The following is a 207865-nucleotide window of genomic DNA, read 5'->3' on the forward strand; positions in this document are numbered from 1 at the left end:
TGCATGCGTGATTGCATTCTGTTCATGCACAGGAAAGGGAGAAAGCAGGTTTTTTGTGGCTTTGGGGTAGGAAAAAACTGGGCTCTGGATGAAGACGCCGAGGGCAGTCTTCAACCTGGGGGGATCGCCCCAAAAATCACTCCAATCTCATCAGCCCATATGCAATAAATCCCCAAACAGCAATGCCAGCCAGCATCACTGCTTCGATCTTCAAAAGACGCTTTAGATAAGGCGGAAAGTTTTTAATATCCTCGGGGTGCAGTTCACCAATGCGGATTGAAGCCCTCGGCATCGTCACCATCCCGGCGATTTTTGCGATCAGCAGGAGCCCCCCAAACCCATGCTTACCCAAAGCAGGCCCCCATAAGTGGACATAACGACTGTGCTTCAAGGCCTCCAGCATAGCGTCAAGGTGGCGGTGTCTGAGGTACAGACTGAATGCAATACTCGCAATTGCCAGCAAAACCGGACCCGCCAGGAGCAAGAAAGCTAGCCAGGACATCCAAAAATCCTCTCCCATCATGGCCGGGTTTTCTCGTATAAAATTTCACCCATTAACTCAACCCCATCACCCATATAAGTCGTACCCACCCATGATCCAACACCTATCAAGGTCGCGGCGCAGACGACTCCCCCAACGCCTGTAGAGACGCCTAGCGCCAGACAGACAGGAGCACTGACATATTTACCAATCTGTGCACCCGCAACGCCACCCAAAGTGGCCCCCACAAACTTCCCGCCTTCGGTAAACCTGACCTTCTTACAGGCGTCTACCGAGTCAGCGTTACAAACCTGCTGAACAGCCAGCAACGACGAAACCCCACCAACCCCAATCCCGATATACCCTCCCGCCTGCATGTATCTGGCAGCCCGACTGATCGCATTCACATGCGTGGCATACCCCGGTATCTGCCCCGGCGCACCGGCCTTGCCCCAGTGGAGCACCAGACTGCGGCTGGAAATGCCAAGGGCCGACTTCAGCTTGGGGTGATCACCCAAAGTGGTCTGGCCACGCAACCGAGTGGAGTTCAGCAGGTGGGCATCCAGTTGGGCGAGCAAGTGCTGGCGATGGGCGAAGAACTGCGGCGTTCTGAGGTGGCCGTGCTGGCGATAGGTTTCCTGGTGCAGGCGTTCCATGGCCTGCAGGATGTCACGAAGTTGGGTCAGGTGCTTCTCCATCACCACGGCGCTGACGCCGAGCCAGGTCGAGGACTGGCCGGTAAAACTGGCGATTTCAGCGGCGTGGCGGTACATGAACTCGGCTTCGTCCGGCGTCAGGGGATCAAGAGCTGACTTAACCTGTTGAGCGGCCTGCATCATCTGCGCTTCCTGGTAGGTGCAGGAAGTATTGTTCGGATCGCTCAGTACGAACATCGAGCCCGCTTTAACGTCTCCTCGATCAGGGTTAAGCGCCTGAAACTTGCTCATCACGCCCGGGTCGCGGGTGGCGAAAAGTGTGGCCTCCAGAGCTTCGCGGGTCATGCTTTTGGGCACCACATAGAAGCCTGGCTCTTGCGCTGGCACGCTGTTGAACGGCGCTGGATGGTTCGAAGGGGAGAAACCGGATTGATGCGGTGCTGCAGAGCGGGTTACCGCAGGCGACGCCGATTGTGTGGATCGCCTTCCCGCTTGCACAGCACCGTCGTTCCCATAGATAGCCGTGACGACCGACGGAATCAGTTGAGCGTTACAGGGACAACCACTGTGGCTATCCAGCGTCCCGGCCACGTGCCGGCCATTGCTGAAAATGTGCGAAACGCCACCGACGATCTGATAGATCTTGCCGTCCTTGCCACAAGAAACCCGATCACCTTCGCGAGCATGGGCGATACCAAACATCATGACACTGGTATCACCCTCCAGGATCTTGCCGCCACAGCTGGTTTTGTCATCCCGGCCAATGAAATACCCCTTACTCATGGGTTTTCCCTCCCTCGATAGAGGGAAGTAGACGTCCATTCATTTCCTGATCCTTATCGTCGTCAATTCTGAGTTGCCTTCCCCTTTCGCCCTGGCTTGGAGCACTGAGCCGGGGGAACATCGGGGCGACGACGAAATGAGACGGCGGGACGGTTGGACCCCGCAATCCCGATGGCGGGGCCATCAGGAGTGATCAGGAAATTTCTGCGAAAACGACGAGCCAATTCCTACACAAGAATCTGGTGAAACGGCAAAAACCATCAAAAACCTGTAGACCTCTGTGAAGCTTGATGGTCCAGCCAGCCCACCTTTTTTCACCACAAATCCCGAACTTACTTGCGCGGCTTGATCCGCGCCGTGGCTTCGGCCACCAACGGATCGTCCGGCCAGTAATGTTTCGGATAACGGCCCTTCAAATCCTTCTTCACCTCGGCATAAGTACTGCGCCAGAAGTTCGCCAGATCCTGGGTCACTTGCACCGGACGCCGTGCCGGGGACAACAGGTGCAGCTTGACCACTTGCCGGCCACCGGCGATGCGCGGGGTTTCCGCCAGGCCGAACAACTCCTGCAAGCGCACCGCCAGAATCGGCGGCTGCTCGCTGTAATCCAGGCGGATCGATGAGCCTGAGGGCACGCTCAAGTGATGGGGCGCCAGTTCGTCGAGCCGTTGCGGCAGCGGCCATGGCAGCAGGTTGTGGACGATGCTCGACAGGTCGAGGTTGGCGAAGTGACTGAGCCGCGAGACTTTGCCCAGGTACGGCATCAGCCAGTGTTCGAGGTTTTTGAGCAGCGCGGTATCACTGACATCCGGCCATTCGCTGGCGCCCTTGCCGGCCAGATCCAACTGGCGCAGCAATGCCACCCGTGCCTGCCACTGGCGCAGCTCCGGGGTCCACGGCAACAGCTCCAGGCCTTTGCGCCGCACCAGATTGACCAGCGCCTGACTGCGCGCCGTTTCGTCGAGTCCGGTCAGCGGTTCGCGACTGAGGATCAGCTCACCGACCTTGCGTTGACGTTCGGCGCGCAACACGCCTTCGCGCTCGTCCCAATCCAGCTGGTCGACATTGCGTACCTGTTCGGCGAGCACCGAGTCGAACAGCGTCGGATCGAAATCCGCCGCCAGGTAAATCCGTTCTTCACGCTGGCCCTGACGACTGCCGAGATCAGCGATCACCAGCCACGGTTGTTTCATCAGGCTGTCGGCCTCGGCGAACAGCGCGGCACGGCCGTTGGCCAGGCGATACTCGGCACCACCCGCGCGCCGCTGCTGGGCGACACGATCCGGATAGGCCAGCGCCAGCAGCGCGCCGAGCCAGCGCGGATGGTCGGGGTCGCTGACTGGCTCAGTTGCCTTGCCGCGCAGATAACCACGGTACTGCCGCGCCAGTTGTCGGGCACGTTGCACGCCGCCCTGGGCACCGCGAGCGGCGCGTTCTTCGCCGGACAACAGCACCAATCGACTGTGAAGATCCGCCCCGGCACCGCGCAGGATATCGCGCTCACCGAGCAGCGCCGCCACATCACAGGCCATGTCTGCCAGCCCCAGCGCCTGCCCGCGCAACAGCAAGTGGGCGATGCGTGGGTGGGCCGGCAATTCGGCCATGGCCTGACCGTGGCGCGTCAGCGCCTCACCTTCCAGCGCGCCCAGGCGCTCGAGCAGATCCTGCGCCTGGGAGTACGCCGCAGCCGGCGGCACATCCAACCAGACCAATTGCGCCGGTGTCACGCCCCAACGGCCCAGTTGCAAGGCCAGCCCGGCGAGGTCGGCAGAAAGAATTTCCGCACTGCCGTAGGCCGCCAATTGCTCGTGTTGATCCTGCGACCACAAGCGATAACAGACGCCAGGCTCCAGACGCCCTGCCCGGCCGGCGCGCTGGGTGGCGCTGGCCTTGGAAATGCGCTGCGTGTCGAGCCGGGTCATGCCGCTGCCGGGATCGAAACGCGGCACCCGCGCCAGCCCGGCATCGATCACCACCCGCACGCCGTTGATGGTCAGGCTGGTCTCGGCGATGTTGGTCGCCAGCACCACTTTGCGCTTGCCCTCTGGCGCCGGGTCTATCGCTGCACGTTGTGCGGCCAGGTCCAGTTCACCGTGCAACGGGCAGAGCAAAATCTGCGTGTTGTCGCTCAAGGCATCGGCCAACTGTTGATGGGCACGACGGATTTCCGCCTGCCCCGGCAGGAACACCAGCACGCTGCCGGTTTCATCGTTCAAGGCTTCGAGAATGGTCTGCACCAGTCGCGGCTCGATGAACTCACCGGCCTGAAACGGCCGGCCCCAACGCATCGTCACCGGGTACATGCGGCCTTCGCTGCGCAGGATCGGCGCATCGTCGAGCAACCCGGCCAGGCGCTCGCCTTCCAGCGTGGCCGACATCAACAGGATTTTCAGCGGCTGATCGTCACGGAACAGCTCCCGGCCATTGAGGCTCAGGGCCAAGGCGAGGTCGGCGTCGAGGCTGCGTTCCGGACTTTTGCCACTTGCAAAAACATGTCATTAGGCTAGCTATATATAGTTATCAGACGCTTATGAGTAGAGAACTCATGGATAAAGAGCTGACAATCATCAAAAATCTCCAGTCGCTAAACAATTACGCATTTGTGGCTATTCCGACTGATGTTCTGGATCTAATGCAACGGTGCTACCTGCCGAGCGTTGGTGAAAAAACCACCTATCTGCTAAAAGTATTTGATGCCTACTGTCATATAACAGGCACTTCTATTACCTACCTGTCCCTTTCCTCCCCTTCCTTCCTCGATACCGTGAAAGGTTTCCTGGGCGCCTTGGCTAGCGAGACATACCTTGCTTTGCTGTCTCCAGGCAGGCAGCGCTACGCCAAAGCTTTCATGAATATGCTGGATGAAATGAGGAGAGATATCCCTCTTTTACCAAAGCTCACCAAGGAGGAGCGGGTACCTCAAAATCACATAGCCGCATGGAAAAAGATAATTCTTAGCGTAAATCAGAACGCCGTGCGTTATTGGAATGGTTGGGCAGTCAACGGTCGAAGGAAGGGTAACTTTAGCTATATTCCAATAAACCTGATTTGGAATTCACACGGAGAGGAATTTGCCGAGAATATTTACAAAGCTTACCGTCAACATGATGCAAAATTCCTTGTTCGCAGCCACTCTACTTTCAATCTTTTTTTAGTGTACCTCTCCCAAAACTCTGAACGCTGGCCTGCACTTAGTTTCCAGCATCCAATCGAAATAAAAACATTTTTTTGTGACTTCATGCTTTTTTATTTCCAAGATGCATTGGCGAACGGCACAGACCTCAGGCATAAAGCAAAACTCTACAACTCGTTCATCCACAACATTGAAGAAATTTTTATTCAGCCAAGCATTTGGACGAAGCCATTCACTGGCAGTCTCCCCCGCCCAATAGCAAAAGCAGTTCCCGGCCACCAAACCAACCTCAAAAAAATGGCTGATGGCACAATAATAAAAGACAAGCTTATCACCGCCATACCTTTACACCTGACAGATTCAGAAGCGATTGAAATAATATTCAAGAAAATATCAAACGATAACAAACTTGTCTTAAGATGGGCAAAAAGAAGACTACTACAATCTCGCAAAGCCCAACTCCGCAGAGACAACCTAGCTCTAACAGGCACCCTAATCAATGAAAAAGAACGTCTCTCTAGCATGGACGAAATTGGTGAAAACAATTTTTGCGCAACCTTTAAATCTCGGGGATTAGCTTATATCAGAAAAAATGCAAAAACCATCTTTAGCAAACTCAGCTCCCACACACTAGCAAATCCCTTAGCCCTCCCAAAAAAGGAAGACAGCTTTGCCCTTCAACTTCTCTTAACCTATTACCACCCCTGCCTAACTGAAAGTTTCTTTTCCGACCTTGAGCTATACGACAAAAGAGGAACACTATCTGGTTTCATGAAGACCGACAACGGATATCAATTAATTGGGTACAAAGACCGAAAAGGAAATAAATTAAGTGAGCAAAAGATAGACTTGACTACTCGCACAACTGCTTGGATCTCACAGTACATACATCTAACCAAACCTCTTCGTGACGAACTACGCATTGCTGGCGATGATTCATGGAGATACTTGTTCCTACACTGCCCTCGATGCATCGACTATCCCACACGACCACGACCCTTTCGACTAAACCCAAGTATTATTGATTGGTACAAAACTATCATAGAAGACTTTTCTAAAATTTGCGACCTAGGCAGAAATGATATTCAGAAGTTCCTTATGAGAGTTTCGGTTACCGCGATGCGGGCATCCAGTGGAGTGGAGATTTATATAAGAACCCACAGCGTGAAGGATATGGCCACAGCACTGGGGCATACTAACTATAACGCTTCATTGCTAGCCAGTTACCTGCCAGAACCAATTCTTTCGTTTTTCCAATCCAGGTGGATTAGAATCTTTCAACGAGGCATCATCTGTGAGGCCATGAAAAACAGCCCTCGTCTCCTGGAAGCAACAAAATTTGAAACCATGTCAGAACTTCACGAGTTTCTCAAGAATCATGCCTTGCGTGACATTCCAGAATATTTAAAAAATCCAGAAATTCTTGAGCATTCGAGATCAGACAAGGCTTCCACAAAAAACAATCAGCGCATTTTAATCTCTATTGACGCCGGTGTTCTTACTGCACTCATCTCTTTAAATGAGGCTGTAAAAAATGCAAAACACCAATCCAAAATCTGTTCAACGGCAATTTACTGGTCAAGATTTACAAATTTAGTCGTTAGAGAAATTGAAGAAGGCTACAACAGCGACCTCCAAGCGTACCTGAGTATCGCACAGCATCACGCGAATCCGAAAAACATGGAGAGTCTAATCAATGAAACTTCCTCCTGAACTCGACTTCCTATCCTCTATTTTCGTCGACCCCAAGGATTTCTATAGAAAGGCCTCATGGTTACTCAGTGAGTTTAGCGCTGCGGACTGGGAATACACGTTTAATTATGACGAACCTAGATCAATAAATTGGAAAGTACTCCTTGACGATGGAAGCCTTCTCACCGAAGACAAAAACAAATTACTCTTAGAAGGATTTAAATACTACCTAACTAGTTGTGCTGAAAACGTTTCTAGCGGCTTCAACCGCAACAATGAGATCAGAGGACAATGGCGATGCTTCCAAAGATCATGTCACATCATCGATTTCCTGCTAATACGAAGCAAACGTTATCAACTGGCCTCTTATGGTTTAGCAGGACTCACTACTGGAAACTTAATCGAGATTCTACAAGCTATTGCTTCCTCGACCTCAGCTGCCGAGTCAGTTTATAACTGGAGTCATCGACTCAGCCTATTCTGTCTAAATTTGCTCGAGCGCACTGACAAACATCTGATATTCAAAACCCTGAAAGAACACCCACATATCTCTCTAATAACCAGCGATCAATTGGATGACGACACGCTAGGACTCCCACAAGAATTAATCCCGAAAATAAGAGCCGCACTTTTCCTCAATAAGTTCTACTACAACAAGCTAAAAGATGGCCGTTTCCAACCAAATACCATATTGCTTTCCCAAGAGATCTACCCCGAAACCATATATGGCAAAAGCCAGCCCAAGCCAGCAAAAAGCATTCTTTTCTTCAGCAACGACTTTGACCGCTTCACAAAAGAGTTCCGGAGCGTATCGTTAACTACCGGCTCACATGAGAAAATTCGTGACGCTACATTTGCAACGTACCGCAGCTCACTTTATAGACTAGGAGTGCTGCATGAACTCTCTCTGCCCGCCCCTTGTGTAGAAGCCCTGATCGAATCAAAAAATTTTCTGCCTGACCTATCTGTTACAGGTCGATTCCGTTCTTTGCCGTCGGAGATGGTCTTCATGGCTATCCGCCAAGCAATTGAGTTCCACCTCGACTATGGAGAACTATTAATCAAGGCATTCTGTCGAGTTGCACTCGAATGCCGAAAACGGAAAACCCCTCCGCAATCCCTGACAAACGATGAAGTACAGACTATGGTCGGGACAAAATTAAGAAACTTTGGCGTTAGATTGCTTTCTCTATCAATCCACGCTAAAAATGAAGGCACGCTATTTAGCACTTTTAAAGGGGAAAGAACAGATTACTTCCAGCAACTCAGAAGCAACTATGGACTTTATGAACTAATAGCGATCTACATAGGCGGTGTGCAGCTAACGACAGGGGTACTCATGGCGAGGCGAGTCAGTGAGTTGTGCCACCTCCACACCGCTAATTGCCTTGACGTCACCGAGCAGTGGCTCTTGTTCCGTAACGCAAAAAGTACACGTCATCTATTTGGATTTCGCCGTGAGGAAGCCCGCCCCATTGAGCCTATCGTTGCAGATATGGTCAAAACACTAATACGAATGCAAAAAATACTTTGTCGTATTGGCTATATCGACAAGCTTCAAACTTTATTCTCCGTACCCGACTTCAGAGGCGGCCCAGCATTAAAGGAATGCACCGCTTATGTCTATAATCGTAACCTCGACATATTTTGCGATTATTTCGAAACCCCCCGCAATTCCGCCGGCGAGAGATATTACTTTCGACAACATCAAATTCGACGTTTCTTCGCGATGCTATTTTTCTATTGCGGAAGCTTCTCCAAGCTAGAGACATTGCAATGGATGCTAGGGCATACCGATCCGATACACGTGTATCGGTACATTACCGAGTCTACTGACGGTGCTGTTTTAGCCAGCGCTAAAGCACACTATGTTGCCGAACAGTTACATTACGGCGATGTCGAAAACTATCAGGCACTCGCCGACCTGCTTAAACAGCGTCACGGGAGCGATGACTTCAGCCTAATAGACACTGACGACCTGGAAGACCATATTCAAGATTTAGTTTCTGAGGGCTGGATCGAAATTGAGCCTGAGTTTTTTACCGACCATCAAAAAATAAAATTTAAAGTTGTTGCACGATTGATTAATACAAAGGTGACAGCATGAATAATTCCCCCCCACGAAGGACCCAAGGCATTAACAGTGTTAAAGCACTTCATTCTTTGCTGGTTAAAATCATCCAGCATCCTCAACAATTTATCGCGGAGATTGAATTACGGGAAGCCCTTAAGAGCCAAGGTAAATTCGCAGGGCTTCGGCATACTTTCTCACTCGACCACGGTGAACTTACTCAGACATCTCCAATGAGTTTAAACAGCCTCAAAGCCCACGCTGACAATACTATAGCTGGTGGTTTTAAGGCTCTCAACGACCTTCGCCTAAAAACTCTTGAGGCGCTGGAATTTGCCCAAAAACGACAGGAAAGAGCAAATAAAAGAACCAGGTCCGGGTTGAGCCTGATGGTCGAACAGCTAGAACAAGAGCTAGTAATGCAGCGACAGACAAATGTGATATTACTTCGAGCAATGTCCGAAGCCATGACTCAATTCAAAAGTATTAGAGACGCATCAGATGACAACTTGAGGGCGAAACGCACCCAGGATGCTCTTAGTACTCTGCGAGCTATCGTGAGCATGAACACTCCGCCATTCAACCTCATCCCGGTTTACTCAGATGTACCGTTGTCCGTCGAGGTCGCCAACCTATCCGATTTTCGGACGAGGTGAAACATGAAAACAACCTCTCCTCGTAAACTTCATTCTCTATTAAGTCAATTCAAAACATTCAGCCATTTCTCCGTGGACAGGCTTAATACCAATAACACCGAAAACATGTCTTTTTTAATATGGCCAAACGGATCACCCTGCTTAATCGGTAATCTATGGATTTTGTCTTTGTTAAGCTCCAAATGGCGAGCACAGCAAGGGCTCTCGCGCAGAGGAAAAAAAGGAGGATCAATGGGAGATTATGCCGCAAAAGTTAGTCAGCTTCTTAGAAGATGCTATAGAGACGGTCTGGACCCTATCGAACTGAGTGATGCGAAATTTACTGATTACATTGATGAAATCAGGCAAGAAATATCAGATTTCAATCCATCTCAGCGCAAAAAATCGGCCGCCACTGTCAATGCCGTTGGCAAAGTCTGGCTAGACTTTCTAAGCTTCGTTGGACAATTTTATGGAAACCCTACTTTTGTTTCTCTTGACGGAACCATACGCGCGAGGACAGAGCATTACTTCACAGCGAACCGAAACAACAAAAAAATCGGAAGAACTTACATCACCCATCATTCTTTTGGCGAACCGCAAAGAGAACATCGCAGAAACCCTATCACCACAGATCAGGTCGCACTTCTGAAAGCAGCTATTCGGAAAGACCATGCGCCAACCTTCGTCAAGGTAAGACGAGGGTGTTTGATTGAATTACTGTGTGATACAGGAGCAAGGCGCTCTGAGATAGCTAATCTCAAAGTGGATGACGTACTAAGGGCACTTGAGATGGAACATCCTGTTTTGCGCTTAGATACCTTAAAGCAACGCGAGGGCGCAGAACGCTTTGTTCCGATGTTCTCACCAGCATTGAAAAAGCTAAAACAATACATTGACGTAGAGCGCCGTAAAGTTATGAGGAAAATTTACAAGGGAGGTAAAGACCATGGCTTTTTTTTCGTCTCAGCTACAACTGGCCAGCCTCTCACAAGCCCTGTTATATCTAACGAAATTCGTTATTTGGGAAAACTTGCGGGAATTAGATCTCAAGTTTGCCCCCATATGTTTCGCCATGCGTTTATCACTAATCTTTTTATACGATTGATTATGCGTCACGAATTGTCCAACGAGGACGACTTCCGTCGGGCTTTGCTAGATACCAAGACGTTCACTGCTGAAGTCATTAGTTGGACTGGCCATCTCGAACCACTGTCGGTCGAGTATTACATCAACCTCGCCTTCCGTGACCTGTCCAGCTACACACAAACAGTAAAATCTGTACACCTAGTTATGGCCATGGATAAATATTTTTCGGAAGAAAATGAACTGCTCGTCATGCTTGAGGAAGGATTGTCCGTCGTTGAATATCGGCAGCAACTCACTAATTTACAGCAAATGGCGCTTAAGGACTTTGAGATTGCCCGTCAACGAGAATCTCTACTCGATAGAAAAGAGCCTCATGCGAATAGGCGCAAATAGCAATGTTCTAAGGAAAGCCGCGCTGTATGTCTCATTAATTTCCTTAAGGAGGACCTAAATGCTCTAAAGCGGAGAAGATCGTGGTCCTACGTTTCAAAAAATTTTGATCAGACGCGTGGGTTGTGTAGCTTTGGCCATCACCAACTCGAAAAACATGACCTAACTCACCGCCTCGAACGTCTTCAGCCAAATACAATTCCAATAATCGCCCAAGCATCCACTCCCCTTTGCCATTCATATAGCCCGGTGTAACCAGTTGGACCTGCTCCAACCAAAGTCGAGCCGAGCGTTGTTGTAGGAGCTGCTCGAAATGGGGCACGGTTGCAATCATCAGCATAGTGCACGCGACGTCTGAACCATCGTCCCGCGCAACCTGGACGTAAAACCAGGGCCAGATCGCTTCTTGCTCGACAAAGCTCCAACTCCTCGTTAATTGGTTCCCAAGCGGTGTGCTTGGCCAGAGCTCTGCATGGCTATAGGTCGTGAACATATCGCACCCCAAAAAAAATGAACCCTATAGATTGTAGCTCTATAGTGCGCACAAAGGCCTCATCGTTCCTTTTGCAGATACCAAAATGGAACTCAACGAAGCTTTTGCGCGGTCCCTCCGACACATTCGTAAAAAAAGGGGTCTCACCCAAGAGGATTTTTCCACTCTCAGCAGTCGCACCTATCTCAGCTCGCTGGAGCGCGGACTGAAGAGTCCAACCATAGAAAAAATTGAGGAGCTTGCGAGCGTGATGCGTGTTCACCCGTTAACGCTTTTGACCGCCGCGTATCTGACGAAGGAAGGCATAACCGAGTACCCACTGCTTAGTGAACGGATTGAGAAAGAGCTAAAGCACCTCGACGTAGTGACATCCTAGTGTTCAGTCTGCCGCCGAGGTACTGCCGATGCTGCTCAAAAAAATAGGGGCGGATACTTGTCCGGTGCAGCACTAGATGAAGTCCAACTTACCAAATCGGCATTCGGCTTTGCTGCCTGCTGTCAGGGGGGCACGAGAGCAGTGATGTGGGCATTCTCGCAAGCAAGCAATCAACGATTTCCAGACTTTTGTAATAACCTCGGTCTGCCACCAACCTTAGCGATTCAGCCTCGTTTTCTTCACGCGCCTGGCACGCCATATTGCTCAGTTACCGTAATGTGTGCCTACCAGTCTTCAGTTGAAGAGCTAAAGACGGGACCGTATGTACCTATCCCCATTTTTTTAGCTTGCTCTTCAATTCGGCCAGCTTGTAGAACATCGTGCTTAGTGGGAAAGTGCCGCAAGAGGAAATGAGCGTTTTGTCTAATGCGCTCGGGCACTTCTGTGTCACGAGCAAGCTCCGTCAAGAAAGCGTGAGTCTGTGCGACAGACCTGGTTCGTTCAAATGGCATCGTCATTTAAGCCTCCACACGTTGAGATCGTCAGTCCAATTCACGGCGATCGGGATCGGTCCTATATTTTATAGGTCTAATCCAGCTGCGGAAGTTTCTACAGTCCGCCGTTTTCCCAGGATGGGGAGAAGCAAGAAACAATGTGGTCGTAGATAAAAAACTCGTAAACACCTGCACCTAGCCAAAGCACACCCTGGCATCCTGTCACTCTATAATCGCTCTATAATCGCTCTATAATTCCCTATAAACCCGTTTTCGTAAGCGTCCGCCAATACACCTCTGACACCCGTTGCGGCCTATTGGGCAGATCAGAAATGCGTGCTCAACACGTAGCTTCAAAGCTCAAGTCCTCAGGACTTCCCCACCGCTATCCTCTCGAGCAGCATCGGCAGTACTTCGGCGGCAGCCCCGATCAGCATGAACTCCTTCTGCTCACCCATTGCGACGTCAGCCTTATTCACATGAATTACTGAAGCACCAGATGCCAACGCAAGGTCGGGAAGACCCGCCGCAGGCATGACGATCCCAGAGGTGCCGACGGAGATCAGCAGATCACAATCCTTCACAAGGTGGACTGCGGCCTTCCAAGCCTGGGGCGGCAAATCCTCTCCGTACCAGACCACCGCAGGGCGCATTTTGCCGTTACAACGCTGACATCGAGGAGGCTCGAACAGAGCACCTTCGTCTGGTATTGCTGAATAATCTGGTGGCAAAACTGCGAGCCGATGGCAGGCGTAGCATTTGGGCATTTCCAAACTGCCATGCAAATGCACCACATTTAACGAGCCTGCTCGCTCATGGAGGTCATCAATATTCTGGGTGATAACAGAAACCTGGCGCAGTGAGTTAGCAATGCGAGGTATCACAAGATGTGCGGCATTTGGCTCTGCTTGAGCGACTCGGAGCCGCCGCCACAGATACCATCCCCATACCAATGCAGGGTTCTTTCGAAAGGCTTTGGCCGTCTCTAAATCCCTCGGATCGTAACCTGTCCAGATTCCAGAAAGCTTTTCGCGATACGTGGGGATACCACTATCGGCGGAGATACCCGCCCCAGTGAAAAAGACCACCTTTTTAGCGTTCTGCAGTACGTCTACCGCTTGCTCTATGTCAGTCATAGTACGAATCTTCTCCTACCTTACCGCTTTGCGTTTCAGGAAGATGTCGTGGAGCATTATTAAACTTATGGCACGGTTCCTAAGCTTTTTGTAGATACCCTAACTAATATGCTTTGGGCATATTTTGCTCCCGCGAAAACACTGGAGAAGGCAACGTGAGCGGAGAACACGCTCTGGCCAATCGCCCCCAAGTTGTTTGGTGAGGGCCATACACAGAAGAAAACGCAGTGCAGAAGAATACGCATACCCTTTTCCTTGATTTTGACGGCGTTCTACACCCTGACGCCGTCTACTTGTCTCGCCAAGGGCCGACACTGCAGGCTGAAGGTGCGCTTTTCATTTGGGCGCCGATTCTTGCCAATATTCTCGACGATTTTCCGATGATCTCGTTAGTCTTGAGCACCAGTTGGGTTCGCCATCTTGGCTATAAGCGAGTGCTTGGCTACCTACCTCTCGAGCTGCGAGAGCGAGTTATCGGTGCCACGTGGCACAGTTCAATGGCCAAAGGATGGCTGGATGAAAACCAATGGGACGGAAAGACAAGATACGACCAGATCTGCCGCTACGCTGCCCGCTCACAGCTTACGCACTGGATCGCCCTTGATGACGACGTACAAGGATGGGCAGAGAGCTCAGCGCAACATCTAATCGCATGCGCCCCCGACCTCGGACTCAGTTCCGTCCAGACCCAAAAAGAACTTCAAAGACGCCTTGGGGATATTTGCGCACTACAAGGGTAACCAGCAGGCCGGGCGAATTGAGTGTTAAATCTTACGCGGTTTTACACGTGCTGTTGCTTCAGCTACCAATGGGTCATCTGGCCAGTAATGCTTGGGGTAACGCCCCTTCAGATCTTTCTTCACTTCTGCATAGGTATTGCGCCAGAAGTTAGCCAAATCCTGTGTGACCTGAACTGGTCTGCGAGCAGGAGATAACAAGTGCAGCTTTAGTGTCTGACGGCCGCCTGCAATGCACGGAGTGTCAGCCAAACCAAATAGCTCCTGTAACCGCACAGCCAAAACCGGTGGCGTCTCACTATAGTCCAGCTTCACAGACGAGCCCGAAGGCACCGTGATGTGGGTGGGTGCCATTTCTTGAAGTAGCTTTTGTAAAGCCCAGGGAAGAATGTTGGTCAAAATGGAGGACAAATCAAGCTGTCCAAAATGGCTCAAACGGCTCACATTACTCAAATAAGGTTGTAACCATTCCTCCAAATTTTCGAGCAAAGCAACGTCATTCAGATCTGGCCACACACTTTGTTTCCCATCTTTCAGATCAAGCTCACGAAGCAATGCTACACGCGATTGCCACTGACGCACCTCTGGTGCCCAAGGCAGGAGCTCCAGCCCTTTACGGCGAACTAAGTCAACCAGGGCTTGTGTTCGTGCGCCCTCATTGAGTCCAGTTAACGGCTCAGCGGCAAGAACTAATTCACCAACTTTTCGCTGACGCTCTGCACGTAACACGCCTTCGCGCTCATCCCAATCCAGCTGATCGACCACTCGCACCTGATCGGCCAGCACTGATTCGAACAACCCCGGATCTAAATCCGTCGCCAGGTAAATTCGCTCTTCACGCTGCCCCTGACGGCTGCCAAGATCGGCGATCACCAGCCATGGCTGTTTCATCAGACTGTCGGCTTCGGCGAACAGCGCGGCACGCCCGTTGGCCAAGCGATATTCCGCGCCACCGGTTCGCCGCTGCTGGGCGACACGGTCGGGATAGGCCAGCGCCAGCAAAGCACCGAGCCAACGCGGATGATCCGGATCGCTGACAGGCTCCGACGATTTGCCACGCAGATATGCCCGGTACTGCCGCGCAATTTGACGTACTCGTTGCACACCTCCCTGAACACCGCGCTGAGACTTATCTTCCCCTGATACCATCATTAGGCGAGTGTGAAGGTCTGTGCCTGAACCGCGCAAAATATCGCGCTCCCCAAGCAAGCCTGCAACATCACAGGCCATGGCCCCCAACCCTAACGTATGTCCACGAAGTAACAGGTGAGCAATTCGCGGATGTGCTGGCACTTCAGCCATAGCTTGACCATGCGCGTTAAGACGCCCATCAGCATGCAACGCGCCCAGGCTTTGCAATAAATCACGCGCTTGAGAAAACGCCGCCGAAGGTGGTTGATCAAGCCACTTAAGCTGGCTGGGTGCCACACCCCAGCGAGCTAACTGCAATGCCAACCCGGCTAGGTCAGCTTGGATGATCTCCGCACTGCTATAGGCAGCGAGTTGCTCATGTTGAGCCTCTGACCACAATCGATAACATACCCCTGGCTCCAATCGCCCTGCGCGCCCTGCGCGCTGCGTGGCGCTCGCTCGGGAAATACGCTGAGTGTCGAGACGTGTCATTCCACTCCGCGGATCGAAACGGGGTACGCGCTCAAGACCAGCGTCAACTACTACTCTTACACCTTCGATGGTCAGACTGGTTTCGGCGATGTTGGTGGCCAGCACGACCTTACGCGTACCGCGAGGAGCGGGATCAATCGCAGCACGCTGAGCACTTAGGTCGAGTTCACCATGTAACGGGCAGAGGAGTATGTCGGTTCGCTCGCCGAGCATCTGCGCTAGCTGCTGATGGACCCTTCGAATTTCCGCTTGCCCTGGCAAGAATACGAGGATGCTGCCGTGTTGCTCTTCAATTGCATCCAGACACGCCTGAACTACTCGTGGCTCGATAAACTCACCGGCCTGAAATGGGCGCCCCCAGAGGTTGGATACGGGGTACATCCGGCCTTCACTAGTGATTACCGGTGCGTCTTCGAGCAATCGCGAAAGACGCTCACCTTCCAGTGTTGCTGACATCACGAGAATCTTCAGCGGCTGCTCATCACGCAGTAATTCACGACCATTGAGAGTGAGTGCCAAAGCAAGATCTGCATCAAGATTTCGCGAGTGGAACTCATCAAAAATAACCAGCCCAACTCCTTCAAGAGCCGGGTCATCCTGAAGGCGACGCGCCAAAATCCCTTCAGTGACTACTTCAATCCGAGTTTTTGGACCAATGCGGCTTTCTAGGCGAATACGATACCCAACGGTCTCACCTACCTTCTCCCCCAGCTCACTGGCCAGTCTTTCTGCGGCGGCACGGGCAGCTAATCGGCGAGGCTCAAGCATCAGGATGGACTGCTCACCAAGCCACTCTTCACCGAGGACGGCCAATGGCACGCGAGTAGTCTTACCGGCACCAGGGGGGGCTTGCAGTACAACCTCGTTACGGGCATTCAACGCTTGGAGAAGTGCCGGCATAACGGCGTCGATTGGCAAAGAATTCATGGTGACTCCCAGGCAGACTGAGCAGTATAACGGGTGAAGGAGTTCGACCGATTTAGAAAGTACGAACCGCCAAACCAACACTGACGTTCAACTGGCAAGAAGGAACTGCAATGCCATCCATCAAGAAATTGATCCTGCAGAATTTTAAAAAATTCGATGCATTGACTCTCGATTTTGATTCCGGCACCAATGTGTTGATTGGGGATAACGAAACCGGAAAGAGCAGTGTGCTGCTGGCACTTGATCTGAGTCTCACCGCGAGTCGCAGCCGGGTGGAAGCTATCGGATACGAAGCTTTGATCACCCAATCAGCCGTTCATGACTTTTTGAAAGGCTCTAAGCGAATCGATCTACTACCTAAACTGATCGTGGATGTCTTCCTCGAAGAGGGCAAAGAGGAAGGTCTATATGGCACTCAGAATCTCATCGGTACGATGACTGATGGCCTGCGCATGAAGATCGCCCCGGTAGATGAATACCACCCTGCAATTGTACAGGTGCTAAAGGAGGATCCTCAGAACTTCCCCTTCGAGTACTACACCGTTACCTTTTCGACATTTTCGGGAGGACCGCACACCAGCTTCAAGCGGCCCGTCAAACACCTGCTGCTTGATAGTTCTCGGATAGACAGTGAATACGCATCCCGTGAATACACACGCACGGTGTTCAGCTTCAACGCGGCGGTGGCAGAGCGTTATCAATTAGAGAATCTTTATCGTCGCGGCAAGGAGGGCTTTCGCGACGATAAACTGTCGGGCCTGAACGCGAAGCTCACTCCATACCAGTTCGGCCTGAGAACCAGCATACGCTCGAACCTAGAGACAGATCTGATCATTACGAAGGATGGAATACCCATCGAGCATCGGGGCAAGGGTGAACAGTGTTTCATCAAAACTCAATTCGCCCTCCGCAAACACGAAGCTCAAGGCGGGCTGAACGCGCTTCTTCTCGAAGAACCAGAGAATCATCTGAGTCATACCAATATGAAAAAATTGGTCGAGCAGCTTTCGAACACCAAAGAGACACAACTGTTCATCGCTACTCATAGCAGTCACATCTGCTCTCGGCTTGATCTTCGCCATGCGTTGCTACTGGGAACCGATCAGAAATCAGGGCGACTGAAAGCTCTATCCGACGGCACCTCCAACTTCTTCATGAAGGCCCCCGACAACAACGTCTTGGAGTTCGCTCTTTCGAAGAAAGTCATGCTGGTCGAGGGCGATGCGGAGTTCATTCTCATTGAGGAACTCTACAAAAAATACGCTGATGGTAAGTCACCTCAGGCAGACGAGGTGCATATCATTTCGATCGGAGGGACAAGCTTCAAGCGTTATCTTGAGCTGGCCAAGCTTCTCGGCATCAAGGTAGCAGCAATCCGCGATAACGATAAAAACTACAAGCAAAACTGTGTCGAAAATTACAAAGATTGCCTCTACGAAAACTCGAAAATTTTCGCAGACGCCGAGAATGCTCGATCGACATTCGAAATCAGCTTCTATGAAGACAACCAGGCAGCATGTGATGACCTTTTTGAAGCAGGTCGCAAAACACTAACCGTCCAGGAGTACATGCTGAAAAACAAGGCTGATGCTGCCTTCGAACTGCTCATGAAAAAAGCCTCTGATCTAGTCGCCCCAAAATATATTCAGGAGGCTATCGCATGGATAAGAGAGTGATCTTCGCGGTAGCAGGTTCAGGCAAAACGTCGCTGATCATCGAAAAACTTAACCTGGATCAACGTGCTCTGATCATTACGTATACCGACAACAACCACCATCACCTGCGCAACAAGATCATCCAAAAATTCGGCGTCATTCCCAAAAACATCTCGTTGATGACTTACTTTTCTTTTCTTCACGGTTTTTGTTTTCGACCATTGATGCAGTCCCAGCTAAACACCAAAGGACTGAATTTCAGGCTGCCCCCCAACGTGCAACTGCCACTCTCCGAGATCAAACGTTTCCGAGACGCAAGTGGCAGGCTGTACCACAATCGGCTCGCAAAGTTGTTGGAGGTAAAGGGATGCGTGCCCGCTGTATTGGCCCGGCTCGAGCGCTTCTACGATTGCGTGTATGTCGATGAAGTGCAGGACTTTGCTGGCCATGACTTCAACCTACTGCTCGCCATGTCTAAAGCGAAGGCTGACATGATGTTCGTCGGTGACTTTTACCAGCACACCTTTGACACGAGTCGTGATGGGGCAGTCAACAGCAGCCTTCATGACGATATGGTTCGTTACGAGAAGCGATTTCGAGATAACGGCATTACCGTAGACAAAGAAACCTTAAACCGGAGCTGGCGGTGCGGGACGACGGTCTGCGACTTCATTAGCACTCATCTGCGTATCGATATAGCTGCTCACAATGAACGTGAAAGCGAACTGACTATGGTCACCACTCAGGCTCAGGCGGACGAGCTGCATGCCAATCCGGACATTGTGAAGCTGTTCTATCAAGAGCATCACAAGTACGGTTGTTTTTCGCAAAACTGGGGAGCGAGCAAAGGCCTAGATCACTTCAATGACATCTGCGTAGTCATGGGGCCAAAGATATGGACTCAGTATCTCGGCGGTAGGCTGCATGAGTCAGTGCCGAAAACCAGGAACAAACTCTACGTTGCTTGTTCACGAGCCAAAGGGGGAATATTTTTTGCGCCAGAAAAGCTTTTCAAAATCCATAAGCGTTGAGCTTTCTACGACCTCCTAAACAATCGAGAGGGAACCAGATGCAGCTTTGGCAAACTCCCGGCTGTCGTTAACCACGCCCGACTTTTCCAACAGAATCGGTCGATTGCGCTACGCGACAGGCGGCAATCGGCCAAAAGCGACATGAAGCGCAGATTCAAGGATGCTGAGCTCCCATTTCTCGCTCGGATCGACCGATCCGCCGGACGGTCTGTTAGTCGTTACGCGTCTGTTCAAGACGCTTATCAAGCTCGCTTGGCGGCAAGTTCGGCGTCGAGTGAAGCGTCAGCCAGACGGCCCGCAGAATGTTGATCGCGGCCATGTTCAGGTGTTGTTCGGCGGCGTGCAGGGCCAGTTCGGCTGCCAGGCGCTTGTCGGCAGCACTGAGGTGCGCCGTTTTGTGGGTCATGTCCGCATCGAGGTTGGCCAACAGCCCCTGGAGTTCCTGCACCGCCTGATCCGATGCCTGACGCATGTCCGCCAGCAGGCGCCTAGCTTCGGCAGGCGTCATGGTCAAGGCGCGGACGCTGCGAAAAGTCAGGCGGGCAGGCAAGGTGGCCAAACTGAAACCCGTCGAAATGAACTTGCCAATCATGCGAACAACTCCTGTGAACGAGTGTTTGAGCAGCGTATCAGAGTAAATCGCAAGAAAATGTCTGCTCGTCATTTGCCAGAATCAACTCTCCGCCTCTTTTGGGCATCAAGCGTCTGATCGTCGTCAGAACCCTCGAACGATGCGCCCATAGTGACGGGCAGTTATCGGCCAAAAGCAGCCGATCGAACCTGGGTAAGAAACTGATGGGTGGTCAGTCCATGCAATTACGCAGTGGGCTGATTGCAGCCTCTCACGAAGGGCAGCAATCGGCTGTGGATTCAACCGGTCAGTCGTGACAGACACAAACTCGCCAGCGGGCCTTGCTGCGACTCCAGATTTTTTGCCGGAGTGGGGGTGCCCGAGCATATCGGATTACCATCCCACCTTCTCAATGTCACATCTATCGCATTTCATATCGCAGATAATTGAGAACCTGCGACAGACTCACACGACATCACAAGGCCTTTACCGTCAAGCCCGAGTGAGTCGTCGCATAACTTAGAAGTTATGCGACAGTTTTTTTCAAAGCCGCTACACCAGTATCCAAGCGCAAGGTCAATCGTAAAAAGTGAACTCACTCATCTTGAACGCTGCGCCCACGCCCCCTCTAAACTCATAGTTTCGTTAGTCATCATCAGCCATATGACCATGCGAGGGGTGTATTGCCGCTTACCTCACGCCCCCCCCGAGATGGCTCCCCCATTAATATGTATGGTTTGAGTGAGGCAGTAGCCACGATTTCTGACTGTGCGAAAGAGATGACTTCCTCCAGCGTTTTTCTTGAATTTTATTTGCAGTCTACTCAAACTCATCTGCAGGCCGCGATAGAGATCAGGATCTCTCCCAATACTACTAATTAGCTCTGCTTTACTGATTACGCGATCCTCCTTGAGGAGCATGCTTTTTACAATTACGCTCTCAATACTTGTTAAGTGTATTTGATTGACACCATCGAATAGGATTCGATTACTTATATCGAGCCTCCAGCATTGAGGGTATTGAAGTGGTATCTCTGCAAAATTTGTCATGTTTTTTTGATTGTAAAATTCAAGAATGCAACAAAAAAACAAATCGCAAAAAATATTACATATTTTTGTCTTCCGCAATGTAGTTCCAGGAGCGTATTTTTTAAATGCTAGTTTTATTAGAGCAACTGCACAGTAGGCTAGTGCCATCTGCTCGCGCTGCCCCCCAAGACTGCCGCAGCATGCGAAGCGGAGCCCCTAGGGCGGAAAAGAACTGCGCTATCGACCGCTGAACGATTTAGCCAATCTGTTGCATCGACCGGTTGAATCCACAGCCAAAAGCAGTCACTCCCCATTGACCAAACCTACAACTCCCAGGCACCAATCTAGTCACTAAGTTCGATCACGATTCTTTTACGGCGCTTCTCATCCCCCTTGTTAAGAGAGGGTGTTAGTCGACAAAGTGTGGGCAGCATTCAGGCTGGGTGTGCACACAATTGCACGCATTAGTGACATCCCCATGTCGCACAGCTCAAGCCGAATACAACGTATGAAACTGATCGAGGTGGTGTCATGAGAAATGACAAGAATCGCGTTGCGGTGATCACCGGCGCGGTCTCCTCCGTCTATTGCGTGACCACCAGAAAAAAATCGCCGAAGAACTGCGACCGCTTTTGGCACAGATTGCGTTAAACGCCCCCTCACCCTATCGCACTAGTTGGCGTGCATTCTTAGTCCCTCGGTAGTCTGCTTCGACAGCATACCTACGCCGAACGGGACCGAGTCGAAAAGATCACGGAAGGTCTCAACATCGATTCTATTACCTGAAATAAAGTAATAGCGGTTTTATAATGATTAAGTTGGTACAACTTTGGTCATATACTTTGCTCGTTTTGATAAGTAAAAAAACAGCTGTGGGGTGAAGTACCCCAGCTTTCTTCGGTCTAGACCTGCTCCAAGAGCGGAGCAGGTGTATCCAAGATTTTTTCTAGCGATGCGGTGCCCCTAAGATTGGGATTAGGAAGTTATAGTTTAGCAGGCTAGAAAATGCTGACTGGATAGTCAAGGTAAAGGCGAATCTCATTGCCGTCTTCATTATAGCTACGTACATCGTTGGAAACACGGAGCCACGAGCCACGCAGCTTCGCTTTAAAGTCTTTCATTGGACCGTTCTGAACGACGTACTGGAGCTGTGTAAAAATCTCTCGTTCTTTACCGACATTATCCTCAGCATGAATATCGGTTCCCCGAACATAAGCCACTCGATAGGAAAGACCAGGAACTCCATACTCCTTCATGTCAAGCGTGTAAGCAGCCTGCCAGGAGCGCTCATCTTCCGCATTGAAATCTGACCAATAGGAGTTTGATAGAAATATGCTCCCCCCTCCATCACCAACGTATCCAGTGCTTTGGTAGCCCCCGTAGATATAGCCAGCATCGCCGCTGCTGCGCTGGTGAGCCAGCATGAACTGATGTGCACCTATCGAGTAAGTAAGCGCAGCACTCCAGATTTTGTTATCGGTTCCAGTACCCAGCGAGTCCGAAAAATCTTTATCAATATCTGATTGATATCCGTTAAAATCCAGTGACACCGACTGCTGACTGGATAGAAGAAACGTTTTGCTTGCCCCTACATAGTAGCGCTTCAGCCGATCCTCTACATTTGACGCATATAGAGAGAAGGTGGCTGTCGGGGAAAGATCATACTGTCCCCCAATCACATCAATTTGTTTCAAGCGCCCACTGTCACGGCTTGTCGCACTTTTGCGGACTTCACCAGAAAAATGACCTGTCGTTAGGGTCATCGAAGGCACGGCTTTTGAAGTCAGCATCCAACCCGTGTAGCTTTCCGGTAATAGGCGAGAATCATCATGGTTCAGTACGGGAAGCGTCGGCCTCAACTCTCCATACTGAAGTAAAGTTTCTCCATATCGCAGCTTGATTGACGTGCCGACTCTGCTCAGTGTGTCGGCGGGATGTCCTGAGGAGTCCTGCTTGAAGAAATCGATGCCATTGGCGCCCGATTTGCCACCTCCACCATCGAGTCTGATCGCGCTGGCAGCAAAGCCATCAATTCCAAAGCCCACTGTCCCTTCTGAAAAGCCTGACTGGAAATTTGCAATTGTGCCTAGTCCCCATTCAGCCTTATCTTGCCTCCCATTACGATAGTCGCGACTAATGTAGGCATTTCGTACCAGAGCATTGAGATGACTATCTTCCAGAAAGCCCTTATCTGAGACAAACTCATCTGAATGGGCTTCCAAAGAAAAAACGCCTGCACACACGACCGCTAGTGATATTGCTTTATTCATAGCAAACCTTTGGTGTATTTATAATTATTGAGGTGCACGTACAACATCTGAGATAGTGTGAATCACAGCCGTGCCATATCCATGCACGACTGTGACCTCTCTATCGATTACTTTTTAACCCTTGAGTTGACTACCTGCCAGTGTCGACTGTGTCGGATGGTTCATCTTGCGATAGGTGATATATAGAGCCAGCAGCCAGAACGGCGCGATTATCACAGAAACTTGGACACCTGGAATAAACGCCATTACCACGAAAATCGCCAGCACAGATACAATACAAAAATAATTGCTTAGCGGTGCAAGCGGAGCGGGGAAAAGTGTCTTTTCTGTACGGGCCTTGAACTTTCTGTAGCGAAGGTGAGTTACGCTGGTGAGTACCCAGTTTATGATCGTGATGGATACGGCGAGTGCAATCAACAACTCCAACGTTCCGTTAGGATATAAGAAATTCAAACCTACCGACACCGCAGTGATAATAGCTGTTGCGATTTGTGCATTTATCGGAATGCCATGCCTATTCAGCTTCAGTAGTTTTGCAGGAGCAGACCCCTGCTGCGCCAGGCTGTGCAATTGTCGAGTACTGCAGTAAACGACCCCGTTGTACACGGACAGCGCCGCAGTAAGCACTACAAAATTCAGGATGTCAGCCGCATGAGTACTACCAATCAAGTTAAGAATCTTCACGAACGGGCTGGCACTATAGGCGTCTCCTGCAGTATTAAGCGATTCAACCAATACATCCCATGGTATAAGTGACAACAAAACTACTAAAACACCTATATAGAAAATCCCAATTCGGAAAAGTACTTGATTGACAGCGCTGGGGATGGTTGTTTTGGGATTCTCTGCCTCACCTGCAGCGAACCCAACCATCTCCAACCCGCCAAATGCAAACATTATGAACGGCAGCGCAAGAATGACCCCTGAAAGTCCATTTGGCATGAATCCGCCGTGAGTCCAAAGGTTGCTGACCGTCGCACCGGGGACTGAACTGGTTGACAGCAGGTACACTCCAAACCCGATCATCATAAGGATCGCAATGACCTTGACCAGTGAGAAAGCGAACTCAACCTCACCGAAAACCCTGACATTCAAGGTATTCAATAGGTTAATAAATACAAAGAAACCAGCCGCTGACATCCACAAAGGGATGTCGGGGAACCAGTAGTGAATATATTTACCGAGGGCGGTTAGTTCTGCCATCCCGACCAGAAGATACATTGCGGCATAGTTCCAACCAGCAAGAAAACCAAAAAATCTACCACAATATTTATCCGAGAAGTGCCCAAGAGAGCCGGATACAGGCTCATCAACCAGCATTTCACCTAGCTGGCGCATCATCAGGAACGCTATAAGCCCGGCAAATGCGTATCCCAAAATCGCCGCTGGTCCTGCGGACTTGATGACCCCTGCACTACCAAGAAAGAGACCAGTGCCAATCGCACCTCCGAGACCAATCATTTGAATATGCCGCCGTGAAAGCCGGCGCTGAAGTTGTTGACCCTGCTGTTCTGATCCGCTCATGTTTCCTCACTGTACTTATTATTTCGCGAGCAATGCGCACGCAAGCTTCACGATGGTTGAGGGCAGACTTAAATTCGCGCTAGAACACTAGCGCGTTATTGGATTTATGTTTCAAGGCCGCGCAGCATGCACAGTTGCAGCCGAGCAATTGCGCGGGAGTTTTTTCAATAAGCGCCTGAGAGCAATTCGCCGAATCCATCAACTCGTGTGGGTAAGCCAAGTTTTCGAAGCATCATGTACGTCGTAGCCACTGAGGAGGACAGCACCGGGATCCCCTCCCTGTCCTCGATTAGTTGGATCGATTGCAATGACGGCATCTGAACACAAGCCGAAGCAACTATGGCGTCGACGCCTGTTGTTTTCAGCTTCTTGGTAATCTCTACGGGTGCGAGAGGGGAACGATTGGCGACCTCCAGATTGTCAGGAATCTCCAAAGAGATACTGTCGACAACCTCTATACCTTCGTTCTCGATGTAATCGATCACCAACTGAGTCAAAGGCTTCATATAGGGTGTCAAAATCGAGACTTTCTTGGCACCAAGGGCTTTGATTCCTTCTACCAGCGCACCCGCACTTGTAACCACCGGTGCTGCGCCACCATTTTCGACTGTTCGATGGTGGAGGCGTTGTTCAGAGGTACGGTGATAGCCCAAACCCATACTCATGATCGCTACAAGACAGGCATACCCCAAGACATCAACACGTGCGTCCGAGAGTTCTAGAGCACAGCGGTCGCTGTCAGCATCCATGAGTCTAAGCTCTTCAGCCGTAACATGTTTCATGCGCATCCGGCTGGAGTGGAAGGTGAAGCGTTCAGGGTAAACGAGCTCCCGCGACCGCAGCATCTGAGGAATCTCGGTTTCCATCGTCGTATTAGAACTCGGCACGATTTGGCCGATGCGGATGATCTTACTGACGTCCACGGTCATCACTCCTCGTTGATCACAGTTGCTGTGGCGCTTTCCAGCGGAGGTTCGGGGGCCCGATCAGTGAACTGCACAGGCGTCAGCGCTTTGCGATTCACCTTGAGTTCAAAAATATCGAAACGGTTGTAGTGCCCAGTGATGTCATGCATCTGGCGAGGCTGAATGCACCGATTCAGATCAATATCTGCATAGGTGATACCGTCTCGATCAATGAGCGGTTCGCCAAGAACACGACCATCCGGGCCCAAAAAACCGGTGAAGGCGCTGTTTGATCGGGTCAGCAACTGACGGGCTTCCGGGTTAAGTGTTTCCATCTGCTCAATGATTTCTTCCGATACTGTCGAACACGACACCACCGTGAAAACCTTGCCCTCAAAGGAGTGAGCCGCAGCCCTTACCTTTATTGCCTCGGCCATGTCATAGTCCGGCGGAGCCACCGGGAGGGAGATGTAACTCGCAACATGGATCATCTCGCCTTGGGCAAGCAGCGCGAAGCGCGCAAGCGTATTCGTGTTCTCTCCACATGCCAAAGCGCCCAACGGTCCAACACTGGTTTGATGCACCTTCAGTCCGGAGGCATCTCCCGGCGCCCACGTCATCTTCTCCGCCCATGTGGGAACCAATTTTCTGTGAACGCCAAGAATAGTGCCCTCATCAGAAATTGTTACCAGCGTGTTGTAGAGCGTGCCGACGCTGTGAGCAGCGCGTTCATTTACACCGATTACGACATTGATCTTGAACCGCGCCGCAGCGTTGGCTAGTTTGGTGATCTCTGGCCCAGGAATCTGAATCGAGGCCTTGACCAGTTTCTCAAACCAGTGACTACCCTGGATGGGGTTGGAAATCCAACTCCAATAGGGATAACCGGCAACAAATACCTCTGGGAAAGCAATCAACTTCGCGCCTTTATCCGACGCCTGTTTCATTAGGTCGATCGCTTTGTCGACGGTCGCCTCCGCGTTCAGAAAAATTGGCGACGCCTGGACAGCTGCCGCTCGGAACTTGTGAAGATCAAACATAGTGCACCTCCGATCTAGGATTAGCGGCCCTATTGGAATGAAGCATCAATGGTCGCGACCAGCTAAAGGGTCGTTGCCTACGGCTACGACTGGGTTCCGGAGATAGCCAATCCTTTCGATTTCCGCTTCGATAATGTCTCCAGGCCACACCCACTCTTGAGGGACTCGACCTGCCCCTACACCCTCCGGCGTTCCGGTTGCAATGATGTCACCCGGTTCGAGCGTGATGCCTTTGGATATGTCGGCGATAAGCGTTGCGACATCGAACAGCATGTGCTTGGTGTTGGAGCTTTGCTTGGTGACGCCGTTTACCTTGAGGCTCAGATTGAGCGACTGCGGATTGTCGATCTCATCCGCCGTCACGATCACAGGGCCAAAAGGTGCGTAGGTATCTTGCCCCTTCGAGTAGATCCACTGTCCTGCGCGACGACAGTCGCGGGCGCTCATGTCAATCATCAGGCTGTAGCCGAATACGTACTGAAGTGCATCTTTTGAATGAATTCGCTTTGCTGCTGTGCCGATTACCACAGCCAGCTCAACCTCCCAGTCCAACTGCCGCGTGATCGCAGCATCGTGTTCAATCGCATCACCAGGGCCGATCACCGTAGTAGGCGGCTTTGAAAAAATCACTGGCTCCTTGGGCAACTCCTTCGACGTGTCGAGGGATTTACTGGACTCAGCCACGTGCTCGATATAGTTCAAGCCAATACCGAAAATGTTCTTTCGCGGCCGGGGAATAGGCGCAAGGATCTTCACGTTGGATACCGGATAGCTCACGCCAACCGGCAGGTTGTTCTGGTATTGGCTGAGCAGATTGCTCGCTGCCTGCACTGCGGGCCGACCCAGATCAATAAACTCCAGCATCGAAGAAGGAAGCTCCAACCCTTCGTGTTTCGCCAAGGCTTGAAGATCAATAACCCGACTTTCAATCAGTGCACCCAGTTTCGCGGATGCGCTAACGTCAGTTCTAAATGTAACCAATCGCATATGTCACCTCTTAAAGACTAATCGGGTATCACAACAGGGGTTGATGGCCATCGTTTTCAAGAAGTCCTTCTTCTCGGTAAAGGCCTAGACTTGTGATGACGGGAAGGTCGCTGAAGCAAAACAGGCAGGCGTCATCGTTCTGGCTCAAGTTGACGTGCTCGTGCCAGGCCCAGGAGGGGACACAAAAGATGTCCCGTTCTTGCCAGTCAAAACGTTGTCCATTGATGATCGAGTAGCCATTACCCTTGGCTACTTGATAGAGGAAGCTGCCGGTATGACGATGCGCTTTTCCTATGAAGCCGGCTCTGAGAAGCTGCATACTTGCGCCAATGGTGGGCATAACATGGCCACCAGTGACTGGATTGGTGTAGTGCATCAATGAGTCATCGTAAACACTACCCGGGCCCGTTTGCGAGAACCGCTTTAGCGCAGCATACGTCGGCTCCCACTCGTACTTGAAAAGCGGAGAGTACGGCTTTGTCCAACCGATATTATCGGGTCTCAGGCTGGCTGCGCCCCAGATGGAAGACGAGTCATTGACCGCGAAACCCACCGCTTGTGCCAAATCGGGATGCACTTCGTAAAAGCCGGCTTCGAGTGCGTTCACCAAAGGGATGTCAAGCCCGTCTTGCCAGATACAGACTTTTCCGTCCGATTCCACGCCGTGTTCATGCCAAGTGCCATTTGGGGTGAGGACGAAGTCATTCGCACCCAAGGTCATCTTATGGCCATCGACGATTGTGTAAGCACCGCTGCCTTCCATGATAAAACGCAGCGCCGATGCGGAGTGCCTGTGGGCGGATGCTGCCTCACCAGGATGCATGACCTGAAGGCCTGCATAGAGCCAACCTACGGCAGCAGAGACATGCTGCCTGCCTGGATTATTGAGATAGATGACCCGGCGTCCAGCCTTTTCCGGAGTAACGAGGTCCACTGATCGCAATACATGCGGGCGCAGATCCCGGTACTTCCAAAGGACCGGAACTGACTCCGACCGCGGCTGCCACGGCTCGATCTTGTTGGCGACGGTCCAAAGTGCTCCTGCCTTTAAAGTTTCTAACTCTTGATAATAAGCAACTAGCTCTGGAGTTACATCGACGTCCGCGCGACCGGCTGTGCTTTCACGATACTGTCCGTAATCAATTTTTTCCATTGTTTCCTCCGTTTGCCTACTGTTGTAAGTTGATAGGAATCGGCCCAGTCAACAAAATATTGGCGGCAGAAAGCCAGAGCCCCATAATCAGAGCTACGCAGCTAGAAGTTAAAACAATAAATTATTACGTGAAGTCGCGGCGCTGCTTATGTTCGGGCTTATCCCACGCGCGGGTCTCCATAATCAACTTTATCTCTGAAATGAGATCAAGCACATCAACTTCATTATTGTAAAGAGGGGCAAAACCAAAGCGCATGTAGTCGGGCATTCGGAAATCCCCGACATAACCACGCAAGGCTAGCTCTTGCATTACGCCATAACCCTGTGCGTGTCGCAGCGATACATGACTGCCGCGCTTGGACGGGTCTCGTGGAGAGGCGACATGAAAACCAAACTCAGCGAGCTGGCTATCAACGCTTTCAATGAAGAGGTCCGTCAAATCCAAGCTGCGTGCTCGGAGCTCCTGAATATCAACTCCGTCGAACTCATCGAGCGCGGTCGACAACGCCGAGAGGCCGATCACTGGATTAGTGCCGCAAAGGAAGCGTGCTACACCTTCGGCTGGCTTATAGTCCGTGCTAAAGTCAAATGGTCGTGCATGACCAAACCAACCGGCCAACGGCTGCTCACAATCGTTCAGATGCCGAGCTGCAGCATAGACATAGGCTGGTGCGCCGGGACCTCCATTTAGATATTTGTAACCACAACCTACAGCAAAATCGACATTGTCCCCTTCCAGATCACATGGGACCCCGCCTGCGGTGTGCGACAGATCCCACACGATCAGAGCGCCTACGTCATGCGCTTTAAGGGTGTATTCCGCCATGTCGTAGATCTCAGCGCTGCGGTAATCGACATGCGTCAATACCACTGTCGAAACTTCTGGAGTCAACCGTGCAAGGATCTCAGCCGCAGGCACCGCAACTACCACCAGATCGAACAACTTGGCAACCTGATAGACAATGTAAAGATCTGTCGGGAAAGCGTCCGAGTCCGTGACGATGATCTTGCGATCAGGACGAAGCCGAACAGCACTGACTAGAACTTTGAACAGATTCACCGAGGTCGAGTCGCAAGCAACGACCTGAGCAGGATTCGCCCCGATAAGACGGGCTATTTTCCGTCCTGCAGTCTGTGGTAATAGGCGCCAGTCCGCTTCGTGCCAGGAGCGGATAAGACCTTCAGCCCATTGGCTGCCAACCACTTGATTTACACATGGGGAAACCGCCTTGGGCATCAAACCCAGCGAGTTGCCATCAAAATATCGAACGCCTTCCGGAATATGAAAGCGCTCGCGTGTGGTTTCAAACTTATTCATACCTGCTCCGCTCTGAAATGACGCACTCATGCGCCCAACACCGTTCGAATCGACCACAGCTCCGGGAAGAATCGATGTTCAACGACGTGTTTCAACCAACCCACACCGGCGGAACCACCAGTGCCCGGTTTGAAACCAAGGATGCGCTCCACGGAGGTGAAATGCCTCCAGCGGTATTGCGAGAACAGATCAGCAAACTCAATTAGACTCTCGCCTAGAGCGTAAAGTTTGTTCTCGGGATAGGGTTCTCCGTAGACCTGCAGCCAGGCCTTCTCAACCCCTTCACTAAGTGTGTAAGTCTCACTCCAATTCCGAGCCAGCGCGCTATCCGGGACATCGATACCTTGCCGCTTCATGAGCGCCAAAACGTCGTCGTACAAGCTCGGCTCGTTCAATGCCTTGAACAACTGTGGGTAGACGTCAGGATTATTCTCATGTGCTTTGGCCAGCGTGACTGACTTATTACCAAGAATAAATTCGACATGTCGATACATGTAAGACTGTTGCCCTGACGAAACCCCCAAACAGTCACGAAAGTCATTAAAGCCTTCGGTTGTGATGGTTGAGAGGACGTCCCATGACTTGATCAAGTACTCAAATAGCTTTTTGATTCGAGGAGCCAGCTCCAAAGCACCTTCAATATCGTCTTGCTTGATCCGCTGTTGCATATTGTAGGTTTCATAGTGAATCGCCTTGAAAATCAGTTCTTTGGTTTGAGTCATAATGATGAAAACCATCTCATCATGACCCTCGCTACGCATGTTTTGCAGACTCAATAGGAGATCGTTACGGTGGTAGTCAATGTAGGGATTGCTTTTCCCACCGAATGCGATCAATGGCTGACCATCAGTGGATTTGACGGTTTCGTTGCGCGAGTCGTTTGTCGAGATGCTTACATCACGAACCAGATTGAGCTCCAGTTCCGGATTACGAATCTCGGGTATTATACGTTTCCGTTTTATATTCATTTCAATTACACCTAATCAATGTGTCTTTATGTAGCTTGCTTTCTGGCTTGTTAAACTCGAACAAAATATCGAAGTGATCCACACCCACTACTTCATAACAGTCCGCCGGTATCTCGTGCTGTCGAAGAAACTCGGCGTAACGAACACTTTGATCTTTGAAGGCTTGGGTTTCATACTCGCCATAACACACTGTCACAGGGAACGGTGTAACGGCTTCATTCAACAACGGGCTGATGGCCGAGGCCGACGATTCATTCAGAAATAGCGGCGCATTGATGTACGTATCTACCAGTGGACGCAGATCATACACACCGGATACAAGTATGCCGGAGGTGACGGGACATGTAGCTGCACCTACCGAGCACCAGTCGAAACTCATCATCATCGCGCACAGGTGTGCACCAGCAGAGCTTCCGGCAATAACCAGAGTTCGTTCTGGTTGCAAAAGATGAAGTTGGTAAATGGCGGCTGCGCATTGCTTTACCATATGCGCCACCGACGCGTGGGGAGCTAGGGTGTAATTCACCGCAGCGTATGACCACCCGTTTTGCATGAAAGCACCGGCCATGAAGCATGACTCGAATGCGGATAGCTCCTGCCAGTAGCCTCCATGGATGAAGACCAGCAGCGCATTCGCTTTATCCTGTACAGGTTCGAACAGCAACGCGTACTCTTCTGGATCAGTACCGTACGCCACCTGCCGGCTGGGATAATCCCGCAGAGCTTGCGCACTTTCAGAGGCATACCTCTTAATGGTCTGCTCGTAGCCCCTGGCTGCAGTGCTTGGGGAATAAGCCTGCTCGAGGTCGCTTAATTTCTTGTTCATGTCGCCTCCCTTGTTTAAGTTCAGTCTATGTCCGTTACATAGAACTTTTATTCCTATTTCTGCCAACATCCAACCATCCAGTGAAATGGTTTTGCGCCAGATGAGGTCATTGTGTAAATTCGTTTCTAAAGCAGCCTTGCGCCGCACATGAACAAGGAATACGCCCATGACAGAGACATTATCTTCGCTGGACCTCAACATTCTGGACTGCCTGCAGGAGGATCCCAGGATGTCGATGACAACGCTCGCTGAGCGTATGAACAGCTCGGTGTCACCGTGTTGGCGTCGGGTTAAAAGAATGGAGGAGCTTGGCGTGATTCGCGGCTACAGCCTGCAACTCGATCGCAAAGCGCTTGGCCTAGGCATCGAGGCGTATGTATTTGTGAATATCACCTCGCACCTTGAAAAGGATGCGGCTGAGTTTGAACGCTCGATTCAGGATATCGACGAGATTTTGGAGTGCTACATCCTTTCAGGAAAGGAAGACTATCTGCTCAAAATTGTCGCCACCGATCTGGATGGATTTGCAACGTTCAGCCGGAAGGTATTGGCTGGGTTGCCTCACGTGGAAGAGGTAAGAAGTGGGTTTGTCATGCACAAGATAAAGCAGAGCAATAAGCTGCCGTTGCCCCGCAATCCGTAACGGTCAAGCTGAGGAAGGAGCGTCCCAGTGATTCCTCCCTTGGCAGCACCGGGGCATCTTCAGTACGAGCGGCAACTCATTAAAAAATTTGTCGGGGCATACCCACTTGGTCTCGGCCTCGCCGCTGCGCTCGGTGGGCGACTTGAGCGCCGGCAGTTTGCGCCAATCCTGTTGCTTCATCTTCCCGTCGAATTCAGCGAGCAGATAAACATCGATGCCAGCGATGACTGACTGAATCTTTTCCGATCTTCGGGGGGGTTATCCATGAACATCCGAGGGACCACAAAGGCCGTGTTGGTCCTGGCGACAAAGACTATATTCATGCCCTTACCCCTATTCCACTGAGCAATCATGGCCGTCCAGACGGTCACCCAGCCGGGACAAATGGGGCACTTGGCAGGTGACGTGCCGGCGCTCTTCATCTTGACGGTTGCCTTGGCCATCTTGACGCCCCGCTCGCAATTGGGCGCTCGGCCCCGGACACACAATGGGGCCTAAGAGCAGGTTTGACTGTCAGGATCGGGCCAAAATCGCGTTTCTACGCAATTATTTGGTCTGTTGATCAACCAAGCGCCGACAGATTTCACGTAGCAACGCAGTCTTCAAGACGGTGCCCGGTTTTTTTTCACAGCCTAAGGCGTTTTCTGGCTGCCACGACTGACCGGTTTGGAAACAGCCCTTCGCGACAGGCAAAAAACGGCCGATTCTGTTGAAAAAGTCGGTCTGCCCAAACTGCCTGATCATTGACTGGTGAAAACGCCTTTTTTGCACGCTGCTACGTGAAATCCGAGTCCGGAAGCCTCTGCCAACAGTAAAGATTTCAATCTCGGACGCGTACTTTTCTGATGCGCAAACTATGGCCGACTTTTTCAACAGAATCGGCCAAAAGCGGTCAATCGAAGACCTACGAAAGTGGGACGATTCAAGAAGCGTCAGCTATACATCTAGGTTCCGTAGCTGCAGGTGAATCCACTTTTGATTGCACTGGAAGGACGGATATGGAAGGTAGAAGATAGAAGATAGAAGATCGAGGACGCACAGGGATGGACAAAATGGAGCCAATGTTTACGCAATCGCAATTGGAGGCCATCGCAGCGGCGCTTGGCCATACCGAAGAGGGTTTGACAGGTCCCGAGATCGGTATGCTTCTCCCCTTGGCTAGAATGGTCGACCCGGGTGCTATCACTAAACGTACCCGTATCTACAATGCATTTGTTGAGAGCCAGAATTCGCGGCGCGATCGGCGTGCGGTTTTAAAATTCATCCGGGTCGCCATGAAGCCTGAGCGGTATCTTAGGCATTCCGAACGTTTCGAGCCCCTTCGGACCAACCTGAACCGTGCGTTACTGTTTTCTGGGCTATTCGTTGCAGCCTCTGGAGAAATTGAAACTATTAAGGCTGCTGAAACTTTAGGTGACGCTTTTCGGCGGGCTAATGAACTACGTGAAGATATGCTCAGCCGTGAAGTACATGAAGATATCCTTAAGTTTTGCCGCGCAGAGCTTCTTGCAGATGACTATTTTCACGTTGTTCTCGAAGCGATGAAAAGCATAGCTTCGAAGCTACAGGCTCGCACTGGACTAATAGACGACGGAGCTGTTCTGGTTGATCGTGCATTGGGTGGAACTCCTCCTATGCTCGCCATCAATGCGCTTTCGACGGAGAGTGAAAAGGGTGAGCAAAGGGGGTTTGCCAATTTGGTGAAAGGGACGTTTGGTATGTTCCGTAACCCCACCGCTCATGCTGCAAGAATTCATTGGCCGATCGGGAAGAAAGATGCAGAAGACTTGCTGACACTCGCGTCGATGATTCATCGAAAAATTGATGCCTCAACGATGCCGTCCAGGCTTAATGCAGACCAGCCATAGCGGTTTCAATGTAAACTTATGCACTTAAGTACAAAAAAGGCTTGTAAATAAGCGTTGCCGGGCTAGCCCTACTCACGTTCTGTTATTGGCAGGCCCGAATCAGTCGCACCAGGTTCGAATCAACCGAAATCCGAACGAGACTATATTACTCCGCTCTTATCCAGATACCTTTTTAATTCTGAAACTCTAATAAACGAGTTCTTACCTGCAGGATTACCAGCAGCACCTTGAGCTGCAATCCCAACAACGTGATAGCTTGTATTTATAACAGGTCCACCACTATTGCCAGAATACAAAGTCTTATCAACCTCACTATGCATCACACCACTTAATGGATACTTGTTAGTAAGCCTACACTTCAAAACTCCGACATCGTTACTGCCTTCCTTGAAATTCGGGAAGCCTAGAACCGCTACACGATCACCTATATTTGGCTCTTTGATATCCTCCAGCGAGAACGCTTCTAGACCAGCGGGAGGGTCTACGATTTTCAGCACCGCAATATCAAGGTCTTTATTACGAATGATGACCTTTGCCTCGTAAATGTTTTCGTCTCCTATCCTTCTGATCAAGCACTCATTAACTTCAATCCTTTCGCCATCATTAAAATTCTCAGCAAGCACGTGTTCGCAAGTTACCAGCAAACGACCACCGATCATGAACGCGCTGCCTTGGCTATTGACAAGCTTGCCGTTTATCTCCTCATTAATTTCAATAACCCAACATTTATCCTTTATGAATTTTCCGATTTTAAAATTATCGGAGTCTTCCGGGGTAGCTATCGGGGTATTAGGAACCTTGGAGTTGATCGGTAGCATGTTGTATCTTTGAGCAAGCCTTCTGTAGACCTCCGACTCCTCACCAACTACTTGTTTTATGTAAAGTAATCGCCCTTGTAGGTGCGTCTCAATATTTGCAGCCGAGTTGGGGTTTTTTTCTTTAAAAATCAAGGTAGAAACGTCTAAGCCAAACTTTTCTACTGAGTGTACCAAGGCTGCAGTTTTTCTAATGTATGGTCGCGGCACATTCGGTTTTTGATTGGTCACGAGCCCAGTTACGAGTTGCCGCTCACGCCCCCCTTGCAACCTGACCTTGTCTTCGTTGATTTTAAATCCATGGGTTGCGATTACAGCGGCGAGTTCATGCCCAACCTTACTGCTGTAATGGTTTGGTTTGCCGTCAAACTCACACCACTCCACCAGCTGCCTAGGTACATACTGTATTGGGGTATAGAATGAAAATGTCATATCATCAGCATAGCGTGTATAAACTGCGCGATGACGCTTCGCCAACGAGTAAAGCTCTCTATCTAAACTTGCACATATCATGTTAGATATAACTGGAGAGCTTGGTGCGCCCTGTGGCAACAGACCGTCTACAGTCGTTAAATGGGCAATTACTGATGCGGTCTCTGGGGACAGCGAATAGGGCTTCGCCATTAACATACCCCGAACTCGCCTAAAAGTGATCGTTCCGAAAAAATTTTCTAAATCGATATTGAAGACGAATTTTTTTCTACAATGAGGCCGGGCGTTAGCAACAATAGACTGTCCAACTAGAAATGCTTTTACTGGAGCCCTTGGCTTATAGAGTTTAGAAAGCAAGGCGGCTATCCGCCCTTGGATAGTTTTAAGCTTGTCGGTCGGTGCCAATATTCTGCGTTTTCCGCCACTTTTCTTCGAGATTTCAAAGGCAAGATAATGCCGCTTCATTTCTCCCCGGTAGTAAAGATGCTTGATTTTTCCGTAGTCCGTCCCAAGAAGTGTTGCCAGATCTTCAGGTGCGGTGTACGGATTGAGGGTCGTGAAGTTTAGGAAAAAACCTCCATTCATATTTCACCCTATTCCTTTAAAGATAATTCCCCAGAGTCGCAAAGGGATGTTGCTTGTAGCATTTTTGAGCCGGGTCGCATTTGAACAACCCTATTTAATACCCGAATGGAGGCCGAATGAGCCTACTTCACCTTCCCCGGGATCGCAAGAGCAATTAGCCAGCATACCGAACCCCCCCGACTTCGCAGTCAATTTCAGTGAATCGATCGTGTAACGTAGGCAGCGTTGCCAGCAGCTAATGGAGGGCCGCTGCCGGTCACGAAAGGCAGCTATTGGCCGATTTCTGCCTGTCGCGACCGGTTGAGTCCACAACCCAAAGCAGACATTTCAGCTTCTTGATCAGCAGGCAGTCTCCCATCAATCCTAAAATCGAGACGGCGGTTCATTTCCAGCTTTGATTTGTGAAAAGACATGGTCTGGATCTGCCTGGCACCAATATCTGAACAGAAGGCGAGGTTCGGAATCCCCAAAATACTGACTCAGGATGATCTCGGCGGGGATTACCAACTTAGGTTCTGCCCATTGCTGCGCTAAAACACCTATCTGTTTGCCAGACGAACAAATAATCCACGTCGCCTTACCGCCACTGATGCCAGGCAGGTAGCCCATGCCTTGTATCGCTTCGAACGAAGTGCGCAGTGTCCCAGCTGGATCAAGCCTGATCGATGTCCTATGACTTTCTAGATCATCCCCTGCATGCACGCTGTCTCGGTCGATTCCAATGACCAATATGAATGCTCCTTGTTAGCGTTGTACGGTTACTAGATTGACCAGCGTAGGGATTGCAGCGACGTTCTGTCTACAGTCCGTTTCTGGGCGGTCATGTTGAGCGTAGGGTTAGGCATCGCCTTTCTCCGAGGAGAACTTTTCGTTCAATTCAGTCAAGCAGTTGACCAAATCACCATGAAGATGGTCTGCCGACACTTGCAGGGACTCTTTCCTAAAATCTCCGGCGTCGCCATAGCGCAGCATGTGGCGCTTGTAATAAGAATTGAGTGACTTCAGTTCCTTTGATGATTGACTCGACAAGAATGGCCTACCAGCGTTTCGATCAATCTCAGCAACAAGAACTTCCAGATCATGACCGAAATGCGTTCTTAGGATTGGCTCGTACTCCTCATAGTCATGGGCTAACAGCAACGCTTTCCCAATGCACTCAAGTCCTTGGCACAACAAATGTAGATAGACGAACCTGTGTCCTTCGTATGCTTTGACCAAGCCGCCTGCCATGACAAAACTGCGGCCTTTTTCGTACATGGGAACGGTGATACGCACGCGAGCCTCCTTTGCGATGCCTAACGCCTACAACACCGGAAAAACGGAGCGTAGCGTAGTTTTTTCGAGTGCTTGTAATTGTTAGGTTGTCGATGCTTTGAGTTTAATCTTCAATCCTGCCCGTGTAATATATTTTTCTCGATAGATTTCGCAATCTCAGCATCGAACTCTTCCTTGCTCATGTTATAAACACCTATACTTTCTGGGGCATACCTTTCGGGCCATACAAACGCGCCATTTTCATCAAGATGAGTTGCTGAATTAATTATCTCGTAATCTATTAGGCCAAATTCACGCTTGGCATTAATTCTTGCAATGACACAGCTTACATTATGAAAGCATTTATCCGATGGCTCAGATTTAATTCCAAGATTAAAGCCGCCACGATCCTTTACGCTCGGAAATGCTATTCCGTGCGCATGATTTTTGGAAAGTATGGCTTGAGATAGCGCTCGACTGTATCGATAGTTGTTGGAGCAAGCATTTTCATCTCTCAAAACATGAGCAAAAAATCTATCTATGTAAATTTTTTTAATTGCGTCCTTTCGAGGTAATCCATTTAACATTTTTAATATGGTTCTGTCCGGATCTTTTCCAACGAAATGCATGTATCCGTTCTTTTGCACATTTGAATACTCACCAATAACTGCAATTATCAGGGGGGATTCATTCTTTACTTTAAAGCCTGCCAATTGAACAAGCTGACCGTCATCCGGATCGACTTCAGCCAAAGCCGTTTCTATATCCGCAGATATGTAAAAGAATGGAGTTCCCTTATCATTAAGCCTGCCAACATTCACAATTTCAGCAGGTGGATAATCAAGGTCATCCACATTGGGGTAAATGCCATCGTTGATTTTTCTCGCCCGCCAGAAAGTGCTGCCTCGCCCAAGCTCTATTGATAAAATTTCGTATTCGTTAAATAGAGGTTCAATTGAGTAGTAGAACTCTGCTTCAGAATCGCTTTTCATCGCATTAGAGAACAGTTTTTCGCATTCTTCTATATTCATAGCTATCTATGAGCCTAACAGTGATTAGACCGAATTCGGCGATAACGAAATAGTAGAGAATTCTAGATAACTCCACGCTACCAATTTCGACTTTTTTTCAAAAGTCCATATAAATCATAGACCTACATTTTGCGCCAATCCCCTCAGCTGTAATCGCGCGACTTCTGCTTTTTGTCGCCAATACCACTAGCCGAAGATAGACCACGATCATTAGGTGGTCGAGGAAACTGAGTGTAACCCTTGGCTTTGGGAGGCCGCTTTGGCCGATTACTGTCGGTCGCCCATGCACCGGCGTAGGATATGGGCTCAGTTCATCGGCCGAAAGTGGAGTGAGTACCAATGAGTGATTCTGTGCAGACGACTGTGAAATGTCAGGACCCAGGCGATGGCAGCGGGGATGTGATTATTGATCTCCCCTCGGACGTCCTTGCCGCAATGAATATCGGTCTCGGTGATTTATTGACCATCGAGCTGGTTGATGGATCGATATTGCTAAAGCCAATCCGCGACGCTGACACAAAATCCTAAGGCTAGAGTCGACCCATTGCAGCCGGTCAGCAGCGGCAGAGTTCACCAAAAGCAGTCATTCCGATGCGTCTACGAAATTAGTGGCGATTCAGTTCAAGCCTTCTCTATGGCGGAAGGTCTCCGATACAAAGTCGATGAAGGCAACCGCGGAAGCTACAGCAAGCCGAGCATGCCGCGGCTGAAGTCCGCGATGTTGACCGTCTCTCCCATGTCCTGTGCCGTATAGTCCACGCAACTGAGCAAGGTTGTTCGTGAGTTGGGTAAGATTCCGAAGAATCAAACGAATGTTATCCGCCCCCTTCGTAGCATCCGTAATGCCCTCTGGGACGAGCTGCAGCTCCTTCGCGACTTTCTTTGTGAGATCGCCGAGATCCTCGGATTTGGTAAATGGAATAGCCCGCTTTGTCAGAATGGATTTGCAGCATGTTTCAATGAGCTCTTTTGCTGTACCAATCGCTAAGGCAGGGTCTCGATCAATAGAATGTTCCAGGCGCTCGATTTCCTTCGCCATCCAGCCTGCGTCGAGGGCCTCTGCGACGGTCTTAGCTCTTAGAACGGCTCGGGACGAGCTGCTGCGCTGCCGGAAGGAAAAGCGTGGTCGACCGGCAATGCGCTCCTCTTCATAGATCTCCCAACCAGCAGATCGAAGCTGATCGTTGAAATGGAGCACTAATTTAAGTGCCTCATCGCGATCGGGACGGACAATTGGATGCACGACCTCACAGAGAAAACGTAGGAACTGTTCCACCGGGCCGTCAATCAGCTGAAAGCGAGAATCTGTGTAGACCCAGTCATTTTCCCAATCATCATTGTTATAACGATGCTGCCAGATATCACCTGCTGCATCCTTGAACCTACTGTCTGTGGACGGAAGTTGCTGAAGGTCGAACAGACGACTCAAGAACTCGACGTCGTCGAGCTGACCATACCAAGCCACATCTTCCAAACGTAGGCCATCCAAGATGTTAACGCGGACTTGCCGGGGGAGATCTGATGAGTCAGATCGCCAGTCAGTACGCTGTTCTCTTGCCGGCACGATTTTGGCTGAGTACCAATCCTGTGTTTCAGGCTCAATAGCAGTCCTCAGTCGAGCTGTAATTTGCTCTTCTAATTGGCTGCGTTTCGCTCCTAGCCGGGCGTAATCCTGAGCGGGCAGCTTGAACTGCACATCACAGATGTTTGTACCACCATTCCAATTGTCGTAACCCGTCTGCTCAATATGCGCCGGATACTCGCGTACGATGGCAGCCGCTTCGCTCATGCCCTCTGCACGTAGGAGCGCGTGGACCGTTGCAAGTATCTGTTCTGTCTGTTCCATCGTACCTGCTCCTATCCTTGCTGGTGATTGCGAATCTATGTACCCAAGCATAGCGATGTCCGCGCTAGGCCAAAAGCAGACGTATTTGCGCTAGGCACTGCAGCCCGATATGAGGTTCAGAGGTGCCCGCGCAACTAGGCGCGATTCTGGATCAGCACGGATGAAAAACAGTAAACCCTGCTTGATCGAGTCAGGTCTAGGCACCTTTGGGTAATACTCTCCGATCCGATGCCATGTCCTCGTTGAAGCCATCTGGCACAGGCTTGAAACCTGAGGCTGGCGAGCGGTGGCTGGACTGGAACTGGCGGAGGCTCAGTACGTCGATTTCTCCTGTAATGCAGTAGTCGTGGTTACCTCCCTTGACTCGTAATATGTCGCGCTTCCAGCGCTCCTTGTAAGGTGCGCGGATACGGCTATCACCGAAGCGGCGGTTGTTGCATTGGATGATGTAAGCATGAATATCCAGGGCGGCAGACTCCACCAGTGCGTTGAATGTGTCGGTGTCGCTGTTCCACTCTGGAACAAACAGTGCGTCGACCTGACCGCGTAGAGCCGCACGATAACGAATATTGGTCAGCTCGCTGCAGATCATGATGGCAAAGCGGAAATCACCATGCTGGATTACCGGAGGCTTTTGCCACTGTTGCTCTTGAGTCGGCTGCATCTGCAGGCTTGCTAGGCGAAAGAGTTCTTGCTCCTCATGGAATGCTGGACGCTGTTTATCCTGGCGATAGAGCATCAGCGAAGGGAACCCAAGACCGTCGTGCGTTAGCGAAGCCCAAACCTGGTGGCGCACATACTTTCTCGGCGCGTGGAGGTACTCCACCCCGGTGATCAAAGATATGCCACGGCCCTTTAGCTTGTCGGCGATACGCATAAACCATTGGGGTGGTAGAGACACTTCCGGGAGGATCAAGTAACCAGCGCCGTCAGGCCGAGAGATAAGTTCGTTGATCAGGCGATTGATGCGTTGGTAACGGTGCAGGCCGTCCGGATCGGGCAACCCCATGATGGCGGCGGTAAAGCTTTCATCTTTGGTTTCCAAACTGGCCACAGCGATGGTCTGTTTGGCATTGGGTTTTCCGTCCGGGATATGCAAAACCTGCTTTTTGTCGAGGTGCGGCATCTTGTGCGCGGTCAGCTCAAAACCTCGCAGTGCTTGCACCACCAACCCCAGTGTTTGGCGGCTGGAGGCGGCAAAAGGAGTGGGAGCGATGAGGTAGAGCTCATTGAGGCTGAATGGGCGAGTGGCGAAGGTTAGTCCAGTTGGGGTGCCGCGTTTAAGCCTGAGCCAGTTCGCCAGTGTGGCTATGCCGTCGGTCATCTCGTCAGGCAATAGCTCTTCTGCGTCAAAAGTTGCGAGGTTTTTACGGAGTGGAATACCGCGCTGGCTGACCATTTCCTGAGGCAGGCCTGTAAAGCGCAAGGGGATATGGGCGAGATCGAAGCTGAACAGCCGAGCTTGAATCTTCTGTATGTGCTGGCTGGTGATGTTCGTTGGCCTGTCCAGGAAGTTATTCCAGATGACGAAGGCAAGGCTCTCCATATGGCCGGTCATTTGGTTCTTCCAGGCGGTAGTCCCCGATTTGCTTAGGCGGGGCGGAAACGCAGAGACGATGCTCTGCGCTGTCACTTCCCAGATGGATCGCTTCCATAAATGTCGGGCTTCGGCTGGCACGTTGGCAGCAGCCAGGCTTTTGATCGCCAGAGTGCAGTCGCTCTCTACTTTATTGATCAGGCCACCCAGTGCATTGATGATTTTGTCTAGGTATTCAAAATCTTCACAGGCGGTTGCCATGCGGATGATGCGTGGGAGGTATTGAGCCAGTTCGAAAAACTTAACTGGGGTGAGCAAATGCTCGATGACTGCGGCGAAAAAGGCATGGCGGTGTGCTTGCCAATCCTTTGGGGGGATATCGCGTTCGAAGGCTTCGTAGTTGCGAAGGCTAAGGGCAAAACCGGCGCGGTGCAGCGTCAGTGCATCAGTCTTTCGCAGATTGTCTGCTTGCTCTCCAGCAAGGTTGGTAGCTTTGAGCAAATCCGTAGCCACGGTGTTGGGCGAATTCGGCAGGTCGGGTAACGCGCGCCATTCGCTTGCACGTTGGTTGATCTGTTCGGAAATGGCGTTGACCAGAGCAGTACCTGCAGACCCTGCAAGGATGAACAGCTTGTTTTTGCTATTTTCAAAAGCGATGCGGTCTTCTTCGAGGTATCCAGGTTTGAACAGGATGCTGCCGTTATCTTTTTTGAGCAGGTCCTTGCCGCCGTCACGACTGAAGATCCACTCCCAAAACTGCTCAGTGGTTTTGATATCGCTGGCGTTTTCCATAACCAGCAGAATGTCGTCCACATAACGACCGTAATACAGTGGCACTACTTGTTGCTCGATGAACTGGTCGAGCCTGATTAGCGCCGCGTTTGCGACCACAGCAGACGCAGGCAAACCTACAGGTAAACCTTTTCGTAGTGGCGTTTCTTGTGCCCAGGCCAACAAGGCGGAAATGAACAGGCGGTTCAGTTTGGACTGCGATTCGCTCAGTTCAATTTTGGCTAATTTGAGGAAGCTATCGTCGACCATAAAGCCGGGGCTTAGCTCGTGATAGAAACTGCTTACATCGGCTGTGAGTGCCAATACTTTTTTCTTCTCGCTCAGGGCTGTGCGCATCGCCTTGATGCCACCGTCGCGCCATTCACGGAAGGGTCTGAGATAGGGCTTGAATGATCCAAGGGCCCACGTGTTGATCTCATCGTGCCGGTTGCGGCGTAGGCGGCTGCCAAAGACGTTGCTGCTGAGCTGCTTGTCGAAGAGATCGCCGACTTCCATCATCCATAGTGATGACAGCACGTGAAAGTCGATGCTGCAGCGGGCCATGAGGCGGAATACGGCAGTGGGATGGTTACCGACCTCAGTCGCGCTTAGCCACTCGGCTTCCGGTGAGGCAAAGATCAGACTTTGATCCTGCTTTCCTTTCACAATCTGGATTTCTTTTGGTGCCAGCGTCCAAGTGCCGAGAAATGCAGGGTCTTTCACCCAATCCTCGTTCATCGCTTCGATCTGATCTTTCAGGCGAGTGAGGTTTTTGCTCAGGTCGTCTTCATAGTTGGCAATGTCGAACAGCGACGGGTTGGTTGAGTAGTAGAGGTCAACCTTGGCCTTGCGATAGGCGAGGCCAAGGTCGTGCAGCGATAACGACATCTGGATGACGTCCATTTCTTAACCTTCGGCAATCCTGAGATATCCCGGATATTACCGAAAGCAAGCATGAGTGGGCTAAAGCATTGCAAGGCGCTCTATCTCTACTCACAGATTGTCATGACTGGACTGAGCCGCCCCTAGTTTAGTAGGCGCTTTAACGGGCCGCTTTTGGCCGATTTTTGCCTATCGCCACCGAGCGCTATGGGTCGTTCCCTGCCGGTCGTAGTTACGAAGCGTGCTGGCAAAATCCGAGGCGATCCGTGTTCAGATCGAATGCAAAAGGGTGGTCAGATCCGTGCAATTACCCACTATGGACATCACACTCACGGAAAGGGTGATTTGCGTAGCGTTCCTGTGCCAGCGAAAGCCAGTGCGGCCTGCTCATTAAATTTATCTAAATTACTGTCCAAGAGGTCATCAAGATTTAGCACTCGATGGTGTGCGATCCCTAATCGGGCCCGCGCCTTCTGCACCTCGGAGAAGTAGAAACATGTGGATTTGATGGCGATAGCCATTGCAGGGCGAATGGAGATCTTTTGGACTTCCAGATGCGCAACATCCTTGTCTCGATATTTCCTCATCTGCCCCCAGTAATGCGTCCATTCTTCTTCTGATACACCTAAAGTCTCCAGCAGCCGCTGCTTGAAGGTGGAATCTTCACTACAGACGTTCGTCCAGTGCAGCTCGTCGCGCTTGTTTCCGAATAGATGGCACCAATCGAGAACTGCTAAGTCCATAGCGTTCTGGCTAACCTCACGCCAAAATTTGTTCATGACACCACGCGACTCCTCTTGGGTTGTGAAGGTCATTGCAATCTTTGAGGCGAAACTTGTGCATGTCCTTTCAGCTGCTGCGAATAGGCTCCACTTATCCATGCTTTTTCCTTTACTGATCGATCAAACCTGACAGGGGCAGGCGATTCATTGTCGCAATGGTATCTGTACTGTGAGCAAGCTCCCACCAGGTAAACGCACGTTCTGTTCGCACTTACTCGTCACTCTGGCGTCAGTCCGTGATGTCTACGCATTATCCAGCGGTCGCGGACAAAATATTCGAGAATACAGCTCTATTGCTGTGGCAGCTTGTCGGTGCATGACGGCTGAAAAAAGGCTCCCGAAATTGCGCCTTAAGCCATCCTGTAAATGCCTTTGTGACATTATTTTGCTGAGTCGCTTTTTGCCACCTCTCCAAGCCGCACCGAATGGGGCCTTCCTCAGGAACCTTGTTTTTATCCCAACGACGCCTGTAAAACAGGGTTATAAATAGCGCAGTGTGACATTTGACTGAGGAGGCACTGTGAAGTCAGACAGAGTACAAGCAGTAATGGAACACTGGGGACCCTGTTTGAGCAACATCTTGGCGGAGGAATTGGTTAGACGATATGGCGTGAGTCCTACCAATGCCAGGCAGTTGATCAAGCGGTCTTCAGCTAAGCGCCTGAAAGGAATCAGCTTCCCGCATCGTTCTTCTTTCGTGTATCTGATCGGCCAATATGGTTCGCAGATTTTCTTCGACAGACTCGTCGAGGCACTAAAGAGCACTAACCACGCTTGCGGATTTGGCTTGGCGGCTCTCAGGGATCGTGGCGGCGTGCTGCCCATTGATCATTTCAAAATTGCCTGCGGTGCACCCAAGCTTCAATCCAAGCAGTTGAATGCTGACAGGGTCCTGGAGCAATTGCTCGCCTCGAACCTGATCAAGCGCGTTGATTTGGTAGGTATCGGGGAATGTATCGCCCTTGCCAGCTTCACAGATGAAGACGAGCAACTCGCGATCCTGGATCTCAATGCCCGAATGAAGGTTGAAGCAATGGCGTTGAATGCCGTTCGGGACTGGGCTCGGCGTCTCGGTATTGGAAGCTGGAACCAGATACGAGTCCGTGGAGAGGGAAGTATCCCATCCGCCGGACCAAATTACTGGGATCTATCGGCCCCCTCTTACCTCCATCCTTTGCTCGGATCGACCGGTAGTGGCACGGACACGAAGCCAAAGCCTGGCTCTTTCGTGTGTGATATCTATTTAGGCGAAATGTTGACTACAGATGCCGCCAAGGCCTTCATCAAGAAATGCCTGAACGTCCGGGTATTCAGCAAGGTGGCCCCCGTCCTCCAGATGTTCCTGGCAGAGTCATATGACAAAGACGCAGTGCGCGCTATACGGGCCAATGGAGCAATCGCGGCAACTCTTGACTCCTTGCTGGGGACTGATGTCGCTCAGGCCCTTCACGAACTGGCCTCGGTTCTGAAAGCCACCGCCCTCAACATGGGAAGCCCCGAGAAAATCGATTTGCTGTTCAACGCTTTGGGCAGAATTGAAGGTGCAGAAGGGACCCTTCGTGGATGCCTTTTCGAATATCTCTGCGCGCAGTTGGCCGATGAGTGCTATCGCAAGCCTTACATCAGCATCAACAAGCTGGTACGCGCTTCAGATGGTGCACGGGCGGAGATCGACGTGCTTGTCGAGGTGGGTAACACCGAGGTGGTATTCATCGAGTGTAAGGGACATCTACCCACTGGACAGGTAGATGATGCGGAGGTCGAGAAATGGCTGAAAAAACGCCTGCCTGTGCTGCGCGACTTCGCCAAGCATGAAGAGGGTTTTAGCAAGGTCAAACAGACCTTCGAGCTGTGGACAAACGCGGCCCTCAGCCCCGCTTCGAAAGCACTCATCGAACAAGAAAACGAGAAAACTACTCGATATTCGATTGCCTGCCGAGAAGGCACTGAGCTTCTCGACATGATCAAGGAGTCAGGAAACAAATCGCTACTCAAAACCTACAAGCAACATTTCTCGAATCACCCCATGGCAGTAATCGCCAGACAGAAGACCAACCGCAAGAAAAGTAGCGAACCGGCTCACGAGTTTGATTAGGTTAATCGGGGGCCTGCCTGGACGTGGGGTGTACGTGAGGCAGGCAAGCCAGGCAGCACCAAGTACGAGTACTGCCGGATGCATTGACTCAATGTTTCATGTTTATGGCTCACTTGCCTTTGCGAGGGAAGTGCGAAAATACCTGCGCCATCTGAGTCAAGGATTCAACAAGCGTTTCCAACATCTGACGGCCCTGCATCACTGGGTCGTCTTGCCGATTGATTCCGGCCAGCGTGAAGGCCGCCGCGAACTCTGAGGATGGCAAATGAGCGTCCGCCTGCCTCAGCTCGTTGATACCCACCAATACCTTCGTCAAAGCTCTGGCTTCATCCAGACTCACGCTGTTCTGCAACGCAGCCTCCAGGTGCTTGACCGAGCCCGGTTTCATTTTGCCTGGCGGAGAAGTGAGCACCAACAAAGCGTCTCCGTCCAGCGATTCAACGGACACCCTAGCCAAATCCTTGGCGAGTTCGAGCACGCCCGTTGGTTCTAACGCCCGGAACCGATGAATTCTGCGGAAGATGTCATCAATCGCGTGGTGTGCCCGGAACAACCGTCGTCCCGCCAGCCTCTCAAACTCTGCATTGAGTGCATCGTAAGCAGGACGCAGCTCCGTTTCAGGAGCTTTAGTGTCTGCAGGCATCGCCTTGGCCTGGGACGCCAGCAACTCCGCTGAGACACCGCCATCTGGTGCGACATTTGCTCCTGCCCATACCCGCTGCTGCCACAGAGGAAGCTGGCCAATGTCCTTGGCAAACACGTTGAGCAAGCCGAGGTCATTCAGCCCGAAATGAACGCTATACCCACGCGAGATGCCGATGACGCCGGTATCTCTAGTAAACCATCGCAGCGATGAACCTCGATAACTGCCAAGAAGCGCGGTGACGTTGGGACGGAACCATAACCAGCGGCTGCCGTTTCCAAGTTCATCACCACTTAAACGCTCACCGGAGCCATCAACCGCAAAATCCACACGCGTGAGCGGTGCCTCGCCTAGCACACGTTCGCTGACCCGCCCAGGTTCGACGACCTCGGTTTTCCACAGCTCGCCGCTTAAGCGATGCAGCTTCTTTCCTTGATGCTTAACCGTCCATGATTTAGAAACGACGGAGTCATCGTTCGGAAATCCTGCGATCGGCACCTCATCATCACTATCGATATCGGTCCGAGAGGCATGGAAAAAACCGGTGGAAGAGCCAAACGGCATTCCACCTTCGTGTATTGGCAGGTTGATACCCTCCCACCGGCTCTCACCCTCCCCATCCTCCATATGTTCTGAAGCCCAGTCGATGTGGGCGATATCTGCCACCACCTGACTGCGGCTCCGATAGCTCGATACCAACAGGTACATGCCCCTCGCTTTCAGATAATCCCGAAGGTGCTCAGTACGCACCTCCAACATCACGGGGCGATCGTCTTTGTTGCGCTTGAGCCTCGCCACCTCGTAGAAGCCCTCCACTGGCCGCACCCAACTGTCACCCTGTCGCTGCAACCCCAAAGAGATCACAAAGTCCTGGTGCAGGTGCCATTCGTTGGTAGCCTCTCCATCGAAACTCTGTTCTATCACCAGCCCGGTGCCGACCGCATTGGAGCGATGGCTTCCCCAATCACCTGCCCAGTAGTAAGTGGTGATTCGCTTTGGCTCTGTTTGTTTAACGGGTTCTGCGGAGTTAGCTGGATTTGCTTGTTCGGTTTCTTTCGCTTGTACGTTTAAAGCGAGATGTAGACGAGTGAAAGGCAGGCGGATCGAAGCAAGCGTGTTGGCCTGCACGGTCTGAGCAGAATGTACCCTCTGCCCTTCAAGTCGCTCAGCATCCGTCAACGCGATTGAACCGGGGCTATCCTCGGGCCAGACGTATTTCGTCTCATGACCACCTCCGTACGAGTTTCCGCAACCTATATCGTCCCAACCCAGCGTTTTTGATTCCTCACGATGCTCAAGCTCGAACATGACCGAGCCAACCCCGAAATATTCTTCGAGATAACCCTCGTAGCCTGACTGCCCCTCCCTGTGAAGAATGGAGTCAGCGCGAAGTGAAATCCAAGCGTTCTGAGCCATGGGGGATTTACGGTGCTTGGCCATTTCAAACCAAGCCTGCGATCTCCGCTCCGCAGTTTTAGGTATCACTGCCACAACTGCTCTTGCCCCTGAATGCTCTTTCAGTACCAACACCACGACCATTTCGCGCGAGTGGTCGATGGTATCCAATCGTTTACGCACCGCCTCCCGTGTTACTTCAGGCGGGATCAATTGATCTATCGTCTCGGCAGGAAAAAACGCCCCAGGATTCGCGGAGCCGTTCGTGTCTGAATGCCATAGGAAGTAACCAGGGCCTTCAGCGGTCACCTGCTCCATGCGGCTGATATCGCTCCATGCACTGCGCCAATTCTCCAGGATCGCCACGACTTTATCTTCCATGTCCTGGCTCGTGTTTTGGCGCTTGGTCTGACTCTTGTCCTCGGAGGCGCCCGTGTCCATGGTCGCTACCCCGTTATCCTGATCCTTGTTCATTAGCCCCTCGCCCTTGTCCGCTGTCTGTGGTGCCTATGGCCTTTGAGAAGCTTTATACACGGCACAAGCTGGGCAATGTATCGAAGTTACGAGGAGCGGGCCCTAGCCATGAGAGAGGACGTTGAGTGATTGAAGACAGAGGCACGGGGAGAAGGGGAGCAGGAACAGATATGCGAAAGGGTGGTGACTTAGGAGCGATTAATACAGAGGAAGCTCGGGCCTAAATTGACAAAATTTCATGTTTTTTTGGTGCAAATGGCAAAACGTGGAATTCGTCAAAAATCAGCAGCCCCACGCCTTCCAGCGCCGGATCATCCTGCAAGCGCCGGGTGAGGATGCCTTCGGTGACGACTTCGATACGGGTGTTAGGGCCGACCTTGCTGTCCAGCCGGATGCGATAACCCACGGTTTCGCCGACCTTCTCGCCCAGCTCACTGGCCAGCCGCTCCGCCGCCGCCCGCGCCGCCAACCGGCGCGGTTCGAGCATCAGGATGGTCTGCCCGGCCAGCCACGGCTCATCGAGCAAGGCCAGAGGCACGCGGGTGGTTTTACCGGCACCGGGCGGCGCTTCGAGCACGGCTTCGTGGCGTGTCGCGAGGGCTTCACGCAGGGCGGGTAAAACTTCATCGATCGGCAAAGAAATCATGCTGGCTCCAAAACAGAGGGCCGAGTATAACGGCGAACTGCCGGGCGTTCGTCAGGGTCTTAATTCATAACGACGACGTTTCGTTTTGAAGTTACTTAGGAGATTTCATATGCGTGTTCCCTTTCGCCTGATTGGCGGTGTATTGATCGCGAGCCTGCTGACCCAGATCACCGCATGCGGTTCGATTTTCTACCCGGATCGCCGGGGCCAGATCGACGGCAAGATCGACCCGGCCATCGCCGTGCTCGATGCCGTGGGCCTGCTGTTCTACATCATCCCCGGCCTGATCGCGTTTGCCGTGGACTTCGCCACCGGCGCGATTTACTACGCACCGGGCGAAACCGCACAAGTGGCGCCGGAAAAACTCAAGGAAGCCATCGGTGCCGACGGCAAGGTCGATAACCTCAAGTTGCAGACTATTCTGGAGCGTGAAACGGGCCGCCGCTTCCCGCTGGACGATCCACGTCTGATCCAGCACAAGGGCAGCACCCAGCAACTGGCCCTGTTGGGCCTGCAACCGGCCGCGTAATCGCATAAGGAAAAAGCCGCACTCATGATTTCCAGCTCCGAACACGCCCGCTTGCTGCGGCTGGCGACCCGTGCCTCGGTGGCGGTCGCCTGTACGCTGATCATCGCCAAAGCCATCGCGTGGTGGTTGAGCGGTTCGGTGAGCATGCTCGCCGGACTCACCGACTCGGCCCTCGACGGCGTGACATCCCTGCTTAACCTGCTGGCCGTGCACTATGCCTTGCGCCCCGCCGATGACGATCATCGCTACGGCCATGGCAAGGCAGAATCACTGGCTGGCATGGCCCAGGCGCTGTTCATTGGCGGCAGTGCGGTGCTGATTGCGTTGCAGGCATTCGAACGGCTCAAGCACCCGGAACCGGTGGGCGCACCGCTGATCGGCATCGCGGTGATTGTGTTCTCGCTGGGCCTGACCCTGGTGCTACTGGCGGTGCAGCATCGGGTGGTCAAGGCCACCGGCTCCAACGCGGTGCGCGCCGACTCCCTGCATTACCGTTCGGACCTGCTGCTCAACGGCAGCATTCTGGTGGCGCTGGTGCTGGCCGGGATTGGCTGGCATCAGGTCGATGCCTGGTTCGGCCTGGGCATCGCCGCGTACATCCTCTGGAGCGCAGTGCAAATCGCCCGGGAAAGTTTTGCGGTGCTGATGGATGAAGAACTGCCGCCCGATGTCAGCCAGCACATGCTCGAACTGGCGTGCAGCGTGCCGGGCGTTTTAGGCGCCCATGACCTGCGCACGCGGATTTCCGGCAACCAGTGGTTCGTGCAGCTGCATCTGGAGTTGCCCGGGGAACTGACCTTGTCAGTGGCCCACGGCATCAGCGACCAGGCCGCCGATGCGATCCACGCCGCCTACCCGCGAGCCGAAGTGCTGGTGCACGCCGACCCGCAGGAAGTGGTGAAAGCCGCCAGGGCTCAGAAACTCACTTGATAGCCGCGACTGCTCAGGCAATTGCCCTGCGCCTGGCGGTAGGTTTGCACCACTGACGGGTCAGGTTGATAGGTCGCGGTTCGCGGATCGAAGCCACTCTGCTGCACCGCGTACTGATAGCACTCGTAACCATCCTGATTGACCCGCTCCTGCGACTGCCCGTTGGCCGGATACGCAACGACGTCATAACCATTGCTGGCCGGTTGCGGCTGCTGTTGTGGCTGCACGGTGCCGAGTGGCGGCTCGACCACTTCGTAATCCTGAGTGCTCTCCTGCCAGGCGTAATACGAACCCGCCGCGAGGAACAGCACCGACCCACCGATCAAGACCTGCTCGGCGTAGTCCGGCAAATAGCGGACCCGAATCCCGCGCGGAGGCTCGACCACCACATAGCGTGGGCCCAACGGGCGATACCAATAGCCGCCGGAATAGTAGTAATCCATGCCCCGGTATGGGACGCGATAGTCGCGATCCGGGAAGCGGTCGATCACATGCCCTGGCCGATACTGCGGTCCTGGGCCCCAACCGTTGCCACGCCCTGGCCCGCGATAGTCATTGGATGGCGCGCCTATGTAGCCGTTCCAGTGCTGGTTGGGATCGTTGCGCCGCGGCTGGTCCTGATAGTAACCACGACGTGGCTGTTGAGTCTGTTGCACGGCATCGGGACGTGGCTGGATCGGCAGGTCATTGGCCGGCAGCTGCGGAGGTGGCGGTGGCGATCGAACCGGATTGTTGAAGTCGGGCTGCGGACGGTTCTGCCATTGGCCGTTGTTCTGGTTCTGGCCATTGTTTTGATGGCCGTCGCGCTCGAACTGCCGGCTGTTGTCCCCGCGAATGATGTCGTTGTTCTGCTGGCGCGGCTGATTGTTGCCGCCACGGCCCTGATTGTTGCCCTGATGACCACCGTCGCCGTGCTGCCCGCCATCGGGACCACGGTTCTGCGGCTCATCGGCGAGCGATTGCGCAGTGACACTGACACACAGCAAACCAACACCGGCCAAACGCCAGATGCGCGATCTCATGCTTTTCCTCACTGCGGCTGATGGATTCTGTAGGAGCGCGCTTGCTCGCGATGGACGCGCGTTTATTCAGAAAGCACGCGTCATCGTTAACGCCCATCGCGAGCAGGGCTCGCGCCTACAATTAAGCGAACGGCGTTTGTCATAAGACTGGGAAAGCACAGGCCGGTTCTGCAACAGGTTATCAGTCGCGAAACTTATTTATTGAGGGCAGGCGCCGAATTCCAGGCAAGAAAAAGGGAGACCCGTCGGCCTCCCTTTGAGAACTTCGTCCGTGCTCGACGCTTTTGACGTCGGCTCACCTCACGCCGTCTTCTGGACAGTGTGTAGCTCGGGGGCCGGCTCATCCCCTGTGGGAGTGGCGACCGCAGCTGGCCTGTTTGGGCGAGCCGCACTGGACTGTTTGTCCGAGCAGTGATTCTGGTGATAAGAATAGGCTTGGAGCCCCGGCAGAGGATTGCGAAGATTGCTCAAATAAACATTACTTGCGCAATTTTTAACCCTGGATAGATAATCTGTCGCAATAGTTACAACAAGGAGCCGTTTGATGAGCAAACTCGACCGATACGACCTGAGCATTTTGGCTGAATTGCAGCGCGACGCGCGCATCTCCAATCAGGAGCTGGCCGAACGCATCGGCCTGTCGCCTTCACCCTGCTCACGTCGGGTCAAGCAGCTGGAAGACGACGGCTACATTTCCCGCCAGGTCGCACTGCTCGACCGCAAGATGCTGGGGCTGAGCCTGACGGCCTATGTGCTGATCGGCATGGACCGGCATACCCCAGAACGTTTCGAGAACTTCGAAGCCGCCATTCGGACCTTGCCACAGGTGCTCGAATGCAGCCTGGTGACCGGGATGGACGCCGACTATCAGCTCAAGGTCGTGGTGCCGGACATGGACCACTATCAGAAACTGCTGCTGGGGCACCTGACGCGGATTGAAGGGGTGACCAGTGTGCGCTCGAGCTTTGTGTTGAACCAGGTGTTGAACAGCACCGAACTGCCTTTGACTCATCTGCGTAGCTGATGGCGCCTTCGCGAGCAGGCTCGCTCCCACAGGGATCTCACATGTACTGAAGATCCATTGTGGGAGCGAGCCTGCTCGCGAAGGGACCCACACAGGCGACGAATAGCTGCGACACACCGCCGCAGGCCCGCACTGCACGCACCCTCCATGCCTTATACTCCAGCGCCTTTTAGCCCCGCCCGCGCTGGAGATGTCCAATGGATCCTGCAGTATTCGAAGAGTGGATGATGACCGGACTGGTCAGCATCCTGATCATTTTCATGGGTTTCATCGTCTGGGATCTGGCGAAGAAGTCCAAGGCCGGCCGCTTTGGATCCTTCATCCTGTTCTTCGTGCTCGGGCTGGGAGTCGCTGCATTCGTGATCAAAAGCGTGGTGATCGGTCTGATCGAAACCGGCACGTTATAAACGCGCCGGCACTTCCTTCCACTGGCCCTGATCGAGCCCTTCGAGGGTCCAGTCGCCGATCCTGACCCGTACCAGCCGTAATGTCGGCAGCCCGACCGCCGCCGTCATGCGCCGCACCTGCCGATTGCGGCCTTCGCGAATCACCAGCTCCAGCCAGCTCGTCGGCACGCTTTTGCGGAAGCGGACCGGCGGATTGCGTGGCCACAGTTCAGGCTCATCCAGCTGCCGCGCCTCGGCGGGCAGGGTCATGCCGTCATTCAACTCCACGCCATCACGCAAGCGCTGCAACTGCTCGGCGCTCGGTTCGCCTTCGACCTGCACCCAATACGTCTTGGCCAGTTTGTGCTTCGGGTCTGCAATCCGTGCCTGAAGCTGGCCGTCGTTGGTCAGCAGCAGCAACCCTTCGCTGTCACGGTCCAGGCGCCCTGCCGGGTAGATTCCGGGAATCTCGATATAGTCCTTGAGCGTCGCCCGCCCTTCGCCGTCGCTGAATTGCGTCAGTACATCGAAGGGTTTATTGAACAGGATCAGCTTCGGCTCGGTCGGTGGCGCCTTGGCGACACGGCGTGGGGCTGAGGAAGGTGATGAAGGCTTCGCGCCAGGACGGCGGGAAACGGGACGCTGGGGACGGGACATGGGAAAAGGAACATCTAACGGTCAGGGCTGCTAATGCTAGTAGCCCGACCGTTAAATGACCATCGGCAAATCAGCGGAACGGCGGTTCGTCGAAGCTGCGCAGTTTGCGCGAGTGCAGCGAATTGAGTTCGGTACGCAGCAGATCCACCGCTTCGAGACCGATCTTCAAGTGCTGGCTGACCGCGCGTTCATAGAAGGCGTTGGCCGAACCCGGCAGCTTGATTTCGCTGTGCAACGGCTTGTCGGAAACACAGAGCAACGTGCCGTACGGCACCCGCAAACGATAACCCTGGGCAGCGATGGTGCCGCTTTCCATGTCCACCGCCACGGCGCGGGACAGGTTGATCAATGGACGCTCCTGGGCCCAGCGCAGCTCCCAGTTGCGGTCGTCGTAAGTCAGTACGGTGCCGGTGCGCAGGCGTTTCTTCAGTTCGTCGCCTTTTTCGCCGGTGATGTTCGCCGCCGCTTGCTGCAACGCCATCTGCACTTCGGCCAGGGCCGGGATCGGAATGTTTGGTGGAACAACGCGGTCGAGAATCCCGTCGCGACGCATGTAAGCGTGCGCCAGTACGTAGTCCCCGATGGTCTGCGACTGACGCAAGCCGCCGCAGTGACCGATCATCAACCAGCAATGCGGTCGCAGCACGGCCAGGTGGTCGGTGATGTTCTTGGCGTTGGACGGACCGACGCCGATGTTCACCAGCGTCACGCCGTGGCCATCGCTGGCGATCAGGTGATAGGCCGGCATCTGGTAACGGTGCCAGACCACACCGGCGGCAATCGCCGAGGCTTCGCCGTGGTCCATGCTCTTTTCAATGATCACGTTGCCCGGCAATACCATGCGCACGAAACGCGGATCGCTGCGCAACTGCTCCAGGCCATGGACGATGAATTGGTCGACGTAGCGGTGATAGTTGGTCAGCAGGATCCATGGCTGCACATGGCGCCAGTCGCTGCCGGTGTAATGCACCAGACGACGCAGGGAGAAATCCACCCGTGCGGCGTCGAACAACGCCAACGGCAGCGGATCGGTGTTTTCCCAATCGTACAGGCCATCGGCAATGCCATCGGACGCCGCCGACAAGTCGGTACTCGGGAAGACCCGGGCCAGCACGGCAGCCGTGACGCCGGAGCCGGCCAGTTCATCGCCCTGCTCGACCACGTACGGATAAGGAATGTTCTGTTCACTGACACCGACTTCCACGGTTACGGTGAAGTCGTGCATCAACGGCACCAGCTGTTCCAGCAGGTACTTACGGAAAGCGGTGGGATGAGTGACGGTGACCCTGTAGGTGCCTGGCAGCTGGACCTTGGCATACGCGCGGGTGGTCTGCGGGACTTCGCCCTGGCAGTGGTAGGTCAGACGCAATTCGGGATAACGAAACATCGCCCGCTGCTCGGCGTCCGGCTCGACGCGATCCTTGAGATAGCGCTTGAGCGCCTGACTCAGCGCGGTGGTTGCACGATTGTGCAAGAGCGCAAGCCGATCCACGGCTTGCTCGGCGGTTTGAACGACAATAAAAGCTTCGGTCACGATCAGCATCCTGTGTTCTGACTTGCAGAGCTTCATCTTGCCTGCATCGTCGCTTCACGGGAACAGTGGTGACACAAATGCCGGACTCACCGCCGTACCAATGTGGGAGCGGGCTTGCTCGCGAAGGCGATGGCACATCCAACATCGATGTGGCTGACAGACCGCTTTCGCGAGCAGGCTCGTTCCCACAGGGGACGGTGTTGTTCAGAAACCCTGTGGGGTTGAACGAGCAACAATCGCTTCCACATCCAGCCCACGCGGCAACGCGCCATAGACCCGCCCACCGCCATTCAGACGACTGGCAATAAACCCATCACTCACCGCCGCATTCCCCGCCTCCAGCAACAGCTTCGCCTGAAGACCCAACGCAATGTCCTCGGTCAGTTGCCGGGCGCGGTACTGAATGTCGCTGGTGTCCATGAACGCCGCCTGCAACTGGCTGATGTGCGCCGCCAGACGCTTGTCGCCATGGCCATCGCCCAACTCGCTGAACAGCGCATCCAGTACGCCCGGCTCTTTCGACAGGGCTCGCAGCACATCGAGGCATTGCACGTTGCCGGAGCCTTCCCATGTCGAATTGACCGGAGCCTCTCGGTACAGCCTTGGCAGGATGCTGTCTTCGACATAGCCCGCACCGCCCATGCATTCGGCGGCTTCGTTGATCATCGCTGGCGCCCGTTTGCAGATCCAGTACTTGCCCACGGCCGTCACGAGTCGGGCGAATTTCGCTTCCTGCGTATCATCCAGATGATCCAGCGCCCGGCCCATGCGCAGGCTCAGGGCCAGGGCCGCCTCGCTTTCCAGCGCCAGGTCGGCCAGCACGTTTTGCATCAAGGGTTGTTCACTGAGCAACTTGCCGCCGACCCTGCGGTGGGCACAGTGATGGCTGGCCTGGGTCAGTGCCTGACGCATCAAGGCGCTGGAACCGACCATGCAATCGAAACGGGTCATGGCGACCATTTCAATGATGGTTGGCACACCGCGCCCTTCTTCGCCGACCATCCATGCCAGGGCCCCACGGAACTCCACTTCGCTGGAAGCGTTGGAGCAGTTGCCGAGCTTGTTCTTCAGGCGCTGGATGTAAAACTGATTGCGCGTGTCATCCGGGCGATGACGGGGCAGCAGAAAGCAGGTCAAACCTTTATCCGTCTGCGCCAGCGTCAGGAAGGCGTCGCACATCGGCGCGGAACAGAACCACTTGTGCCCCACCAGTTCATACGCCTGGCCAGGACCGCTGGCGCCCACCGGATAGGCCTTGGTCGTGTTGGCGCGCACATCGGTGCCGCCCTGTTTTTCGGTCATGGCCATGCCGATGGTGACACCGGCCTTATGGGCCATACCGACATTGCGTGGGTCGTATTCAGTGGCGAGAATTTTCGGCAGCCATTGGTCCGCCAGGTCCGGTTGCAGGCGTAGTGCCGGGACACTGGCGAAGGTCATGGTCAGCGGGCAGCCGCTGCCGGCCTCCGCCTGACTGTGCAAATACGTCATGGATGCCCGGGCGACGTGTGCACCGTCCTGCGGATGCGCCCAGGGCAGCGAGGTCAAGCCATGCTCGATCGCCGTGCGCATCAGTTGATGATAGGCCGGGTGAAATTCCACCAGGTCGATGCGATGGCCGTAGCGGTCGTGACTGTTGAACACCGGTTTGTTCTGGTTGGCCAGAAAGCCCGCCTCCATCAGCGGCCCACCGGCCAGTGCGCCGTAGGCTTCGATCCGCGAATCGGCCCAACCGGCCCCGAAGCGCCGCGACCATTCCTGCAAAGGCAGGTCGATGCGATACAGGTTGGCGCCGTCCAATGATGGCGGCTGGTTGGTGACTTCATGGGTTTCGGCGAACTGATGCAGGTTCATGACGGGGCTCCTTTGGTCAGCCAAGGGATTTCAGTTAAGCACCGCCCCCCGGCCGAACAAAGTGTCATATCTGCCTAACTGCCGGCGCTTTCGCCCTGTTGCGGACAGAGCACCCGGCGATAGAGTGCGGCCTGCAAGTCTTCGAATTTTACCGGTTTTTTCAAGTGATCGATCAGCGCGCCGGTCGGGCAACGCTCCCGATCCGTGCCCAGGGCGATCATTAAGACCGGCAACTCGGCGCAGCCTGGCAGTGCACGGATCTGGCAACAGACAGACACGCCATCCATCGCTGGCAACTGACAATCGAGCAGCACGGCATCAAAGGTTTCACGCCGCAGGAAATCGAGCGCGGCGGTGCCGCTGTCAGCGGTACGCACCCGGAACCCGAGTTTGAGCAACATGCCGCGCATCACCAACTGATTGATGCCGTTGTCATCCACCAGCAGCACAGTGCAGTCCTGCGGCAATCGCAAGCGCGGAAAGTCACGGGTCATCAAGGGCGCTGACGGCGGCTCGATCGCTGGAACTTCAAACTCAACGTCGAGCTGGAAGCGACTGCCACGTCCAGGTTCGGAGCGGTGCGTCAGGCGGCCGCCGAGCAATTCGACCAATTGCCGGCAGATGGCCAGGCCGACACCCAGACCGCCGTACTCGCGGGTCATCGAACCGTCGAGCTGGAAAAAACGCTGATACATCGTCGCCTCGCCCAGATCGGTGAAGCCGATGCCGGTGTCGATCACCGCGAAGGACAACGCCAGTCGCTCCGGGTTGACCGTTTTTCCAGTGACCCGCAGCGCCAAACCACCGACTCGGGTGAATTTGATGGCGTTGTCCAGCAGGCACTCCAGGCATTGCGCCAGCTTGGCACTGTCGCCATGCAAGCGATCCGGCACACCGGGTGCGACGTCGACCTTGAAGTCCAGCGACTTGCTCGACGCATTGCCTTCGAATTGCACACGCAATGCGTCGACCACGCCGCGCAAACTGAACGTCGACGGGGAAGCCTTGAGCTTGCCGGCCTGCAATTCGGTCAGGGTGAGGATGCCGTTGACCATGCGCATCATGTCCCGCGCCGATCCGGCGGCCGTTTGCTGGTACTGCTCCAGCTCCGGGTCCATGTCAACGGTTTGCATCAGTTCCAGCGAACCGATCACGCCGTTCATGGGCGTGCGCAATTCGTGGGTCAGGGTCGCGAGGAATTCGTCCTTGAGCTGGTTACTGCGCGCCAGTTGCTGGTTGAGGACTTCCAGCTTTTGCCCGGCGTCGAGCAGGGTTTGCGCCTGCTGCTCACGCATGGCATTGATGCGGTCGGCCAGGGCCAGGGAAAGCAGCGCCACTTCAATGGCCGAGCCGATCTGGCTGGAGTACATGGTCAGGAACACGTTTGGCAGGTAACCCAGCACCATCAGGGTATTGATGATCCCGCCGAGCAAAAACGCCGACCAGGCAATGATGAAATAACGCGCGACCCGCAGCCCGCGCAGCCAGGCGAAAAGCCCCGCCGCAAAAATCACCACGGTGAAGATGAGCGCCAGGGCTGTCGCCAGGCGCAAGGCCAGGGCATAACTGGTCATCAGCGACAGCCCGACCACCAGGGCACTAAACACCACGAGGACCAGCAACAAACGGTCAAGCCAGCGACTGTGAGTGGCCGTCTGCAGGAAGCTGCGGGCGAACTGACTGCCGAACAGCCCGGCACAGCCAATGAAAAACGGCGTCGCGGCATTGGCCCACCAGGGGTTGTCCGGCCAGAAGTACTGCACGGCCGCACCGTTCACCGAGAGCTGATACAAGCCGAACGAGGCGATGTAGAAGATGTAATAGAGATAACTGGTGTCTCGCACACTCAGGTAAATGAACAGGTTGTAAACCAGCATTCCCAGCAATACGCCGTAGATCAGCCCCAGCACGTAAAGCCTGACCGGCTGCGCTTCGAGGTACGCGGTGCTTGACCACAAAGTGACCGGCGCCTGGATCGAGCCCTGGCTTTGCAGGCGCAGATAGAGGGTTTGCGATTGGTCAGGGGTGAAGTCCAGATTGAACAGGTAGTTGTTCTGGCGGATCTCGCGACTGGCGAATGGCAAGGCATCGCCGGTCTGGCGAACCAATTGATAGTTTCCGCTCGCATCGGGGGAGTACAGGTCAAGGTGATCGAGGGGCGGATAGGCCAGTTCCAACAGCCAGGTACGCTGCGCGGCCGGGTTGGTGGGGCGGTAGTGCAGATCGATTTTCAGCCAGAACACCGAGCGCGAATACCCGGCGTTGAGGGTGGCTCTGTCATGTGGCTTGAAGTTGCCGGACGCGGCTTGCGCGCGCACATCCGCGATCGTCGCCTGACCCGCGGCGTCTTCGAACACTTGCAGGGTCCGGCCCAGGGGCAGGCTTTGAGTGAACTCATCGAACTCGACGGCGTTCGCCAAGAGGGGCAAACACAACAGCAACATCAGCAAATAGCGCATTTATGCCCCAGCGTGGCCTGTCCGGTCCTGTCAGGAAGCCCCCCATTCCTTTTGAGTAGACGTAAAACCGGTGTTACCTGTTATTAGTTTGGATCCACTCTAGCATAGCCGTTGATGGCCATTGAGCACTACAGAAATTTTTCCTACAAAGGCTCTAGAACGGGCGTTCCAGCGAAGATTATTGAGCTAGAGCTGTTTGATGGGTCAGATTGCGAAAATGCCATAGATGTATCGGCCGGGCGGGATGACGCCCCACCCGAAAAAAGATGTTTGGTGGTAAGCTCGCGCACCATGAATATCTACAGCTCTCGCCCCGTTGTCCTCTGTCTCTCCGGCCACGACCCAAGTGGTGGCGCCGGCTTGCAGGCAGATATCGAAGCCCTGCTCGCTCAGGGTTGCCATGCGGCTCCGGCCGTCACCGCCCTGACCGTGCAAGACACCGTCAATGTCACTGACTTCCGCGTCCTGGACCGTGAGTGGGTGTTGGCCCAGGCCAATGCCGTGCTCAACGACTCCGAAGTCGCAGCCGTCAAACTGGGCATGCTCGGTTCCCTGGAAATGGTCGACACCGTTGTCGAACTGCTTTCGGCGCACCCGCATCTGCCAGTGGTCTGCGACCCGGTGCTGCGCGCCGGCGGCGGTGGACGACTGGGCAAGGATGAAGTCGGCTACGCCATGCGCGAACGCCTGCTGCCCCTGTCGATCATCGCCACCCCCAACCTCCCTGAAGCCCGAATCCTCGCCGAACTGCCAGAAGGCACCGCGGACGAGTGCGCTGAAAAACTCCTGCCGTTCGTCAAACACCTGCTGATCACCGGCGGTCATGGCGATGAAACCGAAATCCACAATCGCCTCTACAGCCGCGATGGCTTGCGCGAAACCTACACCTGCCAGCGTTTGCCCGGCAGTTACCACGGTTCCGGTTGCACCCTCGCCAGCGCCCTCGCCGGCCGTCTGGCCCAAGGGGAAAACCTCACCAGTGCCGTACAGACTGCACTTAACTACACATGGCGCACCCTGCGTGATGCCGAGCAGTTGGGCAAAGGCCAATTCGTGCCACGCCGCCTGCCACTGGACTTCTGTTCGTAACGCGATGAGGGCTGTCCGATGAAATTACGTGGCCTGTACGCCATTACCGACAGCCATCTACTGGACGGTAAATTGCTTCAGTACGTGGAGGCGGCGCTGGAAGGTGGCGTCACCCTGCTGCAGTACCGCGACAAGAGCAGCGATGAGGCTCGCCGTTTGCGTGAAGCCGAGGCCCTGCGCGACTTGTGCGAACGCTACAAGACCCCGTTGATCATCAATGACGATGCGGAACTGGCCGCGCGCCTGAATGTCGGCGTGCACCTGGGGCAGACCGACGGGCCGCTCACTCCGGCCCGCGCTTTGCTCGGCTCCAAGGCCATCATCGGTTCGACTTGCCACGCGCAACTCGAACTCGCCGAGCAGGCCGCCAGGGAAGGCGCCAGTTATGTCGCCTTCGGCCGCTTCTTCAACTCCAACACCAAACCCGGCGCCCCGACCTGCAGCCTCGAACTGCTGGACCAGGCCCGCCGGCAGTTGCACTTGCCGATCTGCGCCATTGGCGGCATCACCCTGGATAACGCCGCCCCGCTGGTGGCACACGGGGTCCATCTGCTCGCTGTGGTGCATGGCCTGTTTGGCGCCGAGAGCACGGCTGAAGTGACCCGCCGCGCCCGCGCATTCAACGAATTACTGAAAATCTGATTTGAGAGCCCGATCATGTCTCGTTCCGAAACCCTGTTTGCCAATGCACAGAAACACATTCCCGGCGGCGTGAATTCGCCGGTTCGCGCGTTCAAAAGCGTGGGTGGCACGCCGTTGTTCTTCAAGCACGCCGAAGGCGCCTACGTCACCGACGAAGACAACAAGCGTTATGTGGATTACGTCGGCTCCTGGGGCCCGATGATTCTCGGTCACAGTCATCCGGACGTGCTGGACGCCGTGCGCAAGCAACTGGAACACGGCTTGTCCTACGGCGCGCCAACCGAGATGGAAACCCAGATGGCGGATCTGGTCTGCTCGCTGGTGCCGTCGATGGAAATGGTGCGCATGGTCAGCTCCGGCACCGAAGCGACCATGAGCGCGATCCGTCTGGCCCGTGGTTTCACCGGTCGCGACAGCATCATCAAGTTTGAGGGCTGCTACCACGGTCATTCCGACAGCCTGTTGGTCAAGGCCGGCTCCGGCGCATTGACCCAGGGCGTGCCAAGCTCGGCCGGCGTACCGGCAGCCTTCGCCAAACACACCCTGACCTTGCCGTTCAACGACATCGACGCGGTTGAAAGCATGCTCGCCGAAGTCGGCCAGGACGTGGCGTGCATCATCGTCGAGCCTGTGGCCGGCAACATGAACTGCGTACCGCCGGCCCCTGGCTTCCTCGAAGGCCTGCGTACCCTGTGCGACAAGCATGGCGTGGTGCTGATCTTCGACGAAGTGATGACCGGTTTCCGTGTCGCCCTCGGCGGTGCCCAGGCTCACTACGGCGTAACGCCCGACCTGACCACTTTCGGCAAGATCATCGGCGGCGGCATGCCGGTGGGTTGCTTTGGCGGCAAACGCGAAATCATGTCGCGCATTGCCCCACTGGGCCCGGTTTACCAGGCGGGCACCCTGTCGGGTAACCCGCTGGCCATGGCGGCCGGCCTGACCACCCTGCGCCTGATCAGCCGCCCGGGCTTCCACGCCGAGCTGACCGACTACACCACTCGCCTGCTCGACGGCCTGCAAGTGCGTGCCGATGCCGCCGGCATTCCGTTCGTGACCACTCAAGCCGGTGGCATGTTCGGTCTGTACTTCAGCGGTGCCGACGACATCGTGACCTTCGATGACGTCATGGCCAGCGATGCCGCCCTGTTCGGCCGCTTCTTCCACCTGATGCTCGAAGGCGGTGTGTACCTGGCACCGAGCGCCTTCGAAGCCGGCTTCACCTCGATCGCCCACGGCGAAGCCGAGTTGAAACTGACGCTGGATGCCGCCGAGCGCGCCTTCGCTGCATTGAAATAAACGCCGGATCGCTGACGTTGGCCATCGCCAACGTCAGCCTTGGCCTACATTCCCACGCTTTTTCCTACTCATCTGCCAATAATCCCCTGCAAAGTGGGCGATATAGTTCCCGCGCAGCAGAAAAACGAGTAAAGACTTTGTAAGGTTGGCCCTGCTTATTTCATAATGCGCGCTTATTGGATCCCCTCGATGGGTCCGCGCGCCCTTCAGAGGTAAGTCGATTCCCATGAACCGCACCGGCCGCGCCCTTTCACTGGGCTGCCTGTTGCTCCTTCAGCCCCTGCTCGCGCTCGCACAAGCAGGCGGTAACTCGTTGTTAATCCCAGCGATGGGTCGCTGCACCCTCAATACTCAGCCGCAAGACCTGGCACAGGCACTCGCCGCCTGCCAGAAAGCGTCGGATGAAGGGGATGCACAAGCGCAATACGAGTTGGGTGAGTTCTACTACGAAGGCAAAAATGCGCCGCGCGACCTCAATCAAGCCCTGAGCTACTTCGAAAAGGCCTCGCTGCAAGGTCACGCCCAGGCACAATTCAAGCTCGGCACCATGTTCTTCCACGGCGAAGGCGTCCCGGCCAATAACGTTCAGGCGTACATCCTGCTGAAAATGGCGGCGGTCAATGGGGCGGAAGAGGCGCTGGATACGGCCGACGAAGTCACCGAGAAAATGCCCCGCCAAGAGCTGGAAGTGGCCACCCAGGTGCTTGGGCAGATTTTCCGCAAATACCTGATGGAACTGCAGAGCGCCGATGGGCGTACGCCTTTCTCGCCCCTTCCCTGATTTTCATATCGCTCTGGCTGGCCCCTTCGCGAGCAGGCTCGCTCCCACAATAGATCATCTGTGGGTGCACATTAATGTGTGCACGCGATCAACTGTGGGAGCGAGCCTGCTCGCGAAGGGAGCGACTCGGTCTAAAGGCTTACTTCTCAGGCATCGGCATCGGAAACGGCATCACATTGCCGACCGTACCGCGGGCTTCGCTGATTTTCGGTGTACCCAGACGCTCGACTTCATCGATGCGCACGATCGAGTGCATGGGCACGAAACTGCGCACGACACCTTCGAATTGCGCCTTGAGTTTCTCTTCGCTCGGATCGACGACCACTTGCGTGCGCTCGCCAAAGACGAACTCTTCCACTTCCAGGAAGCCCCACAGATCGCTCTGATAGATCTGTTTGGCGTACATTTCGAACACCTGGCCCTGGTTGAGGAAAATCACCTTGTAGATTGGAGCTTCACGTTTGGTCATGGTGGGCGAGCAACACATCGGGGAATAAAAAAGAGGGCGCGAACTATAGCATAGCCACCGGACGCGCAACGGTAGGAACCTGGGAACATGTTCCCTATAATGCGCGGTTCTTCGAATCACGTGATGACCCTTTTCCATGGCCAAGAAGCTTTACATCGAAACCCACGGTTGCCAGATGAACGAGTACGACAGCTCGCGCATGGTCGATCTGCTGGGCGAACACCAGGCCCTGGAAGTCACGGCTCGCGCTGAAGACGCCGACGTGATCCTGCTCAACACCTGCTCGATCCGTGAACGCGCCCAGGATCGCGTCTATTCGCAACTCGGCCGCTGGCGCGAATTGAAACTGGCCAACCCGGACATGGTGATTGCCGTCGGCGGTTGCGTGGCCAGCCAGGAAGGCGCCGCCATTCGCGATCGCGCGCCCTATGTCGACGTGGTGTTCGGCCCGCAGACCTTGCACCGCCTGCCGGAAATGATCGACGCTGCGCGCATCAGCAAGTTGCCGCAAGTGGACGTTTCGTTCCCGGAAATCGAAAAATTCGACCATTTGCCCGAGCCGCGCATCGATGGCCCGAGCGCTTACGTGTCGGTGATGGAAGGCTGCAGCAAGTACTGCACCTTCTGCGTGGTGCCCTACACCCGGGGCGAAGAGGTCAGCCGCCCGTTCGACGACGTGATTGCCGAGATCATTCACCTGGCCGAAAACGGTGTGCGTGAAGTGACGCTGCTGGGGCAGAACGTCAACGGCTATCGCGGTGCAACCCATGACGGACGCCTGGCCGATCTGGCCGAACTGATCCGGGTCGTTGCCGCCGTCGATGGCATTGACCGCATCCGTTACACCACCTCGCACCCGCTGGAATTCTCCGACAGCCTGATCCAGGCCCATGCCGAAGTACCTGAACTGGTGAAACACCTGCACTTGCCGGTGCAATCGGGCTCGGACCGGATCCTGGCCGCGATGAAGCGCAACCACACCGCGCTGGAATACAAATCCAAACTGCGCAAGCTGCGCGCCGCCGTGCCGGGCATTTGCATCAGCTCGGACTTTATCGTCGGTTTCCCGGGCGAGACCGAAAAAGACTTCGAACAGACCATGAAGCTGATTCAGGACGTTGGTTTCGACTTTTCCTACTCGTTCGTCTACAGCCAGCGCCCCGGCACCCCGGCCGCCGACCTGGCCGATGACACACCGGAAGAGCTGAAAAAAGAACGCCTGAATGCCCTGCAACATCGCTTGAACCAGCAAGGTTTCGAAATCAGCCGACAAATGGTCGGCTCGATCCAGCGCATCCTGGTCACCGATTATTCGAAAAAAGACCCCGGCGAGCTGCAAGGCCGCACCGAAAATAACCGTATCGTCAACTTCCGCTGTGACAATCCAACCCTGATCGGCCAGTTTGCGGATGTGCACATCGACGCGGCCCAGCCGCATTCGCTGCGGGGCTCACTGATCCAGTAACACAGCATCCCCCTGTGGGAGCGTGCCTGTTCGCGAATGCGGTTTGACATTCAACCCATGAGTCGACTGTCAGGCCGCTTTCGCGAGCAGGCTCGCTCCCACAGGGACGGTGTTTGGCGCTGGATTATTTAAGGCCTTTCGCACCCACGCCACTGGCGTTATCCTAGATTTCATCACTATTGCCCCAGGGCGGCTAAATACGACCTTGAACGCACCCATAGAACCACATCGTTTTATCCTCGAGCCTTTTGAGGCTCGCCGTTTCGCCAATCTGTGCGGGCAATTCGACGAGCATCTGCGCTTGATCGAACAGCGCCTGACCATCGAGATCCGCAACCGCGGAAACCAGTTCGAACTGATCGGCGAGCGTAAACACACCACCTCCGCGGAAAACCTCCTGCGCCGCTTGTACCGGGAAACCAAGGGTACCGAGCTGTCGCCGGACATGGTTCACCTGTTCCTGCAGGAATCCGCCGTCGAAGAGCTGGACAACCATTCCCCCGCCGACGCCGCCGTCGCCCTGCGCACCAAAAAAGGCATGATTCGCCCACGCGGCTTGAATCAGCAGCGCTACGTGAAGGAAATCCTCGGCAACGACATCAACTTCGGCATTGGCCCGGCCGGTACCGGCAAGACCTACCTGGCCGTTGCCTGCGCGGTGGATGCCCTGGAACGCGAGCAGATCCGTCGCATCCTGCTGGTACGTCCAGCGGTTGAAGCCGGGGAAAAACTTGGCTTCCTGCCAGGGGACCTCAGCCAGAAGATCGACCCGTACCTGCGCCCGCTCTACGACGCGCTCTACGAAATGCTCGGTTTCGAACACGTCGCCAAGCTGATCGAGCGCCAGGTCATTGAAGTCGCGCCGCTGGCCTACATGCGCGGCCGGACGCTGAACAACAGCTTCATCATCCTCGACGAAAGCCAGAACACCACCGTCGAGCAAATGAAGATGTTCCTGACCCGGATCGGCTTCGGCTCCACGGCCGTCATCACCGGCGATATCACTCAAGTCGACCTGCCGCGCGGCACCAAGTCCGGGCTGCACCACGTCATCGAAGTGTTGAAAGACGTGCCGGGCATCAGCTTCACGCATTTCCAGCCCAAGGACGTCGTGCGCCATCCGCTGGTGCAGCGCATCGTCGAAGCCTACGAGCGTTTCGAGACCCGTGCAGCCGGTGATGCAGCCGCCAAGGAAAGTCGCCGCGATGCTTGAGCTTGACCTGCAAATCGCAACCGAAGCCGCCGCCCCCAGCGAAGCCGAATTCCGCCAATGGTGCGAACTGGCCCTGCGCCAGCGCACCGCCGACTCCGAGATGACCATTCGCCTGGTCGACGAAGCCGAAGGCCGCGATCTGAACCACACCTGGCGGCAAAAGGATTACGCAACTAACGTCTTGTCATTCCCGGCCGATGTGCCGGACGAATTTCTCGACATTCCGTTGCTGGGCGATCTGGTGATCTGCGTCGCCGTGGTCGAGCGTGAAGCCGCCGAACAGGGCAAGGAGCTCAAGGCCCATTGGGCGCACCTGGTGATTCACGGCTGCTTGCATCTACTCGGTTACGACCATATAGAGGACGAGGAAGCCGAAGAAATGGAAGCTCTGGAACGAGAGTTGCTTGCAGAGCTGGGCTATCGCGACCCGTACGCGGACGACGAAACCGAAACATCCCCAATCATTACAACAAAGGATTCAGAGTAATCGCTATGAGCGAAGATCGATCGAGCAACGGGCAAAAGTCCTGGCTGGGTAAGCTCACCCAGGCTTTTGCCCACGAGCCGAAGAACCGCCAGGAGCTGCTGGAGCTGCTGCGCGATGCACACCAGAACAAACTGTTGGACAGCGAAGCGCTGGCCATCGTCGAAGGCGCCATCCAGGTGGCTGACCTGCAGGTCCGGGACATCATGGTCCCGCGCTCGCAGATGATCAGCATCAAGGCGACCCAGACCCCCCGCGAATTCCTGCCGGCCGTGCTCGACTCGGCCCACTCCCGCTATCCGGTGATCGGCGAAAGCCACGACGATGTGATGGGTGTCCTGCTGGCCAAGGATTTGCTGCCGCTGATCCTCAAGGAGAACGGCGACAGCTTCAACATCAAGGACCTGCTGCGTCCGGCCACGTTCGTGCCCGAATCCAAGCGCCTGAACGTGTTGCTGCGCGAGTTCCGCGCCAACCACAACCACATGGCCATCGTCATCGACGAATACGGCGGCGTGGCGGGTCTGGTGACGATTGAAGACGTGCTGGAGCAGATCGTCGGCGACATCGAAGACGAGCACGACGTCGAAGAAGACAGCTACATCAAGCCACTGCCCAGCGGTGATTTCCTGATCAAGGCCCTGACGCCGATCGAGAATTTCAACGAATTCTTCGACAGCGAATTCTCCGACGACGAGTTCGACACTGTGGGCGGCCTGGTCATGAGCGCATTCGGGCACTTGCCAAAACGCAACGAAATCACTGAAATCGGCACCTATCGTTTCCGCATTCTCAATGCCGATAGCCGTCGGATTCATCTGCTGCGACTGACCCCTATCGCCCGGTAATCATTTAAGGATAGAAATGCGCTGGACAACCCGCCCCGGCTGGCCCGGTAACCTGCTGGCCGTGGCGGCCGGTGCAATCACTACCCTGGCCCTGGCGCCATTCGATATCTGGCCGCTGGCACTGCTGGCGGTCGGGTTGTTCTATGCCGGCTTGCGTGAACTGAGCCCCCGCCAGGCCCTGGGCCGTGGCTGGTGCTTCGGCTTCGGCCTGTTCGGCGCCGGTACCAGCTGGATCTACTACAGCATTCACCACTTCGGCGGCGCCTCGGTACTGTTGGCCGGGTTCCTGATGCTGATCTTCACCGCGGCGATTGCCTGGTTCTTCGCCCTGCCCGCCTGGATTTGGGCGCGCTGGTTGCGACGCAACGAAGCACCGCTTGCCGATGCGCTGGCCTTTGCTGCGTTGTGGGTCGGCCAGGAAGCGTTCCGTGGCTGGTTCCTCACCGGTTTCCCGTGGCTTTATTCCGGTTACAGTCAACTCGACGGCCCACTGACCGGACTCGCCCCCGTGGGCGGCATGTGGCTGATTTCCTTTACCCTGGCCTTGACCGCAGCCTTGATCTACAACGGTTTGCGCCTGCTTCGAGGCGGCCGCAAAGGCTTCATCGCGTTGGGTTCCCTGCTGCTGATCGGGCCATGGGGGGCCGGCGTCGCCCTCAAGCACCATGCCTGGACCAGCCCGGCAGGCGCGCCGCTGAGCGTCGCCGCCATTCAGGGCAACGTCGAACAGAACATGAAGTGGGACCCGGCGCAGCTCAATGCACAGTTGGCGCTGTACCGCGACATGAGCTTCAGCTCCAAACGCGTCGACCTGCTGATCTGGCCCGAAACGGCGATCCCGGTACTCAAGGAGTCCGCAGAAGGTTACCTGGACATGATGGGTAAATTCGCTGCGGAACGGGACTCGGCGATGATTACCGGCGTTCCGATCCGTGAAGTCGTCCACCAGGTTAAACGCTATTACAACGGCATCACCGTGGTGGGCGAAGGCGATGGCACTTACCTCAAGCAGAAGCTGGTGCCTTTCGGCGAATACGTGCCACTACAGGATGTGCTGCGCGGATTGATCGCGTTTTTCGACTTGCCGATGTCAGACTTCGCCCGTGGCCCGGCCGATCAGCCCATGCTGCAAGCCAAGGGTTACCAGATCGCGCCGTATATCTGTTACGAAGTGGTGTATCCGGAATTCGCCGCAGGCCTTGCCGCCCAAAGCGATCTGTTGCTGACCATCAGTAACGACACGTGGTTCGGCACCTCCATTGGTCCGCTGCAACACCTGCAAATGGCGCAGATGCGCGCACTGGAAGCCGGCCGCTGGATGATCCGCGCCACCAACAACGGCGTGACCGGCCTGATCAACCCGTTCGGCCAGATCACCGCGCAGATTCCGCAATTCGAGCGCGGCATCCTGTACGGCGACGTGGTACCGATGCACAACCTGACGCCTTATCTGCAATGGCGCTCATGGCCGCTGATCATTGTATGCGTGTTGTTGTTTGGCTGGGCGCTGGTGGCCAACCGGATGGCCAAGACCGTTTAATCGCGCCTGCAAAAGATCGCAGCCTCGTTTCGAGTGAAACGAGGCTGCGATCTTTTGATTTTCAGCGGTAGAAAAGCGAATAGCCGACCTGCCCGACCGCCTCGTTCATCAATTGCCCGCTCTGCCAGATCGACTTGAACTCCGGCAACCAGCCACCCAGGGGCCGAGCGTTATCCGTACCTAAAAAGCCCATTGGCGCCGGCACGACCTCAAACCCGGCCTGCTGGAAGCTCCAGACCGCTCGCGGCATGTGCCACGCATGGGTCACGAGGACCACGCGCTTGATACCTTCGGGCAACAGCACTTCGGCGCTGAATTTTGCGTTCTCCCAGGTCGTACGGCTGCGCCCTTCCTGCCAGCGCACCGTCACGCCGAAGTCATCGTGCAGTGAATCCGCCATCAATTTGGCTTCGGTCGGCGGCGTGCCGTAATGCAGGCCGCCACTGGTCAGAATCGGTAGACCCGATGCCTTGGCCAGGCGCGCCGCATAACGTTGGCGTTCCAGGCCTACACCGGTAGGCTGATCGGCACCCCATGCCGAATCACCCCGCTCGCGCCCCGACCCCAGCACCACGATCGCATCCGCATGCTGTCCCAGCGTCGCCCACTCGTCGAACGCCAGCGGTGGTTCTCGTTCCAGCAATGCGGCGCTCCATTGCACCACGACCGGCAGGCTCATCAGCCAGAACCCGCCCGCCCCCAAGGCAAAACACAAGCCGGCGAGCCGCGGTCTTGAGCGGCGCAACCACCAGGCGAGCACCAGCAGCAGCAACAGAAGGCCTGGCGGCAGAAAGATTTGTTTTACGAAATAACGAAAAGGCATCGAGCATCTCCATGAAGATGCCCGAAGCCTAGGTGGGTTGACGCGATGAGACAATCAATACGGAAGGACTATGCTTCAAAAAGTCATGGAGCATGGCTCTATGCCCTTATTTGAACTGCAGGGACCGGACCTTTACCGCGTCTCTACCGGGGACTTTGTCCTTGAGCCAGATAATCTTGGCAGAACGTGGTGCGTCGAGTTGCTTCACTGCTTCGGACAAGCATCCATGTGTCTCACGTTCACTGCGATCCAGGTACGCCTTGACCAGAGCAAACTCTGCGGGGCTCAACCCGCGCAATTCCAGCTCCAGCGGACGTTCATCACGTAGCCGGCCAGCGGTTTTCGCTGCTTCCAGCGCCATGCCCAGACGATCGATCAGTCTTTCGTACAGCTCCGGTTTTGTAGCTTTTTGCTGTGAATCAACCATCCCTCACCTCATTGGAAGATAAGACCTACTCCCCAATTAGAGCTTAGCCTCCATGAACAAACCGGCTGAACGCCGCGACCAACGGCCCTCGCGGCGGTTTTGGCAAGACGCGCGGCAGCAATCAGGGTTTCCCTCGGTAGAGTGCGGTCATGTATGCTACGGCGCTTCCTGTAACTCCACTTCCAGCTCGACTGGGCACCGAAACGCCGAATTGGCGCCTTCATCGTCCAGCGTTGCATTGAAGAGGATTAGGCCACCCCTATTCAGTTCAAAAGTAGCCATGCACGAACAATATCAGCCCCGTGAAATCGAAGCCGCCGCCCAGTCGTTCTGGGACGAGCAAAAGTCCTTTGAAGTCAGTGAACAGCCAGGCAAGGAGACCTACTACTGCCTGTCGATGTTCCCTTACCCCAGCGGCAAGCTACACATGGGGCACGTGCGCAACTACACCATCGGCGACGTGATCTCCCGCTACCAGCGCATGCAAGGCAAGAACGTCCTGCAACCCATGGGTTGGGACGCCTTCGGCATGCCGGCGGAAAACGCCGCGATGAAGAACAACGTAGCGCCGGCCAAGTGGACCTACGAAAACATCGCCTACATGAAATCCCAGCTGCGCAGCCTGGGCCTGGCGGTGGACTGGTCGCGCGAAGTGACCACCTGCAAGCCGGACTACTACCGCTGGGAACAGTGGCTGTTCACCCGCCTGTTCGAAAAAGGTGTGATCTACCGTAAAAACGGCACCGTGAACTGGGACCCGATCGACCAGACCGTTCTGGCCAACGAACAGGTGATCGACGGTCGCGGCTGGCGTTCCGGCGCGCTGATCGAGAAGCGCGAAATCCCGATGTACTACTTCAAGATCACCGCCTACGCGGATGAACTGCTGGAGAGCCTCGACGAGCTGACTGGCTGGCCTGAACAGGTCAAGACCATGCAGCGCAACTGGATTGGCAAATCCCGCGGCATGGAAGTGCAGTTCCCGTACAACGTCGACTCCATCGGCGAAAGCGGCACCCTGAAAGTCTTCACCACCCGTCCGGACACTTTAATGGGAGCGACTTACGTCGCCGTGGCTGCCGAGCACCACCTGGCCACCCTGGCTGCCCAGAACAATCCTGAGCTGCAAGCGTTCATCGCCGAATGCAAGAGCGGCAGCGTCGCCGAAGCCGACGTCGCCACCCAGGAGAAGAAAGGCCTGCCGACCGGCCTGTTCGTCGAGCACCCGCTGACCGGCGAAAAACTGCCGGTATGGGTCGCCAACTACGTGCTGATGCACTACGGCGATGGCGCGGTCATGGCGGTTCCGGCTCACGACGAGCGTGATTTCGAGTTTGCCCACAAGTACAACCTGCCGGTCAAATCCGTGGTGCGCACCAGCTCCGGTGACACCAACCCGGAACCTTGGCAGGACGCCTACGGCGAGTACGGCACGCTGATCAACTCAGGCGAATTCGACGGCCTGGACTTCGCCGGTGCCTTCGATGCCATCGAAGTGGCACTGATCAAGAAAAGCCTTGGCGCTTCGCGCACCCAATTCCGCCTGCGCGACTGGGGCATCAGCCGTCAGCGCTACTGGGGCTGTCCGATCCCGATCATCCATTGCGACAGCTGTGGTGACGTACCGGTGCCGGAAGACCAGTTGCCTGTCGTGCTGCCGGAAGACGTCGTACCCGACGGCGCCGGTTCGCCGCTGGCGCGCATGCCCGAGTTCTACGAATGCAGCTGCCCGAAATGCGGCCAGCCTGCCAAGCGTGAAACCGACACCATGGACACCTTCGTCGAGTCGTCGTGGTACTACGCCCGCTACGCCTCTCCGCACTTCGAAGGCGGCCTGGTGGAAAAATCCGCGGCTGACCACTGGTTGCCGGTGGATCAGTACATCGGCGGTATCGAACACGCCATTCTCCACCTGCTCTATGCGCGCTTCTTCCACAAGCTGATGCGTGACGAAGGCCTGGTGAGCTCCAACGAGCCGTTCAAGAACCTGCTGACCCAGGGCATGGTGGTCGCCGAGACTTACTATCGTCGCGAAGCTAACGGTGCCTACACCTGGTTCAACCCGGCGGACGTGGAGCTGGAGCGTGACAGCAAGGCCAAGGTGATCAGTGCCAAGCTGATCGCAGACGGTCTGCCGGTGGAAATCGGCGGCACCGAAAAGATGGCCAAGTCAAAGAACAACGGCGTCGACCCACAGTCGATGATTGACCAGTTCGGCGCAGACACCTGCCGCCTGTTCATGATGTTCGCCTCGCCACCCGACATGAGCGCCGAATGGTCCGATTCCGGCGTGGAAGGTTCGCATCGCTTCCTCAAGCGCGTCTGGCGCCTGGCTCAAGCGCACGTCACCCAGGGCCTGCCGGGCAAACTGGACGTCGCCAACCTGAACGACGAGCAGAAAGCCGTTCGCCGCTCGATCCACCAGGCGATCAAGCAGGCCAGCCACGACGTCGGCCAGAACCACAAATTCAACACCGCCATCGCCCAGGTGATGACGCTGATGAACGTGCTGGAAAAAGCGCCGCAGGGCACCGAGCAGGATCGCGCACTGGTCCAGGAAGGCCTGGAAACCGTGACGCTGCTGCTGGCCCCGATCACCCCGCACATCAGCCACGAGCTGTGGCATCGCCTGGGTCACGCCGACCCGGTGATCGACGCCAGCTGGCCGGTGCTGGACGAAAACGCGCTAGTACAGGACAGCCTGCAGCTGGTGATTCAGGTCAATGGCAAGCTGCGTGGGCACATTGAAATGCCGGCCAGCGCCAGCCGCGAAGAAGTCGAAGCCGCCGCACGCGCCAACGAAAACGTGCTGCGTTTTGTCGACGGCCTGACTATTCGTAAAGTGATCGTGGTGCCCGGGAAACTGGTCAACATCGTCGCCAGCTAATTGGATCAGGCGCCAGGCCAAGCCTGGCGCCGAGTAAAACCTTTCGGGCCGCTTGATCGGCCCACATGGTTTCAAGGGGAGCAACACAATGATCAAACGCAATTTGCTGGTGATGGGCCTGGCGGTCCTGTTGAGCGCCTGCGGTTTCCAGCTGCGCGGCACCGGCACCACCGAACTGGCGATCAAGGAACTGGACGTCAGCGCCCGCAATGCCTATGGCGAAACCGTGACGCAACTGCGTCAGGTGCTTATTAGCAGCGGCGTCAAGGTCTACACCGGCGCACCTTTCAAGCTTGTGTTAACGGATGAACAGGAAACCCAGCGCATCCTCAGTTACGCAGGTGCCGGTCGCACTGGCGAATACCAACTGAACACCGTACTCAGCTACAACATCCTCAGCCAGGGTAACCTGTCGCTGATGGCTGACAAGCTTGAAGTCGGGAAGGTCTACATTCACGACGGTAACAACCTGGTAGGTTCCGACCAGGAAGCTGCCGATGCCCGCAAGGAAATGCGCCGCGAACTGGTACAACGCATGATTCTGCGCCTGCAGCAAATCACGCCGACCCAGCTGGAGCAATTGCAGCAGACCGCCGAAGCCAAAGCCAAGGCCGAAGCCGCGGCAATGGAGGCAGCCCAGAAGGCTGAAGCGGAAACGCCGCGTCAGTCGCCTATCGAACTGCCTCAGCAGTAAGACTTACGGGGCGCCCAGGCGCCCCGTTTGCCCTCCCTTATGAAACTCGCCCCCGCCCAACTCGCAAAACACCTGCAAGGTGCCCTCGCGCCGGTCTACGTCATCAGCGGCGATGATCCCTTGTTGTGTCAGGAAGCCGCCGACGCCATCCGTGCTGCCGCCCGCCTGCAGGGCTTCGACGAACGCCAGGTCTTTGCTGCCGACGCCAGTTTCGATTGGGGCACGTTGCTCCAGGCCGGGGCCAGCATGTCGTTGTTCGCTGAAAAACGCCTGCTGGAACTGCGCCTGCCCTCCGGCAAACCCGGAGATAAAGGTGCCGCCGCGCTCATTGAATACTGCGCCCGACCGGCCGAAGACACGGTGTTGCTGATCAGCCTGCCGAAACTCGATGGCAGCGCGCAGAAAACCAAGTGGGGCAAGGCACTGGTCGAAGGCCCCCAGACTCAGTTCGTGCAGATCTGGCCGGTGGACGTCAGTCAGTTGCCGAGCTGGATCCGTCAGCGCTTGTCCCAGGCCGGGCTCTCGGCCACCGAGGATGCCGTCGAGCTGATCGCCGCACGGGTCGAAGGCAACCTGCTGGCCGCCGCCCAGGAAATCGAAAAGCTCAAGCTGATGGCCGAAGAGGGTCAGATCACCGTCGAGACCGTGCAGGCTGCGGTGGCCGACAGTGCGCGCTTCGATGTCTTCGGGCTCACCGATGCGATTCTCAACGGCGAAGCCGCCCACGCCCTGCGCATGCTTGAAGGGCTTCGCGGCGAAGGCGTCGAACCCCCGGTGATTCTCTGGGCCCTGGCCCGGGAACTGCGTCTGCTGGCCAACATTTCCCTGCAATACAGCCAGGGCACACCGCTGGACAAAGCCTTCAGCCAGGCCAAACCGCCCGTCTGGGACAAGCGCAAACCGCTGATGAGCAAAGCCCTGCAACGCTATTCAGCGCAACGCTGGGCACAGTTGCTGCTCGAAGCACAGCGCATTGATGCGCAGATCAAGGGCCAGGCTGCTGGCTCGCCGTGGATGAGTTTGAGTCGCTTGACGCTACTGATGGCCGGCCAGCGATTGTCATTACCCGCCGAGTAAGACTTTCGATCGCATAACGGCCATTCGCGGGCAAGCCCGCTCCCACAGGAATCGAGTCGCCCACAGATGTTGTGTACGCCCAGGATCAAATGTGGGAGGGCTTGCCCGCGATGGCGCCCGAAAGGTCCTACGCAATGTAGGGACTAGACAGAACCTTCACTTGAGCCGATGATTTGCCCCGCAAAACCCACCCACTCGTGAGAGACCAGCATGAGCAAAAAGCCATCCAAGCATGGCCCCAACAAGGCCAAATCCATCATCGCCCAGCCACTGTTCCGCAGCCGTCAGGAACGAGCCGGCAAGGGCAAAGGCAGCTACCGCCGCGAAGCCTTCCAGTCTAATAGCTGGGAGGCTTCTTACTTTCTGGCGGCCTGAAAGGCAAGCAACCGCTCAACATGTTAAGGTCTGCAACTGATCCTATTTTCTGGACCCGTGCATGCCCTTTTGTCTTTCCCGTCGTTGGCATCTGCGCCAATTGATTGCTGCCTCCAGCCTCGTTTTACTAGTCGCCTGCGCGGAGAAACCCACCGCCGCCGACGCACAGCCGCTTCAAAGCCTTCCCGTCGCCACTGCTCCGGCGATCGTCGCCCCTGTGGTGCCAAGCGGCGAAAACCTCGACATCCAGCCGACCCAGACCTTCGCCGAATGGCAGGCGGGTTTCCGTAAGGATGCCTTGGCCGCTGGCATCCGTGCCGACCTGTTCGACCGGGCTTTCGCCAATGTGAGCTTCGATCCCAGCGTGATTCGTGCCGACCGCAGCCAGCCGGAGTTCACTCGACCTGTATGGGAATACCTGGACGGCGCCCTGTCCCCCCTTCGGGTACACAAAGGCCAGGCGCTGGTCAGCCAGTATGCCGGCATCCTGCAAAGCATCGAACAGCGCTACGGTGTCGACCGTGAGGCCCTGGTCGCGGTATGGGGCATGGAGAGTAACTTCGGCCAGTTCCAGGGCAGCAAGTCGGTCATCAACTCCCTGGCGACCCTGGCCTACGAAGGCCGGCGCCCCGGGTTCGCCCACGCACAGCTGATCGCCGCCCTGCAGATACTGCAGCAGGGCGATATTACGCCCGAGAAAATGCTGGGTTCCTGGGCTGGCGCCATGGGTCAGACCCAATTCATCCCGACCACCTACAACACCCACGCCGTGGACTTCGATGGCGATGGCCGTCGCGACATCTGGGGCAGCTCCACCGATGCCCTGGCCTCGACCGCACACTACCTGCAAAGCTCCGGCTGGCAAAAAGGTCAACCGTGGGGCTTTGAAGTGCAACTGCCGGGCGGCTTCAACTACGTACTGGCCGACGGCACGATTCGCAAGAGCGTCGCAGAATGGCGGCAATTGGGTGTGACCTTGCCCAATGGCAGCCAGGTCCCGCCAGGTTCCGAGCAGCTGTCGGCAGCGTTGCTGCTACCGGCCGGTTATCGTGGCCCGGCGTTCCTGGTGCTCGATAACTTCCGCGCGATCCTCAAGTACAACAACTCGTCATCCTACGCGCTGGCGGTGGGCCTGTTGTCGCAGCGCTTCAATGGCGCGGGCCTGATCAGCGGCACGTGGCCCAAGGATGATTTGCCGCTGAGTCGCACCGAGCGGATCGAGCTGCAAAACCTGTTGAGTGCCCAGAACTATGACGCGGGCGCTGCGGACGGGATTATCGGTGCCAACACGCGCAAGGCGATTCGCAGCGCGCAGCAGTCATTTGGCTGGCCAGCGGATGGTTATCCAACGCACAAGTTGCTCGAAGGCCTGCGCAACCGATAATCAGATGCATGGCTGATGCCGCTTTCGCGAGCAGGCTCGCTCCCACCCTCTGTAGGAGCGGGCCTGCTCGCGAAGACTGACGATCAGGTGCCAACGATCTACGGTTTGATCACCACATCCTGCTCCAGCACCAACGTCTTGTTCCCCGCATCCAGCCTGACCAGCGCGCCCATGGGCAATGTCAGGTTCGGATCGCAATGGCCGCTGCGCCACCCGGACAACACCGGAATCCGCAACGGTTCAAATGTCTGCTTGAGCAACCGTTCCAGCGCAGGTACCTCGACCCCCGCCACATCGCCCACCAGCACCCCACGCAGCTTGCCCAAGGTTCCCGCCAGCCGCAGATGGGTCAGCAATCGGTCAACGCGATACAACGGCTCGTTGATGTCCTCGATGAACAGGATGACACCCTCGGCATCGATCTCGTAAGGCGTGCCCATGGTCGCGGCGATCATCGACAGATTGCCCCCCAGCAAACGCCCGTGGGCAATGCCTGGCTCGATCGTCGTCAACGGATAGGCCACAGGATGCGTCAACTCGCTGCCCGCCCTCACCTGCCCGCGCAGCATGCTAAAGAACGAAGGCTCAGTGGGCTTTCGCTTGTCACCTAGCAGATCAGCATTGAGCAGCGGGCCATGGAAGGTTACGAAGCCGGCGTAACGGCTGATCGCCAGATGCAGCGCGGTGATGTCGCTGTAACCGATAAAGGGCTTGGCGTTGTTGCGCAACCGTTCGAAATCGATCCGATCGAGCAACCTTGGCGTACCGTAACCACCGCGCAGGCAAATGATGGCATCGACCTCGGTATCGGTGAACGCCGCGTGCAGGTCATTGAGTCGCACCTCGTCACTGCCGGCCAGGTAGCCATCCTTCTCGTAGACACCGGGAAAAATTTTCAGCGAGTAACCGCGGGCGCGCATCCATTGCACGGCCTTGTCGGTGTCCAGCGGGGCGGGACCGGCCGGCGCAATGACGCCGATCAGCCCTTCCGACGGCAACGCCGGAACCGGGGTGTGAGGACAAAGGGTGTGGGTCGGTCGAACGGTCATCCATGAATCTCCCTGGGTGAAAACTTCAACACACAGTAGTCAGGAACGGGCACAAACAGAAGAGGATTCGTCACGGTGCAGGTCACAGAAAATGTCTGTCATTACGGTAGTCGAGGTAAAAAAACGCCCGCAAGACTGAACGCCTTGCGGGCTTTTTTATTGCTGTATGCCGATCAGGACGACATCAGCTCGGCCTTCACCAGCTTCGCCTGTTCGTCGGCATGGTACGAAGAACGCACCAGCGGACCCGAAGCGACGTTCTTGAAGCCCATCTTGTAACCTTCTTCGGCGAACCAGGCGAAGGTATCCGGGTGAACGAAGCGCTGCACCGGCAAGTGGCTGCGGGACGGTTGCAGATACTGGCCCAGGGTCAGCATGTCGATGTCGTGCTCGCGCATGCGCTTCATGACTTCGATGACCTCTTCATCCGTCTCACCCAGACCCAGCATCAGGCCGGACTTGGTCGGAATGTGCGGCATCATCTGCTTGAAGCGTTGCAGCAGGGTCAGCGACCACTGGTAGTCCGAACCTGGACGCGCAGCCTTGTACAGGCGTGGCACGGTTTCCAGGTTGTGGTTGAACACATCCGGCGGCTCGGCGGCGGTGATTTCCAGTGCGATGTCCATGCGGCCACGGTAGTCAGGCACCAGGGTTTCGAGCTGCACGTTCGGCGACAGCTTGCGGATTTCACGGATGCAGTCGGCAAAGTGCTGGGCACCGCCGTCACGCAGGTCGTCGCGGTCTACCGAGGTGATCACCACGTACTTCAGGCGCAGGTCGGCAATGGCGATGGCCAGGCTTTCCGGCTCGTTGACGTCCAGTGGTTTCGGACGGCCGTGGCCAACGTCGCAGAACGGGCAGCGACGGGTGCAGATGTCGCCCATGATCATGAAGGTCGCGGTGCCGCCGGAGAAACACTCGCCCAGGTTAGGGCAGGATGCCTCTTCGCACACGCTGTGCAGCTTGTGTTTGCGCAACAGGGCCTTGATGCGGTCGACCTCCGGAGACACCGGAATGCGTACCCGAATCCAGTCAGGCTTCTTCGGCAGCTCAGTGGTCGGAATGATCTTTACCGGGATGCGTGCAACCTTTTCGGCGCCGCGCAGCTTGACGCCGGCTTCAACCTTGGGACGCGGGGCCGGGCGCTCGGAGACATCGAGCGTCGGGATTACGGTTTGCACTGCATCAGTAGTCATATCAGTCGATTCCGCCCGTGAGGGTCGTCTGCTCAGCATAGTCGAGGTGTTTGACGAGCTGCGCGCGCAGCCGGGCACTTACCTCGGCAAATTCAATCGATCCTGCGTGATCGCTGAGCTGGGTCATCGCCAGCCCGGCATAGCCGCAGGGATTAATCCGTCGAAACGGTTCCAGGTTCATGTCCACGTTCAGGGCCAGGCCATGAAAGGAACAACCGTGGCGGATCCGCAGACCCAGGGACGCGATTTTCGCGCCATTGACGTAAACACCCGGCGCATCCGGCTTGGCCGCCGCCGTCACGCCGTAGCTGGCGAGCAGCTCGATCAGGCACAACTCCATGCGGGTCACCAGGTCACGCACGCCAAAACCCAGCTTGCGTACGTCCAGCAGCAGGTAAGCCACCAGTTGCCCCGGGCCGTGATACGTCACCTGGCCACCGCGATCGACCTGCACCACCGGGATATCTCCCGGCAGCAACAGATGCTCGGCCTTGCCGGCCTGCCCCTGGGTGAAGACCGGCGGGTGCTCGACCAGCCAGATCTCGTCGGCGGCATCGCTGCCGCGTTCGTTGGTGAAGCGCTGCATGGCATGCCAGACCGGCTCGTAAGCCATCTGGCCGAGCTCGCGAAAGCCCAGCGTGCCGGACATCACAACACCATGTGCACGAAGCCGGTAGCCCGCAGTTCGCTGTTGATGTTGTACAGCTGGTCCTGGTCGGTAGCGACGATGTGCAACTGAATCGTGGTGTATTTGCCGTTGGTGCTCTGGCGTTCATCCACACGGTCATGGTTGATCGTCGCGTGTTTCTTGACGATCTCGATGATCTTGTCTTTGTTGCCCACACCGGTATCGCTGATCACCTTAACCGGGTAATCAACGTTGGGGAATTCGATCTTAGGCGCCTTTACTTCGGTATCGGTCATGGCGTAACGGCCTCGTAAGCGTAAGCCGTGGCGACGGCATGGCCCCGCACCGGATCAGCGCGGGGCCATGCAGGTGCACACTATCAGTTGAACAAGCCGTAGAAGAATAGACGGATGCTATCCCACATGCGACGGAAGATACCACCCTCTTCGACGCCATCCAGAGCGATCAGGTCGGCGCTGTGCACCACCTTGTCTTCCAGTTTGACTTCGACTTTACCGATCACGTCGCCCTTGGCGATGGGTGCAACCAGTTGCGGGTTCATGGTCATGCTGGCAGCGAGCTTTTTCAGCTGGCCTTTAGGCAGGGTCATGGTCAGGTCTTCAGCCAGACCGGCCTTGACCTGATTGGTGGAGCCTTTCCAGACAGGTGCCTGAGCCAGCTCGGCGCCTTTCTGATAGAACGTCTGGGTTTCGAAGAAACGGAAACCGTAGGTCAGCAGTTTCTGGGTCTCGGCGGCGCGAGCCACTTCGCTGTTGGTGCCGAACACCACGGCGATCAGGCGCATGCCATCACGTACGGCCGAGGACACCATGCAGTAGCCCGCTTCGTCGGTGTGGCCGGTTTTCAGGCCATCGACCGTCTTGTCGCGCCACAGCAGCAGGTTACGGTTCGGTTGTTTGATGCCGTTCCAGAAGAACTCTTTCTGCGAATAGATCGCGTAGTGAGCCGGGTCTTCGTGGATGATTGCGCGAGCCAGCACGGCCATGTCGTGAGCCGACGAGTAGTGCTCAGGGTGCGGCAGACCGGTCGGGTTCATGAAGTGGGTATTGGTCATGCCCAGGTCGGCAACGGTTTTGTTCATCAGGTCGGCGAACGCGTCTTCGCTGCCGGCGATGTGCTCGGCCACCGCGACACTGGCGTCGTTACCCGACTGGATGATGATGCCGTGCAGCAAGTCGCTGACCGTCACCTGCGAGCCAACCTTGATGAACATCCGCGAACCGCCGGTACGCCAGGCATTTTCGCTGACGGTCACCGGATCGTTTTCACCGATCTGGCCACGACGAATTTCCAGAGTCGCGATGTACGCTGTCATCAGCTTGGTCAGGCTGGCTGGCGGCAGGCGCTGGTCACCGTTGTTTTCGACCAGCACGTTGCCGCTGCTGGCGTCCATGAGCACGTAGGCCTTGGCGGCCAGTTGCGGTGGCGACGGCATCATCTCGACCGCGAACGCGGCGGGTGAGAGGAGCAGCGGGACTAGAAGGCACAGGCGTTTGGCAAAGGTGGTGATGTTCATCCGTCTCTCGAAATCGCTAATGGAAACTTGCCCGTAGGCAAAAACTAATCAGACAGCTTCTTAAAGGCTGTCGCGTGTTCAGTTGCTCACTCCGTAGCCCTGTGCCGGGCTTTTGTTCTTCAACGAGCCAACAACCTGGTTCATCCCCGACTGCAGATGAACCGTCAATCAAGTCCTACATTTTACTCAGTCACAACGCTCGGCGAACCAAGGTTGGCCAGGCGCACACTGTTCTGCACTTGCTGGATTTCACCCGGCGAACCGATCGGCCCCAGGCGAACCCGATGCAGCGTCTGCTGGTTGCGCACTATCGAGCTGATGAACACCGGAGCGCTCACCATCCCGCTGAGCTTGGACCTCAGGAGTTCTGCAGCGTCCGGGTTGGCGAACGCGCCCACCTGCAGATACTGGCCAGAGGCTGGTGCAGAAGCGTTTTTTTTTGCATCCGCAAGTTGTACAGGGACAACGGCAGCCGCGTGTTGCTGCGGCGGAGGCGTCCATTGCTCGACGGTACCGGCCGAAGCCGTAATCACCGGGGCGCTATTCTGCGCGACTTGCGGCTCGTTGAGCATTAAAGGCGCCGGACGGCCTTTGGCCGCCCACCACTGCTGCGGGTCGATGCCTTCGACCTTGACCCGCGCGGTGCCGGTTTCGGCATAACCGAGCTTCTTGGCGGCCGCGTAGGACAGGTCGATGATCCGGTCCGAATAGAACGGCCCGCGGTCATTGACCCGCAGGATCACGGTCCTGTTGTTGTCCAGGTTGGTCACCCGGACGTAACTGGGCAACGGCAAAGTCTTGTGCGCGGCGCTCATGCCATACAGGTCATAGACTTCGCCGTTGGCGGTGTTCTGCCCATGGAATTTGGTGCCGTACCAGGACGCCGTACCCGAGGCCACGTAGGTCTTGGATTCCTGCAAGGGGAAATAGGTCTTGCCCAGCACGGTGTAGGGGTTGGCCTTGTACGGACCGGTGTGCAAGGTTGGCGTGGCATCCGGGATGCGCGAAACGTCAACGTCCCACCAGGGCGCGCCATCCTTGTGGGCACGGTTGATGTCCAGCCCCGGCGCCGAGCGCACGGCGGTGGAGGATTTCTGCGTCGGCGCGCGGCTGGTCGAACAACTGGCGACCAACACGGCCAACGCTGCAAATGCCACCAGCTTCAGGGGTTTATTCAAAGGCAATGCCCGCATTACTTGACGCCCCGTGCTTGGACCAGCTGTTCAGACAGTTGATGTACCGCCATGGCGTACATCACGCTGCGGTTATATCGCGTGATTGCGTAAAAATTCTTCAGGCCCATCCAGTATTCGGGGCCATTGTCGCCTTCCAGGCGGAAAGCGGTAACCGGCATATCATCGCGCAGCGCATCATGACTTGACCAGCCCAGGGCCCGCAACTCTCCAACGGTTTTAGCCGGCTCGATACCGGTGGTCAAACCTTCGTCCACCTGGTCGCCCCGTACATCGGCGCGGCTGACCACCGCTTCGCCGGCGACCCAGCCGTGACGCTTGAAATAACTGGCGACGCTGCCGATGGCATCGTCCGGGTTGTTCCAGATATTGATGTGGCCGTCACCGTCGAAATCCACCGCATAAGCACGAAAGCTGCTAGGCATGAACTGCGGCAAGCCCATCGCACCGGCATAAGAGCCTTTGAGGGTCAGCGGGTCAACCTGCTCTTCCCGGGCCAGCAACAGGAACTCACGTAACTCCTTGCGGAAAAATTCGGCTCGGGGAGGATAGTCAAACCCCAGCGTCGACAAGGCATCGATGACGCGGAAATTTCCGGTATTGCGGCCGAAAAAGGTCTCGACACCGATGATCGAAACGATGACCTGTGCTGGCACACCATATTCCTGCTCGGCGCGGGCCAGTACAGCCTCATGCTGACGCCAGAAGTCCACGCCACGGGCGATACGCGCATCGGTGATGAACATCGGCCGATATTCATTCCACTGTTTCACCCGCTCGGCGGGTTTCGAAATGGCGTCCAGAATCGACTGCTTGCGCTCGGCTTCGCGGAACACGCCCATCAGCTGCTCACCGGCGAATCCATAGTCGCGGGTCATTTCGCCGACAAACTCCGCCACTTGGGGCGAGCCTTCGTAATCGCCGGCCAACGCTTCCTGCGCGGTGCCAAGGATGCTTACCAGGCCGACCCATGGCGCGTATCGAGTCGCCCAGCCACGCATTACTTGCATTGAACTCTTCACCTTATTCAAACCTGCGCGATCCACTTGCGATGGGTATGGATCGACATCAAAACCCCAAACGCTGACAGCAGCGTCACCAGCGAAGTTCCTCCGTAGCTAATGAACGGCAACGGCACCCCCACCACCGGCAACAGGCCACTGACCATACCGATGTTGACGAAAACATAAACAAAAAACGTCATGGTCAGAGCGCCCGCCAGCAGCTTGCCGAACAGGGTCTGGGCCTGGGCGGTGATCACCAGCCCACGACCGATCAATAGCAGATAGATCAGCAGCAATGCGCAGATACCGACCAGGCCGAACTCTTCCCCCATCACCGCGATGATGAAGTCGGTATGGCTTTCCGGAAGGAAATCCAGGTGCGACTGGGTGCCCAGCAGCCAACCCTTGCCGAATACGCCACCAGAACCGATGGCGGCCTTGGACTGAATGATGTTCCAGCCGGTACCCAGCGGATCGCTTTCCGGATCGAGGAACGTCAGGATCCGCTGCTTCTGGTAGTCATGCATGATGAAGAACCACATGGCAATGGCCACGGGTACGGCAGCCGCGAGCACACTGAGAATCCAGCGCCAGCGCAGGCCACCCATGAACAGCACGAACGCCCCACCGGCCAGGATCAACAGCGAGGTGCCGAGGTCCGGTTGACGCACGATCAGAATGAAGGGAACACCGATCAGCATCAGACTGATGCCCACGTGCTTGAGCTGCGGCGGCAAGGTGCGCTTGGACAGGTACCAGGCAATGGTCGCCGGCATCAGAATCTTCATGAACTCCGATGGCTGGAAGCGAATGACCCCCGGGATGTTGATCCAGCGGGTCGCGCCCATGGCGTTATGACCCATGACGTCCACCACCACCAGCAACAGCACGCCGATCACATAGCCGACCGGCACCCAGCGGGCCATGAAGCGCGGCTCGAACTGAGCGATGACGATCATCGACACCAGGCCGATACCGAACGAAGTCGCCTGTTTGGCCAGCAGGTCCCAACTCTTGCCGCTGGCCGAATAAAGCACGAACAGACTGCCGGCGGCGAGGGTCAGCAGCAGGATCAGCAACACACCGTCGATGTGCATGCGTTGCAGCAGCGTGGCACGGCGACGCATCACATCCTCGCTGGAGAGCATGCGATCGAAATTACTCTTCACGGGCCGTAGCCTCCGCACTGATAGGATTGGCGTATTCAGGCTTGAGGTGGCCATCCTGGTCCAGCAGCCAGGCGTCCATGACCTGGCGCACCACCGGCGCGGCCACGCCAGAGCCGGACTCGCCGTTCTCGACCATCACCGAGACCACGATCTTCGGGTCATCGGCCGGTGCAAAGCCGACAAACAAGGCGTGGTCGCGATGGCGTTCCTGCACTTTGGAGCGGTCGTACTTCTCGCCCTGCTTGATCGCGACCACCTGGGCCGTACCACTCTTGCCGGCGATCCGGTACTGCGCACCGATCGAGGCCTTGCGCGCGGTGCCCCGGGCGCCGTGCATTACCTGCTGCATGCCATGGTTCACCCGGGTCCAGTCCGCTGGATCGCGCAGAATGATGTCCGGCATCGGATTGTGATCCACCGGCTTTTCGCCTTCGATGGTCTTGGCCAGGTGCGGACGGTTCCAGATACCTTTGTTGGCCACCAATGCCGTGGCCTGGGCCAGTTGCAACGGTGTCGACTGCATATAGCCCTGACCGATCCCGAGAATCAGTGTTTCCCCCGGGAACCACGCCTGACGACGCGTCGCGCGCTTCCATTCCCGGGTCGGCATCAACCCCGGCGACTCCTCGAACATGTCCAGGGAGACTTTCTGACCGATACCGAACTTGGTCATGTACGCCGACAACCGATCGATCCCCAGCTTATGGGCCAGGTCGTAGAAATAGGTGTCGTTGGAACGCATGATCGCGGTGTCGAGGTCGACGAAACCGTCACCGGTACGGTTCCAGTTGCGGTATTTGTGATCGTAGTTGGGCAGCATGTAGTAGCCGGGGTCGAACACCCGGGACGAGGCCGTCACCACCCCCGCATCCAGGCCGGCAATCGCCACCGCCGGCTTGATCGTCGAGCCCGGCGGGTACAGACCACGCAACACGCGGTTGAACAGCGGCCGATCGATGGAATCGCGCAGCTCGGAGTAAGCCTTGAAGCTGATGCCGGTCACGAACAGGTTCGGGTCGAAACTCGGTTGGCTGACCATCGCCAGCACTTCACCGGTTTTCGGGTCCAGCGCCACGACCGCACCGCGACGACCGCCCAGCGCGGCTTCGGCGGCTTCCTGCAATTTGATGTCCAGGCTCAGGACGATGTCCTTGCCGGGAATCGGATCGGTACGCTTGAGGACCCGCAAAACGCGGCCCCGGGCGTTGGTTTCGACTTCCTCGTAACCCACCTGGCCGTGCAATTCCGGCTCGTAGAACCGTTCGATGCCGGTTTTACCGATGTGGTGAGTGCCGCTGTAATTGACCGGATCGAGTGATTTCAGCTCTTTCTCGTTGATTCGACCCATGTAGCCCACCGAGTGCGCAAAGTGCGCGCCCTGCGGATAGTGTCGAACCAGCTGCGCGACCACTTCCACCCCCGGCAGCCGGAACTGGTTCACGGCAATCCGCGCGATCTGCTCTTCGGTCAGCTCGAACAGGATCGGCACCGGCTCGAATGGCCGGCGCCCCTGACGCATGCGTTTCTCGAAAATGACCCGGTCTTCGGGCGTCAACTCCAGCACCTCGACGATCACGTCGAGCACTTGTTGCCAGTCACCGGAGCGTTCACGGGTCATGCTCAGACTGAAGCTCGGCCGGTTATCGGCAATGACTACGCCGTTACGGTCGAAAATCAATCCGCGAGTTGGCGGAATCGGCTGCACATGGACGCGGTTGTTCTCCGACAGGGTCGAGTGGTACTCGTACTGGATCACCTGCAGGAAATACAGCCGCGCGATCAGCACACCGATCAGCGCCACCACTGCAATTGCCCCGAACACGACGCGGCCACGCACCAGACGGGCGTCTTTTTCGTGGTCCTTGATGCGGATCGGCTGGGACATGAGGGCAGAACTACTTGTGGTAAGGGTGGCCGGACAACACGGTCCAGGCACGATACAGCTGTTCGCCGATCAGAATGCGCACCAACGGGTGCGGCAACGTCAACGGCGAGAGCGACCAGCGCTGATCGGCGCGGGCGCAGACTTCCGGCGCCAGCCCTTCGGGGCCGCCGACCATGAAATTCACGGTGCGCGAATCAAGCCGCCAGCGATCGAGTTCGACCGCCAGTTGCTCGGTACTCCAGGGTTTGCCGTGGACTTCGAGGGTGACAACGCGCTCGTTCTGCCCGACCTTGGCCAGCATGGCTTCGCCTTCCTGACGGATGAAGCGCGCCACGTCGGCGTTCTTGCCACGGGTATTGAGCGGTATTTCCACCAGTTCCAGCGCCAGCTCGGACGGAAGACGCTTGGCATATTCATGCCAGCCTTCTTCCACCCACTTGGGCATGCGTGAACCGACGGCGATCAGTCGCAGTCGCACAGCCGTTCCTTATTCCTGGTCTTTGTTGAGCTTGTTGAAATGCTCGTGACCAACTTCAGGGCTGTGGTGCTTGCCATCGGCGGCACGGCTCTGCTCGGCACCTTTCCACAGGCGTTCCAGGTCGTAGAACTGGCGGGCATTGGAGGTCATCATGTGAACGATCACGTCGTCCATGTCCAGCAACACCCAGTCGCTGTCGCCCTTGCCTTCTTCACCCAGCGGCTTGATGCCCAGGGCTTTGACGGCTTCGCGAACCTTGTCCAGCATCGCGCCGATCTGGCGGTTGGAGGTACCGGTGGCGATGATCATGTAGTCGGTGATGCTCTGCTTGTCGCGAACGTCGATGACCAGCACGTCCTGGGCCTTGACGTCTTCCAGGGCCGCTACGGCGATCTTGACCAGCTCGTCGCCTTTAGGCGGCTCGGCAGCGAGAACTTTCTCCGGCAGCGGAGCACTCTTGAACGTGCCTTTGCGCTTCACTTTGTTTACGTCGTTGTTCGTCATATAAAACTCGTTTTGCTCGTATGTTCGGGCGCTTCAATACACGTTGTTGCCACGTGCCTTGAGCACTCCTATTCAGTTCGACGCACGGTAAAGTCCGTGCGCATCGATGTAGGCCAGGACCGCGTCGGGCACCAGGAAACGTACCGACTTACCGCTGGCCAGCAGTTGACGGATCTGGGTGGCGGATACCGCGAGCGGTGTCTGCCAGACGAATGCAATCTGTCCGCTCGGCCCTTTGAGGGCCAGCGGGTCGCTTACCGAGCGCGCTGCCAGCAGGTTGCGCAAGGCATCCGGCGGTTCGCTGTCGGCATCCGGGCGTTGCAGCACCAGGATGTGGCAATGCTGGAGCAACTCTTCCCAGCGGTGCCAAGTGGGCAGGCCGCAAAATGCGTCCCAGCCCAAAAGCAGAAAAACCTGGTCCTGCGCGGCCAGTTCGGCACGCATCAGTTCCAGGGTATCAATGGTGTAGGACGGCTTGTCCCGCTGCAATTCGCGGGCGTCCACCACCAACGGCGCCACACCGGCCACCGCGCACCGGACCATCGCCAGACGGTCCTTCGCCGACACCTGCGGCGTATCCCGATGGGGTGGCCTGGCACTCGGCACCAGGCGCAGCTCATCGAGCGCCAGCGATTCGGCGACTTCCAGCCCGCCGCGCAAATGGCCGACGTGTACCGGATCGAAGGTCCCGCCCAGTACGCCGATGCGTCTGGATCGGGGGGCAGACGGGTCTAGGTCGCCCAAGTCAGACCGACTCCTGTCCGCGCAACTGGCCATCGCCGACCACGACGTACTTCTCGCAGGTCAGACCTTCGAGGCCGACCGGTCCGCGGGCATGCAGCTTATCAGTAGAAATGCCGATCTCGGCACCCAATCCATATTCGAAGCCATCGGCAAAGCAGGTTGGCGTGTTGATCATCACCGACGACGAGTCGACTTCAGCCACGAAACGCCGGGTGTCGCCCTGGTGTTCGCTGACGATCGAATCGGTGTGGTGAGAGCCGTAATGGTTGATGTGCTCGATGGCCTGCTCCAATCCGTCAACCACACGGATCGACAGAATCGGCGCCAGGTATTCGGTGCTCCAGTCTTCCTCGGTGGCCGGCAGCGCATCGATGATCGCCCGGGTGCGTTCGCAGCCGCGCAGCTCGACGCCTTTTTCGCGGAACTGGGCAGCCATCGACGGCAGGAAATCTTTGGCAACGATTTGATCGACCAGCAGCGTCTCCATCGCACCGCAGATGCCATAGCGATAGGTCTTGGCGTTGAAAGCAATGCGCTGGGCTTTCGGCAGGTCGGCATGGGCACTGACGTAAACGTGGCAAATGCCGTCCAGATGCTTGATCACCGGGACGCGGGCATCGCGGCTGACCCGCTCGATCAGGCCACGGCCACCACGGGGCACGATGACATCAACGTACTCGGGCATGGTGATCAACGCGCCAACGGCGGCACGATCAGTGGTTTCGACCACTTGCACCACGGCAGCGGGCAGATCGGCTTCGGCCAGGCCACGCTGGATGCAGGCGGCAATGGCACGGTTGGAATGAATGGCTTCGGAGCCGCCGCGCAGGATGGTCGCGTTGCCGGATTTCAGGCACAGGCTGGCGGCATCGATGGTCACGTTCGGCCGCGATTCGTAAATGATGCCGATCACGCCCAGCGGCACGCGCATCTTGCCGACCTGAATCCCCGACGGCCGAAAGCTCATGTCACGGATCGCGCCGACCGGGTCCGGCAGCGCGGCTACCTGACGCAGCCCCACGATCATGCCGTCGATACGGGCCGGCGTCAGCGCCAGACGTTCAAGCAGCGCCGGTTCCAGACCATTGGCGCGGCCAGCCGCCAGATCCAGCTCGTTGGCGGCGGTCAGCTCGGCGCGGGCAGCATCCAGCGCGTTGGCGGCGGCCTGCAGCGCGCGGTTCTTCTGCGCAGTGCTGGCACGGCCGATGACGCGGGAGGCCTCGCGGGCAGCGCGCCCCAGGCGGGTCATGTAGTCAAGAACGGACTCAGTCATGGTCTGGCGTGGTCTTCGATTAGGACTATGTAAAGAATAAAGCGGCCGATTATAGCTGTCGTGCCTCCCGACTAACAGCGGTGACGGGCGGATGGTCGAAATGGAGAGCAATTTGCCGACGTTCAGTCGGGATTAAGCTGCAAATTGTTATCATCAGGACTCCATCAGCCCTGATAAACGCCGTTCATCATGTCCAACCTGACTGTTCGAGCGTCCGCCGCGAGCCTGCCCAAGGGCCTTCCGGACGCGTTTTTCGACCGCGATGCGCAAATTCTGGCCCGGGATCTACTGGGCAAAGTCATCCGCCACCGGGTCGGCGACCTGTGGCTCAGCGCCCGGATTATCGAAACCGAAGCCTACTACTGCGCGGAAAAAGGCAGCCATGCGTCCCTTGGCTACACAGAAAAACGTAAGGCTTTGTTTCTGGATGGCGGCCACATCTATATGTACTACGCCCGGGGTGGCGACTCCTTGAACTTCAGTGCGCAAGGCCCGGGGAACGCTGTATTGATCAAGTCCGCCTACCCGTGGGTCGACGAACTGAGCGGCCCGGCGAGCCTGGCGCAGATGCTGCTGAACAACCCGGACGCCCAGGGCCGCCCTCGCCCATCGCAAAAGCTCTGCGCCGGGCAGACGTTATTGTGCAAGTCTCTGGGCTTGAAGGTGCCGGTCTGGGATGCCAAGCGCTTCGATCACGAGGTCTTGCTGGTAGAAGACGCCGGTCCGCGGCCCTCCCATGTCATCCAGACCACGCGCCTGGGCATTCCCCATGGGCGCGACGAACACCTGATGTACCGCTTTGTCGATGCGTCCTACGCAGCCTGGTGCACACGGAACCCGCTGAGACGGGGGCAGGTCGAAGGTCGCGATTATTTTTTGCTGCCCTGAGCTGACGCCGACTTGAGGCAGAAGGCCTCCTCTGTGGGAGCGAGCCTGCTCGCGAAGACGGCGGCACATCAGACATCAAAGCGACTGACACACTGCCTTCGCGAGCAGGCTCGCTCCCACAAGGGTTCTGTGTCGTTTATGGATTTGTGTTTGCCCCTTGGAATCAATTGAACATTCAATGGAGTTGTTTTTATGGGCCCATGGCTCGATAGCGTGACCGGCTGGTTGACCGTCAACCCGCAATGGCTGGCGGCAGCGGTGTTCATCGTAGCCTTCGTCGAATGCCTGGCGATTGCCGGGTTGATCGTGCCCGGCACGGTGCTGCTGTTCGCCGTGGCGGTACTGGCCGGCAGCGGCGCACTGTCATTGAGTGAAACGTTACTGTTGGGATTCCTCGCCGGCGTGCTCGGCGATGTGGTTTCGTATTTCCTGGGGCGTCATTTCCATCAGAACATCCGGCGCCTGCCAGGCTTGCGCCATCACCCTGAATGGATCGCCGGTGCCGAGGCGTACTTCCAGCGCTACGGTATCGCCAGCCTGTTGGTCGGGCGCTTTATCGGCCCCTTGCGCCCCATGCTGCCGATGGTGGCCGGGATGTTCGACATGCCCTTCCCGCGTTTCTTTGCCGTCAGCCTGCTGGCTGGCGCGGGGTGGTCAGTGGCGTACCTGATGCCCGGCTGGGCCACCGGTGCAGCCATTCGCTTGCCATTGCCCGAAGGCTTCTGGCCGCAGGCCGGGATCGTTGCCGGCAGCATTGCGCTGATGGTAGGGCTGAGCGCCACCAGCAGCCTGCGCAAGCATCGCAAGGCCACGATGTTTATTACCGGGATGAGTTTTCTGATTCTGGCGGCGCTGTTTATCGGCTATTCACACCTGACCGCCCTCGATCAAGGGCTGATGACGCTGGTGCAGGAACATCGCAGCCCAATGCTCGATGAAGTGGCCGTGGTGTTCACGCTGATCGGTGAATTTCGCAACATGCTGATATTCAGTGCCTTGCTGGTAGCGTTGCTGCTCATTACCCGGCAATGGCGCCAGGCAATCTTCGCGTGCAGCACACTGCTATTCACTGCGCTGGGCAACACCGCGACCAAACACTTTTTCGCCCGGGTACGCCCCGAAGTACTCACCGATCCCTTGACCAGCTACAGCATGCCCAGCGGTCACGCTTCGGGCTCCTTCGCCCTGTTCCTGACCCTGGCCGTCCTCGCCGGCCGCGGGCAACCGCCACGGATGCGCCTGACCTGGCTGCTGGTGGGCTGCTTGCCAGCGCTGGCGATCGCTTTGTCACGGGTCTATCTCGGCGCTCACTGGCCGACCGATGTGCTGGCGGGCGCGATGCTGGCAGCCTGTGTCTGCGCGGCCAGCCTCTGGCTGGTTCAGCGCCGCACTCCGCTCAATGCAATGCCACCCAGGATTTGGTGGCTCGTGTTGCCTTCGCTGGTGGCGCTGTTCGGGTTCTTCGTATTGCGGCATTTGCCGCACACGATGCTGAGATACGCGTACTAAAGAACAAAAGATCGCAGCCTTCGGCAGCTCCTACGTTGGTTTGGCGTCCCCCTGTAGGAGCTGCCGAAGGCTGCGATCTTTTAGCGGAAGTCAGGCAAACAACTCACCCTGCAACTCATCCAGCAGCGCCTGAATCGCATCCAGTCGCTGCTGCGGATCATCGAGTTGCAGCAGATCGATCTTGTCCAGTTCGGCGAATGGCAACAAGTAGGCCAGCTGATTGGCCAGCGACTGTTGCCCGGTCGCTTCGGTGCCCATGTTCAGCGCTTCGACCATCGGGTGTTCGGCCAGAGCCTTGAGCAAGGCCACCAGATCGGCGTCCTCATCCTGTAGCGGTTGCTCGGGCTCCTCGTCCAGCCACTCGACCTCGGCCACGATCAACTGATCGCGCTGCACTTCGGTACGCAGCACGTGGAAGCGCCGACTGCCCTGCACCCGAATCCCCAGCAGTCCATTGTCCTGCTGCTTGAAGTCGGTGATCAGCGCTTCGCACCCGACCAGCGCATAACCGGCCGGGGCGATGCCGACTTCTTCACCCTCAAGGATGCACACGACGCCGAAGCCGCCGCCCTGCTTCATGCAGCGACCGATCATGTCCAGGTAACGCGCCTCGAAAATCTGCAGGTCGAGGATGCAGCCAGGAAACAGCACCGTGTTCAGCGGAAAAAGCGGCAGACTCATAGACATTTCCTTCATACCACCATCGACACCGCCAACGGCAGCAGAACTGCCGTGGCCACGCCCATCAAACTCATCGCCAGCGCCGCGAAGGCACCGCACTCTTCATTTTCCTGCATCGCCACTGCCGTGCCGACCGCGTGGGCCGTCATCCCCAATGCCATGCCGCGAGCCTCGGGACTGTGGACGCCAAGCCGGGTCAACAGGCTCGGACCAAAGATCGCGCCGATCACGCCGGTGATCAGCACAAACACTGCTGCTAGCGCCGCGACGCCGCCGATCTGCTCTGCCACCAGCATGGCAATCGGCGAAGTCACCGACTTGGGCGCCATGGTCATCAGAATCATGTGTTCAGCCCCGAACCACCAGCCCAGCAGCACGCCCATGCCCGTGGCAACCACACCGCCTATCACCAGCGTAGTAAATATCGGCCAGAACAACTGCCGAATCCGCCGCAGGTTGAGGTAAAGCGGTACCGCCAGTGCAACCGTGGCCGGGCCGAGCAGGATGCTGAGGATCTCGGTGCTCTTGCGGTACTCGGCATACGTCAGCCCGCAGCCAACCAGCACACCGATCACCAGCAACATGGAGACCAGCACCGGCTGCAAAAAGATCCAGCGGGTTTTCTCGAAAGCCGCCAGCACGAGTTGATAGGCGCCCAGGGTGATGCCTATGCCGAACAACGGATGATGAATCACCGATACCCAGGCGCCTTGCCAGTCGAGGGTCATTGGCTGTCCTCAGGCGGGTGGGCATGGCGTTTGATCATGCGTTGCATCAGCACGCCCGCGAACGCCATGGACAGTACCAGGGACAACACCAGCGCCCCCGCAATGGCCCAGAAGTCCGCCGCGATGTCTTTTGCGTAAACCATCACCCCCACTGCCGGCGGCACCAAAAGCAATGGCAGATAGCGCAACAGGCTGCTGGCCGCCACGTTCAGCGGCTCGCCGACCTGGCCACGGCCAATCAAAAAAGCCAGCATCAGTAGCAAGCCGACAATCGGCCCCGGCAGCACCGGCAGAAACAAATGGTTGATGGCTGTGCCGAGCAATTGGAACAACACCAGCCAAGTCAAACCTCGTAACAACATCCCTCATCTCCCGCAAACCCCGCAGTGGCGCGCCGAGCATTATAAGCATGCCTGCCCTATACATCGGCATTCGCCAAAAGCATGGTCGGTTGACCTGAGCAATTTGCCATGTTGATCTAAAGTGGTAATCCGGGAGGTCAAATCCCCTCCATCTCAAAACTATAAAACCGATGAACCCAAGGAGAGTCTCAATGCCGTATGTTCCAGTTGCAGAGCTCAATGATTATGTCGGCAAGGAACTTGGACGTTCCGAATGGCTCACGATCGATCAGGAGCGCATCAACCTGTTTGCCGAAGCCACAGGGGACTATCAGTTCATCCACGTCGACCCGGTCAAAGCGGCGCAAACGCCATTTGGCGGCACCATTGCCCACGGCTTCCTGTCGCTGTCGTTGATCCCTAAACTGATGGAAGACATCCTCGTTCTTCCAGAAGGCGTGAAGATGGTGGTCAATTACGGCCTGGACAGTGTGCGTTTCATTCAACCGGTCAAGGTCGACTCGAAAGTGCGACTCAAGGTTGATCTGTCCGAAGTCACCGAGAAGAAACCTGGCCAATGGCTGCTTAAGGCCATCGCCACCCTGGAAATCGAAGGCTCGGACAAACCGGCGTATATCGCTGAATCCTTGTCGCTCTGCTTCGTGTAACCCGTCCTGGATGCGAAACAGCTTATGCTGTTTCGCGCCCCTCTTTTTCTACCGGCTGTATAAGGGCACTTAGCTACGGCATACTCGGTCGCCTAATTGCCCGGAACCCGCTATGCGCTCACTTGCACTCCTTGCCTTGACCCTGATGCTCACCGCTTGCGGCGACGGCGAATCGCCGTTACCTCCCGACGCGCGCCTGCCGGACGGTGGACGCTATCGTGGTGATCTGGTCGATGGATTGCTGCAAGGCCAGGGCCGCATCGATTACCCCAATGGCAGCTGGTATGCCGGCGAGTTCAACAAGGGCCAATGGCATGGCCAGGGCGAATGGCACGGCAGCAATGGCGAGGTCTATCGCGGGCAGTTCAATCAAGGCCTGTTCGACGGTCAAGGCAGCCTGACCACCCACGGCGGCAGCTACAACGGCGGTTTCAAGCTCGGCAGACGCGAAGGCGAAGGCACTCTCAAAGAAAACGGCATGACCTACCGTGGCGAGTTCAAGGCCGATCAGTATTCAGGGCTCGGCCGCCTGGAACTCGAAGACGGCAGTGCGTACCAAGGGCAGTTCGCCCACGGCAAGCCCAACGGCGAAGGCCAGCGCGGCGACGGCAACGGCAATCAGTTCACCGGGCATTTCGTCGACGGTCAGCTGGAAGACAACGGAACATTCAACAGCGCTGAAGGCGACATCTACGTCGGCGGCTTCAAGAACAATCAACTGAACGGCAAGGGCCGCTACGAAAACGCCGACGGCGATGTCTGGCTGGGTCAATTCAAGGAAGGCTCGCTCAACGGCAAGGGCGAGTTGATCGGCGCCGATGGCAGCCATTACATCGGCCACTTCAACGACTGGCGCTTCAGCGGTCAAGGCCGCTTGAACCTCGCCGACGGCAGTTTCTACATCGGCCAGTTCGATAGCGACGCCTATTCCGGCCGGGGCACTTTAGTGCTGACCGATGGCTCGGTGCTTAGCGGCACCTGGATCAACGGCCAGCGCGTGCGTGACGCCGATGGCAAGTTGCTGCCCGATACCCTCGAACTCGGTCTGTTGGCCCAGGGTCGCTTGCTCGAAGAGGCATTGAACAATGTACCGGCCTCGACCCCGGCAATCGAGCTGTACACCCTGACCCTGGGCGGCGACGGCAAGCAGAGCGTGTTCCTGCGCGAATCCGACTACGTCGCCAACATGCTCACCAGCCGTTTCGGTGCCTTCGGCCAGATCCGCCTGGTGAATCATCGCGATCATCTCGGTGACCGCCCGATGGCTACCCGGGAAAACCTGCGCCGCGCAGCCATGGCCCTGGCCGACCGCAGCGGACCGGAAGATCTGATATTCATCTACCTGACCAGTCACGGCACCAGCGAACACGAATTGGTGCTCGACCAGCCACGCATGGAACTGGCCGACCTGCCAGCCGACGAACTGGCGGCGGTGCTCGCCCCCCTTAAAAATCGCGACAAGATCATCGTGATATCGTCTTGCTATTCCGGCGGTTTCATTCCCGCACTGAAAGACGAACGCACCCTGATCATGACCGCCTCGCGAGCCGACCGCGTGTCGTTCGGCTGCTCCGAAGAAGCCAACTTCACGTACTTCGGCGATGCCTTGTTTGCCCGGGCCCTGAACCAGACCGATGATCTGGAACAAGCCTTCAAACTGGCCAAGGCCACCGTCGCCGAACGCGAAATGGCCGACAACTATGAAGCCTCCGAGCCACAGATCTGGGCACCGAAAACCGTGCTGTCCCACTGGCAGTTACTGCGCAAGCAGCAAGCACGAAAAGCGCTGCAAAATGCCTTGATTGACAGCAAGGATACAAAGAACAACTAAGCTGACAGTATCAAGGGAGAAACACTATGTACTTGACGCCTCAGCACGTATTGCTTGCCGGAGCCACCGGTTTGACCGGTGAACATTTGCTCGATCGCTTGCTCAACGAGCCAACGATTACGCGGGTATTGGCGCCCTCACGCCGGCCATTGGCCAGGCATCCTCACCTTGAAAACCCCGTCGGCGATCCAGCGATGTTTCTGCCGCAGTTGAGCGGTCGCGTCGATATCGCCTACTGCTGCCTGGGCACCACCATCAAGCAGGCCGGCTCGGAGCAGGCATTTCGCGCCGTGGACCTGGACATGGTGGTGGCCTTCGCCAAACGCGCCCGGGAGATGGGCGCACGTCACCTGATCGTGATCAGTGCCTTGGGGGCCGATCGCAGATCCTCGAATTTCTACAACCGGGTCAAAGGCGAGATGGAATACGCGTTGCGGGCGCAGGACTGGCCACAGCTGACCATTTGCCGACCTTCGCTGCTGCTGGGCGAACGCCTCGAGCCGCGACTGGGCGAGAAAGTCGCCGGCCCCTTGTCACGACTGATCCCCGGCAAGTACCACGGTATCGAAGCCTGCCAGCTGGCCCGCGCCATGTGGCGATTGGCGCTGGAAGAGCAGGATGGGCTGCGGATTGTCGAGTCGGATGAGTTACGCAAGCTAGGCAAGTAATCCGCGGCGCCTGACAGAGCACATTCGCGAGCAGGCTCGCTCCCACATTTGATCTGTGTTGTTCACAAATTCAATGTGGGGGCGAGCCTGCTCGCGAAGAGCGCAAAGCGCTCCCTACAATCCACCCGTCGCCTGAAAATTCACCCCAAGCACCGTCAACAACGACAACGGCAACAGCAATGTGTCGAGCAACGCGCTGGCCGGCAGGTCAACCCCCGGATAACTCGGGGCCTCAGCGCCGAAACGGTCCATCGCGCAACAACCGCCATTGATCGCATACAGATCCAGCCGCGTCCCTGCGTACACCACCGGCGCACCCGGCTTGGCGGCATCCAGCGTGCGCGCCGTGGCGCACCCCGCCAACTGCAATGCCAGCACCACCACCAACAGCTTATTCATCGCTGGACAGATGATGTTCGCCCCAACGCGGCAGCATGTCCTGGGGAATGTTCAGCAGGTTGAGAATCCGCGCCACCACGAAATCGATCAGGTCGTCGATGGTTTGCGGCTGATGATAGAAGCCCGGCGATGCCGGCAGAATCGTTACGCCCATGTTCGACAGCTTGAGCATGTGCTCCAGATGAATGCTCGAATACGGCGCCTCGCGCGGCACCAGAATCAGCTGACGGCGCTCCTTCAATGTCACGTCGGCAGCACGCTCGATCAGGTTGTTACAGGCACCGGTTGCGATGGCTGACAAGGTGCCGGTCGAACACGGCACCACCACCATCGCCGCCGGCGCGCCGGAGCCAGAGGCCACCGGCGACATCCAGTCTTCCTTGCCATACACGCGAATCTGCCCGGCGGCAGCACCGGTGTACTCGGTAAGGAAAGCCTGCATCATCTGCGGTTTGGCGGGCAGCGTGACATCGGTTTCCGTGGCCATCACCAGTTGCGCGGCCTTGGAGATCAGGAAGTGCACTTCGCGGTCTTCGCGCACCAGGCAGTCGAGCAGGCGCAAGCCATACTGGGCGCCGGAAGCGCCGGTCATCGCCAGCGTGATGCGGTCCGGACCGTTATTCATTTGAGCGCCTCGGCGAGCTTGCCGTGCAGGCCGCCGAAGCCGCCGTTGCTCATGATCACCACGTGCGTGCCTGGTTGCGCCTGGCTTTTCACGCGGTCGATGATGCCTTCCAGCGAATCGCTGACAATCGACGGCACGGTGCACAAGGCTGCGGTGGCGGCCAGGTCCCAACCGAGGTTGGCTGGCGCGTACCAGATCACCTGGTCGGCATCGACCACGCTTTCCGGCAAACCGTCACGGTGCGCACCCAGCTTCATGGAGTTGGAGCGCGGCTCGATGATCGCGATCAACGGGGCATCGCCAATACGCTTGCGCAGGCCGTCTAGCGTGGTGGCGATGGCAGTCGGGTGATGCGCGAAATCGTCATAAATGGTGATGCCACGCACGTCCGCGACTTTCTCCATCCGCCGCTTCACGCTTTTGAAAGCGCTCAATGCAGCGATGCCCATCGAGGGCGCCACGCCAACGTGACGCGCCGCTGCCAGGGTGGCCAGCGCGTTGGCAACGTTGTGCTGACCCGTCATGTCCCACTCGACCACGCCTTGGGAAACCCCTTCGAACATCACTTCGAAGGCCGAACCGTCTTCGCTGAGCAACTTGACCTGCCACTGACCGCCGGCACCGGTGGTTTGCACCGGGGTCCAGCAGCCCATTTCGATGACGCGCTGCAACGCCGGTTCGGTGGTCGGGTGAATCACCAGGCCTTCGCTCGGGATGGTTCGCACCAGGTGGTGGAACTGCCGCTCGATGGCGGGCAGGTCCGGGAAGATATCGGCGTGGTCGAACTCGAGGTTGTTCAGGATCGCCGTACGCGGGCGGTAGTGAACGAACTTGGAGCGCTTGTCGAAAAAGGCGCTGTCGTATTCATCGGCCTCGATCACGAAGAACGGTGTGCCGCCCAGACGCGCCGACACCGAGAAATTCTGAGGCACGCCACCAATCAGGAAGCCCGGGCTCATGCCCGCGTGTTCCAGCACCCAGGCGAGCATGCTGCTGGTGGTGGTCTTGCCGTGAGTGCCGGCAACCGCCAGCACCCAGCGACCTTGCAGGACGTGATCGGCCAACCATTGCGGGCCGGAGACGTAAGGCAGGCCTTTGTTCAGCACATACTCCACTGCCGGGTTACCGCGGGACATGGCATTGCCGATCACCACCAGGTCGGGGGCCGGGTCGAGTTGCGCCGGGTCGTAGCCTTGGGTCAACTCGATGCCCTGAGCCTCAAGCTGAGTGCTCATCGGCGGGTAGACGTTGGCATCGGAGCCGGTCACGTGATGGCCCAGCTCTTTGGCCAGAACTGCCATAGAACCCATGAAAGTGCCGCAGATACCAAGAATATGAATGTGCATAGTCGACCTCGTAAAACATGGCCGCAGGTTAGCGTAGGGAGGGGAAAATCGCACCTTGTGTTTCAGACTTGAGGACCGCCTTCGCGAGCAGGCTCGCTCCCACATGGACGGTGCAGACCCTGTGGGAGCGAGCCTGTTCGCGAAGAACGCGCCACGATTTACCTGGCAATACCGTGTTTGCGCAGTTTTCTATAAAGCGTGTTGCGACTGACACCCAGCTGTTCAGCCGTATGCGTCATATGCCACCGCGTCTGCTCCAGCGCATTCAACAAGGCCAGCCGCTCGGCATCCTCCAGCGGACGCTCGGACTCTTCAGTCGACGGCGCCACCACCGGTCGCGCCTGTCGAATCATCGCCGGCAAATCCTCCAGAGCGATCCGCCCACCGTCACACAACGCAGCCAATGTGCGCAGTACATTACGCAACTGCCGAACGTTACCCGGCCAGGAAAACGCGAGCAACGCCTCCCGAGCCGGTCCATCGATCAGCACCGTTTCCCCGCCCGCTTCTTCGGCCAGTAAAAAGTCGAGCAACTGCGATTTGTCACTGCGATCGCGCAATGCCGGTAGCGCCACCTCCAGACCGTTGAGCCGGTAGTAAAGGTCCTCGCGAAAACTGCCGTCCTGCACCCGATCCAGCAGATTGCGGTGCGTAGCGCTGATGATCCGCACGTTGATCGCCTGCGGCTCCCCTCCAAGCGGCACCACCTGACGATCTTCCAGCACCCTCAACAGGCGCGTCTGCAAGGCCAGAGGCATGTCGCCGATTTCGTCGAGGAACAAGGTGCCCCCATCGGCCTGTTGCAACTTGCCACGCATGCCTTCTTTACGCGCCCCGGTGAAACTGCCGCCGCGATAGCCGAACAATTCGCTTTCAATCAGGCTTTCGGGAATGGCCGCGCAGTTGAGGGCAACGAAGGCTTTTGCAGCCCGCTGGCTGGCCTGATGGACAGCTTTGGCGAACGCCTCCTTGCCCGACCCGGTTTCGCCATTGATCAACAACGGCACGTCCCGCTCGTACACGCGCAGGGCCTTGCGGAAATCCGCCTGCAACGCGGTGTCGCCCAGGCAGATACCCGACTGTTGCTGCGCACGCTCTTCAACGATCGGACTCGGTACCAGCGGCACCGGCACACGCCGCGGCTGGCCGCGCAACACGGCAAACAGGCTGCGTCCATCGCGGGTACGCAGCGGCCAACTGGCGCTGGCGTTGACGCTCGCGCGGCCGAGCAGTTCATCCAGGGAGCAGTCGAAAAAGGTCTCCACGGGTTTGCCCAGCAAGCCACCCCGCACATGCCCCAACAGATTCAACGCACTTTGATTGACCGCACAGATCCGCCCTTCTCCGTCGAACGCCAGCAAGCCTTCACTGAACAGCCCGACGGACTCGGCTTGCAGATGAAAACGCAGCAGCCATTGATTGTCGAAATAACGCAGGAAATAACAGCTCTCGATCATCTTCGCCGAAAGATTGACCAGGGCCATAGTGTGAAACTGACTCTGGCGCGAGACGTCGTGGCGCGCCGAGGACACATCGAGCACCGCCAGCAATTCGCCATGGGGGTCGAACACCGGGCTGGCCGAGCACGTCAGGCCGGTGTGGCGGCCGCGAAAATGCTCGTCCTGGTGGATCGTCAGCGCCTGGCGCTCCACCAGGCAGGTGCCGATGCCATTGGTGCCTTCGCAGGCCTCGCTCCAGTCGGCGCCGAGCCAGAGCCCGGCACGTTCGAAAATCTTCCGTTCGGCGGGGGCCGTCACGCAGTTGAGGATCACGCCCCGTGCATCGGTCAACAGCACCGCATGCCCGGAACCGGAGAGCTGCTGATGCAGACTGGTCATTTCGTTGCCGGCAATGTGCAGCACTTGCTGCAGGCGTTCGCGGCTTTCGAGCACGCGCCCATGCTCCAGCACCGTCGGCGCGATGGTCAGTGCCGGGTCGAGGTGATAGTCCTCGAGACAGCGCAGCCAGGAACGGGCGATAGACGGATCGCTACCCGGGCCGTGCAAGTGGGTTTTCCCCTGCGTCACGGTCAACACTTGCTGGGCATGGCGGCTCAAATGATTGTCGTGCATTTCTTATTGTTCTCCCCGGGGCTCGGCGACCCGTGCATGAGGTGATGCCGAGCATCCTCCAGCCTAGCCCGCATTGCAATGCTGGCAAGACCGGGCAGTCACAGGCTGTGCCATGAACGGTACAAAGTGTCACAGGGGCTGTACCGAAAGCGTCACAGACGCGACCCGCCCGTCTGACAAAAAACGCGCAAAGCCTTGATTTGCCTGACCTGCAGGGCAGTGGCCCGACCTTTGCTCTACGCTTATACAAGCGCCCATGCGCGTCTCTTATAAATACAAAAGCCAAGGAGAAACAATCATGCGTTACGCTCACCCCGGTACTGAAGGCGCTATCGTTTCGTTCAAAGCCAAATACGGTAACTACATCGGCGGCGAGTTCGTCGCGCCTGTCAAAGGTCAGTACTTCACCAATACCTCGCCAGTGAATGGCCAAGCGATTGCCGAATTCCCCCGCTCCACGGCCGAAGATATCGACAAGGCCCTGGACGCTGCCCACGCGGCGGCCGATGCCTGGGGCGCCACGTCCGCCCAGGCCCGCTCCCTGATCCTGCTGAAAATCGCCGATCGCATCGAACAGAACCTGGAAACCCTGGCAATCACCGAATCCTGGGACAACGGCAAAGCCGTGCGTGAAACCCTCAACGCCGACATCCCGCTGGCCGCCGACCACTTCCGCTACTTCGCCGGTTGCCTGCGCGCCCAGGAAGGCAGCGCTGCCGAAATCGACGGCAACACCGTGGCCTATCACATCCATGAACCCCTGGGCGTGGTCGGGCAGATCATTCCTTGGAACTTCCCGATCCTGATGGCCGCCTGGAAACTCGCTCCGGCGCTGGCTGCCGGTAACTGCGTGGTACTCAAGCCCGCCGAACAAACCCCACTGGGCATCACCGTGCTGGTCGAATTGATCGGCGACCTGCTGCCACCCGGTGTACTGAACATCGTGCAAGGTTTCGGCAAAGAAGCCGGTGAAGCCCTGGCCACCAGCAAACGCATCGCCAAGATCGCCTTCACCGGCTCGACCCCGGTCGGCTCGCACATCATGAAATGCGCGGCGGAAAACATCATTCCGTCCACCGTGGAGCTGGGTGGCAAGTCGCCGAACATCTTCTTCGAAGACATCATGCAAGCCGAACCGTCCTTCATCGAAAAAGCCGCCGAAGGCCTGGTGTTGGCGTTCTTCAACCAGGGCGAAGTCTGCACCTGCCCTTCCCGCGCCCTGGTGCAAGAGTCGATCTATGACGAGTTCATGAAAGTGGTCATGAACAAGGTCCTGCAAATCAAGCGTGGCGACCCGCTCGACACCGACACCATGGTCGGCGCCCAGGCGTCCGAGCAGCAATTCGACAAAATCCTTTCGTACCTGGAAATCGCCAAGGGCGAAGGTGCCGAGCTGCTGACCGGCGGCAAGGTGGAGAAACTCGAGGGCAATCTGGCGACCGGGTATTACATCCAGCCGACCCTGCTCAAGGGCACCAACAAAATGCGGGTATTCCAGGAAGAAATCTTTGGCCCGGTGGTCAGCATCACCACCTTCAAGGACGAAGCCGAAGCCCTGGCCATCGCCAACGACACCGAGTTCGGCCTGGGCGCCGGCCTCTGGACCCGCGACATCAACCGCGCCTATCGCATGGGCCGCGCCATCAAGGCCGGTCGTGTGTGGACCAACTGCTACCACCTGTACCCGGCGCACGCCGCGTTCGGCGGGTACAAGAAGTCCGGCGTCGGCCGTGAAACCCACAAAATGATGCTCGACCACTATCAGCAGACCAAAAACCTGCTGGTGAGCTACGACATCAATCCGCTGGGCTTCTTCTAACCCGGCGCGAAACCGCGTAACGGCTTTCGCAAGCAGGCCCGCTCCCACACTGGATCTTCAGTGTTCACACAACCAATGTGGGAGCGAGCCTGCTCGCGAAGGCGTCCTTAAACACACCCAAAATCATCGCCCTGCCGCTCTGGCACGGGCTTTGCGTACCCGCATCAAACGCAAACGCAGTTCCTGAAAGTCCAAAAGATCGAACAATAAAAAAGACAGCGAGGACTTATGACAACTTCCACACAGCTCAAACCCACACTCGGCACCCTGCATTTATGGGGCATTGCCGTCGGCCTGGTGATTTCCGGCGAGTATTTCGGCTGGAGTTACGGCTGGGGCACCGCAGGGACCCTGGGTTTTCTCGTCACCGCCTTGATGGTGGCGACGATGTACACCTGCTTCATCTTCAGTTTCACCGAATTGACTACAGCAATTCCCCACGCTGGCGGGCCGTTTGCCTACAGCAGGCGAGCCTTTGGCGAAAAAGGCGGCTTGATCGCCGGCATTGCTACCCTGATCGAGTTTGTCTTTGCCCCTCCGGCAATCGCCATGGCCATCGGCGCCTACCTCAATGTGCAATACCCGGAACTGGACCCGAAAATCGCGGCGGTGGGTGCCTATTTCGTGTTCATGACCCTCAATATTCTCGGGGTCAGCATTGCCGCCACCTTCGAACTGGTGGTCACCGTGCTGGCCGTTGCCGAACTGCTGGTGTTCATGGGCGTGGTGGCGCCAGGCTTCAGCTTCAGCAATTTCGTCCTGAATGGCTGGTCCGGCGCCAACGAATTCACAATAGGCTCGATTCCCGGCATTTTCGCCGCCATTCCCTTCGCGATCTGGTTCTTTCTCGCCATTGAAGGCGCGGCCATGGCCGCCGAAGAAGCCAAGGACCCGAAACGCACGATTCCCAAGGCCTACGTCAGCGGCATTCTGACCCTGGTATTCCTCGCCATTGGCGTGATGGTGATGGCCGGCGGTGTCGGCGACTGGCGCCAGCTCTCCAACATCAACGATCCGCTGCCCCAGGCCATGAAAGCGGTGGTGGGCGACAATTCGACCTGGATGCACATGTTGGTCTGGATCGGCCTGTTCGGCCTGGTGGCCAGTTTCCACGGGATCATCCTGGGTTATTCGCGTCAGTTCTTCGCCCTGGCCCGCGCCGGGTACCTGCCGCGCAGCCTGGCGAAACTCTCGCGTTTTCAGACCCCGCACCGGGCCATCCTGGCGGGTGGCGTGATCGGTATCGCGGCGATCTACAGCGATGGCCTGATCAATCTGCAAGGCATGAGCCTGACGGCCGCGATGATCACCATGTCAGTGTTCGGCGCCATCGTGATGTACATCATCAGCATGCTGAGCCTGTTCAAACTGCGTAAGACCGAGCCGAACCTGGAGCGCACCTTCCGCGCCCCGGGCTATCCGATTGTGCCGGGGATCGCGCTGTTTCTGGCGGTGGTGTGCCTGGTAGCAATGGCCTGGTTCAATACCTTGATCGGCTTGATCTTCCTCGGTTTCATGGTCGCCGGTTATCTGTATTTCCAATTGACCGCCCGACAACGCTCCGAGGCGCCAGCGGACGCTATGCTCGAAGGTGCATGAGTTGCACCGGCGCCGGGCCGAAAGCCTGGCGCCTGCTTTATTGAAGTGCACACTGTTCCCTTGTGGGAGCGGGCTTGCTCGCGAGTACGGTGTGTCATTAGGCACATAGGTCGCCTGATACACCGCATTCGCGAGCCGCTCTCACAAGGGTTTCGGTGTTATCAAGACATGTACAGAACAGAAGGACACCGCCTCATGGCCGTATTTGCCCATTCCGTCGGCGCCCAGACCTATCGCTTCGACAGCCTCAAGGACGTGATGGCCAAAGCCAGCCCGGCGCGTTCCGGGGACTTTCTGGCCGGTGTCGCCGCCCTCAACGATGGCGAGCGCGTTGCGGCGCAGATGGCCCTGGCTGACATTCCGTTGAGCTACTTCCTGCAGGAAGTACTGATTCCTTACGAAGCCGATGAAGTCAGCCGCCTGATCATCGACACCCACGACAAGCAGGCTTTCGCGGCGGTCAGCCACCTCACCGTGGGTGGATTTCGCGACTGGCTGCTCAGCGATGCCGCCGACGAACAGGTCCTGCGCGCCCTCGCCCCCGGCCTGACCCCGGAAATGGTGGCCGCTGTATCAAAGATCATGCGTGTGCAAGATCTGGTGCTGGTGGCGCAGAAAATCCGCGTTGTCACGCAGTTCCGCGGCACCCTGGGCCTGCGCGGCCGGTTATCCACACGCCTGCAACCCAATCACCCTACCGACGAACCGGCCGGCATCGCCGCGAGCATTCTCGACGGCCTGCTGCACGGCAACGGCGACGCCATGATCGGCATCAACCCGGCCACTGACAGCATCGCCTCCATCTGCGCCATGCTGGAAATGCTTGACGCGATCATCCAGCGCTACGAAATTCCAACCCAGGCCTGCGTGCTGACCCATGTCACCACCTCGATCGAAGCGGTCAATCGCGGCGTGCCACTGGACCTCGTGTTCCAATCGATCGCCGGCACCGAGGCGGCCAACGCCAGTTTCGGAATCAATCTGAACGTGCTGAAGGAAGGCTACGACGCCGGATTGAGCCTGAATCGTGGCACACTTGGGCATAACCTGATGTATTTCGAAACCGGCCAGGGTAGCGCCCTGTCCGCCAACGCCCACCACGGGGTCGACCAACAGACCTGCGAAACCCGGGCCTACGCTGTCGCCCGACATTTCAATCCGTTTCTGGTGAACACCGTCGTAGGCTTCATCGGCCCGGAATACCTCTACAACGGCAAGCAAATCATCCGCGCCGGCCTCGAAGACCACTTCTGCGGCAAGCTGCTGGGCGTGCCGATGGGCTGCGACATCTGTTACACCAACCATGCCGAGGCCGACCAGGATGACATGGACACCTTGCTGACCCTGCTGGGCGTGGCCGGGATCAACTTCATCATGGGCATCCCCGGCTCCGACGACATCATGCTCAACTACCAAACCACGTCGTTCCACGATGCGCTCTATGCCCGGCAGACGCTGGGGCTGAAACCTGCACCGGAATTCGAACAGTGGCTGGCGAAAATGGGCATCTTTACCCAGGCCGACGGCAAGGTTCTCTTCGGCAACAGCCTGCCACCGGCCTTTCGCCAGGCTTTGGCGCAATTGGGATGAGCGTTGATATGGAAAAACTACCCTTCGATCCGCACAACCCCTGGCAGGAACTGCGACGCCTGACACCGGCACGGATTGCCCTGGGTCGCACCGGCACCAGCCTGCCCACTCGCGCACAGCTGGACTTTCAATACGCCCATGCACAGGCGCGGGATGCCGTGCATTTGCCGTTCGATCACGCGGCGCTACGCTCGCAACTGGCCGAGCGCGGGCATGAAAGCCTGTTGCTGCACAGCGCTGCGATTGACCGGAACAGTTATTTGCAACGCCCGGATCTGGGGCGAAAGTTGAGCGCCGAGTCGGCACAGGCTTTACGGGACTACGCTTCGACCCATCCGGGCGGAATTGATTTGGTGATTGTCGTCGCCGATGGCTTGTCAGCCTTGGCTGTTCACCGCCATACACTGCCATTTCTGGCGCGTCTGGAGGAGCAGATCCGCGCGGAAAACTGGTCCGTGGCCCCGGTAGTCCTGGTGGAACAGGGCCGCGTTGCGGTAGCGGACGAAATCGGCGAACTGCTGGGCGCCAAAATGACGGTGATCCTGATCGGCGAACGCCCTGGCCTCAGCTCCCCAGACAGCCTGGGGTTATATTTCACCTACAATCCAAAGGTCGGCCTGACGGACGCCTACCGTAACTGCATCTCCAACGTACGCCTCGAGGGACTGAGCTACGGCATGGCAGCACACCGTCTACTGTATTTGATGCGCGAAGCCTGCCGGCGGCAGCTGTCGGGCGTCAATCTGAAGGACGAAGCGCAGATTCAGACGCTGGAGTCAGACGAGGGTGCTGACATGAAAGGAAATTTCCTGCTGAGCTCGCCGGAGGCCTGAATCGCTTCCGCATTGCACTATCGTTCCGTTTTAAGGCAGGATCGACGCACGGCCGCCAGGGTTTCCCGTCGCCGTCCCAGCATGCAAGACAGCCACTTGAAGACGAGACCTACCATGCGGATTATTCAAGCGACCCTCGAACACCTGGATCTGCTGACCCCGTTGTTCGTCAAATATCGCGAGTTTTATGGTTCCCTGCCGTATCCGGACTCGTCCCGGGCGTTCCTCGAAAAACGCCTGCGCCGTAAGGAATCGGTGATCTACCTGGCCCTCTCCGACGAGGACGACAACAAGCTGATGGGGTTCTGTCAGCTGTATCCGAGCTTTTCTTCGCTATCGCTAAAACGCGTATGGATCCTCAACGACATCTATGTCGCCGAGGACGCCCGTCGCCAGTTGGTCGCCGACCACCTGATCCGCACCGCGAAGAAGATGGCCAAGGAAACCAATGCCGTGCGCATGCGTGTTTCCACCAGCAGCAACAACGAAGTCGCGCAGAAAACCTACGAATCCATCGGATTCAAGGAAGACACCGAGTTCAAGAACTACATATTACCGATCAGTGACGAGCTATAAGACGACAATTAATAACGCTGTAGGAGCGAGCTTGCTCGCGATAGCTGTGAACAACAACGCGTAAAGCCAGATGCCCAGCGGTGTCCCTGGTTTTTTTCGCGAGCAAGCTCGCTCCTACAGGTCGCTCCCTCGTAATCCCCCGCTACAATCTCGACGCGCTTTTCACTACCCAAACCGTATAATGCCGACCTTTCCCGGCTTGTAAGAAAAACTACACCCGTCTGTAGGCTTACGCGAAGTCATCCGCACAGGCCTGCCGAGTCGGGCCGTCAACACAGGTGCCCCCATGGATTTCAACCCGCTCGATCTCGTCCTGCATCTCGATGTTTACCTCGATTTGCTGGTCACCAACTACGGGCCATGGATCTACGCCATTCTGTTCCTGGTGATTTTCTGTGAAACCGGCCTGGTGGTCATGCCCTTCCTGCCGGGCGATTCGCTCCTGTTCATCGCCGGTGCCGTTGCGGCCGGTGGCGGTATGGACCCGGTGCTGCTCGGCGGCTTGCTGATGCTCGCGGCGATTCTGGGGGACAGCACCAACTACATCATCGGACGAACGGCCGGCGAGCGATTGTTCAGCAATCCAAACTCGAAAATCTTCCGTCGCGATTACTTGCAACAAACCCACGATTTCTATGAGAAGCACGGTGGTAAAACCGTGACCCTGGCGCGGTTCCTGCCGATCATTCGTACCTTTGCACCATTCGTCGCCGGCGTAGCGAAAATGCCCTACCCGCGCTTCTTTGCCTTCAGCGTGCTGGGCACGATTCTTTGGGTCGGCGGCCTGGTCACTCTCGGCTTCTTCTTCGGTAACGTACCGTTCATCAAGTCCAACCTGTCGCTGCTGGTGGTCGGCATCATCCTGCTGTCGCTGGTACCGATGATCATCGGCGTGATCCGCAGCCGTTTCGGCAACGCTGCCTCAAAAGCCCATCCGCGCTGATTCACGATGTGGTCCCTGAGCGCCTGGCGACGCCGGCGCACCTTGGCCAGACACCCGATTGCCGACGACATGTGGCAACGGGTGCGACACCATCTGAGATTCCTTGACGGTATCAGCGCCGCCGAAGACCAGTGGCTGCGCGAAGCCTGCGTGCTGTTCCTGCAGGACAAGCACCTGACCACCCTGCCCGGTGTCGACTTGCATCAGGAACAACGCCTGTTGCTCGCCGCCCAGGCGCAACTGCCGCTGCTCCACCTGGGCGATCTGAACTGGTACCAGGGCTTTCACGAAATCATTCTCTACCCCGACGACTTCCTCAGCCCTCAGCGCCATCGTGACGCCAGTGGTGTCGAGCACGAATGGGACGGCGAGCACAGCGGCGAAGCCTGGCAGCAGGGACCGGTCATCCTTGCGTGGCCTGGCGTGATGGCCAGCGGTAGCTGGGAGGGCTACAACCTGGTGATCCACGAACTGGCGCACAAACTCGACATGCTCAACGGCAACGCCAACGGCTTGCCGCCGCTGCACGCCGATATGCGGGTCAGCGATTGGGCCAGGGTCATGCAAGAGGCCTATGACGACCTCGACCGGCAACTGGAGCGCAATCCGGACGCCGAGACAGCCATCGACCCCTATGCCGCGGAAAATCCTGCAGAGTTCTTTGCCGTCACCAGCGAATATTTCTTCAGCGCCCCGGATTTGCTGCACGAGGCTTATCCACAGGTGTATGAGCAGCTGAAGCTGTTCTATCGCCAGGACCCGCTGGCGAGGCTCAGGCAACTTCTCGCCGACGACCCTGTCTATCAGGCACACGACTGAGGTCCTACGACTTCTGGTACATGGCGCAGGCGTAGGAATATGCCTATAATCGCCGCCACTTTTTGGTCAATCCGGCCAAGTGTTTTTGGTCAACTACGGGGGCAACGCCCAATGAGCTACAGCAAGATTCCGGCTGGCAAAGACCTGCCGAACGACATCTACGTCGCGATCGAGATTCCGGCCAACCACGCGCCGATCAAGTACGAAATCGACAAAGACAGCGATTGCCTGTTCGTTGACCGTTTCATGGCCACCCCAATGTTCTACCCGGCCAACTACGGTTACATCCCGAACACCCTGGCTGACGACGGTGATCCCCTGGACGTGCTGGTCGTAACCCCTTACCCGGTTGCCCCAGGCTCCGTGATCCGCGCCCGTCCGGTCGGCATCCTGAACATGACCGACGACGGCGGCGGCGATGCCAAAGTCATCGCTGTTCCACACGACAAGCTGTCCCAGCTGTACGTCGATGTGAAGGAATACACCGACCTGCCAGCCCTGCTGATCCAGCAGATCGAGCACTTCTTCGCGAACTACAAAGATCTCGAAAAAGGCAAATGGGTGAAGATCGAAGGCTGGGACGGCGCAGACGCCGCCCGCGCTGCAATCACCAAGTCGGTTGCTGCCTATAAAGGCTAAGAAGCCGCTAAAAGCTTCTAGCGACACGCTTCAAGAAAAACCCCGGTGATCCGGGGTTTTTTGTGGGCGCTCGAAAAGCACCAGTTAAACGCCTTGTTTAAGAGGACTGGCTTTGGTGTTTTTTTGTTTAAAAATCCTCAAACACGTCTTACATCCCGTCGTAAATTTCCCTCGAAATTTGAACGCGTCGTTTATTCAAAGCCTTATGCCGCGCCAGTAGACTCGCGTTTATGAAAAAGAACACTAGCGGCCCTCGCTTCAAAGCACTCCTTGGATTAGCCAATATCACGACAACCGGGTTTGCCGAATTCCTGAACACGGCCCCGCAAAATGTCCACAATTGGTACACCCGTGGTGTGCCCGCCCACTGCATGGAAGAAGTCGCCAGAAAACTGTCCGTCAACAGTGAATGGCTGAAAACAGGCAATGGCCCGAAAGACGCCACGCACCTGCGCCTGCACGACGAATCCGGCAACATCTTCGACGCCCAAGCGATTCGCGGCGTCTACACGGTCATTGAACCCACCGACGTCGAACTCCCCCTCTACAAGGAATTCGCCACCGCCCCCGGCTCCAGCAAAACCCACGTCATCGAAGACCCTGGCCAATCCATCCGACTGCCACGCAGCCACCTGGACTCCCTGGAAATCAACCATGCAGACGCCATCTGCGCCCACATGATCGGCAACAGCATGGCTGAGCGCATAGAAGACGGCTCGACTCTGGCCATCGACCGTGGCCTGACCCAGATTGTGGACGGCGAGATCTATGCCATCGAACACGACGGCATGCTGCGAATCAAATACCTGCATCGAATGCCGGGGAACGCGCTGCGATTACGCAGCCATAACCGCGCAGACTACCCGGATGAAATCTTCAGGCCCGCGCAAATCGAAGAGCAGAACATCAGGGTATTGGGCTGGGTGTTCTGGTGGTCGACACTGAACAAACGCAGGCCGCCGGTGCCGTTTTTGTGAAATCGGGGGAAGGTCATCGCGGGCAAGCCACGCTCCCACAAGCTCCTGCAATACCTGTGGGAGCGCGGCTTGCCCGCGAATGCGATAGGACATTCACCAGAAAACACCAATCCTTGAGCCACACCTGAGCAATCCAAACGCTCTATCCCACACGCCAAGCTGGGAATTTCCCCAAAAAATCAGTATGCTGCGCCCCACATTTGCGCATCGACCCGCCCCGCGGCTCCGATCGCACCGACAAGGCAGATGACTTTCTCGCCGAGTCCCACAGCCGGACGCAAGATCCGGGTGTACGTTTTGAAGGCTGGCGCGGTTTACCAAAAATGATCCAAGCCAGTCCCCGAGAAGCCGGCCACAAGCCGGCTTTTTAATGCCTGAAAAAAGTTGGGACGCAACCGCGTCCAGACGCTTCGCAGAATTTACTTGAGCCTCACGGATAACTAAACGCCTTAACCAGCGTCAACTCCCCCACCGCCCGCATCGGCACCACAAACGTCTCCATCTTCTCGCTCGGCGTTCCCTCCTCAGTAATCACCGTCACCTGCGCGGTGGTCAGCGGTTGTACAGCATCCTCCTGCCCTTCTTAATCACTGCGATAACCACCGCCGAAATAATTCACATACACCAGATACTGCCCTTTGATCGGTGCCGGCATGGCGAAAATTTCCGGGCCGTAGCCGGTGGTGACGTCGACATCCAGTGCCGCGCCATGGGTGCGACCGCGTGCAAATCGAAACCGCAATCACGAATAGTTACTAATTGCATGTAGCATTTAAGTCTGCGTGACTGCACAGTTAGCCCGCTTGATTTTCGTACTACTTCCGAATTCAAGCATTCACGGCCACCCCCACTCACGACATCACAGAAGCAGGGCTAGATCAGAATTCTTAGTTTTGGTTGATCCACCGTCGCAATAGAAAATACTTAAAAGGATATTTGTATGTCTGGCGCAGGTAGATATTTAGGACCTCATATAAAAACAGGCCCAAACTCTTATGAAATAGGTCCAGTTCCCATTAGAGCTCTCAGACTACCAACATTCAATGGGAGCCAGGGTCTCTATATCAACACTGAAGACCATCGGGGACGTACCCCAAGCAAGGATAAGCTTGACCCCCTTACACCTTACATATGGGATGACTTCATAGGAGAGCATCGTGCTAACCAATCAATTATCGATGATGAATATCAAGAAATTTTTAACAGAATAACAATCACAGTTAGCAATGAAATCGAACAAAGAAAGCAAGGCGCTAAATCAGGCCAGCAACTCAATCAAATAGACAACGCAAAAACAGATCAAACAACAACTATCAATACTATACGTCTAAAGGAGCAAGAGTATCAGTCTCAAATCGAGACTGCGCATTCACTTTATGGGCAAAATCCATTTTTTCTAATGAAAGATCTGCCTTTCCGAAAAGTAGTTGATGGAGTGAATTCGGTACCGCCGGATTTACTGGGAGCCTATGCCGCAATCGACCGAGCATACCGCTCTGCCCTGGAACTCAAACGACTCTCGCTAGAAAATAACATTCTGGCCAGTCACCTTGCCGGTCTGGCGAAAAGCCTGAGCCAAGCTGAAACCGGGTCACAAGCCGAGCCGGCACAGATGTCGAGTTGGTTAGCGGAAAGACTCTATGCAACGAATACTGAAAAAGATATTCGTATCCAGTTACTCCCACACTTTCTTCAAGCAGAAATCGCTGCAGCAACAGGTTCAGTAGAAGGACTCACTCACTCTCAGTCGCTAGAAAAGTACAAAGCAGTAATAGACAATTTAATCGTTCAAAACCAGGCAGCAGTTGGCACCTATGCAACGGCCAACCCAAATATACAACTACCATTAAGCAAACCTGAACTTGAATCTATTAAAAGCCTTGTTCACTTACAGGCTAACACCAACTTGGGCAAGCGATGGAATGATTACCACGCATCCCTACTTCACTCGGAATCAGTGCGGCATTTGGCCGCTGCAGCAAGCGCTTTTGGAGAGCTAATCGCGCGAGCTAAAGAGGCAGAAAATTCGCTGGAGCAAATTCGACTTGTAACTGAGGCTGAGGCTAGAAGAGTTGCCGCGGAGCAGGCCCGAATTGCTGCCGAAGAAGAAGCCCGAGCCGAGGAATCGGTCTATAAAGAGGCAGTAAGTTTCTTGGCAGATACTAACAAGCACATTCTCGAAAAATACGGGGCCGAGCTGAGTAAAGTTGCTCAAGATCTGCAAACCAATATTTCGGGGAAGAAGATCAGAAGCTACGATGAAGCATTGGCCTCCTTTGAAAAAATCAATTCCAACCCTAATTTAAAGCTTAACGCAAAAGACACTCAAGCTGTAGTCGATGCTTTGAATGCGCTAGATAAAGCAACCTTCGCGGATAATGCAAAGCGATTGGGAAAGGCATTTGGTGTCACTGGAAAAATTGTTCAGGCAGAGGCGATTCGCGAAAAAACCATCATCGGTATTCAAACGGGAGATTGGAAACCGCTGGGGTTAGAGATTGAAGCAATAGCAGCCGGAGCCTTGGCCGCTTACGCTGCAGGAATTCTACTTGCTGGGTTCTTCGCGACAATCGGTTCACCTGTTCTATTAAGCGTCCCTATCGCCGCATTAATAATAGCCAGTGCAGCTTCCTACTTCGACTCAGAGACAGTTGACGAAATAAATAAATATTTAATAAACTTTTCAGAAGCAAACCTGAAAACCAGTTAGATGCTTGACCAATAGCTGATCAACATCCTCAGCACTGCATAGGTGCTGAGGGCTTTAGCTCATAGAGGGCCACATGGAAAAACTTGGTATAAAATTTAAAAAAATGGAAATACCATATTTATTCATGACAATCACCTGGATTCCAATTTTTTTATCCATCTATTTTATCCCCAACAACGCAGACACTCAATTACTACACTCTATAGAAAGAATAATCGACCAAAACCTTTTCGGAAAGGTTGGTGCGTGGTCATCGAATTTCCCTTTAACATCGAAATTCATTACCAACTACATATGTTTAACTGCCCCTGTATTCTCCATAATATTCACCTACAAGACACTGAAACACTCATCCTTTGAACGAATAAACTTTCCTAGACACTCTGAAAAAAAACTCATTTTTTTGCTGCCAGGATTTATTGCATTATCATCTTTCATCGTATTCATTTTATATTTCGACGACACCGATTTAGCCCACGCAAGGAGGCGCTATGCGATCCTTGGAGCATATAAAATAACTTACGCTTTATATTCAGCAGGCCTTTTGTACGCAATCTACGTTTTAACAGTCATGAATTATCTGATATTCAGATACTCCCCTGCATACATAATCCAAAAAATTCGATCAGCACGATAATAAATCATAAAGAGCAGCATGTTCATTTGATATCATACAAAAAATAACTGCCTCATGAACCAACAACTAATAATGTAAACAATACCAAATCACGGATAACTAAACCCCTTAACTAACGTCAACTCCCCCACCGCCCGCATCGGCACCACAAACGTTTCCATCTTCTCGCTCGGCGTCCCCTCTTCGGTAATCACCGTCACCTGCGCGGTGGTCAACGGTTGCACCGCATCCTCCTGCCCTTCTTCATCATTGCGGTAGCCACCGCCGAAGTAATTCACATACACCAGGTACTGCCCCTTGATCGGCGCGGGCATGGCGAAGATTTCCGGGCCGTAGCCGGTGGTGACGTCGACATCGAGTGCCGCGCCGTTGGGCACGGCGCGGTCGCCGTACCAGATGTGGGCGCCGTCGGGGGTGATGAGGTGGAGGTCGAGGTCCGTGCCGTCGCTGTCCCAGGCCAGCAATACGCGCAATTTGGCGGGTGTCGCGCCGCCACTGGCGTTGAGGAACTGCGTACGCTGGCGATGCTGGCCGTCGGGACTGCGGACTTCGACGCTGTTGCTGCCATTGGGGAATGAGAACGGGCGGTCGAAGCGGCCGGCGGAGTCGATTTTCAGCGGCATGCTGACGCCGTTGACGATCAGTCGACCGGGCTCGTTGTTCTTGGGCGTGGCTTTGATCTGGCCACTGATGCGTGCGGTGTTGGCCTGCCCTGCTGGCGTGTTAACCGAGGAAGCCGGGTAGTTGACGGTCTGGCGGAAGCGCTCGCCCTCACCTTCAGGCGCACCGGTTCGCCAGCCGCCAGCGGGGGTGTCGAGTTTGACGCCTTGCGCCATCGCCAGCGGTAAAACCGACAACGAACAAAGCAACAGCAAGACCTGTGGAAAACGAAGTGTCATGGTCTATTCCAGCAAAAGGTGGCGGGCGAGCCCTTCGATGTAGGTTTCATCCTGGCCATTGGGATGTGCTTCGAAGGCCAGGTGCAGGTATTCGTGGGTCAGGTCGAGGCGGTCCTGCAGCGAGAGGACGCCACGCACGTAGATGCGCTGGCGTTCGCGGTCGACGTAGGGACGGCCAAACGTCAGGCGGCAGACGGCGAAGGTGCTGACTTCGTTGTAGCCGATTTCGCTTTCCAGCTTCGGGCGCCAGCCGCGTCGTTGTTTTTGCAGCCAGTCCTGTGCGGCGGGCAGTGCTTCGCAGGAAGCGACCGGATTGTCCCAACGACTGAGGCTGGCGCGTGGATACGCGTGCAGCAGGATGGCGTCATAGCGTTGTCCGGCGCGGGCCTGTTCGACGGCTTGCTGCCAGGACAGTTTGTCCGGGCCGGGCTGATCGGAATGGTAGGTCACGGGGCTGCCGGCCAGCACCAGATCAGCGGTCCATGCAGCGATGTTGCGAGCATCAAAGCTGGCCGGACGAGGGGCGACCCGCTGGCGCTGGCTGCTGTCGTCGATGCTCAGGCAGTCGCCATGGCGCGTGGCGTTTTGCAGCAAATAGGTGCGGATGGCCACGGCCAGGGCTTTGGCGGCTTCGACAGGCTCGGGTGTGGCTTCGCGCTGGAGCACGCGAGCGACGTATTCTTCGCGATCAAGGCGCGCGACGAGCTTGTCTTTGAGCAAAAACAGCTCGCCGTCGCTGTGGATATCTAGCTGGTTGCCATTGGCGAATTCAACGCGATAGTCACCTCGCAACGGCCCCGAGGGCACCTCGTTGCTGTCTGAAAGTACTCGTTTTAGCGGGTAGCGGGAGAACAGGCTGACTTCGACACAACGCCCCGCATCAGCAGGCCACGCAACAGGTACGACCGCCGATAACGCCGCTGCGTAATCACGCAAGACACGCTGACTGGTCCCGCGCCCACCGCTCCAGATCGGCGTACCGTCCACCGTCCAGCCCGCGAATCCACCCTGACGCGACGCCGCGTCCTGATCCCCCAGCCAGCTCCAGGTTTTCACCCGCAAGCGGCTGCCGAGTTCGCCGACGACGTTGCCGTCAGCGGCATTCAAGACCACATCGAGTAGCACTCGCCGCGCCTGTTCCTGCGCCGGCATCACCGCCAGCATACGCAACAACTCCGCGACCGAAACCCGGGTGGCGGGCTGCAATGACGGCAAGTTCAGCAGCCACTCCGGTGCCTGTCGCGCTTGCCAATACGCTCGCCAGTCCGCGCCGGAAATGCCCAGTCGCGCCGGCTCGAAATACAAGCCGCAGGATTTGACCAAGGCCTGATCCCGCTCGACCCTGCCTCCTGCCGTGCAGCAATACACTTCCTCTTTCGATTGTCCGCGACATTCATATGCCGGTTCATGTGCGCCGGTATCCACCAGCCAGCCGTACACAAACAGCTTCCACACACTGCCCAACGGCGTTTGCAAGGTATTGGGCAACGGCTCGCGCGTCAGCAGCTGAGTCCTGTTCAACGACAACAATTCGCCCTTGGACGCCAGACGCAAAGGTTCGTCCTGCGCCACGGTCAGCGCAGGAATCAAACACAGCAGCAACCAGAGCCAAGGCCGCAGCATGTCAGTGAACCGTAACCTGACCAAGCGCCGGTTTCTGCTCCTGAGCCTGATGCTGCGGCGCATACATCTGGGTGAATCGCACCGGCGGCAAACTGAACTGCCCCTTCTGCGAAAAACGCACCAAATGCCGCAGGCGCAATTCCCCGCTCAGCGCATCCACCGGCACCGCGTAGGCCAGTTGCCCCGGCTCGAACCGGGCCTTTTCCAGCGCCGTCGGTTCGGTGCCGGGCTTGCCCATGAGTTTGATACCCCAGGTGGTGCGCTCGACATCGGCACCCGGCGGCAGCGGCACTTCGAGCAGACCGAAGCGCAACGGTTTGGCAGCCTTGCTGGTGAGGATCACTTCATCCAGGAACAGGCTGTCACTGGACAACGGCGTGGTTCCGACCGGTTCGAGCTTGAAGGTAAACGCTTCGTCACCCGGCACCAGTCGCGACAGGCGTCGGGTGACGGTCACGGCCATCGGATCCACCGCAGGCTGCCGGGTCTGGTAACTCAGCGCAGCACGCAGAGGACGCTCTTGAGTACCGCTCAACGACAACATCGCAGGCACGGGAGAAGCCCCCTGCCAAGCCCAATACACCTCACCTGTATCACCGTACTTTTTCTTCCAGCCCTCCCCCGGCGCCAGTGCGATGGTCGGCGAAGCCTGTTCGATGCTGCGTTGCAGCCAGGTCAATGCCAGCGCCCGCTCCAGGGTCGATTGCTGTGGCAGCAAACGCTGGAGCAACGATTGAGCGCGGGCCTGATCGAAGGGTTGCAGCGACAGGTCCAACGCTTCGGCAAACGGCTCGGAGCTGACTGCCAATCGCTGCTGCGCATCGGCCAGTTGCCGGTTGAACGCGTCCGGCAGAGCGACCTTCGATTGCTTTGCCAGCGAAGCCGTCAACACCCGGGCAGCCGCCAAACCGAGCGCAGAATCCGGATCGCTCATCACAAGGCTGTCGTCATCCGCATCCAGCATGTTCGCGGCCGTACCCTCGCCCGATTTCGCCAGATCGTCCATCAAGCCGCTGAGCAAGGAGTTCACCGGCAATTGCATTTGTCTGGCGAACGACAGGATCAGCGCTCGCTGCAACGGTGGCGTGTTTTTCGCCTGCTTGGCGTAGACCTCCAGCACCCGCAGCCAATGCTCCGGCGGCAGGTTCAGCTCCAGCACTTTGCTGGCGTGCCAGTCGGCGTAATAGGCGTACGCGGTGAGGAATGCATCGGGCTCGCCATCCATGCCCCACCAGGTGAAGCTCGCCGACGGCCCGGCCATTTGCACCAGGCGCAAGCGGCTGTTCTGCATGATCAGGCGCAGTCGATCGCGGATCTGCGGGTTCGACGACAGCGCAGGATAGGCGATGCTCAGCGGCAGCAAACGACTGGCGGTCTGTTCGACGCCGCCATAGGGGTAACTCAGCAGATCATCGAGCGCCGAACGGAACAGCGCTTGCGGGCTGTCATCCAGACGCAGGCGTATGTCCGTGGCGTCCGCCGGCAAACTCAGCGGCGTGTCACCACTGGCGACGTCCAGGCTTTGGCTCTGCGTGACCTGCCAGCCATCACCGGTCGCACTCAAGCGAACCGCCAGGGCATCGGCGGTCTTGCCGTCCTGCACCAGTTCGGCGGTCCACTCGCCATTGCTCAGCGCGAAAACCGGCAGCGGGATGTAATTGATGCCGCTGTTCAGGGTGACCGGAATTCGCTGCTCGCTGCCCGCGTAGTGAATCACTAGCTCAGCTTTGACTTGGCCTTCCGCCTGATTGAAGGCAAACACACCCAGGTCAGGTTTATCGTTTGCACGGAATTTACTTGGTCCGCTCCACTTCAGGTACAGCGGTTTTTCCGAGCGCACGAACTGCTTCTTCTGCCCGACCTGACCGTCATCGGCGATGGCCCGGGCGGTGATGCGCCAGCGGGTCAGGGAGTCGGGCATTTTGAAGGTGAAACGGGTCTTGCCGTTGGCATCGGTCACCAGCTCCGGTTGCCATGCAGCAGTGTCAACGTCTTCACGACGTGGCCGCTCCAGCACTTTCACCCCGCGCTCGCTACGGTTGGCCTTGCCCGGCGCGCCTGGGCTACCCGGCAGCGCGACGTCGTAGCTGATGAACGACAGGCTGGCGCTGGTACGCACGTTGTTGCGCCGTGGATGGTAGAAAAACTGGTCGATGGTCGGCGCCACTTCCGGTTGCAGCGCGTAGACCATTTCGTCGACCACGCTGACCGTCAAATGCGCCGGGATTGGCTTGCCGGCGAACTGCGTCGTCAGATCCACGGAGACCGTATCGCCGGGTTGATAGGTGTCCTTGTCGGTCGCGATAGCGACGTCGATCTGCGGCATGACCACCTTGATGCCGGCGTTCTGGAAACTGTATTGGCCACCCTTGGTGTACAGCACCGAGAACGTCAGGTTCGGCGTGAAGCTGTCCTTCACCGGGATGCGTGCGCGGTATTGGGTGTCGCTGAGTTTTTCCATCTTCAGCCAGTCGCCGCCCTTGGACAGCAGCGCAGTGGCCTCGACCTTGTCGCGTTCCAGCGACAGCAGTGCATCGCTGACCGGTTCGGGGAAGGTGATCAGCGCCAGCGCTTCATCGCCCGCCTTGTACTCGGGTTTGTCGAGGACGATTTCCACGGTGCCGGGCACGGCTTTGACGCCGTCGCCGGTGACGGAATGGCCGGTGGCGCCGAGGGTTCGGCCATGGTCATCCCTGAGCGTCAGGTTGTAAGTGCCCGGTCGGTCGAAGGCCAATGTGAAGCCTTTATCGGTCGCCGTCAGTTTGCCTTCGCCGGTGCTTTGGTCTTCCAGGCGCACCCAACCGTAGCTGCTCGGCGCGACCGTTGCGGCTTGCTCGCTTTCATTGGCATAGCTGAACGCAACCTTGTCCCCCACCGCACTGAAACGCTGCGGTGCGCTCAAGCGGAAATTGGCCGCACCGCGATCAATGAGGATTTCCTTGGTGGTCTTGACCCGATACGCCGCGCCATCGCTGGCAAACACAGTGAGCATGTAGCGACTCGGTTTCTCCGCGGCCGGCAGGTCGAGGGTGGCGTTGCCCTTGGCATCGGTGGTCAGTTCGGTGCTGGTCAGTTCCACCGGGAATTGCCCGAGGTATTGCAGTTCGTTATCGACCATCGACAGTTGCTGGGCGCGCAGGCTCAGACTCAATTTGGCGTTGGCCACCGGTTTACCATCCGGGTACAGCAGCACCAGATTGCCTTTGACCGGCTCACCGGTGCGGTAATCCTGCTTGGCCAGGTTCAGCGAAATCTCGAAGTGCGGCTTGATGTATTCGGCCACGCGGAAGGCGCTGCTGTAGGCCTGATCCTTGTAGTTGAAACGCAATTCATAACCACCGGCCACCGCGTTGTCGGGCAACTGGAATCGGCCTTGGGTGCCGGCCTTCGAATCGAGCTTCAAGTCCAGGCTTTGCAGCGCCGTACCGGTCGCATCCAGCACCGTCACATTGACGTCCGCTGCGGCGGGCTGTACCGAATCCCGGGCATTCTTGAACTCGCGCCCGACGATTTTCAGCGACACCCAATCCCCTGGTCGATACAGCGGCCGGTCGGTAAACGCATAGAGCTTGGTGTCGTAGATTTCGCTGTCGTAGTAGAAGTTTTCCGAGACGAAAACGCCGCCCTCCTCGTCCTCGCCGATCACGAACGAACGCTCGGGGCTGACGTGTTTCAGCCGCAGCAAACCCTCGGCATCGGTGGCGCCGCTGCTCATCACGCCCAGGCCATCGGTCCACAACACATTGACCTTGGGCACCGAACTGCCCTCGTGTTTGCGGGCGGCCCACACCAGCAATTCATCGCCGGCAATCTTGCTCACCGCGACGGTGTTGGAGACAAAGACCATGGTGGTCGCGCGGTACTTGCCGATCAGCGCTTCGACTAGATAGAGACCCGGCTTCAGGTTGCCCAACGGGATGTAAACGTTACCTGGCGCGACGCTGACGAACTCACTGGAAGACCCGGCCAGGTTCACCCCTGGCGGCGGCTGGATCGGCTTGGCCTCCCACAGCGGATAGCGGAATTGACTGACCACCGGCAGGCCCGGAATCAACGCAAATTGCGGCTGCGCGTCGTAGGGCGTTGGCGCGGTCATGGCGGCGCCGATCTTCAGTTCCGGCACTTCTTCGGTGACTTGTTTACGCGACTCGTAGGAAAACGCCCGCTGCATCACGCGACGGGATTTCCGGTACCAGTTGTCCCACAGGTAAGCCAGGGTGTTGGACAGACCTTCGCCCTTGAACTGGCCGTCACTGACCACACGATGCAGGTTCTTCTGGCGCTTGAGAAAGTCCAGCGGCTTGTCGATCCGATACACGCGAATATCGGCGCCACCATAAGGTTCCATGCGAAACCGGCGGTAGTCGCGGCCGGGCGCTTCGAGGCGGACCATCGCCTGCTCGTCGCTGGCGAAACTGCTGTCGGCCAGCAGAAAAAAGCTTTCACCGGACACTGGCGTGTAGCCGCTCGGCTCCACGGTGTCTTCGGCCTTCACCGCCGCAAAAGGCAACACCAGGACCAACAACAGGGGCAGAAAACGCAGCATGCGGGCACCGATCATTGGGAGAGAAAATTCAGTCGATAAACGCCGATGAAGTTGGGGTTGGCTGCATCGGGTATCCATCGGGTGTCCTTCCATGTCATGAGTTGTTGCAGGCTTGCCGAACGCATGCCGTTGTCAGTGGGGGTGGTGGTGCCGGTGTGATAGGCGATGTAGCGGCCCATCCAGATCATCAGGTGCTGGTCATCGCCCTGGTCGAAAAACATCAGGTCACCGGGTCTTGCCTGGGCGACATCACGGCCAACCAGTTGGCTGTTGAACTGAATCAGTTTGATTGCGTTGACGTACGGCCCGACCTTGCCGCTGCCCTGTTGCCATTGCTGGGCGAGGCCGCGCTGGGCATCGCTCAGTTGCAGTTCCGGAGGGAGGTAGCGATTGGACAAACCGTTACTGCGCAGCCATTTCTCGTCATGGACCTTCAGCGCTTCGTTGGCGGCGAAACGCACCAGCCCGGCACAGTCCTGCTGATACCAGCGGGGGCTCGGGCCCTGGCTCAGTTGTTCCTGGGCAATGCGCACGAACCAGGCGCGGAAGACCTGGGATTGCTGTACATCCAGGGCCGGTGTCTCGACGGCTCCGGCCCCCGGGCTCAGCAGCAACGCCAGCAGGCCGAGGCTTCGAATCAATCCGCTCACAGCGCTTTCCACTCCAATGGCAACCATTGCCAGTGACCGTCAGGCTCACTGCCTTCGGGCAAGGTCAGGGCGTACTTGCCGTAACCGCCGAGGGTGCGCAGTTTCGGGATCAGGTAGGTTTGTGCGGCGTTGTAGAACACCGGCTCCATGTCCTGGGGCAGGCTGTCGAGGGTTTCCCGTTGCATCAGCTGCGCCATGGAATCGGGGCCGAAATAGATCGGCATCAGTACGTCTTTCGGCACCACATCGGCCATCGGCGGGAAGCGTTTGTCGAGGGTGCCGAGCGCCTTGTCCACCAGTTTGTCATCGAGGGAAAACAGCAGCGTCGAACCATGGCGCGCCAGGCTCACGCGCATGAAGGCCTTGCCGGTGATCGCGTCGGGTTGCTCGGCCTCCTTGGCCGGGTACGGGCCGAAGTTGGAGCTGACCTGGCGCTGCCACTGATGAGTCTGGCCCTCGTGCTTCTCCACCACCGGGAACGCATGCTCTTCGACGTTGCCTTCGTAGGCGCCAACCATCGAACCGAACAGCTGGCCAAGGTCGCCGTCGAGTTTGGCGCTGTCCTTGTCATTCAGGCTGGCCACCAGCAACGGCGTGTATAACCGCGAATCGGCGTACCAGCACAGGCCCGCCGCACCGGCCATGTGCCCGGTCAGCGCCTGGGCCACGGGCTCTTCAGCGCCGAGTTTCACCAACAAGGGTTTCTGCTGTTCGGCAGCCAGCGGCAGGGCCACGCAGGCGCTGGCGCCCATGGGCATGGCTTGCCAGATCGGTTTGAAATCGAAATCCGGCTGGTTCTCCAATTCGTCCATGGCGAGGAAGCTGTGCCAGCCCTTGTCGTCCATGTCGAAACGCAGGCCGGCGAAATTGGGGATAAAGCGCTGATACCCCATGGCCAGCACACTGGCATTGACCGACAGCCGCTGCTTGACCTCCGGCGCTCGGGGTTCCAGGCCGAAGGTTTCAGGGAACAGCTTGTCGCCATTGAGCAACGCGGCAATGGCTTGGGTCGAGACGCTGCCCGACGCTTGCGTCACGCCGCTTTGCGGGTCGTAGAGTTTGGTCGGATTCGACAGCACCACCAGTTTGTCGCCATGGGAGGCGAACAGCAGCGCCTTGCCGGCGTTGTAGGTGAGTTGATAAAGCGCCACATCGTCGGCGCCGACTTTCACGTCAGCGATCTTGCTCAGCTGCGAATCATCCAGCGCCACTTTCGCCAGTGGCTCCAGCACCTTGGCCAGCCCGCCGCGATCCATCACCAGCAGGAAATCCCGGAGTCGCCCATCCGCTCCGCGCCACAACGCGATGTCGGCCGGCTGATCGAACAGTTGCTCGATCAGCGTGTCCTGCAACTTCAGGTCGTGCTCGTAAATGATTCGCCGCAGACTGCCGATCAAACCGAGACGATCGGCATGGGTTTCGTAATAGAAGACGAAATCTTCGGTCAGGGTTGCCCTGAGGAACGGCACTGCCAGCAGGTCCTTGGGCAACTGGCTCAGGGACCGGGTTTCCAGCAAACCATCAGGGCGGCTCATGCCGAGCTTTTCAGCCGCCAGTTGCGGCGCCGGGGCCGTGCTTTTGTGCATCAACCAACCCATGCCAGCAGCCACGCCCGCGACCAGGCACGCCCCGACCACAAAGACCGGCCAGCGGCGCGACGGTTTGACGCCCGGTGTTTCGGCGGCCGGGGCTGCTGCCGGTAAATCAGTGCTATCGCTCATGAATACAAACCCAATTCATCCGTGGTGCGGGATGCTTAATAGTTGAAAGTCTTGACCAGCAGCAGGTCGCCGATGGCGCGCAAGGGCACGATGAAGGTCTCGCGTTTCTCGTCGACGGTGTTTTCGTTGAGCACCAGATTGATCTGCGAGGTGATCACCTCGTTCTGGTTGCTGGCCTCATCGAAGTTATAGCCGCCGCTGCCGAAGTTGCCCCAATAGTTGACGTAAACCAGATAGGTGCCATGCAGCGGCGCGGTCATGGTGAACATCTCCGGGCCGGGGCCGTCGACGCCGTCCGGGTCGAGGCCGCCGCCGTTGCTCATCGCCGGGCGCGCCCAGAACGCATGTTGGCCGTCGGGGGTAATGATGTGCAGATCGAGTTCGGCCTTGGGGTCATCCCAACCCAGCACCACACGAATCCGCGCGGGCGTACGCAGGTTGTTGGCTTCATAGAATTGAACGCGCTTGAGCGACTGGCCTTCGGCGCTGCGCACTTCGACGCTGTTGGAACCGGCACCGAACGCATAGGGCCGGGCGAAACGCCCCTGATCGTCGGTGTAGAGGTTCAGTGGATTGCCATTAACGGCCAGGGTGTGGGGGCCGCGTTGCGTGCCGATGGCCTTGAGCTGACCTTCGATCATCGTGCGATTGCGCTGCACGCCCCGGTCAATCGGTGGCGTGGGATAGGCGACTCGCGGATTCTCCGTGCGGTCCAGCAGCCCGTTGAAGCGCCAGCCACCCACCGGTTCCGACAACTCGCCACTCGGCGCGGCCAGGGCCGGTGCACAGGCCAGTCCGATCAGCAGCAAAAGAAATGAGCGCATGTGACGCCTCCTGCCATGCATGACGAAACCTTGCGCCTGATCCTCGGCGCGTTACAGATGCGGATACTGCGTTTCGTCTGAAAAAACCGTGAAGAGCGGGTCGTCAATGGCGCGAAGGTTAGACGTTCGCCCGGAACCTAACAATCAGATCAACCCTACAATGCGGCGCGAATCACGGTTGTGGGTGGACGGTGAGCCGAATAGCGACCCTATTCGGCTCACGAAATGAGCCGAATAACTCATGCGTAGAGTTCGACTATTTCCTGTAGGAGCGAGCCTGCTCGCGAAAAACCTGAGGACGCCGCAGCGCATCAGATTTTGCGCGTTATCGTTGACCACCATCGCGAGCAAGCTTGCTCCTACAGGGGACCGCGGCCAAGGCCCTTTGCCACAGGTCCGGTTGCGCCTTGCAAAACTTGGCCGAAACACCCCGCTCATTTGCCCATAAACCCCCTATCTGCTAGTGTCGCGCCGGTTTAACGTCAACCGGAAATCGCCGCCATGGCCCGCAAAAAAGCTGCACTGGATTTCGAACAGTCTCTCGCTGACCTGCAAACGCTGGTGGAGCGTCTGGAGAACGGTGAATTGTCGCTGGAAGACTCGCTGACCGCTTTCGAGCAAGGTATCGGGCTGACCCGCGATTGCCAGGCGGCGCTGGCCCAGGCCGAGCAAAAGGTTCAGGTGCTGCTCGAGCGTGATGGCGAGTTGGCCGAGGAACCCTTCGACGCGGATCAACCAGAATGATTGCAGCGTATTCGGCGACCAGCCAGGCCCGCGTCAACGCGGCATTGGAAACCCTGTTCACCGCGCCAGGCCCTGAACTGGCGCGCCTGTACGAAGCCATGCGCTACAGCGTGATGAACGGTGGCAAACGCGTACGCCCACTGTTGGCCTACGCCGCATGCGAAGCGCTGGGCGGCAAGGCCGAGCAAGCCAACGGCGCCGCCTGTGCGGTGGAGTTGATCCACGCCTACTCCCTGGTGCACGACGATTTGCCAGCCATGGACGACGACGACCTGCGTCGCGGCCAGCCAACCACCCACAAGAAATTCGATGAAGCCTGCGCGATCCTCGCTGGCGACGGTTTGCAGAGCCTGGCGTTCAGCGCCCTGCTCGACCCGCGCCTGAGCAACGCCGACGCCGAGATTCGCCTGCAAATGGTCAGCGCCCTGGCATTGGCGGCAGGCCCGGCGGGCATGGTCGGCGGCCAGGCCATCGACCTCGGCTCGGTCGGTCTGAAACTCGATCAGAAAGCCCTCGAATACATGCACCGGCACAAGACCGGCGCCCTGATCGAAGTCAGCGTCAAACTCGGCGCCCTGGCCAGTGGCCGTGCCGAGAAGGACGAACTGAAATCCCTGCAGACTTATGCACAGGCCATCGGCCTGGCGTTCCAGGTCCAGGACGACATTCTCGACGTCGAAAGCGATACCGAAACCCTGGGCAAACGCCAGGGCGCCGACATTGCCCGCGACAAGCCGACCTACCCGGCCCTGCTCGGCCTGGACGCTGCCAAGTCCTATGCCCTGGAGCTGCGCGATCAGGCCCTGCACGCACTGCGACCGTTTGACGCGTCCGCCGAGCCCTTGCGCGACCTGGCCCGTTATATCGTCGAACGCCGTAGCTGACGGCGAATCCGCCAAAAAAGACCAACGCGTGGGCAGGGACCGATGCATCAGGTAAACTGCCGCATCTTTTATACCTATAACGATTCGCCTGATGCCCACGACGTTTCATGAGATTCCCCGCAAGCGCCCGACCACGCCCCTGCTGGACCGCGCGAACACGCCGGACGGCCTGCGCCGGTTAGGCGAAGCCGAGCTGGAAACCCTGGCCGATGAGTTGCGCCTGGAATTGCTCTACACGGTCGGTCAGACCGGTGGGCATTTCGGTGCCGGCCTGGGCGTGATCGAGCTGACCATCGCGCTGCATTACGTGTTCGACACCCCGGACGACCGGCTGGTGTGGGACGTGGGTCATCAGGCCTATCCACACAAGATCCTCACCGGTCGTCGCGACCGCATGGGCACCCTGCGCCAGAAGGACGGCATTGCCGCGTTCCCGCGCCGGTCCGAGAGCGAATACGACACCTTTGGCGTCGGCCACTCCAGCACTTCGATCAGCGCCGCGCTAGGCATGGCCATTGCCGCCCGCCTGCAGAACAGCGATCGCAAGGCGATTGCGGTGATCGGCGACGGCGCCCTGACCGCGGGCATGGCGTTCGAGGCGCTGAACCATGCGCCGGAAGTGGACGCCAACATGCTGGTGATCCTCAACGACAACGACATGTCGATCTCGCGCAACGTCGGCGGCCTGTCGAACTATCTGGCGAAGATCCTTTCCAGCCGCACCTACGCGAGCATGCGCGAAGGCAGCAAGAAAGTGCTGTCGCGCCTGCCCGGCGCCTGGGAAATCGCCCGACGCACCGAAGAATACGCAAAAGGCATGCTCGTACCCGGCACCCTGTTCGAAGAACTGGGCTGGAACTACATCGGCCCGATCGATGGCCATGACCTGCCGACCCTGATCGCCACCCTGCGCAACATGCGCGATCTGAAGGGCCCGCAGTTCCTGCACGTCGTCACCAAGAAAGGCAAAGGCTTCGCCCCGGCGGAAGTCGACCCGATCGGTTACCACGCCATCACCAAGCTCGAACCGCTGAACGCTCCGGCCGCCGCGCCGAAAAAGGCCAGCGGGCCGAAATACTCCGGCGTGTTCGGCGAATGGTTGTGCGACATGGCGGCGGTCGATCCGCGCCTGGTGGGCATCACGCCAGCCATGAAGGAAGGCTCCGACCTGGTGGCCTTCAGCGAACGCTTCCCGCAGCGCTACTTCGACGTGGCGATTGCCGAGCAACACGCCGTGACCCTCGCTGCCGGCATGGCCTGCGAAGGCGCAAAACCGGTGGTGGCGATCTACTCGACGTTCCTGCAGCGCGGTTACGATCAGCTGGTTCACGATGTGGCCGTGCAAAACCTCGACGTGCTGTTCGCCATCGATCGCGCGGGCCTGGTGGGTGAAGACGGCCCGACGCATGCCGGCAGCTTCGACCTGTCGTTCCTGCGCTGCATTCCCGGCATGCTGGTGATGACGCCGAGCGACGAAAACGAACTGCGCAAAATGCTCACCACCGGTCATTTGTACGAAGGCCCGGCGGCAGTGCGTTACCCACGTGGCAACGGCCCGAACGCGACCATCGAGAAAGACCTCGAACCGATCGAAATCGGCAAAGGCGTGGTTCGCCGCCAGGGCAGCAAAGTGGCCCTGCTGGTGTTCGGCGTGCAACTGGCCGAGGCGCTGAAAGTCGCCGAGACCCTGGATGCCACTGTGGTCGACATGCGTTTCGTCAAACCCCTCGATGAAGCGCTGGTGCGTGAAATCGCCGCCAGCCACGAGCTGCTGGTGACCGTCGAAGAAAACGCGATCATGGGCGGTGCCGGCGGCGCGGTCAGCGAGTTCCTGGCCCGGGAAAACATCCTCAAGTCGGTGCTGCACCTGGGGTTGCCGGATATCTACGTCGAGCACGCCAAGCCTGCGCAGATGCTGGCGGAGTGTGGGCTGGACGAGGCCGGGATCGAAGCGTCGATTCGCGAACGCCTGCAACTGCTCAACATCTAAACGCAAAACCCTGTGGGAGCGAGCCTGCTCGCGAAAGCGGCCTGACAGTCAATTTGGATGTTGACTGACACGCCGCCTTCGCGAGCAGGCTCGCTCCCACATTGGTTTTTGTGCCAATCAAATTGTGTTCGCTTCAAAGTACCCACGGACTGCCGATGAAACTCTCCCCCCTCGCCCTGACGCTGAGCCTGCTGCCAGCCGGCCCGCTGCTGGCCGATACCTTCGAGCGCGATCAAGCCCTGAAGCTGCCCGACGTACTGATCAGCGCCAACCGCCAGGTCGAAGCACGCAACGACAGCAGTGCCGCCAACACCGTGTTCACCCGCGAAGACATTGATCGGCTGCAACCGAGCAGCGTCACTGATCTGCTGCGGCGCGTACCAGGCGTGCAAATTGCGCAAACCGGCGGGCGCGGCAGTTTGCCGGGGGTCTACATTCGGGGGACGCAATCGGCACAAAGCCTGGTGCTGGTGGACGGCCAGCGGATCGGCAACTCGACCTCCGGCGACAGCAACCTGCAGCACATCAACATCGAACAGGTCGAGCGCGTGGAAGTGCTGCGCGGCTCTCGCTCGGTCATTTACGGCAGCGACGCGATTGGTGGCGTGATCCAGATCTTCACCCGCCGTGGAAGCGAGCCCGGGTTGCGCCCGCAACTACACGTAGGTATGGGCAGCAACCAGACCTGGGAGCGCAGCATCGGCCTGTCCGGCGGTGATGAAAAAACCCGCTTCAACCTCGGGGCCAGCCTCGATGAAACCGCCGGGATCAACCGCACCCATGAGTCCTATCCCAGCGATGGCGACCATGACGCGTACCGCAACCAGTCGTTCAGCCTGAGCCTCAGCCATGCCCTCAGCGACGACATCGAACTAGGCGTTAACCTGCTGGATAACCGTGGCAAAAGCGAATTCGACAACCCGTTCGGCCGCTTCAACCTGGACACGTTCGAGTCGGTCCAGCAGCAGCCCTACAGCGAATTCGACGTCAGCAGTGTCAGCAGCTACGTCGATGCGCGGGTGAACGACATCTGGAAAACCCGCATCGAATTCGGCCACAGCGAAAACCGCGAGAAGACCTTCGACAAGCTCAGCGATGAACGCAGCGTGTTCAACACCTACCGCGATTCCGTGAGCTGGCAGAACGACCTGACACTTGATGAGCGCAACAGCCTGATCCTCGGCGGCGACTGGTATGAAGACCGGGTCAACAGCAGCACGGCATTCGATGAAGACAGCCGCTGGAACCGTGCGGCGTTCATTCAGCATCGCTACCGAACCGACAGTTTCTCCACCGAACTGGGCCTGCGCCGCGACCAGAACCAGCAATTCGGCGGCCAGAACAGCTGGAGCGGGACCTTTACCCTGCCGCTGAACCCGGACAACGACGTGCTGCTGACCTACAGCGAAGGTTTCCGCGCACCGACCTTCAACGACCTGTATTACCCGGACTTCAGCAATCCCGACCTCAAGCCCGAAACCTCTAAAAGCTATGAACTGCAATGGCGCAGCCAATTGACCGAGGACAGTCGCCTGGAAGCTTCGCTGTACCGAACGGACCTGAAAGACGCGATCATCTTCGGCAGCAACTCACGCCCGGAAAACGTTGCCTCGGCGCGAATCAACGGTTTTGAAGCGGCGCTGAAGCAGGAACTGTTTGGCTGGCAGAGCAATCTGGGCGTGGCGATCATCGACCCACGGGACCGCGACACCGGTCATACCCTGGCCCGCCGCGCGCGGCGCACCTTGAGCTGGGACCTGGACCGGCAGTTCGACCGGCTCGGCCTCGGCGCCAGTTGGCAGGCTGTCAGCAGCAGCTATGACGACTTGAACAATCAACAGCCATTGGGCGGCTATGCCTTGCTCGGATTACGCAGCAGTTGGGAGCTCAATCGCGAGATCAAGCTGGAGTTGAAGGTGGATAACCTGCTGGACAAGGGTTACAGCCGGGTACTGTACAGCCATGAAGGCAGTCAGTATGGGTATCGCGAGGAAGGTCGGGCGTGGATGTTCGGGGTGACGTGGACGCCGGAGATCTGATCCGAATTTGTCAGTGATGGGACTGACCTCTTCGCGAGCAGGCTCGCTCCCACAAGGGTTATGCATTGACCACCGATCCACTGTGGGAGCGGGCCTGCTCGCGAAGGGGGCACCTCGGTCTCAGCGGTCGGGCGCGATCAAATGGCACAGTTTGGCGGTCGCCTCGATCATCTGCGCGCTCGGCCGCTCCAGGCCTTTATCCGTCACTAACAACAATTGCCCGTTCATCACCGCCGTCACCTGCGGCCACGCTTCCCACGCGTCCAGTTGCGCCTGATCCCCCGCCAGGATCACCTCGGGATTGCGCTGCAACACCGCTTCCACGCTGACTTGCGGCGCCGGCAGCGTCAGGTCCGCAAACACGTTCCGGGCCCCGCAGACATCAAGCGCATCGCTGATGATCTGCCCACCGCCCACGGTGTACAGCGGCCGATCCCAGACCTGATAAAACACCCGTATAGGCTGATCCCGACGATAGCGCTGACGCAACTCCGCCAGCCGCTGACGCATACCGTCGGCCAATGCAGCCCCACGCTCAGATCGCCCGAGTTGCGTGGCAATCGCTTCGATCTGTTCGGTGAGTTGTGCAAAGGTGTGCGGTTCGGCGACGAACGTGGGGATGTTCAAGCGCTTGAGCTGCTCTCGCTGGGCCGGGCCGACGCTACCTGGCCAGAGCAGCAGCAAATCGGGTTTCAGGCTCAGTAGCCGCTCCATGTCTAGCTGGCCATAGCGGCCAACGGAAGGCAGGTTCTTTAGTTCGGCAGGACGTTCGCCGGCATCCAGCACACCCACCAGCAGGTCGGCTGAACCCAGTTCGACGACGATTTCCGAGAGCGACGGCGCAAGGCTGACCACCCGTTCGACGGCAGCTGCCGAACCACTGAAGGCCAGCAGCCAACATGCCAGCCAGACAGGACGCATCAACCGAGTTGACGCGGAATACGGTAGAGGTAGAACAGCACCGTGGTCGACAGCGCCAGCAGTATCAGCGGCACCGCTTCGAGGCCGACAAACACCGCCAATGCACCGATCCACGCCGGCAGGCCGGCGGCGAGGAACGCCGTGCGCCGCTTGGCCGTCAGGCTGATCCACGCAGCGGGTTCTTCAGGGGTGTCGAGGGCTTTCTGGGTGGCAATCAGCGCATGTTTGTAGCCGCCAAAAAATTTCAGGCTGACAAACATCGAGGCCACACCGGCAATGAACAACGGCATCGCCAGCACCGGCAGAATGGCTTCGCCCTGGCCGAACACACCGTTGATCACGAACAGCGGCAACAGGGCGAGGGCCAGGTATTGCCACCAGTTGACGGACAGTCGCCGCCTCACCTGACCACGGGTCACGCCCGGTCTACCTCGCCCTGATGTTCGTTGCCCATCATGTGGTCGAGTTTGCTGGCCTTGGTCGCCAGATACAGTTTGTTGTGCGGGTTATGGCCAGTGTGCAGCGGCACGCGCTCGGCAACCACGATGCCCATGTCGGTCAAGGCCTTGACCTTGCGCGGGTTGTTGGTCATCAGACGCAGGGATTTCACACCCAGGTGCTCCAGCATCGGCAGGCACATGGCGTAGTCACGCTGGTCGGCGGCAAAGCCCAGACGCTCGTTGGCTTCAACGGTATCGGCACCGCCGTCCTGCAACTCATAGGCGCGGATCTTGTTCAGCAGGCCAATGCCACGGCCTTCCTGGCGCAGGTACAGCAACACGCCACGGCCTTCACGGGCGATGGCCTGCAACGCGGCTTCCAGCTGCGAGCCGCAGTCACAACGCTGGCTGAACAAGGCATCGCCGGTCAGGCACTCGGAGTGCAACCGGCCGAGTACCGGGGCACCGTCGGCGATCTCACCCAGGCTCAGCACAACGTGCTCGCGGCCGGTCGCTTCATCGAGAAAGCCGTGCATGGTGAATTGCGCAAAAGGCGTTGGCAGCTTGGAAGCGGCGACAAAAACGACAGGCACCGGTGTGCTCCTGATCCAAAAGACTGAAGATTCGCTGGGCGGCATTGTAACAGCACGTTCCAGCCGACGCTTAGGCTGAATTATCGAGCATAACCATCAAAAAGTTTGATAACCGGGCTGCCGCAGCCCCTTGTGGGAGCGAGCCTGCTCGCGAAAGCGGACTTCCAGTCGAGGAAAATGTCGGCAGATATACCGTCTTCGCGAGCAGGCTCGCTCCCACAGGGGCAAACACCGGCCATAAAATCCGCGATCAGTTCTCGTCAAACGGATACGGCTGCTTCCAACGCTCGAAGATTGGTTTCAACTCGCCGCTTTTCACCAGTTGTTCCATGCGCTGGTCAAACAGCGCCATCAGCGTGCGGGCCTGGGGTGTCTTGGCGAAACACAGATACAAGGGTAATTCGGCGATATGGGTGCGACGCAACTGGGATGGATCCTTGGCCCGATTGAGGACGTAATCGACCTCGGTCAGCGCATCGATGTAGAAGTCAGCGCGGTTGTGGGTGAGCATCGAGACGATGCCGGTGCGCCGGATCACTTCGTCGTAGCGGCGTACATTGGGCAGGTAGTCCTGGTAATCGTAGCCGCGGACCCAGGCCAATCGATAGTTGCCCAGGGTTTCCGGGGTCGGCACCGGACTGCTGGCCAGCCCCAAGGCATAAATGTGATCGGTGTCGAAATTCCAGTGCGGATAGAGCAGCTCGCTGGACTCGTCGCGATAGGACCCGACGCAGGCGTCCACTTCGCCGCGCTCGGCCAGGCCCATTGAACGCAGGTAGGGCTCGGTGCGGATGTCCAGCTTGACCCCAGCCGGTTCGAAGACCTGCCGCAGTACGTCCCAACCCAACCCGTGACCGTCGGCAGCGGTGTAGTCTTCCCATTCTTCGCTGGCCAGGTGAATCACGGACGGTGTCGTTGCCGACTCCCCGGCGTGGGCGAGTGAGCAAAACAAGGCGAACACCAGCACCATCAACCCGCGTCGAGCCATCCCTAGTTCTCCTGCTTATCGCCTCATGACCACTCCGGTCAGGCGAAAATCCATACCAATCCCTGCATTGCCAACCAGGCAAACACCCCGGCCAGGACGTCATCGAGCATGATCCCGACGCCGCCATGTACATGCCGGTCGATCCAGCGAATCGGCCACGGCTTGAGAATATCGAAGAAGCGGAACATCAGAAAACCCGCCAGCAGCCATTGCCAACCTTCCGGCACCAGCCACAGGGTGATCCACATCCCGACCATCTCGTCCCAGACGATGCCTTCGTGGTCGTGCACACGCAAATCATCGGCCACTTTGCCGCACAGCCAGAAGCCGAACAGCATGGTGATGCCCAGCATCAGCCAATAGCCCCAATCGGGCAACATTTGCCATAACGGAATAAAGGGTAGCGCAACCAACGACCCCCAGGTGCCCGGTGCCTTTGGCAAGGTGCCCGAGCCGAAGCCGAACGCCAGGAAATGCCATGGGTTGCGCCAGACCGAAGGCGGCACGAATTCCGCCGGGACCTGTTTGGGGTGATCTGTCACGGTGTCTCCCGAAAATGTTGATAACCCCGGATTGGCGGGGTGATGTCTTGTCCATCGGCGTCCAGCAGCGTCACGCCCTGCCCGTTCACCACGCGCCCGACCACATGGATCGGCCAGCCGTCGGCCAGTAATGCCGGCAACTCGACGGACGGTAGGGTGAAGGCCAGGACGTAATCGTCACCGCCACTGAGGGCGGCACTTTGCGCGCCCGACTGCCCGAGGAACGCGAGCAGTGCCGCCGACAGCGGCAACCGCTCGCGTTCGACCACAAGGGCGACTTTCGACGCCAGGGCGATGTGCCCGCAATCCGCGAGCAGGCCATCGGAGATATCCAGCGCCGAAGTGGCCTTGCCACGCAACGCCATGCCCAGCCCCAGCTGCGGTTGCGGCGACCAGTAGTGCGCCAGCAGCGGGTCGGCGATGACCGCGTCAGCACTGCGCTCGCCCAGCACCAGCGGCAAGGCCCCGGCCGCATTGCCCAACTCGCCGCCCACGCACAGCAGGTCGCCCGGTTGTGCGCCGCTGCGGGTCAATGCCAACCCACCCGGCACCCGACCGAACACCGTCATGGTCAGGCTCAGCGGCCCCCGGGTGGTATCGCCGCCCACCAGCGCCACGCCGCAGCGTTGGGCCATGAGGTTCAATCCACGGGCATAGGCCTGCAGCCAATCGGTGGTCACCGTCGGCAAGGTCAGGGCAAGGGTAAAGGCAACGGGCGTGGCGCCCATGGCGGCCAGGTCGCTGACCGCAACGGCCAGCGAACGCTGACCGAGCAGAAACGGATCGCAGGGATCTGCGAAATGCACACCGGCCACGAGGGTGTCGGTGGAAATCGCCAACTGCTCCCCAGGGGGAACGGCCAGCAAGGCGCAGTCATCGCCGATCCCGAGGGCAACGCCTTCGCCGCCCTGCGCACAGGGCGCGGCGGCGAAGAAATTGCGGATCAGCTCAAACTCGCCCATGGCTTCGTGCCGACGTTACAAGCGCCAATCAGCGCTTGAACGCCTTCACTTCAGCTTCACGCAGACGCGGGGCCAGCTTGTCGAGCACGCCGTTGACGAACTTGTGGCCATCGGTGGAACCGAAGACCTTGGCCAGTTCGATACCTTCGTTGATCACAACGCGGTAAGGCACGTCGACGCGCTTGAGCAGTTCCCAGGTGGACAGGCGCAAAACCGCCAGTTCAACCGGGTCCAGCTCTTCGATGGTCAAGTCCAGGCAAGGCTTGAGCGCGGTGTCGATTTCAGTCTTGAACTGCGGAACCCCGTGCAGGATTTCGCGGAAGTACGCGCCATCGACATCGGTGAAATCGTTATCGACCCGGAACTGCGCTTCGATCTCGTTCAGCGACTGCTTGGCCATGTGCCATTGGTACAGTGCCTGAGTCGCGAGCTGACGGGCTTCGCGACGCTTGGCGCTTTTCGATGGCTTGCCAGCATCCGCAGGCTTTGGATCGCGCGGGTTGAAACGATCGCTTTCGTCGCTAATCACTTGGCCTCCAACTGCGCCAGCAGGCTGACCATTTCCAGAGCGGACAGGGCAGCTTCGGCACCTTTGTTACCGGCCTTGGTGCCGGAACGTTCGATGGCTTGCTCGATGGAATCAACGGTCAGGACGCCGAAAGCGACCGGAACGCCGAACTCCATGGACACCTGGGCCAGGCCCTTGGTGCATTCGCCCGCCACGTATTCGAAGTGCGGAGTGCCGCCACGAATGACCGCGCCCAGGGCGATGATTGCTGCAAACTCGCCTTTCTGAGCGACTTTCTGCGCAACCAGCGGAATTTCGAAGGCGCCAGGCGCACGGATGATGGTGATGTCGCTTTCGCTCACGCCATGGCGAACCAGGGCATCAACTGCACCGCTGACCAGGCTTTCAACGACGAAGCTGTTGAAACGGCCCACTACCAGAGCGTAGCGGCCTTTAGGGGCGATGAAGGTACCTTCGATGGTCTTCAGGGTCATTCGATAGATCTCTTAAAGAGCCGGGACGCGTCTTCTACGCGCCCCTCAGTGATATTTGAACCGCGAATTCAGGGCCGGAAACAACCGGTCATTATTCGGAGGGCACGTATTCTACAACTTCCAGATCGAAACCGGATATCGCATTAAATTTCATCGGTGCCGACATCAGGCGCATTTTACGCACGCCCAGGTCACGCAGGATCTGCGAACCGGCACCCACGGTGCTGTAGGTGGTCGGCTTTTTCACCGCCAGGTGGTCGGCAGTTTCGCGAATGTGCGCCAGCAATACATCGCCATCCAGTGGGTGGCCGAGCAACAGCACCACACCGCTGCCGGCCTCGGCAACCGCGGACATGGCGGCGCGCAGGCTCCAGCGGCCCGGTTGCTTGACCATCAGCAGGTCGCGCAGCGGGTCCATGTTGTGCACGCGAACCAGGGTCGGTTCTTCGGCGCAGACATTGCCCAGGGTCAGGGCCATGTGCACGTCGCCTTCCACGGAATCACGATAGGTCACCAGGTTGAATTGGCCCAGTTCGCTGTCCAGCGGCTGCTCGGCAATCCGCTGAACGGTACGTTCGTGGATCATGCGGTAGTGAATCAGGTCGGCGATGGTGCCGATCTTGATGTTGTGTTCGGCGGCGAACGCTTCCAGTTCGGCGCGACGGGACATGGTGCCGTCGTCGTTCATCACTTCGCAGATCACGCCGCTCGGCTCGAAACCAGCCATGCGCGCCAGGTCGCAAGCCGCTTCGGTGTGGCCGGCACGGGCCAGGGTGCCGCCGGCCTGGGCCATCAGCGGGAAGATGTGGCCCGGGCTGACAATATCTTCGGCCTTGGCATCACGGGCGGCAGCGGCTTGCACGGTGCGCGCGCGGTCGGCGGCGGAGATACCGGTGGTCACACCGGTGGCCGCTTCGATCGACACGGTGAACTTGGTGCCGAAACCGGAACCGTTGCGCGGCGCCATCAGCGGCAGCTTGAGCAGCTCGCAGCGCTCGCGGGTCATCGGCATGCAGATCAGGCCGCGGGCGTGCTTGGCCATGAAGTTGATGTGCTCGGCCTTGCAGCACTCGGCGGCCATGATCAGGTCGCCTTCGTTCTCGCGGTCTTCGTCATCCATGAGGATGACCATCTTGCCTTGGCGGATGTCTTCAACCAGTTCTTCGATGCTATTGAGCGCCACAAGGCACCCCCATTCTTTTAGAAATTGAGTTTCAGGATTTGAGATAGCCGTTGGCGGCCAGAAAACTTTCGGTAATGTTACTGGAAGTAGGCTCTGCGGCTTTGTCGCCCAACAGCAGGCGTTCCAGATAACGAGCCAGCAAGTCCACTTCCAGATTCACCCGGCGACCCGGCTGGTACGACGCCATGATGGTTTCGCTCAGGGTGTGCGGAATGATGGTCAACAGGAACTCGGCGCCATCGACCGCGTTCACGGTCAGGCTGGTGCCGTCGACAGTGATCGAGCCTTTATGGGCGATGTACTTGGCCAGTTCTTTTGGCGCGCGGATTCGGAACTCCACGGCACGGGCGTTTTCGGTGCGGGCAACCACTTCGCCCACGCCATCGACATGGCCGCTGACCAGATGCCCGCCGAGGCGAGTGGTCGGGGTCAGGGCCTTTTCCAGGTTGACCGGGCTGCCGCTTTTCAGGTCGTTCATGGCGGTGCAGTCGAGGGTTTCGCGACTGACGTCCGCCGCAAAGCCGTTACCCGGCAATTCAACGGCGGTCAGGCACACGCCATTGACCGCGATGCTGTCGCCCAGCTTGACGTCGCTCAGGTCGAGCTTGCCGGTTTCTACATGGACCCGCACATCTCCGCCTTTTGGGGTCAATGCACGAATACTGCCGATGGATTCGATGATGCCGGTGAACATGGGGTTCTCCTCGAGAACAGGGCCAGCGCTGTAGCGATGGCCGGGAATTATACGCTCGCCGCTGGCGAAGGAATGGCAATGACTCGCCAGTCATCGCCCACCGCGCGAATTTCAGTGATTTTCAGTTCAGGCGCATCCTTCATATAGGCCAGCGGCCAGTCCAGCAGCGGCCGTGCCGAGGAACCCAGAAACTTGCCGGCAATGAAAATCTGGAACTCATCCACCAGCCCGAGCTGAGCGAAAGCGCCGGCCAGCCGCGGACCGGCCTCGACCAACACTTCGTTGACATCACGGTTGGCGAGCTCGACCAACAGCTGGCGCAAATCGACCTGGCCATCGTAGCCGGGCACGATCAGGCATTCCGGACCGTTTGCATATTGCTCTTCCACTGCCACGCAGGTGGCGACCAGCGCCGGGCCGGCCTTGAAGAACGGTGCATCCAGCGGCACCCGCAGGCGGCCGTCGACCAGCACGCGCAGCGGCGGACGGCTCATGACCAAAGCGGTTTGATCGGCATCCAGTCCCAGCTCATCGGCACGCACGGTCAAACGGGCATTGTCGGCCAGCACCGTATCGGCACCGGTCAGCACTACACTGGCCTGGGCACGCAACCGCTGAACCGCCGAACGCGCCGCCGGGCCGGTAATCCACTGGCTTTCGCCACTTTCCATCGCCGTGCGACCGTCCAGGCTCATGGCCAGCTTGACCCGTACGAATGGCAAGCCGTGCTCCATGCGCTTGAGAAAGCCCTGATTGAGCTTGCGCGCCTCGGTTTCCAGCACGCCGCTTTCGGTCACGATGCCGGCCTGTTCCAGGCGTTGCAGGCCACGGCCGGCGACTTCCGGGTTCGGGTCCTGCATCGCGGCAACCACCCGTGCAAGGCCAGCATTGACCAGCGCATCGGCGCAGGGCGGCGTGCGGCCGTGGTGGCTGCAAGGTTCGAGGGTCACGTAAGCCGTAGCGCCCCGGGCCAGTTCACCGGCCGCGCGCAAGGCGTGGACTTCGGCGTGGGGTTCACCAGCGCGCACATGCCAGCCTTCGCCGACGATTTGCCCGTCACGCACGATCACGCAGCCAACCCGCGGATTGGGGTGTGTCGTGAAGTGACCTTTACGCGCCAATTCCAGCGCGCGGGCCATGTAATGGGCGTCGAGGATCGCTTGTTCGGCGGATGTGGTCATTCTTTCACCGGCTCACGGGCCAGGCGATCGATCTCTTCGCGGAACTCGTTGAGGTCCTGGAAGCGGCGATACACCGAAGCGAAGCGGATATAGGCGACTTCATCGAGCTTTTTCAGCTCGGCCATCACCAGTTCACCGACCACGAGCGACTTGACCTCGCGTTCGCCGGTGGCGCGCAGTTTGTGTTTGATGTGCACCAGCGACGATTCGAGGCGCTCGACACTCACCGGGCGCTTCTCCAGCGCGCGCTGCATGCCGGCGCGGAGTTTTTCTTCGTCGAACGGCTGGCGACTGCCGTCGGTTTTGATCAGGCGCGGCAACACCAGTTCAGCGGTTTCGAACGTCGTGAAACGTTCGCCGCAGGCCAGGCATTCACGCCGGCGGCGCACCTGTTCGCCCTCGGCGACCAGACGCGAGTCGATGACCTTGGTGTCGTTGGCACCGCAGAAGGGACAGTGCATGGTGGCAGGCAACAAAAAAAGGGAGGGCCATGGTAGCGCATCCCGGTGGCAAGACAAGCCATAGGGTTTGCGGTATACAGACTGGCAATAGATGGACTACACCTTGCTGGAGCCGTAAATGTCCCTAAAACCGCTGGTTTTACTCAGTCTTTTCAGCCTGTTGGTGGCCTGCAGCAGCGATGCGCCCCAGCCCCAGCCGCCGACGCCCGGCCCTGCGCCGCAACAAGCACAGAAAAAAGCCAGGGAAGCCGCCCAGTTGGGCCCGCTACCGGCTTATCAACGGGAATTGAGCGGCACCTTGCAAGGCGTCCCGGCCGGTGCCGAGGTGGAACTGGCCTTGCTGGTGATCGACGAAAAAGACCGGCCGCAACAATTGCTCGCCAGTTCGAACCTGATTGGCACCAATCAAGTCTTGCCGTTTCACCTGCGCTTCAACCCGGATGCCTTTCCGGTCGGCGCACGGGTTGAACTGCGGGGTCGCGCCAGCCAGTCCGGCCAGTTGATCCTGCATCTGCCGTCGCAACTGATCACTCAACCCACCACCCAGACGCTGGGCCAACTGCAATTCGTCAAAGCCCCATGAGTGCACCGCTCGACCTGCAACAGGCATTGAGTGAACTGCTCGGCGATGCGCGACTGGTGGCCTGCGACCTGCCAGGGACCGACCTGAAGTTGTGGCTGATCGACGGCGACAACATGGACCGTGCCTTCAGCCCGGAAGAAACCCGACGCATCCTGCATGAGCCACCCTACTGGAGTTTCTGCTGGGCCAGCGGCCTGGCCGTGGCTCGCTACCTCGCCGAATTCCCCGAATGGGTCAAAGGCAAACGGGTGCTGGATTTTGGCGCCGGTTCCGGGGTGGCGGGGATTGCCGCAGTAAAGGCCGGGGCCTTGGAAGTGGTGGCCTGCGACCTCGACCCGCTGGCGATTGCGGCCTGCCGGGCGAATGCCGAGCTCAATGACGTACAGCTCACCTATTCGACGGATTTCTTCGCCGAGGCCGATCGCTTTGATCTGATTCTGGTGGCGGATGTCTTGTACGACCGGGCCAACTTGCCGTTGCTCGATGAATTTCTCAGTCGCGGCCGGGAAGCGCTGGTGGCGGATTCGCGGGTGCGGGATTTCCGGCATCCGCTGTATCGGCGTATCGAAATGCTCGAAGCCATGACCTTGCCGGATCTGTGTGAGCCGGAAGAGTTTCGGCATGTGAGCCTCTACCATGCGCGGCGCTAGTTAAAAGCTTCGCGAGCAGGCTCGCTCCCACAATGGGTTTGCGGCGCTCACCAACTCCCCGTGGGAGCGAGCCTGCTCGCGAAGACGTCCTGTCAGACGACACGCCTCTCAACGGCCACCCCGCTTCCGGCCACCCCCCGCCAGGCCGTATAGTTGCCCCATTCACGCTTTTATGAGATCCCCCATGAGTCAGCAAACGCCGTACATCTTCGACGCCACGACTGCCGATTTCGACCAGTCGGTGATCGAGAACTCTTTCCACAAACCGGTGCTGGTGGATTTCTGGGCCGAATGGTGTGCGCCATGCAAGGTGCTGATGCCGATGCTGCAGGCCATCACCGAGAGCTATCAGGGTGAGTTACTGCTGGCCAAGGTCAACTGCGACATCGAGCAAGACATCGTTGCCCGTTTCGGTATCCGCAGCCTGCCGACCGTGGTGCTGTTCAAGGATGGTCAGCCTGTCGATGGCTTTGCCGGTGCGCAGCCGGAATCGGCTGTACGCGCCCTGCTCGAACCTCATGTGAAGATGCCGCCACCGGCCGCCGCCGACCCATTCGAACAGGCCCAGGCGCTGTTCGACGACAGCCGTTTCGCCGACGCCGAAGCCATCCTCAAAGTGCTGCTGGGCGAAGACAACACCAATGCCAAGGCACTGATTCTCTACGCACGCTGCCTGACCGAACGCGGTGAGCTGGGCGAAGCCCAGGCCGTGCTCGACGCGGTCAAGAGTGATGAGCACAAGGCTGCCCTGGCTGGCGCCAAGGCGCAGATCAAGTTTCTCGGCCAGGCCAAGGACCTGCCCGACGCCGCCGACCTGAAAGCCAGGCTGGCGAAAAATCCGCAGGACGATGAGGCGGTCTATCAACTGGCGGTGCAGCAACTGGCCCGCCAGCAGTACGACGCGGCGCTGGATGGCTTGCTCAAGCTGTTCATGCGTAACCGCAGCTACAGCGAAGGCCTGCCGCACAAGACCTTGCTGCAGGTGTTCGAACTGCTGGGCAATGACCATCCGCTGGTGACCACCTACCGTCGCAAGCTATTTGCAGCGCTGTATTAACAAGCCCCTGTAGGAGCGAGCTTGCTCGCGATGGTCGTGAACGAAAACACGGTCATCCTGAATTAACGCGGCGTCTGTGCGTTTTTCGCGAGCAGGCTCGCTCCTACAACCAGCGGTAAATCGGCGTATCGCCGCCGTTCTCCACCTTCACATCCGCGCTATGGCGCAAACGCACCAACAGGCGTTTGCCCGACGCCGCGCTGCCAGTCAAACCTTCCAGCTGCTCAAGCAGATCCGGCCCGGTCAATTGCCCGGCGTTGCGCAGCAGATCCCTGGCGATCTGCCACAGCGCGTCATCCTGGTTCAGCGGTTTGACCGGCGCGGCACTGACCGGGGCTTTTTCCACCTGCAACTGCGCGCCAAGCCGCGCCCAATCGGCGTCATCCATCTCCAGCGTCAAATCCACCGGCCAGTCGCCGATGCTTCCGCGAATTCGCAACATAGATCTGCTCCCGCACATTTCTTCACTCGCATGCTCCCATGGGACTTGTGCAACGCCAAGCAGGCAGTCAAACTCTCCGCATCTACGTTATAAGATTACATAACATTTTCTTCATTTTACTTATCGGAGACTCGTCCATGCGCCGTCTGCTGCTCGCTTTGCCGTTTGCCTTGTTGCCGCTGGCTGTCGCCCAGGCCGCCGACGAGCATGATCACGACCATGAGCACGGCAGCCTCAGCGCTCACGAGCATGGTGTCGGTCGACTCAACGCGGCGCTGGATGGCCAAACCCTGGAGCTGGAACTGGAAAGCCCGGCGATGAACCTGGTGGGCTTCGAACATGCCGCCACCACTGAGGCCGACAAGGCCAAGGTCACTGCAGCCCGCGCTCAGCTTGAAAAGCCAGTGGCGCTGTTCAACCTGCCCAAAGCCGCCGGATGCGTGGTGGCAAGTCAGGAACTCAATAGCCCGCTGTTCGGCGACAAGCCCGATGCCGACGACGACCACGACGAAGACGCCAAGGATGAGCATCACCACGATCACAGCGAAATCCACGCTCACTACCAGTTCACCTGCGCCACGCCTGGTGCACTGAAAACCCTGGATCTGGCGAACATTTTCAACACATTCCCGGCCACACAGAAAATTCAGGTACAACTGATCGGCCCGAGCGGGCAGCAAGGGGTTGAAGTGACGGCCAAGGCGGCCTCCCTCAACTTCTGAATCCACGTAGATCCCCTTGTAGGAGCTAGCTTGCTCGCGATGGTCGTGAACGAAAACACGGCCAGCCTGAATGAACCTGGCGTCTGTGCGTTTTTCGCGATCAAGCTCGCTCCTACAAGGGTTCACCTATTACCTGACCGGTTACACATGACCCAAGCACTCATCGAACTGTCCGACCTGGGCTTCAGTTGGCCCGGTCACCCGCCGCTGCTGGATATCCCGGCCTTCCGCCTGGAAGCGGGAGAAACCCTGTTCCTCAAAGGCCCCAGCGGCAGCGGCAAGACCACCCTGCTCGGCCTGCTCGGCGGCGTGCAAAAGCCTGATCGCGGCAGCATCCGCCTGCTCGGCCAGGAGCTGACGCAACTGTCGGCTGGTGCCCGCGACCATTTCCGCGTCGATCACACCGGTTACATCTTCCAGCAGTTCAACCTGCTGCCGTTTCTGTCGGTGCGCGAAAACGTCGAACTGCCCTGCCACTTCTCGAAGCTCCGGGCCGGACGGGCGAAACAGCGCCATGGCAGCGTCGACAAAGCAGCAGCCACCTTGCTCGCCCACTTGGGTTTGAAGGATGAACACATCCTCAGTCGCCGCGCCGACTCGCTGTCCATCGGCCAGCAGCAACGGGTCGCCGCCGCCCGCGCCCTGATCGGTCAGCCGGAACTGGTCATCGCCGACGAACCGACCTCCGCCCTGGATTACGACGCACGGGAAAATTTCATTCGCCTGCTGTTCGCCGAATGCCGCGAGGCCGGGTCGAGCCTGTTGTTCGTCAGCCATGACCAGAGCCTCGCGCCGCTGTTCGATCGCCACCTGTCGCTGGCCGAACTCAATCGCGCCGCCACGTCTTCCGAGGTCTGAGATGTATTTGTTTCGTCTAGCCATGGCCAGCCTGGCTAACCGCCGCTTCACCGCGATCCTCACCGCATTCGCCATCGCCCTGTCGGTGTGCCTGCTGCTGGCTGTGGAGCGGGTGCGCACCGAAGCCAAGGCCAGTTTCGCCAGCACCATCAGTGGCACCGACCTGATCGTCGGCGCGCGCTCAGGCTCGGTGAACCTGCTGCTGTACTCGGTATTCCGCATCGGTAACGCGACCAACAACATCCGTTGGGACAGTTTCGAACACTTCGCCAGCAACCCGAAAGTGAAGTGGGCAATCCCGATGTCCCTCGGCGATTCCCATCGCGGTTATCGGGTGATGGGCACCACCGAGGCCTATTTCGAGCACTACCAGTACGGTCGCCAGCAACACCTGGAACTGGCCGATGGCCGTGCTTTCGCAACCGACCCGTTCGAAGTGGTGCTCGGCGCCGAAGTGGCGGATGCACTGCACTACAAACTCGGCGACAAACTGGTGCTTGCCCACGGCGTCGCGGCGATCAGCCTGGTCAAACATGACGACAAGCCGTTCACGGTGGTCGGCATTCTCAAGCGCACCGGCACGCCGGTGGACCGCACGCTGCACATCAGCCTCGGCGGCATGGAAGCGATTCACATCGACTGGCATAACGGCGTTCCTGCTCGCGGCAACGGGAGGATCAGTGCCGATCAGGCGCGCAACATGGACCTGACGCCACAGACGATCACGGCGTTCATGCTCGGCCTCAACAACAAGATTTCGACCTTTGCCTTGCAGCGCGAAATCAACGAATTCCGTGGCGAACCGATGCTGGCGATCTTGCCGGGCGTGGCGCTGCAAGAGCTGTGGAGCTTGATGGGCACGGCGGAAAAAGCCTTGTTCGTGGTGTCGCTGTTTGTGGTGCTGACCGGATTGATCGGCATGCTCACGGCGATTCTCACCAGCCTCAACGAACGCCGCCGCGAGATGGCCATTCTGCGTTCGGTGGGTGCGCGACCCTGGCACATCGCGACGTTGCTGGTGCTGGAGGCGCTTGCCCTCGCGCTGGCCGGCGTGATCGCCGGGGTGGCGCTGCTGTATGTGGGCATCGCCGCCGCACAGGGTTACGTGCAAGCCAATTACGGACTGTTTCTGCCGCTGGCGTGGCCGAGTGAGTATGAATGGACGCTGCTGGCTGGCATCCTGATCGCCGCGCTGCTGATGGGCAGCGTTCCGGCCTGGCGTGCCTATCGCCAATCCCTGGCCGATGGCCTGTCGATCCGTTTATGAGGACGTTGAAAATGCCCCGCGCTCTGCTCGCGCTGTTGATGCTGGTCGCCCTGCCGCTATGGGCGGGCGAGCCGAAGGAGCTGACCTGGTCGGAAATGATCCCGCCGGACGCCCCGCCGGAAGTACCGAACATGACGCCGCTTCACGACCTGTCGAAGATGAGCAATACCCTGTCCGCCGAGTCCGCGCCCGCCGCCAGACAGGACATGCCCAACGCGCCGGTGGTCAAGGCCCTCGATGGCCAGAACATTCGCTTGCCGGGGTACATCGTGCCGCTGGAAGTGAGTGAAGAAGGCCGCACCACGGACTTTCTGCTGGTGCCGTATTTCGGTGCCTGCATCCACGTACCGCCACCACCGTCGAACCAGATCGTGCACGTCAAAAGCGAAGTGGGCGTGAAGCTCGACGAGTTGTATCAGCCGTACTGGATCGAAGGCGCGATGCAGGTCAAACCGTCCACCAGCGAGTTGGCGGATGCCGGATATCAGATGGAGGCGGACAAGATTTATCTGTACGAATTGCCGGAGTGAATCTGGCACTCATGTGTTGATAGTCAGGACGCCATCGCGGGCAAGCCCGCTCCCACAGGGTTCAGCGATCACCTGTGGGAGCGGGCCTGCTCGCGAAGGGGCCATCAGAAATACCTGAATCGGCAACCCATCACCGTTTTCTTGAGCTGAGTCAAAAGACCGAATCGTTAGCCGCCTTACCATTGGACATCAAAAATTTTTAACGTCCTTTGGAGCCCCCATGAACAAGTCCTTGCTCGGCGCCACGCTGTTTGCCCTCGCGCTCGCAGCCCCGCTCGCCCACGCCCACGAAAAAGGCGACATCCTCTTGCGTGCCGGCGCGATCACTGTCGACCCGAATACCGACAGCTCCACCGTCAAGGTCGATCAGGGCCCATTGAGCGGTGCCGATCTGGGTGGCAAGGCGACGCTGAGCAGCGACACGCAACTGGGCCTGAACTTCGCCTACATGATCACCGATCACCTGGGCATCGAATTGCTGGCGGCCACGCCGTTCGAGCATGACGTAAAACTCAAGGGCACCGCCCTGAGCGCAGCCAACGGCAAGCTCGGCAGCTTCAATCAACTGCCGCCGACCCTGAGCCTGGTGTACTACCCGCTCGACTCCAAGTCCGCGTTCCAGCCCTATGTCGGTGCTGGCGTCAACTACACCTGGATGTACGACGAACACCTGAGCAGCGAAGCCCGCGCCAATGGTTTCAGCAACTTCAACACCAAAAACTCCTGGGGCATGGCCTGGCAGGTCGGTGCCGACTACATGCTGACCGACCACATCCTGCTCAACGCCCAGCTGCGCTACATCGACATCGACACCCGCGCGACCGTGGAAAACAACGCCGTCGCACCGGGCACCCGGGCACGGGTGAACGTGGATGCGGACCCGTTCGTCTACATGGTGGGTGTGGGCTACAAGTTCTAAAGAATGGTCACGTGGTGGTGAACCTGGCCAGGGAAACACATTGCCCTAGAAGCAATCTCCGGCCACAAAAAAGGCGCCTCTCAAGGGCGCCTTTTTTGTGGGTTTGAAAAATATCAGCGGCCCAGCAGCCGCGCCAGGCCGACACTGATCGGGGTCTGCTGCGGGCGAGTAAAACGTTCGAGCAAACGCCGGTTGTTCGCCCGTGAATGACGGATATCACCCGAGCGGGCCGGGCCGTAGTTCACCGCTGGCAAATCACCGATGACCGCCTTCAATGCCTCAAGCAGTTGCTTGAGCGTCGTCGCCTGATTCCAGCCGACGTTGACCGCTCCGACATCCACCTGCGGTTTTTCGATGGCTTGCACCAACAGATTCACCAGGTCTTCAACGTAGACAAAATCCCGCGTCTGCTCACCGTCGCCAAACACGGTGATCGGCAGGCCCTTCTGTGCGCGCTCGCTGAAAATGCTGATCACCCCGGAGTACGGCGAGGATGGATCCTGGCGTGGGCCGAAGATATTGAAGAAGCGAAAAACTGCCGGTTCCAGCCCATGCTGACGCCGGTAGAAATCGAAGTAATGCTCGCTCGCCAGTTTGTCCGACGCGTAGGGCGTCAACGGTGCCTTGGGCGTGTCTTCGTCGATCGACTCGCCTTCGCCATTGTTGCCATACACCGCCGCGCTGGAAGCAAACAGCACACGCTTGACGCCCGACTGGCGCATGGCTTCACAGACATTCAGCGAACCGATGAAATTGCTCTGGTGTGTCTTGACCGGGTCGTCCACCGAGGCCTGTACCGAGGCCACGGCGGCCAGGTGTGCCACGGCGCTGCAACCGACCATCGCCCGTGCCACCAGCGCGGCATCGGCGACATCGCCGACGATCAGCTGGACCTTGGGATTATCCAGCGGCAGGTTGCTGCGTTTGCCGGTGGAGAGGTCGTCGAGAATCCGGATCGAATACCCCTTGGCGAGCAAGGCATCGGTCAGGTGCGAGCCAATGAAACCGGCGCCGCCGGTGATCAGGATGGGGCCGTCAGCCATGGCGATAGAACCTGTCCAGTAGGCCCGGAAGCGCCGCTCGCCATGCGCGCGGCTTGATCCCGAACGTGTGCAGAATTTTCTTGCAGGCCAGCACCGCATGCTGCGGTTCTTCGGCGGCATCGGGCCGCGCAGCGTGAGCCTGGGCGGTCGGCGCTTCCACGGCCAGCGGATGCAGTGCACGCGCTTCGGTGAGGATCGCCTGCCCCAGCGCCAGCGGCGTGGTCGCCTCGTGCCCTGCGTAGTGGTAAGTCCCCCACAACGGCGCGGAACAGTCGAGTTGCTTGAGTACCGAAATGATCACCCGGGCGGCGTCGTCCACCGGCGTCGGATTGCCTCGGCGATCGTCGGCCATCAGCAATTCTTCAGGATGTTCGGCCCGACCGAGGAAACGCCCGAGGGTGCCGTCGGGGCTGTCATCGAGCAGCCAGCCGAAACGCAGCAACACGTGCTGCGGACAGGTGGCGCGCACGCTTTGCTCGATCCGCCACAAGGCCTGACCGCGCAGGCCCAGGGGTACCGGCTCGTCTTTCTCGCTGTAAGCGGTGGCGCGGGAGCCATCGAACACGCGATAACTCGAGGGTTGCAACAGAACGATGTTGTGATGCTGGCACAATTCGGCCAGGCGCTCGACCGCCCGCTCCTGCCCGGCCAGACGCTGCTCGCTGACCGCTTCGGCCTGGAACCAGTCGAAGTAGTAGGCAAGGTTGATCAACGCGTCCGGACGGGTGTCGTCGAGCAGTTGCGTCAGGCTCGCGGCGTCCCAGCCGTCTTGCGGCGGACGGGGGGCGAGGAAACCGATGTCTTCCTCCGCACCGAGGCGAATCAGCGCCTGCCCAAGGGCATTTCCGCCGCCCAGTAACATAAGGCGCATTCGCATAGAGTCAGCAGGCCCAGTCTGATTGAAACAATGGTTTTATCGACAGCGCTTGCGGGCGATGTCGTCGATCGTTGCCAGAATCGTTGCATTTTGCGGGTTTAGTGCGCAACCGTCATCCGTAAAGTGTAGATGCGTGGGGTTTGTGGTGCCTTTACCGGCCCCTTCGCGAGCAGGCTCGCTCCCACAAAAGGATCTGCGGTGTACACCTGTGGGAGCGAGCCTGCTCGCGAAGAGGCCCTGAAGGCCAGCGAAGATCTTGAGCGGTACTTGCATCTTCCCCGTCTCACCCGCATAAATCAGACCATGAACCTGCCCATCCCCGCAGACAGCGCCCTGAACGGCTTCCACCCCGCCGTCAGCGCCTGGTTCAGCAACACCTTCGCGACGGTCACTGCCGCCCAGGCCCGGGCGTGGCCGCTGATCCGCCAGCGCCGCTCGACCCTGGTCGCCGCCCCCACCGGTTCCGGCAAAACCCTGACCGCATTCCTCGCGGTCATCGACGATCTTGTCCACCGTGGGCTGGACACCGACAGCGGCCTGCCCGACGAAACCCTGGTGGTTTACGTATCGCCGCTCAAGGCGCTGTCCAACGACATTCGCATCAACCTGCAAACGCCGCTGGCCGGCATCACCGAACAGTTGCGCGTGATGGGCCTGCCCGAATTGCAGATCACCACCGCCGTGCGCACCGGCGACACGCCGCAAAAAGATCGCTCGGCCATGCGCAAGAGCGCGCCGCACATACTGGTCACCACGCCTGAATCGCTCTATGTGCTGCTCGGCTCCGATTCGGGCCGAAAGATGCTCGGCACCACGCGCACGGTCATCGTCGACGAAATCCATGCCATCGCCGCCAGTAAACGCGGCAGTCACCTGGCCCTGAGCCTGGAACGCTTGCAGGCGCTGTGCGCCGAGCCGCTGGTGCGCATTGGCCTGTCGGCGACACAAAAACCCATCGAAGCGGTTTCGCGCTTTCTGGTCGGTCGCGATCGTGCCTGCGAAATCATCGACATCGGCCATGCGCGCCCTAGGGACCTGGACATCGAAGTGCCACCCGTTCCGCTGTCGGCAGTGATGGCCAATGATGTCTGGGAATTGGTCTACGACCGTCTCGCCGCCCTTGCCCGCGAACACCGCACCACGCTGATTTTCGTCAACACCCGACGCCTCGCCGAACGCCTGAGCCGGCACCTGAGCGAACGCCTGGGCAAGGATGCCGTCGCCGCCCACCATGGCAGCCTGGCCAAGGAGTTTCGCCTGGACGCCGAGCAGCGGCTCAAGCGCGGCGAACTGCAAGTGCTGATCGCTACGGCCTCGCTGGAATTGGGCATCGACATCGGCGACGTCGACCTGGTGTGCCAGATCGCCTCGCCGCGCTCGATTGCCGGTTTTCTACAACGGGTCGGACGCTCCGGACACCAGGTCGGTGGCACGCCCAAGGGCCGCTTGTTCGCCACCACCCGCGACGACCTGATCGAATGCGCCGCGCTGCTGGATTGTGTGCGCCGTGGCGAGCTGGATACGCTGCAAATCCCGCTGGCGCCGCTGGATGTGCTGGCCCAGCAGATCATCGCCGAGGTCAGTTGCCAGGAATGGCCAGAAGACGCTTTGCTGGCCATGTTGCGCCAGGCCTCGCCCTACGCTGCCCTCGACGAAAAACACTATCAGGCGCTGCTGCAGATGCTCGCCGAGGGCTTCAACGGGCGTCAGGGCATCCGCAGTGCCTACCTGCACCGCGATGCCGTGAGCCGCACCCTGCGCGGGCGCCGAGGCGCCAAACTGACGGCGGTGACCAGCGGCGGAACCATTCCGGACAACGCCGACTACAGCGTGTTGCTCGAACCTCAGGGATTGAACATCGGCAGCGTCAACGAAGACTTTGCCGTGGAAAGCATCGCCGGCGATGTGTTCCAGTTGGGCAATACCTCATACCGGATCCTGCGGGTCGAAACCGGCAAGGTCCGGGTCGAGGATGCCCAGGGGCAGCCGCCGACCATTCCGTTCTGGCTCGGTGAAGCGCCGGGGCGCAGCGCGGAGCTGTCGTTTGCCGTCGCTCGCCTGCAAGCGCAGCTCGATGAGCGGCTGGGCGCCACGCCGGGCAACCTGCAACCGGCCGTCGACTGGCTGACCGAGACCCTTGGCCTCAATCTCGCCAGCGCCGAGCAACTGGTCGAATACCTGGCCCGCGCCCGCCAGGCCCTGGGTGCCCTGCCATCCCGGGACACGCTGCTGATGGAGCGGTTTTTCGACGAGTCCGGCGGCACCCAACTGGTCATCCATACGCCGTACGGCAGCCGCATCAACCGCGCCTGGGGCCTGGCCCTGCGCAAGCGTTTTTGCCGCACCTTCAACTTCGAATTGCAGGCTGCCGCCAGTGAAGACGCCATCGTGCTGTCGCTGTCCACCAGCCACAGCTTCGAGCTGGACGACGTCTGGCGCTACCTGCACAGCAACACTGCCGAGCACACACTGATCCAGGCCGTGCTCGATGCGCCGCTGTTCGGCGTGCGCTTTCGCTGGAATGCCGCCGTGGCCCTGGCGTTGCCGCGCTACGCCGGCGGGCGCAAGGTCCCGCCGCAGATCCAGCGGATGAAAAGCGAAGACCTGATCGCCAGCGTGTTCCCCGACCAGATCGCCTGCGTGGAGAACCTCGTCGGCGAACGGGACATTCCCGACCATCCGCTGGTGGAGCAAACCCTCGACGACTGCCTGCACGAGGCTATGGATACTGAAGGCTGGCTGGCGTTGTTGCGGCGCATGGAACGAAGCGAAATTCGCCTGATCAGCCGCGACCTGCCCGCGCCCTCGCCGCTGGCCGCGGAAATCCTCAGTGCCCGCCCCTACACGTTTCTCGACGATGCGCCGCTGGAAGAGCGTCGCACCCAAGCGGTGCTCAATCGCCGCTGGAGTGACCCGCAAAGCACCGACGACCTCGGCGCGCTGGACCTGGATGCCATCGCCGCCGTCGCGCAAGAAGCCTGGCCGGCGCCCAATGGGGTCGATGAAATGCACGAGGCCTTGATGAGCCTGGCGTGCATCACCGATGCCGAAGCGCAGGCCAATCCGAACTGGCTCGATTGGTTGAGTGCCTTGGCTGACAACGGCCGCGCCTGTCGTCTCGACCAATCGTTGTGGCTGGCACGGGAACGGTTGAGTTGCCTGCGGGCGATCTACCCACAGGACGATGTGTGCCCGCCACTGGAAGCCCTGCCGGGGTTCGATGAAGCCTGGGAAACGGACGACGCCGTACTTGAAGTGCTTCGCGCACGCCTCAGCGCGTTTGGTCCATTGCCGCTGAAGGCGATTGCCGAACCGCTCGGCTTGCCGTCGACTCAAGTTATCCAGGCCCTGTCTCAATTGGAGCGCGAAGGCTACGTGCTGCGCGGTCGCTTCACCCCTGGTTTCGCCGAAGAAGAATGGTGCGAGCGGCATCTTCTGGCGCGGATTCACCGCTATACGGTCAAGCGCCTGCGACGGGAAATCGAACCGGTGGCGTTGCAGGACTTCATGCGGTTTCTGTTTGACTGGCAGCATCTGTCCAGCACCAGCCAAGGCCAGGGCAATGCCGTTCTGCCAGCGATCATCGCTCAGTTCGAGGGCTACCCCGCCGCGGCGTCAGCCTGGGACGACGAGATCCTGCCCGCGCGGCTCAAGGATTACACGCCTACCTGGCTGGATGATGTGTGTCGCAGCGGCAAACTGGTCTGGACCCGACTCACCGCCCGCAACAAGGGCGCCGGCACCGCACTGCGCAGCACACCGATTGTGTTGTTGCCGCGCAACCGGGTCGGGCTCTGGAGCAACTTGACCGAGCAGACGCCGATCGGCGAACTGTCGCCAAAAACCCAAAAAGTCTACGAAGCCCTGCGCCAGCACGGCGCATTGTTTTTTGATGAGTTGGTGCATGAAGCCCATGTGTTGCGCACAGAACTGGAGATCGCCTTGCAGGAACTGGTGGGGGCCGGGCTGGTGAACGCCGACAGCTTCGCCGGCCTGCGCGCGCTGATCACCCCGGCCAGCAAGCGCCACAATCGCGGCAACCGCCGTGGGCGCGGGGCGTTTATCGGCGGCATGGAAGATGCCGGGCGCTGGGCACTGCTACGCCGTGGGCCTCAAGCGCTGGCAGTGGATCATCGTCCGGCGCCCACACCGGCCGACACACTGGAACACATCGCCATGACGTTGCTGCGCCGCTACGGCGTGGTGTTCTGGCGGTTGCTGGAGCGTGAGGCGGATTGGCTGCCGAGCTGGCGCGAACTGCTGCGTACCTTCCATCGATTGGAGGCGCGGGGCGAGATTCGTGGCGGGCGATTTGTCAGTGGCCTGGCGGGCGAGCAATTCGCCCTGCCCGAGGCGATTCCGTTGCTGCGCGAAGTACGGCGCCGCCCCCATGATGGCAACCTGGTTGCAGTGTGCGGGGTTGATCCGCTGAACCTTGCCGGCACACTGCTGCCCGGTGCGAAAGTGCCGGCGTTGGCGGGTAATCGGCTGGTGTATCGCGATGGGTTGCCCGCCGCTGCCGAGATATCGGGCAAGCAGGTTTTTTGGGCGGAATTGGATCAACAAGCTATGTCTGAAGTGCGCAGCAAACTGATCCGGCATTGATGCTGTTCCGGTTGGCCTCTTCGCGAGCAGGCTCGCTCCCACAGGGGTTCTTTGTGAACATGACTTTTATGTACACCAGAGATCCCTTGTGGGAGCGAGCCTGCTCGCGAAGGGGCCAGCACTACCAACAAAAATTATTGAGGACGCGGCCGATCCGTCATCAACACCGCCGAATGCTCCGGCTCAGCCGCACCATCGTGCATCGGTTCCGCCTGCCTAGGCATCAGAACCTGCTGTGGATAAGTCTGCGCGAAATGCACCCACGGATTGTTATCCACAAGCTTTTTCAACCGCTGGTTGAACGCTCGGCTCACCGCATACTGCCCGCCCGACACGGTGCGAAACTGCGCCGTCAGCACCACCCCGTTGAGGTCCATCTTGTCGACCCCAAATACGTCCAGCGGACCTTGCAGGTTGTACTTGAGGAACGGATCGCTACTGATCGAATGCCCGGCTTCGCGTATCAGTTCGATGGCTTTGTCGACATCGGTGTCGTAGGTGAACTGCACTGAAAAGAACGCATAGGCAAATTGCCGCGATTGGTTGGTCACGGCCTTGATCTGGCCAAACGGCACCGAATGCACAAACCCCTTGCCGTCGCGCAGGCGCAAGGTGCGGATGGTCAGGCCTTCCACGGTGCCGGCGTGGCCGGAGTCGAGCACCACCCAGTCGCCGATGGACAGAGTGTCTTCGATGATGATGAACAGTCCGGTGATGACGTCCTGCACCAATTGCTGGGAACCGAAACCGATCGCCAGGCCGATGACGCCGGCACCGGCCAGGAACGGTGCAACGTTGATGCCCAGGTTCGCCATGGTGGTGATGGCGCAGATCACCACCAGAATGATTTTGATCGCGTTGCGCAGCAGCGGCAGGATGGTTTTGACCCGGGTACTGGGCTGACGCGCCGAACGTTTATTGACCGGTGGTTTCAGGGCTTCCTGAATCGCCGTGTCGAGCACGACCCAGACCATCCAGGTCACCAGGAAAATCAGGCCGATGTGGCTCAGCGAGTCGCTGATTGCACGGCCGACCGAATTGCTCACCGCGAACTCGAACAGCGACACGCCCCAGATGCGCCCGAGAATGTCGATGAACACGATGGCCATGGCGATGCGCAGCAAGGCGTGGGAGAGATTGAGGAAGCGTTCCTTGTAAGCGCTGCTTCGGCGCACTTCCGCTTCATTGCGCGACTTGAACAGGTGATGCAGCGTGGTGCTCAGGAACACCGTCGCAATCAGAAGAATCGTGGTAAACAGCGCGCTGCGCAGGACCTGCTGATTGTCGTCGCTGACGCTGATCAGGTTGATGACCGACACCAGCACCATCAACAGAATCGGCCAATACCAGAGCCCGGAAAAAATCCGCAGGGTTTCGCGCAAGGCCGGCTGCGTCCGTCGCTGGGCCAGCGGCAGAATGCGGATCACCTGAGCCACCGGACGACGCATGCGGAACACCAGCAGACCGAAGGAAATCGTTGCCGCCAGCCCGGTGAACACCGCGATGCTGCTGGTGAGGTTACTGCCCAGCTGATGCGCGATCTGCGGGCTGGTCAACGCATCGCTCAGCGCAACGAGAAAACCGATCAGAAACAGTGGTCGCGCGCTGTCCTGTCGAATGATCTGCACCGCCCTGCGCTTGTGACCGACGTTGAACATGACCACCAGTGACATCACCAGGGACGCGGCAAAAATACCGCTGCTGGTGGCGTAGGCAAAACACAAGGCCATTGCCCGACCGGCCGACACCGGCAAAAACTGGCTGGCATAGATCGTCAGCGGCAGGCTGATCACTGCGGGAATGCTGTAAGGCAACACATACCCCAGTAATGCCTGACCCCGTTCTCGACTCAGCAGCAGGCGATGCCGGCACAGGCGTTCGGTCATGAACTTGCCGAACATCCAAAGCAGACCGAAGACGCCCGCCCACACCGCGGTCAGCAGCAGGAAATCCCCTGCCACGCTCCAGCCCGAACGCGCCGAGGGTCGATTGACCAGTTGATCCACTTCATCCACCGCGCGGTCGGCGCGCAGGCGCCAGGCGTCGACCAGGTTTTCGTTGAGATCGAGTTTTTCCTGTACTTCATCGATGCTCGAGCTGATGGCGCCCAGCAACCCGCCTTGCACCAGCGGTTGCGGGTGTGCCGGCGGTGTCGCGGCGGCGGCCGGCACACCCGGGATCGTTGCAGCGTCCAGTTCTTCGCTGCCCAGTAACAGCAGCGCCCCGAGTAGAACCGCGGTCTTGAGCTTGATCAACGTATCCGCTCCCTTGGATGAGACTGTAAGGAACTGATCGGAAAATGGCCGGCAAGTTCGGTTTCAGCTACCACGACGCCATCTCTGTGGCGGGGGAAGCTTTTGTGGCGAGGGGATTCATCCCCGTTCGACTGCGAAGCAGTCGCAAAACGATGCACGCGGTGTGTCTGTTGGATTCGGTTGGCAGGATTTGGGGGCGCTTCGCACCCCAACGGGGATGAATCCCCTCGCCACAAAGCTCCCTCGCCACATGCGCCATGTTGATATTTGACTGTCACGCAAATATCAAATGCCCATCCCTGTATTTTTCCGCACAACCCGAACCCCGACACTGCGCTCCATCAAATCAACCCACCGGAGTTGCAGCCATGCCCATTGCCTTGCTCGCGCTGACCCTCAGCGCCTTTGCCATCGGGACGACCGAGTTCGTCATCGTTGGCCTGTTACCGACCATCGGCGCCGACCTCGGCGTCAGCCTGCCATCCGCCGGCCTGCTGGTCAGCCTGTACGCACTGGGTGTCGCCGTCGGCGCCCCGGTATTAACCGCCCTGACCGGCAAAGTCCCACGCAAATTGCTGTTGTTGTCGCTGATGGTGCTGTTCACCCTCGGCAACCTGCTGGCCTGGCAAGCACCGGGCTACGAATCATTGATCCTGGCGCGAATCGTCACCGGCCTGGCCCATGGCGTGTTTTTCTCGATCGGCTCAACCATCGCCACCAGTCTAGTGCCCAAGGAAAAAGCCGCCAGCGCGATCGCCATCATGTTCACCGGCCTCACCGTGGCACTGGTCACCGGCGTACCGCTGGGCACCTTCATCGGCCAGCACTTCGGCTGGCGTGAAACCTTTCTCGCCGTCTCGGCATTGGGTGTGATCGCCTTTCTCGGCAGCCTGCTCTACGTGCCGAAAAACATCGCCCACAGCAAACCCGCGTCGCTGTTGCAGCAGTTGCAGGTCCTTAAACAACCGCGGTTGCTGCTGGTGTACGCCATGACCGCGATCGGGTACGGCGGCTCGTTCATTGCCTTCACCTTCCTGGCGCCGATTCTTCAGGACATCTCGGGCTTCAGCGCCAGCACCGTCAGCCTGGTGCTGCTGGTCTACGGGGTCTCGGTCGCGGTGGGCAATATCTGGGGCGGCAAACTGGCGGATAAACGCGGCCCGATCAGCGCCCTGAAAATCATCTTCGCCCTGCTCGCCGCCGTGTTGTTCGTATTGACGTTCACCGCTGGCTATCCATGGCTGGCACTGGCTACCGTGCTGGTTTGGGGCGCCGTGGCGTTCGGCAATGTGCCGGGGCTGCAAGTGTATGTGGTGCGTCAGGCTGAACATCACACCCCTCACGCGGTGGACGTGGCTTCCGGCCTGAACATCGCCGCGTTCAACCTCGGGATTGCCGGTGGTGCGTGGGGCGGCGGCTTGATCGTTGCGCACTTGGGCTTGATCCATACCGCGTGGATCGGTGGTCTGGTGGTATTGGTGGCGCTGGCATTGACGGCGTGGAGCGGGCGCCTGGATCGGCTGGGGCCGGTGTATGCCTCGAGCTCGACTCGCGTAGTCGCCAGTCACTGATTCAACCCCTGTGGGAGCGAGCCTGCTCGCGAAGACGGCAGCACATTCAACATTGATGTGACTGACACACCGCTTTCGCGAGCAGGCTCGCTCCCACATTTGTTTTGTGGCGCCCCCAGAAGCCCTACCGTCCGTACCCCCGCCGAAACTTTCCGCGCCGCCCCGCAGTCAGCAAAGGAATGGGGCACTCGGACGGGAGGCGACATGGCGGCGATTCACATCGGTATTTCAGGTTGGCGCTACACGCCCTGGCGAGGGGATTTCTACCCAAAGGGGTTGCCCCAGAAACGCGAGTTGCAATTCGCGTCGCGGGCCGTCAACAGCATCGAAATCAATGGATCGTTTTACGCCCTGCAACGGCCCGAGCGCTATGCCCAGTGGTACATCGAAACGCCGGTGCATTTCGTGTTCAGCGTCAAGGCTCCGCGCTTCATTACCCACATCAAACGCCTGCGTGACATCCACAAGCCTCTGGCGAACTTCTTTGCCTCCGGGGTTCTGGAGCTCAAGGAAAAACTCGGCCCGATCCTCTGGCAGTTCCCGCCCAACTTCAAATTCGATGCCGAACTGTTCGAGACCTTCCTCGAACAATTACCCCAAAACACCGCAGAGGCGGCGGCCCTCGCCCGTCAGCACGATTCGCACCTCCACGGCCATGCCAGCCTCAAGGCGTACAAGAAAAAACCTGTGCGCCATGCCGTGGAAATCCGTCACGACAGCTTCATCGACCCGGCCTTTGTCCGTCTGCTCAAACGCTACAACACGGCGCTGGTGATTGCCGACAGCGCCGGCAAATGGCCGTATCGCGAAGACATCACCAGCGACTTCGTTTACCTGCGCCTGCACGGTGCCGAAGAACTCTACGCCAGCGGCTACACCCCACAGGCCCTGCAACGCTGGGGTGAGCGGATCGAGGCCTGGAATCAAGGGCGGCAGCCGAACGATCCCCATTTGATCGCGCCCCGACAGAAACCCAGGGCGCGCAAATCCCGCGAGGTGTTCTGCTATTTCGATAACGACATCAAGGTCCGCGCGCCTTTCGATGCTCGTCGCCTGCTGGAGCGATTCGATCTCGACCAGAACCTGGCCACCGCCCCCGGAGAGCCTGTCGCCGAAGGAGCGCTGTCATGAGCGTTCGCGAACCGGTGGGCGTCACTGACGAGCAGGCGAGCATCAACACCACGGTGCATCGTTTCACGGTGCTGACGGTGAACACCCACAAAGGGTTTACCGCGCTGAACCGACGTTTCATCCTGCCGGAACTGCGCGAAGCGGTGCGCAGCGTCTCTGCCGATGTGGTGTTTTTGCAGGAGGTCCACGGCACCCACGAACAGCATCCCAAGCGCTACAACAATTGGCCGGCGATGCCGCAATACGAATTCCTCGCCGACACCCTGTGGCCGCAGTTTGCTTACGGACGCAACGCGGTCTACCCGGCAGGAGATCACGGCAACGCGCTGCTGTCGAAATTCCAGATCGTGCGCCACGACAACCTCGATGTGTCCATCAGCGGCCATGAGAATCGCGGCATCCTGCATTGCGTCCTGCGCCTGCCCGGCGAAGGCCCGGAGGTGCATGCGATATGTGTCCACCTGGGCCTGCGCGAAAGCCACCGTAATGAACAACTCAGGTTGCTCGCCCGTCACCTGGAGGGGCTGCCAGCCGATGCGCCAGTGATCGTCGCCGGTGACTTCAACGACTGGCGCCAGTGCGCCGATACCCTGCTCAAGCCCTGTGGGTTGCGCGAAGTGTTCGCCGAGCACCACGGCAAGCCGGCACGCAGTTTTCCCGCCCGGTTGCCGACACTGCGCCTGGACCGCATCTATGTGCGCAACCTCAAGGCCAGCCGCCCACAGGTGCTGACCACACGGCCCTGGTCGCACCTGTCGGATCACGCACCGCTGTCGGTGGAGATCGAACTATGAGCACCTCGCCGATGGAAAAATCCAGCGTTGAACAGATTGCCGCGCCGCCGACGAGCGAACCCGCACCGGTCGACGTCGAGTACCGCTGGCAAGGCAGTAACCGCGTCGAACTGCTTGAAAACGGCGAGGCCTACTTCCCCCGGGTGTTCGAGGCCATGCGGCAGGCGAAAACCGAAATCCTCCTGGAAACCTTCATTGTGTTCGAGGACAAGGTCGGCGAAGAGCTCAAGACGGTGCTCATCGACGCCGCGCAACGCGGCGTGCGCGTCACCGCCAGCTTCGACGGATTCGGCTGCGGCGAACTGGGGACGGCTTATCTCACCGCCCTCAGCGGAGCAGGTGTGCACTTGCAGATGTTCGACCCCGCTCCGAAACGCCTGGGCATCCGTACCAACTGGTTCCGCCGCCTGCACCGCAAGATCGTGGTTGTGGACGGGACGGTCGCCTTCATCGGCGGGATCAATTTCTCCGCCGATCATCTGGCTGACTTCGGCCCCGAAGCCAAACAGGATTACTCCGTTGAAGTGCAAGGTCCGGCGGTGGCCGACATCCATCACTTTGCCCTGTTGCAATGCGGTCGTCCGGCGCGGGCCAAATACTGGTGGCAACGGCGTCGACAGCGTCGTTCGGAGCTGGCCTTCACCGATCACGACGGTCAGGTGCGGCTGGTGTATCGCGATAACGCCGAACACTCCACCGACATCGAAGAGGTTTACCGTCAGGTATTGCGCACGGCGCAACGGCGCGTGGTCATCGCCAACGCCTACTTTTTCCCGGGCTACCGATTGCTGCGCGAGATCCGCAACGCCGCCCGCCGCGGCGTTGACGTGCGCCTGATTCTGCAGGGGCAGCCGGACATGCTGGTGGCCAAACTCGCCGCGCGCATGACCTACGACTACCTGCTCAAGTCCGGGGTAAAGATCTACGAATATTGCGACCGTCCGCTGCACGGCAAGGTCGCGCTGGTGGACGAAGACTGGAGCACGGTCGGCTCCAGCAACCTCGACCCGTTGAGCCTGTCGATGAACCTTGAGGCCAATGTGTTGATCCGCGATCGCGCATTCAACCGTGACCTGTTCGAACGACTCGAAGAACTCAGCGACAACCACTGCAAGGCCATGTCGGTGGACACCGCCCCACGCGGGCGGGTCTGGCACATGACCGTGGGGTTTCTGGTGTTCCACTTCTTGCGGCACTTCCCGGCCTGGGCCGGTTGGCTGCCGGCGCATAAGCCCCGCCTGAAAGCCTTCACCTCACCGACCGGGAGCGATCCGCATGAGCCGCACTGAAGCACACGCAGCGCCGCACGCCGAGCACCCGGCCAAGTCGCGCTGGAGTCGCTGGAAAAGACCGCTGACGATGCTGTTTTTTCTGGCGCTGATCGTATTGCTGACGATGTTCGCCTCGCGTATCGAGTGGGCCGAAGTGTTCGACACCCTCACCGATTTCAAGGTACGCACCCTGATCATCGCGGCCGGGCTGACCCTGTTGAGTTTTCTGGTCTACGCCTGTTTCGACCTGATCGGCCGAACCTACATCCGCCAGAACCTGACGTGGAAACAGATCCTGCCGGTGGGGATCATCAGCTACGCCTTCAACCTCAACCTGAGCGCCTGGGTCGGTGGCATTGCCATGCGTTACCGGCTGTATTCGCGGCTCGGCGTGAGCAAAGGCAACATCGCGAAAATCCTCGGCCTGAGCCTGGCCACCAACTGGTTCGGCTACATGGTGATTGCCGGCGCGGTGTTCAGCAGCGGGCTGGTACGCATGCCTCCCGGCTGGAAACTGAGCAGCGGTGCACTGCAAGGGGTTGGCGTGCTGTTGTTGCTGGCGAGCGCGGGGTATCTCGCGGCGTGCCGGTTTTCCAAACGGCGCGAGTGGGCGATACGCGGGGTGGAAATCAACCTGCCGTCCTTGCGCATGGCGATCCTGCAACTGGCCCTCGGGGCGCTGAACTGGTCGCTGATGGCAGCGGTGATCTTCACCCTGCTGCCGAGCAAGCTCGATTATCCATTGGTGCTTGGCGTGTTGCTGATCAGCGCCATCGCCGGGGTCATCACCCACATACCGGCCGGGCTCGGTGTGCTGGAGGCGGTATTCGTGGCACTGCTGCAACACGAGGCATCGCGGGGCAGCCTGGTGGCGGGGTTGCTGGCGTATCGGGCGATTTATTTTCTGTTGCCGCTGTTGATCACGCTGGTGATGTATTTGCTGGTGGAGACCAAGGCGAAATCGCTGCGAATTGCGAAGAAACCCAAGTGATTTGTGGTGTTTTCAAGTATGCCATCGCGGGCAAGCCCGCTCCCACAAGTGTCATGGTGTTCACAAAATTTGTGGTCACTGAAAATCCCTGTGGGAGCGGGCTTGCCCGCGAAGGCGTCCGCAAGAACACCACACATTACCGGGACTGAATAATGCTCAACCGCTCACCCACCACCATCTCAGTGATCCAATCCACCAGGATCGAGGTGTAGGCCTGCTGGGAAACCGGATCGCTCAGCGCATGATCGGCACCGTCGATAATCCGGTGCGTCAACGAATGGGTCTGCTGACACGCGGCGCGGTAACTCATGATCGTGGCGTGGGGCACGTAGTCATCGGTTTCGGACTCGACCAACAACACATCCCCGGTGAATTGCGCACAGGCATGCAACGCCCGATTAGTGTCCGCGCGCACCAGCGTGCTGCGGTAATCGCGCAAGTCGAGCTTGTCCAGGTCGCGCTTGGGCGTATGCCATTGATCATCGCGATACAGCGCCGGCACCCGCAGCGCCAGCCAGCGCACCGGGCGCAACGACGTGAGGATCGAGGCCAGGTAACCGCCGTAACTGGTGCCGACCACGGCAATCGCCGAGGTGTCCAGCGCCGGGTGCGCGAGCAGGCGATCGTAGGCCGCCAGCAGGTCGCGCAGGTTGTCTTCACGGGTGACCCGGGTCAGCGGAATGCCGGTGCCGCCGGTATGCCCGCGCAGGTCGAAGGTCAGGCATACACAGCCCAGCCCGGCGATGCCTTTGGCCCGCTCCAGATCCCGTTCCTGGCTACCGCCCCAGCCGTGCACGAACAACACGCCGGGGACTTTCGATTTGGGACTGAGAAATGTCCCGCTCATCTGTTCATCGTCAATGTCGATTTGAATGCTTTCGCTTCTAGCCGTCATAGGATTTGACCGTTACGTATTTGAGCAGGAAATCACTGTTCTGCGCCGGCCCGCGGTACACCTCAATGGCATCCGCCGGCAGCGGCTGATCGATGTAGGTTTCCACCGAAGACACCCGAATCGCGCGCATCTGCGGGTCGTTGACGAAACTCTGCAAGGCCGCCACTTCGGCGCTGCTGGCGCCACCCATGCGCCAGGATTGTTCGAGCACGCCACTGCGCTTTTTGCCGTCGCTGGCCACGCCTTGAGCAATGTCGTAGTTGCGCCGCGAAGCGTAGAAGCCGGGATAGGCTTCATCCGCGGCACGGTCGAACACCTGTGCCTGCTTGATCGCCAATCGCACCTCTTCAGGCAGATCCAGTGCCAGCAGATCGTCGTAACCACCCTGCACTGCCAGCAGATTGGAACCGCCATACACGTCTTCGCCGTGGGCGTCCTGGGTCAAGTATTGATCACCACAGTAACTCAGCAGCTTTCCGCCGATGAAACTCTGTCCGACGCTGTGGGTAATCACCTGCTCCAGGTCCTGTTCCAGCACCACGCCTTCGGTGAACAGGGCCCTGGCGTCGGGCCGGGCGAGGACTTCATCAAACTGATCCAGACTGTCGATGACCTCCTGCCCACGCCCGGCGCAGGCATGAATCGGCTTGAGTCGGATCGGACCACTGCAGAGCAGATGCTCCGCCGCCGGTCGCGCATCCTCGAAGGAGAACACGCTGAGGCCGTCGAGTACGACACTGCGCACCCGTTCGGAAAACAGCGGCGCCCAGCCTTTCGGCGCATGGGCATGACGGTTCAGCAAACCGTGACTGATGGCCTTGGTGCAGATGAAATCGTGTTCGACGTAGCCCCCCCACAAATCCTCCGGTCCCTTGACGCCCAGTTGCCGCGCGCAAGCAGCGCCGACGATCGTTTGCGTCGGCAGCAGATATAGATCTCGTCCCTGATGCTGCTGCGGGTCGTAACGGCCACCGAACTTGAGTCCGAGGATGTGCGCCAGCCACTTGGCCAACGCGTGATTGGTTTGGATTTCATGCAAAGGCGCGTCGGCATTTACTGAATGGGCGACCACCATTTTTTTGCGGTTTGGTGGGGTCATGCGTCCCCCTTCAATCGGCGCTGGATGAGTGTGGTTGAAGGGGTGCAGGGATCAGGCCAATCGCGGTAGAGGAGGAACGGCATTCAAATCAGGCGGTTACATAATCGGGGGTGGCTTCGGGCCGTTTTATTCTGCACGACCCCCTTCAAGACTCTGGCATTTTGCACGACTCACGCTTAGGCAGATGTCCCTGTGGGAGCGAGCCTGCTCGCGAAAGCGGTGTGTCAGTCACATCAATGTTGAATGTGCCGCCGTCTTCGCGAGCAGGCTCGCTCCCACAAGGGATTTGCGGTGTTTCAACTAGCGTGCCGCTGCATTCGGCATCACCCCAAACCGCATCCGGTAATCACTCGGCGCCAGCCCGGTGATTTTCTTGAACGTCGAACGAAACGCGCCCGGATCCTGATAGCCCACGGTCCAGGCAATGTGATCGATGGTGCCGTTGGTGAACTCGAGCATTTCCCGAGCCTTGCCCACCCGCAGGTGCTGGCAATACTCCGTGGGCTTGAGCCCGGTTGCCGCGCGAAAGCGACGCAGGAACGTACGTTCCTCCAGCCCCGCTCGCTCGGCCATCGCCGTCAAGGACACATCCGTGGCCCCGGTGCTTTGCAGCCAGTGCTGCACCTTGAGAATCGAAGCATCGCCATGATTGAGGATGGGGGCAAAGTTGCTGCCGCACTCGCTGGCACTGTCGCTGTGCTCCACGACCAGAAAGCGCGCAGTGCCGGTGGCGATGCTCGGCCCCAGCAGGCGATCCACCAGGCGCAGACCCAACTCGGACCAGGCCATCAGCCCGGCGGTGGTGATCAGGTCGCCGTCGTCGACGATAGGTGTATCGGCCTTGAGCTTGATCGCCGGGTAACGCTCGGCAAATGTTTTGGCGGAGGTCCAGTGGGTGGTGGCACTGCGGCCATCCAGCAGACCGCTTTCGGCCAACAGAATCGAGCCCACGCAGACGCCGCCGAGCGTCGCGCCATTGGCGTGTTGCTGCCTGAGCCAGCGAATCAGCGCCTGCGGTGCCTGGCCTTCGGAGAACCCGGCAATCGACGGCGGAATCAACACCGCCATCAGTGCGCCGTCCAAGGCGGGATGGCTGTCGTAGACCCGGGTGGGAGGCTGATCACCGTCGACCCGCCAATGACTGACCCGCAACAGCGGTAAATGCGCAGCCTGGTGCTCGGCGGCGATCCGGTTGGCCACCCCGAACAGGTCGGTCAACCCATGCACCGCCGCCATCTGCGCGCCGGGATAGATCAACACGCCCAGTTCAGCGATTGCCCTTTGTGCATCCATTGTCAGTTTTCCCCCTTCTATTGTCGGTGCGGCCAATCCCCGGACGGCCCGCCAGAGCCAATACTTCATTCCACACCCAAACCGCACTTCGAGGAAACAGTCATGGCCAAGCAAGCACTCATCGTAGTCGATATCCAAAACGACTACTTCCCTCAAGGCAAGTGGCCACTGGTCGGCGCCGATGCAGCCGCTGACAACGCCGTCCGCCTGCTCAAGGCCTTTCGCAAGGCCGGTGATTCGGTGGTGCACATCCGCCACGAATTCACCTCGGATGCAGCGCCTTTCTTCACCCCCGGCTCTGAAGGCGCGAAGCTGCACCCCAAAGTCTTGAACCAGGGCAATGAGCCCGTGGTGCTCAAGCACTTCGTCAACTCGTTCCGTGAAACCGAACTGCAAGCCATCCTCGACGAACAAGGGATCAAGGAGCTGGTGGTCGTCGGCAGCATGAGCCACATGTGCGTCGACGGCATCACCCGAGCGGCGAACGATCTCGGGTACAGCGTCACAGTGATCCATGACGCCTGTGCCTCCCGTGATCTTGAGTTCAACGGCCTGACGGTTCCGGCGGCCCATGTACATGCCGCGTTCATGTCTGCACTGGGCTTTGCCTACGCCAACGTGGTTTCAACTGACGAGTTCCTCGCCGCCAGCCAGTAACCGTTGATCCTGCACAAAAATGAAAAGCCCATGGCCTTAAACGCCATGGGCTTTTTTTATTACCGGTGGGTTTGGACGATCTGCACTGAACGCAATACCGCCAGAACACTAAAGAGTCAGGCCAGAGACAACAATGTCTCCACTCCCAACGTAAACCGCGGGGGTTAAGGAGATACCGCACTTAACTTTTTAGTCAAACCCACTGGAAGCCTGAACAATGAATACTTTGAATATCAGCACGACTGACAGCATCTCGAAAAAAGCCTCCCTCGGCGTCAGCACCATGGCGCTTGGCACTTACGGTATCTACTTCGCCCTGGCCGTCATCTACTTCTGGTTTGGCGGAATGAAGTTCACTCACTATGAAGCAGAGGGACTGGTTCCACTGGTGAGTAATAGCCCGCTGCTGGGATGGGTCTACCAGATCTTCAATGTCGATCTGTTTTCCGCTCTGCTTGGCGTCCTGGAGGTTTCCATCGGTGTGCTGATCGCAGGTCGCCTGCTGTCTCCGAAGCTTTCCTTGATCGGCGGGGCCCTGTCCGCAGGCTTGTTCATTACCACGCTGAGTTTCATGTTCTCCACACCCGGAGTGATTGAGCCTGGCCTTGGCTTCCCGGCGATCAGCGTTGCACCCGGACAGTTTCTCCTCAAGGACATTGGCTTGCTTGCCGCCTCCATCTTCGTGGCCGGCCACTCGTTAACCAAGCTGGAAACAGCTTGAGCTGACAACTTCACAAAGAACATGGCCCGGAATTGTTCCGGGCCATCTTCCTTTCCGGTTTAAACAACGAACCACCTGATCAAGAAATCTCATCTACCAGGGATTTCATCCACTCACTTGGGCTGCAACCGGTCTTGCGGCGAAACGCACGGGCAAGCGCTGAAGGACTTTCATAACCGACTTCGTCAGCGATCAGCGTGATCGGTCGCCCTTCACGCAGCCGTTTCTGCGCCAGACTGATCCGCCAACTCAGCAGGTAATCCGCCGGTGTCTGCCCGAGAACGGAGCGAAAATGCACCGCATAGGCGGCGCGGGACATGTTCGACTCATTCGCCAGCTCTGCAACCGACCAAGGTCGATGGGGTGCGCTATGCATCTGTGTCAGCGAACGCGCCAGCCGCACATCGGCCAGACCGGCCATCATTCCAGTGCTTAATTGGTGGTGGTCGAGCAGATGCCGGAACAACAGGATGATCAGCAGCTCGAACAAGCGATCAAGCACTGCCTCCCGGCCGCAATGCCCATCTGCGGCCTCACTGAATAACCATCTCAGCGTATCGGCCAGCAACGGCAGCTCATCCAGGGACAGCACCAGGAGATCAGGGAGCGAAGCGGAGATCGGGTTACTGACGCCACCGTCAAACTCCATCAACGCACACAACAACTGGGCGCCATCGGATTCGTCTGCGATCAGTTGATGACGGCTGGGACGAGGCAAAAAAATCAGACTGGGCCGGGTTAGCAGCCTGTCACCAGCCCCGGGGATTTTTAACGTGAGGGTGCCTTTCTGCAGCAGGTGAACATGACCGCGCGGGTCAGCGCCATCGTAGGACGATATTCCACAGAGCTTGCCACTGTAGAACAGGTTCGCGCGCACACCGAACTGAGAAAGCAACGTCGACAGGCGGTCCATGGGGTAACCCGCAGCCAGGTTTAGACGATTAGCATCATATCACCGGGCTCCCGGGCTTCAGTTGCCGTCATTTGGCAGGGGCTGAATGAAAACGACGGCAACAAAAAGCCCGGCATCCTTGTGGGAATACCGGGCTTTGGTTAGCGCGAGGCTAATTTAGAACGGGATATCGTCATCAAAGCTGTCGAAATCCGGAGCCGGCTGCGGAGCGGCCTGCTGTGGGGCCGGACGCGACTGTTGCGGTGCCGACTGCTGTGGACGCGGAGCCTGCTGACGTGGTGCGGACTGTTGATAGTTGCCCCCACCTTGCTGGTCGCCCTGCTGTGGACGGCCACCCAGCAACTGCATGGTGCCTTGCATGTCGACCACGATTTCGGTGGTGTAACGCTTGATACCGTCTTTTTCCCACTCGCGGGTCTGCAGCTTGCCTTCGATGTAGACCTGCGAACCTTTACGCAGGTACTCGCCGGCGATTTCCGCCACTTTGCCGAACATCGACACACGGTGCCATTCGGTTTTTTCGACTTTCTGACCGGTTTGCTTGTCGGTCCATTGTTCGCTGGTGGCCAGACTCAGGTTGGTCACGGCATTGCCGTTCGGCAGGTAGCGAACTTCAGGATCCTGGCCGCAAGTGCCGACCAATATGACTTTGTTAACCCCACGGGCCATTACGTTCTCCTAGGCTACGCACGCTGCCCCGGCCGGGTTGTTCACCAGGCTCTCGAGGGTAGTGCGATCCAATAGTTCGGTGTCCAATTTGATGTAAATCGCCGCTTCATCCGCGACGATCACCGCATCTGTTACCCCTACAACGGCCTTCAGGCGCTCGACCAGACCCGCTTCGCGGATCGCCTCGGGCGACAATGGCAAGCGCAGGCTCGTCACGTAGGGAGGTTCACGCATGGTAACAGCAAAGACCAACCAGAGGGCAGCCAGTGCGGCGCATCCCAGGAACACAACCGACAAACCGCCGTGCTGGAACAACCAGCCGCCGAGTATCCCGCCCAATGCCGAACCGAGGAACTGGCTGGTGGAATAAACCCCCATCGCCGTGCCCTTGCCACCCGCCGGTGAAACCTTGCTGATCAGCGACGGCAGCGACGCCTCCAGAAGATTGAACGCGGTGAAGAACACCACCGTACCGATCACCAGAGCCCGCAGGCTGTCGCCGAACTGCCAGAAGAATAGCTCAGTGAACATCAGCGTCATGACGGCGCCGAGCAAAACTCGTTTCATTTTGCGTTTCTTCTCGCCGTAGATAATGAACGGGATCATGGCGAAGAAGGAAATCAGCAGCGCGGTGAGGTACACCCACCAGTGCTGCTCCTTGGGCAGCCCGGCTTTTTCCACCAGGGCCAGCGGCAAGGCGACGAAGCTCGACATCAACATCGCGTGCAACACAAAAATGCCCAGGTCCAGGCGCAGCAGGTCCGGATGTTTGAGCGTCGGTATCAATGCCTGGCGCGCAACACCGGACTCACGGTGCTGTAACGGGCCGGTGGAACGCGGCACCATGAACATCACGATCACAATGCCGACCAGTGCCATGCCGCCCGTGGCCAGGAATAACCCGGACAAGCCGAAAGCACGCGTGAGCAAGGGGCCAACAACCATCGCGACAGCAAACGACAGACCGATGGTCATGCCGATCATGGCCATGGCTTTGGTTCGATGCTGTTCACGGGTCAAATCCGATAACAGGGCCATGACCGCGGCGGAAATCGCCCCGGCACCTTGCAGGATGCGCCCGGCGATCACGCCCCAGATCGAATCGGCGCTGGCCGCCAGCACACTGCCCAGGGCGAAGACAATCAGCCCCAGGTAAATCACCGGGCGGCGACCGATACGGTCGGAAATGAAGCCGAATGGAATCTGGAAAATCGCCTGGGTCAGGCCGTAAGCGCCAATCGCCAGCCCGATAAGGGCCGGGGTCGCTCCCGCCAGGTCCATGCCATAGGTCGCCAGGACCGGCAACACCATGAACATGCCAAGCATACGGAAGGCGAACACCAGGGCCAGACCGCTCGCCGCGCGGGTCTCGCTGCCACTCATGCGTTCGCTGTGGGGATCGTGCATGGAAAAACCTCATGTGAACCGGCGGCGATTCTACCAGTCCCATCGATTGGCAGGGTATATCGCGACGCTTTGCCGCGTGTAGATGACAGAGCTTTCATGTAAGCCATCAATCGCATCATTCGATAGTGTGCATCCATCCAGTATTTGGCCGTATACTCCTACGTTTTCGACGCCCGCCGAGCGAGGCCACCTTGGACAAGATCCTGATTCGTGGGGCTCGAACCCACAACCTGAAGAACATTGACCTGACCCTGCCCCGGGACAAGCTGATCGTCATCACCGGCCTGTCCGGCTCCGGCAAATCGTCCCTGGCCTTCGACACACTGTACGCCGAAGGCCAGCGCCGCTATGTCGAGTCGCTGTCGGCGTATGCCCGACAGTTCCTGTCGATGATGGAAAAGCCTGATGTCGACACCATCGAAGGCTTGTCGCCAGCCATCTCCATCGAACAGAAGTCGACCTCGCACAACCCGCGCTCGACCGTCGGCACCATCACCGAAATCTACGACTACCTGCGCTTGCTGTACGCCCGGGTGGGTATCCCGCGCTGCCCGGATCACGACATTCCGCTGGAAGCACAGACCGTCAGCCAGATGGTCGACCTGGTCCTCGCCGAACCGGAGGGCAGCAAACTGATGCTGCTAGCGCCGGTGATTCGCGAGCGCAAAGGCGAACACCTCTCGGTTTTTGAAGAGCTTCGGGCACAGGGTTTCGTTCGTGCCCGGATCAACGGCAAGCTTTATGAGCTGGACGAAGCACCGAAGCTCGATAAACAGAAAAAGCATTCCATCGACGTCGTGGTCGACCGCTTCAAGGTCCGCGCCGATTTGCAACAGCGTCTGGCCGAATCCTTCGAGACCGCACTGAAGCTGGCGGACGGTATCGCCCTGGTGGCACCGATGGATGACCAGCCGGGCGAAGAGATGATCTTCTCCGCGCGCTTCGCCTGCCCGATTTGCGGCCATGCCATCAGCGAACTCGAGCCCAAGCTGTTTTCCTTCAACAACCCGGCCGGTGCCTGCCCGACCTGTGACGGCCTGGGGGTGAAGCAATTCTTCGACATCAAGCGATTGGTCAACGGTGAGCTGACCCTGGCCGAAGGCGCGATACGCGGCTGGGACCGGCGCAATGTCTATTACTTCCAGATGCTCGGCTCGTTGGCCTCCCACTACAAATTCAGCCTGGAAGTACCGTTCAACGAACTGCCGGCTGATCAGCAGAAGAACATCCTGCACGGCAGCGGTTCGCAAAACGTCGACTTCAAATACCTGAACGACCGTGGCGACATCGTCAAACGCTCGCACCCCTTCGAAGGGATCGTGCCCAACCTCGAACGACGCTACCGCGAAACCGAATCGGCTTCGGTACGCGAAGAGCTGGCCAAGTTCCTCAGTACCCAGTCCTGCCCGGACTGCCGCGGCACCCGACTGCGACGGGAAGCACGGCACGTATGGGTCGGCGAGAAGACCCTGCCGGCAGTGACCAATCTGCCCATCGGCGACGCCTGCGATTACTTCGGCGAGCTGAAGATGACCGGCCGCCGTGGCGAGATTGCCGACAAGATTCTCAAGGAAATCCGGGAGCGCCTGCAGTTTCTGGTCAACGTCGGCCTCGACTATCTGTCGCTGGATCGCAGCGCAGATACGTTGTCTGGCGGTGAAGCGCAGCGTATTCGTCTGGCCAGCCAGATCGGCGCTGGCCTGGTCGGTGTTCTGTACATTCTCGACGAACCATCGATTGGCCTGCACCAACGCGATAACGACCGACTGCTCGGCACCCTGAAACACCTGCGCGACATCGGCAACACGGTGATCGTGGTCGAGCACGACGAAGACGCCATTCGCCTGGCGGACTACGTCGTGGATATCGGCCCGGGTGCCGGCGTTCATGGTGGTCATATCGTTGCTGAAGGCACGCCAGCAGAGGTGATGTCTCATCCAGACTCTCTCACAGGCAAATACCTGTCGGGTCGGGTGAAAATCGCCGTCCCGGCCAAACGTACGCCGCGCAACAAGAAACTGTCGTTGTCGCTCAAGGGTGCTCGCGGCAACAACTTGCGTAATGTCGACCTGGATATCCCGATCGGCCTGCTGACCTGCGTGACCGGCGTGTCCGGGTCTGGCAAGTCGACCCTGATCAACAACACGCTCTTTCCTTTGAGCGCGACGGCGCTGAACGGCGCGACCACGCTCGAAGCGGCCGCACACGACAGCATCAAGGGTCTGGAACATCTGGATAAAGTCGTCGATATCGACCAAAGCCCGATCGGACGCACGCCGCGCTCCAACCCGGCGACTTACACCGGACTGTTCACACCGATTCGCGAGCTGTTCGCCGGCGTGCCGGAGTCCCGTTCCCGCGGTTATGGCCCGGGGCGTTTTTCCTTCAACGTGAAGGGTGGACGCTGCGAAGCCTGCCAGGGTGACGGCTTGATCAAGGTGGAAATGCATTTCCTGCCGGACATCTATGTGCCGTGCGACGTCTGCAAGAGCAAGCGCTACAACCGCGAGACGCTGGAGATCAAATACAAGGGCAAGAGCATTCACGAAACCCTCGAGATGACCATCGAGGAAGCCCGGGAGTTCTTTGATGCGGTACCGGCGCTCGCACGCAAGCTCCAGACACTGATGGACGTGGGTCTGTCCTACATCAAGCTAGGACAATCAGCGACCACCTTGTCCGGTGGTGAGGCTCAACGGGTCAAGCTGTCCCGCGAGCTGTCCAAGCGAGATACCGGCAAGACCCTGTATATCCTCGACGAACCGACAACCGGCCTGCATTTCGCGGATATCCAGCAATTGCTCGACGTCCTGCACAGACTGCGCGACCACGGCAATACGGTGGTAGTGATCGAGCACAACCTGGATGTGATCAAGACCGCTGACTGGCTGGTGGACCTGGGGCCGGAAGGTGGCTCCAAGGGCGGCCAGATCATCGCCGTTGGCACACCGGAGGAAGTCGCCGAGATGAAGCAATCTCACACCGGTTACTACCTCAAACCGCTGCTGGAACGCGACCGGGCCTGATTCCCGCCCATGAAAAAGCCCCTGTCACTTCATCAGTAACAGGGGCTTTTTTGTGTCCGCGGAATCAGGCGTGGGACTGCAGGTAGTTCTCAAGCCCGATCAATTTGATCAGACCCAACTGCTTCTCGAGCCAGTAGGTGTGATCTTCTTCGGTGTCATGCAATTGAACCCGTAGCATTTCGCGGCTGACATAGTCCTTGTGTTGCTCGCAGAGCTTGATGCCTTTGCACAACGCAGCACGGACCTTGTATTCCAGGCGCAAATCCGCCTCAAGCATCTCTGTCACCGTGGTGCCTACATCGAGATCGTCAGGACGCATGCGTGGCGTGCCTTCGAGCAACAGGATCCGGCGCATCAGTGCATCGGCGTGGCCTGCTTCTTCTTCCATCTCGTGATTGATTCGTTCGTAGAGCTTGGTGAATCCCCAGTCCTCATACATCCGCGAGTGAACGAAATATTGGTCACGCGCGGCCAATTCGCCGGTCAGCAACGTGTTGAGGTAATCGATTACGTCTGGGTGGCCTTGCATCGCCCTACATCTCCCTGCTTGAAAGTTACAGTTTGAACCAACCCGACCATAACGTCACTCGCTAGACGCAAGAAAAGCGAAGATATTCTGAGAAAACCGGCTTAAATAACGCAAAAACCGCCCAAATAAGGGCGGTTCTGCTTCTCATTTAGACTTCGTTAAACTGTACGTTCAAAAGCTTTGCGATTGCTTCTCCATACGCCGGATCGGCCCTGAAGAAATGCTGCAATTGACGGTCTACGACATCGCTCGATACACCCGCCATCGCTCCAGCGATGTTACTAACCAACAAGGCTTTCTGCTCCTCATCCATCAGGCGGAACAGCGCGCCAGCGTGGCTGTAGTAGTCAGTATCTTCGCGATGATCGTAGCGATCAGCCGCACCGCTCAACGCTAACGCAGGCTCGGCGTAACGAGGTGCCTGCTTCGGTGAATCGACATAACTGTTCGGCTCGTAGTTCGGAGCCGCGCCGCCATTGCTGCCGAAGGCCATCGAACCGTCGCGCTGATAGCTGTTGACCGGGCTGCGCGGGGCGTTCACTGGCAGTTGCTGGTGATTGGTGCCTATACGGTAACGGTGCGCATCGGCATAGGCGAATACGCGACCTTGCAGCATGCGGTCCGGCGACAGACCTACGCCCGGCACCATATTGCTTGGGCCGAAGGCTGCTTGTTCGACTTCAGCGAAGTAGTTGAGCGGGTTACGGTTCAGCTCCAGCTCACCAATCTCGATCAACGGGAACTCTTTCTGCGACCAGGTCTTGGTGACATCGAACGGGTTCTCGTAATGCGCTTCAGCCTGGGCCTCGGTCATGATCTGGATGCACACACTCCATTTCGGGAAGTCACCGCGCTCAATGGCCTCGAACAAGTCGCGCTGGGCGTAATCAGGGTCAGTACCGGCCAGACGCGCTGCTTCCGCCGGAGCCAGGTTCTTGATCCCCTGTTTGGTCTTGTAGTGCCACTTCACCCAGTGACGCTCGCCGCTGGCATTAATCAGGCTGTAGGTGTGGCTGCCGAAGCCGTGCATGTGGCGATAGCCATCAGGGATGCCACGATCCGAAAACAGGATGGTGACCTGGTGCAACGCCTCGGGAGAGTGCGACCAGAAATCCCAAATCGCCTGAGGACTTTTGAGGTTGCTCTGTGGCAGACGTTTTTGGGTGTGAATAAAGTCCGGGAATTTCAGCGGATCACGGATAAAAAACACGGGTGTGTTGTTACCCACGATGTCCCAGTTACCTTCTTCGGTGTAGAACTTCAAAGCGAAGCCACGCGGATCGCGCTCGGTATCAGCCGAACCGCGCTCACCACCCACAGTAGAAAAGCGCAGAAAGGTGGGTGTTTGCTTGCCAACGGATTCGAACAGCTTGGCGCTGGTGTAAGGGGTGATATCGCGAGTGACGGTAAACGTACCGTAAGCACCCGAGCCTTTGGCGTGCACACGACGCTCTGGGATGTTTTCACGGTTGAAGTGAGCCAGCTTCTCGATCAGGTGGAAGTCGTCGAGCAGCAGCGGGCCGCGCGGGCCGGCGGAACGGGAATTTTGATTGTCGGCAACAGGAGCGCCACTGGCGGTAGTAAGCGTTTTATTCTGGCTCATGCGATCTCTTCCTTTATCGGTCTCGAACTGCCGGCTAATCGGCTGAAAGGAAGTATTGCCGAACAACATGATCACTTCTAATTCATTAGGCCATGACAATCGATAGAAATATGTAATACATATGTATGCATTCGCACTTTTCTTGCGCGCACAAAAAACCGGGCACTAGGCCCGGTTCTTTGTTTCAGACTGACGTCTTACTCAGCGGATACAGCTTCACCGCCGGTAGCACGATCAACCAACTCGACGTACGCCATAGGCGCGTTGTCGCCAGCGCGGAAACCGCACTTGAGGATGCGCAGGTAGCCACCCTCACGGGTAGCGTAACGCTTGCCCAGGTCGTTGAAGAGCTTACCAACGATAGCTTTCGAACGAGTACGGTCGAAAGCCAGACGGCGGTTAGCCAGGCTGTCTGTCTTGGCCAAAGTGATCAGCGGCTCGGCAACGCGGCGCAGTTCTTTAGCTTTTGGCAGAGTAGTTTTGATCAGCTCGTGCTCGAACAGCGACACCGCCATGTTTTGGAACATGGCCTTGCGGTGCGAGCTGGTGCGGCTCAGGTGACGACCACTTTTACGATGACGCATGGTTCATTCCTTACCAAACACTACGTTCGGTGATTACGACGATCAGGCAGTCGCCTTGTCGTCCTTCTTAAGACTTGCAGGCGGCCAGTTGTCGAGGCGCATGCCGAGGGACAGACCGCGGGAGGCCAGAACGTCCTTGATTTCAGTCAAGGATTTCTTGCCAAGGTTCGGAGTCTTCAACAGCTCTACTTCGGTACGCTGAATCAGGTCGCCGATGTAGTAGATGTTTTCCGCCTTAAGGCAGTTAGCCGAACGTACAGTCAGTTCCAGATCGTCAACCGGGCGAAGCAGGATCGGATCGATCTCGTCTTCCTGCTCGATTACCACTGGTTCGCTGTCACCTTTGAGGTCGACGAACGCAGCCAACTGCTGTTGCAGGATGGTTGCAGCGCGGCGGATAGCCTCTTCAGGATCCAGAGTACCGTTGGTTTCCAGATCAATAACCAGCTTGTCCAGGTTAGTACGCTGTTCGACACGGGCGTTTTCCACCACGTATGCGATACGGCGAACCGGGCTGAACGAAGAGTCAAGCTGCAAGCGACCGATGCTGCGGCTTTCGTCTTCATCGCTCTGACGCGAGTCGGCCGGTTCATAACCACGACCACGAGCTACTACGAGCTTCATGTTCAGGGCGCCGTTAGACGCCAGGTTAGCGATTACGTGATCGGGATTAACGATCTCGACATCATGATCCAGCTGAATATCGGCAGCGGTAACCACCCCCGAACCCTTCTTCGACAAGGTCAGCGTAACTTCGTCTCGACCGTGCAGCTTGATAGCCAGACCTTTAAGGTTCAACAGGATTTCAATTACGTCTTCCTGTACACCTTCGATGGCGCTGTACTCGTGGAGCACACCGTCAATCTCGGCCTCGACTACTGCACAGCCGGGCATTGAGGACAACAGGATGCGGCGCAGCGCGTTGCCCAGGGTGTGGCCAAAGCCACGCTCGAGAGGCTCGAGAGTGATCTTGGCGCGGGTTGGACTGACAACCTGCACATCAATGTGGCGGGGTGTCAGGAACTCATTTACCGAAATCTGCATGGATGCACCTATTTTCTAGCCCTTACTTGGAGTAGAGCTCGACAATCAGGCTTTCGTTGATGTCGGCGGACAGATCACTGCGAGCTGGAACGTTCTTGAAAACGCCCGACTTCTTCTCAGTGTCTACTTCTACCCATTCTACGCGGCCACGTTGGGCACACAGATCGAGAGCTTGGACAATGCGAAGTTGGTTTTTTGCTTTCTCGCGAACAGCGACCACGTCACCAGCACGAACCTGGTAGGACGGAACGTTAACGGTTTGACCGTTTACGCTGATCGACTTGTGCGATACCAGCTGACGGGATTCGGCACGAGTCGAACCAAAGCCCATACGGTATACAACGTTGTCCAGACGGCATTCGAGCAGTTGCAACAGGTTTTCGCCAGTTGCGCCTTTCTTGCCAGCAGCTTCTTTGTAGTAGCCGCTGAATTGACGCTCGAGAACGCCGTAGATACGACGGACCTTCTGCTTTTCACGCAGTTGGGTGCCGTAGTCGGACTGGCGACCGCGGCGCTGGCCGTGGATACCAGGTGCTGCTTCAATGTTGCACTTCGATTCGATCGCGCGCACGCCGCTCTTCAGGAAGAGATCGGTGCCTTCGCGACGAGCGAGTTTGCATTTTGGACCAATGTAACGAGCCATTCTTTACAATCTCCTGGATTACACGCGGCGCTTCTTCGGCGGACGGCACCCGTTGTGCGGGATTGGCGTCACGTCGGTGATGCTGGCGATCTTGTAGCCACAGCCGTTCAAAGCGCGGACTGCAGATTCACGACCTGGACCTGGACCTTTGACGTTGACGTCGAGGTTTTTCAGGCCGTATTCCAGCGCAGCTTGACCAGCACGTTCAGCAGCTACTTGAGCAGCAAACGGGGTGGACTTGCGGGAACCGCGGAAACCCGAACCACCGGAGGTAGCCCAGGAAAGAGCGTTACCTTGACGGTCGGTGATGGTCACGATGGTGTTGTTAAAAGATGCATGGATGTGGGCGATGCCATCAACCACTGTCTTTTTAACTTTTTTACGAGGACGAGCAGCAGGTTTTGCCATGATTAAATTCCTGTCGATTCGCTGGGGCGATTACTTGCGGATCGGCTTACGCGGACCTTTACGGGTACGCGCGTTGGTCTTGGTACGCTGACCGCGTACTGGCAGACCACGACGATGACGCAGACCGCGATAGCAACCGAGGTCCATCAAGCGCTTGATTTTCATGTTGATTTCGCGACGCAGGTCACCTTCAGTGGTGAACTTCGCCACTTCGCCACGCAGCTGTTCAATTTGCTCGTCGCTCAGATCTTTGATCTTTGCTGCTGGGTTTACCCCAGTCTCTGCACAAATTTTCTGTGCAGTAGTGCGACCAACACCATAGATGTAGGTCAGCGAGATAACAGTATGCTTGTTATCTGGAATGTTAACGCCTGCAATACGGGCCATTCAGTGGGACTCCAATTGACAGCTACCTACGCCCCGGAAGCCAAGAAATAGGGCGCGAGATAATATCGCTGTAATAACAAATAATCAACCCGGCAGCGCACTAGCTGCCGGGCTTGAAGCACAATCACACTCAGCCTTGGCGCTGTTTGTGACGCGGTTCCGCGCTGCAAATTACTCGAACAACACCTTCGCGGCGAATAATCTTGCAGTTACGGCACAGCTTTTTCACCGATGCACGAACTTTCATCACCAACTCCTCGAACCTTATGGGTACTCAGCGCAACATGCCGCTGCCGTAACCCTTCAGGTTGGCTTTCTTCATCAGGGATTCGTACTGGTGCGAAACGAGGTGCGATTGTACTTGGGACATGAAGTCCATCACAACCACGACCACGATCAGCAACGAGGTCCCGCCAAGGTAGAACGGTACGTTGGCTGCAACCACCAGGAACTGGGGCAACAGGCAGACGGCCGTCATGTAAAGAGCACCGAACATGGTCAAGCGAGTCAGAACGCCATCAATGTAGCGCGCAGACTGCTCACCTGGACGGATACCCGGAATAAAGGCACCGGACTTCTTCAGGTTTTCCGCTACGTCTTTCGGATTGAACATCAACGCCGTATAGAAGAAGCAGAAGAAAATAATCCCTGCACTAAACAGCAGAATATTCAACGGCTGACCAGGAGCGATCGACTGCGAGATGTCTTGCAACCAGCCCATACCTTCAGACTGGCCGAACCAGGCACCCAACGAAGCCGGGAACAGCAAGATGCTGCTCGCGAAAATAGCCGGAATAACACCGGCCATGTTCACCTTCAACGGCAAGTGGCTGGTCTGCGCAGCAAAGACCTTACGGCCCTGCTGACGCTTGGCGTAGTGAACAGCAATACGACGCTGACCACGCTCAATGAACACCACGAAACCGATAATCGCTACTGCCAGCAAACCGATGGCAACCAGGGCGAAGATGTTGATATCACCCTGACGCGCAGACTCGAAAGACTGCCCGATCGCTCTCGGAAGACCGGCGACGATACCCGAAAAAATCAACATCGAGATACCGTTGCCAACACCACGCTCAGTAATCTGCTCACCCAGCCACATCATGAACATCGCACCAGCCACAAAAGTGGATACCGCGACGAAATGGAAGCCAAAGTCACCAGTGAACGCTACGCCCTGCCCCGCCAGACCAATGGACATGCCAATGGCCTGAACGAGAGCGAGGACGACAGTGCCGTAGCGGGTGTACTGGCTGATCTTGCGACGGCCAGCTTCACCTTCCTTCTTCAACTGTTCCAGCTGCGGGCTGACGGCGGTCATCAGTTGCATGATGATCGATGCCGAAATGTACGGCATGATCCCCAGTGCAAAGATGCTCATCCGCTCCAGCGCGCCGCCGGAAAACATGTTGAACAAGCTAAGAATGGTCCCCTCATTCTGTCGAAACAGGTCCGCGAGTCGGTCCGGGTTGATACCTGGAACCGGGATGTGTGCGCCTATTCGGTAGACGATAATCGCCAGGAACAGAAAACGCAGACGAGCCCAGAGTTCAGACATACCGCCTTTGCCGAGCGCAGAGAGAGCACCTTGCTTAGCCATTTATTCCTCGAACTTGCCGCCAGCTGCTTCGATAGCCGCACGCGCACCTTTGGTGGCGCCGATTCCCTTCCCGATGGTTACAGCGCGAGTCACTTCGCCGGACAGCATGATTTTCACACGCTGAACGTTGACGTTGATCACGTTGGCATCTTTCAGAGACTGCACGGTGACGATGTCGCCTTCCACTTTAGCCAGCTCGGAGAGACGCACTTCTGCGCGATCCATAGCCTTCAGGGAAACGAAACCGAACTTCGGCAGGCGACGATGCAGCGGCTGTTGACCGCCTTCAAAGCCTGGAGCAATGGTGCCACCGGAGCGGGAAGTCTGACCTTTGTGACCACGGCCACCAGTCTTACCCAAACCACTACCGATACCACGGCCCGGACGATGCTTTTCGCGACGGGAACCCGGCGCTGGACTCAGATCATTGAGTTTCATCGATTAACCCTCGACACGCAGCATGTAGTAAGCCTTGTTGATCATCCCGCGATTCTCGGGAGTATCCTGGACTTCTACAGTGTGACCGATGCGACGCAGACCCAGACCCTTAACGCACAGTTTGTGGTTAGGGATGCGGCCGGTCATGCTTTTGATCAGCGTAACTTTAACGGTAGCCATGATCAGAAGATCTCCTTGACGCTTTTGCCACGCTTGGCAGCAATGGACTCAGGAGACTGCATTGCCTTCAAACCTTTGAAAGTGGCGTGAACCACGTTTACAGGGTTAGTCGAGCCGTAGCACTTGGCCAGAACGTTCTGAACGCCAGCAACCTCGAGAACGGCACGCATTGCGCCGCCAGCGATGATACCGGTACCTTCAGAAGCAGGCTGCATGTACACCTTCGAAGCGCCGTGAGCGGACTTCATTGCGTACTGCAGGGTGGTGCCGTTCAGATCAACTTGGATCATGTTGCGGCGAGCAGCTTCCATTGCCTTCTGGATCGCAGCAGGCACTTCACGCGACTTGCCACGGCCGAAGCCAACACGCCCTTTACCATCACCTACCACGGTCAACGCGGTGAAAGTGAAGATACGGCCGCCTTTTACGGTTTTGGCTACGCGGTTAACTTGAACCAGCTTCTCGATGTAGCCTTCGTCGCGCTTTTGGTCGTTATTTGACATAACTTAGAACTCCAGCCCAGCTTCACGAGCAGCATCAGCCAGCGCTTTAACGCGGCCATGGTACTTGAAGCCAGAGCGGTCGAAAGCCACCTGCGAGACGCCAGCGGCCTTAGCACGCGTAGCGACCAGCTGGCCAACCTTAGTGGCCGCGTCGATGTTGCCAGTGGCGCCATCACGCAGTTCTTTATCCAAAGTCGAGGCGCTTGCCAGGACTTTGTTGCCGTCGGCCGAAATGACCTGGGCGTAGATGTGCTGCGAAGAGCGGAACACGCAGAGACGCACGACTTCGAGTTCGTGCATTTTCAGGCGTGCTTTGCGAGCGCGACGCAGTCGAGTAACTTTTTTGTCGGTCATTTGCTATGCCCTACTTCTTCTTGGCTTCTTTACGACGGACGACTTCGTCCGCGTAGCGCACACCTTTGCCTTTGTACGGCTCTGGTGGACGGAAGTCGCGGATCTCGGCGGCCACTTGACCTACCAGCTGCTTGTCGATGCCCTTGATCAGGATATCGGTCTGGCTAGGAGTCTCAGCGGTGATGCCTTCCGGCAGTTCGTAATCCACTGGATGCGAGAAGCCAAGAGCCAGGTTCAGCACTGTGCCTTTTGCTTGCGCTTTGTAACCAACACCGACCAGCTGGAGCTTGCGCTCGAAGCCTTGGCTTACGCCTTGGACCATGTTGTTAACCAACGCACGAGTGGTACCAGCCATTGCGCGAGTCTGTTGATCGCCATTGCGAGCAGCAAAACGCAGCTCACCAGCTTCTTCAACGATCTCAACGGACGAATGGATGTTCAGTTCGAGAGTGCCCTTGGCACCCTTCACCGAAAGCTGTTGGCCTGCGAATTTTACTTCGACGCCGGCTGGCAGCTTAACGGGGTTCTTAGCGACGCGAGACATGCTTATCCCCCCTTAGAACACAGTGCAAAGAACTTCGCCGCCGACACCGGCAGCGCGCGCAGCACGATCAGTCATCACACCCTTGTTGGTGGAGACGATAGACACACCGAGACCGCCACGAACTTTCGGCAGATCTTCGACGGACTTGTACTGACGCAGGCCTGGACGGCTAACGCGCTTCACTTCTTCGATAACCGGACGGCCTTCGAAGTATTTCAGCTCGATAGACAGCAGTGGTTTGGTTTCGCTGCTGATCTGATAACCCGCGATGTAACCTTCGTCCTTCAGGACTTTGGCAACAGCTACCTTCAACGTGGAAGATGGCATGCTTACGACGGACTTTTCAGCCATCTGGGCATTACGGATTCGAGTTAGCATGTCCGCTAACGGGTCCTGCATACTCATGGGCTAGACGCTCCTAATACAGAAAAATTAGCCTTGCGGCTACTACGTGTCGCCGAGAATCTCCGGGTATAAAAAACACGGGCTCAGGCGAGCCGGGTATTCTAGACACACCCCAGAAATGAATCAAGCCCCAAAAGGGGCTTGATCCAGATTCAAGGCCACCGGCGGTCAGGATCTTGCGAACCTGAACGCCGAGACTTTGACAGTACTTACCAGCTGGCTTTAACCAGACCTGGTACGTCACCACGCATTGCCGCTTCACGCAGTTTGTTACGGCCAAGGCCGAACTTGCGGTAAACGCCGTGCGGACGACCGGTCAGGCGGCAGCGGTTACGCATGCGCGAAGCGCTGGCGTCACGTGGCTGCTTTTGCAGAGCAACTGTAGCTTCCCAACGCGCTTCTGGACTTGCGTTCAGATCAACGATGATAGCTTTCAGTGCTGCACGCTTTTTGGCGTACTTGGCAACGGTGAGCTGACGCTTCAGCTCACGGTTTTTCATGCTCTTCTTGGCCATTTTCCTACTCCAATCAGTTGCGGAACGGGAATTTGAAAGCACGCAGCAGTGCGCGGCCTTCGTCATCGTTCTTGGCAGTGGTGGTCAGGGTAATGTCCAGACCGCGGAGAGCATCGATCTTGTCGTAGTCGATTTCCGGGAAAATGATCTGCTCTTTCACGCCCATGCTGTAGTTACCACGACCATCGAAGGACTTGGCATTCAGACCGCGGAAGTCGCGGACCCGAGGCAGGGAGATCGACAGCAGACGATCCAGGAATTCATACATACGCTCACGGCGCAGGGTCACTTTGACGCCAATCGGCCAACCTTCACGGACTTTAAAGCCTGCGATGGATTTGCGAGCGTAGGTCACAACGACTTTCTGGCCGGTGATCTTTTCCAGGTCAGCAACAGCGTGCTCGATGACTTTTTTGTCGCCGATCGCTTCGCCCAGACCCATGTTCAGGGTGATTTTGGTAACGCGCGGAACTTCCATCACGTTCGAAAGCTTAAGTTCTTCCTTAAGTTTCGGAGCGATTTCCTTCCGGTAAATCTCTTTTAGTCGTGCCATGGTCTTCTACCTAGCAGTGTTCAAGCATCAACCGCTTTTTGGGTCGACTTGAAGACACGAATTTTCTTACCGTCTTCTACTTTGAAACCAACGCGGTCAGCCTTGTTGGTTTCGCCGTTGAAGATGGCGACGTTGGAAGCGTGCAGTGGCGCTTCTTTCTCGACGATACCGCCTTGTACGCCCGACATCGGGTTAGGCTTGGTATGACGCTTGACCAGGTTCAGACCACCAACAACCAGACGGTTGTCAGCAAGAACCTTCAGCACCTTACCGCGCTTACCTTTGTCTTTGCCGGCGATCACGATGATCTCGTCGTCACGACGAATCTTTTGCATGTCGGATCTCCTTACAGCACTTCTGGGGCGAGCGAGACGATCTTCATGAACTTCTCAGTACGAAGTTCACGGGTCACTGGCCCAAAGATACGGGTGCCGATCGGCTCTTGCTTGTTGTTCAGAAGAACAGCAGCGTTGCCATCAAAGCGGATAATGGAGCCATCAGCACGACGTACGCCGTGACGAGTGCGGACTACAACAGCAGTCATCACTTGGCCTTTTTTCACTTTACCGCGAGGAATTGCTTCCTTGACGGTAACTTTGATGATGTCACCGATACCAGCGTAACGACGATGGGAGCCACCCAGCACCTTGATGCACATAACGCGGCGTGCGCCGCTGTTATCGGCCACATCGAGCATGGATTGAGTCTGAATCATATAATTTCTCCGACCCCTAGTCCTTAGACTTCCACAGCGCGTTCGAGAACATCAACCAGCGCCCAAGACTTGGTCTTGGCCAAAGGACGAGTTTCACGAATAGTGACTTTGTCGCCGATGTGGCACTGATTGGTTTCGTCGTGCGCGTGCAGCTTAGTCGAACGCTTAACGTATTTACCGTAGATCGGGTGCTTAACGCGACGCTCGATCAGAACGGTGATGGTTTTGTCCATCTTGTCGCTGACAACACGGCCAGTCAGCGTACGGACAGTCTTTTCGGCTTCAGCCATGATTACTTACCTGCCTGCTGGTTGAGCACAGTCTTCACGCGAGCGATGTCACGCTTAACTTGCGAGAGCAGATGAGACTGCCCCAACTGGCCAGTTGCTTTCTGCATGCGCAGATTGAACTGGTCGCGCAGCAAGCCGAGCAGTTGCTCGTTCAGCTGCTGTGCGGATTTTTCACGAAGTTCATTCGCTTTCATCACATCACCGTCCGTTTAACAAAGGAGGTGGCGAGCGGCAGCTTTGCAGCAGCCAGGGCGAAAGCCTCACGCGCCAGCTCTTCAGAAACACCCTCGATTTCATACAGGACTTTGCCTGGCTGAATCTGGGCAACCCAGTATTCGACGTTACCCTTACCTTTACCCATCCGAACTTCGAGTGGCTTTTTGGAAATAGGCTTGTCCGGGAATACACGGATCCAGATCTTGCCGCCACGTTTTACGTGACGGGTCAGTGCACGACGCGCTGACTCGATCTGACGAGCGGTGAGACGACCACGAGCTACAGACTTCAGCGCGAACTCGCCGAAGCTGACTTTGCTACCGCGCAATGCCAGGCCACGGTTGTGACCGGTCATTTGCTTGCGGAACTTCGTACGCTTTGGTTGCAACATTTGGCGTACCCCTTACTTAGCAGCTTTTTTACGAGGCGCTGGTGCTTGTGGCTTCAGCTCTTCTTGGCGACCACCAATTACTTCGCCTTTGAAGATCCAAACCTTTACACCGATCACACCGTAGGTGGTGTGAGCTTCGTAGTTGGCATAGTCGATGTCGGCACGCAGGGTGTGCAGAGGCACACGACCTTCGCGATACCATTCAGTACGTGCGATTTCAGCACCGCCGAGACGACCGCTCACTTGGATTTTGATGCCTTTGGCACCAATGCGCATGGCGTTCTGTACAGCGCGCTTCATAGCGCGACGGAACATTACGCGACGCTCCAGCTGCTGAGCTACGCTCTGCGCAACCAGCATACCGTCGAGCTCCGGCTTGCGGATCTCTTCGATATTGATGTGCACAGGCACACCCATTTGCTTGGTCAGGTCCTGACGCAGTTTCTCAACATCTTCACCTTTCTTCCCGATAACGATACCTGGACGAGCGGTGTGGATGGTGATGCGTGCAGTTTGGGCCGGACGATGGATATCGATACGGCTTACGGACGCGCTTTTTAGTTTGTCTTGGAGATACTCACGCACATTCAGATCTGCGAGCAAATAGTCCGCATAAGTCCGACCGTCTGCGTACCAGACGGAGGTGTGCTCCTTGACGATTCCCAGGCGAATGCCAATGGGATGTACTTTCTGACCCATCTCTTCGACTCCGTTACTTGTCAGCAACCTTGACAGTGATATGGCAAGACCGCTTGACGATGCGATCAGCACGGCCTTTGGCACGTGGCATGATGCGCTTCAGCGAACGCCCTTCGTTGACGAAAACGGTGCTGACCTTCAGGTCATCAACGTCTGCGCCTTCGTTATGCTCGGCGTTGGCTACGGCCGACTCCAGCACTTTCTTCATGATCTCGGCGGCTTTCTTACTGCTGAAAGCCAACAGGTTGAGCGCTTCGCCCACCTTCTTCCCGCGGATCTGGTCGGCGACCAAGCGGGCTTTCTGGGCGGAGATTCGAGCGCCCGACAACTTAGCGGCTACTTCCATTTCCTAACCCCTTAACGCTTGGCTTTCTTGTCTGCCACGTGCCCGCGATAAGTGCGGGTACCGGCGAACTCGCCCAGTTTGTGGCCGACCATGTCTTCGTTCACGAGAACTGGGACGTGCTGACGACCGTTGTGTACTGCGATGGTCAGACCGACCATTTGTGGCAGGATCATCGAACGGCGCGACCAGGTTTTAACTGGTTTGCGATCGTTCTTTTCCGCCGCCACTTCGATCTTCTTCAATAGGTGAAGATCGATAAAAGGACCTTTTTTCAGAGAACGTGGCACTGTCGTATCCCTCTATTTACTTGCGACGACGGACGATCATTTTGTCGGTACGCTTATTACCACGAGTCTTCGCGCCCTTAGTCGGGAAGCCCCATGGCGATACCGGATGACGACCACCAGAGGTACGACCTTCACCACCACCATGTGGGTGGTCAACCGGGTTCATGGCAACACCACGAACGGTTGGGCGAACGCCACGCCAGCGTTTGGCACCAGCTTTACCCAGCGAACGCAGGCTGTGCTCGGAGTTCGAGACTTCGCCCAGGGTCGCACGGCATTCAGCCAGCACTTTACGCATCTCACCAGAACGCAGACGCAGGGTCACGTAAACGCCTTCACGGGCGATCAGCTGAGCCGAAGCACCAGCGGAACGAGCGATCTGTGCGCCTTTACCTGGCTTCAATTCGATGCCGTGTACGGTGCTACCAACTGGAATGTTACGCAGTTGCAGAGCGTTGCCCGGCTTGATCGGCGCCAGAGCACCTGCGATCAGCTGGTCGCCAGCGCTCACGCCTTTAGGGGCGATGATGTAGCGACGCTCGCCATCTGCGTACAGCAGCAGAGCGATGTGAGCAGTACGGTTTGGATCGTATTCGATACGCTCGACAGTGGCAGCGATGCCATCTTTGTCGTTGCGACGGAAGTCGACCAGACGATAATGCTGCTTATGACCACCACCGATGTGACGAGTGGTAATACGGCCATTGTTGTTACGACCACCAGACTTCGATTTCTTCTCGAGCAGCGGTGCGTGAGGAGCGCCTTTATGCAGCTCCTGGTTGACCACCTTGACCACAAAACGGCGGCCAGGGGAAGTCGGTTTGCATTTAACGATTGCCATGATGCACCCCTTCCTTACTCAGCACTGCTGCTGAAATCGAGATCTTGGCCTGGCTGAAGGGAGATAACTGCCTTCTTCCAGTCATTACGCTTGCCCAGACCGCGAGCAGTGCGCTTGCTCTTACCCAGAACATTCAGGGTAGTAACACGCTCTACTTTCACGCTGAACAGGCTTTCGACGGCCTTCTTGATTTCCAGCTTGGTTGCATCAGTAGCAACCTTGAAAACGAACTGGCCTTTCTTGTCTGCCAGAACCGTAGCCTTCTCGGAAACGTGCGGGCCAAGCAGAACTTTAAATACGCGTTCCTGGTTCATCCCAGCAGCTCCTCGAATTTCTTCACGGCCGACACGGTGATCAACACCTTGTCGTATGCGATCAGACTAACTGGATCGGAACCTTGCACGTCACGTACATCTACGTGTGGCAGGTTACGAGCAGCCAGGTACAGGTTCTGATCAACAGCGTCCGACACGATCAGAACATCGGTCAGGCTCATGTTGTTCAGCTTGCCCAGCAGGTCTTTGGTTTTCGGCGTTTCAACGGCGAAATCCTGAACCACAACCAGACGATCAGTACGCACCAGCTCAGCAAGGATGGAACGCATTGCTGCGCGATACATCTTCTTGTTCAGCTTCTGGGAGTGATCCTGAGGACGAGCTGCGAAAGTGGTACCGCCGCCACGCCAGATTGGGCTACGGATAGTACCGGCACGAGCACGGCCAGTACCTTTCTGACGCCATGGGCGCTTACCGCCACCACGAACGTCGGAACGGGTCTTTTGCTGCTTGGAACCCTGACGACCGCCAGCCATGTAGGCCACGACTGCTTGGTGAACCAGCGTCTCGTTGAATTCGCCGCCAAATGTCAGTTCGGAAACTTCGATCGCTTGAGCGTCATTTACATTTAATTGCATGTCAGCTTCCCCTTAACCGCGAGCCTTGGCTGCTGGACGTACAACCAAGTTGCCGCCAGTAGCGCCAGGAACAGCGCCCTTGACCAACAACAGATTGCGTTCAGCGTCCACGCGCACTACTTCGAGGGACTGCACGGTCACGCGCTCAGCGCCCATATGACCGGACATTTTTTTGCCCTTGAATACACGACCAGGAGTCTGGCACTGGCCGATAGAGCCTGGAACGCGGTGGGATACGGAGTTACCGTGGGTGTTATCTTGCCCGCGGAAATTCCAACGCTTGATCGTACCCTGGAAGCCTTTACCTTTGGACTGACCGGTTACATCAACCAGTTGACCAGCGGCGAAGATTTCAGCGTTGATCAGATCGCCGGCCTGGTACTCGCCTTCTTCAAGGCGGAATTCCATTACGGTACGACCAGCGGCAACGTTCGCTTTAGCGAAGTGGCCAGCCTGAGCTGCTGTTACACGCGAAGCACGACGCTCGCCGACAGTGACTTGCACTGCACGATAGCCATCGGTCTCTTCAGTTTTGAACTGGGTGACGCGATTCGGCTCGATCTCAATGACCGTGACCGGAATGGAGACACCTTCTTCGGTGAAAATACGGGTCATACCGCATTTACGACCGACTACACCAATAGTCATGTTGTAAACCTCATGAGTGTACGGGGCTTTCACCCGCTATGGCCGCCCATTTCAGAGCGTTACACGACTAAGACCGAGTCTTAGCCGAGGCTGATCTGCACTTCCACACCGGCCGCAAGATCAAGCTTCATAAGAGCATCAACGGTTTTATCCGTTGGCTGGACGATGTCCAGAACACGCTTATGAGTACGGATCTCGTACTGGTCACGCGCGTCTTTGTTGACGTGCGGGGAGACCAGAACGGTGAACCGCTCTTTACGGGTAGGCAGTGGAATTGGACCACGCACTTGAGCACCAGTACGTTTCGCGGTTTCCACGATTTCCTGGGTTGATTGGTCGATCAGGCGATGGTCGAAAGCCTTCAACCTGATACGGATTTGCTGATTTTGCATTGGATTTCAGACTCCGGCTGCTATTCCCACCGGGCGCAATACGCCCGTTAAAAGGAGGCGCAATTCTATAGACGCCCCAGATAGGTGTCAACCCAATAAAAAAGCCCCCGCTGAGCGGGGGCTTTTTCAAAGCATCGAAGCTATCTCAAAAGAGAAGCTTACTCGATGATTTTGGCTACGACGCCAGCGCCGACGGTACGACCGCCTTCACGGATAGCGAAACGCAGACCGTCTTCCATCGCGATGGTTTTGATCAGGGTAACAACCATTTGGATGTTGTCACCTGGCATGACCATTTCAACGCCTTCTGGCAGCTCGCAGTTACCAGTCACGTCAGTAGTACGGAAGTAGAACTGCGGACGGTAGCCTTTGAAGAACGGAGTGTGACGACCGCCTTCTTCCTTGCTCAGAACGTAAACTTCTGCGGTGAACTTGGTGTGCGGCTTAACCGAACCTGGCTTAACCAGAACCTGACCACGCTCAACGTCGTCACGCTTGGTGCCACGCAGCAGAACGCCGCAGTTCTCGCCAGCACGACCTTCGTCGAGCAGCTTGCGGAACATCTCAACACCGGTGCAGGTGGTGGTGGTGGTGTCACGCAGACCAACGATTTCCAGTGCATCTTGAACGCGAACGATACCGCGCTCGATACGACCAGTTACAACAGTACCGCGACCGGAGATCGAGAATACGTCTTCGATTGGCATCAGGAACGGCTTGTCGATAGCACGCTCTGGCTCTGGGATATAGGTGTCCAGAGTTTCTACCAGCTTCTTAACAGCGGTAGTGCCCATTTCGTTGTCGTCTTTGCCTTCCAGCGCCATACGAGCGGAACCGATGATGATTGGAGTGTCATCACCCGGGAAGTCGTAAGTGCTCAGCAGATCGCGCACTTCCATCTCAACCAGTTCCAGCAGCTCAGCGTCGTCTACCAGGTCAGCCTTGTTCAGGAAAACCACGATGTACGGAACGCCTACCTGACGGGACAGCAGGATGTGCTCACGGGTTTGTGGCATCGGACCATCAGCGGCCGAGCAAACCAGGATCGCGCCGTCCATCTGGGCAGCACCGGTGATCATGTTCTTCACGTAGTCAGCGTGACCTGGGCAGTCAACGTGAGCGTAGTGACGGATCTTCGAGTTGTACTCGACGTGCGCGGTGTTGATGGTGATACCACGAGCTTTTTCTTCTGGCGCGCTGTCGATCTTGTCGAATTCAACTACGGCCGAACCGAAAACTTCGGAGCAGACGCGAGTCAGAGCTGCGGTCAGAGTGGTTTTACCGTGGTCAACGTGACCGATGGTGCCAACGTTGACGTGCGGTAGGGAACGATCAAATTTTTCTTTAGCCACGACAATTAACTCCTTGCCTAAAGGACTGAATCAGCCTTGTTTTTTGGTAACGGTTTCGACGATGTGCGACGGAGCCGTATTGTATTTTTTGAATTCCATAGAGTAGCTTGCGCGACCTTGGGACATGGAACGAACGTCGGTTGCATAACCGAACATCTCGCCCAACGGAACCTCGGCACGAATTACTTTACCGGAAACCGTATCTTCCATACCCAGGATCATGCCGCGACGACGGTTAAGGTCGCCCATCACGTCACCCATATAGTCTTCAGGCGTAACAACCTCTACCGCCATGATCGGCTCAAGCAACTCACCACCGCCCTTCTGGGCCAGTTGCTTGGTCGCCATGGAAGCAGCCACCTTAAACGCCATCTCGTTCGAGTCGACGTCGTGGTAAGAACCATCAAACACGGTAGCCTTCAGGCCGATCAGCGGATAGCCGGCAACAACGCCGTTCTTCATCTGCTCTTCGATACCCTTCTGGATCGCCGGGATGTATTCCTTAGGAACCACACCACCCACTACTTCGTTCAGGAATTGCAGACCTTCCTGACCTTCGTCAGCAGGTGCAAAACGGATCCAGCAATGACCGAACTGGCCACGACCGCCGGACTGACGAACGAACTTGCCTTCGATTTCGCAGCTCTTCGTGATGCGCTCACGATAGGAAACCTGAGGCTTACCGATGTTGGCTTCGACGTTGAACTCACGGCGCATCCGGTCAACCAGGATGTCCAGGTGCAGCTCGCCCATGCCGGAGATGATCGTTTGACCAGTCTCTTCATCAGTCTTGACGCGGAAAGATGGGTCTTCCTGAGCAAGCTTGCCCAGTGCGATACCCATTTTTTCCTGGTCATCCTTGGTCTTAGGCTCTACGGCAACCGAAATAACCGGCTCCGGGAAGTCCATGCGAACCAGGATGATTGGCTTGTCAGCGTTGCACAAAGTTTCACCAGTGGTGACGTCCTTCATGCCGATCAAGGCCGCGATGTCGCCAGCGCGCACTTCCTTGATCTCTTCACGGGCGTTTGCGTGCATTTGCACCATACGACCCACGCGCTCTTTCTTGCCTTTAACCGAGTTGATCACGCCGTCGCCGGAGGCCAACACGCCCGAGTAAACACGAACGAAGGTCAAGGTACCCACGAATGGGTCGGTAGCGATCTTGAACGCCAGAGCCGAGAACGGCTCGTTGTCGTCTGCATGACGCTCCATTTGCTTTTCCTCGTCATCCGGGTCAGTACCCTTGATGGCAGGAATGTCGGTAGGAGCAGGCAGGTAGTCGATAACGGCGTCGAGAACCAGGGGAACACCCTTGTTCTTGAACGAAGAACCGCAAACAGCCAGAACGATCTCACCAGCGATAGTACGCTGACGCAGAGCGCCCTTGATTTCCTCGATGGAGAGCTCTTCGCCTTCGAGGTACTTGTTCATCAGCTCTTCGCTGGCTTCAGCCGCAGCCTCAACCATGTTGCTGCGCCACTCTTCAGCCAGTTCCTGCAGCTCAGCAGGGATCGCTTCGCGACGAGGAGTCATGCCTTTGTCGGCATCGTTCCAGTAAACCGCTTCCATGGTCATCAGATCGATCTGACCCTGGAAGTTGTCTTCGGAACCGATAGCCAACTGGATCGGCACCGGAGTGTGACCCAGACGCTGCTTGATCTGACCGATCACGCGCAGGAAGTTTGCGCCAGCACGGTCCATCTTGTTCACGTAAACAATACGTGGAACGCCGTATTTGTTGGCTTGACGCCATACGGTTTCGGACTGCGGCTCAACACCCGAAGTACCACAGAACACAACGACCGCGCCGTCGAGTACACGCAGGGAACGCTCAACTTCAATGGTGAAGTCTACGTGACCCGGGGTGTCAATGACGTTGAAGCGGTATTGGTCTTTGTGCTGCTTCGCAGAACCCTGCCAGAAGGCGGTAATAGCAGCAGAAGTAATGGTAATACCACGCTCCTGCTCCTGCACCATCCAGTCTGTGGTCGCGGCGCCGTCATGCACCTCGCCCATTTTGTGACTTTTGCCAGTGTAAAAAAGGACGCGCTCGGTGGTGGTGGTTTTACCAGCATCCACATGAGCAACGATACCAATGTTACGGTAGCGATTAATCGGTGTAGTACGAGCCATAAAGCCCTCGCAAAATTAGTGACGCTAAAATTAGAAGCGGTAGTGCGAGAAAGCTTTGTTAGCTTCAGCCATACGGTGCACGTCTTCACGCTTCTTAACTGCAGCACCTTTACCTTCGGCAGCGTCCAACAGTTCGCCAGCCAAACGCAGAGCCATAGACTTCTCGCCGCGCTTACGGGCGAAGTCTACCAACCAGCGCATTGCCAGAGCGTTACGACGGGACGGACGAACTTCAACCGGAACCTGGTAAGTAGCACCGCCAACACGGCGCGACTTTACTTCGACCAGCGGAGCGATGGCGTCGAGAGCTTTCTCGAAGATTTCCAGGGGGTCGCTGTTCTTGCGTTCTTTAACCTTTTCCAGCGCGCCATAAACGATACGCTCGGCAACGGCTTTCTTGCCGCTTTCCATTACGTGGTTCATGAACTTGGCCAGGATCTGGCTTCCGTATTTTGGATCGTCAAGCACTTCGCGCTTGGCTGCTACGCGTCTTCTTGGCATGGATAAGCCCTCAAACGGTCTTCAGGTTCGCTCGGAATGGGTACCCGTTACGGGACGGCTCCGACCTTACTCTTATCGACTCAGAAAAATAGAAATCAGTTTTTTGCAGCAAGCGGCCATTACTTCGGACGCTTGGTACCGTACTTCGAACGACCCTGGTTACGACCTTTAACGCCGGAAGTATCCAAAGAACCGCGAACGGTGTGATAACGAACACCTGGCAAGTCTTTTACACGACCGCCGCGGATCAGTACCACGCTGTGCTCTTGCAGGTTGTGGCCTTCACCGCCGATGTACGAGGAAACCTCGAAACCGTTGGTCAGACGCACACGGCATACTTTACGCAGTGCCGAGTTAGGTTTTTTCGGCGTGGTGGTGTACACACGGGTGCACACGCCACGGCGTTGCGGGCAGTTCTGCAGCGCAGGCACGTCGGATTTCTCGACGATACGCTTACGCGGCTGACGTACCAGCTGGTTGATAGTTGCCATCTACTAGCTCCACTGTTGTCTTGCGACGCTATTGTCTTGCAAGAAAAGCAAAATGGCAGGAACGAATCCCGCCAAATTTAGGGGTACAAGAGTCTAAAGAGGATCTTGCCCCCAGTCAAGGCAAGGCCCCGCCCTCCCCGCTCATCCAACCTCGACAAACTGTCTCGATTCGATGAACGGAGCGACCAGGGCCTTACGCTCATTTACCGCAGAACTCAGTTACCGCTCGAGTTCAGCGCTTCGGTCAGTGCAGCTTCCACTTCACTGGCGCTCACGCGCAACGGTTTGTCTGCATCACGGCGACGCTTACGCTCGCTGTGATAAGCCAGACCGGTACCAGCCGGGATCAGACGACCCACGACTACGTTTTCTTTCAGGCCGCGCAGGTAGTCACGCTTGCCGGTTACCGCCGCTTCGGTCAGTACGCGGGTGGTTTCCTGGAAGGAAGCCGCCGAGATGAACGATTCGGTGGACAACGACGCCTTGGTGATACCCAGCAGAACGCGAGTGAACTTGGAGACAAATTTGTCTTCGTTGCTCAAGCGCTCGTTCTCTACCAGAACGTGAGTCAATTCCATCTGGTCGCCCTTGATGAAACTGGAATCGCCGGATTCAGCGATTTCAACCTTACGCAGCATCTGACGCAGGATGGTCTCGATGTGCTTGTCGTTGATCTTCACGCCTTGCAGACGGTAAACGTCCTGGATCTCGTTAACGATGTACTTGGCCAGCGCACTCACACCCAGCAGACGCAGGATGTCGTGTGGATCGCTCGGACCGTCAGAGATAACTTCGCCGCGGTTCACTTGTTCGCCTTCGAAGACGTTCAGGTGACGCCACTTCGGAATCAGCTCTTCGTACGGATCGCTACCGTCGTTCGGGGTGATAACCAGGCGGCGCTTGCCCTTGGTCTCTTTACCGAACGCGATGGTCCCGCTGACTTCAGCCAGGATCGACGCTTCTTTCGGACGACGAGCTTCGAACAAGTCGGCAACACGCGGCAAACCACCGGTGATGTCACGGGTCTTCGAAGTCTCTTGCGGAATACGAGCGATAACATCACCGATCGCGATTTTCGCACCATCCGCCACACCGACCAGGGCGTTGGCTGGCAGGAAGTACTGAGCGATAACGTCAGTACCTGGCAGCAACAGATCCTTGCCGTTGTCGTCGACCATCTTCACAGCAGGACGAATGTCCTTACCGGCAGCTGGACGATCTTTGGCGTCGAGTACTTCAATGTTGGTCATACCGGTCAATTCGTCAGTCTGACGCTTGATCGTGATGCCTTCTTCCATGCCCACGTAGGTCACGGTACCTTTCATTTCGGTAACGATCGGGTGAGTGTGCGGATCCCACTTGGCCACGATTGCGCCAGCGTCGACCTTGTCACCCTCTTTAACCGAAATTACCGCACCGTACGGCAGCTTGTAACGCTCACGCTCACGACCGAAGTCATCAGCGATGGCCAGCTCACCGGAACGGGACACTGCCACCAAGTGACCATCCACTCGCTCAACGTGCTTCAGGTTGTGCAGACGGACGGTACCGCCATTCTTAACCTGAACGCTGTCGGCTGCGGAGGTCCGGCTTGCCGCACCACCGATGTGAAACGTACGCATGGTCAGCTGGGTACCCGGCTCACCGATGGACTGGGCAGCGATAACGCCGACCGCTTCACCGATGTTCACCTGGTGACCACGAGCCAGATCACGGCCGTAGCACTTGGCGCAAATGCCGTAGCGGGTTTCGCAGCTGATCGGCGAACGCACGATCACTTCGTCGATGCTGTTCAGCTCGATGAATTCGACCCACTTCTCGTCAACCAGGGTGCCAGCAGGAACGATGACGTCCTCGGTACCCGGCTTGAATACGTCACGGGCGATAACTCGACCCAATACGCGCTCACCCAACGGCTCTACAACGTCACCGCCTTCAATGTGCGGAGTCATCAGCAGGCCGTGTTCGGTGCCGCAATCGATCTCGGTTACAACCAGATCCTGCGCCACGTCTACCAGACGACGAGTCAGGTAACCGGAGTTCGCGGTTTTCAACGCGGTATCCGCCAGACCCTTACGAGCACCGTGAGTTGAGATGAAGTACTGGAGTACGCTCAAACCTTCACGGAAGTTCGCCGTAATCGGCGTTTCGATGATGGAGCCGTCCGGCTTGGCCATCAGGCCACGCATACCGGCGAGCTGACGAATCTGTGCAGCAGAACCCCGCGCACCCGAGTCGGCCATCATGTACATCGAGTTGAAGGATTCCTGGTCGACTTCGACGCCATGGCGGTCGATGACTTTCTCTTTCGAGAGGTTGGCCATCATCGCCTTGGAAACTTCGTCGTTCGCCTTGGACCAGAGGTCGATCACCTTGTTGTACTTCTCGCCCTGGGTTACCAGGCCGGAGGCGTACTGACTTTCGATCTCTTTCACTTCATCAGTAGCAGTACCGATGATGCGGGCTTTTTCATCCGGGATAACGAAGTCGTTAACACCGATGGAAACGCCGGAAATGGTCGAATATGCAAAACCGGTGTACATCAACTGGTCAGCGAAGATCACGGTCTCTTTCAGACCAACCACGCGGTAGCACTGGTTGATCAGCTTGGAGATCGCCTTTTTCTTCATCGGCAGGTTGACGACATCGAAGGACAGACCTTTTGGCACAACCTGGAACAACAGCGCACGGCCGACAGTGGTGTCGACGATACGGGTGTTGGTCACGCTGCCGCCATCACGGTCGTTGACGGTTTCGTTGATCCGCACTTTGACCTTGGCGTGCAGTGCGGCTTCGCCGGCACGGAACACACGGTCGACTTCCTGCAGATCCGCGAACACACGACCTTCGCCCTTGGCGTTGATCGCTTCACGGGTCATGTAGTACAGACCCAATACAACGTCCTGCGACGGAACGATGATTGGCTCACCGTTGGCTGGCGACAGAATGTTGTTGGTCGACATCATCAACGCACGCGCTTCCAGCTGGGCTTCCAGCGTCAGCGGTACGTGCACGGCCATTTGGTCGCCGTCGAAGTCGGCGTTGTACGCGGCGCAGACCAGCGGGTGCAGCTGGATAGCCTTACCTTCGATCAGTACCGGTTCAAACGCCTGGATACCCAGACGGTGAAGGGTCGGTGCACGGTTGAGAAGAACCGGGTGTTCGCGAATCACTTCAGCGAGAACGTCCCAAACTTCCGGCAGCTCACGCTCGACCATCTTTTTGGCAGCTTTGATGGTGGTAGCGAGACCACGCATTTCCAGCTTGCCGAAAATGAACGGCTTGAACAGCTCGAGAGCCATTTTCTTCGGTAGACCGCACTGGTGCAGACGCAGGGTCGGACCTACGGTAATTACCGAACGACCGGAGTAGTCAACACGCTTACCGAGCAAGTTCTGACGGAAACGACCTTGCTTACCCTTGATCATGTCAGCCAGGGATTTCAGAGGACGCTTGTTCGAACCAGTGATAGCGCGGCCACGACGACCGTTGTCGAGCAGTGCGTCGACCGCTTCCTGCAACATACGTTTTTCGTTGCGCACGATGATGTCCGGAGCGGACAGATCCAGCAGGCGCTTCAAACGGTTGTTACGGTTGATCACTCGACGATACAGATCGTTGAGGTCGGAAGTCGCGAAGCGACCGCCATCGAGCGGAACCAGTGGACGCAGATCTGGCGGCAGAACCGGCAGAACGGTCAGCACCATCCACTCTGGCAGGTTGCCGGAACCCTGGAAGGCTTCCATCAACTTCAGACGTTTGGACAGCTTCTTGATCTTGGTTTCGGAGTTGGTTTGCGGAATTTCTTCACGCAGACGGCCAATCTCGTGCTCCAGGTCGATAGCGTGCAGCAGTTCGCGGACAGCCTCGGCACCCATGCGGGCATCGAAATCATCGCCGAACTCTTCCAGCGCTTCGAAGTACTGCTCATCGTTCAGCAGCTGACCTTTTTCAAGGGTGGTCATGCCTGGATCGATAACGACGTAGCTCTCGAAGTAGAGAACGCGCTCGATATCACGCAGGGTCATGTCCATCAGCAAGCCGATTCGGGACGGCAGCGATTTCAGGAACCAGATGTGGGCAACCGGCGAGGCCAGTTCGATGTGCGCCATGCGCTCACGACGAACTTTTGCCAGCGCGACTTCAACGCCGCACTTCTCGCAGATCACACCACGGTGCTTCAAGCGCTTGTACTTACCGCACAGGCACTCGTAATCCTTTACCGGGCCAAAGATTTTGGCGCAGAACAGGCCGTCACGCTCAGGTTTGAACGTACGGTAGTTGATGGTTTCCGGTTTTTTAACTTCACCGAACGACCACGAACGGATCATCTCAGGCGATGCCAATCCGATACGGATGGCGTCGAACTCTTCGACTTGACCCTGGTTTTTCAGCAAATTCAGTAGGTCTTTCAAGGCCTTTCCTCCTGGCGGAGCAGAGAGCGGGCAATCCTGCCCCGCTCTCGATTCGCGTCACGTGTTATTCGGTTTCCAGATCGATATCGATGCCGAGGGAACGAATTTCCTTGATCAACACGTTGAAGGACTCGGGCATGCCCGGCTCCATACGGTGATCGCCGTCCACGATGTTTTTGTACATCTTGGTCCGACCGTTCACATCGTCCGACTTCACTGTGAGCATTTCTTGCAGAGTGTAAGCAGCACCGTATGCTTCCAGTGCCCAGACCTCCATCTCCCCGAAACGCTGACCACCGAACTGCGCCTTACCACCCAACGGCTGCTGGGTAACCAGGCTGTACGAACCGGTAGAACGAGCGTGCATCTTGTCGTCTACCAAGTGGTTCAGCTTCAGCATGTACATGTAGCCAACGGTAACCGGGCGCTCGAACTTGTTGCCGGTACGGCCGTCGGTCAGCTGCATCTGGCCGCTTTCTGGCAGGTCTGCCAGCTTCAGCATTGCCTTGATTTCGCTTTCCTTGGCACCGTCGAACACTGGAGTGGCCATTGGAACGCCGCCACGCAGGTTTTGAGCCAGATCCAGGATTTCCTGGTCGGAGAAGTCATCGAGGCTTTCCTGACGACCGCCGATCTCGTTATAGATCTCGTGCAGGAATTTACGCAGCTCGGCAACCTTGCGCTGCTCTTCAACCATGCGGTTGATCTTCTCGCCCAGGCCTTTGGCCGCGAGGCCCAGGTGGGTTTCAAGGATCTGACCGACGTTCATACGCGAAGGTACGCCCAACGGGTTGAGGACGACGTCGACCGGGGTGCCGTTGGCATCGTGTGGCATGTCTTCAACTGGCATGATCACGGAGACCACACCCTTGTTACCGTGACGACCGGCCATCTTGTCGCCCGGTTGGATGCGACGACGGATTGCCAGGTAAACCTTGACGATTTTCAGCACGCCTGGAGCCAGGTCATCGCCCTGCTGCAGTTTGCGCTTCTTGTCTTCGAACTTGTCGTCCAGCAGACGGCGACGATCAACGATGTAGGCCTGAGCCTTCTCGAGCTGCTCGTTCAGAGCATCTTCAGCCATGCGCAGTTTGAACCACTGGCCGTGCTCAAGACCGTCGAGGACTTCGTCGGTGATGTCCTGGCCTTTCTTCAGACCGGCGCCGCCTTCGGCCTTGTGGCCGACCAGAGCGGAGCGCAGACGTTCGAAAGTAGCGCCTTCAACGATGCGGAACTCTTCGTTCAGGTCCTTGCGGATCTCGTCCAGCTGGGACTTCTCGATCGACAGGGCACGAGCGTCACGCTCAACGCCGTCGCGGGTGAAGACCTGTACGTCGATGACAGTACCTTTGGTACCGGTAGGTACACGCAGGGAGGTGTCTTTAACGTCGCTGGCTTTTTCACCGAAGATCGCACGCAGCAGTTTTTCTTCCGGAGTCAGTTGGGTCTCGCCTTTCGGAGTGACCTTACCAACCAGGATGTCGCCTGCGCCAACTTCAGCACCTACGTAAACGATACCGGCTTCGTCCAGTTTGTTCAGCGCCGCTTCACCCACGTTAGGGATGTCGGCAGTGATTTCCTCTGGGCCAAGCTTGGTGTCACGCGCCACACAGGTCAGTTCCTGGATGTGGATCGTGGTGAAACGGTCTTCCTGAACAACACGCTCGGACAGGCAGATGGAGTCTTCGAAGTTGAAGCCGTTCCATGCCATGAACGCGATGCGCATGTTCTGACCCAGAGCCAATTCACCCATGTCGGTGGACGGGCCGTCGGCCATGATGTCGCTACGCTGAACCCGATCACCTTTACGCACCAGCGGACGCTGGTTGATGCAGGTGTTCTGGTTGGAGCGGGTGTATTTGGTCAGGTTGTAGATGTCGACACCAGCTTCACCGGTTTCAACTTCGTCATCGGCAACACGAACCACGATACGGCTGGCGTCGACAGAGTCGATCACGCCGCCACGACGAGCCACGACGCAAACGCCGGAGTCACGGGCTACGTTACGCTCCATGCCGGTACCTACCAGCGGCTTGTCAGCGCGCAGGGTTGGTACAGCTTGACGCTGCATGTTCGAACCCATCAACGCACGGTTGGCGTCGTCGTGCTCGAGGAACGGGATCAGCGACGCTGCAACCGAAACTACCTGCTTCGGCGATACGTCCATCAGGGTGACGTCTTCCGGCGCCTTGACGGTGAACTCGTTCAAGTGACGAACAGCTACCAGCTCGTCGATCAGGACTTTCTTGTCGTTCATCGTGGCCGAAGCCTGAGCGATCACGTGATCAGCTTCTTCGATGGCGGACAGGAATACGATCTCGTCGGTGACCAGAGCGTCTTTCACCACACGGTACGGGCTCTCGAGGAAGCCGTACTGGTTGGTGCGCGCATAGGCCGCCAGGGAGTTGATCAGACCAATGTTCGGACCTTCCGGCGTTTCGATCGGGCAAACACGACCGTAATGCGTCGGGTGTACGTCACGAACTTCAAAGCCGGCACGCTCACGAGTCAGACCACCAGGGCCGAGTGCGGAAACACGACGCTTGTGGGTAATCTCGGACAGCGGGTTGTTCTGGTCCATGAACTGGGACAGCTGGCTGGAACCGAAGAACTCTTTCACCGCCGCAGCCACTGGCTTGGCGTTGATCAGGTCTTGCGGCATCAGGCCTTCGCTTTCAGCCATCGACAGACGCTCTTTGACCGCACGCTCAACACGTACCAGGCCAACGCGGAACTGGTTCTCGGCCATTTCGCCTACGCAGCGAACACGACGGTTACCCAAGTGGTCGATGTCATCGACGATGCCTTTACCGTTACGGATGTCGACCAGGGTCTTCAGTACCGCGACGATGTCTTCCTTGCACAGCACGCCCGAACCTTCGATCTCGGTACGACCGATACGACGGTTGAACTTCATCCGGCCGACCGCAGACAGGTCATAGCGCTCAGGGCTGAAGAACAGGTTGTTGAACAGGGTCTCTGCAGCGTCTTTGGTTGGCGGCTCGCCAGGACGCATCATGCGATAGATCTCGACCAGCGCTTCCAGTTGGTTGCTGGTGGAGTCGATCTTCAGGGTGTCAGAGATGAATGGACCACAGTCGATATCGTTGGTGTACAGAGTCTCGATGCGAACAACGCCGGCCTTGGCGATTTTCGCCAGGATCTCGGTGCTCAGCTCGGTATTGCACTCTGCCAGGATTTCACCGGTTGCCGGATGCACGATGACCTTGGCGGTAGTGCGACCCAGGACGTAGTCCAGAGGCACATCCAGCTCTTTGATCCCGGCTTTCTCCAGCTGGTTGATGTGACGAGCGGTGATACGACGACCTTGCTCGACAATAACCTTGCCCTTGTCGTCCTGGATGTCCAGGACCGCGATTTCACCGCGCAGGCGCTGAGGGACCAACTCCAGGCTCAGACTCTCGCCTTTCACGTGGAATACGTTGGTGGTGTAGAACGCGTCCAGCACTTCTTCAGTGGTATAGCCCAGCGCGCGCAGCAGTACCGATGCAGGCAGCTTGCGACGACGGTCGATACGCACGAATACGCAGTCTTTCGGGTCGAACTCGAAGTCCAGCCACGAACCGCGGTAAGGGATGATGCGCGCGGAGTACAGCAGTTTACCGGAGCTGTGCGTCTTGCCACGGTCGTGGTCGAAGAACACGCCCGGGGAACGGTGCAACTGGGAAACGATTACACGCTCGGTACCGTTGATTACGAAGGTACCGTTCTCAGTCATCAGGGGGATTTCACCCATGTAGACTTCTTGCTCTTTGATGTCCTTGATCGCTTTGTTCGACGATTCTTTGTCGAAAATGATCAGGCGCACTTTTACCCGCAAAGGTACGGCGTAAGTTACACCGCGCAATACGCATTCTTTGACATCAAATGCCGGTTCGCCCAGGCGATAACCGACGTACTCCAGCGCAGCATTGCCGGAGTAGCTGATGATCGGGAAAACGGATTTGAAGGCCGCATGCAGGCCCACGTCGCGGAACTGATCTTTAGTCGCTCCCGCTTGCAAGAATTCACGATACGAATCCAGCTGGATGGCCAGGAGGTAAGGCACATCCATGACGTCCGGCAACTTGCTAAAGTCCTTGCGGATACGTTTTTTCTCAGTATATGAGTAAGCCATCAGCGTTCCCCAGCTTGGTCACCTGCTTGTTTGGCCCTCCCGACGGGAGCAGCCAGAAAATCGTGCAAACCCCATGGTTTGCGCCACCGCATCGGGTGGTTACAGCTCGTTACCAGCACCGACCCAGTCGACTGCCAATAACGGAAAAAGGCCGGTGGCAAGAGCCACCAGCCATCAGCCTTTCGCTTAACGCTTGGGCTGGAAACGCAAAGTCGATGCTTACTTCAGCTCGACTTTAGCGCCTGCTTCTTCCAGAGCTGCTTTGGCTTTGTCAGCTGCTTCTTTAGCAACAGCTTCCAGAACCATGGCAGGAGCGCCGTCAACTACAGCCTTGGCTTCTTTCAGGCCCAGACCGGTCAGTTCACGAACAGCCTTGATCACGTTAACTTTCTTCTCGCCAGCTTCGGTCAGCATGACGTTGAATTCGGTTTGCTCTTCAACAACAGCGGCAGCAGCAGCTGGACCAGCAGCAGCAACAGCAGCGGTAACGCCGAAGGTTTCTTCCATTGCCTTGATCAGCTCAACAACTTCCAGAACGGTTTTCTGGCCGATTGCTTCGATGATTTGTTCGTTAGTCAGAGACATGACTTGAATCCTGTATTGGGGTGACAGCTTACGCAGCCATCAAATTAAACATATGATTTTGAAAGGTCTCGCTGTGCCTTAGGCAGCAGCTGCTTCTTTCTGGTCGCGAACGGCTGCCAGGGTACGAGCCAGTTTGCTGGTAGCGCCTTGGATCACGCTCATCAGTTTCGCAATAGCTTCGTCGCGGGTCGGCAGGGTAGCCAACACGTCGATCTGGTTAGCGGCAAGGAACTTGCCATCAAACGCAGCTGCCTTGATCTCGAACTTGTCCTGACCCTTGGCGAACTCTTTGAAGATCCGGGCTGCAGCGCCTGGATGTTCTTTGGAGAACGCAATCAGGGTAGGGCCGGTGAACACGTCGTTAAGGACACTGAATTCAGTGTCAGCAACAGCGCGCTTGAGCAGGGTGTTACGTACGACACGTACATAAACGCCAGCTTCACGAGCCTCTTTACGGAGTCCGGTCATCGCGCCTACTGTTACGCCACGGGCATCAGCCACGACAGCGGACAGAGCGACTTTGGCAGCCTCGTTGACTTCAGCGACGATGGCCTTCTTGTCTTCGAGTTTAATTGCCACGGGTTTAACTCCTGCTTGTTACCGTTTCATCTGGTCGAAACCGGATGTCGTTTTGGTGTCTGATTCGGTAAGGAACCGGGAGCACCATCTGCGTAGGCTTGTGGTTTAAGACTTGCGTCGCCTACGGTCTTGGATAGCCCCCGCCAGGCAGGGACCCCAATTTTTCAATTGGTGCAATCGCTTGCACCAATCTGTGTCTTACGCGTCGAGCGAGCTTTGGTCGATAACCAGACCTGGGCCCATAGTGGTGCTCAGGGTAACGCGCTTGACGTAAATGCCTTTCGAGGAAGCTGGCTTGATACGCTTCAGGTCAGCGATCAGGGCTTCAACGTTTTCCTTCAGCTTGACGGCGTCGAAGCCGATCTTGCCAACGGAAGTGTGGATGATGCCGTTTTTGTCGGTGCGATAACGAACCTGACCAGCCTTGGCGTTTTTAACCGCGGTAGCTACGTCTGGGGTTACGGTGCCGACTTTAGGGTTAGGCATCAGGCCACGTGGACCGAGGATCTGACCCAGTTGACCCACAACGCGCATGGCATCCGGGGATGCGATCACTACGTCATAGTTCAGGTCGCCGCCTTTCATTTCGGCAGCCAGGTCGTCCATACCTACGCGGTCAGCGCCGGCAGCCAGAGCGGCTTCAGCAGCTGGACCCTGAGTGAACACAGCAACGCGAACGGTCTTGCCAGTGCCGTGCGGCAGCACAGTAGCGCTACGAACAACCTGGTCGGATTTACGCGGGTCAACACCCAGATTCACAGCAACGTCGAACGACTCGCTGAACTTGACAGTCGACAGCTCGGCCAGCAGAGCAGCGGCGTCTACAATGTTGTAGGCCTTGCCTGCTTCGATTTTGCCGGCGATAGCCTTTTGACGCTTGGTCAGCTTAGCCATTACACACCCTCCACGTTAAGGCCCATGCTACGAGCAGAACCGGCGATGGTACGCACGGCTGCTTCCATATCAGCTGCAGTCAGATCCGCGTTTTTGGTTTTCGCGATTTCTTCCAGCTGAGCACGAGTTACGGTGCCAACCTTAACGGTGTTCGGACGAGCGGAACCGCTAGTCAGACCAGCCGCCTTCTTCAGCAGAACCGAAGCAGGGGTGGATTTGGTTTCGAAAGTGAAGCTACGGTCGCTGTAGACAGTGATGATCACTGGAGTCGGCAGACCTGGCTCAAGACCCTGAGTACGGGCGTTGAAAGCCTTGCAGAATTCCATGATGTTCACGCCGTGCTGACCCAGAGCAGGACCAACAGGTGGGCTTGGGTTAGCCTGAGCGGCCTTCACTTGCAGCTTGATGTAAGCGGTAATCTTCTTGGCCATGAGGCACTCCAATTACGGGTTCAAACGCCTCGAAAGGCTCCCCGGTTACTTGCGCGTTTATCCCAGTGACGACAAAACCCCACAGCCTATGGCTGCGGGGTTGGGATGCTTCTTCAGCTAGACCTTTTCGACCTGACTGAACTCCAACTCTACCGGAGTAGAGCGACCGAAAATGAGCACCGCGACCTGGATCCGGCTCTTTTCGTAGTTAACCTCTTCGACCGTACCGGTGAAGTCGGCAAACGGACCGTCGTTGACGCGTACCGACTCACCCGGCTCAAACAACGTCTTCGGCTTAGGCTTATCGCTACCGTCGGCAACGCGACGCAGAATCGCCTCCGCCTCTTTATCGGTAATCGGCGCCGGCTTATCGGCAGTACCGCCGATGAAACCCATCACACGAGGAGTGTCCTTGACCAAGTGCCAAGTACCCTCGTTCATATCCATCTGGACCAGCACATAGCCAGGGAAGAACTTACGCTCGCTTTTGCGCTTCTGGCCATTACGCATTTCAACCACTTCTTCAGTGGGAACCAGAATCTCGCCGAAGCCATCTTCCATGCCAGCCAGCTTTACGCGCTCGATCAGCGAGCGCATTACGTGCTTCTCGTAACCCGAGTAAGCATGCACAACATACCAACGCTTAGCCACGGGACACCCTTAGCCGACAATCAAGGAAACAAGCCAGCCGAGCAGGGAATCAAGCCCCCACAACAGCAACGCCATAACCAGAACAACAGCCACCACAATAAGGGTGGTCTGCGTGGTTTCTTGGCGAGTTGGCCACACGACTTTACGAATCTCGGTGCGAGCTTCCTTGACCAGTACAAAGAAAGACTTGCCCTTCGCTGTCTGCAGGCCTACAAAGGCAGCTACAGCAGCAATAGCAAGCAATGCGAGTACACGGTACAGGATCGGCGAAGCAGAGAAGTACTGATTGCCAACAACGCCAACAATCACCAGAGCGACCACTACCAGCCACTTGAGGAGATCGAAGCGAGAGCCTTGAGCTTCAGCTTTAGGAGTCATCTATGAAGATCCTGTGAAAAGAAAGCCAGACACACCTGGTGAATCTGGCAGGTCAGGAGGGAATCGAACCCCCAACCTACGGTTTTGGAGACCGTCGCTCTGCCAATTGAGCTACTGACCTAAAACAAAATCAGGCCGACCATTATGCCGGCCCGAAAAAGACTTTACAACAATTTACTCAACAGCCTTAGCCGCAACACCCGCACCGAGAGCAAAATCACCCTGCGAACAATGAAGCGCACTACAACCCATTAAAACAAAGGCAGATATTTTCATATCTGCCTTGTCATATGGAGCTCTTGAGCGGATTTGAACCGCTGACCTCACCCTTACCAAGGGTGTGCTCTACCAACTGAGCTACAAGAGCGTAACACTGTGCAAAACCTGCAAACTTGGAGCGGGTAGCGGGAATCGAACCCGCATCATCAGCTTGGAAGGCTGAGGTTCTACCACTAAACTATACCCGCGAGGCCTGCAGCTCTCGCTAAAAATGGTGGAGGGGGAAGGATTCGAACCTTCGAAGTCGTAGACGTCAGATTTACAGTCTGATCCCTTTGGCCGCTCGGGAACCCCTCCTAAGCGAGCCGGCATTCTATATCATGCCAGCCTTCTGTCAAGCATTTTCTCATTAAAAACCTGAGGTTAGCTGCGTTGACTTCGCTTCACACTGTTTTCCGTTTTAGGTCTTCACTGTGGAGCGGGCGCCATTCTATGCAAACTATTCTTCGGGTGCAACCCCCTCACAGGGCATTATTTTATGTTTTAACTCATTGAATTCTTTAGAAAGGTTTTGCAGCTGCGTGCCATCCAGCCAACGCCTGCTTTCCGGGGCTACGCGCACCCAGTAACCATCGGACTCAGAGCCACCTCTGGGAAGAGCCTGGAACTTGACGTCCATACCACTCAGCCTGCGCTCAAGCCCCTGAGCGGCATCCTGACGAGCAAAGCCACCCAAATAAAGGCAACCCGTAACAGCCTGAGCATCCTTTGCCTTATCTCTGGCCGAGTCCGATGCCTCGCTAAGCAGGCGAATGTCCTGCTGCCCCCCTCGATACAAACTCAAGGGCGTTACATCCTTCGCACGCAGAGGAGCCTCCTGTTGATGCCATATGTAATAGAACACATTTAGAACAAGCAGCAGCAGAAACAACCAACGCATAAAGACCTCAAGACAAAGGGCACGCCATGGCCAAACCGACAAATACCAGATCCGGAACCACTCTAGCCTCAGGCACGACACCCGAGACCTGCGCCGCATCCCCACCCGTAAGGAATACAGTGAAATCCTTGTCCCAATAGCTACGCGCCAACTCGAGCTGGGTCAGCACAAATCCCTGGAGCATTAGCAAACAACCGCGCTCGACCGCCTCAACGGTCGTTCGACCTGGAACGAGCTCCTCTAAAGCACGCTCGGCAGCAAGATCACCGTAACGAATCTTGCGAGTATGGGTTCGCAGCTGATTGCGCATCAACGGCATCCCAGGGCATATGAATCCACCGAGATGCTCTCCATCCGCGGCCACGAAGTCAGCGGTAACAGCAGTACCGAAATCCAGCACCAGACATGCTCCTGCGGCCAGATGAAACCCCCCGAGCAAAGCCAGCCAGCGATCAAGCCCTAGCCTCTCGAACTCTTCATAGCCGTTACGAACACCAGACATCTCACGCGCCGGAGCCGCACAAACCACAGATACATCGAACGCCGCTTTCAACAGGGAGATCAATACAGCCGTTTCTTCAGCAGTCCGAACACTGACCAATCGGCAAGACTTGAGAGCGAGCCCCTTGAGCCCCCTCAAGCCCTCGAGAAGCGCCAGGTCGGAATCGACAACCCCCTCCCCCACTAGCAGCCCAGGATTCGCATCGAGCACGCGCCACTTGATAAAACTGTTTCCGCAGTCAAGCTCAAGAATCATTACGCAACCTCAGACTCAGCTCACCGCCGCTGAAGACTTTTTCCACACCGTCCACCTTCAGACGCAGGGCGCCCTGCCTGTCGATCCCCAGCACCTGGCCGTCAATCTGGTTCACACCAGCAATCAACGACACAGCACACCCCTGCCACAGATGATTTTGCTCCCATTCAGACTGGAGCGCTGCAAACCCACCAACCTGATGTCGCTCCAAGTATTGCTGCAGCATCACTCCTAACTCCGCAACCAGGTGATTGCGATCGAACACCTCGCCCGACTCCAGACGCATTGACGTCCATTGCTGATCAACCTCACTGGTCATCTGCATGTTTACATTAATACCGACACCCAGCACCACATGACACACATCAGCAGGATCGCCGACCAGCTCCAACAAGATCCCAGCAATTTTCTTCTGACCAACCAGGACATCATTGGGCCACTTCAAACCCACCCCTGGAACACCAAGCTCGCGCAAGGTCTGCATGACGGCGAGCCCGACAACAAGACTCAACCCTTCCAGCTGGCGCATTCCACCCTCTACACGCAGCACCAGGCTGTAATAGATGTTTTCTGCGAATGGACTCACCCACTTCCGCCCACGCCGCCCGCGACCTGCAGTCTGTCGCTCGGCAAGCACAACAAAGGGCGCAATCTGATGCCGCTCGATGGCACGCAGGGCCTCTGCATTCGTGGAATCAATTGAGTCAAAGACCAGGACGGGCCAGCCACTAGAAGGCGCAAACTGCTTGACCTCCATAGGATCAAGAAGAGTCAGCGGGGCAGCTAACTGATAGCCTCGCCCTCGAACCTTATGAATAGACAACCCCAGCTCAGACTCAAGCTGCTGAAGCTGCTTCCATATCGCACTGCGACTAACACCCAAGGCAGCGCCCAGCGCCTGACCCGAATGGAATCGGCCATCTTTAAGAAGTTTTAGCAACGTCAGCATGCAAGCCTCGCCTCACAATGAGGCCCGCATGATATCCACGCCCCGATCACTTGCATAGAAACCAGAAGATGCAGATCTTTCCTGCGGGCAAAACAAAACCCCAACTGCTTTCGCAATTGGGGTTTCGGAATTTAATCTTGACGA

Annotated in this window: 192 protein-coding genes, 4 tRNA genes and 4 pseudogenes; 68 read left to right on the forward strand and 132 right to left on the reverse strand. The window is 57.5% G+C overall.

The features are described from left to right. Window positions 1-136: 136 nt before the first annotated feature. From HNQ83_RS04530 to hrpB (HNQ83_RS04540), 3 genes and pseudogenes are all read right to left on the reverse strand, one after another. On the reverse strand, window positions 137-502 hold the full coding sequence (locus HNQ83_RS04530; protein WP_256668855.1) for a hypothetical protein: 366 nt from the start codon (window positions 500-502) through the stop codon (window positions 137-139). A 17-nt stretch (window positions 503-519) separates the two neighbouring features. Then, complete coding sequence (locus HNQ83_RS04535) at window positions 520-1920, reverse strand: PAAR domain-containing protein (protein WP_175387878.1); 1401 nt, start codon at window positions 1918-1920, stop codon at window positions 520-522. A 332-nt stretch (window positions 1921-2252) separates the two neighbouring features. After that, window positions 2253-4388, reverse strand: a pseudogene (gene hrpB, locus HNQ83_RS04540) (ATP-dependent helicase HrpB); the annotation flags it as partial. Between the two features lie 77 nt (window positions 4389-4465). Here hrpB (HNQ83_RS04540) and HNQ83_RS04545 point away from each other — a divergent pair. The 4 genes from HNQ83_RS04545 to HNQ83_RS04560 are packed head-to-tail and all read left to right on the forward strand — an operon-like array spanning window position 4466 to window position 10933. Then, on the forward strand, window positions 4466-6766 hold the full coding sequence (locus tag HNQ83_RS04545; protein ID WP_175387879.1) for a hypothetical protein: 2301 nt from the start codon (window positions 4466-4468) through the stop codon (window positions 6764-6766). Continuing rightward, complete coding sequence (locus HNQ83_RS04550; protein WP_175387880.1) at window positions 6750-8852, forward strand: integrase; 2103 nt, start codon at window positions 6750-6752, stop codon at window positions 8850-8852. The genes HNQ83_RS04545 and HNQ83_RS04550 overlap by 17 nt, the downstream gene beginning before the upstream one ends. Continuing rightward, entirely contained in the window at window positions 8849-9472 is a 624-nt protein-coding gene (locus tag HNQ83_RS04555; RefSeq protein WP_175387881.1) for a hypothetical protein, read from the forward strand. The genes HNQ83_RS04550 and HNQ83_RS04555 overlap by 4 nt, the downstream gene beginning before the upstream one ends. A 3-nt stretch (window positions 9473-9475) precedes the next feature. Next, window positions 9476-10933, forward strand: a complete 1458-nt coding sequence (locus HNQ83_RS04560) for a site-specific integrase (protein WP_175387882.1) — start codon at window positions 9476-9478, stop codon at window positions 10931-10933. A 43-nt stretch (window positions 10934-10976) separates the two neighbouring features. Here HNQ83_RS04560 and HNQ83_RS04565 read toward each other — a convergent pair whose 3' ends face one another. Next, window positions 10977-11423, reverse strand: coding sequence for a hypothetical protein (locus HNQ83_RS04565; protein ID WP_175387883.1), 447 nt, complete (start codon window positions 11421-11423; stop codon window positions 10977-10979). Window positions 11424-11508: 85 nt separating this feature from the next. Here HNQ83_RS04565 and HNQ83_RS04570 point away from each other — a divergent pair, with 85 nt between their 5' ends. After that, the gene (locus HNQ83_RS04570) at window positions 11509-11799 is read left to right on the forward strand and encodes a helix-turn-helix domain-containing protein (protein WP_175387884.1); all 291 of its coding nucleotides are present in this window, start codon (window positions 11509-11511) and stop codon (window positions 11797-11799) included. 284 nt (window positions 11800-12083) lie between these two features. Here the strand turns inward: HNQ83_RS04570 and HNQ83_RS31430 are convergent, their stop codons facing one another. Both HNQ83_RS31430 and HNQ83_RS04575 read right to left on the reverse strand, forming a co-directional pair. Beyond that, window positions 12084-12317: a BPSL0761 family protein gene (locus HNQ83_RS31430; protein WP_306154805.1), complete on the reverse strand. Its 234-nt coding sequence runs from the start codon at window positions 12315-12317 to the stop codon at window positions 12084-12086. Between the two features lie 344 nt (window positions 12318-12661). Next, the gene (locus tag HNQ83_RS04575; protein WP_175387885.1) at window positions 12662-13429 is read right to left on the reverse strand and encodes an NAD-dependent deacylase; all 768 of its coding nucleotides are present in this window, start codon (window positions 13427-13429) and stop codon (window positions 12662-12664) included. A 227-nt stretch (window positions 13430-13656) separates the two neighbouring features. Between HNQ83_RS04575 and HNQ83_RS04580 the strand changes: the two genes are divergently transcribed. After that, window positions 13657-14169: an HAD domain-containing protein gene (locus HNQ83_RS04580; protein ID WP_175387886.1), complete on the forward strand. Its 513-nt coding sequence runs from the start codon at window positions 13657-13659 to the stop codon at window positions 14167-14169. A 24-nt stretch (window positions 14170-14193) separates the two neighbouring features. On the opposite strand, the gene hrpB (HNQ83_RS04585) is transcribed toward HNQ83_RS04580, so the two are convergent. Next, on the reverse strand, window positions 14194-16716 hold the full coding sequence (hrpB, locus tag HNQ83_RS04585) for an ATP-dependent helicase HrpB (protein WP_175387887.1): 2523 nt from the start codon (window positions 16714-16716) through the stop codon (window positions 14194-14196). 110 nt (window positions 16717-16826) lie between these two features. Between hrpB (HNQ83_RS04585) and HNQ83_RS04590 the strand changes: the two genes are divergently transcribed. Both HNQ83_RS04590 and HNQ83_RS04595 read left to right on the forward strand, forming a co-directional pair. Then, window positions 16827-18392 (forward strand): ATP-dependent endonuclease, encoded by a 1566-nt coding sequence (locus tag HNQ83_RS04590; protein WP_175387888.1) that lies wholly within the window; start codon window positions 16827-16829, stop codon window positions 18390-18392. Beyond that, entirely contained in the window at window positions 18377-19402 is a 1026-nt protein-coding gene (locus HNQ83_RS04595; protein ID WP_175387889.1) for an AAA family ATPase, read from the forward strand. The genes HNQ83_RS04590 and HNQ83_RS04595 overlap by 16 nt, the downstream gene beginning before the upstream one ends. Window positions 19403-19613: 211 nt before the next feature. On the opposite strand, the gene HNQ83_RS04600 is transcribed toward HNQ83_RS04595, so the two are convergent. From HNQ83_RS04600 to HNQ83_RS04650, 11 genes are all read right to left on the reverse strand, one after another. Beyond that, window positions 19614-19994, reverse strand: a complete 381-nt coding sequence (locus HNQ83_RS04600) for a hypothetical protein (RefSeq protein WP_175387890.1) — start codon at window positions 19992-19994, stop codon at window positions 19614-19616. 674 nt (window positions 19995-20668) lie between these two features. Then, entirely contained in the window at window positions 20669-21169 is a 501-nt protein-coding gene (locus tag HNQ83_RS04605; RefSeq protein WP_306154809.1) for a helix-turn-helix domain-containing protein, read from the reverse strand. 830 nt (window positions 21170-21999) lie between these two features. Beyond that, entirely contained in the window at window positions 22000-23271 is a 1272-nt protein-coding gene (locus tag HNQ83_RS04610) for an OprD family outer membrane porin (protein WP_175387891.1), read from the reverse strand. 114 nt (window positions 23272-23385) lie between these two features. After that, a complete protein-coding gene (locus tag HNQ83_RS04615) occupies window positions 23386-24795 on the reverse strand; it encodes an amino acid permease (RefSeq protein ID WP_175387892.1) in 1410 nt (469 codons plus the stop codon). Window positions 24796-24959: 164 nt separating this feature from the next. Then, a complete protein-coding gene (locus HNQ83_RS04620; RefSeq protein WP_306154815.1) occupies window positions 24960-25724 on the reverse strand; it encodes an Asp/Glu racemase in 765 nt (254 codons plus the stop codon). Then, a complete protein-coding gene (locus tag HNQ83_RS04625) occupies window positions 25724-26740 on the reverse strand; it encodes a carbon-nitrogen hydrolase family protein (RefSeq protein ID WP_175387893.1) in 1017 nt (338 codons plus the stop codon). Before HNQ83_RS04625 ends, HNQ83_RS04620 begins: the two co-directional genes overlap by 1 nt. A 45-nt stretch (window positions 26741-26785) precedes the next feature. Next, window positions 26786-27727, reverse strand: coding sequence for a fumarylacetoacetate hydrolase family protein (locus HNQ83_RS04630; protein ID WP_175387894.1), 942 nt, complete (start codon window positions 27725-27727; stop codon window positions 26786-26788). A 28-nt stretch (window positions 27728-27755) separates the two neighbouring features. Continuing rightward, a complete protein-coding gene (locus HNQ83_RS04635) occupies window positions 27756-28880 on the reverse strand; it encodes a cupin domain-containing protein (protein WP_175387895.1) in 1125 nt (374 codons plus the stop codon). Window positions 28881-29004: 124 nt separating this feature from the next. After that, entirely contained in the window at window positions 29005-30198 is a 1194-nt protein-coding gene (gene kynU, locus HNQ83_RS04640) for a kynureninase (RefSeq protein WP_218585528.1), read from the reverse strand. Window positions 30199-30224: 26 nt separating this feature from the next. Continuing rightward, the gene (locus tag HNQ83_RS04645) at window positions 30225-31166 is read right to left on the reverse strand and encodes a tryptophan 2,3-dioxygenase (protein WP_175387897.1); all 942 of its coding nucleotides are present in this window, start codon (window positions 31164-31166) and stop codon (window positions 30225-30227) included. A 1-nt stretch (window position 31167) separates the two neighbouring features. Then, the gene (locus HNQ83_RS04650) at window positions 31168-31992 is read right to left on the reverse strand and encodes an alpha/beta hydrolase (protein WP_175387898.1); all 825 of its coding nucleotides are present in this window, start codon (window positions 31990-31992) and stop codon (window positions 31168-31170) included. 166 nt (window positions 31993-32158) lie between these two features. Here HNQ83_RS04650 and HNQ83_RS04655 point away from each other — a divergent pair, with 166 nt between their 5' ends. The 4 genes and pseudogenes from HNQ83_RS04655 (at window position 32159) to HNQ83_RS04665 (ending at window position 34503) form a co-directional block, all read left to right on the forward strand. Then, window positions 32159-32635, forward strand: coding sequence for an Lrp/AsnC family transcriptional regulator (locus HNQ83_RS04655; RefSeq protein ID WP_175387899.1), 477 nt, complete (start codon window positions 32159-32161; stop codon window positions 32633-32635). Between the two features lie 27 nt (window positions 32636-32662). Then, a complete protein-coding gene (locus HNQ83_RS04660) occupies window positions 32663-32866 on the forward strand; it encodes a hypothetical protein (RefSeq protein WP_175387900.1) in 204 nt (67 codons plus the stop codon). A 117-nt stretch (window positions 32867-32983) separates the two neighbouring features. Next, window positions 32984-33133, forward strand: a pseudogene (locus tag HNQ83_RS31555) (DUF6632 domain-containing protein); the annotation flags it as partial. Between the two features lie 545 nt (window positions 33134-33678). After that, window positions 33679-34503, forward strand: coding sequence for a TIGR02391 family protein (locus tag HNQ83_RS04665; protein WP_175387901.1), 825 nt, complete (start codon window positions 33679-33681; stop codon window positions 34501-34503). A 140-nt stretch (window positions 34504-34643) separates the two neighbouring features. Here the strand turns inward: HNQ83_RS04665 and HNQ83_RS04670 are convergent, their stop codons facing one another. The 3 genes from HNQ83_RS04670 to HNQ83_RS04680 form a co-directional block, all read right to left on the reverse strand. After that, window positions 34644-36335: a trypsin-like peptidase domain-containing protein gene (locus tag HNQ83_RS04670; protein ID WP_175387902.1), complete on the reverse strand. Its 1692-nt coding sequence runs from the start codon at window positions 36333-36335 to the stop codon at window positions 34644-34646. A gap of 837 nt (window positions 36336-37172) precedes the next feature. After that, entirely contained in the window at window positions 37173-37610 is a 438-nt protein-coding gene (locus HNQ83_RS04675) for a hypothetical protein (RefSeq protein ID WP_175387903.1), read from the reverse strand. Between the two features lie 110 nt (window positions 37611-37720). After that, on the reverse strand, window positions 37721-38620 hold the full coding sequence (locus tag HNQ83_RS04680; RefSeq protein WP_175387904.1) for an RES family NAD+ phosphorylase: 900 nt from the start codon (window positions 38618-38620) through the stop codon (window positions 37721-37723). Window positions 38621-38959: 339 nt separating this feature from the next. Between HNQ83_RS04680 and HNQ83_RS04685 the strand changes: the two genes are divergently transcribed. Beyond that, on the forward strand, window positions 38960-39148 hold the full coding sequence (locus tag HNQ83_RS04685) for an AbrB/MazE/SpoVT family DNA-binding domain-containing protein (RefSeq protein ID WP_175387905.1): 189 nt from the start codon (window positions 38960-38962) through the stop codon (window positions 39146-39148). An 88-nt stretch (window positions 39149-39236) separates the two neighbouring features. Here the strand turns inward: HNQ83_RS04685 and HNQ83_RS04690 are convergent, their stop codons facing one another. The 3 genes from HNQ83_RS04690 to HNQ83_RS04700 all read right to left on the reverse strand — a co-directional run bounded on the left by HNQ83_RS04690 (window position 39237) and on the right by HNQ83_RS04700 (window position 44537). Then, window positions 39237-40466 carry an abortive infection family protein gene (locus HNQ83_RS04690; RefSeq protein WP_175387906.1) on the reverse strand — a complete coding sequence of 410 codons (1230 nt, stop codon included), beginning with the start codon at window positions 40464-40466 and terminating at the stop codon, window positions 39237-39239. Window positions 40467-40662: 196 nt separating this feature from the next. After that, complete coding sequence (locus HNQ83_RS04695) at window positions 40663-43677, reverse strand: RNA-directed DNA polymerase (protein ID WP_218585529.1); 3015 nt, start codon at window positions 43675-43677, stop codon at window positions 40663-40665. Window positions 43678-43985: 308 nt separating this feature from the next. After that, window positions 43986-44537 (reverse strand): hypothetical protein, encoded by a 552-nt coding sequence (locus HNQ83_RS04700; RefSeq protein ID WP_175387907.1) that lies wholly within the window; start codon window positions 44535-44537, stop codon window positions 43986-43988. A 469-nt stretch (window positions 44538-45006) separates the two neighbouring features. On the opposite strand from HNQ83_RS04700, the gene HNQ83_RS04705 reads away from it, so the two are divergent. Continuing rightward, a complete protein-coding gene (locus tag HNQ83_RS04705) occupies window positions 45007-46533 on the forward strand; it encodes a hypothetical protein (protein ID WP_256668856.1) in 1527 nt (508 codons plus the stop codon). 109 nt (window positions 46534-46642) lie between these two features. On the opposite strand, the gene HNQ83_RS04710 is transcribed toward HNQ83_RS04705, so the two are convergent. Together HNQ83_RS04710 and HNQ83_RS04715 are read right to left on the reverse strand one after the other, a co-directional pair. Beyond that, on the reverse strand, window positions 46643-49045 hold the full coding sequence (locus HNQ83_RS04710) for a hypothetical protein (RefSeq protein ID WP_175387908.1): 2403 nt from the start codon (window positions 49043-49045) through the stop codon (window positions 46643-46645). Window positions 49046-49310: 265 nt separating this feature from the next. After that, a pseudogene (locus HNQ83_RS04715) lies at window positions 49311-49691 on the reverse strand (DEAD/DEAH box helicase); the annotation flags it as partial. A 109-nt stretch (window positions 49692-49800) separates the two neighbouring features. Here HNQ83_RS04715 and HNQ83_RS04720 point away from each other — a divergent pair. Both HNQ83_RS04720 and HNQ83_RS04725 read left to right on the forward strand, forming a co-directional pair. Then, window positions 49801-50220: a polyribonucleotide nucleotidyltransferase gene (locus HNQ83_RS04720; protein ID WP_175387910.1), complete on the forward strand. Its 420-nt coding sequence runs from the start codon at window positions 49801-49803 to the stop codon at window positions 50218-50220. Window positions 50221-50244: 24 nt separating this feature from the next. Beyond that, window positions 50245-51150, forward strand: a complete 906-nt coding sequence (locus HNQ83_RS04725) for a cation diffusion facilitator family transporter (RefSeq protein WP_175387911.1) — start codon at window positions 50245-50247, stop codon at window positions 51148-51150. Here HNQ83_RS04725 and HNQ83_RS04730 read toward each other — a convergent pair. Next, entirely contained in the window at window positions 51135-52172 is a 1038-nt protein-coding gene (locus HNQ83_RS04730; protein WP_175387912.1) for a DUF6515 family protein, read from the reverse strand. The two genes, HNQ83_RS04725 and HNQ83_RS04730, sit on opposite strands and share 16 nt — an antisense overlap. A 544-nt stretch (window positions 52173-52716) precedes the next feature. On the opposite strand from HNQ83_RS04730, the gene HNQ83_RS04735 reads away from it, so the two are divergent. Then, window positions 52717-53196, forward strand: a complete 480-nt coding sequence (locus tag HNQ83_RS04735) for an Lrp/AsnC family transcriptional regulator (protein ID WP_007937367.1) — start codon at window positions 52717-52719, stop codon at window positions 53194-53196. Window positions 53197-53393: 197 nt separating this feature from the next. Continuing rightward, complete coding sequence (locus HNQ83_RS04740) at window positions 53394-53603, forward strand: DUF2788 domain-containing protein (protein ID WP_046815823.1); 210 nt, start codon at window positions 53394-53396, stop codon at window positions 53601-53603. Here HNQ83_RS04740 and HNQ83_RS04745 read toward each other — a convergent pair. From HNQ83_RS04745 to HNQ83_RS04760, 4 genes are all read right to left on the reverse strand, one after another. Further along, complete coding sequence (locus HNQ83_RS04745; protein WP_256668857.1) at window positions 53598-54239, reverse strand: pseudouridine synthase; 642 nt, start codon at window positions 54237-54239, stop codon at window positions 53598-53600. The two genes, HNQ83_RS04740 and HNQ83_RS04745, sit on opposite strands and share 6 nt — an antisense overlap. A 70-nt stretch (window positions 54240-54309) precedes the next feature. Beyond that, the gene (amn, locus tag HNQ83_RS04750) at window positions 54310-55809 is read right to left on the reverse strand and encodes an AMP nucleosidase (RefSeq protein ID WP_175387913.1); all 1500 of its coding nucleotides are present in this window, start codon (window positions 55807-55809) and stop codon (window positions 54310-54312) included. Between the two features lie 168 nt (window positions 55810-55977). Next, on the reverse strand, window positions 55978-57627 hold the full coding sequence (locus tag HNQ83_RS04755) for an acyl-CoA dehydrogenase family protein (RefSeq protein WP_175387914.1): 1650 nt from the start codon (window positions 57625-57627) through the stop codon (window positions 55978-55980). 74 nt (window positions 57628-57701) lie between these two features. Beyond that, window positions 57702-60086 carry a hybrid sensor histidine kinase/response regulator gene (locus HNQ83_RS04760; RefSeq protein WP_175387915.1) on the reverse strand — a complete coding sequence of 795 codons (2385 nt, stop codon included), beginning with the start codon at window positions 60084-60086 and terminating at the stop codon, window positions 57702-57704. Between the two features lie 291 nt (window positions 60087-60377). On the opposite strand from HNQ83_RS04760, the gene HNQ83_RS04765 reads away from it, so the two are divergent. The 4 genes from HNQ83_RS04765 to HNQ83_RS04780 all read left to right on the forward strand — a co-directional run bounded on the left by HNQ83_RS04765 (window position 60378) and on the right by HNQ83_RS04780 (window position 63897). Beyond that, a complete protein-coding gene (locus HNQ83_RS04765; protein ID WP_175387916.1) occupies window positions 60378-61175 on the forward strand; it encodes a hydroxymethylpyrimidine/phosphomethylpyrimidine kinase in 798 nt (265 codons plus the stop codon). An 18-nt stretch (window positions 61176-61193) separates the two neighbouring features. Next, window positions 61194-61817 (forward strand): thiamine phosphate synthase, encoded by a 624-nt coding sequence (thiE, locus tag HNQ83_RS04770; RefSeq protein ID WP_175387917.1) that lies wholly within the window; start codon window positions 61194-61196, stop codon window positions 61815-61817. Window positions 61818-61832: 15 nt separating this feature from the next. Then, a complete protein-coding gene (gene hemL, locus HNQ83_RS04775) occupies window positions 61833-63116 on the forward strand; it encodes a glutamate-1-semialdehyde 2,1-aminomutase (RefSeq protein ID WP_175387918.1) in 1284 nt (427 codons plus the stop codon). Window positions 63117-63342: 226 nt separating this feature from the next. Then, complete coding sequence (locus tag HNQ83_RS04780) at window positions 63343-63897, forward strand: tetratricopeptide repeat protein (protein ID WP_150773315.1); 555 nt, start codon at window positions 63343-63345, stop codon at window positions 63895-63897. 139 nt (window positions 63898-64036) lie between these two features. On the opposite strand, the gene HNQ83_RS04785 is transcribed toward HNQ83_RS04780, so the two are convergent. Next, a complete protein-coding gene (locus HNQ83_RS04785) occupies window positions 64037-64366 on the reverse strand; it encodes a DUF1820 family protein (protein ID WP_024780849.1) in 330 nt (109 codons plus the stop codon). 136 nt (window positions 64367-64502) lie between these two features. On the opposite strand from HNQ83_RS04785, the gene miaB reads away from it, so the two are divergent. From miaB to lnt, 5 genes are all read left to right on the forward strand, one after another. Continuing rightward, window positions 64503-65831 (forward strand): tRNA (N6-isopentenyl adenosine(37)-C2)-methylthiotransferase MiaB, encoded by a 1329-nt coding sequence (gene miaB / locus HNQ83_RS04790; protein WP_175387919.1) that lies wholly within the window; start codon window positions 64503-64505, stop codon window positions 65829-65831. Window positions 65832-66036: 205 nt separating this feature from the next. After that, window positions 66037-67044, forward strand: coding sequence for a PhoH family protein (locus HNQ83_RS04795; protein ID WP_175387920.1), 1008 nt, complete (start codon window positions 66037-66039; stop codon window positions 67042-67044). Beyond that, window positions 67037-67531 (forward strand): rRNA maturation RNase YbeY, encoded by a 495-nt coding sequence (gene ybeY / locus HNQ83_RS04800; RefSeq protein WP_175387921.1) that lies wholly within the window; start codon window positions 67037-67039, stop codon window positions 67529-67531. The genes HNQ83_RS04795 and ybeY overlap by 8 nt, the downstream gene beginning before the upstream one ends. A 5-nt stretch (window positions 67532-67536) precedes the next feature. Next, window positions 67537-68376 carry an HlyC/CorC family transporter gene (locus HNQ83_RS04805; RefSeq protein WP_175387922.1) on the forward strand — a complete coding sequence of 280 codons (840 nt, stop codon included), beginning with the start codon at window positions 67537-67539 and terminating at the stop codon, window positions 68374-68376. A gap of 16 nt (window positions 68377-68392) precedes the next feature. After that, the gene (lnt, locus tag HNQ83_RS04810) at window positions 68393-69916 is read left to right on the forward strand and encodes an apolipoprotein N-acyltransferase (RefSeq protein WP_175387923.1); all 1524 of its coding nucleotides are present in this window, start codon (window positions 68393-68395) and stop codon (window positions 69914-69916) included. A 61-nt stretch (window positions 69917-69977) separates the two neighbouring features. Here lnt and HNQ83_RS04815 read toward each other — a convergent pair whose 3' ends face one another. Together HNQ83_RS04815 and HNQ83_RS04820 are read right to left on the reverse strand one after the other, a co-directional pair. Further along, window positions 69978-70739 (reverse strand): YdcF family protein, encoded by a 762-nt coding sequence (locus HNQ83_RS04815; RefSeq protein WP_175387924.1) that lies wholly within the window; start codon window positions 70737-70739, stop codon window positions 69978-69980. Window positions 70740-70845: 106 nt separating this feature from the next. Further along, complete coding sequence (locus tag HNQ83_RS04820; protein ID WP_175387925.1) at window positions 70846-71166, reverse strand: hypothetical protein; 321 nt, start codon at window positions 71164-71166, stop codon at window positions 70846-70848. Window positions 71167-71446: 280 nt separating this feature from the next. Between HNQ83_RS04820 and leuS the strand changes: the two genes are divergently transcribed. The 5 genes from leuS (at window position 71447) to HNQ83_RS04845 (ending at window position 77583) form a co-directional block, all read left to right on the forward strand. Continuing rightward, window positions 71447-74053: a leucine--tRNA ligase gene (gene leuS / locus HNQ83_RS04825; RefSeq protein WP_175387926.1), complete on the forward strand. Its 2607-nt coding sequence runs from the start codon at window positions 71447-71449 to the stop codon at window positions 74051-74053. 88 nt (window positions 74054-74141) lie between these two features. Further along, a complete protein-coding gene (gene lptE, locus HNQ83_RS04830) occupies window positions 74142-74747 on the forward strand; it encodes an LPS assembly lipoprotein LptE (protein WP_175387927.1) in 606 nt (201 codons plus the stop codon). 39 nt (window positions 74748-74786) lie between these two features. Further along, window positions 74787-75824 carry a DNA polymerase III subunit delta gene (gene holA / locus HNQ83_RS04835; RefSeq protein ID WP_175387928.1) on the forward strand — a complete coding sequence of 346 codons (1038 nt, stop codon included), beginning with the start codon at window positions 74787-74789 and terminating at the stop codon, window positions 75822-75824. A gap of 210 nt (window positions 75825-76034) precedes the next feature. Further along, the gene (gene arfA, locus HNQ83_RS04840; protein ID WP_003176285.1) at window positions 76035-76199 is read left to right on the forward strand and encodes an alternative ribosome rescue factor ArfA; all 165 of its coding nucleotides are present in this window, start codon (window positions 76035-76037) and stop codon (window positions 76197-76199) included. A 61-nt stretch (window positions 76200-76260) separates the two neighbouring features. Continuing rightward, entirely contained in the window at window positions 76261-77583 is a 1323-nt protein-coding gene (locus tag HNQ83_RS04845; protein WP_175387929.1) for a lytic murein transglycosylase, read from the forward strand. A 98-nt stretch (window positions 77584-77681) separates the two neighbouring features. Here the strand turns inward: HNQ83_RS04845 and HNQ83_RS04850 are convergent, their stop codons facing one another. The 13 genes from HNQ83_RS04850 to HNQ83_RS04910 all read right to left on the reverse strand — a co-directional run bounded on the left by HNQ83_RS04850 (window position 77682) and on the right by HNQ83_RS04910 (window position 90243). Beyond that, window positions 77682-78632, reverse strand: coding sequence for an LD-carboxypeptidase (locus tag HNQ83_RS04850; protein ID WP_175387930.1), 951 nt, complete (start codon window positions 78630-78632; stop codon window positions 77682-77684). Between the two features lie 173 nt (window positions 78633-78805). Then, entirely contained in the window at window positions 78806-79828 is a 1023-nt protein-coding gene (gene lipA / locus HNQ83_RS04855) for a lipoyl synthase (protein WP_178131831.1), read from the reverse strand. 1 nt (window position 79829) lies between these two features. Further along, window positions 79830-80477, reverse strand: a complete 648-nt coding sequence (gene lipB, locus HNQ83_RS04860) for a lipoyl(octanoyl) transferase LipB (RefSeq protein ID WP_175387931.1) — start codon at window positions 80475-80477, stop codon at window positions 79830-79832. Then, window positions 80477-80752: a DUF493 domain-containing protein gene (locus tag HNQ83_RS04865; RefSeq protein WP_003215438.1), complete on the reverse strand. Its 276-nt coding sequence runs from the start codon at window positions 80750-80752 to the stop codon at window positions 80477-80479. The genes lipB and HNQ83_RS04865 overlap by 1 nt, the downstream gene beginning before the upstream one ends. 83 nt (window positions 80753-80835) lie before the next feature. Further along, window positions 80836-81993 (reverse strand): D-alanyl-D-alanine carboxypeptidase family protein, encoded by a 1158-nt coding sequence (locus HNQ83_RS04870; RefSeq protein ID WP_175387932.1) that lies wholly within the window; start codon window positions 81991-81993, stop codon window positions 80836-80838. Window positions 81994-82175: 182 nt separating this feature from the next. Further along, window positions 82176-83186, reverse strand: coding sequence for a septal ring lytic transglycosylase RlpA family protein (locus tag HNQ83_RS04875; protein WP_175387933.1), 1011 nt, complete (start codon window positions 83184-83186; stop codon window positions 82176-82178). Beyond that, complete coding sequence (mltB, locus tag HNQ83_RS04880) at window positions 83186-84196, reverse strand: lytic murein transglycosylase B (RefSeq protein ID WP_175387934.1); 1011 nt, start codon at window positions 84194-84196, stop codon at window positions 83186-83188. Before mltB ends, HNQ83_RS04875 begins: the two co-directional genes overlap by 1 nt. A gap of 17 nt (window positions 84197-84213) precedes the next feature. After that, a complete protein-coding gene (rodA, locus tag HNQ83_RS04885; RefSeq protein WP_175388015.1) occupies window positions 84214-85317 on the reverse strand; it encodes a rod shape-determining protein RodA in 1104 nt (367 codons plus the stop codon). 31 nt (window positions 85318-85348) lie between these two features. Next, window positions 85349-87244: a penicillin-binding protein 2 gene (gene mrdA, locus HNQ83_RS04890; protein WP_175387935.1), complete on the reverse strand. Its 1896-nt coding sequence runs from the start codon at window positions 87242-87244 to the stop codon at window positions 85349-85351. A 10-nt stretch (window positions 87245-87254) separates the two neighbouring features. Further along, window positions 87255-87722 carry a 23S rRNA (pseudouridine(1915)-N(3))-methyltransferase RlmH gene (gene rlmH, locus HNQ83_RS04895; protein ID WP_110965050.1) on the reverse strand — a complete coding sequence of 156 codons (468 nt, stop codon included), beginning with the start codon at window positions 87720-87722 and terminating at the stop codon, window positions 87255-87257. Window positions 87723-87731: 9 nt separating this feature from the next. Further along, complete coding sequence (gene rsfS, locus HNQ83_RS04900) at window positions 87732-88226, reverse strand: ribosome silencing factor (protein ID WP_008022922.1); 495 nt, start codon at window positions 88224-88226, stop codon at window positions 87732-87734. Window positions 88227-88298: 72 nt separating this feature from the next. Next, a complete protein-coding gene (gene nadD / locus HNQ83_RS04905) occupies window positions 88299-89003 on the reverse strand; it encodes a nicotinate-nucleotide adenylyltransferase (RefSeq protein ID WP_256668860.1) in 705 nt (234 codons plus the stop codon). Then, entirely contained in the window at window positions 88972-90243 is a 1272-nt protein-coding gene (locus HNQ83_RS04910) for a glutamate-5-semialdehyde dehydrogenase (protein ID WP_175387937.1), read from the reverse strand. The genes nadD and HNQ83_RS04910 overlap by 32 nt, the downstream gene beginning before the upstream one ends. Window positions 90244-90432: 189 nt before the next feature. On the opposite strand from HNQ83_RS04910, the gene HNQ83_RS04915 reads away from it, so the two are divergent. Both HNQ83_RS04915 and HNQ83_RS04920 read left to right on the forward strand, forming a co-directional pair. Beyond that, a complete protein-coding gene (locus HNQ83_RS04915; RefSeq protein ID WP_175387938.1) occupies window positions 90433-91131 on the forward strand; it encodes a DNA-3-methyladenine glycosylase in 699 nt (232 codons plus the stop codon). 192 nt (window positions 91132-91323) lie between these two features. Further along, complete coding sequence (locus HNQ83_RS04920) at window positions 91324-92640, forward strand: bifunctional DedA family/phosphatase PAP2 family protein (protein WP_175387939.1); 1317 nt, start codon at window positions 91324-91326, stop codon at window positions 92638-92640. Window positions 92641-92730: 90 nt separating this feature from the next. Here the strand turns inward: HNQ83_RS04920 and HNQ83_RS04925 are convergent, their stop codons facing one another. From HNQ83_RS04925 to HNQ83_RS04935, 3 genes are read right to left on the reverse strand one after another with little or no spacing between them, the layout of a single operon-like run. Continuing rightward, the gene (locus HNQ83_RS04925) at window positions 92731-93321 is read right to left on the reverse strand and encodes an LON peptidase substrate-binding domain-containing protein (protein ID WP_175387940.1); all 591 of its coding nucleotides are present in this window, start codon (window positions 93319-93321) and stop codon (window positions 92731-92733) included. 11 nt (window positions 93322-93332) lie between these two features. Next, on the reverse strand, window positions 93333-94049 hold the full coding sequence (locus HNQ83_RS04930; protein ID WP_175387941.1) for an LrgB family protein: 717 nt from the start codon (window positions 94047-94049) through the stop codon (window positions 93333-93335). Then, a complete protein-coding gene (locus HNQ83_RS04935; RefSeq protein WP_175387942.1) occupies window positions 94046-94411 on the reverse strand; it encodes a CidA/LrgA family protein in 366 nt (121 codons plus the stop codon). Before HNQ83_RS04935 ends, HNQ83_RS04930 begins: the two co-directional genes overlap by 4 nt. Window positions 94412-94602: 191 nt before the next feature. Between HNQ83_RS04935 and HNQ83_RS04940 the strand changes: the two genes are divergently transcribed. From HNQ83_RS04940 to HNQ83_RS04950, 3 genes are all read left to right on the forward strand, one after another. Beyond that, entirely contained in the window at window positions 94603-95058 is a 456-nt protein-coding gene (locus HNQ83_RS04940) for a MaoC family dehydratase (RefSeq protein ID WP_175387943.1), read from the forward strand. Window positions 95059-95170: 112 nt separating this feature from the next. Further along, a complete protein-coding gene (locus HNQ83_RS04945) occupies window positions 95171-96889 on the forward strand; it encodes a C13 family peptidase (RefSeq protein ID WP_175387944.1) in 1719 nt (572 codons plus the stop codon). A gap of 26 nt (window positions 96890-96915) precedes the next feature. After that, window positions 96916-97557, forward strand: coding sequence for an oxidoreductase (locus HNQ83_RS04950; protein WP_175387945.1), 642 nt, complete (start codon window positions 96916-96918; stop codon window positions 97555-97557). A 114-nt stretch (window positions 97558-97671) separates the two neighbouring features. On the opposite strand, the gene HNQ83_RS04955 is transcribed toward HNQ83_RS04950, so the two are convergent. From HNQ83_RS04955 to HNQ83_RS04970, 4 genes are all read right to left on the reverse strand, one after another. Next, complete coding sequence (locus HNQ83_RS04955; protein WP_175387946.1) at window positions 97672-97956, reverse strand: YceK/YidQ family lipoprotein; 285 nt, start codon at window positions 97954-97956, stop codon at window positions 97672-97674. Then, window positions 97949-98581, reverse strand: coding sequence for a flavin prenyltransferase UbiX (gene ubiX, locus HNQ83_RS04960; RefSeq protein WP_175387947.1), 633 nt, complete (start codon window positions 98579-98581; stop codon window positions 97949-97951). Before ubiX ends, HNQ83_RS04955 begins: the two co-directional genes overlap by 8 nt. Further along, window positions 98578-99927 carry a UDP-N-acetylmuramate:L-alanyl-gamma-D-glutamyl-meso-diaminopimelate ligase gene (mpl, locus tag HNQ83_RS04965; protein ID WP_175387948.1) on the reverse strand — a complete coding sequence of 450 codons (1350 nt, stop codon included), beginning with the start codon at window positions 99925-99927 and terminating at the stop codon, window positions 98578-98580. The genes ubiX and mpl overlap by 4 nt, the downstream gene beginning before the upstream one ends. Before the next feature lie 158 nt (window positions 99928-100085). Next, window positions 100086-101999: a sigma-54-dependent Fis family transcriptional regulator gene (locus HNQ83_RS04970; protein ID WP_175387949.1), complete on the reverse strand. Its 1914-nt coding sequence runs from the start codon at window positions 101997-101999 to the stop codon at window positions 100086-100088. 298 nt (window positions 102000-102297) lie between these two features. Between HNQ83_RS04970 and HNQ83_RS04975 the strand changes: the two genes are divergently transcribed. From HNQ83_RS04975 to HNQ83_RS05015, 9 genes are all read left to right on the forward strand, one after another. Beyond that, complete coding sequence (locus tag HNQ83_RS04975) at window positions 102298-103818, forward strand: aldehyde dehydrogenase family protein (RefSeq protein ID WP_175387950.1); 1521 nt, start codon at window positions 102298-102300, stop codon at window positions 103816-103818. A 228-nt stretch (window positions 103819-104046) separates the two neighbouring features. Next, window positions 104047-105417, forward strand: a complete 1371-nt coding sequence (eat, locus tag HNQ83_RS04980; RefSeq protein WP_175387951.1) for an ethanolamine permease — start codon at window positions 104047-104049, stop codon at window positions 105415-105417. Between the two features lie 195 nt (window positions 105418-105612). Further along, window positions 105613-107007: an ethanolamine ammonia-lyase subunit EutB gene (locus tag HNQ83_RS04985; RefSeq protein WP_175387952.1), complete on the forward strand. Its 1395-nt coding sequence runs from the start codon at window positions 105613-105615 to the stop codon at window positions 107005-107007. Window positions 107008-107015: 8 nt separating this feature from the next. Then, window positions 107016-107840, forward strand: a complete 825-nt coding sequence (gene eutC, locus HNQ83_RS04990; RefSeq protein WP_175387953.1) for an ethanolamine ammonia-lyase subunit EutC — start codon at window positions 107016-107018, stop codon at window positions 107838-107840. A 114-nt stretch (window positions 107841-107954) separates the two neighbouring features. Then, window positions 107955-108416 (forward strand): N-acetyltransferase, encoded by a 462-nt coding sequence (locus HNQ83_RS04995; protein ID WP_175387954.1) that lies wholly within the window; start codon window positions 107955-107957, stop codon window positions 108414-108416. Window positions 108417-108702: 286 nt separating this feature from the next. Continuing rightward, entirely contained in the window at window positions 108703-109359 is a 657-nt protein-coding gene (locus tag HNQ83_RS05000; protein WP_175387955.1) for a DedA family protein, read from the forward strand. 6 nt (window positions 109360-109365) lie between these two features. Then, window positions 109366-110178 carry a zinc-dependent peptidase gene (locus tag HNQ83_RS05005; RefSeq protein ID WP_175387956.1) on the forward strand — a complete coding sequence of 271 codons (813 nt, stop codon included), beginning with the start codon at window positions 109366-109368 and terminating at the stop codon, window positions 110176-110178. A gap of 111 nt (window positions 110179-110289) precedes the next feature. After that, complete coding sequence (ppa, locus tag HNQ83_RS05010) at window positions 110290-110817, forward strand: inorganic diphosphatase (RefSeq protein ID WP_007933577.1); 528 nt, start codon at window positions 110290-110292, stop codon at window positions 110815-110817. Between the two features lie 230 nt (window positions 110818-111047). After that, complete coding sequence (locus HNQ83_RS05015) at window positions 111048-111794, forward strand: S24 family peptidase (RefSeq protein ID WP_175387957.1); 747 nt, start codon at window positions 111048-111050, stop codon at window positions 111792-111794. A gap of 430 nt (window positions 111795-112224) precedes the next feature. On the opposite strand, the pseudogene HNQ83_RS05020 reads toward HNQ83_RS05015, so the two are convergent. Further along, window positions 112225-112506: pseudogene (locus tag HNQ83_RS05020) on the reverse strand (YfaP family protein); the annotation flags it as partial. 228 nt (window positions 112507-112734) lie between these two features. Between HNQ83_RS05020 and HNQ83_RS05025 the strand changes: the two are divergent. Continuing rightward, the gene (locus HNQ83_RS05025; protein ID WP_175387958.1) at window positions 112735-114504 is read left to right on the forward strand and encodes a colicin-like pore-forming protein; all 1770 of its coding nucleotides are present in this window, start codon (window positions 112735-112737) and stop codon (window positions 114502-114504) included. A 726-nt stretch (window positions 114505-115230) separates the two neighbouring features. On the opposite strand, the gene HNQ83_RS05030 is transcribed toward HNQ83_RS05025, so the two are convergent. From HNQ83_RS05030 to HNQ83_RS05055, 6 genes are read right to left on the reverse strand one after another with little or no spacing between them, the layout of a single operon-like run. Further along, entirely contained in the window at window positions 115231-116040 is an 810-nt protein-coding gene (locus tag HNQ83_RS05030; protein ID WP_175387959.1) for a YfaP family protein, read from the reverse strand. A gap of 3 nt (window positions 116041-116043) precedes the next feature. Beyond that, window positions 116044-117663 carry a DUF2300 domain-containing protein gene (locus HNQ83_RS05035; protein WP_175387960.1) on the reverse strand — a complete coding sequence of 540 codons (1620 nt, stop codon included), beginning with the start codon at window positions 117661-117663 and terminating at the stop codon, window positions 116044-116046. 1 nt (window position 117664) lies between these two features. Further along, window positions 117665-122224 carry an alpha-2-macroglobulin gene (locus tag HNQ83_RS05040; RefSeq protein ID WP_175387961.1) on the reverse strand — a complete coding sequence of 1520 codons (4560 nt, stop codon included), beginning with the start codon at window positions 122222-122224 and terminating at the stop codon, window positions 117665-117667. Then, on the reverse strand, window positions 122221-122886 hold the full coding sequence (locus HNQ83_RS05045; RefSeq protein ID WP_175387962.1) for a DUF1175 domain-containing protein: 666 nt from the start codon (window positions 122884-122886) through the stop codon (window positions 122221-122223). Before HNQ83_RS05045 ends, HNQ83_RS05040 begins: the two co-directional genes overlap by 4 nt. After that, window positions 122856-124580, reverse strand: coding sequence for a DUF2138 domain-containing protein (locus tag HNQ83_RS05050; RefSeq protein WP_175387963.1), 1725 nt, complete (start codon window positions 124578-124580; stop codon window positions 122856-122858). The genes HNQ83_RS05045 and HNQ83_RS05050 overlap by 31 nt, the downstream gene beginning before the upstream one ends. Window positions 124581-124615: 35 nt before the next feature. After that, on the reverse strand, window positions 124616-125404 hold the full coding sequence (locus HNQ83_RS05055; protein ID WP_175387964.1) for a YfaP family protein: 789 nt from the start codon (window positions 125402-125404) through the stop codon (window positions 124616-124618). A gap of 501 nt (window positions 125405-125905) precedes the next feature. Here HNQ83_RS05055 and HNQ83_RS05060 point away from each other — a divergent pair. The 4 genes from HNQ83_RS05060 (at window position 125906) to HNQ83_RS05075 (ending at window position 131061) form a co-directional block, all read left to right on the forward strand. Further along, entirely contained in the window at window positions 125906-126148 is a 243-nt protein-coding gene (locus tag HNQ83_RS05060; protein WP_007894317.1) for an exodeoxyribonuclease VII small subunit, read from the forward strand. Further along, complete coding sequence (ispA, locus tag HNQ83_RS05065; protein WP_175387965.1) at window positions 126145-127032, forward strand: (2E,6E)-farnesyl diphosphate synthase; 888 nt, start codon at window positions 126145-126147, stop codon at window positions 127030-127032. The genes HNQ83_RS05060 and ispA overlap by 4 nt, the downstream gene beginning before the upstream one ends. 91 nt (window positions 127033-127123) lie before the next feature. Then, window positions 127124-129022: a 1-deoxy-D-xylulose-5-phosphate synthase gene (gene dxs / locus HNQ83_RS05070; protein WP_175387966.1), complete on the forward strand. Its 1899-nt coding sequence runs from the start codon at window positions 127124-127126 to the stop codon at window positions 129020-129022. A 155-nt stretch (window positions 129023-129177) separates the two neighbouring features. Beyond that, a complete protein-coding gene (locus HNQ83_RS05075; RefSeq protein WP_175387967.1) occupies window positions 129178-131061 on the forward strand; it encodes a TonB-dependent receptor domain-containing protein in 1884 nt (627 codons plus the stop codon). Between the two features lie 120 nt (window positions 131062-131181). On the opposite strand, the gene HNQ83_RS05080 is transcribed toward HNQ83_RS05075, so the two are convergent. The 12 genes from HNQ83_RS05080 to nrdR form a co-directional block, all read right to left on the reverse strand. Then, window positions 131182-131982, reverse strand: coding sequence for a cobalamin-binding protein (locus HNQ83_RS05080; RefSeq protein WP_175387968.1), 801 nt, complete (start codon window positions 131980-131982; stop codon window positions 131182-131184). Then, the gene (locus tag HNQ83_RS05085) at window positions 131982-132401 is read right to left on the reverse strand and encodes an MFS transporter (RefSeq protein ID WP_175387969.1); all 420 of its coding nucleotides are present in this window, start codon (window positions 132399-132401) and stop codon (window positions 131982-131984) included. Before HNQ83_RS05085 ends, HNQ83_RS05080 begins: the two co-directional genes overlap by 1 nt. Beyond that, on the reverse strand, window positions 132398-133015 hold the full coding sequence (gene ribA, locus HNQ83_RS05090; protein WP_044465292.1) for a GTP cyclohydrolase II: 618 nt from the start codon (window positions 133013-133015) through the stop codon (window positions 132398-132400). Before ribA ends, HNQ83_RS05085 begins: the two co-directional genes overlap by 4 nt. Window positions 133016-133265: 250 nt before the next feature. Beyond that, a complete protein-coding gene (locus HNQ83_RS05095; RefSeq protein ID WP_175387970.1) occupies window positions 133266-134003 on the reverse strand; it encodes an ABC transporter substrate-binding protein in 738 nt (245 codons plus the stop codon). A gap of 38 nt (window positions 134004-134041) precedes the next feature. Then, window positions 134042-134545, reverse strand: coding sequence for a phosphatidylglycerophosphatase A (locus tag HNQ83_RS05100; RefSeq protein ID WP_137804417.1), 504 nt, complete (start codon window positions 134543-134545; stop codon window positions 134042-134044). After that, on the reverse strand, window positions 134542-135507 hold the full coding sequence (gene thiL, locus HNQ83_RS05105; protein ID WP_175387971.1) for a thiamine-phosphate kinase: 966 nt from the start codon (window positions 135505-135507) through the stop codon (window positions 134542-134544). The genes HNQ83_RS05100 and thiL overlap by 4 nt, the downstream gene beginning before the upstream one ends. Window positions 135508-135535: 28 nt before the next feature. Further along, a complete protein-coding gene (gene nusB / locus HNQ83_RS05110) occupies window positions 135536-136036 on the reverse strand; it encodes a transcription antitermination factor NusB (protein ID WP_095197200.1) in 501 nt (166 codons plus the stop codon). Further along, on the reverse strand, window positions 136033-136509 hold the full coding sequence (gene ribE, locus HNQ83_RS05115) for a 6,7-dimethyl-8-ribityllumazine synthase (protein ID WP_003228649.1): 477 nt from the start codon (window positions 136507-136509) through the stop codon (window positions 136033-136035). The genes nusB and ribE overlap by 4 nt, the downstream gene beginning before the upstream one ends. 91 nt (window positions 136510-136600) lie before the next feature. After that, on the reverse strand, window positions 136601-137692 hold the full coding sequence (gene ribBA, locus HNQ83_RS05120; protein ID WP_175387972.1) for a bifunctional 3,4-dihydroxy-2-butanone-4-phosphate synthase/GTP cyclohydrolase II: 1092 nt from the start codon (window positions 137690-137692) through the stop codon (window positions 136601-136603). A gap of 31 nt (window positions 137693-137723) precedes the next feature. After that, complete coding sequence (locus tag HNQ83_RS05125) at window positions 137724-138386, reverse strand: riboflavin synthase (protein ID WP_008033746.1); 663 nt, start codon at window positions 138384-138386, stop codon at window positions 137724-137726. Between the two features lie 47 nt (window positions 138387-138433). Beyond that, a complete protein-coding gene (ribD, locus tag HNQ83_RS05130; protein ID WP_175387973.1) occupies window positions 138434-139567 on the reverse strand; it encodes a bifunctional diaminohydroxyphosphoribosylaminopyrimidine deaminase/5-amino-6-(5-phosphoribosylamino)uracil reductase RibD in 1134 nt (377 codons plus the stop codon). Further along, window positions 139564-140028 carry a transcriptional regulator NrdR gene (nrdR, locus tag HNQ83_RS05135; protein ID WP_007906838.1) on the reverse strand — a complete coding sequence of 155 codons (465 nt, stop codon included), beginning with the start codon at window positions 140026-140028 and terminating at the stop codon, window positions 139564-139566. Before nrdR ends, ribD begins: the two co-directional genes overlap by 4 nt. Window positions 140029-140146: 118 nt before the next feature. On the opposite strand from nrdR, the gene HNQ83_RS05140 reads away from it, so the two are divergent. The 3 genes from HNQ83_RS05140 (at window position 140147) to trxA (ending at window position 142318) form a co-directional block, all read left to right on the forward strand. Continuing rightward, window positions 140147-140611 carry a YbaY family lipoprotein gene (locus HNQ83_RS05140; RefSeq protein ID WP_175387974.1) on the forward strand — a complete coding sequence of 155 codons (465 nt, stop codon included), beginning with the start codon at window positions 140147-140149 and terminating at the stop codon, window positions 140609-140611. Further along, window positions 140608-141261 carry a methyltransferase gene (locus tag HNQ83_RS05145; protein WP_175387975.1) on the forward strand — a complete coding sequence of 218 codons (654 nt, stop codon included), beginning with the start codon at window positions 140608-140610 and terminating at the stop codon, window positions 141259-141261. The genes HNQ83_RS05140 and HNQ83_RS05145 overlap by 4 nt, the downstream gene beginning before the upstream one ends. 184 nt (window positions 141262-141445) lie before the next feature. After that, window positions 141446-142318 (forward strand): thioredoxin, encoded by an 873-nt coding sequence (trxA, locus tag HNQ83_RS05150; RefSeq protein WP_175387976.1) that lies wholly within the window; start codon window positions 141446-141448, stop codon window positions 142316-142318. A gap of 103 nt (window positions 142319-142421) precedes the next feature. Here the strand turns inward: trxA and HNQ83_RS05155 are convergent, their stop codons facing one another. Next, window positions 142422-142760, reverse strand: coding sequence for a hypothetical protein (locus HNQ83_RS05155; protein ID WP_175387977.1), 339 nt, complete (start codon window positions 142758-142760; stop codon window positions 142422-142424). Window positions 142761-142897: 137 nt separating this feature from the next. On the opposite strand from HNQ83_RS05155, the gene HNQ83_RS05160 reads away from it, so the two are divergent. From HNQ83_RS05160 to HNQ83_RS05180, 5 genes are all read left to right on the forward strand, one after another. Then, on the forward strand, window positions 142898-143482 hold the full coding sequence (locus HNQ83_RS05160) for a DUF2796 domain-containing protein (RefSeq protein WP_175387978.1): 585 nt from the start codon (window positions 142898-142900) through the stop codon (window positions 143480-143482). Window positions 143483-143629: 147 nt separating this feature from the next. Continuing rightward, entirely contained in the window at window positions 143630-144340 is a 711-nt protein-coding gene (locus HNQ83_RS05165; RefSeq protein ID WP_175387979.1) for an ABC transporter ATP-binding protein, read from the forward strand. Window position 144341: 1 nt separating this feature from the next. After that, the gene (locus HNQ83_RS05170; RefSeq protein ID WP_175387980.1) at window positions 144342-145607 is read left to right on the forward strand and encodes an ABC transporter permease; all 1266 of its coding nucleotides are present in this window, start codon (window positions 144342-144344) and stop codon (window positions 145605-145607) included. Between the two features lie 11 nt (window positions 145608-145618). Next, window positions 145619-146137, forward strand: coding sequence for a DUF3299 domain-containing protein (locus HNQ83_RS05175; protein ID WP_175387981.1), 519 nt, complete (start codon window positions 145619-145621; stop codon window positions 146135-146137). A gap of 220 nt (window positions 146138-146357) precedes the next feature. Then, window positions 146358-147056, forward strand: a complete 699-nt coding sequence (locus tag HNQ83_RS05180) for an OmpW family protein (protein WP_175387982.1) — start codon at window positions 146358-146360, stop codon at window positions 147054-147056. 113 nt (window positions 147057-147169) lie between these two features. Here the strand turns inward: HNQ83_RS05180 and HNQ83_RS05185 are convergent, their stop codons facing one another. Continuing rightward, window positions 147170-148099, reverse strand: a complete 930-nt coding sequence (locus HNQ83_RS05185; protein WP_175387983.1) for an NAD-dependent epimerase/dehydratase family protein — start codon at window positions 148097-148099, stop codon at window positions 147170-147172. Next, entirely contained in the window at window positions 148092-148976 is an 885-nt protein-coding gene (locus HNQ83_RS05190) for a sugar nucleotide-binding protein (RefSeq protein WP_175387984.1), read from the reverse strand. The genes HNQ83_RS05185 and HNQ83_RS05190 overlap by 8 nt, the downstream gene beginning before the upstream one ends. Before the next feature lie 303 nt (window positions 148977-149279). Here HNQ83_RS05190 and HNQ83_RS05195 point away from each other — a divergent pair, with 303 nt between their 5' ends. Then, window positions 149280-153581 carry a DEAD/DEAH box helicase gene (locus HNQ83_RS05195; RefSeq protein ID WP_175387985.1) on the forward strand — a complete coding sequence of 1434 codons (4302 nt, stop codon included), beginning with the start codon at window positions 149280-149282 and terminating at the stop codon, window positions 153579-153581. 134 nt (window positions 153582-153715) lie between these two features. On the opposite strand, the gene HNQ83_RS05200 is transcribed toward HNQ83_RS05195, so the two are convergent. Continuing rightward, window positions 153716-155836 carry a mechanosensitive ion channel family protein gene (locus tag HNQ83_RS05200; RefSeq protein ID WP_175387986.1) on the reverse strand — a complete coding sequence of 707 codons (2121 nt, stop codon included), beginning with the start codon at window positions 155834-155836 and terminating at the stop codon, window positions 153716-153718. Window positions 155837-156204: 368 nt separating this feature from the next. On the opposite strand from HNQ83_RS05200, the gene HNQ83_RS05205 reads away from it, so the two are divergent. The 5 genes from HNQ83_RS05205 (at window position 156205) to HNQ83_RS05225 (ending at window position 161594) form a co-directional block, all read left to right on the forward strand. Continuing rightward, window positions 156205-157407 carry an MFS transporter gene (locus tag HNQ83_RS05205; protein WP_175387987.1) on the forward strand — a complete coding sequence of 401 codons (1203 nt, stop codon included), beginning with the start codon at window positions 156205-156207 and terminating at the stop codon, window positions 157405-157407. A 204-nt stretch (window positions 157408-157611) separates the two neighbouring features. Beyond that, complete coding sequence (locus HNQ83_RS05210) at window positions 157612-158538, forward strand: DUF72 domain-containing protein (protein ID WP_175387988.1); 927 nt, start codon at window positions 157612-157614, stop codon at window positions 158536-158538. Beyond that, the gene (locus HNQ83_RS05215; protein ID WP_175387989.1) at window positions 158535-159332 is read left to right on the forward strand and encodes an endonuclease/exonuclease/phosphatase family protein; all 798 of its coding nucleotides are present in this window, start codon (window positions 158535-158537) and stop codon (window positions 159330-159332) included. Before HNQ83_RS05210 ends, HNQ83_RS05215 begins: the two co-directional genes overlap by 4 nt. Further along, window positions 159329-160621 (forward strand): cardiolipin synthase ClsB, encoded by a 1293-nt coding sequence (gene clsB / locus HNQ83_RS05220; protein WP_175387990.1) that lies wholly within the window; start codon window positions 159329-159331, stop codon window positions 160619-160621. The genes HNQ83_RS05215 and clsB overlap by 4 nt, the downstream gene beginning before the upstream one ends. After that, complete coding sequence (locus tag HNQ83_RS05225) at window positions 160608-161594, forward strand: lysylphosphatidylglycerol synthase domain-containing protein (protein WP_175387991.1); 987 nt, start codon at window positions 160608-160610, stop codon at window positions 161592-161594. Before clsB ends, HNQ83_RS05225 begins: the two co-directional genes overlap by 14 nt. 136 nt (window positions 161595-161730) lie before the next feature. On the opposite strand, the gene HNQ83_RS05230 is transcribed toward HNQ83_RS05225, so the two are convergent. The 3 genes from HNQ83_RS05230 to HNQ83_RS05240 all read right to left on the reverse strand — a co-directional run bounded on the left by HNQ83_RS05230 (window position 161731) and on the right by HNQ83_RS05240 (window position 164881). Continuing rightward, entirely contained in the window at window positions 161731-162489 is a 759-nt protein-coding gene (locus tag HNQ83_RS05230; RefSeq protein WP_175387992.1) for a S9 family peptidase, read from the reverse strand. Further along, the gene (locus HNQ83_RS05235; protein WP_175387993.1) at window positions 162479-163588 is read right to left on the reverse strand and encodes a DUF3182 family protein; all 1110 of its coding nucleotides are present in this window, start codon (window positions 163586-163588) and stop codon (window positions 162479-162481) included. The genes HNQ83_RS05230 and HNQ83_RS05235 overlap by 11 nt, the downstream gene beginning before the upstream one ends. A 300-nt stretch (window positions 163589-163888) precedes the next feature. Next, window positions 163889-164881 (reverse strand): GlxA family transcriptional regulator, encoded by a 993-nt coding sequence (locus tag HNQ83_RS05240; RefSeq protein ID WP_175387994.1) that lies wholly within the window; start codon window positions 164879-164881, stop codon window positions 163889-163891. A 102-nt stretch (window positions 164882-164983) separates the two neighbouring features. On the opposite strand from HNQ83_RS05240, the gene HNQ83_RS05245 reads away from it, so the two are divergent. Further along, on the forward strand, window positions 164984-165538 hold the full coding sequence (locus HNQ83_RS05245; protein WP_175387995.1) for a cysteine hydrolase family protein: 555 nt from the start codon (window positions 164984-164986) through the stop codon (window positions 165536-165538). A 217-nt stretch (window positions 165539-165755) separates the two neighbouring features. Beyond that, the gene (locus HNQ83_RS05250; RefSeq protein ID WP_175387996.1) at window positions 165756-166259 is read left to right on the forward strand and encodes a YkgB family protein; all 504 of its coding nucleotides are present in this window, start codon (window positions 165756-165758) and stop codon (window positions 166257-166259) included. Between the two features lie 79 nt (window positions 166260-166338). Here HNQ83_RS05250 and HNQ83_RS05255 read toward each other — a convergent pair whose 3' ends face one another. The 3 genes from HNQ83_RS05255 to HNQ83_RS05265 all read right to left on the reverse strand — a co-directional run bounded on the left by HNQ83_RS05255 (window position 166339) and on the right by HNQ83_RS05265 (window position 169248). Continuing rightward, window positions 166339-167172: an AraC family transcriptional regulator gene (locus HNQ83_RS05255; protein WP_175387997.1), complete on the reverse strand. Its 834-nt coding sequence runs from the start codon at window positions 167170-167172 to the stop codon at window positions 166339-166341. Window positions 167173-167328: 156 nt separating this feature from the next. Beyond that, window positions 167329-167841 carry a single-stranded DNA-binding protein gene (locus HNQ83_RS05260; protein WP_096514767.1) on the reverse strand — a complete coding sequence of 171 codons (513 nt, stop codon included), beginning with the start codon at window positions 167839-167841 and terminating at the stop codon, window positions 167329-167331. Window positions 167842-167850: 9 nt separating this feature from the next. Then, window positions 167851-169248, reverse strand: a complete 1398-nt coding sequence (locus tag HNQ83_RS05265; RefSeq protein ID WP_175387998.1) for an MFS transporter — start codon at window positions 169246-169248, stop codon at window positions 167851-167853. A gap of 191 nt (window positions 169249-169439) precedes the next feature. Between HNQ83_RS05265 and uvrA the strand changes: the two genes are divergently transcribed. Next, window positions 169440-172274: an excinuclease ABC subunit UvrA gene (gene uvrA, locus HNQ83_RS05270; protein ID WP_175387999.1), complete on the forward strand. Its 2835-nt coding sequence runs from the start codon at window positions 169440-169442 to the stop codon at window positions 172272-172274. 64 nt (window positions 172275-172338) lie between these two features. On the opposite strand, the gene bfr is transcribed toward uvrA, so the two are convergent. The 49 genes from bfr to birA form a co-directional block, all read right to left on the reverse strand. Further along, window positions 172339-172803 carry a bacterioferritin gene (gene bfr, locus HNQ83_RS05275; RefSeq protein WP_175388000.1) on the reverse strand — a complete coding sequence of 155 codons (465 nt, stop codon included), beginning with the start codon at window positions 172801-172803 and terminating at the stop codon, window positions 172339-172341. Between the two features lie 148 nt (window positions 172804-172951). Then, a complete protein-coding gene (locus HNQ83_RS05280; RefSeq protein WP_175388001.1) occupies window positions 172952-174406 on the reverse strand; it encodes a catalase in 1455 nt (484 codons plus the stop codon). A gap of 197 nt (window positions 174407-174603) precedes the next feature. Then, a complete protein-coding gene (gene rplQ / locus HNQ83_RS05285; protein WP_024778333.1) occupies window positions 174604-174990 on the reverse strand; it encodes a 50S ribosomal protein L17 in 387 nt (128 codons plus the stop codon). Between the two features lie 42 nt (window positions 174991-175032). Beyond that, the gene (gene rpoA, locus HNQ83_RS05290; RefSeq protein ID WP_007924176.1) at window positions 175033-176034 is read right to left on the reverse strand and encodes a DNA-directed RNA polymerase subunit alpha; all 1002 of its coding nucleotides are present in this window, start codon (window positions 176032-176034) and stop codon (window positions 175033-175035) included. A gap of 22 nt (window positions 176035-176056) precedes the next feature. Continuing rightward, window positions 176057-176677, reverse strand: coding sequence for a 30S ribosomal protein S4 (gene rpsD / locus HNQ83_RS05295; protein WP_003176404.1), 621 nt, complete (start codon window positions 176675-176677; stop codon window positions 176057-176059). 18 nt (window positions 176678-176695) lie between these two features. Continuing rightward, complete coding sequence (gene rpsK, locus HNQ83_RS05300) at window positions 176696-177085, reverse strand: 30S ribosomal protein S11 (protein WP_002555466.1); 390 nt, start codon at window positions 177083-177085, stop codon at window positions 176696-176698. A 30-nt stretch (window positions 177086-177115) separates the two neighbouring features. Next, window positions 177116-177472: a 30S ribosomal protein S13 gene (gene rpsM / locus HNQ83_RS05305; protein ID WP_009045849.1), complete on the reverse strand. Its 357-nt coding sequence runs from the start codon at window positions 177470-177472 to the stop codon at window positions 177116-177118. A gap of 130 nt (window positions 177473-177602) precedes the next feature. Next, window positions 177603-177719 carry a 50S ribosomal protein L36 gene (gene rpmJ / locus HNQ83_RS05310; protein WP_002555468.1) on the reverse strand — a complete coding sequence of 39 codons (117 nt, stop codon included), beginning with the start codon at window positions 177717-177719 and terminating at the stop codon, window positions 177603-177605. A gap of 27 nt (window positions 177720-177746) precedes the next feature. Beyond that, window positions 177747-179075 carry a preprotein translocase subunit SecY gene (gene secY / locus HNQ83_RS05315; protein WP_003228718.1) on the reverse strand — a complete coding sequence of 443 codons (1329 nt, stop codon included), beginning with the start codon at window positions 179073-179075 and terminating at the stop codon, window positions 177747-177749. Beyond that, window positions 179076-179513, reverse strand: coding sequence for a 50S ribosomal protein L15 (gene rplO, locus HNQ83_RS05320; protein ID WP_003228720.1), 438 nt, complete (start codon window positions 179511-179513; stop codon window positions 179076-179078). A gap of 3 nt (window positions 179514-179516) precedes the next feature. Then, window positions 179517-179693, reverse strand: coding sequence for a 50S ribosomal protein L30 (rpmD, locus tag HNQ83_RS05325; protein ID WP_003176408.1), 177 nt, complete (start codon window positions 179691-179693; stop codon window positions 179517-179519). A 2-nt stretch (window positions 179694-179695) separates the two neighbouring features. After that, a complete protein-coding gene (gene rpsE, locus HNQ83_RS05330) occupies window positions 179696-180196 on the reverse strand; it encodes a 30S ribosomal protein S5 (RefSeq protein ID WP_003186035.1) in 501 nt (166 codons plus the stop codon). Between the two features lie 3 nt (window positions 180197-180199). Beyond that, a complete protein-coding gene (gene rplR, locus HNQ83_RS05335; RefSeq protein ID WP_003186037.1) occupies window positions 180200-180550 on the reverse strand; it encodes a 50S ribosomal protein L18 in 351 nt (116 codons plus the stop codon). Between the two features lie 10 nt (window positions 180551-180560). Continuing rightward, the gene (gene rplF / locus HNQ83_RS05340; protein ID WP_003176412.1) at window positions 180561-181094 is read right to left on the reverse strand and encodes a 50S ribosomal protein L6; all 534 of its coding nucleotides are present in this window, start codon (window positions 181092-181094) and stop codon (window positions 180561-180563) included. 12 nt (window positions 181095-181106) lie between these two features. Beyond that, window positions 181107-181499: a 30S ribosomal protein S8 gene (gene rpsH / locus HNQ83_RS05345; RefSeq protein ID WP_003228724.1), complete on the reverse strand. Its 393-nt coding sequence runs from the start codon at window positions 181497-181499 to the stop codon at window positions 181107-181109. 209 nt (window positions 181500-181708) lie between these two features. After that, on the reverse strand, window positions 181709-182014 hold the full coding sequence (gene rpsN, locus HNQ83_RS05350) for a 30S ribosomal protein S14 (protein WP_027617689.1): 306 nt from the start codon (window positions 182012-182014) through the stop codon (window positions 181709-181711). Window positions 182015-182027: 13 nt separating this feature from the next. Beyond that, complete coding sequence (gene rplE / locus HNQ83_RS05355) at window positions 182028-182567, reverse strand: 50S ribosomal protein L5 (protein ID WP_003210069.1); 540 nt, start codon at window positions 182565-182567, stop codon at window positions 182028-182030. Window positions 182568-182587: 20 nt separating this feature from the next. Continuing rightward, window positions 182588-182902, reverse strand: coding sequence for a 50S ribosomal protein L24 (gene rplX / locus HNQ83_RS05360; RefSeq protein WP_003186046.1), 315 nt, complete (start codon window positions 182900-182902; stop codon window positions 182588-182590). A gap of 11 nt (window positions 182903-182913) precedes the next feature. Further along, window positions 182914-183282: a 50S ribosomal protein L14 gene (rplN, locus tag HNQ83_RS05365; RefSeq protein ID WP_002555479.1), complete on the reverse strand. Its 369-nt coding sequence runs from the start codon at window positions 183280-183282 to the stop codon at window positions 182914-182916. A gap of 23 nt (window positions 183283-183305) precedes the next feature. Next, window positions 183306-183572 carry a 30S ribosomal protein S17 gene (gene rpsQ, locus HNQ83_RS05370; RefSeq protein WP_003176419.1) on the reverse strand — a complete coding sequence of 89 codons (267 nt, stop codon included), beginning with the start codon at window positions 183570-183572 and terminating at the stop codon, window positions 183306-183308. A 2-nt stretch (window positions 183573-183574) separates the two neighbouring features. Then, the gene (rpmC, locus tag HNQ83_RS05375; protein WP_002555481.1) at window positions 183575-183766 is read right to left on the reverse strand and encodes a 50S ribosomal protein L29; all 192 of its coding nucleotides are present in this window, start codon (window positions 183764-183766) and stop codon (window positions 183575-183577) included. After that, a complete protein-coding gene (gene rplP / locus HNQ83_RS05380; protein WP_003228729.1) occupies window positions 183766-184179 on the reverse strand; it encodes a 50S ribosomal protein L16 in 414 nt (137 codons plus the stop codon). Before rplP ends, rpmC begins: the two co-directional genes overlap by 1 nt. 12 nt (window positions 184180-184191) lie before the next feature. After that, window positions 184192-184878 (reverse strand): 30S ribosomal protein S3, encoded by a 687-nt coding sequence (gene rpsC, locus HNQ83_RS05385; protein ID WP_007970424.1) that lies wholly within the window; start codon window positions 184876-184878, stop codon window positions 184192-184194. 13 nt (window positions 184879-184891) lie between these two features. Further along, on the reverse strand, window positions 184892-185224 hold the full coding sequence (rplV, locus tag HNQ83_RS05390) for a 50S ribosomal protein L22 (protein ID WP_003103908.1): 333 nt from the start codon (window positions 185222-185224) through the stop codon (window positions 184892-184894). A gap of 11 nt (window positions 185225-185235) precedes the next feature. Continuing rightward, complete coding sequence (gene rpsS / locus HNQ83_RS05395; RefSeq protein ID WP_002555486.1) at window positions 185236-185511, reverse strand: 30S ribosomal protein S19; 276 nt, start codon at window positions 185509-185511, stop codon at window positions 185236-185238. Between the two features lie 16 nt (window positions 185512-185527). Beyond that, window positions 185528-186352, reverse strand: coding sequence for a 50S ribosomal protein L2 (gene rplB / locus HNQ83_RS05400; RefSeq protein ID WP_003186055.1), 825 nt, complete (start codon window positions 186350-186352; stop codon window positions 185528-185530). Between the two features lie 14 nt (window positions 186353-186366). Beyond that, complete coding sequence (gene rplW / locus HNQ83_RS05405; RefSeq protein ID WP_002555488.1) at window positions 186367-186666, reverse strand: 50S ribosomal protein L23; 300 nt, start codon at window positions 186664-186666, stop codon at window positions 186367-186369. Next, window positions 186663-187265: a 50S ribosomal protein L4 gene (gene rplD, locus HNQ83_RS05410; RefSeq protein WP_003228735.1), complete on the reverse strand. Its 603-nt coding sequence runs from the start codon at window positions 187263-187265 to the stop codon at window positions 186663-186665. Before rplD ends, rplW begins: the two co-directional genes overlap by 4 nt. 12 nt (window positions 187266-187277) lie before the next feature. Continuing rightward, a complete protein-coding gene (gene rplC, locus HNQ83_RS05415) occupies window positions 187278-187913 on the reverse strand; it encodes a 50S ribosomal protein L3 (protein ID WP_003186059.1) in 636 nt (211 codons plus the stop codon). Between the two features lie 80 nt (window positions 187914-187993). Continuing rightward, window positions 187994-188305, reverse strand: a complete 312-nt coding sequence (gene rpsJ / locus HNQ83_RS05420) for a 30S ribosomal protein S10 (protein WP_003186070.1) — start codon at window positions 188303-188305, stop codon at window positions 187994-187996. 158 nt (window positions 188306-188463) lie between these two features. After that, complete coding sequence (tuf, locus tag HNQ83_RS05425; protein WP_175388002.1) at window positions 188464-189657, reverse strand: elongation factor Tu; 1194 nt, start codon at window positions 189655-189657, stop codon at window positions 188464-188466. Between the two features lie 30 nt (window positions 189658-189687). Continuing rightward, entirely contained in the window at window positions 189688-191793 is a 2106-nt protein-coding gene (gene fusA / locus HNQ83_RS05430) for an elongation factor G (RefSeq protein ID WP_175388003.1), read from the reverse strand. A gap of 30 nt (window positions 191794-191823) precedes the next feature. After that, window positions 191824-192294 carry a 30S ribosomal protein S7 gene (gene rpsG / locus HNQ83_RS05435; RefSeq protein ID WP_002555493.1) on the reverse strand — a complete coding sequence of 157 codons (471 nt, stop codon included), beginning with the start codon at window positions 192292-192294 and terminating at the stop codon, window positions 191824-191826. 119 nt (window positions 192295-192413) lie between these two features. Beyond that, entirely contained in the window at window positions 192414-192785 is a 372-nt protein-coding gene (gene rpsL / locus HNQ83_RS05440) for a 30S ribosomal protein S12 (RefSeq protein ID WP_003186084.1), read from the reverse strand. 215 nt (window positions 192786-193000) lie between these two features. Then, window positions 193001-197200 (reverse strand): DNA-directed RNA polymerase subunit beta', encoded by a 4200-nt coding sequence (gene rpoC, locus HNQ83_RS05445; protein ID WP_095197169.1) that lies wholly within the window; start codon window positions 197198-197200, stop codon window positions 193001-193003. A 64-nt stretch (window positions 197201-197264) separates the two neighbouring features. After that, a complete protein-coding gene (gene rpoB, locus HNQ83_RS05450) occupies window positions 197265-201338 on the reverse strand; it encodes a DNA-directed RNA polymerase subunit beta (RefSeq protein WP_175388004.1) in 4074 nt (1357 codons plus the stop codon). A gap of 219 nt (window positions 201339-201557) precedes the next feature. Further along, window positions 201558-201923 carry a 50S ribosomal protein L7/L12 gene (gene rplL, locus HNQ83_RS05455; protein ID WP_011063780.1) on the reverse strand — a complete coding sequence of 122 codons (366 nt, stop codon included), beginning with the start codon at window positions 201921-201923 and terminating at the stop codon, window positions 201558-201560. A 78-nt stretch (window positions 201924-202001) separates the two neighbouring features. Further along, complete coding sequence (gene rplJ, locus HNQ83_RS05460) at window positions 202002-202502, reverse strand: 50S ribosomal protein L10 (protein WP_018925653.1); 501 nt, start codon at window positions 202500-202502, stop codon at window positions 202002-202004. Between the two features lie 198 nt (window positions 202503-202700). After that, a complete protein-coding gene (gene rplA, locus HNQ83_RS05465) occupies window positions 202701-203396 on the reverse strand; it encodes a 50S ribosomal protein L1 (RefSeq protein ID WP_003228754.1) in 696 nt (231 codons plus the stop codon). Then, the gene (gene rplK / locus HNQ83_RS05470; protein WP_007933726.1) at window positions 203396-203827 is read right to left on the reverse strand and encodes a 50S ribosomal protein L11; all 432 of its coding nucleotides are present in this window, start codon (window positions 203825-203827) and stop codon (window positions 203396-203398) included. Before rplK ends, rplA begins: the two co-directional genes overlap by 1 nt. A 117-nt stretch (window positions 203828-203944) precedes the next feature. Beyond that, entirely contained in the window at window positions 203945-204478 is a 534-nt protein-coding gene (nusG, locus tag HNQ83_RS05475) for a transcription termination/antitermination protein NusG (RefSeq protein ID WP_007933727.1), read from the reverse strand. A gap of 9 nt (window positions 204479-204487) precedes the next feature. Beyond that, window positions 204488-204856 (reverse strand): preprotein translocase subunit SecE, encoded by a 369-nt coding sequence (gene secE, locus HNQ83_RS05480; protein ID WP_008018201.1) that lies wholly within the window; start codon window positions 204854-204856, stop codon window positions 204488-204490. Window positions 204857-204901: 45 nt separating this feature from the next. After that, window positions 204902-204977: transfer RNA gene (locus HNQ83_RS05485), tRNA-Trp, on the reverse strand. 170 nt (window positions 204978-205147) lie between these two features. After that, window positions 205148-205223: transfer RNA gene (locus tag HNQ83_RS05490), tRNA-Thr, on the reverse strand. Between the two features lie 26 nt (window positions 205224-205249). Then, window positions 205250-205323, reverse strand: a tRNA-Gly gene (locus HNQ83_RS05495). 24 nt (window positions 205324-205347) lie between these two features. Then, window positions 205348-205432 (reverse strand) — tRNA-Tyr (locus tag HNQ83_RS05500). A gap of 142 nt (window positions 205433-205574) precedes the next feature. Further along, window positions 205575-206015: a hypothetical protein gene (locus HNQ83_RS05505; protein ID WP_175388005.1), complete on the reverse strand. Its 441-nt coding sequence runs from the start codon at window positions 206013-206015 to the stop codon at window positions 205575-205577. A 7-nt stretch (window positions 206016-206022) separates the two neighbouring features. Then, the gene (locus tag HNQ83_RS05510) at window positions 206023-206772 is read right to left on the reverse strand and encodes a pantothenate kinase (RefSeq protein WP_175388006.1); all 750 of its coding nucleotides are present in this window, start codon (window positions 206770-206772) and stop codon (window positions 206023-206025) included. Then, complete coding sequence (birA, locus tag HNQ83_RS05515) at window positions 206762-207721, reverse strand: bifunctional biotin--[acetyl-CoA-carboxylase] ligase/biotin operon repressor BirA (protein WP_175388007.1); 960 nt, start codon at window positions 207719-207721, stop codon at window positions 206762-206764. Before birA ends, HNQ83_RS05510 begins: the two co-directional genes overlap by 11 nt. Between the last annotated feature and the right edge of the window lie 144 nt (window positions 207722-207865).

This window comes from Pseudomonas sp. C2B4 (genome assembly GCF_013359695.1).
GTDB lineage: Bacteria > Pseudomonadota > Gammaproteobacteria > Pseudomonadales > Pseudomonadaceae > Aquipseudomonas.

What these genes read in the sequence shown, in the direction of transcription:
- HNQ83_RS04530 (WP_256668855.1), bottom strand. Translation starts at nt 502, where the DNA reads ATGTCCTGGCTAGCTTTCTTGCTCCTGGCGGGTCCGGTTTTGCTGGCA.
- HNQ83_RS04535 (WP_175387878.1), bottom strand. Translation starts at nt 1,920, where the DNA reads ATGAGTAAGGGGTATTTCATTGGCCGGGATGACAAAACCAGCTGTGGC.
- HNQ83_RS04545 (WP_175387879.1), top strand. Translation starts at nt 4,466, where the DNA reads ATGGATAAAGAGCTGACAATCATCAAAAATCTCCAGTCGCTAAACAAT.
- HNQ83_RS04550 (WP_175387880.1), top strand. Translation starts at nt 6,750, where the DNA reads ATGAAACTTCCTCCTGAACTCGACTTCCTATCCTCTATTTTCGTCGAC.
- HNQ83_RS04555 (WP_175387881.1), top strand. Translation starts at nt 8,849, where the DNA reads ATGAATAATTCCCCCCCACGAAGGACCCAAGGCATTAACAGTGTTAAA.
- HNQ83_RS04560 (WP_175387882.1), top strand. Translation starts at nt 9,476, where the DNA reads ATGAAAACAACCTCTCCTCGTAAACTTCATTCTCTATTAAGTCAATTC.
- HNQ83_RS04565 (WP_175387883.1), bottom strand. Translation starts at nt 11,423, where the DNA reads ATGTTCACGACCTATAGCCATGCAGAGCTCTGGCCAAGCACACCGCTT.
- HNQ83_RS04570 (WP_175387884.1), top strand. Translation starts at nt 11,509, where the DNA reads ATGGAACTCAACGAAGCTTTTGCGCGGTCCCTCCGACACATTCGTAAA.
- HNQ83_RS31430 (WP_306154805.1), bottom strand. Translation starts at nt 12,317, where the DNA reads ATGACGATGCCATTTGAACGAACCAGGTCTGTCGCACAGACTCACGCT.
- HNQ83_RS04575 (WP_175387885.1), bottom strand. Translation starts at nt 13,429, where the DNA reads ATGACTGACATAGAGCAAGCGGTAGACGTACTGCAGAACGCTAAAAAG.
- hrpB (WP_175387887.1), bottom strand. Translation starts at nt 16,716, where the DNA reads ATGAATTCTTTGCCAATCGACGCCGTTATGCCGGCACTTCTCCAAGCG.
- HNQ83_RS04590 (WP_175387888.1), top strand. Translation starts at nt 16,827, where the DNA reads ATGCCATCCATCAAGAAATTGATCCTGCAGAATTTTAAAAAATTCGAT.
- HNQ83_RS04595 (WP_175387889.1), top strand. Translation starts at nt 18,377, where the DNA reads ATGGATAAGAGAGTGATCTTCGCGGTAGCAGGTTCAGGCAAAACGTCG.
- HNQ83_RS04600 (WP_175387890.1), bottom strand. Translation starts at nt 19,994, where the DNA reads ATGATTGGCAAGTTCATTTCGACGGGTTTCAGTTTGGCCACCTTGCCT.
- HNQ83_RS04605 (WP_306154809.1), bottom strand. Translation starts at nt 21,169, where the DNA reads ATGGCACTAGCCTACTGTGCAGTTGCTCTAATAAAACTAGCATTTAAA.
- HNQ83_RS04610 (WP_175387891.1), bottom strand. Translation starts at nt 23,271, where the DNA reads ATGAATAAAGCAATATCACTAGCGGTCGTGTGTGCAGGCGTTTTTTCT.
- HNQ83_RS04615 (WP_175387892.1), bottom strand. Translation starts at nt 24,795, where the DNA reads ATGAGCGGATCAGAACAGCAGGGTCAACAACTTCAGCGCCGGCTTTCA.
- HNQ83_RS04620 (WP_306154815.1), bottom strand. Translation starts at nt 25,724, where the DNA reads ATGACCGTGGACGTCAGTAAGATCATCCGCATCGGCCAAATCGTGCCG.
- HNQ83_RS04625 (WP_175387893.1), bottom strand. Translation starts at nt 26,740, where the DNA reads ATGTTTGATCTTCACAAGTTCCGAGCGGCAGCTGTCCAGGCGTCGCCA.
- HNQ83_RS04630 (WP_175387894.1), bottom strand. Translation starts at nt 27,727, where the DNA reads ATGCGATTGGTTACATTTAGAACTGACGTTAGCGCATCCGCGAAACTG.
- HNQ83_RS04635 (WP_175387895.1), bottom strand. Translation starts at nt 28,880, where the DNA reads ATGGAAAAAATTGATTACGGACAGTATCGTGAAAGCACAGCCGGTCGC.
- kynU (WP_218585528.1), bottom strand. Translation starts at nt 30,198, where the DNA reads ATGAATAAGTTTGAAACCACACGCGAGCGCTTTCATATTCCGGAAGGC.
- HNQ83_RS04645 (WP_175387897.1), bottom strand. Translation starts at nt 31,166, where the DNA reads ATGAATATAAAACGGAAACGTATAATACCCGAGATTCGTAATCCGGAA.
- HNQ83_RS04650 (WP_175387898.1), bottom strand. Translation starts at nt 31,992, where the DNA reads ATGAACAAGAAATTAAGCGACCTCGAGCAGGCTTATTCCCCAAGCACT.
- HNQ83_RS04655 (WP_175387899.1), top strand. Translation starts at nt 32,159, where the DNA reads ATGACAGAGACATTATCTTCGCTGGACCTCAACATTCTGGACTGCCTG.
- HNQ83_RS04665 (WP_175387901.1), top strand. Translation starts at nt 33,679, where the DNA reads ATGGACAAAATGGAGCCAATGTTTACGCAATCGCAATTGGAGGCCATC.
- HNQ83_RS04670 (WP_175387902.1), bottom strand. Translation starts at nt 36,335, where the DNA reads ATGAATGGAGGTTTTTTCCTAAACTTCACGACCCTCAATCCGTACACC.
- HNQ83_RS04680 (WP_175387904.1), bottom strand. Translation starts at nt 38,620, where the DNA reads ATGAATATAGAAGAATGCGAAAAACTGTTCTCTAATGCGATGAAAAGC.
- HNQ83_RS04685 (WP_175387905.1), top strand. Translation starts at nt 38,960, where the DNA reads ATGAGTGATTCTGTGCAGACGACTGTGAAATGTCAGGACCCAGGCGAT.
- HNQ83_RS04690 (WP_175387906.1), bottom strand. Translation starts at nt 40,466, where the DNA reads ATGGAACAGACAGAACAGATACTTGCAACGGTCCACGCGCTCCTACGT.
- HNQ83_RS04695 (WP_218585529.1), bottom strand. Translation starts at nt 43,677, where the DNA reads ATGGACGTCATCCAGATGTCGTTATCGCTGCACGACCTTGGCCTCGCC.
- HNQ83_RS04700 (WP_175387907.1), bottom strand. Translation starts at nt 44,537, where the DNA reads ATGGATAAGTGGAGCCTATTCGCAGCAGCTGAAAGGACATGCACAAGT.
- HNQ83_RS04710 (WP_175387908.1), bottom strand. Translation starts at nt 49,045, where the DNA reads ATGAACAAGGATCAGGATAACGGGGTAGCGACCATGGACACGGGCGCC.
- HNQ83_RS04720 (WP_175387910.1), top strand. Translation starts at nt 49,801, where the DNA reads ATGCGTGTTCCCTTTCGCCTGATTGGCGGTGTATTGATCGCGAGCCTG.
- HNQ83_RS04725 (WP_175387911.1), top strand. Translation starts at nt 50,245, where the DNA reads ATGATTTCCAGCTCCGAACACGCCCGCTTGCTGCGGCTGGCGACCCGT.
- HNQ83_RS04730 (WP_175387912.1), bottom strand. Translation starts at nt 52,172, where the DNA reads ATGAGATCGCGCATCTGGCGTTTGGCCGGTGTTGGTTTGCTGTGTGTC.
- HNQ83_RS04735 (WP_007937367.1), top strand. Translation starts at nt 52,717, where the DNA reads ATGAGCAAACTCGACCGATACGACCTGAGCATTTTGGCTGAATTGCAG.
- HNQ83_RS04740 (WP_046815823.1), top strand. Translation starts at nt 53,394, where the DNA reads ATGGATCCTGCAGTATTCGAAGAGTGGATGATGACCGGACTGGTCAGC.
- HNQ83_RS04745 (WP_256668857.1), bottom strand. Translation starts at nt 54,239, where the DNA reads ATGTCCCGTCCCCAGCGTCCCGTTTCCCGCCGTCCTGGCGCGAAGCCT.
- amn (WP_175387913.1), bottom strand. Translation starts at nt 55,809, where the DNA reads ATGAAGCTCTGCAAGTCAGAACACAGGATGCTGATCGTGACCGAAGCT.
- HNQ83_RS04755 (WP_175387914.1), bottom strand. Translation starts at nt 57,627, where the DNA reads ATGAACCTGCATCAGTTCGCCGAAACCCATGAAGTCACCAACCAGCCG.
- HNQ83_RS04760 (WP_175387915.1), bottom strand. Translation starts at nt 60,086, where the DNA reads ATGCGCTATTTGCTGATGTTGCTGTTGTGTTTGCCCCTCTTGGCGAAC.
- HNQ83_RS04765 (WP_175387916.1), top strand. Translation starts at nt 60,378, where the DNA reads ATGAATATCTACAGCTCTCGCCCCGTTGTCCTCTGTCTCTCCGGCCAC.
- thiE (WP_175387917.1), top strand. Translation starts at nt 61,194, where the DNA reads ATGAAATTACGTGGCCTGTACGCCATTACCGACAGCCATCTACTGGAC.
- hemL (WP_175387918.1), top strand. Translation starts at nt 61,833, where the DNA reads ATGTCTCGTTCCGAAACCCTGTTTGCCAATGCACAGAAACACATTCCC.
- HNQ83_RS04780 (WP_150773315.1), top strand. Translation starts at nt 63,343, where the DNA reads ATGAACCGCACCGGCCGCGCCCTTTCACTGGGCTGCCTGTTGCTCCTT.
- HNQ83_RS04785 (WP_024780849.1), bottom strand. Translation starts at nt 64,366, where the DNA reads ATGACCAAACGTGAAGCTCCAATCTACAAGGTGATTTTCCTCAACCAG.
- miaB (WP_175387919.1), top strand. Translation starts at nt 64,503, where the DNA reads ATGGCCAAGAAGCTTTACATCGAAACCCACGGTTGCCAGATGAACGAG.
- ybeY (WP_175387921.1), top strand. Translation starts at nt 67,037, where the DNA reads ATGCTTGAGCTTGACCTGCAAATCGCAACCGAAGCCGCCGCCCCCAGC.
- HNQ83_RS04805 (WP_175387922.1), top strand. Translation starts at nt 67,537, where the DNA reads ATGAGCGAAGATCGATCGAGCAACGGGCAAAAGTCCTGGCTGGGTAAG.
- lnt (WP_175387923.1), top strand. Translation starts at nt 68,393, where the DNA reads ATGCGCTGGACAACCCGCCCCGGCTGGCCCGGTAACCTGCTGGCCGTG.
- HNQ83_RS04815 (WP_175387924.1), bottom strand. Translation starts at nt 70,739, where the DNA reads ATGCCTTTTCGTTATTTCGTAAAACAAATCTTTCTGCCGCCAGGCCTT.
- HNQ83_RS04820 (WP_175387925.1), bottom strand. Translation starts at nt 71,166, where the DNA reads ATGGTTGATTCACAGCAAAAAGCTACAAAACCGGAGCTGTACGAAAGA.
- leuS (WP_175387926.1), top strand. Translation starts at nt 71,447, where the DNA reads ATGCACGAACAATATCAGCCCCGTGAAATCGAAGCCGCCGCCCAGTCG.
- lptE (WP_175387927.1), top strand. Translation starts at nt 74,142, where the DNA reads ATGATCAAACGCAATTTGCTGGTGATGGGCCTGGCGGTCCTGTTGAGC.
- holA (WP_175387928.1), top strand. Translation starts at nt 74,787, where the DNA reads ATGAAACTCGCCCCCGCCCAACTCGCAAAACACCTGCAAGGTGCCCTC.
- arfA (WP_003176285.1), top strand. Translation starts at nt 76,035, where the DNA reads ATGAGCAAAAAGCCATCCAAGCATGGCCCCAACAAGGCCAAATCCATC.
- HNQ83_RS04845 (WP_175387929.1), top strand. Translation starts at nt 76,261, where the DNA reads ATGCCCTTTTGTCTTTCCCGTCGTTGGCATCTGCGCCAATTGATTGCT.
- HNQ83_RS04850 (WP_175387930.1), bottom strand. Translation starts at nt 78,632, where the DNA reads ATGACCGTTCGACCGACCCACACCCTTTGTCCTCACACCCCGGTTCCG.
- lipA (WP_178131831.1), bottom strand. Translation starts at nt 79,828, where the DNA reads ATGACTACTGATGCAGTGCAAACCGTAATCCCGACGCTCGATGTCTCC.
- lipB (WP_175387931.1), bottom strand. Translation starts at nt 80,477, where the DNA reads ATGTCCGGCACGCTGGGCTTTCGCGAGCTCGGCCAGATGGCTTACGAG.
- HNQ83_RS04865 (WP_003215438.1), bottom strand. Translation starts at nt 80,752, where the DNA reads ATGACCGATACCGAAGTAAAGGCGCCTAAGATCGAATTCCCCAACGTT.
- HNQ83_RS04870 (WP_175387932.1), bottom strand. Translation starts at nt 81,993, where the DNA reads ATGAACATCACCACCTTTGCCAAACGCCTGTGCCTTCTAGTCCCGCTG.
- HNQ83_RS04875 (WP_175387933.1), bottom strand. Translation starts at nt 83,186, where the DNA reads ATGCGGGCATTGCCTTTGAATAAACCCCTGAAGCTGGTGGCATTTGCA.
- mltB (WP_175387934.1), bottom strand. Translation starts at nt 84,196, where the DNA reads ATGCAAGTAATGCGTGGCTGGGCGACTCGATACGCGCCATGGGTCGGC.
- rodA (WP_175388015.1), bottom strand. Translation starts at nt 85,317, where the DNA reads ATGCGTCGCCGTGCCACGCTGCTGCAACGCATGCACATCGACGGTGTG.
- mrdA (WP_175387935.1), bottom strand. Translation starts at nt 87,244, where the DNA reads ATGTCCCAGCCGATCCGCATCAAGGACCACGAAAAAGACGCCCGTCTG.
- rsfS (WP_008022922.1), bottom strand. Translation starts at nt 88,226, where the DNA reads ATGACGAACAACGACGTAAACAAAGTGAAGCGCAAAGGCACGTTCAAG.
- nadD (WP_256668860.1), bottom strand. Translation starts at nt 89,003, where the DNA reads ATGGCCAGTTGCGCGGACAGGAGTCGGTCTGACTTGGGCGACCTAGAC.
- HNQ83_RS04910 (WP_175387937.1), bottom strand. Translation starts at nt 90,243, where the DNA reads ATGACTGAGTCCGTTCTTGACTACATGACCCGCCTGGGGCGCGCTGCC.
- HNQ83_RS04915 (WP_175387938.1), top strand. Translation starts at nt 90,433, where the DNA reads ATGTCCAACCTGACTGTTCGAGCGTCCGCCGCGAGCCTGCCCAAGGGC.
- HNQ83_RS04920 (WP_175387939.1), top strand. Translation starts at nt 91,324, where the DNA reads ATGGGCCCATGGCTCGATAGCGTGACCGGCTGGTTGACCGTCAACCCG.
- HNQ83_RS04925 (WP_175387940.1), bottom strand. Translation starts at nt 93,321, where the DNA reads ATGAGTCTGCCGCTTTTTCCGCTGAACACGGTGCTGTTTCCTGGCTGC.
- HNQ83_RS04930 (WP_175387941.1), bottom strand. Translation starts at nt 94,049, where the DNA reads ATGACCCTCGACTGGCAAGGCGCCTGGGTATCGGTGATTCATCATCCG.
- HNQ83_RS04935 (WP_175387942.1), bottom strand. Translation starts at nt 94,411, where the DNA reads ATGTTGTTACGAGGTTTGACTTGGCTGGTGTTGTTCCAATTGCTCGGC.
- HNQ83_RS04940 (WP_175387943.1), top strand. Translation starts at nt 94,603, where the DNA reads ATGCCGTATGTTCCAGTTGCAGAGCTCAATGATTATGTCGGCAAGGAA.
- HNQ83_RS04945 (WP_175387944.1), top strand. Translation starts at nt 95,171, where the DNA reads ATGCGCTCACTTGCACTCCTTGCCTTGACCCTGATGCTCACCGCTTGC.
- HNQ83_RS04950 (WP_175387945.1), top strand. Translation starts at nt 96,916, where the DNA reads ATGTACTTGACGCCTCAGCACGTATTGCTTGCCGGAGCCACCGGTTTG.
- HNQ83_RS04955 (WP_175387946.1), bottom strand. Translation starts at nt 97,956, where the DNA reads ATGAATAAGCTGTTGGTGGTGGTGCTGGCATTGCAGTTGGCGGGGTGC.
- ubiX (WP_175387947.1), bottom strand. Translation starts at nt 98,581, where the DNA reads ATGAATAACGGTCCGGACCGCATCACGCTGGCGATGACCGGCGCTTCC.
- mpl (WP_175387948.1), bottom strand. Translation starts at nt 99,927, where the DNA reads ATGCACATTCATATTCTTGGTATCTGCGGCACTTTCATGGGTTCTATG.
- HNQ83_RS04970 (WP_175387949.1), bottom strand. Translation starts at nt 101,999, where the DNA reads ATGCACGACAATCATTTGAGCCGCCATGCCCAGCAAGTGTTGACCGTG.
- HNQ83_RS04975 (WP_175387950.1), top strand. Translation starts at nt 102,298, where the DNA reads ATGCGTTACGCTCACCCCGGTACTGAAGGCGCTATCGTTTCGTTCAAA.
- eat (WP_175387951.1), top strand. Translation starts at nt 104,047, where the DNA reads ATGACAACTTCCACACAGCTCAAACCCACACTCGGCACCCTGCATTTA.
- HNQ83_RS04985 (WP_175387952.1), top strand. Translation starts at nt 105,613, where the DNA reads ATGGCCGTATTTGCCCATTCCGTCGGCGCCCAGACCTATCGCTTCGAC.
- eutC (WP_175387953.1), top strand. Translation starts at nt 107,016, where the DNA reads ATGGAAAAACTACCCTTCGATCCGCACAACCCCTGGCAGGAACTGCGA.
- HNQ83_RS04995 (WP_175387954.1), top strand. Translation starts at nt 107,955, where the DNA reads ATGCGGATTATTCAAGCGACCCTCGAACACCTGGATCTGCTGACCCCG.
- HNQ83_RS05000 (WP_175387955.1), top strand. Translation starts at nt 108,703, where the DNA reads ATGGATTTCAACCCGCTCGATCTCGTCCTGCATCTCGATGTTTACCTC.
- HNQ83_RS05005 (WP_175387956.1), top strand. Translation starts at nt 109,366, where the DNA reads ATGTGGTCCCTGAGCGCCTGGCGACGCCGGCGCACCTTGGCCAGACAC.
- ppa (WP_007933577.1), top strand. Translation starts at nt 110,290, where the DNA reads ATGAGCTACAGCAAGATTCCGGCTGGCAAAGACCTGCCGAACGACATC.
- HNQ83_RS05015 (WP_175387957.1), top strand. Translation starts at nt 111,048, where the DNA reads ATGAAAAAGAACACTAGCGGCCCTCGCTTCAAAGCACTCCTTGGATTA.
- HNQ83_RS05025 (WP_175387958.1), top strand. Translation starts at nt 112,735, where the DNA reads ATGTCTGGCGCAGGTAGATATTTAGGACCTCATATAAAAACAGGCCCA.
- HNQ83_RS05030 (WP_175387959.1), bottom strand. Translation starts at nt 116,040, where the DNA reads ATGACACTTCGTTTTCCACAGGTCTTGCTGTTGCTTTGTTCGTTGTCG.
- HNQ83_RS05035 (WP_175387960.1), bottom strand. Translation starts at nt 117,663, where the DNA reads ATGCTGCGGCCTTGGCTCTGGTTGCTGCTGTGTTTGATTCCTGCGCTG.
- HNQ83_RS05040 (WP_175387961.1), bottom strand. Translation starts at nt 122,224, where the DNA reads ATGATCGGTGCCCGCATGCTGCGTTTTCTGCCCCTGTTGTTGGTCCTG.
- HNQ83_RS05045 (WP_175387962.1), bottom strand. Translation starts at nt 122,886, where the DNA reads ATGGTTGCCATTGGAGTGGAAAGCGCTGTGAGCGGATTGATTCGAAGC.
- HNQ83_RS05050 (WP_175387963.1), bottom strand. Translation starts at nt 124,580, where the DNA reads ATGAGCGATAGCACTGATTTACCGGCAGCAGCCCCGGCCGCCGAAACA.
- HNQ83_RS05055 (WP_175387964.1), bottom strand. Translation starts at nt 125,404, where the DNA reads ATGCGCTCATTTCTTTTGCTGCTGATCGGACTGGCCTGTGCACCGGCC.
- HNQ83_RS05060 (WP_007894317.1), top strand. Translation starts at nt 125,906, where the DNA reads ATGGCCCGCAAAAAAGCTGCACTGGATTTCGAACAGTCTCTCGCTGAC.
- ispA (WP_175387965.1), top strand. Translation starts at nt 126,145, where the DNA reads ATGATTGCAGCGTATTCGGCGACCAGCCAGGCCCGCGTCAACGCGGCA.
- dxs (WP_175387966.1), top strand. Translation starts at nt 127,124, where the DNA reads ATGCCCACGACGTTTCATGAGATTCCCCGCAAGCGCCCGACCACGCCC.
- HNQ83_RS05075 (WP_175387967.1), top strand. Translation starts at nt 129,178, where the DNA reads ATGAAACTCTCCCCCCTCGCCCTGACGCTGAGCCTGCTGCCAGCCGGC.
- HNQ83_RS05080 (WP_175387968.1), bottom strand. Translation starts at nt 131,982, where the DNA reads ATGCGTCCTGTCTGGCTGGCATGTTGGCTGCTGGCCTTCAGTGGTTCG.
- HNQ83_RS05095 (WP_175387970.1), bottom strand. Translation starts at nt 134,003, where the DNA reads ATGGCTCGACGCGGGTTGATGGTGCTGGTGTTCGCCTTGTTTTGCTCA.
- thiL (WP_175387971.1), bottom strand. Translation starts at nt 135,507, where the DNA reads ATGGGCGAGTTTGAGCTGATCCGCAATTTCTTCGCCGCCGCGCCCTGT.
- ribE (WP_003228649.1), bottom strand. Translation starts at nt 136,509, where the DNA reads ATGACCCTGAAGACCATCGAAGGTACCTTCATCGCCCCTAAAGGCCGC.
- HNQ83_RS05125 (WP_008033746.1), bottom strand. Translation starts at nt 138,386, where the DNA reads ATGTTCACCGGCATCATCGAATCCATCGGCAGTATTCGTGCATTGACC.
- ribD (WP_175387973.1), bottom strand. Translation starts at nt 139,567, where the DNA reads ATGACCACATCCGCCGAACAAGCGATCCTCGACGCCCATTACATGGCC.
- nrdR (WP_007906838.1), bottom strand. Translation starts at nt 140,028, where the DNA reads ATGCACTGTCCCTTCTGCGGTGCCAACGACACCAAGGTCATCGACTCG.
- HNQ83_RS05140 (WP_175387974.1), top strand. Translation starts at nt 140,147, where the DNA reads ATGTCCCTAAAACCGCTGGTTTTACTCAGTCTTTTCAGCCTGTTGGTG.
- HNQ83_RS05145 (WP_175387975.1), top strand. Translation starts at nt 140,608, where the DNA reads ATGAGTGCACCGCTCGACCTGCAACAGGCATTGAGTGAACTGCTCGGC.
- trxA (WP_175387976.1), top strand. Translation starts at nt 141,446, where the DNA reads ATGAGTCAGCAAACGCCGTACATCTTCGACGCCACGACTGCCGATTTC.
- HNQ83_RS05155 (WP_175387977.1), bottom strand. Translation starts at nt 142,760, where the DNA reads ATGTTGCGAATTCGCGGAAGCATCGGCGACTGGCCGGTGGATTTGACG.
- HNQ83_RS05160 (WP_175387978.1), top strand. Translation starts at nt 142,898, where the DNA reads ATGCGCCGTCTGCTGCTCGCTTTGCCGTTTGCCTTGTTGCCGCTGGCT.
- HNQ83_RS05165 (WP_175387979.1), top strand. Translation starts at nt 143,630, where the DNA reads ATGACCCAAGCACTCATCGAACTGTCCGACCTGGGCTTCAGTTGGCCC.
- HNQ83_RS05170 (WP_175387980.1), top strand. Translation starts at nt 144,342, where the DNA reads ATGTATTTGTTTCGTCTAGCCATGGCCAGCCTGGCTAACCGCCGCTTC.
- HNQ83_RS05175 (WP_175387981.1), top strand. Translation starts at nt 145,619, where the DNA reads ATGCCCCGCGCTCTGCTCGCGCTGTTGATGCTGGTCGCCCTGCCGCTA.
- HNQ83_RS05180 (WP_175387982.1), top strand. Translation starts at nt 146,358, where the DNA reads ATGAACAAGTCCTTGCTCGGCGCCACGCTGTTTGCCCTCGCGCTCGCA.
- HNQ83_RS05185 (WP_175387983.1), bottom strand. Translation starts at nt 148,099, where the DNA reads ATGGCTGACGGCCCCATCCTGATCACCGGCGGCGCCGGTTTCATTGGC.
- HNQ83_RS05190 (WP_175387984.1), bottom strand. Translation starts at nt 148,976, where the DNA reads ATGCGAATGCGCCTTATGTTACTGGGCGGCGGAAATGCCCTTGGGCAG.
- HNQ83_RS05195 (WP_175387985.1), top strand. Translation starts at nt 149,280, where the DNA reads ATGAACCTGCCCATCCCCGCAGACAGCGCCCTGAACGGCTTCCACCCC.
- HNQ83_RS05205 (WP_175387987.1), top strand. Translation starts at nt 156,205, where the DNA reads ATGCCCATTGCCTTGCTCGCGCTGACCCTCAGCGCCTTTGCCATCGGG.
- HNQ83_RS05210 (WP_175387988.1), top strand. Translation starts at nt 157,612, where the DNA reads ATGGCGGCGATTCACATCGGTATTTCAGGTTGGCGCTACACGCCCTGG.
- HNQ83_RS05215 (WP_175387989.1), top strand. Translation starts at nt 158,535, where the DNA reads ATGAGCGTTCGCGAACCGGTGGGCGTCACTGACGAGCAGGCGAGCATC.
- clsB (WP_175387990.1), top strand. Translation starts at nt 159,329, where the DNA reads ATGAGCACCTCGCCGATGGAAAAATCCAGCGTTGAACAGATTGCCGCG.
- HNQ83_RS05225 (WP_175387991.1), top strand. Translation starts at nt 160,608, where the DNA reads ATGAGCCGCACTGAAGCACACGCAGCGCCGCACGCCGAGCACCCGGCC.
- HNQ83_RS05230 (WP_175387992.1), bottom strand. Translation starts at nt 162,489, where the DNA reads ATGACGGCTAGAAGCGAAAGCATTCAAATCGACATTGACGATGAACAG.
- HNQ83_RS05235 (WP_175387993.1), bottom strand. Translation starts at nt 163,588, where the DNA reads ATGACCCCACCAAACCGCAAAAAAATGGTGGTCGCCCATTCAGTAAAT.
- HNQ83_RS05240 (WP_175387994.1), bottom strand. Translation starts at nt 164,881, where the DNA reads ATGGATGCACAAAGGGCAATCGCTGAACTGGGCGTGTTGATCTATCCC.
- HNQ83_RS05245 (WP_175387995.1), top strand. Translation starts at nt 164,984, where the DNA reads ATGGCCAAGCAAGCACTCATCGTAGTCGATATCCAAAACGACTACTTC.
- HNQ83_RS05250 (WP_175387996.1), top strand. Translation starts at nt 165,756, where the DNA reads ATGAATACTTTGAATATCAGCACGACTGACAGCATCTCGAAAAAAGCC.
- HNQ83_RS05255 (WP_175387997.1), bottom strand. Translation starts at nt 167,172, where the DNA reads ATGGACCGCCTGTCGACGTTGCTTTCTCAGTTCGGTGTGCGCGCGAAC.
- HNQ83_RS05260 (WP_096514767.1), bottom strand. Translation starts at nt 167,841, where the DNA reads ATGGCCCGTGGGGTTAACAAAGTCATATTGGTCGGCACTTGCGGCCAG.
- HNQ83_RS05265 (WP_175387998.1), bottom strand. Translation starts at nt 169,248, where the DNA reads ATGCACGATCCCCACAGCGAACGCATGAGTGGCAGCGAGACCCGCGCG.
- bfr (WP_175388000.1), bottom strand. Translation starts at nt 172,803, where the DNA reads ATGCAAGGCCACCCAGACGTAATCGATTACCTCAACACGTTGCTGACC.
- HNQ83_RS05280 (WP_175388001.1), bottom strand. Translation starts at nt 174,406, where the DNA reads ATGAGCCAGAATAAAACGCTTACTACCGCCAGTGGCGCTCCTGTTGCC.
- rplQ (WP_024778333.1), bottom strand. Translation starts at nt 174,990, where the DNA reads ATGCGTCATCGTAAAAGTGGTCGTCACCTGAGCCGCACCAGCTCGCAC.
- rpoA (WP_007924176.1), bottom strand. Translation starts at nt 176,034, where the DNA reads ATGCAGATTTCGGTAAATGAGTTCCTGACACCCCGCCACATTGATGTG.
- rpsD (WP_003176404.1), bottom strand. Translation starts at nt 176,677, where the DNA reads ATGGCTCGTTACATTGGTCCAAAATGCAAACTCGCTCGTCGCGAAGGC.
- rpsK (WP_002555466.1), bottom strand. Translation starts at nt 177,085, where the DNA reads ATGGCAAAACCTGCTGCTCGTCCTCGTAAAAAAGTTAAAAAGACAGTG.
- rpsM (WP_009045849.1), bottom strand. Translation starts at nt 177,472, where the DNA reads ATGGCCCGTATTGCAGGCGTTAACATTCCAGATAACAAGCATACTGTT.
- rpmJ (WP_002555468.1), bottom strand. Translation starts at nt 177,719, where the DNA reads ATGAAAGTTCGTGCATCGGTGAAAAAGCTGTGCCGTAACTGCAAGATT.
- secY (WP_003228718.1), bottom strand. Translation starts at nt 179,075, where the DNA reads ATGGCTAAGCAAGGTGCTCTCTCTGCGCTCGGCAAAGGCGGTATGTCT.
- rplO (WP_003228720.1), bottom strand. Translation starts at nt 179,513, where the DNA reads ATGAAACTCAATGATCTGAGTCCAGCGCCGGGTTCCCGTCGCGAAAAG.
- rpmD (WP_003176408.1), bottom strand. Translation starts at nt 179,693, where the DNA reads ATGGCTACCGTTAAAGTTACGCTGATCAAAAGCATGACCGGCCGCATC.
- rpsE (WP_003186035.1), bottom strand. Translation starts at nt 180,196, where the DNA reads ATGTCAAATAACGACCAAAAGCGCGACGAAGGCTACATCGAGAAGCTG.
- rplR (WP_003186037.1), bottom strand. Translation starts at nt 180,550, where the DNA reads ATGACCGACAAAAAAGTTACTCGACTGCGTCGCGCTCGCAAAGCACGC.
- rplF (WP_003176412.1), bottom strand. Translation starts at nt 181,094, where the DNA reads ATGTCTCGCGTCGCTAAGAACCCCGTTAAGCTGCCAGCCGGCGTCGAA.
- rpsH (WP_003228724.1), bottom strand. Translation starts at nt 181,499, where the DNA reads ATGAGTATGCAGGACCCGTTAGCGGACATGCTAACTCGAATCCGTAAT.
- rpsN (WP_027617689.1), bottom strand. Translation starts at nt 182,014, where the DNA reads ATGGCCAAGAAGAGCATGAAAAACCGTGAGCTGAAGCGTCAGCTCACC.
- rplE (WP_003210069.1), bottom strand. Translation starts at nt 182,567, where the DNA reads ATGGCACGACTAAAAGAGATTTACCGGAAGGAAATCGCTCCGAAACTT.
- rplX (WP_003186046.1), bottom strand. Translation starts at nt 182,902, where the DNA reads ATGCAAAAGATTCGTCGTGACGACGAGATCATCGTGATCGCCGGCAAA.
- rplN (WP_002555479.1), bottom strand. Translation starts at nt 183,282, where the DNA reads ATGATTCAGACTCAATCCATGCTCGATGTGGCCGATAACAGCGGCGCA.
- rpsQ (WP_003176419.1), bottom strand. Translation starts at nt 183,572, where the DNA reads ATGGCTGAAGCCGAAAAGACTGTCCGTACGCTGACTGGCCGTGTTGTC.
- rpmC (WP_002555481.1), bottom strand. Translation starts at nt 183,766, where the DNA reads ATGAAAGCGAATGAACTTCGTGAAAAATCCGCACAGCAGCTGAACGAG.
- rplP (WP_003228729.1), bottom strand. Translation starts at nt 184,179, where the DNA reads ATGTTGCAACCAAAGCGTACGAAGTTCCGCAAGCAAATGACCGGTCAC.
- rpsC (WP_007970424.1), bottom strand. Translation starts at nt 184,878, where the DNA reads ATGGGTCAGAAAGTACATCCCATTGGCATTCGCCTGGGAATCGTCAAG.
- rplV (WP_003103908.1), bottom strand. Translation starts at nt 185,224, where the DNA reads ATGGAAGTAGCCGCTAAGTTGTCGGGCGCTCGAATCTCCGCCCAGAAA.
- rplB (WP_003186055.1), bottom strand. Translation starts at nt 186,352, where the DNA reads ATGGCAATCGTTAAATGCAAACCGACTTCCCCTGGCCGCCGTTTTGTG.
- rplW (WP_002555488.1), bottom strand. Translation starts at nt 186,666, where the DNA reads ATGAACCAGGAACGCGTATTTAAAGTTCTGCTTGGCCCGCACGTTTCC.
- rplD (WP_003228735.1), bottom strand. Translation starts at nt 187,265, where the DNA reads ATGCAATTAAATGTAAATGACGCTCAAGCGATCGAAGTTTCCGAACTG.
- rplC (WP_003186059.1), bottom strand. Translation starts at nt 187,913, where the DNA reads ATGACTATTGGTGTAGTCGGTCGTAAATGCGGTATGACCCGTATTTTC.
- rpsJ (WP_003186070.1), bottom strand. Translation starts at nt 188,305, where the DNA reads ATGCAAAATCAGCAAATCCGTATCAGGTTGAAGGCTTTCGACCATCGC.
- fusA (WP_175388003.1), bottom strand. Translation starts at nt 191,793, where the DNA reads ATGGCTCGTACTACACCGATTAATCGCTACCGTAACATTGGTATCGTT.
- rpsG (WP_002555493.1), bottom strand. Translation starts at nt 192,294, where the DNA reads ATGCCAAGAAGACGCGTAGCAGCCAAGCGCGAAGTGCTTGACGATCCA.
- rpsL (WP_003186084.1), bottom strand. Translation starts at nt 192,785, where the DNA reads ATGGCAACTATCAACCAGCTGGTACGTCAGCCGCGTAAGCGTATCGTC.
- rpoB (WP_175388004.1), bottom strand. Translation starts at nt 201,338, where the DNA reads ATGGCTTACTCATATACTGAGAAAAAACGTATCCGCAAGGACTTTAGC.
- rplL (WP_011063780.1), bottom strand. Translation starts at nt 201,923, where the DNA reads ATGTCTCTGACTAACGAACAAATCATCGAAGCAATCGGCCAGAAAACC.
- rplA (WP_003228754.1), bottom strand. Translation starts at nt 203,396, where the DNA reads ATGGCTAAGCTGACCAAGCGTCAAAAGGCTATCGCCGGCAAAATCGAA.
- rplK (WP_007933726.1), bottom strand. Translation starts at nt 203,827, where the DNA reads ATGGCCAAGAAGATTACCGCTTACATCAAGCTGCAAGTGAAGGCCGCT.
- secE (WP_008018201.1), bottom strand. Translation starts at nt 204,856, where the DNA reads ATGACTCCTAAAGCTGAAGCTCAAGGCTCTCGCTTCGATCTCCTCAAG.
- HNQ83_RS05505 (WP_175388005.1), bottom strand. Translation starts at nt 206,015, where the DNA reads ATGCGTTGGTTGTTTCTGCTGCTGCTTGTTCTAAATGTGTTCTATTAC.
- HNQ83_RS05510 (WP_175388006.1), bottom strand. Translation starts at nt 206,772, where the DNA reads ATGATTCTTGAGCTTGACTGCGGAAACAGTTTTATCAAGTGGCGCGTG.
- birA (WP_175388007.1), bottom strand. Translation starts at nt 207,721, where the DNA reads ATGCTGACGTTGCTAAAACTTCTTAAAGATGGCCGATTCCATTCGGGT.